The organism is Rhizobium rosettiformans W3, assembly GCF_004912135.1.
Taxonomy (GTDB): domain Bacteria; phylum Pseudomonadota; class Alphaproteobacteria; order Rhizobiales; family Rhizobiaceae; genus Allorhizobium; species Allorhizobium rosettiformans.
This window is the reverse complement of sequence record NZ_STGU01000010.1, coordinates 1-179,752: the sequence shown is the minus strand read 5'-3', so window position 1 is coordinate 179,752 and position 179,752 is coordinate 1. Positions and strand designations below refer to the sequence as shown.

Here is a 179,752-nt window from a genome sequence, read left to right as displayed (position 1 = left end):
TGTGGTCTGTAGGGTTGAAGGCTTTCGCCGGCGAGGCTGCGACGCAGGTTTTCGGCGAGCACGGGCCCCTGGCGCACGGCGAAGACGCCGGCCTTGGGGCGTGGATCCGAGAGCGAGGCGACGTCGCCGGCGGCGAAGATCTCAGGGTGTGACAGCGATCTCAGCGTCTCATCCACTCGGATGAAGCCGCTCTCGTCGAGAGAAAGGCCGGGTTCCCTGAGCCAGGCCGGGGCACCGCTCGACGTCGTCCATACCACCTCGTCCACCGTCAGCCGACGTCCGTCCCGGGCGACAAGGGCGCCATCTTCGTAAGCGACGACATCGAAAGCGGCATGGTGCGCCATTCCTGCCTTTCGCATTTCCCGTTCGATGAAATATCGAGTCCAGCGGCTGCGCTCGGGGACTACTCCGGCCGAGCGGCCAACAAGCGCGATGTCGATATTGCGTCCGGCGAAGCGTCGTCTCAGGGCGAAAGCCACCTCGACACCGGCGACGCCCTGCCCCACCACCGCGAGGCGGGACAGAGCGCCCTCGGCCGCCAGCGCATCAAGCCTTTCCAGACGGTCGGTGAAGCTTGAGATCGGCTTGACCGCAATTCCGGCCGCAATCCCTTCCGGCAGCGAGGGGGTAGAGCCGATATCGATCGACAGCAGATGATAGCCGAGATCTCGGCCGGTGAAGAGCGAGACCCGTCGGGCATCGGGATCGATGGACGTTGCGGATGTCTCGACAAAGGTGGCGCCGGAGCGGGCGCAGAGCGCCGCGAGATCAATGTGGAAGTCGTCAAACCCGTATTCGCCGGAAATGTGACCTGGCAGCATGCCGGAATAAGGCGCGTGGCGAGAAGGCGAGACCAGCGTGATCTGTGCGCCGAGACCCAGTTCTCCCAGTCGTCGGACCACTTCGACATGTGCGTGGCCCCCTCCCAGAAGGAGGATCGGTACCACGGCATCGCCCGTCTCATTCATGGGGCGCTCCCCTGGCGCCGAGACGATGGACGGGACCGCCTGCGGCCTCGGCATCAGCCTCGTCATGGGTGACGAGGATGACCGGGAGGCCGGCCGTTCTGGCGCGCTCGAAGACCAGCTGGCGCATCTGGGCGCGCAACTCCATGTCGAGCTTGGAGAAAGGCTCGTCGAGCAGCAGGAGGCGCGGTCGCGACACGAGAACGCGGGCAAGCGCCACCCGTGCCTTCTGCCCGCCGGACAGGGTCGCCGGATCGCGCTCGGCAAATCCGGCCAAATCCATTTCGGCCAGGATCTCCGCGGCCATCTGTCGACGCTGCCGGCGATCTACGACATCGGCCGGGATGGCAAAGGCGACATTGGCACCGACCGACATATGCGGGAAGAGCAGCGGATCCTGGAAGAGAATGCCGGCCCGTCTGGCCTCTGCCGGGAGCGACAGGAGATCGAGACCATCGACGGAGACAGCGCCTTGCGCGTCGAAATCCGGATCGAGAAAGCCGCCAATATAGGACAGCAAGGTGGATTTGCCCGAGCCGGACGGACCCATGACGGTCAGCACGGAACCGGGCGCCACATCGGCACTCAGATCGATCAGGGTCAAACCTCTCAAGCGGATCAGGACGCCAGAAAGCGAGAGGCCGGTCGAGCTTTGTCTTTGCAGCATCATCAGACCTTCATCTCGCGCCGGTTGCGGTGCAGCGCTGCGGGGATCAAGGCCGCGAGCGCGAAAGCGAGGCAAGGCAGGATGGTCTGCAGCAGGGCATAGACTCCGATGACACGGCGGTTGTTGCCGGAGGCGAGTGCGACCGCCTCCGTGGTGATGGTTGAAAGCCGCCCCTCGCCGATCAGGACCGTCGGAAGATATTGCCCGACCGAGACGGCGAAGCCAACCGCCATGGCCGTCAGGATCGGGCGGATCAACATGGGCAGGCGGATCGATAGGAGCACAGACAGTCGGGATCGGCCAAGAGCGGTGGCAATAATCTCATAACGACGGTCGAGCGAGCGCCACGGGTCGGCCAGCGAGAGGAACACGTAAGGCAGCACAAATACCAGATGAACGAGCACCAGCGCCGGCAGCCTGTGTTCGCTGCCGCTGCCGATGAAGAGCAGTTGCAGGCCGAAGACAAAGGTGATCTGCGGCACGATCAGCGGCAGATAGAGCATCAACAACGCCTTTTCGCCGACGCTGCGGCCCGTTTGAAGCTCTCGCTCCAGGCAACCGATCGTGAGCAGGATGGCGAGCAGCGTCGAAGCAAGGCCCGTCAGCAGCGTGGTGATGAGTGGATCGCCGACGCGCGGCCAGGCACTCATCCAGCTTCGCAAGGTGAAACTCTGCGGCAGGATGTCCGGAAACTGCCAGAGGCCGGCCAATGACCAGAAGGCGAGAATGGCAAGACCTGCGAAAACGATGGTGCCGATCAGGCCAACGAGGAGGATCGAGACGCGGCGGACAAGCCAGTCGGCCACCAACCGCCAGCCTTTGTCACGCGCAGCCTTAAGCGCACCGGACGCAAAATGCTCCAGGACGAACCAGGAAATCAGTGCCACAAGGGTAACGCCGAGCTGCAGCACGGCGCCGGCCGAAGCGAGAAAGCGGGCGGAGAGATCCGGATCGTTCATCCACTGGACTAGCCGTGTCGCCAGCGTACCGGGCAGATTGGGGCCGAGGATCAGGGCGACATCGACCACGGAAGACGAATAGGCGATCACGGCATAGACGGCAAAGCGGATCTGGCGGTAGAGCGCCGGCCAGAGCAGGTAGACGAAGCCCGCAATCCGGCCGTAGCCGAAAGAGGCCGAAAGTCTGCGGGCGGCGCCGAGATCCACCTGCGGCAAGGCGGCGAGTGTCACGAGAAAGAGAAAGGGCGTCTCCTTGATGACAAGCCCCGCGATCATCGCCAGCCCTATGGGATCATGGGGGATGAGAATATCCGGAGGCCGATCAATGCCGAAGACGGGAGCGACGAGGCGGATCAGAAAGCCGGACGGGGCGATCAGAAAGGCAAAGCCGAAGGCCGCGGCGGCATGGGGAACGGCAAGCAGCGGCGACAGCAGATGCTGCAGGCGAGAGAGCGTCGGGGTACCGGCATAACTTGCAACGAACACCAGCGTAATACCGACAGAGATGAGCGACGCGGCAAGACCCGTCGCTACGCTCAAGGCCGCGGCGGCAAGCAGCCCTGGTGTGGCGAAGAGATCCCGGAAGGGCGCGAAGCCCAACTCAACACCTCCAAGAGCTGGCAGATAGCCGAAGGCCGGAAGGAGCGTGCCGAGCAAGCCGAAGGTGATCGGCAGAAGCAGGAAACCGAGCGTGACGGCGACCGCATCCCTTGGGAGGACGGCGGTCAACCCGTTCCTGAACACGCGATCTGCCGCTTCAAATGCCACGGCTCAGTTGCCGCTGGCGTAGCGTCGGCGCCACTCGACTTCGATACGCTCCATCCAGCTCGCATGAGGTTCTGCAATGACCGGTCCGAGCTGATCGGGCGCAAGGGTTGCCACGCCAAGGTCGAGGGCGGCGAAGGCTGCCCGATCTTCCTCCGGCAGTTTTCCCATGGCGAGAACGGTTGGATCGCCCCAATAGGTCGGATCCTGCTTGCGCAGCTGTGCTTCGGGCGAAATCAGGAAGTTCGCCGTAAGCAGCGCCCCCTCCTTGGCATTGGCATTATAGGGAATGGCGACGAAATGCGTGTTGCCGAGGGTGCCGCCGGAGAAGGTGAAGGAGCGCACGGTCTCCGGCAGTTCGCCGGCCTTGATGCCGGCCGAGGCCTCTGCCGGGTTGAAGGCGAAAATGATGTCGAGTTCCCCATCCGCGAGCTTCTGCTTCATGTCCGGATAGTTCTGCGGGAAAGCCTTGCCCTGACGCCATGCGACCGGATGCAGCTCATCGAGATAGGCGAAGAGCGGTTCGACGTCCCGTTCGAAACTCTCTTCTTCGACAGGCTTTGCCAGCTTGGCCGGATCATCGATGACTTCGCTCAGCACCTGCTTCAAGAAGGACGAGCCGATGAAATCCGGAGGGGCGGGATAGGAGAAGCGACCCGGGTTCTTCTTGGCCCAGTCGAGCAGCTGCATGGCATCGTCCGGGAGTGCCGAGGCTTGCGTGCGGGCGCTATCGTAGAAGAAGACCATCTTGGCGCCGCCCCAAGGGCTTTCGAGCCCATCCGTCGGCTCGGTGAAATCCGTGAGGATGGTCGGCTGGTTCTCGACGTCGACATATTGCCAGTTGGGCAGCGCGGTCGCCCAGCCCGGCGTCAGAAGCAGATCCTGCTGCTTCATCGAGACGAAGTTCTCGCCATTGATCCAGATGAGATCGACCGAGCCACCCTCGTTCTTGCCGGCCGCCTTTTCGGCGATCACCTTGGCGACGGCGCTTGCGGTATCCTCGAGCTTTACCTGTACGACGGTGACGCCATAGCGCGACTGCATCTCGGCGCCCACCCATTCGAGATAGGCATTGATGTTTTCAGACCCGCCCCAGGCGTTGAAGTAGACCGTCTGCCCGGATGCGGCCTTTTCGATGGCGCTCCAGTCGGTGAGGTCCGGTCCGGCGGCCGCCGCCGGGAGGCTGCTTGAGGCAGCCAAAAGGCTGACCGCAAAAACTCCAGTCATCAAACGCATGGTTCTTCTTCTCCCTCTCGGTCAACCGCAGAATGCCAAGGCTTCGCGGATCCTTTTTCAACTACGCTCATGAGATCCGCCGGATCTCATCCTTTTGTTTTCAATTGCATCTGCCGCTGAGCCAGAGCGGCCTTTATCTCCTCGCCGGGCGGGATATCGTCGGCAGTGTCTGCCATTGCCGTCAGTTCGCGGGTGATGCGCATCTGCTCGATGAAGGCCCGGCAGCCCCGGCAGATGGCCAGATGGAGCCGGATGTTGAGCCGGGGCAGAAAGCCCAGCTCGCCGTCGATCAGCAGGCTGGCGCGCTCGGCGACTTCACTGCATCGATACATAGCTCAGCCCTCCTCCCGAATGATGTCTTGGCTTTTCATCCTGTATTTCCCCGCTTGCGGATCTGCTTGACGACGGTCGGGATCAGGGCGACGAAGGCCAGCGCGAAGAAGGCGAGCGTAATCTCCGGTGTCACGAGATCGGAGATCTGCGCTTCCCGGCCGCTCGCTTGCGCGGCGACGAGAACACTGTCGACACCCTGGCCGAGATAGGCATAGGCGAAGGTCCCGGGCAGGATCCCGAACAGCGTGGCGGTGAAGAACCGGCCAAGGCTGATGTCGAAGAGTGCCGCTGCAATATTGACGACGAAGAACGGAAAGACCGGCGCGAGACGGATCACGAAGAGATAGCCGAAGGCATTCTCCCGGAAGCCATCGGCCATCTTCTTGACGACACCATCGACCCGGTGGCGCAGGAAGCCTCCGAAGGCCGAGCGCGTGGCGAGGAACAGGATCGACGCGCCGATCGTCGCGCCAACGGCCACCAGCGCTCCCCCGATCAGCCAGCCGAAGAGGAAACCGCCGAAGATGGTCAGCACCGAGGCTGCGGGGAAGGAGAAGGCGACCGCCAGGATATAGACGGCGAGGAAGAGCAGCGCCGACCAGAGGAAATTCGCATCCACATAGGCGCGCAAGGCCTCCCGCTGCTCGGCCAGAAATGTCAGGCTCAGATAGTTCTGGAGACCGAGAGCATAGCCGAGCACAAGGCCTGCGATCACGAGAACAACTGGCGCATAGCGCCAGATGCTGTTTGCCCCGCCAGCAGGGTGCGGAGATCGTTGCTCATCCATGATGATCTCCCGGGCAAGCATGCGTGCGGTGTAAGATCGGGCCCTGCAAGGCGACTGATCCCCTATGGTCACTATGGCTTGATGGGGTCGAATGCGGCTGGACTTTGAAGTCGATTGTTTCGCTAATGGCCCGCGAGCTGAGGCAGGGGGCGGCGTGGCGGAGATTGAAAGTGATGACCGGGCTCTGGCGCTGCGGCTGCTTACCGGCGACGCGGAGGCTTTCGAGCTCGTCTATCGCCGGCACAACGCGGCGATGCTGCGCTTTTGCGCCGGGATCGTACGGTCGCGCGACCTTGCCGAAGAGGTGGTGCAGGATACCTGGGTCGCCGTTCTCGGTCGCATCGATCTCTTCGAGGGGCGCGGATCGCTTGCCGGCTGGATCTATACCATCCTGATCAACAAGGCGCGCAGCCGCGCGCGGCGCGAGGGCCGGACCGTCTCCTTTGACGATTTCGGCGATGGCGAGGGTCTCGCCGGAGCGTTCGACGGTCGCGGCCACTGGCGCAGCATGCCCGAGCTTTGGGAAGACCTGACACCGGAGCGGCACATCGAGGGACGCAGCGTCCTGCAGCATGTCGAGGCGGTCATCGAAACGCTGCCGCCCGCGCAACGCGCGGTGCTGATCCTGCGGGGTCAGCAGGAACTCGATGCCTCGGAGGTCTGTGCCCTGCTCGACATTTCCGAGGGCAATATGCGTGTCCTTCTCCATCGCGCGCGCCTGACGGTGCGCAACGCGCTCGACCAGCTGAACGCCGCCATTTGAGGAAAACCAGGTAGCATTCATCGGCCGTCACCCGAAAACGCGACCCAGCCCTGACGCCAGCGGATGACGGTGGTCAGCGCGCACAGGGCGGCGAAGCCATAGGCAATGACCGGAAAACTCGCCGGGAGGAGGCACATGGCAACGAAGACGGCGATCGTCTCGAAACCTTCGGCCAAACCGCCGGCGTAGTAGATGCCCTTCGTCGGAAACTCCGGCGCCTTGCGGCCGAGCTTGGCGGCAACCGCTGAAAAGGCGAGGAAGGAGGATCCCGTGCCGACGAAGGAGACGATGAGCACGGCGGCGGGAAGCGCATTCACGTCCGGGGCTGCGACGGCGAAACCGAGCGGGATCAAGGCGTAGAAGACCATGTCCAGCGCAATATCGAGATAGGCACCACGATCGGTCGGACCCTGGATGCGGGCAACGGCGCCATCCAGTCCATCGAGCACACGGTTGGCGAGGATCAGCAGCAGAGCTGCGAGCCACTGGCCGACGCAGAGCGCGATGAAGGCGCCGCCCCCTGCCAGGAAGCCGACGAGACTGATCTGATCGGCCTTCACACCGCGATGCGCCAGACGCGCGGCAACCGGCTGAAGGGCCGCTTTCTGCAGCGGCAATATCCTGGCGTCGATCATCCGCGCCTCCAGGTCTGGAAGCGCTGAAGCAGCGAGAGGAGGAAACTGTTGATGTGAGTGCGCCGCCACTGGCCGGCCACCATCTTGTTGGCTTCGGCGAGCGTCGGATAGATATGGATGGTGCCGAGGATCTTGCCGAGCCCATGGCCGTGTTTCATGGCGAAGACGAATTCGGCGAGCAGATCGCCGGCATGCTCACCGACGATCGTAGCCCCTAGGATCTTGTCCTTGCCCGGCACCGTCAGCACCTTGACGAAGCCGCGGGCCGATCCATCGGCGATGGCGCGATCAAGATCGTCGATGCCGAAGCGCGTGACCTCATAACGGATGTTCTTCTCTTTCGCCTCGGCCTCGGACAGGCCGACGCGTGCCACTTCAGGGTCGGTGAAGGTCGCCCAGGGAATGACGGAGTAATCGGCCTTGAAGCGCTTGAGATCGCCGAAGAGCGCATTGATGGCGGCAAACCAGGCCTGATGTCCAGCGACATGGGTGAACTGGTAGGGCCCAGCGACATCGCCCGCCGCCAGGATATGCGGGTGAAGTGTCTGCAGATATTCGTTCGTCTCGACGACCCGGTCGACCTTGATGCCGAGTTCCTCGAGCCCGAAGCCCTTCAGTCGCGGCGCGCGCCCGACGGCCACGATGATTTCGTCGAAGCCGATGCGGCGCTTGCTGCCGTCATGCTCGACTTCGATCCATTTTTCGCCCCCCTCGGTCCCGCAGGCGACCGCCTTGTGGCGGGTCAGGACATTCACCCCATCCTCTCGGATCGAGGCTTCGACGAACTGGGCCGCATCTTCGTCCTCCCGCATCATGAGGCGGGGCGCCATTTCGATCTGGGTCACCTCGGAGCCAAGCCGGGCGAAGCTCTGCGCCAGTTCGCAGCCGATCGGTCCGCCACCGAGAACGACCAGCCTCTGCGGCACCGCGGGGCGATCGCGCAGCCGCTCCCACATGTTGTCCGAGGTCAGGAAGCCGATCTCGGCCAGACCCGGAATGGGCGGAACGAAGGGTTGCGCGCCTGTCGCAATGATGATCGCGCGCGTCGTCAGGCGCTGCGTGCCGCCGTCGTTCAGCGCGATCTCCACGGTCCAGGGATCGATCAGCTTGGCATAGCCTTGCAGCACCTCAACGCCGAGCCCGGTATAACGCTCGACGCTGTCATGCGGCTCGATCTCGGCGATCACCTTATGGATCCGCTCCATCACGGCAGAAAAGGGTACCCTGGGTTCGACCGGCTCCAGGCCATAATGGTCCGCATGGCGCATCTGGTGTGCCACCTTGGCGCTCTTGATCAAGGCCTTCGACGGGACGCAGCCGAAGTTCAGGCAATCGCCACCCATCTTGTTGGCCTCGACCAGCGTCACCTTCGCCTTGGCGGCAGCGGCAATGTAGGCGGAGACGAGGCCCGCCGAGCCTGCGCCGATGACGATGAGGTTGCGATCGAAACGTTTCGGTCGTGTCCAGCCCGAGGCGGGTCTGTTCGATGTCGGCTCCGTGCGATCCATGCGTGCCTCTGCCCAAGATATTGGTGTCTGACCATACGACACATGACGCCAGCGTTTGTTACAGCGCTGTCGGTCTTTTTTCTCAGGGAGACCCGCGAGGTAGGCCGTCCGCAGGAGGCGGTCGCATTCGCGACTACCCCTTCAGCGCTGCGCCATGCGTCAAGCGCATATCTCTTCTAGAGTAGCGATTCGCCGCCCAAAAAATAGGCGCTTGCTAAAACCGAGGTATCAGATTCAGGTGAATCTTAAGAAAGAAGTGCTGAATTAGGGCATCAAGGGAGAGCCCATCATGCGCATCATCGTGTCCACCATTCTCTGTCTACTCATGGCCTGCATGTCAGGCACCGTTTCAGCGACGACCGAGACCTGGGTGGCAGCGAGAGCTACGTCTCAGGTCGCCTATACGACCGACAAGGAAACCTGGATTCCGCTGCGCAAGGGCATGGAAGTTCCGAACAAGGCCTGGATTTCGACGGGTCCCCGCGGCCGCCTGCAACTCGTGCGCGGCACGGAAAGCATTGCCTTCCAGCCGAACACGCTCGCGGCCGTTATCACACGGGGCAGCGACATCAATCGCAAGACGGAAGTGGTCCAGCAGGTCGGCGAGATCAGTCTCGAAATCGAGAAGCGCCAGCAGCCGCACACCACCGTGCAGACACCTTTCCTGGCTGCCGTCGTCAAAGGCACGAAATTTACCGTCGAAGTCACTGAGACGGATGCGGCCGTCGCCGTCGACCGCGGCCTCGTGGAGGTCACGAGCTTCGGCAGCGGCGAACGCAGCGATCTGGGCGCCGGCCAGGGTGCCCGTGTCGACACCTCCGGCATGACGGTCGCAGGCCTTTCCGGCAAGCCGGACGTCACGCGCGCTGCCCCGTCGAAGCCTGCCGTTCCGGCCCGCAGTGCCAAGGGGGATGCACCAAAGTCCGAGAAGGCAGGCAAGAAAGGCCCCGAGAAATCCATTGCGGAGAAATCCAAGGCCGACAAAGCCGGCGGAGCGCCGGACAAGGGCAAGAGCACCTCGAAGGGCGATGCCGGCGGCAAAGGCGAAGGAAAAGACAAGGGCAATTCCGGTGGGAAGGGGAACGGCCGCGGCAATGACAGTGACGGCGGCAAGGGCGGCGGTCACGGCAAGGGCGGCGGCAACGGCAAGGGTGGCGGCAAGGGTGGACGCGATGACTGATCGTCGGGTCGCACCACACCTCATGACAGTGGTCAGCGAATGACGGCTGGCCCCCGCAAATCGCGCGGCACGCTGTCTTCCCTGACATCGCTCAGGCTCGCCATGATCGCAATGATCATGGCGCTTCCCTTTTTGCTGCCCTCGCTTTCCGTCGTGCAGCATGTCGACAACGAGTTGACGGCTTTCCGGGCCGCCGGGGCGCCTCGGCCTGCCACTGGCGACTTCGTCTTCGTCGCCATCGACAAGAAGAGCCTGGCGAAGGTCGGGACCTGGCCCTGGCCACGCGATGTGCATGCCGAACTGATCGACAGGCTGGTCGCGGCGGGTGCGCGCGACATCTTCCTCGATATCGACTTCAGCACGCCCTCCCGTCCCGAGAGCGATGCGCGGCTCGCCCGCGCGCTCGAAGATGCCGGCGGTGGCGTGATCCTGCCGATGTTTCGCCAGCAGTTCGGCGCGCGGTCCAACGATCCGCTGACGTTGACGGCGCCGATCCCCCTCTTCGCGGACCATGCCTGGACGGCGCTGGTCGACGTTTCTCTCGACGAGGACGGGCTGATGCGGTCCTTCCCCGTCACCGACATGGTGGATGGTGTGCCGACCCAGTCGGCACCGGCCGTCCTTGCCGGCTACAGCGATGCCCGAACCCACAGGCTCGCCATCGACTTCTCCATCCGCCCGGAAACCGTGCCGACCTTTTCGGTGTCCGACATCCTGTCCGGCTCTCTGGCAGGGGACGCCTTGTCCGGCAAATCGGTGGTGGTGGGTGCCTATGCGACCGAGCTGAAGGATCTGTTCGCGGTGCCGGTCTACGGTATCCTGAGCGGGCCGATGCTGCATGTGCTGGCCACGGAAACGCTGGTCCAGGACCGGTTGCTGAAGCCGCTGCAGATCGAGCCGATCGTGCTTCTCCTTGCCGCGCTGATCATCACCTACATGCTGACCTTCAGTCGCGTCTCCTTCGGCGTTCCGCTTGCAGCCTCTGCGGCCATGGTGGCGATCGGCGAGGCCGCAGCCTTCCTCCTCTACAAGAACGAGGCGATCGTCTTTCACACGGCAACGCTCTGGGCCGTACTTGCCTTCGGCCTGCTAATGCTGATGGCGGAGAAGATCGGGATCAAGGGCTGGCTTGCAGAACTGGCCATCCGCGAAAACCGGGACATTCGCCGGGTGCTGAAACGGGTGATCAACGACAGCGTCGACCCGGTCATCGTGCTCGACCAGAGGTTCAACCTGCTCGATGCCAGCCACACGACCGCGGACTTGCTGGGACTTTACGAACCGGTTGCCCGCGGCACAAACCTTTCCGGCTTCGTGCCGGCGGTTTTGATGGAGGCCGTGCTTGCCCTTGAGGCCAAGCATGTTGCCGAGCCCGACAAGGCGCATAGCGAGCCTCTTTCCTTCAGTATGCCGGGGCGGAGCGGTCGCCGCCACCTCGAGGCGGTGATCACGATCTCGCCGTTCGAAAGCGGCGGCGGACAGGGCCTGTCTTCGGTCGGCACCTATGTCACCTGCATCAGCCTGCGGGATGTCACCGCGCGGCGGCTTTACGAGACCAAGCTCGAAGAAATGTCGCGCGTCGACGACCTCACCGGGCTTCTGACGCGGCGCGGGCTGGTGGATGCGATGGCCAAGGTCGGAACCGGTTTCTCGGTCTTCGTCATCGACCTGCACCGTTTCTCCCATCTCAACGAAACGCTCGGCCGCGAAAAGGGTGACGGCGTGCTGAAGGCGGTCGCGGCACGCCTGCGCAGGCATACGGGCATCGATGGTCTTTCCGCGCGGCTGGCTGGAGACACGCTCTGTCTTGCAACACCCGGCGTCGAGGATGAGGCCGGGCTTGCCGAAAGTGCCGAGCGCCTGCTTGCCCTCTTCGACACCTCCTTCGGAGTCGATGGTATCAAGATCGAGCTCAATGCGCGGGTCGGTGCCTGCAGCGGCAGCCTCGATCTCGGCGATCCGGGCCAATGGATCGAAGCGGCCGAACTGGCTCTGATCGAGGCCAAGCGGGTCGGCGGCAGCGGCTGGCGGGCCTATGATCCCTCCTCGGCCCTGCGCCGGGCACGCTCCCGCCTTCTGGAAGCCGAGATGCGCGGGGCGCTCGAGCAGGGACAATTTTTCCTGCTCTATCAGCCGCAGGTCGCGCTCAAGAGCGGGCGGCTGGTCGGGGCGGAAGCCCTGCTGCGCTGGCAGCACCCGACGCTCGGCATGATCTCGCCGGCGGAATTCATCGGCATTGCCGAGACCAATGGGTTTATCTGCGACCTTGGGCAGTTCATGTTCAAGGAAGCCTGCAAGGCAGCCACCAGCTGGCCGGCGCATGTCAGCGTCGCCGTCAATATTTCGCCGGTCCAGTTCCTGCGTGGCGATCTGCTCGCGGATCTTCGGGCGGCTCTGGCCGTCAGCGGGCTTGCGCCGCACCGGCTGCATGTCGAGATCACGGAGTCGATGTTCCTCGAAAAATCGGAGGAGCTCTTCGAGAAGCTGAACGCCTTGCGCGATCTCGGCGTCACGATCGCGCTCGACGATTTCGGCACCGGCTACTCGTCACTGAGCTATATTTCCAGCCTGCCGCTCGACAAGCTGAAGATCGACCAGTCCTTCATCCGCGACATGGTGAGTGACCCCGCCGCGCAGACCATCGTTCAATCCATCACGACGCTCGCCCACGGTCTCGGCCTCACGCTGGTTTGCGAGGGGGTGGAGAACGCCTTGCAATGCGAGATGCTGACGGCGCTCCGATGCGAAGAAGGACAGGGCTATTTCTTCGGGCGTCCGCAGCCGGCCCGTCAGATCCTGGCGCTATCGGCTGCCCATTCGCTGCTTTCCGGCGGCGAAGCGATCACTGCGGGCGGCCTGGCGCAGGCCGGGTGAGGATGAAGGCCGCGCAGGCGATCAGGATCAGTCCGATCACCAGCTTCAGCCAGAGCTGTGGTGGGCCGAAGAAGATGACGATCCCATAGCTCAGCGTCATCAGCGAGACGGAGGCGATCTTGGCCTTTTGCGAGATCGCCCCTTCCCTGCGCCAGTCGATGAGAGGCTGGCCGAAACGCGGGTGATCGAGAAGCCATTGTTCAAAGCGCGGGGAAGAGCGGGCAAAGAGGGCCGCGGCCAGGATCATGAAGGGGGTCGTCGGCAAGACGGGCAGGAAAATGCCGATGATGCCGATGCCGACCATCAACCAGGCAAAGCCAAGAATGAGCAGGCGCATTGCATTCCCTTTGCTGGCTGCCGTCGCATAGCCTGCAGATATCGCAGGAATCGGACTTGGCAAGGATTTTGAGGATTGCGGCAAATGCGGCGATTTTTCGTTTGCGCCGCAATAGACCGGAATGCATCCTTGCCCGGCAATCCCACCTTCAGGAATTCAACTGACATGTCCAAGGTTACCCTCGTGCTCGGCGCCGGCATTATCGGCGTTTCCACAGCCATCCATCTCGCGCGTCGCGGGCGTTCGGTGGTGCTGGTGGACCGCCGCGGCGCGGGCGAGGAAACCTCTTTCGGCAATGCGGGGCTCATCCAGCGCGAGGGCGTCGTGCCCTATGGCTTCCCGCAGGAGCTCGGGATGCTGATCCGCTACGGCTTCAACAATCGGATCGACGCGCATTACCATGCGAGCGCCATCCTGAAACTCGTACCCTTCCTGTCGCGCTACTGGTGGCATTCCAACAAGAGCCGGCATCAGGTGATCGCACGCGCCTATGCGCCCCTGATCGAAAACTCGGTCAGCGAGCATCAGGACCTGATCCAGGCGGCCCATGCCGATCATCTGATCCGCAAGGACGGCTGGATGGAGATCTTCCGCACGACCGGCAAGCGTGACACGGAGCTGGCCGAGGCAGAGCGGCTGGCGCGGGAATATGGCGTCAGCTACCGGGCACTCAACCGTGATGAGCTGGCCAAGGAAGAGCCGCATATCCGGGGCGATTTCGTCGGGGGCCTCAAGTGGAACGATCCCTGGTCGGTCACCGATCCGCATGGCCTCACCCAGGCCTATCTCACCTATTTCCAGTCGCTCGGCGGACGCTTCGTCAAGGGCGATGCCCTGTCGCTGGAGACGGGGGCTTCCGGCAAGGGCTGGCGGGTGAAGACCGATGACGGCATGGTCGAAGGCGACGATGTCGTGCTGGCACTTGGCCCCTGGTCGGAAGACGTGACGCGGAAGTTCGGCTATCGCTTCCTGCTCGGCGTCAAGCGCGGCTACCACATGCATTATGCGCCGGCCGGCAATGCCGTCCTCAACAACTGGACCATGGATGCCGAGCGTGGCTACTTCCTCGCGCCGATGGAAAAGGGCATTCGCCTGACGACGGGGGCGGAATTTGCCAATCGCGATGCGCCGAAATCGCCGGTGCAGCTGGCGCGCGCCGAGAAAGTCGCGCGCGAAATCTTCCCGCTCGCCGAGCGGCTGGACGCCGAGCCCTGGATGGGCGCCCGCCCCTGCACGCCGGACATGATGCCGGTCATCGGCAAGGCGCCGCGTCACGAGGGCATGTGGTTCGCCTTCGGCCATGCGCATCATGGCCTGACCCTTGGGCCCGTCACCGGCCGCCTGATCGCGGAAATGATGGATGGCGAGAAGACGTTCATCGACGCCAAGGCATGGAGCCCGGAGCGTTTCCGTCCGTAAAATCATCCAGCTTCTCTGGCCCCCGTCTCAGGGGGCTAGCCTTTTTGGCCCCGAGGTGGTACTCAGATCGAATAATTTGATCAAATTGTTTCCCGGTGGAAACAGGCCGGCAAGAAGAAGCGTCGCAAGAACGCCGGCGGCCAGGGGGATCAGGAAGAGACGGACAGTGGCATGCGCCGGTGTTTGATCCATAACGCGAAAAGCGTCTATCGTTAGCGGACCTGGCGTCCGCGCGCTTTCTGCCTGCACGTATCGAACCCGAATTCAATCAGCCACACGGTGATCCATGAACATGGCCGAAGAGGCACGCGAATTTTTCGCGGCCAATCCCGATATCGAAGTCCTTGAAGCATTCGTCATTGACGTCAACGGCGTGCCACGCGGCAAGTGGATCCCGCGTGAACGCGCCATCGACGTTTTGACCAAGGGCATGGCCATGCCGCGCTCGGTCTATGCGCTGGACGTCTGGGGCCGTGACGTCAATGCCGCTGGTCTTGCCGAGGGGACCGGCGACCCGGACGGCATCTGCTTTCCGGTTCCGGGCACGCTGTCACGCGTCACCTGGTTGTCGCGCCCGACGGCGCAGGTGCTCCTGCAGATGCACACCCAGGAAGGCGAGAGCTTCTATGCCGATCCGCGCCAGGTGCTGAGCCATGTGCTCGATCGTTTCAAGGCGGCCAAGCTGACGCCGGTCGTTGCCACCGAACTCGAATTCTACCTGATCGACCCGGTGCGTTCGGCACTCGACCCGGTCCGCCCGCCGAACACGCGCGACGGCCGCTGGCATACCGGCCAGACGCAGGTTCTTTCGATTTCCGAACTGCAGGACTTTGAAGAGGTCTTCCACGGCATTTCAACGGCGGCGCGCGCCCAGAACGTGCCGGCCGATACGACGCTGCGTGAAAACGGTCCTGGTCAGTACGAAATCAATCTCAACCATGTGCCGGATGCGCTGGCGGCCGCGGATTATGCCGTCCTCTTGAAGCGGATCGTCAAGGGCGTGGCCCGCGCCAGCGACCTCGACGCCACCTTCATGGCCAAGCCCTATGGCACGCAGGCCGGTAGCGGCATGCATGTGCATTTCTCCGTTCTCGACGAGAAGGGTGAGAATATCTATGTCGGCGCCGATGGCCCGTCGGAAGCCCTCTTCCACTCCGTTGGCGGGCTTCTGGAGAACATGGGCGAGAGCATGGCGATCTTTGCGCCGCACCAGAACTCTTATCGCCGCCTGCGCCCGTCCGAACATGCGCCGACCTATGCGTCCTGGGGTTTCGACAACCGCTCGGCTGCCGTGCGCGTCATCACGGCCTCGAAGCCCGCGACCCGCATCGAGCATCGCGTTGCCGGATCCGACACCAATCCCTATCTCGTTCTGGCCATGATCCTGTCGGCGGCACTGGCCGGCATGAAGGAGAAGCTTTCGCCCGGTGGCGCGATCTCCGGCGACGACCATGCCGTCAACCACGAGCCGCTGCCGACCAACTGGGACTACGCGCTGCAGCGCTTTGCCAAATCGAGCTTCGCCTATGCGGCGCTCGGGCCGAAATATCGAAGCCTTTATACCGCCTGCAAGCAGCAGGAGCTCTCGGAGTTCTCGCTGCGTGTGACCGACGTCGAATATGACGCCTATATCCGGACCGTGTGAGGTGAAGCCATGACCAAGTCGATCGGACCCAATCCCGGCCATGCGGCCACTTATTACGCAGCCTCTGCCCGTGACAAGCGCGTGCGCCCGAAGCTGGATGGCCAGCACACGGCCGATATCTGCATCATCGGCGCCGGCTTTACCGGCATTTCGGCAGCGCTCGAGCTCTCCGAAAAGGGCTATGCCGTCATCGTGCTCGAGGCCGACCGCATCGGCTTCGGCGCTTCAGGCCGCAATGGCGGCCAGATCGTCAACGGCTATAGCCGTGACCTCGAGACGATTGCCAAGCGTTACGGCCAGGACAAGGCAGACCGTCTCGGCGAGATGTCGCTGGAAGGTGGCCGGATCATCCGCGAGCGCGTGGCGAAATACGGGATCGAATGCGATCTCGTCGACGGCGGTTTCTTCGCGGCCTTCACCGACAAGCAGGTGAAGGAGATGGCAGACGTCCGGGCGCACTGGATGAAGCACGGCCATGACGGGCTGGAAATGGTCTCCAAGTCCGAAGTCGCGAAATATGCCAAGACCGATCGTTATGTCGGTGGCATGATCGATCGCCATGGTGGCCATATTCATCCGCTCGATCTGGTGCTCGGCGAAGCGGCAGCGGCCGAAAGCCTCGGCGCCAAGATTTTTGAGAATTCCAAGGTCGTGCATCTCGACACCGGCCCGCAGCCTTTCGTCTGCACCGAAGGCGGGATCGTCAGGGCCAAGCACATCCTCGTCTGCGGCAATGCCTATATGGCCGGCATCGCGCCGAAGGTGACCGAGAAGATGATGCCGGTTTCCAGCCAGGTCATGGCGACCGAGGTGCTGGATCCCAAGCTGATCGAGGAGCTGCTGCCGGCCAACTACTGCGTCGAGGACGCCAATTACGTTCTCGACTACTACCGCCGCACGGCCGACAACCGTCTGCTCTATGGTGGCGGCATCGGCTATGGCGGCCAGGATCCGAAGAACCTGACGGGCGTCATCCGGCCGAACATGCTCAAAACCTTCCCGCAGTTGAAGGACGTCAAGATCGACTATGCCTGGAGCGGCAATTTTGCACTGACGCTGACGCGCATCCCGCATATGGGCAAGCTGTCGGACACCGTCTACTTCTCGCATGGCGACAGCGGCCATGGCGTGACGACGACGCATCTGCTCGGCAAGATCCTGGGCGAAGCCGTGCACGGCCAAATGAGCCGCTTCGACGTCTGGTCGTCGCTGCAGGCCTACCCCTTCCCGGGTGGTCGCATGTTCCGCGTGCCGTTCACCGCACTCGGTGCCTGGTATTACGGCATGCGCGACCGGCTTGGCGTGTAAGGAGAGATCAGATGACCCGCACCGTCACCGTCGCCGCGACCCAAATGGCCTGCTCATGGGATCTGACCTCCAACATCGCCCGGGCGGAAAAGCTCGTGCGCGAGGCAGCATCCAAGGGCGCGCAGATCGTGCTGATCCAGGAACTGTTCGAGGCGCCATACTTCTGCCAGGACCAGATCGCGGAGTTCTTCGATCTCGCGAAACCTGCGCATGACAACCCGCTGATCGAGCACTTCTCGGCAGTGGCCGAAGAACTCAACGTCGTGATCCCCGTCAGCTTTTTCGAGAAGGCCGGGCAGACCTTCTTCAACAGCATCGCCATTGTCGATGCGACCGGCGACGTGCTCGGCATCTATCGCAAGAGCCATATCCCCGATGGGCCCGGCTATACCGAGAAGTTCTACTTCTCGCCCGGCGATACAGGTTTCGAGGTCTGGGAGACGCGGCACGCAACGATCGGCGTCGGCATCTGCTGGGACCAGTGGTTTCCGGAGGCGGCGCGTGCCATGGCGCTGCAGGGCGCCGAACTTCTGTTCTACCCGACCGCGATCGGTTCGGAACCGCAGGATGCGAGCCTCGACAGCTCCTGCCACTGGCAGCGGGTGATGCAGGGTCATGCCGCGGCCAATGTCATGCCGGTCATCGCGTCGAACCGCATCGGCAAGGAAGACGGGCGCAAGGGCACGTCGCTCACCTTCTATGGCTCGTCCTTCATCTGTGACCAGACGGGGGCGATGGTGGCGACCGCCGATCGGGAGACGGAAACTGTGCTGACCGCCACCTTCGACCTCGACGGCATTGCAAGACAGCGCGCCAGCTGGGGCCTGTTCCGCGATCGTCGCCCGGAGCTCTACGGCCCGCTGATGGGCTATGAAGGCTGAGGCTCAGGCCTCGGTCTTCAAGCCTGCAAGCGCGTCGGCGACGATGCCCTCGACCGGCTGATCGATGGAGACTGTGACGACGCCGGGCTCACCGGTCGGCACTTCCAGGGTGGCGAGCTGGCTGTCGAGGAGACCAAGCGGCATGAAATGGCCGGTGCGGGCGCCCATGCGGCGCCCCAACAAGTCCCGCGATCCTTCGAGATAAACGAAAGTGAGGCGATCGCCGGTCGCGGCGCGCAGGTGGTCGCGGTAGATCTTCTTCAGCGCAGAGCAGGACACGACGATCCCCTCGCCGCGCTCCAGAGCGTCGGCCATGCGCTCGCCGATCACGGTCAGCCAGGGCCAGCGATCCTCGTCCGTGAGTGGTGTTCCCGCGGCCATCTTCGCGACATTGGTTTCGGGATGCAGCACATCGCCTTCGATGAAGGGAAGTCTGAGACGATCTGCCAGGGCCGCGCCGACCGAAGACTTGCCACAGCCGCTGACGCCCATGACGATCACCGCCTGCGGGACGGTGGGCTTATTTTCGTGCGGCATGCTCTTCCTCTTCCTCAACCCTCGTTCAAGGGTCGCGACAATAGGAAGGTTCAGGCGAAATGCAATCCGCTCTTGCTGACCGCGTCTCTGGCGAGACCTCTTTCCCTTGATGGCTGCCGCTCAGCCCTTATCGAGGCCGCGATCTTCTCGGCCATCATGATGACGGGGGCGTTGGTGTTGCCGCCGATCAGGCGCGGCATGACGGAGGCATCGACGACGCGAAGGCCCTCCACGCCGTTGAGCCTGAGGCTGGGGTCAACAACCGCATCCGGATCCGAACCCATGCGGCAGGTGCCGACTGGGTGGTAGATTGTGTCTGCCCGGGCGCGGATGGCGGCGTCGAGTTCCGCGTCCGAAGGCCCCGCGGGATAGAGCTCGGCGCCGCGATACCTGTTGAGCGCGGGGGCTGCCATGATCTCGGCCATCATCCGGGCCCCCTTGCGCAGGGTCTCCAGGTCGCGCGCATCGGAGAGGAAGGCAGGATCGATCAGAGGGGCGGCCGAGGGGTCGGCGCTTGCAAGCCGCACGGTGCCCCGCGAATGGGGGCGCAGAACGCAGACATGGCAGGAATAGCCATGGCCCCAATGCATCTTGCGCACGTGGTCATCAACCATGGCGACGAGGAAGTGGAGCTGGATATCCGGGCGGTCGAGAGAGGGATCGGTCTTCAAGAAGGCGCCCGATTCCGCGCAGGTCGACCGTAGATGCCCCATGCGCTCCGTCCGCCACTCTTGCGCGGCGCGGAGAATATCGCGTGTCGCGGTGATGCCCATGCCGAAGAGATCGGTGTCGGGCGAGCGGAAGATCATGGTGTAATCGAGGTGGTCCTGCAGGTTATTGCCCACTTCGGCGCGGTCCAGAACCACGGGAATGCCGAGGGAGGTCAGATGGTCGGCAGGGCCGATGCCTGAGAGCATCAGGATCTGCGGTGACTGCAACGCGCCCGCCGAAAGCAGCACCTCGCGGCCGGCGCGGACGGTGCGCTCTTCCTTGCCGAAACGATAGGCGACGCCGACCGCCCTGCCCTGCTGGATGACGATGCGTGTGACATGCGCCTCGGTGATGACGGTCAGATTGCGCCGCGTCATTACATCGTGGAGATAGGCAGCAGCAGCCGAGCAGCGCTCACCTCGTTTCGGCCCATTCCAGAACTGGGTCGCCTGATAGACGCCGGCGCCTTCCTGCTGAGGGCCGTTGAAATCGTCGTTCTGGCGGTGGCCGCTCTGCTCGCAGGCCTTCAGGAAGGCCTGGTTGATCGGTCGCGTCCAGTTCTGGTCGCAGACCTGAAGCGGCCCGCCGCGGCCATGCAGATCATCTGCACCACGAATGTTGTCCTCTGCCTTCTTGAACCAGGGCAACACATCCGTCCAAGACCAGCCTGCACAGCCGAGAGAGGCCCATTCGTCGTAATCACCGGCGTGACCACGAACATAGAGCATGGCGTTGATCAGGCTCGACCCGCCAAGACCGCGCCCCCGGGGCTGATAGCCGCGACGTCCGTTGAGCCCGGCCTGCGGCACGGTGGAAAACCGCCAGTTGCCGCTTTTCACATGTCCTGGCACCACGGCTGCCGCTGCCATCGGCACGCGGGCAAAAACGCCATCGCCGCGTCCGCCGGCCTCCAGGAGGCACACGGTGACGGAGGGATCCTCGCTCAGGCGCGCCGCCAGAACCGAGCCTGCGGAACCGCCTCCGATGATCACATAGTCGTACATGCTCTCCCCCCAGAGACCTGTACCCGCCCAGCACTTCTGCAGCGACTACATTAAGCAGACTTAAATTGCCGTGAACGTAAGCGTAGCATAGCGGCGGAGGGACGCAAGCGGGGCGCCAAGCGGTTATTCGCCAACGAAAAACCCGCCTTGCGGCGGGTTCGTCAAGTCGTTCTGTCAGGTGCTGCTCAGGCAGCCGGTGCGGCTGCAACACGGCGCGGCTGCAGGTCGTCGATGCCGAGCAGGAAGTTGATCTGCGGGCGGGCCTTGACCAGATCGTCGATCGTGTATTCGGAGAGCACGTCGAAGAAGGCATTGAGCGCCTTGCGCAGCGCCGAATTCAGGCCGCAGCTGTCGATCAGCGGGCATTCGACGTCACCGTCGTCCTCGAAGCACTCCGCCATGGCGAAGCTGTCTTCCGTGACCTTCACCACATCGAACAGGGTGATCTTCTCGGCAGGACGGCCGAGGCGCACGCCACCATTGCGACCACGCACCGTCTCCACCAGACCGGCCTTGTTGAGCGGCTGCAGGATCTTGAACAGGAAGAGTTCGGAGACGCCGTAAGCCTTGGCGATCTCGGGGATCCGGCTCAACTGGTCATTGTTGGCTGCGCAATACATCAGCATGCGCACGGCGTAATTTGTCTGCTTTGTCAAACGCATGCACGATTCCTCTGTTTTGTTGAGGCTTATATAGCGCCTTTTGCAGTTTTGAACAATTCCAAAATACTCAAGTTCTGAACTCACGTGTCTGTGATTAAAGTCGACTCCAATTGACAGCTTATCCGGATTCATGAATATGCGCCTCAACAATCTGCAAGAGGGAGGCCTATCATGACATCCATTCGTAGCATCGCACTCGGCGCCGTATCCGTTTTGGCCCTGTCGGCCACATCGGCGCTCGCCGACGGCGAAGTGAACATCTATTCCTACCGCCAGCCGGAACTGATCCAGCCGCTGATGGACGCCTTTACGAAGGAAACCGGCATCAAGACGAACGTGCTTTTCCTCGACAAGGGTCTGGTCGAGCGCATCACGGCCGAAGGCGCAAACTCGCCGGCCGACGTCATCCTGACCGTCGACATCGCCCGTCTGACGGAAGCCAAGGATGGCGGCGTCACCCAGCCGCTCAACGATGAAGACATCAACAAGCAGATCCCGGCGCAGTATCGCGATACCGATGGCAACTGGTTCGGCCTGACGACCCGTGGCCGCGTGCTTTATGCCTCCAAGGATCGCGTCTCCGAAGATGCCATCACCTATGAAGAGCTTGCCGATCCGAAGTGGAAGGGCCGCATCTGCATGCGTGACGGCCAGCACTCCTACAATATCGGTCTCTTCGCCTCGATGGTCGCGCATCACGGTGCCGAATACACCGAGAAGTGGCTCGCCGGCCTGAAGCAGAACCTTGTCAAGAAGCCCGATGGTAACGACCGCGCCCAGGCCAAGGCGATCTATGCCGGCGAATGCGATCTCGGTCTGGCCAACACCTATTACCTCGGCCTGATGCAGACGAACGAGAAGGAGCCGGAAGAGAAGGAATGGGCCAAGTCGGTCAAGGTTCTCTTCCCGAACGCTGCCGACCGCGGCACGCATGTGAACATCTCCGGCATGGCGCTGGCCAAGAATTCCCCGAACAAGGACAACGCCGTCAAGCTGATGGAATTCCTGGCTTCGGATGAAGCCCAGACCATCTATGCCGAGCAGGTCTTCGAATATCCGGTCGGTCCGAATGCGAAGGCTTCCGAGATCGTTGCAGGCTTCGGCGCGATCAAGCCGGACACGCTGCCGCTCACCGACATCGCCGCCAACCGCAAGGTCGCGTCCGAACTGGTGGACAAGGTCGGCCTGAACGAAGGCCCGACGCAGTAAGTTGCGGCTGGTCTAAGCAGAATGCAGAAGGGGCGGTCCATGACCGCCCCTTCATTCGTTTGGGGTTGTCTTCGATTGTGCCGGGACGTTCAGGTCCCGCCGGCGCCGATTGCCCGGGCGTGATCGTCGATCGCCTTGCGACGCTCGGCCGTGCCGGGATGCGTGGAGAGGAAGGACGAATCGCCGCCGAGGCCGAGCTTTTCCTCCAGGCGCGCAAAGAAACGGCCGATCGCGCGCGGATCGCGCCCGGCCTTGGCCATCAGTTCGACCGATATACGATCTGCCTCGTTTTCCGCGTCGCGCGAATGCGAGAGCGACATGAGTGCTGCACCATTGGTCAGGATATCCTCGCCGGCGGCTCCGACATCGCCGGCGATCAACATGATCAGGCCCGCCATGCCGGCCGCGCGGTAAAGCTGGCGAAGCGAGTGCTCCTCCTCCACATGGCCGATCTCGTGGGCGAGAACGCCGGTGATCATATCCATGTCGCCGTCGGCCAGTTCAATCAGTTCGTCGGTGATGACGAGCGTGCCATCGGGCAGCGCAAAAGCATTGGGGCCGATCGCTCCGCCCTGCCGGAAATTGAGATTATAGCCGGCGACGCCCCGGGACGAGAGCGCCGCAATCTCGTTGAAGGCCTGACGGATCTCGGTCTGCCGTGCCTCCGGCAGGCGGGTCTCGCTGAAGATCGCCTGGTCCAGCGAGAGAAGCGTGCCGCTCGCCATCCACTGGGTGACAGCGGGTGGCGTCACCAGAACCGCGACTTCCACAAGCGCCGGCACCGCATAGCGATAGATCATGCCGGCCAGCAGAAAGACGGCGACCACGAAGGCCAGCAGCCGGGGGTGAAAGCGTTCGAGCTCGTGCACGAAGCCGGTTTTCCCATGTCTCTTCAGGAAGAGATCGATGGCGTCGTTGTCTTCGGTCTCGAACAGCGAGCCGTCGGCGAAACCGACCCGTCGCGGAATGCGGCCGACCCGGGCGGAGATCTCCGTCCGGGCCATGTCTCCGACAGAAACCGGATCGCCACCGGCGGCCAGCCGCACATAGAGCGTCTTGCCCTCGCTCAGGAGAAGGGCCGGCTCCGCCCGGCTGGAGCCGGGGGGATGCCAGCGACCGGCGGCGATGCGCTTGTCGTCAGAAGCCAAAGTCGAACCCTTCGAGATCGAGATATTCCGCCGTCACGGCAGAGCCGGAAGCCTGCATCGAGGATACCACATCATCGAGCTCACCATCGACCACGATGCCGGAATGCTCGATCACGTAGCGGTGCTCGCGAACCGCGGCCCAGGGGCGCATCAGGCTGAGGGTGAGCACGGTGACGACGAGGTTGGAGATGACGATCCAGAAATAGCGAAGCCGGCCAAGATCGGAGAAGAGGCTGTGACGGCGGTCGAAGCGCGCCGAATTCATCACCACGTTTCGCACACCGATACGATAGAAGATCGCGGCAACACTCCAGAGCACCAGGGCCGGGATCAGCGCTCCATAGATGCTCAGCACCAATTGCGCTTCCGGATCCATGCTGGTGTCAGCACCTTCAACTGCACCGTAATAGGCCGCCATGCCAAGGACCCCCGCCACGGCAGCGCCGACCAGCATCAGCAGAAAGGCAGGCAGCCAGACGCGGTAGAGTGCGCCGATCTTCGGATCCGTTTCGAATGCGCGGTCGCCATAGCGCAGGTTGTTGAAGATGTAGCGATAAAGCCAGCGGCTGGCGAAGGGGGCGAGAATGCCGAGCGAAAAGAAGGACACGAGACCGCCGACGATGATCGCGAAGAAGGCGCCACCGGTCTTGCCGACGAAATCGAAGCGGATGTTGCGGTAGCTCGTGACGCGCGCGTTGAAGCGCAGGCTGCGCATGACGATCCACGGCAGGAGGACCAGCATCAATAGCGCCAGGATACCGCCGATGATCGGGCTGAAGGTCAGAAGCAGGTTGTAGGCGACGATGTAGCCGAAGACGATGGCGCGGCCGATGAAGATCTGCAGACCGCGGGCGTGATAGTCGAAGGAATGCCCGTCAACGAAGGTGTTGCCGTAGAAATAGCGATTGCGGCGGACCTTGGCCCAAGCCGAGTAAATGCCGACCGTGATGATGGTCAGCAGGATGTTGACGATCCAGATGCCGAAATACTCGCCGGCGCTGCCGCGAAACTCGCCGCGCCGCAATGCATCCGCCCGGCCGAAAACTGCCTGTTGCATGAAATGTCCCTCATGAAATCAAATCGTTTGCGTCGCTATCCCCCGCGATGCGCCCGAACATTGATCATGAGACACCCTCACACTCAAGTGCGCTCCGACACTCCGGATGTCCGCTTTGGGTCTCAGATGTCGGGGATTTCGATGCACCACCATTTCGGCCGCCCACCCTTGTAGGAGTGATAGGCGGGCTTGAGATCGGCAGCGCTTGTGCGATCGAAGCTCCCCAGCAGGAGTGCGACCGTGGGATGGTCATCGATGGCGCCGAGCGAGGAGCCGCAAGTGCTGCAAAAGGCGCGCGACGAGATATCTGATGAGCGCCAGGTGGAAGGCTCGCCTGAAGGCCCGATCCAGCGGACGGCATCGCGCGGGAATTCGACCCAGCTGGCCGTCAGGCTGCCGGTGTGGCGCTGGCACATCTTGCAGGAACAGGTGTGTGGTTTGGCAGCCGGCGCATCGGCTTCGAAGCGGATCGCTCCGCAGAGGCAACCGCCTGTATGGATCTTCTTCTTCGGCATCCTCAGCCCTCCCGACAGCAAAGCTATCAAGTGGCAACAGGCTGACAAGAGAACGCCACCCCGTCTTACGACGGAGTGGCGCGAAAGTGATCGAACGGGTGGTACGCTTACTTCATCGTCGGCATGACGAATTCGGCACCGTCCTTGATACCCGACGGCCAACGGCTGGTGACCGTCTTGGTGCGGGTCCAGAACTTGATCGAGTCCGTGCCATGCTGGTTGAGGTCGCCGAAGGAGGAGGACTTCCAGCCACCGAAGGAGTGGTAGGCGAGCGGAACCGGGATCGGCACGTTGATGCCGACCATGCCGATGTTGATGCGGCTGGCGAAGTCACGGGCGGCATCGCCGTCGCGGGTATAGATCGCAACGCCATTGCCATACTCATGCTTCATCGGCAGGTCGAGGGCCTCCTCATAGGTCTTGGCGCGAACGACCGAGAGGACCGGACCGAAGATTTCGGTCTTGTAGATGTCCATGTCCGACGTGACATGGTCGAAGAGGCAACCGCCGACGAAGTAGCCGTTCTCATAGCCCTGCAGCTTGAAGTCGCGGCCGTCGACCACGAGCTTGGCGCCGGCTTCGACACCGCTGTCGATCAGCGACTTGATGCGGGCCTGGGCTTCCTTGGTGACGACGGGGCCCATGTCGGCCTTGTCATCGGTATACGGTCCGATGCGCAAGGATTCGACCATCGGGGTCAGCTTTTCGATCAGACGGTTGGCGGTTTCCTCGCCGACCGGAACGGCAACCGAGATCGCCATGCAGCGCTCGCCGGCAGAACCGTAACCGGCACCCATCAGCGCCTGGGCGGCCTGGTCGAGGTCGGCATCGGGCATGATGATCATGTGGTTCTTGGCGCCGCCGAAGCACTGGGCGCGCTTGCCGTTCATCGCAGCCGTTCCATAGACATAGCGGGCGATCGGGGTCGAGCCGACGAAGGAGACGGCGGAGATATCCGGATGGGTGAGGATGCCGTCGACGGCCGACTTGTCGCCATTGACGACGTTGAGGATACCGGCAGGCAGACCTGCCTCGATCATCAGTTCGGCAAGGCGGATCGGAACGGACGGGTCACGCTCCGAAGGCTTCAGGATGAAGGCGTTGCCGCAGGCAATCGCCGGCGCAAACATCCACATCGGGATCATGGCGGGGAAGTTGAACGGTGTGATGCCGGCGCCGATGCCGACAGCCTGGCGGATCGAATACATGTCGATGTTCGGGCCAGCCCCTTCGGTGAACTCGCTCTTCGACAGATGCGGGATGCCGATGACAAATTCGCAGACTTCGAGGCCGCGGACGATATCGCCCTTGGCGTCTTCGATCGTCTTGCCGTGTTCGCGCGACAGGGTCTCGGCGAGGCTGTCCATGTTGTCGTTCAGGAGCTGGACGAACTTCATGAAGACGCGGGCGCGGCGCTGCGGATTGGTGGCGGCCCACTTGGCCTGGGCCGACTTCGCGTTCTCGACGGCCGCGTTCAGTTCCTCGGCGCTTGCCAGCGAAACCTCGCCCTGCACTTCGCCGGTTGCCGGGTTGTAGATCGGCTGCTTGCGACCCGAGGTGCCGGCGACATGCTTGCCGCCGATGAAATGACCTACCTGATACATGGGTATCCTCCTAGATTGTTATGGAGGCAGTATGCGCTTTGATTTGCACAAATCAACGCGATGATTTACGCATCCGTTGTGCACATTTCGACACAAGGGCATCTATGAACTGGGATGACGTTCGCATATTCCTCGCCGTCGCGCGCACGGGCCAGATTCTGGCCGCCTCAAGACGTCTGGGCCTGAACCACGCCACGCTTTCGCGGCGGCTGACGGCGCTGGAAACGGCGCTGAAGACGCGGCTCTTCATCCGCCGCACGAATGGCTGCGAACTGACCGCCGAGGGCGAGGCCTTTCTCGCCTCGGCGGAGCGGATGGAAACCGAGATGCTGGAGGTGCAGGCGCGGCTCGGGCGGACGGACACGCAGGTTGCGGGCACCGTCCGGATCGGCGCGCCCGACGGGTTCGGCGTCTTCTTTCTCGCCTCGCGCTTGGGCGCGCTGATCGAGCGGCATCCGGAACTGAAGATCCAGCTCGTGCCGGTGCCGCGCTCCTTTTCCCTGTCGCAGCGCGAGGCGGATATCGCGGTGACGCTCGAGCGGCCGGATCAGGGACGGCTCGTGTCATCTAAGCTCGTGGACTATACGCTCGGCCTCTACGCCTCCAAGAGCTATGCCGAAGCCAGGGGACTGCCGACGACACCGGACGAGCTGAAGGGCCACCGCCGGATCGGCTATGTCGAAGACCTGATCTTCACGCCGTCGCTGAACTATACCGGCGAGGTGATGCGCGACTGGAATGCCGGCTTCGAGATCTCCTCGGCGATCGGCCAGACTGAGGCGGTGCTGGCCGGCGCCGGCATTGGGATCCTGCACAGCTATATTGCCCGGCAGCACGAAAGTCTGGTGCGTGTCCTGCCCGAGGTGACGATCCGGCGGGCCTATTGGACGACCTTTCATGAGAGCGCGCGCGAACTCGTGCGGGTGCGGGCGGTCGTGCAGTTTCTGCAGGATGCTGTCGAGCAGGATCGGGCGATCTTCGCCTGACACTTGGTCGTCTCACCGGCAAGTAAGACGCAGGATCTCCGGGATGACGAGACCGCCGAAATAGGCCTCGCTCGGTTCCGGGGCGACGGAGACCTCGCAGTCGCCGGGCGTGCCGGAGAGGACGGCGGGGCGTTCCGGGTCGAAGCGGAAGGCAATCGTGAAGTCGCGATCGCGCAGCATCAGCGAGAGCGACTGGCCATTCAGCGGTAGTGCAGTTGGCCAGCGATAGTCCGCCGCAATCGTAACCTGGCCGGTTGCGAGATCGACACGGACCGAGGCCGCAGGTGGCAGCTTCACGGCCTCGGGTCCGAGTCTTGCCTCCAGGAAAAAGTCCCGGGACGAGAGGCGGTCGCCCAGTTCGCGGGTGAGTGCCGCGCGCTCCGCATCAGAAAGGGTGCCGTCCTGGTCCTTGTCGAAGCGTGCGGTCAGCCGGCGGCTGGTGGCCTGATCGAAACCGAGGATCTGGGTGAGACCGGTCAGGCGGTTTCCGTCGAGCTGAAAGACAAGGCGCGCCGAGGCTGCAACATCCGGATGGGCCGCGGCCGGTGCGGCGAGCATCAAAAGAGCAAGCGGGAAAAAAAGGCAACTCGGCTTCACCGAACCAGCGCCTCCGACGCAAACGATGGAGGCAGGGGTGGAAAGTCTGGCGGTGCCAGCTGAGTCTCACGCCCGGCGAGGAAAGCTCCGCCGTAGAGGAGAGCAACGGCCAGCATCCAGCTTCCGCCGATCCGAGTGGCGATGGTGAAGCCGGTATTTTGGATCTGAGATGCCGGCCAGGCAATCGAGAGAATGGTCAGGGCCTGCAGGAGGGGTGCGCTCCACCGATAGTGCTCTGCGAAGAGCACGGGATCGCCAAGCCGCGTTGCGGTCGCAAGGGCTATGCCTGCGAGAGCAAAGACGGGAAGGCAGACGACAGGCCGGAACCTCGGTGAGAGGATGAGCGCGAACCCCACCAGCGCGCAGGCGATCGGGCCGGCGAGAAAGAGATGGGGTGCTGCACCGGGCACGGGCGCCATCCAGCCATAGACCGTTTCGCGATACCAGAAGCCTGCGAGGTTCCCGAGGACCATGCAGAGCATACTCGCCATGGCCCAACGTCCCGGTAGCTGCCCGAGCAACACGCCAAGCCCGACGAGCGGAAGCAGGACCTCGACGCTCGCGATGGCGGCATAGGCCGATGTGCCGTCCGACAATCCGGGCAACAGGAACAGAGCGCCGGCAACCGCGCCTGCCAGAAGTGGCAGCAGCGAAAGCAGGCGTATTGCAGATAGCGGCATCAGGCGACGAGGAAGTAGACGCCGCCGAGGCCGATCAATCCGCCGAGCGCTCTTGCCATCTGCCCGCCCTGGATGCGCTGGAAGCCAAGACCGACGGCAATGCCAGCGAGATGGATGAGGCCGGTTGCGACCACAAAGCCGAGCGCGTAGGAGGCGGGATCAGCCGCACCGGGCAGTTCCGCGCCATGGGCATAGCCATGGAAGATCGCGAAGACACCGATCACAGCCACGGCCAGCCATTCCGGCGGGCGCCAGAGGAAGGCGATTGCGGCTCCAAGGACGATGATCGAAAGGGCGATACCGCTTTCGACAGCCGGGAGAGGAACGCCTGCGATCCCCATCATTCCGCCGACGACCATGATCAGCGGAAAGGCGATCGGCAGGCTCCAGACCGAACGACCGCCCATTTGCGCGCCCCAGAGGCCGACGCAGAACATGGCCAGCATGTGGTCGAGCCCCGACAGCGGATGCTCGAAACCATGAAGAAAGCCACCTCCCTCACCCGCCACAACATGCGCTTCAGCTGCGGTGGGCAAGGCCATTGCCAGAACGGCAAGGCCGAGAAGAGGTGTCAGTCGGTTGAGCGACATGGGTTTCTCCGAAACGCGATGATGACCCGGCTTGGGTGCAAGAGGATCACGCCGTGCGTCATGCGACGCGGCTCGGCCTGACTATATCCGAATCGTGTGAGACTGTAGATGGGAAAGTGTTCGCGCGGAGGCCGCCCTGTCGTTGGTTCTTCGTGCCGAGGACCAATGCAGCTAGAGCCGGAGCAGCGAATATGGCGCGCCCTTCTCATTTCCCCTTTTTGCGCGCCCTGGCAAGCGGTGCCTCTCGTCTTTTCGCGGGCCTGTCCCTCGGCCTCCTTCTCCTGCCCTCGGCGGCCAATGCGCATGTCATGGATGGTCCGCTTGGCGGCTTCGGCTCGGGGTTCGGCCACCCGCTCGCCGGGCCTGACCATTTCCTTGCCATGCTCGCCGTCGGCCTCTGGGGTGCCCAGATCGGGGGCCGGACCGTCTGGACGCTGCCGGCAACCTTCCCGATGATCATGTGCGTCGGCGGCGTCCTGGGAATGCTCGGCATCCTGCCGACGGATATCGTTCAGGTCGGCATCGCGCTCTCCGTGCTGGCGCTCGGCGGCGTGATCGCGGCCAATTGGAAGGCGCCGGAATGGGTAGCGCTTCTGCTGATTTCGATCTTCGCCATCCTGCACGGCATTCCGCATGGCGTTCTCGCACCCCGCGCCACCGATCCCGCAGCCTTCACCGTGGGATTCGTGGTGTCGACAGGTGTTATCCATGTGGTCGGGATTGCGATCGGCGCGGCGCTGAAGCCGATCGCCGGCGGCAGACTGGTTCAGGGCCTCGGTGCGGCGATTGCGCTGGCAGGCCTCTGGTTTCTGTTGGCTCCAGCGGCGGCCTAAATGGGCTGACGCCCTGCGACACAAGCGTTTTGCTGCATCGCGATCGCATGGTTTCTGTTGACAAACCCTGAGCAAACCGCACAAACCACGGCACCGGCCGCGACCGCCTTCATCGGCGCGGCCCGCGCAACCGTGAACAGCTCAGGCACAGGCTCTCCATGACCACGAATACCGCACTCCTCGACTTCCAGATCGTTCCGAATGCCTCGCCCATGCCCGAAGCCGAGCGGCTGCAGGCCTTCGAAAACCTGGGCTTCGGAACGCTGTTCACCGACCACATGGCGGTGGTGCACTGGCATGTCGACAAGGGCTGGCACAGCCCGGAGGTTTCGGCCCGCAAGCCGTTCCAGGTCGATCCGGCCGCAAGCGTGCTGCACTATGCCCAGGAAATCTTCGAGGGCATGAAGGCCTATAAGGGCGCCGACGGTCGTATCACCCTCTTCCGACCGGAAGAAAATGCCCGCCGCTTCAACAAGTCGGCCGAGCGCATGGCGATGCCGGACGTGCCGGAAGAACTTTTCCTCAAGGCTGTCGAAGAGCTGGTGAAGATCGATGCCAAGTGGGTGCCGGAAGGCGAAGGCAGCCTCTATCTGCGCCCCTTCATGTTTGCCAGCGAAGCCTTTCTCGGCGTTCGCCCCTCGCGCGAATATGTCTTCTGCGTCATCGCCTCGCCTGTCGGGCCCTACTTCAAGGGCGGCAGCAAGCCGGTGACACTGTGGGTCAGCGAGCATTACACCCGCGCGGCACCGGGCGGCACGGGCGCTGCCAAGTGCGGCGGCAATTATGCGGCAAGCCTTCTCGCCCAGAAGGAAGCGGCGAGCCGCGGCTGCGACCAGGTCGTCTTCCTTGATGCAGCCGAGCACAAGTGGATCGAAGAGCTGGGCGGCATGAACGTCTTCTTCGTGATGGACGACAATACCGTCGTCACGCCGCCGCTTTCGGGCACAATCCTGCCGGGCATCACGCGCAACTCGATCATCCAGCTTGCGAATGAAAACGGCCTCAAGGTCATCGAGCGTCCCTACTCGTTCGATGAATGGATGGCGGATGCGCGCAGCGGCAAGCTGCGTGAGGCCTTCGCCTGCGGCACGGCTGCCGTCGTCGCTGCCATCGGGACCGTTCGCCATCCCGGCGGCGAGTTTGTCATCGGCAATGCCGGCACCGGCATCGAGACCGAAAAGCTGCGCAACCAGCTGACCGGCATCCAGCGCGGATATGTCGCTGATACCCATGGCTGGGTGAAGGAAGTAACCCGCGCCTGATGCGGCGGCTTTCGGAATGATCCTCAGGCCCCGTCATGGCAGCATGGCGGGGCTTTTTTCTGCCCCGCCATGATGTGTTCGGCTGCGTTTCCTGTGACGCGGAGGAGAAGCATGCGCTTTCTGCCGGCGCGCTCGCCGATCCGAGCTATTGTCCGCTCTGCAACCCGTGACCGGTGCGGCGGGCGCCTTCAGTAATTTGCGGACTGCGCAAGATAGGGACGTATGCGGCTGCTGACGGCAGCGGTTCTCCAGTTGTGGATACGCGCGCCGATTTCGACACCCCTTCGCCAGATGACCTCGGCATGAAGCACACCGAAGCGCTCGCAATGCAGGACGAAGGCTTCGCGGTCGGCGAGCATCAGGCTTTCTGTCAGTTCGAGCTTCAGTCCCTTGGGGCTCCAGTCCGAAATCAGGCCGCGAAAATGGCAGCCGAACATCAGCACCAGCGAGCTCAGCTCACAGGCCTGCCGGATTTCGTTTCGTCGCTCCATCAAGAACCTCCGTTCGGATGGCGCGACCAGATCAGCAAACGCGCGCGGACGAAAGGCGAGACTGTTGAAAGCCTTGCATTCGGGTAAACGGAATCGGTCGCATTTGATCTATCTGGACGGCACGATGACGCAGCCGGTGACCGTCACGAGGACATTCTTTGGGAGGGGGAAGAAATGGTACGGTTGAGTGGAGTTGAACCACTGACCTCAGGTGCCACAAACCTGCGCTCTAACCAACTGAGCTACAACCGCACATGACCGCGTCGCTGACGCCGTTGAGGGGTCACATACGAGCAGACGGATTTTTTTTCAAGCCCTTTCTGCGCATCCTGTGAAAAGGCCTGGTTCATAGAAAAGGCCGGGCTTGATGCCCGGCCCACTATCCTTGGGAGGATTTTTCGTATCGCGTCAGGCGATCAGGCGACCTTCAGCGAGGACATTGCCTTTTCGGCTGCTTCCTTGCCCGGCTTGGCAACGGTTTCGGCAACCTTCTTGGCCGTTTCCTGCATGGCCTTGGCCTGCTCGATGGTCACTTCCGCCTGCTTGCGGATGAAAGCGGTCTGCAGCTCGACGAGTTCGGCAACCGACTTCACGCCGAGGAGCGCTTCCATGTGGGACAGCGAAAGGTCGGCATTGGTGCGCATCGCGTCGATGGCCTTGAGACCGAGTTCAACCGTGCCGGCCTGAGCCGTCTGTACGGTCGATTCCATGGTCTTGGTGGCTTCTTCGGTCGCAGCCTTCATCTTGGCATAGGCTTCCTTGGACTGGGCGGCGCCCTTTTCGGCGAAGTCACGGAAGCTTTCCTGCATCTTGGACGGATCGAAGGTCGAGAAAGAGAACATATCCTTGGCATTCATGGTGCATTTCCTCTCGTTACGGGATCTGAACGACCCCTCGTGTTTCACTCATGAAGCTTATATAACACCGCCTATTGTGCATTGCAACATCATTGTGCGCCGCACAATTAGATTTTCCGCATGTTGATAAGCCGGCCGGATTAACCTTATCAATCGAAAGCCTCCCCACTTTCTGGACCCAAGGGCACTGCCTAGCTATTAAAAATCTGTTAATTTGCTTGCAGGCCATGAAACGACAGGTCCAGGAATGCCCGCTCAATATCCCTTCATCGACGTCGCCGTGCACGACCTCATCCGCCCGCGGCTGGCGCGTGGCGAGGCGCTCGTGCTGTTTGCGCCGGGACTGGAGCGGGTGCTTTGGTGCAATGGCGCGGGCGCGCGCTTCTTCGGCAGCGCCTCGCTCTACGACTTTCTCGAGGAAGGCCCCAATCGCAGCGACATCACCTTCCGCCAGATCGAGACGGTCGCCGGCCAGCTCTCTGCCGTCGGTGACAGCCGCAGCCTGATGCTGCGGATCAATTCCGGTTTCCAGAACGTGCCGGTCACGGCGACGGCGGACTGCATCGAGATCCGCAAGGGTGAGCCGGCGATCCTGCTCGCGGTGCCGCCCTTGAAACGCAACGACGGCAATCTGAGGCAGCTCGCCCAGGAGCTGATGAGCGGCTTCGACGACCCGGATACGCATATGGCCGTGCTTGATGGCGACGGCGGCCTGATCGCAAGCTCCGAGGGTTTTGCCGGTCTCGGGATCACGCCGCAGACAGCGCGGATGCTGGTGAACCTCGTCGAGGCCGATGCCGACCGGCTGGTCAAGCGTCCGATCCCGACGGGCCGTGGCTATCTGCCCGCTGCCATCGGAAAGATCGCCGACGAGCCCGGTCTGCATCTCCTCTTCACCGTCGAAACGATTCTCGGCCAGATGGATCCGAGCGGCGATTTCGCCGATGCGCCGGACGAGGATCTGCCGACGGCGATCGCCGAACCGGTGCGCGCCGACGACACGGTCGAAGACGATGTCGATCAGCAGACGGCTGAAACGCCTGAGCCGGAGACCGCGTTCGACGCGGAGGAGCTGCCCTCGGCTGCGGCTCCGTTCGAGAGCGTGATTGCCGCGCTCGGCGACATCGAGGAAATCGTGCCGGCGACGGACGAACTCGAAGAGCTGGACGATGCCGAGGAAGCGGCATCGGAGGATTACAGCGAGGGCGATGACCTGTCCGAGACCGTGGACGACGCAGCTGTAGAGGCGGCGGACGAACCGGCCACTGCCGTCGAGCCGGTCGCTGAGCCTGAGCCAGATCCGGTTCCCGCAGTCCACGCAGCCGAGACTGTCGCGCCGTCACGTCCTGCAGCACAGATCAAGCAGACGTCAGCCATCGCAGACACCGAGGCCTTCGTGTTCAGCCAGAACCGTCGTGCCACGCGCTTCGTCTGGAAGATCGATGCCGAGGGCCGCTTCAGCGAGGTGTCCTCAGAGTTCGCTCAGGCCGTCGGCCCGCGCGCAGCCGACATCAATGGCGTCGCCTTTTCCGATCTCGCGGCGCTCTTCAACCTCGACCCCGAGGGCAAGATCGGTGAATTGCTGAAGAAGCGCGATACGTGGTCCGGCAAGACGATCTACTGGCCCGTCGAAGGGACGCGGCTCGTTGTACCCGTCGATCTCGCGGCTCTGCCGACCTATACCCGCAACCGCGACTTCGATGGTTTCCGTGGCTTCGGCATCGTGCGTGTCGCTGATGCGATCGAGGATCCCGATGCGATCGGCATGACCTTCGTGCATCAGGCGGAAACCGTGGACGCGGTCTCCGATGTGCCGGTGCTGCGCGACAGCGATCGCGAAGAGGAGCTCGCGGAATTCCTGAGCGAACTCAGTGAAGGCGAAACACATCCGCCGGAGGATTTCGTCGAGGACCAGATCGCGGAAGAGGGTGAGCAGACGCTCGAGGCTTTGCTCGACGACGCGGATGACGCGCAGGATGCCGACGAGGCAGAGACCACGACGGCCGTCAATCCCGCGTCGGAAAGCCCCAGCGACAGCCCGGTCTCCCGGACGCCGGGCTTCGAGCCGCCGGTTCTTCGCGTGATGGAGCCGCGCAAGCCCAGCCTGCCGGACAAGGTCGTGCAACTGCAGGACCACCGCGCCCGTCAGCGCGACAGCCTGACGCCCGGCGAACAGGCGGCGTTCCAGGAAATCGCGCGCAAGCTCGATCCGCTTGGCCTCCGCGCCAAGGTCGAGCAATCGCTGACGCCTTCGGAGCCGCCGGCGCTGCGCAGCGAACCGGCGCCTCAGCCGCCGAAGGCACCCGAAGCGCCTCAACCGGCAGAACCGATCGCCGTCGTCCCCGCGGCGCCGTCCGAGCCCGCCCCTGTTACGGTCGAAGAGCCTGCTCTGCCGGCGATGGCACCGATTGCCGGGCATGAACGCGGCACGGGCAAGCGGGAACGCAGCCTGACGGCCGACATCGTCGATCTGATGCCGGTGGCGCTTCTCGTTCATGTCGGCGACCGTCTGATTCATGCCAATCCGGAATTCTTCAACCTCACCGGCTACAAGACATTGGTCGAGCTCGAAGAAGTCGGCGGTCTCGACACGCTGATCCAGCGCCGCGATCTCGAGACGCCCGGCGACGAGGCGGGTCAGGTCGTGGCTCTGTGCGCCGACGATCGCCTGCTGCCGGTGACGGCACGGTTGCAGTCGGTGCGTTTCGACGACACGAGCGCGCTGATGCTGGCGCTGATCGCGCAGCCGGAACTTGCCGCACAGCCGGAGACGCAGGCTGAGCCCATGGGCGAAATCGCTGCGGCACCAGCCGCGGCATCGGCATCGGCAGGCGAACTGGCACGGCTGAAGGTCGAAGTGGACGAGCTGCGCTCGATCCTGGAAACGGCGACCGATGGCGTTGTGATTCTGGATTCCGACGGCGATATCCGCTCGATGAACCGGGCGGCGAGCGCGCTGTTCAACTTCGACGACATGGAAACGCGCGGCAAGCCTTTCGTCATGCTGTTTGCCCATGAGAGCCAGAAGTCGATCCTCGACTATCTCAATGGCCTCTCGGGCCATGGCGTGGCGAGCGTTCTGAACGACGGCCGCGAAGTCATCGGCCGGGAAGCCTCCGGTGGCTTCCTGCCGCTCTTCATGACGATCGGGAAGCTCGCCTCGTCCAACGGCTATTGCGCCGTGATTCGCGACATCACCCAGTGGAAGCGCACGGAAGAAGAGCTGCGCAACGCCAAGCGTGCGGCCGAGACGGCCAATGCCCACAAGACCGATTTCCTTGCCCGCGTCAGCCACGAGATCCGCACGCCGCTCAACGCGATCATCGGCTTTGCCGACATGATGGCCAACGAGCATTTCGGTCCTGTCGGTCACCCGCGCTACGGCGAATATGCCCATGATATCGTGCGCTCGGGCCGCCATGTGCTCGACATCGTCAACGACCTCCTCGACATCTCCAAGATCGAGGCGGGCGAGATGGAGCTCGACTTCTCCTCGGTGGGCCTGAACGAGATGGTGCAGGCGGCTGTCGCGATCGTGCAGCCGCAGGCAAACAGCCAGCGCGTGATCATCCGCACCGCTTTGTCGCAGGCGGTTCCGAATGTCGTGGCCGACGGCCGCTCGATCAAGCAGATCGTGCTCAACATCCTCGCCAATGCGATCCGCTTCACGCCGTCCGGCGGGCAGATCATCGTATCGTCCGCGTATGAGCCGAACGGCAGCGTGGTGCTCCGGATCAGGGACACCGGCATCGGCATGTCGCGGAGCGAACTCGAACAGGCGATGAAGCCGTTCCGCCAGGTTTCGACCGGCACGCCGCGCAACCGTGGTGACGGCACGGGCCTCGGCCTGCCGCTCACCAAGGCCATGGTCGATGCGAACCGGGCGCAGTTTGCAATTTCGTCGACGCCGAACGAAGGCACCCTGGTCGAGGTAACCTTCCCCTCGCCGCGCGTGCTGGCCGATTGAGGTCAGGTGGGCGGCGCCTATCAGGCGTCGCGTGGCATCGTGATTTCGAAGGCGGCACCGGTTCGACTATCGCGGCAGCGTCTCTTATTGAAATGCTCTTTCTACGGTCTGCAGCATGCTTGCACGGCCAGTGTCTGCTCGATAGCCTGACAATCGGCGGGTTCAATCGGAGACGGTATCGGCATGGCGACCATCAGCATTCTACTGGCGATCATGATCGCGATCGGCATCGGCGCGATGAGCCCAGGGCCGAGCTTTGTGCTCGTCTCGCGGATCTCCGTGGCGAATAGCCGGCTGCATGGGCTTGCGGCGGCCGTCGGCATGGGAATTGGCGGAGCCTTTTTCGCGGTGCTGGCGCTGGCGGGTCTTGTCGCCCTTCTCGAAAGGGTCGAATGGCTCTATCTCGTTCTCAAATGTGCCGGTGGGCTTTACCTCGTCTATCTCGGCATCGCCATCTGGCGCGGCGCCCGCAAGCCCATGTCCGTCGGCCCATCAGACGGCCGGTTCGCACTCTCCGTTCTGCGGGCCTTCTTTCTCGGTGTTGTTACGCAGGTCAGCAATCCGAAGACGGCCGTGGTCTATGCCAGTATCTTCGCGGCTCTCATGCCGCAGGAGCCGCCGCTGGCGCTCATTCTTGCCCTGCCGCCCGTGATCTTCCTCATCGAAGCCGGATGGTATGCCGTGGTGGCGATCGCCTTTTCGGCACCGCGGTCGCAGCGGGCCTATCTCAGCGGGAAGCTCTGGGTCGACCGGTTGGCAGCCGCCGTGATCGGCGCGCTCGGTGTCAGGCTGATCGGTGAAAGCCTCGCGCTCCTGCGCCGGTAAGGCAGGTGTGACCCCAAGTGCAGGTTTTCATTGCCGGCGCTTTCGGCTAGAGGAGAGCCATTCCCGCTTTCGCAAGGGTTGATACCTTGTCCACACTGCCGCGCCCGGGCATAGCCCACCCTGCCATTTCCTCCGGCGCACTCGCCGGGAAGCGCTTCGGTTCCGCCACGATTGCAGCGCTTCTCGCGGCTGCGATCGTCTCGATGCCGATCATTGCGATCTTCGTCATCGGGTTCTCGGCGGATCCGGACAACTGGCAGCACATGATGACGAATGTCATCCCGCGGGCCGGGGTGCGGACCTTCTGGCTGCTCTTCTTCACGGGCCTGGTCACGGCGGTCGTCGGCATCGGTTGCGCCTGGCTGGTTGCGGCATGCGAGTTTCCGTTGCGGCGTTTTCTGTCACCGGCGCTGGTGCTTCCGCTGGCGATCCCTTCCTATCTGGCAGCCTATGCCTTCGGCGAGTTCCTCGATTTTACGGGCCCTCTGCAGACCGGATATCGAGCGCTGTTCGGCTACACCTCGTCCCGCGAGTACAGTTTCTTCGACGTGAAGTCGCTGACGGGTGCCGTGCTGGTTATGTCCGCGGTGCTTTACCCTTACGTCTATCTCGCCTGCCGCTCGATGTTCCTGATGCAGGGCCGCGCGGCAGCGGATGTGGCCCGCACGCTCGGGTCCAGTCCGTTGCGGGTTTTTGCCCGCATCCAGGTGCCGATGGCGCGGCCGGCCATCATGATCGGCCTGACGCTGGTGATGATGGAGACGTTGAACGATATCGGTGCGGTCGAATATCTCGGCGTGCAAACGCTGACCTTCTCGGTCTATGACACCTGGCTCAACCGCGGAAGTCTTGCGGGGGCCGCACAGATCGCCTGCGTGATGCTGGTGATCGTGGCGGGTCTCCTGATCATCGAACGCATGGCCCGGCGTCAGCAGCGGTTCACCAGCCACAAGACAACAGCGGTGGTGCCGGATGCGGTCAGGCTTCGCCTGTCCGGCATCAAGGCAGTGCTGGCGACCTTGTTCTGCTCGATCCCGATCCTGGTCGGCTTCTTCGTCCCCGTCTTCGTGCTTGGCGGCTTTGCCTGGCGGCGGCTTGAAGATTTCCTCGAACCGCGCCTGCTCGATGCGCTCTGGCATTCGACGCTGGTATCCTCATCGGCCGCGCTGATCACCGTCTTGCTCGCCTTTGTGCTCTCCTATGCCGCGCGCACGGATCGTTCGCGTCTCGCCAAGGGTGCCGGGCGGCTTGCGGCGCTCGGTTACGGCATTCCCGGTACGGTACTCGGCATCGGCGTGCTGATCCCGCTTGCGGCCTTCGACAACGCGCTCGATGGCTGGCTGCGGCAGAACCTAGGGCTGTCGACGGGGCTTCTGCTCTCCGGCACGGGCTTTGCCATCGTCTATGCCTATACGGTGCGCTTCCTGACCATGGCGGAAGGCACGATCGACGCCGGCTTCCAGAAACTCTCGCCGCATCTCGACATGGCCGCGCGAACGCTCGGTCGATCGGGGCTCCAGACGTTGCGACAGGTGCTCTTGCCCAATCTCAGGCCTGCCGTCCTCACCGCCGCCCTGCTGGTCTTCATCGAGACCCTGAAGGAGCTCTCGGCGACGATCCTGTTGCGCCCGTTCAACTTCAACACGCTGGCGACCCTCGTCTATGAAGATGCCTCGCGCGGCATGGCGCAGGATGCTTCCGTGGCTGCGATGATCATCATCGCGGCAGGGCTCATTCCGGTGATCCTGGTATCACGCTCCCTCGACGAAAAGCGCTGATCTCCAGCGCTCAGACAAAAAAAGGGCGGCCGGAGCCGCCCTCAGTCAATGCTGTCGAACCGGAGCAATAGAGCGATCGACATTTTGTCGGAGGCAGAGCCTCGCTGCGTTTGATCGCGCATCTCCAAGTTGGCGCCAGTCTTGCCGAATGCCAGTTAAGAGAACCTTACCGCCCGGCCTCCGCCGCTACCCCACATTTGAGGTATTGTCCTGAAATTGCAGCGTTTCGGGACAAAAAAGAAGTCAGGACCTGAGCTGTGGCAGGTCGGCGAACAGGGCCAGCGCCTCCGGATTGGCGAGCGCTTCCTTGTTCTTCACCGGGCGGCCATGGACGACCTCGCGGACCGCGAGTTCGACGATCTTGCCGGACTTGGTGCGGGGAATGTCTTCGACCTGAATGACCTTGGCGGGGACGTGGCGGGGCGAGGCGCCGGTGCGGATCCGGGTCTTGATCTTCTTGTCGAGCTCCTCGGTCAGGGTGATGCCGGGTGCAAGGCGAACGAAGAGGATCACCCGTACGTCGTCTTCCCAGTCCTGGCCGATGCAAAGCGCCTCGACCACCTCGTCGAGTTGCTCGACCTGGTTATAGATCTCCGCCGTGCCGATGCGCACGCCGCCCGGATTGAGCGTTGCATCCGAGCGCCCGTGGATGACTAGGCCGCCATGCTCTGTCCATTCGGCGAAGTCGCCATGGCACCAGGTGTTGTCGAAGCGATCGAAATAGGCCGAGCGATATTTCGCCCCATCCGGGTCGTTCCAGAACATCACGGGCATGGACGGGAAGGCCTTGGTGCAGACGAGCTCGCCCTTTTCGCCGCGCACGGGCTTGCCTTCGTCGTCCCAGACATCGACGGCAAGGCCGAGGCCCGGACCCTGGATCTCACCGCGCCAGACGGGCTTCAAGGGATTGCCGAGTACGAAGCATGAGACGATATCGGTGCCGCCCGAGATCGATGCGAGCTGGATATCGTCCTTGATGCCTTCATAGACGAAGGAGAAGCCTTCCGGCGACAGCGGCGAACCGGTCGACGTCATCAGTCTGAGGCTGGAAAGATCATGGGTGACCTTCGGCGTCAGGCCACCCTTGCGCACCGCGTCGATATATTTGGCGGATGTGCCGAAGATCGCGAACTTTTCCTCTGCGGCATAATCGAAGAGGACATTGCCGTCCGGGTAGAAGGGCGAGCCGTCATAGAGGCAGAGCGTTGCGCCACAGGCGAGACCGGATACCAGCCAGTTCCACATCATCCAGCCGCAGGTGGTGAAATAGAACAGCTTCTCACCCGCCTGGAGGCCACAATGGAAACGGTGCTCCTTGAGGTGCTGCAGAAGAGTGCCGCCAGCCGAATGCACGATGCATTTCGGCACGCCCGTCGTGCCCGACGAGAAGAGGATGTAGATCGGATGCGAGAAGGCAAGCCGCTTATATTCGATCTCCTTCACCGAGTAGTCGGCGATGAACTGATCGAAACTGCGGCCATCGGCGAGCTGTTCCAGCAGAGCCGGGGTGTCGCCGGCATAGGGGACGACGAGGACCGGTACGTTGAGCTTTAATGAGACTGCCACGACCTTGTCGGCGACATCCTGCCGCTTGCCGTTGTACCAGTAGCCGTCGCAGGCGATGAAGAGCTTGGGTTCGATCTGGCCGAAGCGGTCAAGCACACCCTGATCGCCGAAATCGGGCGAGCAGGAGGACCAGATGGCGCCTGTCGACGTGACCGCCAGCATCAGCGCGACCGTCTCGGGCATGTTCGGCATCATGGCGGCAACGCGATCGCCCTCGCCGATGCCCATGGTGGCCAGCGCCTGCTGAAGCCGGGAGACGGTTGCCGTCAGGCGGGTCCAGGACCAGCGGTCTGCAGCCTTGTTCTCTCCGTGGAAGATGAGGGCATCCCCCTCGCCCGCATGCGCCAGGAGATTTTCGGCGAAGTTCAAGCGGGCTTCGGGAAAGAAACGAGCCTTGAGCATGTCGTCGCCATCGGCGAGTGCTGTCTCTCCCTTGTCGCCGATAACGCCACAGTAATCCCAGACCTCCGACCAGAAGGACGCCCGGTCTTCGACGGACCAGCGATAGAAGTCGTCATAGTCGGTAAAGCTGCGACCGGTGCGTTCAGCACACCATGCCATGAACTGGCTGAGCGGCTGTGTCGCCTTGAAGGCTTCCGAGGGTGTCCAAAGGGCTTGCTGTCCGGTCATGCTGATCCTCCTCATCACAGAGGTCATCCTATAGCATGCCGCAATGCAATATACAGACGCGAAGACCTTGGAATATCGTCTGAGGTTTGCGCCGGTGGGCAAATTCCTATATCCGCCGGAGTGACTTGATGAAAACGCGGGATCCCTCACCGGCATGCGCAACACAGGGCGTCACGTTCAGCCTGAAGGAAGTTCTTCCAGACCGCCAGGCAGCCGTCGCCGAGGCGCGCTCAAGCTCGGGATTTTTCTTGCGCTCGCCTTCGTCCTGATTTCGGTCGCGCTGCGGCTGAGCGGACCCTATCTGGTTTCGAGCTCCGTCGTCCGATCCGCAATTGCCTCTTCGATTGCCGTCTGGACGGGGCATGACGTCTCCATCGATGACGTTTCGGATGTGCGCTTCTGGCCGACGCCGGAAGTTACCTTGAACGGCATCGTTTTCAGCCGCACGCGTGGCGGCGAGCGGGAGGTTCTGGGCGAGGTTCAGCGTTTATCCGCAGAGTTCGGATTGATCTCCGCCTTCATGGGGCGACCCGACTTCAAGACCTTCCGCCTCGAGCGGCCACGCATTCACGTCGTGCGCGGCGCGGACGGTGGTCTCGACTGGACCGAGGAAGGCCTGCTCAGCGAAGCGGTTCGGGCCGCACTCGATAGCAGCGCGGATGGCGCATCGGAAGGAAACTCCGACGACGTAGAAATCGGCAGCGTGGACATCGTCGACGGTGAGTTCACGCTCACCGATGCGGCAAGTGGGGCATCGCTGACCGCCCGCGCGGTGAACGCGACCATTGACTGGAGCGATCTCTCAGCGCCTTTGTCGGGACAGGCGTCCTTTCTTGTCGATGAAAGGCCGGTATCGGTGACCCTGGAGACGCCCACACCGCTCAGGCTGATCGGCGGCGCTTCGAGCCGGATCCGGACCTCGGTCACATTGCCGGGCATGCAGGCGCAGTTGCAAGGGCTGGTCGGCCTGCGCGATGCTCGCGTCGATACCCTTGATATCAATGTTCGCGTCGGAGACGTCGCGCAGGCGGCAGCGGCATTCGGCATTCGGCTCGCAGGCACCGAACGCTGGCGGACCGCTTCGCTGAATGCGCAGGTTTCGAACATGACCGACGAATGGCGCTTCGAAGGTCTGGAGTTTCAAATCAACGACAGCCGCGGCGACGGCATCCTGGCGCTCAGGCCACGCCCCGACGAAAGGCCTCTGCTGAGCGGGACGCTGGCGGTCGAGCATCTGGAGTTGGGAGACATGCTCCAAGCGCTCTCCATCCAGGTCGGCGATCGCGCCAATGTGCCTCTGCCGGCATTGACCCGCTGGATCGACGTCGACATCAGGCTCTCGGCCGACACCGCTAGCTATGAGACCTTTCCCCTTACCGATCTCGGCGCGAGCCTGATCGCCAAACGTGACAGCGTGAGACTGGTCATCGCAGACACCCGTTTCCTCGGCGGAACGATTTCGGCGCGCCTCACGGGCAGCGGGGAGGCATTCGATCAGGGCGCCGATCTGGCGATGAACATGGAAGGCATCAACCTCGGCAGCCTTACGTCAGGCCTCGCTCTTGGTGGCGGCCCGTCGCTGAAGGGAACTGGATCTGTCAGCCTCAATGCCAAATTGCTGGGGACCGGCTGGAAGAGCAATATCGAGAGCATGTCCGGCCGTCTCCAGATTTCCTCCGACAGCGGCGAGATCCTGAATTTCGATGCGGCAGGATTGCGCAGACTGGCAACGGACCGGGCCTATTTCCAGCTGAGCGCGGCCGGCGAAGGCAGCTTCGACTACGAGGCGCTCGACGTTGCCGTGCGTTTTTCGGAGGGCAGCGCAGAGGTCGAGCGGGCAAGGATTGCAGCAGAAGACGAGATCCTGGAGCTGTCGGGCATCGTTCCCTACAGTCGGCAGGCGCTCGCGCTGACCGGTGAACTCTCCGATATCGATGCGCAAACCGCTGATACACCTCTGCGCTTCTTCATCGGCGGCGCGTGGAACGACCCGGTCATTTCGCCGATCCCCAACTCCCCCACGCCGGGGCAATAAAGGTCGCGGTCCAACCCCTGCCGACTGTTCCAATCGGAAGACCTCCGTCTAGAATGCGACGAGTCGGAGTTTCGGGGGCGGGACGTGCAGTCAATGGTATCGGGTTTATTCAAGCTCGCGCTGGCATCCTTGCTGGCGGGGAGCCTGTTGTCCCTCTTCGGGATCACGCCGAGAGCCGTGCTCGACAGCATGGGCATGACTGCGGAAGACCTGCAAAACGGAATTGTCGCCGCCTTCGCCTGGGCAGCTCCGCGCATGCTGATGGGCGCAGTGGTCATCCTGCCGGTCTGGATGGTCGCCTATCTGCTGATGCCGCCCCGGGGATGACCGGGGCAGCCCTTGCCTGCATCACGCCATGGCACCGCGGGCCGCGACATGCTCGTCGCGCTGCCGCTGCAGTTCCCGCTGCTTGGTGCCGATCGAGGCGATGATCACGCCGATCGTGACGATCCCGATCAGGATGGTGCAGATGGCGTTGATTTCGGGCGTCACACCCAGACGAACCTGCGAGTAGATCTTGATCGGCAGGGTCGTTGCACCGGGGCCGGTGGTGAAGCTTGCGATGACCAGATCGTCGAGCGACAGCGTGAAGGCAAGCATCCAGCCGGAGATGACGGCCGGCAGGATCAGCGGCAGGGTGACCTTGAAGAAGGTCTTGACCGGCGGGCAGCCGAGATCCTGGGCTGCCTCTTCCAGGCTCATGTCGAAGGTCAAGAGGCGCGACTGTACGACGATCGCCACGTAGCACATGGTGAAGGTCGTATGGGCGATCACCACCGTCATCAGCCCGCGATCGACACCGATGGCGACGAAGAGCAGGAGCAGCGACAGGCCGGTGATGACCTCCGGCATGACGAGCGGCGCATAGACCATGCCGGAGAAGAGCAGCCGCCCGCGGAAGCGGGTGAAGCGGACCAGGGTGAGCGCGGCGAGCGTGCCGAGCACGGTGCCCAGCGTGGCACTCAAAAGCCCGACCTGCAGTGTGACCCAGGCGGCGCTCATCAGGCCGTCATTGCGCCACATCTCGCCATACCATTTCAGCGAAAAGCCGCCCCAGACCGTGACCAGCTTCGACTCGTTGAAGGAGTAGATCACCAGGATCAGGATCGGGATGTAGAGAAAGGCGAAACCGAGTGTCAGGATGGTGGCGTCGAATTTTCCAGGTTTCATCGGACCGCCCTCACGCTTTCTGCTGCTGGTTCTGGAAGATCGCGATGGGCACGACCAGAATGAGGAGCAGCAATACGGCCACGGCGGAGGCGAGCGGCCAGTCGCGGTTGCCGAAGAATTCGGTCCAGAGCGTCTTGCCGATCATCAGCGTATCGGCGCCGCCGAGCAGATCCGGAATGACGAATTCGCCGGTGATCGGGATGAAGCAGATCATCGAGCCGGCGATGACGCCCGGGATTGAGAGCGGGAAGGTGATCTTCCAGAAGGCTTTCCAGGGCGGGCAGCCGAGGTCGCTTGCAGCTTCGAGCAGCGTGCCGTCCATCTTCTCGAGCGCCGAATAAAGCGGCAGCACCATGAAGGGCAGATAGGAATACACAATGCCGATGAAGACTGCGATCTCGGTGCGGAAGATCTGAACCTGAGTGCTCTCATCCATCAGGCCGACGGACTGCAGCAGCACCGTCAGCAGCCCCTCCGGCTTCAGGATGCCGATCCAGGCGTAGACGCGGATCAGGAAGGAGGTCCAGAAGGGCAGGATCACCAACATGACCAGGGTCGGACGGATGGTGACCGAAGCGCGCGCCATGGCAAGCGCCATCGGATAGCCGATCAGCAAGAGCAGGAAGGTCGAGATCAATGCGATCCGCAATGAGGACAGGTAGGCGTTGACGTAGAGCGGGTCCTCGGTGAGGAAGACGTAGTTCTCGAAATCCAGCTGGCTGATGAAGTCGCCGATTGCCGAGAAGCCTTCCAGCACCGGCGTATAGGGCGGCATGGCAATCGCCGTGTCGGACAGCGAGATCTTCACGATGATCAGGAAGGGCGTCAGGAAGAAGAGCGCCATCCAGAGATAGGGGACGAGAACGACCAGCCAGCGGGCTGGATTTGACTTTGAGGGGGCGACGGTATCGGCCATTCTACCCTCCTCAGCGTGTCAGAACGAGGCCGGCATCCGCCGGCCAGGACAACCAGACCATGTCGCCGAAGGTGATGGGACGATCGACGAGGCGGGCGACATTGGCCTGGGCTGCGCGGAACATGCGGCCGTCGTCCAGACGCACGATGAAGACCGAGAAGTCGCCGAGATAGCCGATATCCCACACCTCGCCATGCAGCGCATTGGTGGCGACACCCTCCGGTTGAGAGGTCGAGATACGGACCTTTTCAGGCCGGATGGCGAAAGCGACATTGTCGCCCTTGGTGGCTTCGCAGGCTTGCTCCACGGCAATCTTGAGGCCGTCGCTGTCGATGCGGACAAGATCTTCGCTGCCGTTGCTTTCCTTGGATTCGACCTTGGCTTCGAGAATGTTGATGTCACCGATGAAGTCGGCAACGTAACGGGAATTCGGCGCCTCGTAGATCTCGGCCGGCGTCGCCACCTGCACGAGGATGCCCTTGTCCATGACGGCGATGCGGTCCGACACGGTCATCGCCTCTTCCTGGTCATGGGTGACGATCAGGAAGGTCAGGCCAAGCTTGGTCTGGATGTCCATGAGCTCGAACTGGGTCTCTTCGCGCAGCTTGCGGTCGAGTGCGCCGAGCGGCTCGTCGAGCAGCAGCACTTTGGGACGCTTGGCGAGCGGGCGGGCCAGTGCCACGCGCTGGCGCTGGCCGCCGGAGAGCTGGTTCGGCTTGCGCTTGGCGAACTGCTCGAGCTTGACGAGCTTCAGCATTTCCTGAACGCGCGCGTCGATCTCCGCCTTGGGCAGATTGTCCTGCTCGAGGCCGAAGGCGATGTTCTTTTCGACCGTCATATGCGGAAAGAGCGCATAGGACTGGAACATCATATTGGTCGGCCGCTTGTAGGGCGGCACGCCGGAGAGGTCCTGCCCCTGCAACAGGATGCGGCCCGAGGTCGGCTGTTCGAAGCCGGCCAGCATGCGCATCAAGGTGGTCTTGCCGCATCCGGAAGGACCGAGCAGCGAGAAGAATTCGCGCTCGTAGATGTCGAGGCTCAAATTGTCGACCGCGACGAAATCGCCGAAGCGCTTCGTGACGTTTTCGAAGCGGATGAATGGAACGGCATCCGGATCGGTCCAAGGAGAGAATTTACGCTTAACAGGCCCCAGTGTCTTCGCCATTACCAACCCAGCCGTTTTTATCGTTGCCCCTATCCATAAGAAATTCGCCGGGCGTTTATGGCGCCCGGCGAATGGTCGTTTTCATCAGCTACCGGTCTTGATCTGCGTCCAGACCCGGTTCAGCACGCGTTGTTCGCGTGGGCCGTAAGGCGAGATGGTAAAGAGCTTGGCCATGACGTCTTCCGGCGGGTAGACGGCCGGGTTGTCCTTGACCTCAGCGTCGAGCAGATCCTTCGAGGCCAGATTGCCGTTGGCGTACTGAACATAGTTCGATGCCTTGGCGATGACGTCGGGACGCATCAGGAAGTTGATGAATTCGTGGGCTTCCTCGACATTCTTGGCATCCGCCGGGATCGCCATGTTGTCGAACCACATGTAGGTGCCTTCCTTCGGGATCACGTAGTTGATCTCGACACCGTTGTTGGCTTCTTCGGCGCGCGCCTTGGCCTGGAGGATGTCGCCCGACCAGCCGATCGTCATGCAGATGTCGCCATTGGCGAGGTCATCGATATAGGCGGAGGAGTTGAAGGTGCGGACCGACGGACGGATCTTCATGTAGACATCGCCGCCGGCTTCGAGATCCGCGGTTTCCTTGCTGTCCGGATCCTTGCCGATGTAGTTCATCGCAATCGCGAAGGTCTCGTCGGAGGCGTCGAGGATGTTGATGCCGCAGGACTTCAGCTTTTCAGCGTTTTCCGGCTTGAAGATCGCATCCCAGCTGTCGACGGTGAAGTCTGCACCAAGCGCTTCCTTGACCTTGGCGACATTGTAACCGATGCCGGTGGTGCCCCACATGTAGTTGACGGCATATTCATTGCCGGGGTCGTATTTGGCGAGACGCTCCGAGACCATGGGCCAGAGGTTTGACAGGTTCGGAAGCTTGGACTTGTCCAGCTTCTGGAAGACGCCGGCCTGGATCTGGCGCGCCAGGAAGGGCGCGGTCGGGACCACGACGTCATAACCGGAGCCGCCGGCCAGCAGTTTGGTTTCGAGAAGCTCGTTTGAATCGAAGACGTCATAGACGACCTTGATGCCGGTTTCCTTGGTGAAGTCTTCGAGAACCGACTCGTCGATATAGTCCGACCAGTTGTAGACGTTGACGACGCGTTCCTGCGCCTGGACAGCCGATGCGATGAGGATCGTCGCCAGGGCCACTGACGCCGTACGAATGAAATGAGCCTTCATTTTTTCTCCTGTTCCAGCTTGAGGGAGCGATGAGCTCCCCGTGCCATTCCCGTTATTTTTTAAGAGACTAGAAAGGAATTGGACGGGCGACAAGCAAAAATCTTCGCAGTCGCGAATGCTTTATCAGGGGACGATCATACTCACTGGAAATCGAAGGCGGAGAGACCGGTGACCATTTCATCGAGGCCGAGCGGGCGCGTAAGCGGCGGCTCGGCCCGGGCAAGACATCCCGATCTCTCGCACAGGCGACAGGCCGGACCGATCGCGACCGCCGGCACGGACCGATCCGGCAGGGCTGCTGCATAGGCGACGTCGTCGCGGCTTGCGGCATCGCAGCCGACCAGCAGCGCGGTGCGGCGAATGCGCTCGCCGAAGCCGGCCTGCGGCCCCTCGAGCGTTCGCGACATCGTCAGGAAGGCGCTGCCATCCGGCATCTCGACCTGCTCGACTAGGACCTGCCCCGGTTGGGCGAAGGCGGCGTGGATATTAAGCTTGGGACAGCCGCCGCCGAATTTCGCCTGCGGGAAGCCCGTTGCACCGGCGCGGCGGAAGCGGTTCCCGGCATTGTCGATCTCCATCATGAAGAAGGGCACACCCACCGCGCCCGGCCGCTGCAGCATCGTCAGGCGGTTTGCCGCCTGCTCGTAGGAGACATTGAACCGAGCGCGCAGCACGTCGATGTCGTAGCGGGCACGGATGGCGGCCGAGAGGAAGGCGCCATAGGGCATCATCAGCGCATGCGCCGCATAGCGCGCCAGTTCAAAGCGGGCGATGCGGCGCGCCTCCCCGGAGGAAAGCTCCAGCGCCTCGAGTTCGGCCTGGACATGTTCGCCGAGTGCCAGCAACACGACTTCCATGGCCACTTCCCGCAGTTGGTCGAAAGGCGAGAGACGCTCGGAGAGAAAGAGACGCATGGAGTGGCGGTCGTAGCGTCGACGCAAGGACGGCATGGTCTGCACGGGCAAAGCACGCACGACGATACCGTGGGTGGACCGAAGCCAGGCTTTCAGCGCGACGGCGAGATCGTCCCCCGGCGAAAGGTTGAGTGTGGCGTGGAAGGCTTCGGCGGCCTCATCAAGCCTTGCGAAATAGTTGGGCCGGCGCTCGAAGACTTCGCGCACCTCATCGATGGGCAGCTTTGCCCCAGACAGAGATGTCTCATGGCCTTCCCGGGCGAGCAGATCGGCGAGATCCGACAGACGCGCCGCCTGCTCCTTGTAGGCGCGGTAGAGCTTGACGATGCCGCTTGCAGCATTGGGTGCAGCTTCCGCGACCTCGATCAACTCCTGGTCACCCGGCAATTCGCCCGACAGGAGAGGATCGGCAAAGACCTCGCGCAGCTGACTGGTCGAACCACCGGCCTCCCCCTGCAACTCGTCGAGGTCGACCTTGTAGACCGAGGCGAGCTTCAGCAGGAGCTGGACCGTCAGCGGCCGCTGGTTGCGTTCGATGAGGTTGAGATAGGACGGCGAAATCTCCAGAGCCTCCGCCATCGCCGTCTGCGTCAGCCCGAGCCCATTGCGGATGCGGCGGACACGGGGGCCCGCGAAAATCTTGCGCTCTGCCATTTTACAGCTCCTTTACAAGATCCTACAGCCGGATGACCGTGTCTAGATTTGACTATTTTTACAACTTTACATGTCCCTCTTGTCAAAGACAAGACAGCATAACCTCTTTCATCTCCTTGTTTTATAGAATTTTCTGGCCGTCTTTTGCGGTGCGGTGTAAATCTAGTCACATCAGAAGCGGTCAAGGCAACCGACTTGACCTGCGCCTAGCAGTGACAGGGAGACACATCATGACTGAATTTTACAATCTTGTTCCGAATGCCCCCAAGGGCCGCTATGACGGCATCGACCGCCCCTACACTGCCGCTGACGTCCAGCGCCTGCGCGGTTCGGTCGAGATCAAGTATACGCTTGCCGAAATGGGCGCCAACCGCCTGTGGAAACTGATCAATGAAGAGCCCTTCGTCAACGCGCTCGGCGCGCTCTCCGGCAACCAGGCCATGCAGATGGTTCGTGCTGGCCTAAAGGCCATCTACCTCTCCGGCTGGCAGGTTGCCGCCGACGCCAACACGGCTTCCGCCATGTATCCGGACCAATCGCTCTATCCGGCCAATGCCGCACCGGAGCTTGCCAAGCGCATCAACCGCACGCTGCAGCGCGCCGACCAGATCGAGACCCAGGAAGGCAAGGGCCTGTCCGTCGACACCTGGTTCGCACCGATCGTTGCCGACGCGGAAGCCGGCTTCGGCGGACCGCTGAACGCCTTCGAAATCATGAAGGCCTTCATCGAAGCCGGCGCTGCAGGCGTCCACTTCGAAGATCAGCTGGCCTCTGAAAAGAAGTGCGGCCATCTCGGCGGCAAGGTTCTGATCCCGACGGCAGCCCATATCCGCAACCTGACGGCTGCCCGTCTGGCTGCCGACATCATGGGCGTTCCGACGCTGATCGTTGCCCGCACCGATGCAGAAGCAGCGAAGCTTCTCACCTCCGACATCGACGAACGCGATCAGCCCTTCGTCGACTACGATGCAGGCCGCACGGCGGAAGGCTTCTATCAGGTGAAGAACGGCATCGAGCCCTGCATTGCCCGCGCCATCGCCTATGCGCCTTACTGCGACATGATCTGGATGGAGACCGGCAAGCCGGATCTTGAACAGGCCCGTAAGTTTGCCGAAGCCGTGCACAAGGTCCATCCGGGCAAGAAGCTCGCCTACAACTGCTCGCCGTCGTTCAACTGGAAGAAGAACCTGGACGATGCGACGATTGCCAAGTTCCAGAAAGAGCTCGGCGCGATGGGGTACAAGTTCCAGTTCATCACGCTTGCCGGTTTCCACCAGCTGAACTTCGGCATGTTCGAACTGGCCCGCGGCTACAAGGATCGTCAGATGGCGGCCTATTCGGAGCTGCAGGAGGCGGAATTCGCAGCCGAGGTCAACGGCTACACGGCGACCAAGCACCAGCGCGAAGTCGGCACCGGTTACTTCGACGCCGTTTCGCTTGCCATCACCGCCGGGCAGTCGTCGACGACCGCGATGAAGGAATCGACCGAAACCGAGCAGTTCAAGCCGGCGGCCGAGTGACCTGGGCGATAGCCCCTCACCCTACCCTCTCCCCGCAAGCGGGGAGAGGGAGCCCCGAGACGGACGCATCGTAGTGCGTCTTCTCCCCGCTTGCGGGGAGAAGGTGGCGGCAGCCGGATGAGGGGCCGAGCTTCACGAGATCAACAGTTCAAGAACCCCCAACACCAAGAGGAGAAATGCCATGACACCCCAGACCCGAGTCAAGGAACGTGCCGAAGAACAGTCGTCGGCCATGAGCACCGATCAGCAGGCGATGATCCGCATGCTGGCCAATGACCTGCACCGTCTCAACCATTCGATCATGAAGGCCGTCGATGCCGGCGTTTCTGTCGAACTCGTTCGCTCCGCCCGCCATCACGGTGGCGACGGCAACTGGGGTGATCTCCTGATCCCCGTCATCGTGACCCAGGGCAACCACCAGGCCGCCTGAGCCACAGACAATCCCCCGTCCGGCACCTGACCTCCGGATAGGTTCCCGCACGATGATCGCCTCCGGGGAGGAGTTTTGATCGTCGTGCGGGTTTTTCGTTTTGGTGCAGCCCACAGCAACACCGCGGGCGCAGTTTGGCTGGACGAGGTCTAGCCGCTGGTGCTCGGACGTTTGCCGGCGAGAATATCCCGGTGAGACTTCAGCAGCTTTGACAGCCGGTCGGCGACCGCCCGGATATCGCTGCGATGGCGGTCGTCATTGTTCATGACGATCCATTGGCGATGGCGCAATTCGGAGACTTCGTCGCCTACCCGTTCCAGCGTCGGGTCGAGATCGCCCACGAAACAGGGCAGCACTCCGACACCGGCGCCAGCTCTAATCAGATCTCTCAGCGAGCGCGGGCGATTGACCGTGACGGCAACGCGATCGGCAGCCTGCTGGCGTGGCCAGCGCAGATAGGCGGAGACGGCATTCTCATCATCGACGGCGACCCAGGGCTCGGGGCCCATCCATTCCCTGTTGCGTGCCTTGTAGGCTGCATAGGCCACCTCGCCTGCCGGCATGGCGGCAAGGTTCGGTTCTTCGGGCTCGAAGGCGCGGATGCCGATATCGGTCTCGCGATGGGAGAGGCGGGCGCGCTGTTCGGCAACATTGAGATCGATGCGGAATTCGTCGCGGGCTGTGCGGATCAAGGACATGTTCTGGCACAATAGCCAGGCGATCCAGGTTCCGAGGCTGATGCGCACCAGCGACTGGCCCACCGTGCCGCGTCGCCACTCTTCCACCCGCCGGCTTCCCGCTTCCAACTCCACGAGATGCTCCAGCAACTGGCTGCCGTCGCTGGTCAGGCGGTAGCCGGTCTGGCTGCGGAAGAAGAGTTCGCGCCCGAGCGCCTGCTCGAGTTCGACCATGCGCCGACCGAGTGTCGCCGCACTCAGACCCGTGGTTTCCGCAGCGGCGGTCAGGCCGCCCTGACGGGCGACTGCGAGAAAAAGCTGATAGGCATCCCAGGCTATGTCTTTCATGGGTGAAAGACATAGCACGATCTTGAGCGTTTTTACATCTAGAAACGATGAATAGAAGGAAGGACGGCATCGAATATAGGAGATCCGTCATGCATGAAGTATACGCAGCCATCGCGATCACGGCGCTCAAGCGAGAGATTGGCCAGAAGGAGCAGATGTCCGAGGACGCGTTTTACGCACAGTACAGCGAGGCCCCCTGGACCAAACTGCTCCGCCTCTCAGATCGCTTGAAACGCACAGTGCGGCGGAGACAAGAGGCACGCGATGTCGTTGAAGCCCCTCCCGGCCATGCCTGCCGGCTGGCCGACGCCTGAAACGACAAAGCCCGGCGCAGATGGCCGGGCTTTTTCGTAGTTTTCAGGCTCCGTCAGGCTGCGCGGCTGGCCGTATGCTGGCGATCGGCTTCGATGCGGAACTGCTGCAGGAGATCGCGCAGCGCATCCGTCTGGGCGGAGAGATCCTGGGTGGCGGCCGTGGCCTCTTCGACCATCGCGGCGTTCTGCTGGGTCATCTGGTCCATGCGTCCGACGGCACCGTTGACCTCATGCAGGGCTCCGGACTGTTCGCGGCTGGTCTCGGCGATCATCTCGATATGCTCGCTGATCGTGGCAATCTGGGTGCCGATGCGGGACAGGACGGTGCCTGTCTGCTGAACGTGGGTGGAGCCGCTGGCGACTTCTTCCGCCGACCGGTTGATGAGCGCCTTGATTTCCTTGGCGGCACCGGCCGAGCGTTGCGCAAGTTCGCGGACTTCCTGGGCGACCACGGCAAAGCCCTTGCCGGCCTCACCGGCACGAGCAGCCTCGACACCGGCATTGAGAGCCAGAAGGTTGGTCTGGAAGGCAATCTCGTCGATCACGCCGATGATGTTGGAGATCTGGGCCGAAGCCTCCTCGATGCGGCCCATGGCCGAGATGGCGCTGCCGACGACGACTGCGGATTCATCCGCATTCTTCTTGGCTTCCCGGACGACGCCGTTGACCATTTCCGCACGCTCGGAGGACGAGCGAACGGCTGCGGTGATCTCGTCAACGGCGGCGGCCGTCTCTTCCAGAGATGCGGCCTGCTGTTCGGTGCGGCGCGCGAGATCGAGCGCCGACTGCGCCATCTGGCGGCCGTTGTTCTGGATCTGGTCCACGTTGCCCGAGATCTGGTGCATCGTGTCGCGCAGGCGCGCTAGCGAGAGGTTGAAGTCGTTGCGGAGCTGTTCGAGACGGCCATGGAAGCGGCCCTCGATCTCGAACGAGATGTCGCCATTGGCGAGACGCTCCAGAGCCTGGGCCAGCTTGCCGACGGCATGTTCGATCTGCTGGTCGAGCGCCTGCTTTTCCTCATCGTTGCGGCGACGCTCGGCTTCGGCCTCCATCTGCTCGCGCTGACGCTCGGATTCGATCTCCAGCTTGGTGCGGGCATTGGTCTTGAAGACGGCGAGTGCCCGAGCCATGGCACCGATTTCGTCACCGCGCTTATCACCGGCGATACCGGCTTCGAGGTCGCCTTCGGCCAGCCGCTGCATGGTGGCCGTAATGCGTGCGATCGGACGCTGCAGCGTCATGACGAGCGCGATACCGCCGATGACAGCGAGCGCGACGCCTGCAATCATGGTGCCGATCGAGAGGCGGTTCGCCTCCTGGCGTTCGGTGCCCGCGACATCCTTCTGCAGATCTGCAAACGAGGTCAGCGAGGCCCAGATCGCATCCATCGTGCGGCTGGCTTCATCGAAGCTTGCGATGCGCTCGGCGCTCGTCTTCACGAGCGCTTCGGTGTCGGCCGTCAGGGATGCGAGAAGCGGGGTGATCGCGGCGGTCAGGCTGTCGTAGAAAGCCTTATCAGAGATGCTTCCGCCGAGAACGGCCAGATTATCGCCGATCAGCTTGATCTGGCGGAGGATCGGCTCGCGTGTGGTGTCGTCCTTCACGTTGAGGAAGGTCGCGGTCATGATGCGCAGATCATAAACGTCCGCGATGAGGGTGCGGCTTCCGACCAAGACGTCGGCTGCCTGGACGGCGCCGGTTTCGACGGCCGCGAATTTCTGCACCGACTCGGCATATTTCGTTGCGGCACTCTCCGTCAGGATGGCCTGGAAACCGCGGAACTGCGCGAGGATGCTTCCCATCGCGCGCCCTGCGTCCATGCTGGTATCACCAGCGGCAATGATCTTCTTGATATCGTTGATCGCGGCCTGCAGCTCCTTGCCCATGCCCTTGTGCTCAGCCGGAAGCGCGTTGGCGATCTTGCGCTGCGTCTTGACCAGCTCTGCCACCTGCGTCTGCAGATAGGGGAACTGAGCCTCCGGCAGGCCGGCGGAGAAATAACCCTTGCTGACCTCGGCCAGCTGACCGGCCGCTGCAGACAGGCGGTCCGCCTCCTTCAGCGCGCTCTTTGCATCGTTCTCACCGCCGAGCACGGCCCGCTGCAGCTTCTGCGCTTCGTCAGAAACGCGGATCTGCTGGGCCATCAGTCCCTTGAGATGGTCCTGGATCGCCGCGGCCAGCGCGACTTCGGATTCATGCAATTGCCAGAGGGTGTCGATCTTCTCGTTGACGGCGCCGGTTCCAGCGATCGCCTCGTCGAGGAAGTTGCGGCCCGTGCCGTCAGTGCCGATCTCGGCGATGTTCTGGTTGAGCGTCGCCTGCTGGGTCGAGAGTTCCGAGACCACGGCGGTGCGGGTTTCCTCAGAGGTCTGATCGAGGAAGCGGGTCATCGCGGCGTTCACGTTTCGGAAGCCGTTCAGGGAGCGCATCGTGCCGTTGGAGATTTCCATACGCTGCTGGAGGAGGCCCGATGCGTAAAGGCCCATCAGACCAACTGCGGTGATCGAAAGTACAAAGGGCAGCACGAAGGCCAGCACCTTGGTCGAAATCGAAAAGCGCGAGAGAATACGATCGATCAAATGACTTCCTCCAACAGAAGACGGCGCACGCTCGGTGTCTGCCGCCTCAAAATAACGACTGCGCCGAAGGTCATCGCCACAGTCTGCACTCCACTCCATCGGAGAGGGTTGCAGCAAAAGTCTCAAGGTTGCGTTAAAGGCGAGAGCGGGGTCTCAAAGCGGGACAATCTGTCGAAGACGTGCAACGTCTAATGCCGACTAGGTCGCGCGGCAGCGGCTCGACCACGCGTCACGAAGGTCGATCGGACGCGACCGCCGTCATCATCTAGATTGAGGGGATTGCTTCAGCCGAGCAGGCCGAGGGCGAGCGCGGCAAGCGCACTGGCAGCATAGAAGCAGACGATGCTCAGATGACGAAGACGCGTGCGTTCCTCGTCCCGCGCACGGGTGGCGGCAATGGCGATGGCACGGGGCTTGCGGGTCTCAGGGCTCATGGGCGCGGTCCTTGATGCGGCCAGGGAAGGTCATGCCCTTGCGGGCCTCAGCCGGCCAGACCTCATGTCGCGATATCAGCGATATCACACCGGCATTCGAGCAGGATGACCGACGCATGTTAACAAGCTCTGAATTACCCGCTTAAGCTTGTCCGGAGCGTGAGCTTTTGTTCAGAGGGCCTCGCCGGCCGCATGGCCTGAGGCCCAGGCCCACTGGAAGTTATAGCCGCCAAGCCAGCCCGTGACATCGACGCATTCGCCGATGAAATAGAGGCCGGGCACGGTCTTGGCCTGCATGGAGCGGCTGTCGAGGGCATTCGTATCCACCCCACCCAGCGTGACCTCAGCCGTGCGATAGCCTTCCGAGCCTGCCGGTTTGATCGGCCAGCGGCGGATGCGCTCGGTGAGTGCGGCTAGTGCCTTGTCGGGCAGATCGGCGAGCGGACGTTCGAGCTTCGCGGTCTCTGCCAGATACTGGGCCAGACGCTTCGGGAGATGCTGGGCGAGCACGGTCTGGACCTGCTGGCGGCCATTTTCACGCTTGGCCGTCTTCAGGTGGTCGAGAATGTCGATACCCGGCTCTAGCGAAAGCTGGATCTCGTCGCCCTCGCGCCAATAGCTCGATATCTGCAGAATGGAGGGACCGGACAGGCCGCGATGGGTGAAGAGAAGCGCTTCGTGAAAGCGGGTCTTGCCACAGGAGACATCGGCATCGACGGCAACGCCTGACAGTTCAGAGAGTTCGCCCAGCAGGTTGGGTTCGAGCGTCAGCGGCACAAGAGCCGGTCGTGTTTCCGTGACCGGCAGGCCGAACTGCTCGGCGATGCGATAGGCAAAGCCGGTCGCACCCATCTTCGGGATCGACTTGCCCCCGCAGGCCATCACCAGATTGTCTGCGAGGATCTGGCCTTCGCTGGTCGACAGGCGGAAGCCGTCGACACCCTTGGCGATGTCGGAGATCTCGCAGGACAGGCGCAGATCCACCTGCACCGCCCGCATCTCTTCCAGCAACATGCGGATAATGTCCTTGGCGCTATCGTCGCAGAAGAGCTGGCCGAGGGTCTTTTCATGCCAGGCGATCTTGTGGCGATCGACCATGGCGATGAAATCCGATGGCGTGTAGCGGGCGAGTGCCGACTTGGCGAAATGCGGGTTCTCGGAGATGTAGTTCTTCGGCCCGGCATGGATGTTGGTGAAGTTGCAGCGCCCCCCGCCGGAGATACGGATCTTTTCGCCCGGTGCCTTGGCGTGGTCGAGCACGATCACCGATTTTCCCCGCCGTCCGGCGGTGAAAGCCGCCATCATGCCGGCGGCACCGGCTCCGATGATCGCGACGTCAAACTTCTTCGCCATAGGCCATTGCTCCCGGGAATCCGCCGTCTGTCTCGACAAACTTATGATCAAAGTCAACGCGTCCCGCTGGCCAAAGGGCAAAGTCTGGCTATGATGGACCGCATCAACAACCAACCGGTGAGACATGCCCGCGAAGAAATCCATGCTGAGACCCCAGAGCGCGCCCTCCAAAAAGGCGGTTATTCCGCCGGACCCCGGATCGAAGCGCGGCGTCTCGAACTGGAAGGAAGCGGCGACGTGGCTGCGAGCCCGCGGCATCGAGGACATCGAATGCATCACGCCCGACCTTGCCGGCGTTCCCCGCGGCAAGATGATGCCGTCGTCGAAGTTCACGTCGAACACCTCGCTGGCGCTTCCCTCGGCGCTTTACCGCCATACGATCTCCGGCGAATATCCCGATGAGACCGAGAACTTCCGCTACGAGCCGCGCGACAGCGACCTGAAGCTGGTGCCCGATCTCTCGACCCTTTCGGTCGTGCCATGGGAAAGCGATCCGACGGCGCAGGTGATCTGCGACATCGTCAATGTTGACGGCCAGAATGTCTCGTACACACCACGCAACGTGTTGAAGAACGTGCTGCGGCTCTACGAGGAGAAGGGCTGGAAGCCGGTCGTAGCACCGGAAATCGAGTTCTACCTAGTCGCGATGAACGACGACCCGGACTATCCGCTGCACCCGCCGAAGGGCCGTTCCGGCCGATCGATCGTCGGTGGCCAGGGGTATTCGATCGCCGGGATCAACGAGTTCGACGAGTTGATCGACGATATCTACCACTTCTCGGAAAAGCAGGGTCTGGAGATCGACACGCTGATCCATGAGGAGGGTCCGGCCCAGCTCGAGATCAACCTGCGTCACGGCAATCCTATCGAGCTTGCCGACCAGGTCTTCATGTTCAAGCGCACGATCCGCGAGGCGGCGCTTAAGCACGGGATCTATGCGACCTTCATGGCGAAGCCCATGCAGGGCCAGCCGGGCTCGGCCATGCACATCCACCAGTCGGTCGTCGATATCAAGACGGGCAAGAACGTCTTTTCCAATCCCGACGGCTCGGCCTCGCCGGAGTTCTTCCACTTCATCGGCGGCATGCAGAAATATGTGCCGAGCTCGCTTGTGATGCTGGCGCCCTATGTGAACTCCTATCGCCGCCTGACGCCAGACATGGCGGCACCGGTCAACAATGCCTGGGGCTACGATAACCGCACGACAGCCTTCCGTGTGCCGGTTTCGGATGCGGCCGCGCGGCGCGTCGAGAACCGCCTGCCGAGTTCGGATGCCAATCCCTATCTCGCGCTCGCGGCGTCGCTTGCCTGCGGCTATCTCGGGATCGTCAAGGAAATCGAACCGACGGCTGCCGCCGAGGGGTCCGAAAACGAAGGCTCGGTCGACCTGCCGCGCGGCCTGCTGGAAGCGGTTGCCCTGCTGGAAAGCGAGCCCGACTTCAACGAAGTCTTCGGCTCCGAGTTCATCGGCATCTATGCCGGCGTCAAACGCGGGGAATTCGAGACCTTCATGCAGGTGATCAGTCCGTGGGAACGCGAATTCCTCCTGCTCAACGTGTGAGGGACGCGCGTTCATGACATGGCAAAGCCCGATCGCGCCGGGGATCTCCTGGTATCAGGACAGTGTCGGCGAGCGCCCGGAATATCCTGGTCTCGACGGTTCCGTCACCACTGACGTCGCCATCATCGGCGGCGGTTTCACCGGCCTGCAGGCCGCCTACAATCTCGCGCGTCTCGGGGTGTCCGTCGTTCTGATCGAGGGCAGCCGCTTCGGCGACGGCGCCTCCGGCCGCAATGGCGGACAGCTCGGCACCGGCCAGCGCGCCTGGCCGGGCGAGCTCGAGGCGGAGCTTGGCTTCGAGCGCTCCAAGGCGCTGTTCGACATGGCGGAAAACGCCAAGCGCTACCTCATCGACTTCGCCGAGCAGCATGGCATCGACATCGAATACATGCCCGGCCAGTTGAACGTTGCGCACAAGCGGGGCTGGGAATCGGACTATCGACACGACGCGGAGATCATGGCGGTGCGCTACGGCTATCCGCACATCTCCTTCATGGACCGCGAGGAGACCCATGAGCGGGTGGGATCCACGCGCTACCATTACGGCGTGCGTGATACCGGGACCGGGCATATCCATCCGCTGAAGCTGCTGGTCGGGCTTGCCCGCGTGGCGGCCGAAGCCGGCGCAAAGATCCACGAGATGACCCCGGCCAGCGCCATTCGCCAGGCGAGCGGCAAGACTTTCATCGACACGCCCAAGGGCACGATCACCGCGGACCGCGTGCTGATTGCGACAAACGCCTATATCGGCAATCTGGAGCCCGTGACGGCGTCGCATGTCATGCCGATCCGGTCGTTCATTGGCGCAACCGTGCCGCTGACCAAGTTTCCGCAGGTGCTGCGCGGTTCGGAAGCCGTTGCCGACAGCCGCTTCGTGGTGCGCTACTTCCGCAAGAGCCGCGACGGGCGGCTGCTGTTTGGCGGGCGGGAGGCTTACACGGCCGACAGTCCGCGGGATATCTCCAGCCACATCCGTCGGCAGATTGCCGAGATCTATCCGGATCTCAAGGATATCGAGATCACCCATGGCTGGGGCGGTTCGGTCGGGATCACGCTGCCACGCAAACCGTTTGCCCGGGATGTCATGCCCGGCGTCACGTCGCTTGCCGGCTATTCCGGTCATGGCGTCATGTTGTCGAACTATTCCGGCAAGATGTATGCCGACACGGTGGCGGGCAATGCGCGGGAACTCGACGTCCTCAAGGACCTGAAGATCCCGCCGTTCCCCGGCGGGGCCAGCCTTCGCAAGCCGCTGCTGTTTCTCGCGCTCACCTGGTACGCGCTGCGCGACCGATTCTGAGCCGAAAGTGTCACCCGCCGACCGCAGATCGCATACGATCCCGGCGGGTGTGTTGGATTGTCGCAGAACACGGTTTGTTCATCCTCTCTGCGACGTCCCACGACAAAAACCACCCTATCGGGGTGGCTTTTTTAAATCGATTAGATTAGAACCTGTCCAACGAATTTGCCGAACGAGAGATGCGCATGAGCAGCCAGATCATCCCCGTTGAACCCTTTGACTACGTCGTCTTCGGCGGCACCGGCGACTTGGCCGAGCGCAAGCTTCTGCCGGCGTTGTTTCACCGCCAGTTGGCCGGCCAGCTGACTGAGCCGACACGCATCATCGGTGCCTCACGCACGGCGATGACGCATGAGGAGTATCGCAAGTTCACGCTCGATGCGCTTCATGAGCATCTGAAGGCAGAGGAACTCGAAGAGGCGGAAGTTGCGAAGTTCCTCGCCCGCGTCTTCTACGTCTCCGTCGATGCGAAGTCCGACCAGGGTTGGGAAGATCTGAAGAAGCTGCTCGATCAGGGCAAGGACATCGTCCGGGCCTTCTATCTCGCCGTTTCGCCGTCGATCTTCGGCGACATCGCCGACAAGATCCGCGATCACAAGCTGATCACCAAGTCGACCCGCATCGTCGTTGAAAAGCCGATCGGCCGCGACCTTGCCTCGGCGCAGATCCTCAACGACACGATCGGCAAGGTGTTCAAGGAAGACCAGATCTTCCGTATCGACCACTATCTCGGCAAGGAGACGGTGCAGAACCTGATGGCGCTGCGCTTTGCCAATGCGCTCTACGAGCCGCTGTGGAACTCCGCACACATCGACCATGTGCAGATCACGGTCGCCGAATCCGTCGGTCTCGAAGGCCGTGTGACCTATTACGACAAGGCCGGCGCTCTGCGTGACATGGTGCAGAACCATATCCTGCAGCTGCTCTGCCTTGTGGCCATGGAAGCCCCCTCCTCGCTCGACGCCGAAGCCGTGCGTGACGAGAAGCTGAAAGTGCTGCGCTCGCTGAAGCCGATCACACCGGCCAATGTCGAGAAGCAGACGGTGCGCGGCCAGTACCGCGCCGGCGCTTCGGCCGGTGGTGCAGTCAACGGCTACCAGGAAGAACTGGGCGCCCTGTCCGACACGGAAACTTTCGTCGCGATCAAGGCAGAGATCAACAACTGGCGCTGGGCGGGCGTGCCCTTCTACCTGCGCACCGGCAAGCGGCTCGCCACCCGCATGTCGGAGATCGTCATCGCCTTCAAGCCGATCCCGCATTCGATCTTCGGCGAAAACGCCGGACGCATCGAGGCCAACAAGCTGGTCATCCGTCTGCAGCCGGACGAAGGCGTGAAGCAGTGGCTGATGATCAAGGATCCGGGCCCGGGCGGCATGCGCCTGCGCCACGTATCCCTCGACATGAGCTTCGCCCAGGCCTTCGACGTGCGCAATCCGGACGCCTATGAGCGCCTGCTGATGGACGTCATCCGCTCGAACCAGACGCTGTTCATGCGCCGCGACGAAGTCGAGGCAGCGTGGAACTGGTGCGATCCGATCCTGAAATCCTGGGAAGAGATTGGCCAGAAAGCGCAAGGCTATACCTCCGGCACATGGGGCCCCAGCCAGGCCATCGCGCTCATCGAGCGTGACGGCCGTACCTGGCACGAAAACGACTGAGGCCGGAAGCGATGGCGCATCACATGAAGACATTCGAGACAGGTGCAGCCCTCGCAAACGGGCTTGCAGACGCCGTGGCCACGGCCCTGTCTGCGGCGATCGCCAAGGCAGGCGAGGCGACGCTCGCCGTTTCCGGCGGCTCCACGCCCAAGGCATTTTTCGAGGCGCTGTCGACGCGGGCGCTGGATTGGGCCAAGGTGAAGGTGACGCTGGTCGATGAACGTTTCGTCCCGGAAGACAATCCGCGTTCGAACCATCTGCTGGTGAAGACGCACCTGCTGAAGAATGAAGCGGCCGCGGCGGAGTTCGTGCCGCTTTATCGGCCTGAGGCCACGATCGAGGAGGCTGCAAAGACGGCAACCGGGATCGTGCCCGGCATGTCCAAGGCCTTCGATGTCGTGATCCTCGGAATGGGTACGGACGGGCACACCGCCTCGTTCTTCCCCGGCGGAGACCATCTGGATGCGGCGCTTGATCTTTCGCAGCCGCGCCGCGTCATGACCATGGAAGCGCCGGGCGCAGGCGAAGCCCGGCTGACGCTTTCCTTCTCAGCGCTGCATGATGCCGGTCTTCTGGTCGTGCATATCGAGGGCGGCGAAAAGAAAGCCGTGCTGGACAAGGCACTGGCCGGCTCGGACGAGAAGGACATGCCGATCCGGGCCGTTCTTGAACGAGCCCAGACGACGCCCGACATCTATTGGGCGCCCTGAGGGAGAGCCCTCGCCCGCCGGCACATGCGGCGGGCTGATGCGCGAATGACGAGTTTCCCGGCCGAGGAGGCCTTTGCGCGATGTGCGCCTTCAAGCGCCCGCGCCAGACGAGGAGCCATATCCGATGAGTGCAGACAGCCGTATCGAAGCCATCACCAAGAGGATCGTCGAGCGATCCAAGCCGACCCGCGAAGCCTATCTCGACCGCACACGCCGTGCGATTTCCAAGGGCGTGCACCGCTCGACCCTGTCCTGCGGCAACCTTGCCCATGGCTTTGCCGTCTGTTCCCCCAGGGACAAAGAAGCGCTGGCCGGTGACGTGGTGCCGAACCTCGGCATCATCACCGCTTATAACGACATGCTCTCTGCGCACCAACCGTTCGAGACCTATCCGGCGCTGATCCGCCAGGCGGCTTCCGAAGCCGGCGGCGTGGCACAGGTTGCGGGCGGCGTCCCGGCCATGTGCGACGGCGTGACCCAGGGCCAGCCGGGGATGGAGCTCTCGCTCTTCTCGCGGGACGCCATCGCCATGGCAGCCGGCATCGGCCTCAGCCACAACATGTTTGATGCGGCCGTCTATCTCGGTGTCTGCGACAAGATCGTGCCGGGCCTGATGATCGCTGCCCTCACCTTCGGTCACCTGCCCTCGGTCTTCATCCCCGCAGGACCGATGACCTCGGGCCTGCCGAACGACGAGAAGTCACGCATCCGCCAGCTCTATGCCGAGGGCAAGGTCGGTCGCGCCGAACTGCTCGAAGCGGAATCCAAATCCTATCACGGCCCCGGCACCTGCACCTTCTACGGCACGGCCAATTCGAACCAGATGCTGATGGAGATCATGGGCTTCCACCTGCCGGGTGCCTCCTTCATCAATCCGGGCACGCCGCTGCGCGACGCCCTGACCAAGGAAGCGGCGAAGCGGGCACTCGCCATCACCGCACTCGGCAACGAGTTCACGCCGGCCGGCGAGATGATCGACGAGCGCTCGATCGTCAACGGCGTTGTCGGCCTGCATGCAACCGGCGGCTCGACCAACCACACGATCCACCTGATCGCCATGGCGCGTGCCGGCGGCATCCAGCTCACCTGGCAGGATATTTCGGAGCTCTCCGACATCGTGCCGCTGCTTGCCCGCGTCTATCCGAACGGGCTTGCGGACGTGAACCACTTCCACGCCGCCGGCGGCATGGGCTTCCTGATCAAGCAGCTCTTGAAGGCCGGCTATCTGCATGACGACGTGCGCACCGTCTATGGCCAGGGTCTCGCCGCCTACACGATCGATCCCAAGCTTGCCGATGACGGCACCGTGCATCGCGAGCCGGCCGCCGAGGTCAGCGCCGATCCGAAGGTTCTGACGACGATCGACAAGCCGTTCCAGGCGAATGGCGGCTTGAAGATGCTGACCGGCAATCTCGGCAAGGCGGTCATCAAGATCTCCGCCGTGAAGCCGGAGCGCCATGTCGTCGAGGCACCGGCCATCGTCTTCAACGACCAGCAGGAACTGCAGGACGCGTTCAAGGCCGGCAAGCTGGAAAAGGACTTCGTTGCCGTCGTCCGGTTCCAGGGTCCTAAGGCGAACGGCATGCCGGAACTGCACCGCCTGACCCCGCCGCTCGGCGTCCTTCAGGATCGTGGCTTCAAGGTGGCGCTCGTCACCGACGGACGCATGTCGGGCGCCTCCGGCAAGGTGCCGGCTGCGATCCATGTGACGCCCGAGGCCGTGGACGGCGGCGCGATCGCCAAGATCAAGGACGGCGACATCGTTCGTCTCGATGCCGTGGCCGGTACGTTGGAAGTGCTCGTCGATGCCGCAGAGTTCCATGCGCGGCCGCTGGCAACCACTGATCTCGATGGCAACGAATTCGGCATGGGACGCGAGCTATTCGCAAGCTTCCGGCGAATTGCCGGACCGGCCGACCAGGGCGCCAGCGTCTTGTTCTGATACGCATTCCTGAACTGAAGGGTCTGAGGCCGCGAGCGATCGCGGCCTTTTTGTCATCCTTGATTTACAAGACTTTTGTCTACGGCATGCGTCGTTTGCTCGCATATTAACACATTCGACACTTCTAATTTTGTATATCTTGATCCAGAAAAACGTTCGGAATCAACAAGATATACACAAAGAACAAAATCGGTCTTGTGGTCCGCTGTTTGTCTACCTTCGACTGTCCTGCAGCCGGGGTTCGTCATCAAAGCTTGGCCAAAGGACCAAAACTATGTTCGGAATGCCCTCCAACACCCGTGCGCAGCTCGAGTCACTGGAAGTAATCACCGCCAACATCATGATCGCGGATGAAAAGCTCAATATCCGCTATATGAACTCCGCCGTGAAGAACCTTCTCAGGGAAGCAGAAAGCGACCTGAAGAAGGAATTGCCGCGCTTCGATTTTGCAAAGCTCATCGGCAGCAATATCGACATCTTCCACAAGAACCCGGGCCACCAGCGCAACATGCTGGCGAGCCTGCAGAACCAGCACAAGGCGACCATCTGGGTCGGCCAACGGGCCTTCGATCTGATCGTGACGCCATTGAAGAGCGGCTCCAAGACCACGGGCTTCGTCGTGGAATGGGCAAACGCCAAAGAGCGGCTGCAGAATCTCGACTTCCAGAACCAGATGGAGGCCATCAGCCGCGTGCAGGCCATCATCGAGTTCACGCCAGAGGGCGAGGTGGTCTCGGCAAACCAGAATTTCCTCGATGCGCTCGGCTACCGGATGGACGAAATCAAGGGCAAACATCACAGCCTCTTCATCGATCCCGACTACGCCAGGACCTCCGACTATCAGGACTTCTGGACGGCGTTGAGAGCCGGCAAGTTTCAGGCGGCCGAATTCACGCGCTACGGTAAAGGCGGCAAGAAGGTCGTCATCAACGCCTCCTACAATCCGATCCTCGATGACCGCGGTCGCGTGACCAAGGTGGTCAAGTTCGCAACCGATGTGACGGAGCGTGTGACGGCCGTGGACACCATCGGCGACGCGCTTGGACGTCTTGCCAAGGGCGATGTCAGCTTCAACATAGATCAGGCCTTCGCTCCGGATTTCGAATCGCTGCGGACCAATCTGAACGAAGCAGTGAGCCAGCTTGCGACGACACTCGGCGCGGTCGCCCAGTCGACGGATCTGATCGACAGCGGCAGCCGTGAGATCAGTTCAAGCGCCGAGGATCTGTCGAAGCGCACCGAACAGCAGGCGGCTTCGCTCGAGGAGACGGCGGCGGCGCTCGACGAAATCACCGTCAACGTCAACAATGCTTCCAAGCGCGCGGAGGAAGCCCGTCATGCGACCCAGGCCGCCGATACGAGCGCCACGCGCTCCGGCCAGATCGTTGCCGAGGCCGTCGGGGCCATGGCGCGCATCGAGCAGTCATCGAACCAGATTTCGAACATCATTGGCGTGATCGACGAGATCGCCTTCCAGACCAACCTTTTGGCGCTGAACGCTGGCGTCGAAGCCGCCCGTGCGGGTGAGGCGGGCAAGGGCTTTGCGGTTGTCGCCCAGGAAGTGCGCGAGCTCGCCCAGCGCTCGGCGCAGGCGGCCAAGGAGATCAAGGAACTGATCCGCAATTCGTCGGAAGAGGTGAAGAACGGTGTGAAGCTGGTCAGTGAGACCGGCGAGGCGCTGAAGACGATCCAGGACAATATTGTGGCGGTCAACGACCACATGCAGGCGATTGCGAGCTCGGCCCGCGAACAGGCGACCGGCCTTTCGGAGGTCAACTCGGCCGTCAACCAGATGGACCAGGTGACCCAGCAGAACGCGGCGATGGTGGAGGAATCCAATGCGGCAAGTGCGACGCTTGCCACGGAAACCCAGCGCCTGCGCCAGTTCATCTCGCGCTTCACGCTCGGCCTGCACTATGCCGGCAAGCAGAGCGCTGCGCCGACAAGCCACGCAGCCCCACGAGTCGCAGCACCCGCAACGCCGACCAGCGCCCCGCGAAAAGCACCGTCCCGCCCTGCCCCAGTGCATGGCAATGCGGCTCTGAAGCAGGACGAGTGGCAGGAATTCTGAAGCCAGACGGTCGCGCCCATTCCGGTGGGCGCGACAGATCTTCAGGGCCTCGGCATCTTGGCAAAGCCCTTGCCCAGGATCGGCCCCGTCGGTTTGCCGGTCGGTGAACCGCCGAGGGGCTCGACGGTAATCTCGTAGAGCTGCTCCTCCATCGGGCCCGGAAGGTCAGGACCTTCGACGGTTGCCGTGCGCCAGCCGTCGAGGACACCGAGAGATACCGGGCCGGTATCCTGAGACGGCAGGGTCCAGAGCTGCAGCGACCGATCAGCGTCGACGGACACATCGGTGAGCGGGATGACCTTGGCGGTGTCGTTGCCGAAGTCCTCGATCATGACCACAGGCTCGCCTTCGGCATTCATCAGCACGGCAATGACCTGCGGTTCCGCACGCCCTAAGACAGTATAGGTCAGAGCAGCAAGCAGCAGCACGGAGGCTGCGGCAGCGGACATGCCGACGCCACGCCACCAGGCAAGGCGATTGTCGTTGACGGCGGCGCGCGGCGCTGGCCGCACGGCTGAAGCTTGCTGTGGCCCAAGCTTCTCCTCGATCCGCGACCAGAGATCGGCGGAGACAGTTGCCGCTGGCCCTGCGAGATCCAGTTCCAGAAAGCGGTCGCGCGCCTCGCCGACCAAGCGAGCCAGCTCGCCGTTCGCTTCCATCTCCGTTTCGACTGCACGGCGCTCGTCCTCGTCCATCAGACCAAGAACATAGGCATCGGCGCGTTCTGCTTCGGTTTGCCAGGTGCTCATGCCATGCACTCCCTCAGGGCTACCAGGGAGCGGCGGATCCAGGCCTTCGCCGTGCCGAGCGGCAGCTTCAGGCGACCGGCGATTTCGCCATGACTGTAGCCGGAGACATAGGCCATCATCACCGTCCTGCGGCGCAGGCCATCGAGCCGCCCAAGGCAGGCACGCAACCGGCTTGCGGTGTCCAGCTGGTCGAAGAGATCGTGATAGAGCGCATCCGCGCCTTCATCCTGCAGACGGTCGAGACTGTCGGTCTCGGTCAGATCCTCCCGACCACCGTCGCGCAGCGCGTTGAGCGAGCGAGAACGGACTATGGCGTAGATCCATCCGCGTGCGGAGCCACGGCTCGGATCGTATTGCCAGGCCTTGTTCCAGATCTGCAGGAAGGCGTCCTGGACGATCTCCTCTGCCAGATCATGACGCCGAAGGATGCGTTGAGCGACCGTCACCATGCGGGCGGCCTCGCTTTCGTAGATCACGGCCAGGCCCTTGCGATCGCCTGCGGCACAGGCTTTCAGTGCCGCACCGAGCTTGTCTTGCTCATTCCCCATCCAGCTTCCTTCCAAGAACCTGGGCGGAAAGTAGCTCACTCGCCTGATTTGGCAACCGCCGCCGGAAGCGCTCGTCGAAGAACCGCCGCTCGTCATCGTCACGTCCATCACTTTCTCCTTCATTTCGGAGACACGCGGGGACCGTTTCCGGATGCAGACGAGAAAAATTTTGGGCGGCTGCATCCAAACGCCTAAGCCCATGTGTCGTGAGATCAGGAGGCACCAGACCGGTGTCGCCACCATTCAAACGGGAGAGTTCTCATGACCAGCATCCGTATCCTCAGCCTTGCAGCAGCCACCGCCCTTACGGCCTTCGGAGCGCAGGCCGCCCAGGTCGTCGGTCTCGCAGGCGACAAGACGCTCGTAATGTTCGACACTGAAAAGCCTGAAGTCTCGAAGTCGATGGATGTGACCGGCGTCGATCGCCTCGTCGGCATTGATTACCGTCCGGCCAACCAGACCATTGTCGGCGTGACTGCTGACAACGTCATCGTCACCATCGATCCGGAAACGGGCGCGCCCACAGAGCTTGCCAAGATGGACAAGCCGCTGACGATCGGCGATGCGCCTGTGGTCGTGAACTTCAACCCGGCCGCCGACCGTCTGCGCTATATGACCGGCACCACCAACCACCGCGTTCATCCCGACACGGGCGCCGTGACCGTCGACGGCAGCCTCGTCTTCGAGGACGGCGACATGCACAAGGGCGAAACGCCGAACACCGTTGCAGCCGCTTACACGAATTCGATGGGCAAGCCGGAAAAGACCGCGATGTACAACATCGACGCGACGATCGGCGCGCTGATCCAGCAGACCAAGCCGAACGACGGCACGCTGAAGGCGATCGGCAAGCTCGGCATCGAAGGCAACCCGCAGTCCTATGCCTTCGACATCGAAGCCGGCGCTGACGGCAAGAACACCGCATGGCTCGTCGCCGACAGCACGCTCTACACGGTCAACCTGGAAACCGGTGCGGCAACCAAGGCCGGCGACATCACCGGCGCACCCGCCACGATCAAGTCGATCACCGTGATCCCGGCGATGTAAGCCAAATTGCCCTCTCCCTCCTATCGGGGGAGAGGGCAGTGCGCCCCGTCAGGCGCGGATGAAGGCGAGGACGTCAGCGTTGAACTTGTCCGCTTCGGTTTGTGCCAGACCATGCGATCCGCCGGCATAAACCTTCAGGACTGATCCCTTCACCAAACGGGCCGCCTTTTCCGCCGTGGCCGCGATCGGGACGATCTGGTCGTCATCGCCATGGATGATCAGTGTTGGCTTGTCGATCGCCTCCAGGTCCGCGGTGTAGTCGACTTCCGAGAATTCCCGGATGCAATCAAACTGACCCTTGATGCCACCAGCGAGCCCCTGAAGGCGGAAGCTCTCGCGAAAGCCCGGGTTCTCGGGAATGCCGTCGCGATTGAAGCCATAGAAGGGGATGGTCAGGTCATAGAAGAATTGGGACCGATTTCCGGCCGTACCAGCACGTATGTCATCGAAAACGGACATTGGGACGCCCTCCGGGTTGGCCGGTGTCTGGAGCATCAAGGGCGGAACGGCGCCGACAAGCACGACCTTGGCGACCCGGGCAGTGCCGTGGCGGCCGATGTAGTGGGCAACTTCCCCACCGCCCGTGGAATGGCCGATCATGATCAGGTTCTTAAGATCGAGATGCTCGATCAGCTCTGACAGGTCATCAGCATAGCGATCCATGTTGTTTCCGTCCCATGGCTGGTCGGAGCGACCATGGCCGCGGCGATCATGGGCGATGACGCGGAAGCACTGCTGACCGAAATATAGCATCTGGGCATCCCAGGCGTCGGAGGACAAAGGCCAACCGTGGGAGAAGAGGATCGGCTGCCCTTCGGCATTTCCCCAATCCTTGTAGAAAAGCGCAGTACCGTCTGTCGTCTTGAAGATGCTCATGATCGTCTCTCCATCTGCCGCATGCGTGGGTGCCGCGGCCGCTATCCGGTGAATTATAGATTGCGCACAATTAAATTGCGCACAATCTTTATTGCCGGATCCTCAGCTGAAATCAATTGCGCACAATCTATTTTCGCATCACGTTTCCGTGAGTGTTGGAATCCTGATAAAAAAACCCCCGCATCGCGCGGGGGTTTAATCCAGGAGAGTCCGTGGGTGCCTCAGAGCATCGCCATGTATTTGGGCAGATCCCGCATGCTGGGCACGACGATGAGCGTGTGCACATGTCCGCGTTTGTAGGCGTTGAGGAACTTGTTGTAGTCCTCGAACACCACACAGCCCGAGCTGTCGCCGCGGCGGCGGAGCAGATAGGTGTGGGTCAGGAAGCCATCACGGTTGTACATCTTGGCATCGCCGACCGGGTTCATGCGGATGGCTTCAACGCCGTGGAAACGGGCTTCACGCATGCGCAGCTTGTAGACGTTGGGCGGCGTCGGCCCCTTGTTCTTCACATGGACGAATTTCGGATCGTCACGCATATGGCCACGGCCGGAATGCGCGCGCAGCTTCTCGCCGTTCGGCATGTGCACGACCGCATCCTCGATGACATAGACCGCGATCCGGCTACCGGGACCCGGCAACGCGTTCTTGCGGTTGAAGATGCCGCCTGCCCCGTCATCCGTGGTGATCGGATTGTCCGGCTTGGCATAGGCCAGCATGTTGAACAGCGTCTTCTTCTTCGGCTGTTCCGGCTTCGCCGCAACAGCGGGTGTCTCGGGCGCCGGCACGCGCTCGACGCGCGGCTTGGCCTGAGGCTTCGCGCCCGGCACCGGACCATCCTCCGGCAGCGCACCGTGATCTTCGGCCTCCGGCTCGGAAAGCAGTTCCTGGAACGGCTCTTCCCGTGGGTCAGCCAGTGCCATTGTCTCGGATGCCGAGGGTGTCGAGGCATAGCCCAGGGCAACGGTTTCGGCAGCAGATGCGTCACGTGCGATCGAAGCTGTCACCACCGGATCGACATCGTTGATCCCGCTGCGGCGCTCATGGGCGGCTGTCGCAAGGGCTGCCTGCTGGCGCCCCGCTTCCGCCTGGGCGAGCGCTTCGCGCAAGACGGCGATGTCCTGTGCGCCGATGACGCTTTCCACACGGGCAAGCAGCAGGCGGTCGGACTTGTCGACCTCGGCAAGCTGCATGGCGGCCGGAAGCATCAGAAGGCCGAGATGATCCGTCGCCACGATGGCTTCGGCGAAGCGATTGCGCATTTCATGCAGGGCGGCGAAATCGGCCGAGGGCTCCTGCGCAGCACGCGGGGCAATCGGTTTCGCCAGGGCAAGATCCGGCTTCGGCAGGCTGTGGCCAGCGATCGCCGGGGCTTCAATCGTCGAGGAGGACAGGCCCTTGAAGACCGCGAGGCTTGCAGTGCCCCAGAAGAGGCAGGCCAGCCCGATGCCCAGAACGGTCGGAAGGCTGGAGCCGCGCTTCTTTGCACGCGACTTCATCGTTTGAACGGCGACGCCATTGCCGCCGGTGACCTTTCGGGTCGAGGACGCCATGTTACTGAACTCGCTTACCAAGAACTCTGGGAGCCGGCCGCCTAGCAGCAGAAGCCGGCTTTACTAGGACAGGGTTGTGGCAATGCCGTCCTGTCGACTGCCCTAAAGAATGAAGAAGTTTGGTAACCAAGAAGTTTACGCCCGGCGATTTATGTCACATTCCGGGCGTGGAGCGCTAAATAGTTTCAGACGTGACGGGTTAATCCGCCATCGACCTTCAGGTTCTGGCCGGTGATATAGGCCGCGCCATCCGATGCGAGGAAGGCGATGGTCGCTGCGATTTCGTCACTCGTTCCGTAGCGCTGCATCGGCACCATCTCACGCCGCTCCTCGGTCGCCGGCAGGCTGTCGATCCAGCCGGGCAGGACATTGTTCATCCGGATATTGTGGCTCGCATAGGTGTCGGCGAAGATCTTGGTGAAGGACGCAAGACCGGCGCGGAAGACGGCCGATGTCGGAAACATGGAGGATGGCTCGAAGGCCCAGGCGGTCGAGATATTGATGATGGCGCCAGATTTCTGCTTCTCCATGATCGGCGTGACGAGGCGGGTCGGGCGGATGACATTGAGCAAGTAGACATCCAGGCCCTTTGCCCACTGCTCGTCGGTGATCTCCAGGATCGGTGCGCGCGGCCCGTGGCCTGCACTGTTGACCAGCACGTCGATGCGACCGTAACGCTCCATGGTGCCGTCAACGAGGCGAGCCAGATCATCGGTTGACTGGTTGGAGCCGGTGATGCCGAAACCGCCGAGCTCGGCTGCCAGGGCTTCGCCCTTTCCGGACGACGACAAGATGGCGACCTTGAAACCGTCGGCGGCAAGACGGCGCCCTGCAGCGGCTCCCATGCCACTTCCCCCTGCCGTGATGATGGCAACCTTTTCACCGGACATCGATGCTCTCCCTTTTTCAGTTGCACGGAAGATCAAAGGTCCGGCCGGCGATGTCCAGTCAGAAAAGCTGAAAGCCGGTGCAACGTGTGCTGCACCGGCTTTCGTGAAGGGGACGGATCGTCCGGCTTACCAGCTGCGGACGTCGAGCACGCGGTCCTTGTGCGCCGGATGGGTCGAGAAGACGAAGATGCGGTCGAGCTCCTTCTGCGTCAGCAGACGGAGGAAGCGGATCTCGGCGGTGTTGTTGGCAAAGGTCTTCATCAGAACCGCGCCGACCTTGTTGATCCGGGCATCCGGGATGTCGAGATAGAACTGCTTCGGAAGGTTGACCTGGGTGATCAGGCCGATCACCGCGCCGCTCAGCGAGATGCGCAAGACGTCGCAACGGCGAGCCGCCATGTGCGTCATGCCGTTTTCCGTATATTCGAGGCGCCCGGCATTCATGGTATCCTCCATGCGGTACCGGTTCTCCCGGTCGTACATGAAGGATTCCTCCTTCTTAAGGAAATGAGATCCGCCACTTGCCGTTCTCATCGTTTCTGCCCTCGTCTTTTGTCTGTTGTTATGGACAAAAGGCTAGCAGTGACAGCTTAACAGTCGGTGTTGGCGAAAAGGCCATTCCTCGCTACGAAAAAGCCCCGTTATCGGTAAGGATAACAGGGCCTTAAACGCATCGATCAAGTCGGCTTCAGCGGCGGTAGGTCTGGCCTGCGGCATCAAAGAGATGCAGCTTGGTCTTGTCTGCGGAGAAACGCAGGGTCTGGCCTTTCTTCACGTCCACGATGCCCGGCAGCTTGACGACGACAGGTTCGTCCTCGACGGGTCCGTTGACGTAAAGCAGCGTGACTTCGCCGAGTGCCTCGACGATTTCAACGTTGCCCTCGAAGAGGAAATCCTCGCCCGTGGCGATCGCGAGATCCTCCGGCCGGACACCGAAGCTCGCCGACTTGCCCTGCTCCGAGGCTTCGGTCGTCACATCGATCGTGACTTCAGAGCCGTCCTTCAGCTTGATCCGGGTTTCCTGGTCTGTGCCGATAACCGAGACCGGCATGATGTTCATGGCCGGAGAGCCGATGAAGCGTGCGACGAAGAGGTTGGCCGGGCGCTCGTAGAGTTCCAGCGGCGGGCCGACCTGTTCGATCTTGCCGGCCGAGAGAACCACGATGCGGTCGGCCAGGGTCATTGCCTCGACCTGGTCGTGCGTGACGTAGATCATCGTGGTGTCGGCCATCTGCTCGTTGAGCTTGGCGATCTCGATGCGGGTTGCGACGCGCAGCGCCGCGTCCAGGTTGGACAGCGGCTCGTCGAAGAGGAAGACCTTGGGATTGCGGCAGATGGCGCGGCCGATCGCGACACGCTGGCGCTGGCCACCCGACAGTGCCTTGGGCAGACGGTCGAGATAGGGACCGAGCTGCAGGATGTTCGCCGCAGAGCGGACGCGGCGGTCGATCTCTTCCTTGCTTTCGCCGGCAATGCGCATGCCGAAGGCCATGTTGTCGTAGACCGTCATATGCGGGTAGAGCGCGTAGGACTGGAAGACCATGGCGATGCCGCGCTTGGAGGGAGGCACGTCGTTGACGAGTTGACCGTCGATGTAGAGTTCGCCGCCGGTTATGTCCTCAAGGCCCGCGATCATGCGCAGCAACGTGGACTTGCCGCAGCCCGACGGGCCGACGAAGACCACGAACTCGCCTTCCTTGATCTCCAGATCGATACCGTGCAGGACCTTGACCTGCCCGTATGCCTTGCGGATGTCCTTGAGAACCAGACCCGTCATGCTATCCTCCCCTGTCAGGCGTGACGCGCGAAATAGGCGCCCCAAGCCGGCAATTCTACCTTGTTATCGTTGACGTTACTGACAAACCCATGGCCTTCCAGCTCGACCCAGTTGCCCGCCGGCATGGCGAGCGAGGCCTGATCCGCGCCCATATTGAAGATGCAGAGCAGCTTCTCGTTGCCAAACGCACGGGTATAGACCAGCTGATCTTCCCCTGCGTCGTGGAAGGTGATGTCCCCCTTGGCGAAGGCCGGATACTGGCGGCGGAAGGCAAGGAAGCGACGATAGTGCTCTAGCACCGATTCTGGCTTGCCCACCTGGGTGTTGACCGAGCGCAGCACATGTTCGACCGGGATCGGCAGCCAAGTCTTCTGGGCCGTCGAGAAGCCGGCCTGCATGGCATGATCATCCCAGACCATGGGCGTGCGGCAACCGTCGCGTCCCTTGAACTCCGGCCAGAACTGGATGCCATAGGGATCCTGCAGGTCTTCAAACGCAATGTCGGCTTCGGTCAGGCCGAGCTCTTCACCCTGATAGATGCAGACCGAGCCGCGCTGGGTCAGCAGCAGAGCCGAGAGCATCTTGGCATAGGCTTCGCGGTCGAGGACGTTGGCGCCCCAGCGGCTGACATGACGAACGACGTCGTGGTTGGAGAAGGCCCAGCAGGCCCAGCCCTCGGGGGCTGCTGCGGCGAAGGCGTTCTGCGTATTGCGCACGATTTCCGGCGTCAGGGGCTCCGGCGCCAGGAATTCGAAGGCGTAGCACATCTGCATCTTGTCGTTGCCGGAGGTGTATTCGCCGACGATCTCGAGGCCGCGCTGGCTGTCGCCGACTTCGCCGACGGCGGCGATTGCCGGATACTCATCCAGCAGCGCGCGGAAGCGCTTGAGGAAGGCGATGTTTTCCGGGCGGTTCTTGTCGTAGATGTGTTCCTGGAAATTGTAGGGGTTCACGGCCGGTGCCGTGGAAGCGTTGCGGCGCTCCGGGGCAAGAGCCGGGTTGTCCCTCAGTTCCTTGTCGTGGAAATAGAAGTTGATCGTGTCGAGACGGAAGCCGTCGACACCGCGATCCAGCCAGAAGCGGGTGGCTGCGAGCAGCGCATCCTGCACTTCCGGATTGTGCAGGTTCATATCCGGCTGCGAGGTCAGGAAGTTGTGCAGGTAATACTGCATGCGGGTCGGATCCCACTGCCAAGCCGAGCCGCCGAAGATCGACAGCCAGTTGTTCGGCGGCGAGCCATCGGGCTTCGGATCGGACCAGACATACCAGTCGGCCTTCGGGTTGACGCGGCTCGACCGGCTCTCGACAAACCAGGGATGCTGGTCGGACGAGTGGGACATCACGAGGTCAATCATCACGCGGATGCCCAGACGATGGGCTTCCGCGATCAGGCCGTCGAAATCGGTGAGCGAACCGAACATCGGGTCGACGTCGACATAGTTCGACACATCATAGCCGAAGTCCTTCATCGGCGAGGTGAAGAAGGGCGAGATCCAGATCGCGTCTGCGCCAAGATCGGCGATGTGCGACAGACGGGCGGTGATGCCCTTCAGGTCGCCGATGCCGTCGCCGTTCGAGTCCTGATAGGAGCGCGGGTAGATCTGATAGATCACCGCGCCACGCCACCAGTCCTTGTCGGGCGTCATGACGGGATTTGCATCTGCACTCATTTACATATTCCTGTTGGCTTGGTCTTTAAGATCTCGCGTCAGCCACCCTTGACCGAACCGGCAAGGAGGCCACGCACGAGATAACGTTGCATGAAGAAGAAGACGAGAAGCGGGACCGCGATCGAGACGAAGGCGGCCGTTGCGAGGATTTCCCAGTTGCCGCCGCGCGTGCCGAGCAGTTCCACGATCTGGTTGGTCATGACCGTCGTGTCCCCCGTGGCGTCGATCAGGAAGACCTTGGCGACGAGCAGGTCGTTCCAGGTCCAGAGGAACTGGAAGATGGCGAAGGATGCCAGCGCCGGGAAGGACAGCGGCAGGATGATGCGCGTGAAGATCTGGAAGTCCGTTGCACCGTCCACCTTGGCGCATTCGATGATGTCGCGCGGAAGCCCGACCATGTAATTGCGCAAGAGGTAGATCGCGAGCGGCAGGCCGAAGCCCGTATGGGCAAGCCAGACACCGAGGTAACCCTTGCCGATGCCGATCGACAGATGCAGGCGCAGAAGCGGGATCAGCGCGAGCTGCAGCGGCACGACCAGAAGCGCAACCACCGCGGCGATCAGCAGGGCACGCCCGGGGAACTCCATCCAGGCCAACGCATAAGCCGCAAAGGCTGCAATGACGATCGGGATGACAGTCGCCGGAATGGTAACGGTCAGGGTGTTGAAGAAGGCCTTGGCCATCGAATCCGTGGTCGAAGATGAGAAGAGCACGGTCTCGTAGTTGTCGAGCGTGAACTCGGGCGGCAGTTCGGCCGTGACGAAGATGCGCTCGCCACGGCTCCCGGTCATTTCGGTGTCGCTTTCGAGGCGATAATCGCCATTTGCCTGCAGCGTCACACGCCCGTCGTCGCCCATGTCGGCGGTCGCGCCGGGTTCGTATTCACTGATGGCACGGGAGGACGTGCCCCAGGCGGAAATTTCCGCATCGGCGGAGGCGCCGCCTTCGGCCAGCACATTGCCTTCGATGACCCAGAGATTGCCTTCCTGGCGCTGCGTCGACGGATCCGCCGTGCGCAGCACGAGGTTCTGCTCCTGCGCAAAGAGCGAGCTCCACCAGCCGCTGGTCGCGATCTGGTCCGCGGTGCGGAAGGAGGAGATGAAGAGGCCGGTCGTCGGCAGCAGCCACAGGACGACCAGTGCGGCTACCGAAAGATGGACTGCCCAGACGAGGCCGGATTTCTTGCCTGCGATTTTTGCCATGGTCCCGCCTCCCCTCAGCGCATTTCTTTACGAGCGTTGTAGACGTTCCAGACCAGGATCGGCAGAACGAGCAGCATGATGACCATGGCGCTTGCAGAGCCGACACCCCAGTCATTGGCGCGGAACAGCTTGTCGAACATGTAGTTGGCGAGAACCTGGGTTTCCCACTGGCCATTCGTCATCGCAAAGACGATGTCGAAGACCTTGAGCACGACGAGGGTGATCGTGGTCCAGACCACGACGACAGTGCCCATAATCTGCGGGATCTTGATCTTGAAGAAGATCTCGAAATCGTTGGCGCCGTCGATGACGGCAGCCTCGATCGTTTCTTCCGGAATACCGCGAATGGCGGCCGACAGGATGACCATGGCAAAGCCGGTCTGGATCCAGATCAACACGACCATCAGGAAGAAGTTGTTCCAGAAGGGGATGGTCAGCCAGGTCTGCGGCTCGCCATAGGGATAGGCGAAGGTCATGACGGTGTAGATCGAGACCAGCGCGCGGAAGCACAGCCAGGCGCCGGCGAGCGTGAGGACGACGCGCACGACCACGCCGAGCTTCGAGCTGCCGCCGTGATAGCCGATGCCGCCGGCAAGCGGGCGCAGCAGCTGGTAGATGCCATAGGCAACGAAGGCAATGAAGGCGAGAAGCAAGAGTGCCGGCAGGATGCGCAGCACCAGTACCGTTCCCGCGCCGCCATCGAAGGACAGCCAGATCGCGTTCAAGATACCGATCTGCTCTTCACCGGCCGGTCGGGTGTCATAAACGAGCTTGAAGATGACCGAGGCGCCGACGAAGGAGATCGCCATGGGCATGAAGATCAGCGATTTCGCGATGCTACCCCAGGAGATGCGGTCGGTGAGCTGCGCGGCGAGAAGACCGAAGGCGGTCGAAACCGCAGGGACCACGATCAGCCAAAGCAGGTTGTTGCGGATCGCTTCCCAGAATTTCGATTCACCGGCCATGCGCTGGTAATTCGAGAGACCGACGAAAGCGCCACCGGCGCTCCGATCGGTGACCGAGAGCCAGAGCGTGGCGATGACGGGATAGACCAGATAGAGGCCAAGGGCCACGATCGCAGGAAACAGGAAGAGCCACGGACGGACCATGTTGGCGCGATTGATGTTGCGCCCGGCATGTTCCCCTTTGGCAGGAAACAGCACCCTGTCGATGAACATGTTCGACAGATAAAAATACCCGACGCATCCACCGACACCGATGATGATCGTGATCAGAGCCTGCAACGCTGGATTCATGATGGTCTCCCCCTCCGCATGCCTTCTGATTTTTTTGTGCGAACGCCCGGACCATCAGGCCCGGACGTTCGTGAGGCAGCTCTGCTCTATGGCAGCTTACTTGATGCCGTCCCAGGACGCCTGGATCGACTTTGCAACATCTTCAGCCGACTTGCCACCGACAAAGTCAACCATGCCGGTCCAGAAGCTGCCAGCGCCGACAGCGCCCGGCATGAGGTCGGAACCGTCAAAGCGGAAGGTGGTGGCCTGCAGCAGGATGTCGTTCATCTTGCGAACCGTCGGGTCCGTGAAGACTTCCGGGTTCACGCCCTTGTGCGGGGTGAGGAAGCCCTTCTGGGCCATCCAGACTTCGTGAGCGATCGGCGACTTCAGGAACTCGATGAAGGCGCGAGCGGCCTTGCTGTCCTTGGTGATGGTGAAGGTCGTGCCAGCGCCGAGGACCGGGCTGCCGAGATTCTTCTCCGCATAGGCCGGGAAGTAGAAGAAGTCTGCGTCTTCACCGACGACCGTGCCTTCGGGGAAGAAGGACGGGATGAAGGATGCCTGGCGGTGCAGGTAGCACTGCGGCGGCGACGCGAAGAGGCCCTTCGGGCTGTCGCGGAAGTCGGTCGAGGCAACGGCACCGGCGCCGCCGACGACGAACTTGTCGTTCTTGGCGAACCAGCCGAACTCGTTGATGGCGTTGACGACAACCGGATCGTCGAACTTCATCTCGTTGGAAACCCACTTGTCGTAGTCTTCCGGCGATGCCGTGCGCAGCATCATGTCTTCAACCCAGTCGGTGGCCGGCCAGCCGGTGGCAGCACCCGAACCGAGACCGATGCACCACGGCGTACCGCCGTCAGCTACGATCTTCTCGGTCAGAGCCTTGAGCTCTTCCATGGTCTGCGGCACTTCGTAACCGGCATCCTCGAAGTTCTCCGGCGAGTACCAGACGAGCGACTTCAGGTCGGTCTTGAAGGGGAAGCCGTAGAAGGCCTTGTTGCCGTCCTTGCCGGCATAGGTGCCGAGATCGACCCAGGACTGGCCAGCAGCGTAGTTGTCCTTCAGCCAGCTTGCGTTTTCAGCACCGAGATCGGTGAGGAAGCCGCGCTTTGCCATGTCGGATGCGAGACCCGGCTGCGGGAAGATCGAAATATTCGGGGCAGAGCCGGCTTCGAGGTCGACAACGACCTGCTGTTCGAAGCTGTCGGAACCGGTGTAGCGAACGTCAGCGCCGGTAGCGGCTGCGAAGTAAGCCAGAACGCTTTCGACAAGCACCTGGTCCGGGCCGAGCCAGGGGCCGAAAATGGTGAGCTGCTCGCCATTGAGCTGGGTCTTCTTCAGCTCTTCGTAGCTTGCCCAGTTGAACTTGCTGTCTTCACCCGGAGCGAACTTCAATTCCTGTGCGGTGACCGAGCCAGCCACGAGCGCGGCTGCCGCCACGGTCATCAAAAACATCTTCTTCATGTGATTTACCTCCCATCACATCGGACGGCCAATCGTCCTTGTTCAGCGCATAATCCTCAAAGCGCTTTGGCCCCTATTTCATCCCATTGGGTTCCATCGCGAGTCAAGCGCTTTTCTGGTTCCGCCACATTTAGGCGCAATCTCCTGCCCGCCCAGCAGCAGGTGCATTGATTTTTGGCATTTTTCTCTTGTGGCTGCCCGGGCGTCTGCGCCATAGTCGAAGCGCTTTGACCGCCTTTGGAGGGAATGCGCGGTCAGGCAAGGGAGAGGAATGCCTGCAGTGAATCTCAAAGAACTATCGCAGATGCTCGGCCTGTCGCAGACGACGATCAGCCGGGCGCTCAACGGCTATCCGGAGGTCAACAAGGAGACACGGGAACGCGTGCTCCAGGCCGCGAGGGAAACCGGCTACCGGCCGAACCGCGCGGCCCAGAGGCTCGCGACCGGAAAGGCCGGCTCCATCGGGTTGATCATGCCGATCTCTCCCGATCACAGCTCGGACATGCATTTTGCCGAATTCCAAAGCGGGTTGGCGGAGGCATCGATCGTTCACGACTTCCATTTCGTCATCATGCCCTCCCGTGCCGAGGACGAGGAACAGGCGATCCGCTGGCTGGTCGCGAGCGGCAGTGTCGACGGCTATTATCTTGCCTATGTACGCGACCGGGATCCGCGGATCACGATGGCGAAGTCCCTGTCCCTGCCCTTCATCGTTCACGGCCGGTCCTTCGGACTGGAGCTGGATTATCCCTTCCTCGACGTGGACAATGAAGGCGCCTTCTACGATGCGACGCGCTTTCTTCTGCAGCTCGGGCATCAGCGATTTGCGTTGCTGAACGGCCCATCGGATCTCGACTTTGCCCACCGCCGCAGGCTCGGGACCGAGAAAGCCTTAGCGGAAAAGGGATTGCTGCTCGATCCCCGCCACACCCGGCACAGCTTCATGGGCGACGAACAGGGCTATCGCGGCATGAAGGAGATCCTGGCCTCGGCCGATCGCCCGACCGCCGTTCTTTGCGCCAGTACCGTTCTCGCGCTGGGCGCCGTCAGGGCGATGAACGAAGTCGGGTTGAAGCTCGGAACGGACATCTCGCTGATTGCCCATGACGACGAGTTGCCGCTGTTGAAGCCGGAGAATTTCTCCATCCCGCTGACGACCACACGTTCGTCACTGCGCGCTGCGGGAAAACGCATCGGCGAACGGTTGATCGCGATGATCAACCAGAGCGAACCGGCAGCCCCGGAGCAGGAATTGTGGAAGGTGGAACTGGTTGTCCGGGCCTCGACGGGCCCGGCACCAACCTAAATCAGTCTCACGACCGGCCTCGCTTAAAAGCTCGGTGCTGCAACACCCGCGCGGCGATGGGCAGCGATCACGGTGTTGGCCATCAGCATGGCGATCGTCATCGGTCCCACACCGCCGGGAACCGGAGAGATGGCCTTGGCGATCGGCTTGCACTCGGCAAAGGCAACATCGCCCACCAGCTTGAACTTCCCCTCACCCTTTTCCGGAGCCGCGACGCGGTTGATGCCGACATCAATGACGGTCGCGCCCGGCTTCAGCCAGTCGGCCTTGACCATTTCGGCTCGACCGACGGCAGCCACCAGAATGTCGGCCTGACGGGCAAGTTCCGGCAAGTCACGGCTGCGCGAATGGCCGATGGTGACGGTGGCGTTGGCATTCAGCAGAAGCTGCGCCATCGGCTTGCCGAAAAGGTTCGAGCGGCCGATAACGAGGGCGTTGAGGCCCGAGAGATCCTTGCCGTGGATCTGGCGGACCAAGATCATGGCGCCGGCGGGCGTGCAGGAGATGAGCCCGGTCTTCAGGTCACCGGTCGCCAGCTTGCCGGCATTGAGGATGTGCAGTCCGTCGACGTCCTTTTCCGGCAGGATCGACTGGATGACCGGCTCGCTGTCGAGATGTTTCGGAAGAGGGAGCTGGACAAGGATCCCGTCGATATCGGGATCGGCGTTCAACGCGGCGACCAGCGCCATCAGGTCTTCCTGCGAGGTCTCTTCCGGCAGCGTATGCTGGATGGAGTTGAAGCCGCACTGCTTGGCCATGCGGCTTTTCGCGCCGACATAGGCATGGCTTGCCGGGTCGTCACCGACGATGACGACGGCAAGGCCGGGTTTGCGATGGCCGGAACTTTCGAGCGTCGTTGCCGCTGAGGTTACCGCTTCGATGACCGAAGCGGCGGCTGCCTTTCCGTCGATTACCGTTGTCACTGTGCTCAATCCCCATCTTCCACTGGCGGCAAGCTAGCGCCAACGGAAGGGCACCATTTGCCTGTCACCGTCCTATGCTGTCAAATTGCGGCATATTGCAAGGCAGGATTGGAGCTCGATCTCACGCCGGCTTCGGGTCGGGCTGGCGCAGCCGGTGGCGGATCACATGGCCGAGAAAGACGGGAATGCCGAGGACATAACGCCGCCAGAGGCGAGAGGGCTCGAGCCAAAGGCGAAACAGCCATTCGGATCGCAGCTGTCGGATCCAGCCCGGCGCACGCGCCACACGCCCCGAGACGAAGTCGAGAAGCGCACCGACGCTGATCACAACGCGGGCATGCTCTGCCGTCAGGTGGCGATCGACCCATTTTTCCTGCAGGGGCGTGCCCATGGCAACCAACAGCAAATCGATGCGGGCGTCCTCGATGCGGTTCAGGATCACCTGCGGATCGGCGCGATCGAAATAGCCGTCGGAAATCTCGATGAAGTCGTGCCACGGAGTGCGCTTGCGGAAGTTTCTGGCGGCCGCCTGAAGAACCTCCGAGGTCGCACCGAGAAGCCCGACGCGCAGGGGCTTGGAGATGAAGGTCAGCGCGGCTGGTACGAAGTCGGTGCCGTTCAGATTGGCCGTGAAGCGACCGCCGTGCAGGAATTGCGCGGCGACATCGACACCGATCCCATCGGGGAGCACCAGGCAGCGGCTGAGCACGTCGCGATATTCGGGATCGCGCACCATGACATTGGCATTGTTGGCGTTCAGAAAGGCAATGTGAGTGAAGCCGTCGCGTAAGACCAGCTTGCGCTCCAGAAGCGCCAGCGCCTGATTCCAGCCGAGGTCATGGACGGGCATGCCGAGGATCGGCAGCACGGGAACCGGATGTTCAGGGACGAGCTGCGGAGCGCCGTCGACCGGTTGTTTTAAAGCAGTAGACGAGGAAGCTGGCATGAGAGGTCCCGAAGATCTAGGCTTCGGACCGTATCAGCGACAGCTGAAATTCAAGTGAAAACCGGCAGTCGAAGTTTCACGTCTGGCGAAAGACTTCGTTTACCCTGCCGCGGCGGGATAACCCCCGCTGCGCGATCAATGGCCTGAGGATGCCGGCTGTTCCTCGACCTTTTCGCCTTCGACGACGGTCGTCATCTCCATCGGCTTGGATCCGCCGTCGGCGGCCTTGCGGGCTGCGTCCTTGGAAACATAGTCGAGCTGCTCGATCAGCACCTGATCGACCATGCCCTCGCCCAGCCTTGCATTCATCTCGGTCTTGATCTTCTCGCGGAAGTCGTTGACGTCGAAGGCGGAGACATTGCCGATATCGACCATCTTGTTGCCCACCAGCAGCGTGAAGAGCTGGTCGGTCATCAACTCGGTCGTGGGCAGCGTCTGTCCCTTGACCTTTTCCTTGTCCATCATGAAGGAGATGCGGGTGAGGAAGTAGCCGGTGACATCACCATTGCCGATGACGGGAATGGTGATCGGCTCGCCCCGGATCAGCTCCAGGGCGGCCTTCTTCGTCTCTTCCTCGCTCGGGCCGGCAGGGGCTGTCGCCAGGTAGATCGAGCCATAGACGGCCCCCAGCGTGACAATGCAGACCCAAAGGCCGATTCCGAGTATCTTGCCCATCAGAACTCGCTGAACTGGAACTGTTCCTGAGAATAGGTGCCGTCACCATCGGCGTCGCGCACGGCGTTCTTCAGGAGATCGGCGACGGCGCGGACTGCGGCCAGGTGGGCCTCGACGCGACGCGCGTTGATGGCGAGCTTTTCCTTCAGGACATGCAGCTGCTCGACGTAGTTCACGGCGAATTCGCGCGGATCGGTGTCACGGAACAGCATGGTCAGCTCGTAGAGGCAACGGCTCTTATGCGCGTTCGATACCTTGAAGTCGAACTCCGGATCCTTGCCGATGCGTTCGTTTTCATTGTCGATGATGCGCTCCAGGCGGCTCAAGACCGTCTTCACACGATATTCGCTCGAAACAACTTCCATGAAATTCTGCCCTGTCTTTCGAAATTCGATCAGTTTTTGGTGTCAGTGTCTGCGGCAGCGCCGAGGGTGCGGCGTTCGAGATCCGTCACCCAGCTCATGGCGAGGCCGCGATCCGTCTCGTCAGTGGCGGCATTGACGCTCTCTTCGCCGCGAACGCGCTGCAGAGCCTCTTCATACATCTGCTTGGCAATGCCCACGCCGCCCGATTCGGCGAGCGTCGAGCCGAGCTGCTCTGCCATCATGCTCTTCCACATTTCGCCGGCATTGCCCTTGCCGTAGACTTCCTCGCTCTCGTCCGGAAGCATGCTCTGGACGAAGTTCGTCAGGTAGACGGCTTCGAAATCGCGATAGATCTTCGGCGGTTTGCCGACTTCCTCGGTCTTTTCGGCCGTGGCTTCGATCCGCGCGGCATTGGTGGTCCGGTTGAGAATGTCGACGGTCGCGCTGAAGCCTGCGCCCTTCTCGGCGAGACTGTTCGCCATGAAGTTAGCGCGGTTGGTCTTCAGCTGTTCCTGGGCGGCAGCGACTTGCGCCGGATCGGCGGCGCGGATCACGTCCAGCACCAGATCGCTCGGAGGAGAAATGGCCACGGTGACATCCTCGATTTTCGTTCGAGGCGACTATCACTCGTGAAGCTTGTCGGAGGCTGGTGTGGCGAACTTGATGTCGATCAGGTCGTAGATGGCATCATCGTCGCGCTCGCGTTCTTCGTGATCGCGCGCTTCCTTCATGTTCTCCTCCAGGCGATCGCCTTTGGCGCGCTCGCGCATCAGCTTCATTTCCTGGACCTGCTGGAGACCATGCAGCTGCTTGTCCGTGTTCGACAGGCGGTCGAAGCGATCGGCATAATTCTGCGCGAACAGCCGGTGCAGCGGTTCGAGCGAGCCGATCGCTTCCATGACGGTTTCCATTGAGCGCGCGTTTTCTTCGATGCGCTGCGCGGTGATGCCGAGATCGCTCTCGGCCATGCGTTCCATGTGACGCTGCACGGCGACGAGACGCTTCAGCTTGTCGGATTTTTTCTGCGGCCCCACGGCTTCCTCGTCAGAAGTTGAAGATCATCGGGAAATACTGCGCGAACTGCATTACCATGGCACCAATGGTGAAATAGACCAGCAACAGGCCACCCATCAGCAGATAAGGCGTGGAGATGTAGAAGACGGGCACCTGGGGGGCGAGCTTGTTCACGAGGCCGACGGCGAAGTTGAACATCAGGCCGAAGATCAGAAACGGGCTCGCCAAGCGCAACATGAGCATGAAGGTCTGCGACAAGGTATCGGTGAGCGTGATCAGCATCTTCTGGCTGTCCGGCATGCCGCCGAGCGGCATCACGGCGTAGCTGTCGACCAAAGCCCGAAAGACCACATGGTGGAAATCCAGCATGAAGAGCACGAGCAATCCACCGAAGGAGATGAGGTTGGTCATCTGGTTTTCGGAGCTGTCTTCAAGCACGTCCATGGCACCGGGGGTGTTGAGGCCGATGGCCATGGAAACCGCCGAGCCGGCAAACTGCAGGCCCAAAACATAGAGACGCGGAACCAGACCGTACATCAGCCCTATCAGCAGTTCCGAGACGATCACGCCGACCAATGACGCCGCCGTTCCGCTCACGCGGGGATAGATCGTGTCGAAGAGAAGCGGCGTCATGGCCAGCGAGACCGCAAAAGCCAAAAAGAAGCGGATCGTGGTCGAGATGCGGGCCGATGAAAAACCAGGCAGGGTCATGATGCAGGCACCGATGCGACAGAAGATCGCAAAGAGTACCAGCACAGTCCCCTGCGGGTCAGCAATCATGAAATGGAGCCCAAAATCTTGATCTCGATGCCCTTGGCCAGTTCCACATGCGAGAGAACCGGCAAGGTGGCAAAGAGTCGTTCGATGATCATGCGCACATAGGACCGTGTTTCGGGCGATGTGACAAGAACGAAGGGCAGTCCTCGGTCCATGAATTCACGGATAACCTGGCTGGCCTGCTCCGAGAACTCTTCCAGGCTGCGCGGATCGATGTCGAACTCCACGATTTCGCCCTTGGCATCGCGCTTCAGTGCCTGGTGGAAGACGAGGTCCCACTTGGAGCCGAGGCGCAGGACACGCAGCACGCCGTTGTCGGTCAGGTCGCCGCAGAGCTGCTGGGCCATGCGAACGCGGACATGCTCGACGATCTGCTCGGTCTTGCGAACATGCGGCGCGAGTTCGGCAACCGCTTCGAGGATGAGATGCAGGTTGCGGATCGAAACGCGTTCGGCCAGCAGCAGCTTCAGCACCGCCTGCAGACCGGAATAGGACATGTGCGACGAGCAGATCTCGTCGGCCAGCTTCTTGTATTCGGGATCCAGACGATCGATCAGGACCTTCACATCCTTGTAGGACAGGAGCTGCGGCAGGTTGTTGCGGATGACTTCCGAGACGTGGGTGAGAACCACCGACACGTTGTCGATCGGGTGGAAGCCTTCACGCTTCAGTTCCTCGGTGAAGGTTTCCAGAACCGAGACGGCCGGCATGCCGAAGGCAGGTTCGCGGATCTCGTCGCCGGGCACATTCGGCTTGCGACCGGAACCGGTGACAACGAGGACTTCGCCGACGCGCAGATTGTTCGACGCGACCGTCGTGCCATGGATGCGGATCTGGTAGGCCTTTTCCGGGATCGCGATATCGTCGGTGACCTTGATTTCGGGCACCACGAAACCGTACTGGCTCGCGAATTTCTTGCGCATCTTGCCGACGCGGAAGGCGAGTTCCTGGTGGGCGCCAAGCAGGCGGGTCGAGACGAGCTTACCGAGCGCCAATTCGATTTCGGAGGTCTTGAGGACCGACTTGACCGAATCCTTCTCGGCTTCCTTGTTCTGGATGACCTTCTTTTCTTCCTGTTCGCGCTTCAGCTTGTTTTCAGCTTCCAACTGGCGCGGGATGAACCAGGCGCCAAACGCCATCAGGCCGCCAAGAGCAGTGAAGGGGATGAGCGGCAGACCCGGCACCAGCGCGAGCGCGCCCATGAGGGCTGCGGCGACCGAAAGCGCGCGCGGGTAACCGCTCAGCTGATTGACGACGGCCTGGTCAGTCGAACCGGGCGTGCCGCCGCGCGAGACCAGAAGGCCGGCGGCGAGCGAGACGATCAGCGCCGGAACCTGGGAAACGATACCGTCACCGACGGAGAGCTTGACGAAAACGTCGGCCGCCTCGCCGAGCTCCATGCCGTGGCGGAAGTAGCCGATAACGATACCACCGACGACGTTGATCGCCGTGATGATGAGGCCTGCGATCGCGTCGCCGCGGACGAACTTGGACGCACCGTCCATGGCACCGAAGAAGGAGCTTTCCTGCTCCAGTTCGCGGCGTCTGTGCTGGGCTTCCTTCTCGTCGATGATGCCTGCCGACAGGTCGGCATCGATCGACATCTGCTTGCCGGGGATGGCATCGAGGGTGAAGCGGGCGCCGACTTCCGCGATACGGGTCGCACCCTTGGTGATGACTATGAAGTTCACCGTGATCAGGATCAGGAAGACGATGAGACCGATGACGAAGTCGCCGCCCATCACGAGGTTCGAGAAGCCCGCGATGACGCCGCCGGCGGCACCATGGCCCTCGTGGCCGTGGGTCAGGATCACGCGTGTCGTCGCGATGTTGAGCGACAGGCGGATCATGGTGGCGATCAGCAGGATCGTCGGGAAGGACGAGAAATCAAGCGGACGCTGGATCCAGAGGGCAACCATCAGGATCAGCACCGAGAGCGCGATCGAGAAGGCCAGGCCGACGTCAATGAGGAAGGGCGGGATCGGCAGAAACAGAATGCACAGGATCATTACGATCCCGAACGCGAAGCCGATGTCACGCCCGCTCGGGCTTGCCTTCGGGATTACGAGTGCAGGTGGTTGCGCCATGTCCGTTCCATCTCTTCATGAGAAGTCATCCGGAAGACCATGCTTCCGGCAGTCTGCCCGAGAGAGATAGAAGGTGAAGCTTGCGCGAGGGTGTCAGAGCCCGGCTAAAAGCCGGATTGTATTCGCGAGAAGACGAGGTTCGTGAACAGATTGATCTGCGCGCCGACGAAGGGGGCCGAAATGCCGATGGTGATCATGATCGCCAGGATCTTCGGAACGAAGGTCAGGGTCATTTCCTGAACCTGGGTCAGTGCCTGGATCAGGGCAATGACGACGCCGACGATCATGCCGGCAGCAACGGCCGGACCCGAGGCGATGATGATCGTCCAGATCGCGGCCTGCAAGATATCGAGAGCATCAGCCTCATTCATGAGACGGGTATCCTTTCGGAGCGGCGAATCATGCCATCCACTCCGAAAGGACTAGCACGTTAGGAGTCGGTCGTCTCGGTTGCGGGCGCGGTGCCAACACGAACGCCGACAACGATCGGGATTTCCTTGCCTTCGGTCGTAGTGGCCACCATCGTGTCGCTATAGACGCGAACCGAGGCCACGACGCCGCTGGTCTTTTCATCGGCGCTGGTGATGGTCTTGCCGATGTAGGACGAGGCGTTTGTCAGGGCATTGCCCGTGATCAGCGTCTCGAGGTTGGAGTTCATCTGGATCGACTGTTCGACCTGCGAGAACGTCGCCAGCTGCGCAATCTGTTCGCTGGCGTCCATCGGATCGGTCGGATCCTGGTTCTTCATCTGGGCGATGAGCAGCTGGAGAAAGCTGTCATAATCCAGAGAAGCCTTGGCAGATGCCTGGCTTGCCGCACTGTTCGACGTCGACTGCGTTGTGGTCGTCGTCGTGGTGCCGGTGACTGCGTCTACCGCCATGGCGCAATTTCCTTGCGGATCTGTTCGATCGTTGCCGGCGCCATTTCCTGATTGTTCAGGATGCGATCTTCGATCGGATAAAGCTGGCGGATGGCTTTCAGGGCATCAAAGGCGCGGCCGGAGGACACCATTCCGTCGATACGCTTCAGTTCGGCGAGAATCTCTTCGTTCTCGAAGCACGACAGCAGCATGATGACCGACTTGCGGAACATGGCCAGCGACTGATCCTTGCCTTCGGGATTGATCAGCATCATCTGGGCGATGAAATACAGCTGGCGCAGCGGCGTCGTTGCCTGCTCCGGCTGGAGAACGTGGTTCTCGAGCAGGAAGGTGACATCGTTCAGGAACTCGAGGGCAACCTTGCGGTCGACGCGCAGAACCGCTCCATTGATGAAAATACGTTCGCCCGACTTGAGCGAGATGCGCAAAGTGCTCTTCATTTAAGTCCATCCCTGATGATGGTTGTCACGTCGATAATGCCCTGGAAGTTTTCCGACTCGCGTTTGCGGATTCGGTCACACTCTTTCAAAATCCAGATGGCGATGGAAATCAGGTTGGCGCGGACTTCCTCGCCCAACTGGTTTTCGGGGTTTTGCAGATCTTCAATCAGCCGGACCCAGACCCGGCGGGTATAGAACAATGCCTCAATCGCCTCGCGGGAATACCCCTTCTTGTCCCGCGCGGCGCTCAGGAGCTGGATGCAACGGTCAAGGGCCTGCCGTTCGCGCTCCTTGGCGTCAGCGACGCCATCCTCCATGATTTCGGCATATGAGAACTGGTACATTCAGTTGCCCTTCACAGTTTCATTTCACCCTTTGCTCATCAAAGGTAGTTGACAAGACTCAACGCCTGGATCTTCGAGGTCAGCGTGTAAGATGCTTCCACCATGGAAAGCAGAGAGTTAACGCGAGTCGACGCTTCGTACGCATCTACTTCAATCTTGCTAGACAGGCTGGTCTCGATAATATCCACCTGAACCTTGAGCGAGGCATCCGCCTTCTCAATTCGGTTCTGCGAAAGACCAAGTTCCGAGCGCGTCGAGTTGATCCCGGTGATGGCTCGACCGGTGTAATCGATCGCCTTGTTGATCGCCGTCGTCACCGCATTGGCCGGAGCACCAATCGTCATCAGCTCCTTGGTGACGATGGCGGCCAGCGCAAAGTAACGGAAGCCGTTCTCATTGGCGGACGCGGAGGTCTGCACCGTCTCCGACTGCGTGATGCGGCTCGTCATGGCCTGATCGGTGGCGCTCGACCAATTGGTGGTCCAGTCCGCACCTGTGAACATCGGCTCCAGCACCGTGGTGATGAAGTCTTCCATGCTCGGCGTGCCGGTCGCCGCGATGGTCGCGGTGCCTGCCGTGTCGGTGGGCGGGAAGCCGAAGTAGGTCGTGAACGCCGCATCGAAGGCCGTCTTGGCCGCCGAAGTGTCGGTGTATTCGGCAATCGGCTGAACATCGGTGTTGATGCCGGCAAACAGGAATTCGCCATTGGCCGACTGGTTGGCCATGCTGGTCATGGTCGACAGCGAATTGCTGACCGTCATGATCGTGGTGTTGATCGTGTCACTGTTCGACGAACCGGAGATGGTGATCAGCGCGTTGTTCATCTCTTCCGCGGCGGTCGCGATCTGCTTCAAGGCTTCCTGAGAGGCCGAGAGACGCTGGGTGGCGATCGAGTTGTTGCTGATCATCGAGTTCAGCCGCAGGCTTTCCCGATTGAGGTCCACCACAGTCGAGGTCTTGCTGCCGAGCTCGGCGCCGATATCCGCATAAAACCCGGTGCTGACCTCCTGCTGCGACTTGAGCAGCTCGTTCTGCGCCTGACGGATCGTCAGCCGCATCGAGGTCTGGGTCGAAAGATTAGAAACGCTGGCTGTCGACATCAGGGATTACCCCGCCATTTCGAGAACGGCCCTCAGCATCTCGTCAACGGTGGAGACGAGCTTTGCCGCGGCCTTGTAGGACTGCTCTACATCGAGCAGCAGCGAGAGTTCTTCATCGAGGCTGACGGCCGTCTTGGAAGAATAGGTCTGGAAGGTCCGCTCGTAGAGCGCCTGCTTGTTTTCGTTTGCCGTCGTCGCGTTCGAGCGCAGCTCTTCGAGCCAGCCGATCGAGTTGCTGGCGAAGGACAGGACGCTCGCATCGGTCTTGAGATCGGCATCCGCGGAGAAGCTGCGGTTGGCTGCAAGCTCATCGACGTAGGAATTGATCAGATCCGTGTAGCCGGAGGAGCCATCGACGTTCTGGACATAGGCCGCACCGTTGATGCCACCGTCACGGATCAGCATCGGGTCGCCTCCGGCATCTGAGCGGACAGCCGGATTGACTTGAATAAGGGCAGCCAGTCCAGGTTCGACAGTGCCTGTTGCCGGAACAGTGCCGGTCGGCCAGGTGAAGAGACCGGGCAGTTCGCCACCGCCGAGGGTGTCGACTTCCTGGAAGGCCTCGATGAGGCCGCGGGCGATTTCGTCGAGCTGCGTCTGGAAGGTCGGCGCGATGACGTCGCGGATCTGCACCAGCGAGGCAAGCGAACCCTGGCCATCGGTGTTGCCGCCGACGCCAGCACGGACCGGCGTACCATCGATGTAGATCGCATTTCCGGTTACGGTCGAGTCGTACGTGTAAGTACGCACGAAGCTGACTTCGCGAGGATCGGTCTCGAACAGCGTCGTGCCGTCATAGGTGTAGAGCACCATGTCGCTGTTGTCGCGCATGTTCACGGAAACGCCGACGATCGCGGAGATCTCCTTGAGCAGCGTATCGCGCCGGTCGAGATAATCGTCCGCGTTTCCGCCGGTTGCCGTCTGGCGCACGACCGTATCGTTGACGATCTTGAACTCGGCGAGAAGCTTATTCAGCGTCTCGACCTGCTCGAACATCTGGGCGTCGGTGTCTTCGCGCAGTTCCTGCGTCGTCGCGGTCGCATTGTTCAGCGAGTTCACGACGTCGATGGCGTCCGTCACCACCGTGGAGGCGAGTGCATACTCACCGGGCGAGGCGGCAAAAGACTGAAGGCTGCTCTGCAGATTGGCAAGGTAGGCGGACGGCGACAGCTCGTAATCATTGCCGCCGAGCGCATCGGAGAGGGTGGTCAGTCCGTCGAGCAGCGTCGACTGCGCACTTTGCTGCCCAGTCGAGGATGCCATCTGCCGAAGCAGCGCCATCTGCTGCGACCGCTCGTTCTGCACCGACGAGAAACCGTATACGGTCTGCGTGACCACCGCATCCCGGCGAACGTAGTTCTCGTTGCCGGTGTTGGCGATGTTCGTCGAGATCACGGACGTCTGCTGCGACGTGTTCCGGAAAATCGAGTTTGCCGTATTGAGTGACGATGCAAGCGACATAGGACTAACCTACTCTTTCGATTATCTCTTCAGGTTGACCAGGACTTCCATCAACTCGGAGCCCGTCTGGAAAACCTTGGAGTTTGCGGTGTAATTCCGCTGGGACTCGATCATGGCCGTGAGCTCTTCGGCGACATCCACGTTGGAGTCTTCGAGAGCGCCGGACAGGATCGTACCGAAGCCGCTGGAGCCGGCGTAGCCGAGGATGACGACGCCTGAATCGTTGGACTGGGTGTACATGTTGCCAGCCACTGGATTGAGGTTGTCGGGGCTCTGGACGCTGGCAAGCGCGACGCGGAACTTCGGCACCAGGTCGCCATTTTCATAGGCGATCGAGACAATGCCCTTGTCGTCGATTTCGTAGCCCTTGACCTTCGACGCGGCGTTACCGTCGACTTCACCTTCTTCGACAGAGAAGTCGGAGGCGAGCTGCGTGGTGTTGCCGATATCAAGCGCGATGTTTTCGACCGTCGCACCGGCGATGTTGTAGGTCAGGATATCTAGCTGGGCCGGAACCGGGCTCACGAGATTTCCATCGGTGTCGAACTGAAGCAGGGTCGGGGTGACGACCGTGGTGCCGCCGTCGGCTTCCACCGCCGAGACTTCCCACTCGTTGTCCGCCGTCTTCTCGTAAGTGAAGGTGATCAGGCGGCTCGTTCCCTGGCTGTCATAGACCTTCAAGGACGTGGTCTTCTGCTCGCCAACAGCCAGCGAGTTCGGCAGGTTGACGTTCAACGCACCAGATGTCGATGCGACGGCCGAGATCCCGGAACCGGAAAGGTCAACCGGCTCGAGACCGTCGAAACCGTTGACGACGATCGTCGGATCGACATTCGAATCGTATTCGTAGCCCTGCAGGGTGTAGCCTGCGGTGTTCTTGAGCGTGCCGTCGTCCTGCAGGACGAAGGAGCCAGCGCGGGTCATGTAAGGGGTGCCATCGTCACCCTTGACGATGAAGAAGCCGTCGCCGTTGATGGCGAGGTCGGTCGTCGAGGTGGTGTAACTGAAAGTGCCCTGGCTCGAAATCGAGTAGCGGACATCCGTTTCGACGCCACCGGAATTGTAGGCGCCGTTCGTGGCCGGCAAAATCATGGATGAAAACTGCACCGAGGCCTTCTTGTAGCCAACGGTGCTGGAATTGGCGATGTTGTCAGCGACAGTGCTCAGCCGGTTCGACTGGGCGTTCATGCCGGAGACACCCGTTCGCATGGTTCCGTAAAGGCTCATGTCAAAATCCTCGTTTTGTAGTCAATGGGGAGAGTATGAGGTGGGCCTTGCGTGAAGCTGTCTGGCTCGAGGGCCCTTCAAGTTTTCACCTCGCGGCGAGGAAAAAACTGCGGCCGCTCAAGGGCGGCCGCGGCATGCAATGATCAGCTCCAGTCGATGCAGTAACCGAGGAAGCGTTTGGAATCGACGGGGTCGAAACCGAGCTTCTTGCGCAGCTTCTTGCGCAGCTTGGAGATGTGGCTCTCGACGACGTTCTCTTCGACTTCCTCGTCGAAGATGCCGTAGATCGCATTGAAGATCTGGGTCTTCGAGACGCGACGACCGCGGTTGGAGACCAAATATTCGAGGATGCGGCGCTCGCGGCGCGGCAGGGGGAAGACGTCGCCGGCGATCTCGGGATCGCGGCCGTCAGAGAAAACCTTGATCGGACCGATCTCGGTGAAGTTGGTGATTGCCCGCAGACGCCGGCGGATTGCCGCAGCGCGTGCCAGGATTTCACGAGGATGAACCGGCTTGCGAACCACGTCATCGACGCCGCAGTCGAAGAGTGCCAGTGTCGCCTCCAGGGATGGCTGATCGCTGACTGCGATCACCGGCGCCTGGGTCCGATCGCGAATTGCCCGCGGCAATTCGAGTGTCGCCTCGCCCTGTCCGAGCAGGAAGGCTTCGACCGCCGCGATGTCGGAATCAGCGGCCGTATTGACCCATTCCCCGAACTCGCGTGGGTCGAAACCCGTCGAGGGAATGCCCTCGCGCCCAAATAGTGATGTGTATCCGTCCTTAACGAGCTCGCGCTCATCAACCACTACGATCATTCGTCCGCCTCCGAATCAGTGTGGTGTTTCGATGCACAATGCGTACGAATCGGAGGATTCACGAACAACTAGGAAAACTTAACCATAGTAATTAACGATTGATTAACCATTGGGTGCCGATTTGAACTAGATATAGTAGATGCAGCGCACTGTCGGCACTATTTTTCGGTGGAAAAGTTAACGCAAGTTTCGCACAAGGTCTTGCCCTGCACCCCTGCATCGCAGTCTCGCCACATTTGGCAAATCGGCACAATCATAGCTGTCAAACAACCACTGGCTGTTATTCACCGCAAAATTGTCGCGCATTGGGCGTCCAGTTTCCATAGCCCGTTGCCACAAGATTGGCGATGACCCGACACACATAGCGCTTCTGCGCGGGGTCATTGTTCGGTCCTGCGTGGTATCTGGCGACCGCCATCGTCCAGGTCTCGTGACGGCTGTGCAGATTGCTGAGGAAGCGCGCGGCGTATTCCACGTTGCGCCTCGGGTCGAACATGGCTTCGACGGAGGTGAAATGCTCCCCATGGAAGTGCTGGTTGATCTGCATGCAGCCGACGTCGATGAGAACGGCGCCGCTCTCCCTGGCGCGCTGAAAGCCTTCGAGCGCCTCCTCGAGCCCGTCGAAGTAATAGGCCTTGCCTTCGACATTCATGGCGTAGGGTTGAAGGCTACCCTTGCGCCCCGTCTCCGTCAGACCAACCGAATAGAGTATGCCTTCAGGGATGCCGTATTTGGCCGCGGCGGCGCTGATTGCGCCCTCGCAGTCACGCAGGCTGGCGTCGGCGTCAGATGTAAAGCTGACCAGGGCGAGTGCTGCGAGCGTCGGAAGCTGGAGTATCCGCTGCTTGGACCAAACGCTCATCTGCCACCCTCGCTCCACCGCCTGCCATTTCACCCTGGCTCTGTCGTTCGCCGCCACCCTGACTGCCTGCCTGGAAGGACTGCTGCTGGCCAGGCTGCTGGCCCTGTGGTCCGTTCTGGCTCGTGTCGGCACTGCGGTCGACTGTTGCGACCTGCATGTTCACCTGAACCTGATCGACAACCAGACCCTGGGCGCGCAGCGCCTTCAGGATATCACTCTGATCGTTCTGCAACTGACGCAGGGCCGCGGGGTTGTCGACCGTCAGCTGGACGCTGAGTTCCTCACCCGACAGCCGCAGTGTGGCCGTCACGCTGCCCAGCTCGATCGGCGTCATCTGGATCTTCAAAGTGTGTACGACCTTGCCCTGGCTCGACAGGGTTGCGGCATTGGCAAGCTCAGAGCCGGGAGACATGGCACCGACCCACTCGCTGTCGCCCAGCATGGCAGCCGAAATGGACGCCGCGTTGGTAGTCGACACCGGCGCGATGTAACGGCGGCTGTCGACCACGGTGACCGTCTCGACCGCCTTTGCCTCGGACTGTTCAGAACCCGCTGCGCCTTCGCTCCGCAGGAAGAGAGACTGCCCCTTGCCGTCCGCCCTCACGAAACGGAAATCCCGGTCACCATCAGCGTCCCCGCCATCGGCAGTGGATGCGTCTGCCTGTTCTTCACTGGCGATCGCAGTCATTAGACCGTTCGCCGCCTTATTCTCGTCCTTGGCGTTCTTGTCGCCCTTGCCGATTTCCTCGCCTTTCTCCGTCAGCTTCGTCTCTCCACCGACCAGAAGCTGGAGAATATCTGCAAGGTCGGAAGCCTTCGCGTCTGAACCTGCACCATCAGTCGTCGACAGATCGGCGCTGGTCTCGTCGCCAGCCTCTGCCCCCTGGCGGTCGCGAACGGCGGCCATGGCCTTGGCAAGCTGGGCTTTCAGTGCCGGATCGAGCCCCTCGATCTCGACCTGCGGTTCATCGCCCAGCTTTGCGTCACCCTTGCCCTTGGCCTGCCCCTTGGCATTGGCGAGAAGCCGAACAAGATCGCCCATGGAGACGTCGTCGGGCAGAGCTTCGAGTTCTGCCAGCAGCGCATCGTCGATGGTGAGCATCTGGGCGTCTGCACTGCGCGTGGTGCCCTTGGTCTGTGGGCGATCGGCCTCGGTCTCAACACTTGCCGTGTCGTCTTCCGCCTTACGCTCCTTCGATGCGCCGCGCTCCTGCTCGCCCGAACTCGACAGCACCTTCGAGAAGCTGCCACCGTCTTCGGACTTGTCCGCTCGGCCGGCGGCCGATGGCGACGCTGCGCCATCCGAAACGGGCATTCTGGGAGCTGAAAGTGCGTCCATCATGGTCAGGGGCCTTCTTTCTGGAGAAGATCATCAATGGCATCGAGTTTGGACCGGCCCGTCTCGACGAAAGTGCGCAGTTCCGGATCAATCTCGGCCTGCTCGGCAGGCGGCGTTTCCGGCGCTGCGGCTGCAGGCTGAACCTCCGCTTCGGGCAAAGCGCTTTCGGTCTGTTGCGGTTGGGCGAAGGGATCCTGAAGATCCTGATCGGCCGCTGCGGCTTCGAGGGCTGCGCTTTCGGCGGAGACCTCAGCCGGCGGCAATTGCGGCTTTTGCGCAGGCTCCGGCTTGCGCAGAACCTCCTTGGCAACCGTCTCGGCGGCCTGCCTCAGAGCGCGGTCCCGAGGCGAAAGCGCCTCTTCCGGGATGGTCATCAGCACAGCCATGGCGTCATCGACGTTTTCCGTCGGCACGCCGACGAGGCTGCCATAGAGCCTGGCGAGAGCGTCTGCACCTTCCTCGCTGCCCGAGAGCAGTTTTGCCTGTTCGGCAGCCATTGTCGCCAGTTCCTTGCGGCCGGCGATTGCGGCCTCACGGGCAACGCGGAGATAGACTTCCCGGCGCCGGTCGACATCCATGTAGCCGAGCGTCGCATCGATATCTTCGGGCTTCAAGACCTCGTAATGCTCGACCACGAAGCGCACGAAGAGATCGGCGAACTGGCTGGCATAGGGAGAATAGAGGAAGCGGCGGGCGTAGCCATTGGCGTAGAGGGACGCCTTGTCGACGATCTTGGCATCGACTGCGACGGCGAGCGAACGGCGCAGGGCAGCCTCCTCAACGATCGTGCCGGGTGCGGTCAGACGGGCCCAGTCGTAGAACTTCAAGGCCGCCGCAGGATCCTTGGTCAAGGTGACATTGCCGGCGACCAGGGCGAGATAGGGGCCGATCTTGGCGTTCTTGTATTCAACGGCCATATCGCCGAGCGTCTTCGCAATCAGTGTACCCTTGCCGCTCAGATACTTACGCAAGGCGTCGCTGACGCGGTTGTCGAAGTTACCGTCGATGTCGCGCGCAACGAGATATTCGAGCGTCGCGGGGTTGCCCCCGCTCATGGCATAGATGAGCGCCGCATCGACATTGCGGGGATCCTGGAAGGTCTTCGGGTCCGCCGTGCGCAGCCGCTCGTCGATCGTGCCCAGCATAAAGCGCTGCATGTCCGCAGCGGAATGGTCGCCCCGGACGACGGTGTCCTGCACGAATTGCAGGGAGCGGAGCATGCGGTACGGCTCGAGCGTCTCGTCCACCTGCTGCGCATGGCCGAACGATCCGGCCGCAAGCACGGCCAGACCAGACAGCACAGAGCAAAGGAGGGACAGTCGCCGAATGGCCATGCTCACCCCTCATCCGCTTCGATGAGGATTTCGATACGGCGGTTGGCGTCAGCCAGCGGATCATCCGGAATCTGCAGACGTCGATCGGCAAAGCCCGAGACCTGCTCGACACGGTTCTCGCTCAAGCCGCCGCGGACCAACATGTAATAGGCGCTGTGTGCGCGGGCCATGGAAAGCCGCCAGTTGTCGTTTTCCGTACCCTTGAACTGGCGTCCGTCCGTATGTCCGCGAATGACGATCCGGCCCGGCTTTTCCTGAAGGAGCTTGCCCAGCCGCTCCATGGCGAGCACCAGTTCGCGGCGGGGCACGGCCGATCCGACGTTGAACATGGCAGCGTCGCTCTGATCGCTGATCGTGACGAGGAGACCGCCTTCTGCGGGCGTGACGATCAGGCCTTCGGCAAGCTTGCCAGCGGCACCGCCGATCGATTGCTCGATTTCGGCCTTCAGTTGATCGGCGGCAGCGAGCTGCGCTTCGAACTGCGCCTCGGCATTGGCGGTTTCCGGCTTGTCCTCAGTCTGTGTCTCGGGCTTGTCCGTCTCGCCGACTTCGCTTTTCGGCATATCCGGCTCGGCCGGTTTGCCCTCGTTCATTGCTTCGGCAGGCGTGGCCGGATCGACCGGCCTCTGCCCGGGAACAACCAGGGCGATCTGCTGCGCGGGCTCAGTCGAGGGATCCGCAGGTTCTGTCTGAAGTTGCGGCGCGGTCTCAGCCTGTTCGGCCGGTGTCTGTGCATCGGTCGGCTCGCCGGGCGGGCCGTTTGCCGTCTGCACCTGCTGGGTCCAGAAATCAGGATCGAAGGGATCGCGATAGGCTTCGCCGCCCTGAGCGCCGGTCGAGGGACCGGAATCGGCGGCACCGCCCTCCCCCTTGGCGCTAACATTGGCCTGCTGGCCCACTTCCTGAGCGATTTCTGCGAGAACGGAATAGGGGTTTTCGAAGAAATCGGCTTCGGAGTAGTTCGCCTCATCGCCCGAGGACGCAGTCTGGTCCTCGCCCGTGGCTGCGGCCGAGCCAACCTTGTCCTGATCTTCGTCGACCTGGGAGCGCTCCTTCTTCTCCTCGCCCTCGCTGGTTTCGACGGGCTTTTCCAACCCCTTCTCCGTCGGCTTCTCGTCGGAGAGCTTGATCGGATTGAAGTAGCTGGCGACGGATGCCTTGGTTTCTTCGTTGGCGGCGTTGACGAGCCACATCACGAGGAAGAAGGCCATCATGGCGGTCATGAAGTCGGCATAGGCGATCTTCCAGGCACCACCATGCGCACCGTCATGGTCACCCTTGTGACGCTTGACGATGATGATCTCGTTCTTGCCGTGGTGATGGTTTTCGTCACTCATGCCAGGACTTTCTTCAGGCTCGCCGTGAAGGCGGAAATACGGGTGACGAGTGCCGCGTCACCGAACTCGGCAGTCAGATCCAGGTCCGGATCTTCGACATGGCGCAAGAATTCAGTATGGTCCGGCATTTCCGACTGGAGCTTCTGGAACAGCGCGCGCGGACCTTTGACTTCGATCGTTCCCGCCTCGCCCGCAGCTATTGCTGTTTGAAGGAGGGCTGCAAGATCCTGTACCGCCTTGTCGGCCAATGCTTCGCCGATAACCGGCGCCAGTGCTAGCGCCGCCTGTTCGCTGACGGCCAGGGAAAGTTTCTGGATCACTTCGGGCAGCTTGGTCGCCAGCAGTTCCGCAAACTCGTCGCGCAGCCTCTGGTCACGTTCGGCCAGTGCCTGGGCATGGGCGATTTCCATAGCCTGACGCTCGACTTCCAGGCGCTCGGTCGCTTCCTTTTCACCCGCTTCGTGGCCTTCTGCGAAGGCTTCCCGCCTGACAGCCTCGATATCCACGGGCTCCGGTTCGGGCAGCGCCGGGAAATCCATATCGAAATCGTCAACGGTCGGCAGATCGAAGCTCGGCGCAGGTGGCGCCGGTGGCGCAGCCGTCGTCGAGAAATCCTTGAGATAGCGGGCAAGCGGCATGCTCATCGGCAATCGCCTCCATCGGCGACGTTGGTAGACCAGCATGGCAGGCCTTCCATTTGAAGAAGATCAGACTTCAGCATATCCGTTACGCGTTCTCTCATCTTCCGACACAGTTTGAAGCTCATTCGACACGCAGGGCGCATTGCTGCCACGTGCTCTTCCTGACGTTATGGGTTCAAACTTGCGCGAAGATGAATGACGTTTCCGGCCCCCTGCCCCAGAACGGCACGCGAGCGCCGGACGCCTTCGCATCCGGCGCTTCAACCATCAGCGCTGGAAGAGCGTCAGGAGCTTCTCGGCGCTGGTATTGGCGATCGAGAGAGCCTGAATGCCGAGCTGCTGCTGGGTCTGCAGGGCCTTCAGGCGGGTCGATTCCTCGTTCATGTCGGCGTCGACCAGACGGCCGATACCCTTGTCGATCACGTCCATGAGGTTGGAGACGAAGTTGTCCTGCATCTCGATACGGCTGGTGATCGCGCCGAGGGTCGCCGCGGCGTCGGTCAACTGCTGGATGACATCGTCGACGACAGCGATCATGTCGTCGAGTGTATCCTTGTCTGTGGTCGTGTCGATGGCAATCTCGGTGCCGCCGGGAGGTGCGCCCATGTCGAGCAGGTAGTAATCACGTGCGCCTGTGCCCGTGTTGCGCAGGGCATCGGCGTCGATCGCCTTGGTGAGGAAGCCCTGGGACGCGTCCTGGATATCGATCAGGACGGATTCCGCCGTATCGAAATCGAGGGTCGTGACCTGTACGCTGCCATCGGCGCCGCGGACGAAGGAGGAAACCACCTGCTTGGTGCCAAGGGGCGCGGCATTGGTGTTGTAGAGCCAGTTTTCGCCGGAGAACGACGCCGACTGCGCCGCCGAGATCAGCTGGTTCTTCAGCTGCGTCATTTCCTCGTTGATCTTGTTCTTGTCGACGCCAGGTTCGCTGGCTGCAACGAGCTTCGCCTTGATCGAGGACATGACGTCGACGACGTTGTCGAGCGCCGTGTAAGCGGTATCAACGGTCGCCGCGCCAAGGCCGAGCGCGTCGGATACAGTCGACAGCGCCGCATTGTCGGAGCGCATCGTGGTGGCAATGGACCAGTAGCCGGCATTGTCGGCTGCTGTTTCAACCCGGTAACCCGAGGAAACGCGCCGCTGGGTCGTCTCGAGATTGTTGTCGATCGAACGAAGCGTCTGCAGCGCCGCCATGGCGGCCGCGTTGGTCATAATACTGGTCATGCTTGGTGCCCCTAAGCGTGTAGGACTGCGCATCCGGCGGCTCGCCGGGAAGACGGGAGGGCATCATGCAGAACGCGCACACGCGCGGTCCCCGTCACCGTTAACAAATCGTTAACAGTGGCAGTTAACAAACAGAGCGCGGGCATGGCAAGGTATCGACTTGCCTTTTGTAGTTGAAACGAAAATGCCAAAAGTTTCGCGCAAGGCTCAAACGAAAATCCGCGCCTCTTGCGAGGCGCGGATTCACACCGAGAACATCCGACACCGTCAGGGCGGGACGAAGTCGCCCCTAGCCAAGGCGCCGCTTACTGACGGAAGAGTGTCAGGATGCTTTCGGAAGAGGTGTTGGCGATCGAGAGCGACTGGATGGCGAGCTGCTGCTGGGTCTGCAGAGCCTTCAGGCGGGTCGATTCTTCGTTCATGTCCGCATCGACGAGGCGACCGACACCGCTATCGATCGAGTCTGTGAGAGCGGCAACGAAGTCTTCCTGCATGCCGATGCGCATCGAGATGGAGCCGAGAGCAGCTGCGGCGCTGGTCATCTGCTGCAGACCGTATTCAACGAGTGCGAGTGCTTCCTGCATACCGGCCGTCGTCAGGCCGGTGATGTCGAGCTGGTCGATCGAGACACCGGCGATTTCCGCCGCACCCGCGCCCACTGCTCCGTCATTGTCCCAGTCGACGAAGGCGTCGAAGGTATCGGAGATGCTGCCGATGATACCGGAGTTGTAATCGATCAGGCCGTTCGCATCGCCTCCGAACAGAACGGTCATGCCGTCGGGTGTCGTTGCGTCGAGAGAATAGAGGGTGGTCGAGACCGAAACATTGCCGCTCGAGTCGCGGATGAAGCCGGATACGACGGTCACGTCGGCAGGAGCGGTCACCGTATCGGTGCCGGTAGCGACCCAGTTCTGGCCACTGAAGCTTGCCGATTCCGAGATCGAACGAAGCTGTTCCTGCAGCTGGTCAATTTCTTCCTGGATCTTGTTCTTGTCGACGCCTTCTTCGGTGGCGGCAACGACCTTCGCCTTGATTTCCTTCATGACTTCGATGGAGCTTTCCATCGCGGCATAAGCGGTGTCGATCTTGGCAGCGCCGAGACCGAGGGCGTCCTGAACGGCCGAGAGAGCCATGTTGTCGGAGCGCATGGTGGTCGCGATCGACCAGTAAGCGGCGTTATCGGAAGCTCCGCCGACCCGCAGGCCGGAGGATACGCGCGCCTGGGTATCCTGCATGCTGGAGTCGAGCGCCCGAAGAGTCTGGAGTGCAGCCATCGCTGCGTTGTTCGTCAAAATGCTGGTCACGGTCGTGTCCCTTAAATGGCTAGTTTTGGGGACATCCCGGTCTTACCGGGAACGATGAAGCGGCCTAATGCCCTTAACCAGTTCTTCGTCTTGGTTAACTCATCGTTACATGGCTTCATGTAACGGGCTTATGGTTAACGCATGGTTAAAGAGATCTGATAAAATCGTTAAAACGAAAAAAGCCGCCCCGGAGGGCGGCTTCGATGCTGGATCTCTTCAGTCTTAACGGAAGAGTGAGAGAATGACTTCCGAAGAAGAGTTGGCGATCGAGAGCGACTGGACAGCCAGCTGCTGCTGGGTCTGCAGTGCCTTGAGGCGGGTCGATTCTTCGTTCATGTCGGCGTCAACGAGGCGGCCAACACCGGAGTCGAGCGAGTCAGACAGCTTGTTGACGAAGTCTTCCTGCAGTTCGATACGCATGGAGATCGAGCCGAGGTCGGCTGCTGCGCTGGTCATGAATGCCAGGGCAGCGTCGACGAGCGTGAGGGCTTCAGCCATAGCTGCGCCATCGAAGCCGTTGATATCCAGCGTGTAGACGGAGAAGCCGGCGACTGCGGTCGCGGCACCATCGGTACCGGCGACAGTTGCGTCGAAGTCGGTCGTCGTAAAGTCTGCGGCGGTCAGGCCGAGAATACCGGAAGCCGTGTCGATTGCGCCATCGGCGTCGCCACCGAACAGAAGGGTCATGCTGCCCGCAGTCGTGGCGTCCAGCGTGTAGGTCGTCGTCTTGACCGAAACGTTGTTGTTGGCGTCGCGAACAAAACCGGACACGACAGTAACGTCTTCCGTGGTGCCTGCGGTCATCGTGTCGGTGCCACCAGCGATCCAGTTTTCACCGCTGAAGGAAGCCGATTCTGCGATGGACAGAAGCTGCTGCTGGAGCTGCGTGATTTCTTCCTGAACCTTGGCCTTGTCGACGCCCTCTTCGGTGGCGGTAACCAGCTTGGCCTTGATTTCCTTGACCACGTCGATGGCGGATTCCATACCGGCATAGGCGGTATCGATCTTGGAGGCGCCGAGGCCAAGAGCGTCAGACACGGCAGACAGTGCCATGTTGTCGGACTTCATGGTCGTAGCGATCGACCAATAGGCAGCGTTGTCGGATGCTTCGCCGACGCGCTGACCGGAAGATACGCGTGCCTGGGTGTCTTCCATGCTGCTGCCGATCGAGCGCAGCGTCTGAAGTGCCGACATGGCGGCGATATTGGTAAGAATGCTCGTCATGGTAGTGTTGCCCCTTGAATGGCTGACTAAGAAGGGACATTCCGGTCTCACCGGTAACGGCGCACAGCATCATGCCTGCTAACTGGCTGAATTTAATGGTTAGCTCGCCGCTTCGATAGGCTTAGATAAAACCATCAAGGTTAATGAAGACCTAAGCGGAAGGGGAGCGACGGAACTTTTCTGGAAAAAAATGCAACCTTCGCGCGTGCGCGCGCGTATCATGCCATGATTAATAAAACGCAAAGGCCGCATTCGTTTCCGAACGCGGCCTTCGTGTAGCTTCCGTTCCGGTTCAGCCTCCGGAGGGTCAAGCCTTCCCTTCGCGCGCCTCTGGTCAGCCACCAAGGCATATTGGCGTCGGGAGTATCTAGCCGGCCCAGAAGGGCCGGCCTGTCATTGCGATTAACGGAAGAGCGACAGGATGTTCTGCGAGTCGCTGTTGGCGATCGAGAGCGCCTGGATTGCCAGCTGCTGCTGGGTCTGCAGGGCCTTGAGGCGGGTCGACTCTTCGTTCATGTCGGCATCCACGAGACGGCCAACGCCCTTTTCGATGGCGTCAGACAGCTTCTCGGAGAAGTCGGTCTGAAGCTCGATACGCGAAGAGATCGAGCCCAGCTTAGCTGCAGCGCTGGTCATCGACGTCAGCGCGGTTTCAACGTCAGTCAGCAGATTGCCAAGAGCAGTTGCATCGGTGTCGTTGTCGATCGTGAACGCGTAGACGCTCTGAGTGCTTGCGGTACCTGCTGTGCCAAGGATGCCGGTGGTGGTGGTGATGGCACCAGTCGTGGCATCCGCCTGGAACAGCATGTTCGTGTCGTCAAGCGTCACCGTGGTGGACTTGACCGAAACAGTGTTGTCGGAAGCGCGTACGAAGCCGGTGATGACGCTCACTTCGGCGCCATCTTCATTGGCGAGCCAGTTCTGACCATTGAAGGCCGCGGACTCGGCCACCGAGAGAAGCTGTTCCTGAAGCTGAGTAATCTCTTCCTGGATCTTTTCCTTGTCGACGCCCTGCTCCTGGGCAGCTACCAACTTGGCCTTGATCTCCTTCACTACGTCGATAGCGGATTCCATCCCGGCATACGCGGTGTCAACCTTGGCAGCGCCAACGCCGAGAGCATCCGTCACAGCGCTCAACGCCATGTTGTCCGACTTCATGGTGGTGGAGATCGACCAGTAGGCAGCGTTGTCAGAGGCCTTGGAGACCTTCATGCCGGTCGAGATGGCGTTCTGCGTCGATTCCATGCTGGAGGCGATCGAGCGCAGGGTGGAGAGCGCGGACATCGCGCTGGAGTTGGTCAGAATGCTGGCCATGTCAATTTGTCCCTTAAACGAGATACAAGAGGGGACATACCGGACTTACAAAACTTACCGGTCACGGACGTTCGGCATCATGCCTTTTGGTATTTTTCGTTGCTACCAGACCCGTCGTGCGAGGTCCAAACTCGCAGCCAATCCTTGCCAACTTCTTTACAATTGAAGGCAGCTCAGAGGGCGCTGATGACGTGGTGAATCCCCCGTAAGGGAGCGTGGTGAATCAACCCTCAACCGTCATGGTTAACTCAGGCAAACGATCGGACGAGGCTTCCGACGAGCAGGTTCCAGCCGTCGATCAGGACGAAGAACAGGATCTTGAACGGCAATGAGATGGAGGTGGGCGGCAACATCATCATACCCATTGCCATGGTGATGGTCGCGACCACCATGTCGATGACCAGGAAGGGGAGGATGATCAGGAAGCCGATCTCGAAGCCGCGGCGAATTTCCGACAACATGAAGGCGGGGATCAGCACACGGTAGTCGACCCGGCCGTCCACGATGGTGGCCTGGCCGCGCTCGTTGGCAATGTCGACGAAGAGGGCGAGATCCTTGTCACGCGTGTTCGCCGTCATGAAGGTGCGGAAGGGCTCGGCAATCAGGGCGACGGCTTCGGCTTCGGTGATCTGATTGTTGATCAGCGGCTGCACGCCCTCGCGCCAGGACCGGTCCATGGTCGGCGCCATGACATAGAAGGTCATGAAGAGCGCCATGCTGGTCAGGATCATGTTGGAGGGGGTTGTCGCAAGACCCATGCCGGAGCGCAGGATCGAAAAGGCGATCAGGAAACGCGGGAAGCTCGTCACCATGATCAGAATGCCCGGCGCAATTGAAAGCACCGTGAGCAAACCGAAGGTACGAATGATCCACGCCGCCACCGATCCATCGATCGGGGTGTTGAAGATATCCGTCGGCAACTGCTGTGCTACAGCCAGTTGCGGCGCCATCATCATGACGGCGACGAGGAGTAGAAACCGAATCATTCGATCACGAGCGTTCTGAACATCACCTTGGATACGCGGCCTTCCGAGCGCAGGTCAACTCGCTCCTGAAGGTCATCCTTGAGATATTGAAAGCCGCGCGGGCCCTCGACCTGTTGCAGTGATACAGTGCGCAGATAGGCCATGATGTCCTGGTGTACCGCCTCGGCAATCTGGACGTCCGGCGGGCCGTTGAACATTAGGGCCACTTCCAGACGGATCCAGTTTTCCGAGGGGTAAGCAAGGTTCGTGGTGATCGGCTCGAGCGCCACCACGCCATTGGCCTCGGTCGAGATCGGGGGGAGCCCCTCCTCGTCCTTTTTCGCCTCGCCACCATGCTCGCCGGCAGCCGCGGCTTCGGCTGCCTTCGCAGCGTCTTCGGCCTGTTTGACCTGGGGGGCGAGCATGTTGCCGATCACCCAGCCGCCACCACCACCGACGGCGGTCAGCACGACCAGGGGGATGACCAGTGCCATCAATCCCGACTTCTTCTTGCCTTCGCCTTCCTGAGGTTCTTCCATGTCCTGAGTCCCCGGGTCGCGTCAGAAGGGCGAGTAAATGTCGACGACCTGCTGGCCGATCGGCGGCTGCTGCACCTCGGTCAGACGGCCACGGCCGCCATAGGAGATGCGAGCTTCGGCGATCCGGTCGTAGGAGATCTCGTTCTCGGCATCGACATCCTGAGGCCGCACGATACCGGCGACGTTCAAGATCCGGAGCTCGTGGTTGACGCGCACTTCCTGCGAACCGCTGATAAGGAGGTTGCCGTTTTCGAGCACACCGGTAACGACGGCTGCGACGAGCAGGTTGAGCTTTTCAGAGCGCTCGGTCTTGCCCGAGCCCTTCGAGCTCGTATTGGAATCGGTCGACAGATCGCCGGAGGTTCCCGTATCCGTCGAGAAGCCAAGGAAGTTCGAGACCTCCGCGCCCCATGACAGGCCCGTGCCGTTCGTGCGGCTACGATCGGTCTTATTATCGAACGACGCGCGGTCGTTGATCTCGATGTTGACCGTCAGGATGTCGCCGACATTCAGCGCGCGCGCGTCCTTGAACAGCGCCGACTGGCTGTCGCTCCACAGCGAATAACCGCTCGCCGTCTGGATCGGCTGCTTCGGATACATGGCCATCTGCGGGGTCTGGCTGTAGCGCAGACCAGACCCGATCGGGCTCATGGATGGCGCGTTGCCGATTTCCTTGATGGTCTGGCTCTGGCAGCCGGCCAGGAGGAGTACGGCCAGCAGTGCCGGAAAACGCTTCATCATGATGGGTCCTTCGATGTGGTGGGGTCGCCGGCGCTCGACATGATCGAGGCGACCTGTGCCGCCTTGTCCGCGCTCATCTCCGTGAGGATCAGGCTCGACTGGCGGGGTGGCAACTTCATGATGATGGCTGCAGCGAGGATGACGTTCGTCTGCTCGAGCTGCGGGGCCGCCGCATCCGGCGCCATCTTCTTGTAGATTTCGACGAGCTGGCCTTCGGCCTGCTTCATGAATTCATTCCGGCGACCGAGCCAGTCCTCGTATTCCGCGCGACGCTCTTCGAGGATCGCAATACGGCTGTCGACATCAGCCTGGAGTTTCTCCAGTTCCTGCTTCTGGAGCAGGTAGCGCTGGTCGCGGGCCGCATCGGCAATGCCGGTGCAGAACTGGCGGATCTCGGCTTCCGTCGGACTTTCGGCGGTCTGCTGCTGGCCGACGGCGTTTTGCGCGAAGGCCGGGAGCGTTGCGATCGCGAGAACGACAGCAGCATTGCGCAGCGCGATGCGGGAGAAACGAGAATGGTTTGTCTTGATCATTGCAGGACGAGCTCCGCTTGCAGGGCGCCGGCCGACTTGATCCCCTGAAGGATCGCGATCACGCCGTCCGGCTTCACGCCGATGCTGTTCAGTCCGCTGACGAGAGTTCTGAGATCAGGGCCGTCGACGATGGCGATCTGGTCGCCTTCCTGGCGGATGGAGATATCGGTCTGCGGCTGGACGGCCGTCTCGCCGCGAGAGAAGGGCTCCGGCTGGATGATCTGCGGTGTTTCCTGCACCTGGACGGTCAGGGTGCCGTAGCTGACAGCCACGCGCGACACGCGGACATCGGCGCCGATGACAATGGTACCGGTGCGCTCGTTGATCACGACGCGGGCGGGAGAGTCCGTTGCGACGACGAGGTTCTCAACGTCAGCCATCAGCCGGGCGAGATCTGCCGTGCGCGGCTTCTGGACGACGATCTCCAGGCTGTCACGTGCTTCAGCGATCGGTGCTCCATAATTGGCAGCCGCATAGGCGTTGATCGTGTCGGCGACCCTGAGCGCCGTCGTAAAGTCGGGATTGCGCAGCTGCAGGACGAGATTGAGGCTGTCCTTGAACTTGGACGGCAGCTCGCGCTCGATGATCGCCCCGGTCGGGACCCGGCCCGAGGTGGTGATGCCCTGCTGGACGGCTGCGGCATCGCCCTGGGCATTGACGCCGGAGACGACAACAGAGCCTTGCGCGACGGCGTAGATCTGGCCATCGGCGCCGGTGAGTGAGGTCATGACCAGCGTTCCGCCGCGCAGTGAGGTCGAGTCGCCGAGCGAGCTCACCGTCACATCGATGCGGCTGCCGGGGCTGGCGAAGGGCGGGAGATTGGCGGTGACCATGACGGCGGCCACGTTCTTGGCGTTCGACTGTCCGCCCTGGGTGGAGATCCCGAGGTTCTGCAGCATGGCGCGCATGGACTGGTCGGTGAAGGGCGAGGAGCGCAGGCTGTCGCCCGTTCCCTGCAAGCCGACGACGAGGCCATAGCCGATGAGCTGGTTGTCACGGCCGGACTGCAGCGAGGCGATGTCCTTGATGCGCGAATTGGCGCTCACGGCCGGCTCAAGCGGAGCCAGGACCAGCGCCAGGGCACAGATTGCGATCCGCAGGGGTGCAGTCAGTCTCATTTTGCCATCACCTGTACGGTACCATCGGCCATGACCGTGCCTGAGACGATCGAGCCGGAATCGATGTTGCGGACCTTCACGACGTCGCCGACGGAGGCATCGGTCAAAGGGGTGCCGCTCGCGCTGATCAGCATGTTGCCGATCGCGAAGGTCAGGCGGACGCTGGTGCCGCGCTTGACGGCAAAGGCTTCACGCAGGCCGTGGACCGGGATGGTCCGACCGGGCAAGAGCGTGCGCTTCGCCACCATGCCGACGACTTCCTCGCGGGTGCGGGCATAGCCGCCCGCGAGGTTGGGGTTCGTCACGGCAACCACGTCGAGTTGTTCGGAGGAAATGGTTTCGCCCGGATAGATGATCTGCTTGGGGATCACGGCCGTGTTCTGCGCCAGCGCCGTGCCGGCGGCGAAGCCAAACGCTGCGGCGGCGATTGGCGCCGCCCGCAGGGCATGTCCGATTTTCCGGCGAAACCTCATGTTTGCCTCCAGTTGTCTTACTTGAGGTTCTTGCTGACGATCTGAGCCATCTCGTCGGCAGTGGTGATGACCTTGGAATTCATCTCGTAAGCACGCTGGGCCGAGATCATGTCGGTGATCTCCTTGACCGAGTCGACGTTCGAGGCTTCCAGGTAGGACTGCTTGATGTAGCCGAAGCCCGGATCTTCCGGCGCGCCGACAATTGCGGCACCCGAGGCGGCCGTTTCGGCAAACAGGTTGTCGCCGAGCGGCTTCAAGCCGGCTTCGTTGACGAAGTTGGCGATCGTCAGCTGGCCGAGATCGGTGTAATCGGCGTCGTTGCCGATACGGGCCTGTACCTGACCGGTGCGGCTGATCACGACTTCGCTCGCATCCTGCGGAATGGTGATCTGCGGCGTGACGAGATAACCGTCGATGGTGACGAGCTGACCCTCGGCATTCATGTTGAACGCGCCGGAGCGGCTATAGAGGGTCGCACCATCGGGGCTTTCGATTTGGAACCAGCCACGGCCGATCAGGGCGAGATCCAGTTCGTTGCCGGTCTGGGTGAGCTGGCCCTGGGTGTGAATGTTGCGGACGGCAGCCGTCTGGACACCGAGACCGATATTGGCACCTTCCGGCACGATGGCCTGGTTGGCACGGTTCGGCACGCCCTGGGCGCGCTCCGTCTGGTAGAGAAGGTCGGAAAACTCCGCACGCGCCCGCTTGAAGCCGGTCGTGTTGATGTTGGCGATGTTGTTCGCGATGACCTCAAGATTGGTCTGCTGGGCATCCATACCCGTGGCTGCGATGGCGAGCGCTCTCATAATTCGGTACCCCTGTCAGATCTGCATCTTGGTGATTTCGAGATAGGCGTTGACGATCTTGTCGCGGAACGCGATCGCCGTCTGGAGCGACTGCTCGGCCTGCATGACGGCATCGACCACCTCGCGTGTGTTCGCCTTGCCCATCAGGCCGTCGAAGGAAGCCTGCTCGGCCTGCTTCAGATTGTCGGATGCCTGGATCGCCATGCTGTTGAGCGCCGACAGGAAGGTTTCACCGGTCATGGTGCCCGGGGTCGTGCCTTCCGTGGTGAGGCCCTTCGTGGAGAAGGAGCTCGACAGGGAGTCGAGGCCGTTGATGCCCGACAGGGCGCTCGTCTTGGTTACGGATTCAATCATTGTGAGGCCTTCAGCAACGCTATGGTCTGAGAGATCATGTCTCGGGTCTGCTTGATGGTCTGCAGGTTGGCTTCGTAGGTGCGGTTGGATTCCCGCATGTCAGCCATTTCGACGAGGATGTTGACGTTCGGCATCTTGACGATGCCGCGCTCGTCGGCAGCCGGGTTGCCAGGATCGTATTCCTCGATGAAATCGGCGAAATCGACGCCAAGCTTCTTGACCTCGACCGTCTCAGCACCGCTGACGCGATCAAGCTCGGCGCCGAAGGTCACCGTCTTGCGCCGGTAGGGGTCGGCACCGGGAGTGTCGCCGGTCGTGCGCGCGTTCGCGATGTTTTCGGAGACGATCCGAAGGCGGGTCGACTGGGCTTCAAGCCCGCTTCCGGCAACCTTCAGTGTGGCAAGCAGTGGATCGGACATCAGCGTTTCACCGTCATTAGCATCATGCGATGGAAGGAGGACATCAGCGAGGTGTTAAGCTCGTGATTGCGCTTGATCTCGCCGGTCTTGCGGAGTTCGTCCGACAGGGCGACCGTATTGCCAGACTCCTGGATGCCGATCTCGTTGTTGAGATCTTCTTCCTCGATGGCGATGTTGCGATCGCTGAAGTCGGCCGACGCCATGTGACCCGGCTGGGTGACGGCCATGCCCTGCACCATGCCGGTCTTGTCCAGAACCGCGCTGAAGGGCGTGATGTCCTTGGCCACGAACTTGGGCGTGTTGGCATTGGCGATATTGGTCGCCACCACCTGCTGGCGCACCGAAAGCCATTCCGCCTGTCTTGAGGCAAGCTCGAACAACTGGATGGGATTCATGGGCGTTACTCCGTCTTTTACTGATCGGAGCCTAGGCCAGTAATCTTGCGTGGGACTTGCCCGCCCCACGCTTCCTCAATTGTTTTGAACAACCTCGCCCGCCGACGTCACGATGACCCATTTGCCGTCGCGCTGTTCGAGCGTCGCCACCCGGCTGTTGTCCGGCAGGATCGAGCCGACGCGGACAAGATACATGCCAGCCTTGTCCTCGATCAGCGCACGGCCATTGGCCACATGCAACAGCCGGAAACCGGATCGTCCCGGGAAAGGCTGGCTGGGTTGGGTCTCAAGACCATCGGGCTGCTCACGTCCCAGGGTCGGGACAGTCGCGGTGACGATCTGGTCGACCTGAGCTTCGGCATCGCCCTCACCGCCCTCGTCGTCACGATCGACGAGGGCAAGGGGCGAAACGCTGAAGACATCACGGCCCGGGCCTTCCGGCAGATCGCGCGTGCGTTCCCAGTCGGCGACACGAACTCCGAACTTCTCCTCGTTGAAGAAGACATACCAGGGGAAGAAGGCTGCGCCGCATGCGAGCGCTATGCCGGTAAAGGCCAGAACACGGTCAATGGTCGGAATACGGCGTTTCGCCAGGACCGGTCGCAGCGGAGCCACGGGCTCGTCAGCATCGAAATCGGTCATGGTCAGCCCCTTTGTCGCATGCCCTGCCCGCCGGCCGCCGCCTTCAGGGCGTTGGCCAGATCGGCGTAGGCGTCGAGCGCCGGCTTTTCGCCCGGCGTCTGTTTCAGAATGTCGTAGATGACCGGCACCTGCTTGATCGCCATGTCGAGATCAGGATCGGAACCGTTTCGATAACCACCAATCAGGCGCAGGTCGCGCGTTTCCTCGAACCGGTGAATCAGCGCCTTTAGACGCGAGACCAGCTTTTCCTGCTCCGCCGTCCAGGCTTTGCGTGCCAAACGGGAAATCGAGGTCAGAGGGTTGATCGGCGGGTAGCGCCCTTCATCGGCCAAGGCACGATCAAGGACGATGTGGCCGTCGAGAATACCGCGCGTCGAGTCCGCGATCGGATCGTTGTGGTTGTCGCCATCGACCAGAATCGAGATGATCGCGGTGATGGTGCCCGCGCCTTCGGCGCCGGGACCGGCGCGCTCCAGGAGACGGGGAAGCTCGGTGAAGACCGACGCCGGATAGCCGCGCGCGATCGGCGGCTCGCCGGCCGCGGTTGCCACTTCGCGGATCGCATGGGCAAAACGGGTGACGCTATCGACGATGAAGAGGACGTTCTGGCCCTTGTCGCGGAAATGCTCTGCGATCGTGATCGCCGTCAGCGGCGCCATCTTGCGCAGCATCGGGCTCTCGTCGCTGGTGGCGACCACGGCAATCGACTTGGCCATGTTGTCGCCGAGCGTGTCCTCGATGAATTCGCGCACTTCACGGCCACGTTCGCCGACAAGCGCAATCACCACCTTGTCGAAGGCGTCTGCCCGCGCGAGCATGGAAAGAAGTGTGGACTTGCCGACGCCGGAACCGGCGAAAATGCCGAGACGCTGGCCAAGGCAGAGCGGCGAGAAGATATCGATGGCGCGCACACCCGTCTTGAAGCCGGTTTCGACGCGGCGGCGGGTCATGGACGGCGGCGCGGTGGTCGAGATCGGCCGGCGCTCCGGGCCGGGCGCAAGTGCCGGTCCATTGTCGATGGGATCTCCGAGCGCGTTGATCGTGCGCCCACACCAGCTGTCATCGGGGGCGACGCGGAAGGCGCCCTTGCGGATGACCACATCATGGATGCCGATCGGCTCGCCTGGCTCGATCGGGCAGACATAGCAAACATCAGGCTCGACGCGAACGACTTCGCCCAGATGAACACCGGTGGCCGAGCGATGGGCGACGAATTCGCCGAGACGCACATGCCGCGACAGACCCGTCACGGTGTAGTGGCCGGCTGCGATCGTGCGGACATGGCCGCCCTGGGTGACTGAATGGCTGGGGTTGGAATAGCGCTGCGCCAGAGCCGCCAACTGTCCGAGCTTCGGGGAGAGCGGGAGTTCTTCGGGGTTTGGCGCAGTCATGGCTTTCCGATCTCAGGCTTAGTTGCCGCCGCCGAGGACCTTGATCGCCTCGCTCATGGTGTTTTCGCTCGAGCTGATCAGCGAGCTGATCGCCTCGAACGCACGGTTGACCTGGATGAGCTGCGTCATCTCGCCGATACCATTGACGTTGGAGTTCTCGACATAACCCTGCAGCACCGAGATTTCCGGGTTGTCGACGACCGGCTGCGGATTGTCGACCGTGGTCACGCCGCTGTTTTCAAAGCGGAGGAAGCCGTTGCGGACATCGGCCGTGAAGACGCCGAGCGTGGCGACGACACGTCCGTCCTGCATGATCTGACCGCTCGCGCCAACTTCCGGCGGACCACCGGCCCGGTTGAGCTGGATCGGTGCGCCACCTGCATCGAGGACCGGATAACCGCGCGTGGAAACGAGTGCGCCGGTGTCGGTCATGGTGAAGCGGCCGTCGCGCGTCAGGACCTGGCCCACTGGCGTGTCGATGGAGAACCAGGCGTCACCCTTGATGGCGAAGTCGAGCACGTTGCCGGTCTCGATGAGTTCGCCACTCTTGGTGGAAAGATAGTCGTTGCCCTGGCTGACGAAGGCGACCTTCGCGTTGAGATCATTGCCGGTGCGGCTCAGCATTTCGTCGAACTTCACGTCCGTCGAGCGGAAACCAACCGTGTTCACATTGGCCATGTTGTCAGCAATCGTGGTGAGACGGCGCTCGAGGGCCATCTGCGACGACAGGGACACGTAAATACCGGATTGCACCGTTTTTCCTCCGCAGGTGAAGAATATCAGTAAATCATTATTTAACGCAGGATAGCCTACGCTCTACTCGCTCTTCTTGCGGCAAAAGGCTTGCGCGAAACTGTTGACCGGAGCCCTTTTGTCCGGGGATCAAGCGTGGCCCAAAATTGGCTCCGTCATTCAGCCTCACGCAAGGCAGGAGCTCTATCGCTTACGGTGAATAGTAACGTTCGGGTGCGGGCAAAATGAACATTATCGTCGGTTTCATCATCACACTGGGCTGCGTACTCGGCGGCTTCATGGCCATGGGTGGCCACCTGGATGTTCTCGTCCAGCCGTTCGAGCTCGTCATCATCGGCGGCGCTGGCGTGGGTGGCTTCATCATGGCCAACCCGATGAAGGTCATCAAAGACACCGGCAAGGCGATGGGCGAGGCCTTCAAGCAGAAGGTGCCGAAGGAGCGCGATTATCTCGACGTTCTCGGCGTTCTCTACTCTCTGATGCGCGACCTCCGCACCAAGTCGCGCAACGAGATTGAAGCCCATATCGACAACCCGGAAGAATCCTCGATCTTCACCGCGGCTCCGAACCTCCTGAAGAACAAGGAACTGACCGCGTTCATCTGTGACTATGTTCGCCTGATCATCATCGGCAACGCGCGCAGCCACGAGATCGAAGCGCTGATGGACGAGGAAATCGAGACCATCCACTACGACAAGATGAAGCCGTACCACGCCATGACCGCCATGGGCGACAGCTTCCCGGCAATCGGTATCGTCGCGGCCGTTCTCGGGGTTATCAAGGCCATGAGCAAGATCAACGAGTCGCCCGAAGTTCTGGGTGGCCTGATCGGCGCCGCACTTGTCGGCACGATGCTCGGCATCTTCCTCTCCTACTGCCTCTGCAACCCGATCATCGCCCAGATCAAGATGGTCCGCACGAAGCAGCATCGTCTCTACATCATCGTGAAGCAGACGCTGCTCGCCTACATGAACGGCTCCGTCCCGCAGGTGGCACTCGAATACGGCCGCAAGACCATCTCCTCCTACGAGCGTCCGTCGATCGACGCCGTAGAGCAGGAAATGATGAACCCGGGCGGCGGCGGTGAAAGCAAGGCGGCCTGATCATGACGGAAGCTCAAACTGATACTGCACCACGCATGGACCGCGCCCTTCTGGCCAAGCTGACCGGCGGGCTCGGAGATTCCAAGACGCTGCAGCGCCTCTGTGCGGACTTCGGCCAGCTCTATGTGGAATTCCTGCCGGACGTCTTCCACAGCGAGACCGGTCTCCACATGCAGGTCCATTACAACGGCCACGAAAGCGGGCTGATGACGGATCTGATCGCCGATCTCGGCGACAATGTTTCGCTGGCCGACGGGCAGCTGCGCAACTGGTCGCCGAATTTCGTGCTGGCCTGCGGCAACAGCTTCGTTATCACCTTGATGGAGAACCTGCTCGGCGCCTTGCCGGAGACGATCCAGGAGCCGATCGAGCGCCCCCTCTCCCAGATCGAACTCGACCTGGCGGTGATGGTCTATGACAAGATCGCCAATGTGTTGCGCTCGGGCGTCAACGCGGCCGGCGGCTTCGAGCCGCTCCTAGAGAAGGCTCACAATGCGGAAGACCGGCCAAAACCGGAAGAAGATCATGTCGACGAATATGCCGTGACCGTGAAGCTCGGCATCACGCTCGGCACGGTCACCTCGGAATTCTACCTGGTCATCCCGCAGAAGGCCCTGCTCAAGACCGTTGTCACCATGCCGAAGTCCAAGGGCCAAGGCGGCAAGTCGAAGAAGGAATGGCAGGAGCAGATCGCCGAACAGGTGCGCCGTTCCCAGGTGACGCTTGAGGCCCGCATCCGGCTCGACAGCCTGACCCTGTCGACGGTTTCGCGGCTGGTTGCCGGCGACGTCATTCCCTTCCGCGACAAGGGTGACGTGATGGTCGACGTCAGCGCAAACGGCAAGAACCTCTATGTCTGCGAGTTCGGCCGTGCGGGCGAGAATTACACGGTCCGGGTGAAGGACAATGTGAGCAGCGAAGATGAGATCTTAAAGCATTTGATGAGCTAGGCATTTGCCGGGGCTTGACCCACGGCAGCTTGAGGCAAGTTTCAAGAGGAATAATCAATCCATGGCAACGAAGAAGACACCACCGAAGGATGACGACGCTCTGGCGATGCCAGGTGCGAGCGACACCGATTTCGACCAGGCGGTCGACGACCTTCGCGGCGTCCTGAAGGCAGATGCCGAAGGCGGACTGGGCGATTTCGGTTCCGACCTCGGTCTCAAGGACGACCCGCTTGCGGCGTTCGAATCGGATTTTGGCGGCGGCGCTGCAGCGACCCCGAGCGACGACTTCGGCCTCGGCGATTTCGGCGGGTCCAGTGATCTTGGCGGCGGCAGCGATTTTGGTGGGGCCAGCGACTTCGGCGGTTCCAGCGATTTCGGCGGCGGCGACTTCGGTGGCTCGACCGGAACCCAGCAGGAACCGGGCAGCGGCCTCAGCGCCAATCTCGACCTGATCATGGACATCCCGATCGAGGTCCAGATCGTGCTCGGCTCCAGCCGCATGCAGGTGTCCGGGCTTATGAACCTCGAGGAAGGCGCCATCATCGCGCTGGACAAGAAGATCGGCGAGCCTGTCGAGATCATGGTGAATGGCCGGCGCATCGCGCGCGGCGAGATCACCGTTCTCGAGAACGACGATACACGATTTGGTGTCAAACTGATTGAAGTGATGGCGACCAAGACATCCTGACCCATGACGGGCCAGAGAGGACAAGACCATGATGGACTTTGACGATTTTGGCGGCCCCTTAACCGGAAAACCCCTCTCCCAAGCCGATAAGGCAGCTGCCGTGCTGCTGGCCATGGGAAAGGGTGTCGCCGGAAAGCTGCTCAAATACTTCACGCAGGCCGAGCTGCAGACGATCATCGCGTCTGCACAGACCCTTCGCACCATTCCGCCGGATGAGCTGACCGAACTGGTCAACGAGTTCGAGGACCTCTTCACCGAGGGCGCCGGCCTGATGGACAATGCGAAGGCCATCGAGAGCATTCTCGAGGAAGGCCTGACGCCGGAAGAAGTCGATGGTCTCCTGGGGCGTCGCACCGCCTTCCAGGCCTATGAAGCCTCCATCTGGGACCGCCTGCAGGATGCAGATCCTGACTTCATCGCACGCTTCCTGATGCGCGAGCATCCGCAGACGGTTGCCTATATCCTCTCCATGCTGCCCTCGTCCTTCGGTGCCAAGGTTCTCCTGAAGCTGCCGGAAAGCCGTCGCGCCGACATCATGAACCGTACGGTCAACCTGAAGAATGTCAGCCCGAAGGCTGCGCAGATCATCGAGAACCGGGTGCATGATCTGATCGCCGAAATCGATGCCGAGAAGAATTCGACGGGTTCGGCCAAGGTTGCGGAACTGATGAATGAACTCGAGAAGCCGGAAGTCGACACCCTGCTCCAGTCGCTCGAATCGATCAGCAAGGAATCGGTCAACAAGGTTCGTCCGAAGATCTTCCTCTTCGAGGATCTCCTGGCCATGCCGCAGCGCAGCCGCGTGCTGCTGCTCAACGACATCTCCGGCGAAATCCTCACCATGGCGCTGCGTGGCGCCAGTGCGGAGATCAAGGAATGCGTGCTGGCCTCGATCAGCCCGCGCTCCCGCCGCATGATCGAATCGGACCTGCAGGCCGGCACCGCCGGCATCAATCCGCGCGAGATCGCGATCGCCCGTCGCGCGGTCGCGCAGGAAGCTATCCGCCTGGCCAATGCCGGTCAGATCCAGCTGAAGGATACCGAAGGCGAAACTCAGGCGGCCTGACGGTCACCTCTGTTGAAAACCGGCAGCTTTTCATCACCCGCCGATTGATGCGCAATCGGCGGGTGTTTACGTTCATCCAACCGGGAATGACCCGGCAAGCCGTCGGCATGCGGTGTCGGCGCCTGGATCAGGCAGGGGTTCGCTCCACCTGATGCACGCCTTCCGGAAGGGCAGCGGTCATGGCCGAAGATGACGACGAAGACAGTAAGACAGAAGACCCGACCGAGAAAAAGCTTCGGGACGCTCTGGAGAAGGGCAATGTGCCGACCTCGCGCGAGGCGCCGCTGTTCGCGACGGCTCTCGGTTTCTATCTTTATGCCGTCTTTTTCCTGCCGAATGCCATCGCCCGTCTCGGCCAGTCGCTGAAGGACATCTTCGAGCGCCCCGACCAATGGTATCTCGGGACGGCCGTCGACGTGGTCTCACTCTTCACGCATCTCGCCTGGGAGATCGGCGCCTTTCTCGCGCCCATGCTGATCATGCTGATCATGCTCGGCGTGGCAGCCAATGTCGCGCAGCACATGCCCTATTTCGTTCTGGAGCGAATCAGGCCGCAGCTCAATCGCATCTCGCTGTTCAAGGGCTGGAAGCGGATCTTCAGTAGCCAGGGCATGGTGGAGTTCGCCAAGTCGATCTTCAAGATCGTGGTGCTCTCCGTCATCATGGTCTTCGCCCTGAAGAGCGATTATTTCGGCATCATCGACACGATGTTCTCCGACCCGCAGGTCATCTTCGTCAAGTTCTCCCAGATCCTGAACAAGATGATGATCATCGTGGTGATGGCGACCGCGTTGCTGGCCGCCGTGGACGTCTTCTGGACGCGCTACCACTGGTATGAACAGCTGCGCATGACCAAGCAGGAGGTCAAGGAAGAATACAAGCAGGCGCAGGGTGACCCGATCGTCAAGGCTCGCCAGAGATCGATTGCCCGCGACCGCGCGCGCAAGCGCATGATTGCCAGCGTTCCGCGCGCCACTCTCGTCATCACCAATCCGACCCACTATGCGGTGGCCCTGCGTTACGTGCGCGAGGAAAACGAGGCGCCGGTGGTGGTTGCGAAGGGGCAGGACCTCGTGGCGCTCAAGATCCGCGAGATCGCCCGGGAAAACGATATCCCCATTTTTGAGGATCCGCCGCTCGCCCGCTCCATGTTTGCGCAAGTCTCGGTGGATAGCGTCATTCCGTCAGTATTTTACAAGGCAGTCGCAGAGCTCGTGCACCGGGTCTATGCGTCCAAGGCCCCCAAGAGACGGATACGCTAGGCCCGATGAAGAAGTGCTCCTATACCAACCAGCGTGAACGCATCGTGGCAGAGGCTATCAGCCCCGTCGCGAGCGAATTGCGCCTTCTCGACGCTGCCGACCTCATTTCACTTCTGCGTTTTGAACTTTACGGAAATCTCTCGGACCTCGTTTCGTCCGCAGCCGAACTCTATTTCCACCCTGGCACGGTCGTCTTCGGTGCCGGTGGTGACTACCGCCTCGAATGGGGCGGTCCGCCGGAGATCGTTCTCGATCTCGAAATCAAGCCGCGGGGCATCACCATCTACTCGCAGCTGACGCTGACCAGCGAGCACGCCGGGCTCGACATCAAGCACATTGCGTTCCACGATTCCTCGGGCGACCCGGACACCAACACCCGGATGCTCGGAGAGCGCCTGCAGGAGGCGCGCTTCGTCAAGGGACAGGCGTCCCCGCTTTACGGCTGAAGAGGCGTCAGGTGATGTAGCCGAGGCGGATCGCCTTGGCGATCGCCTGGATGCGGTTCACCGAATCGAGCTTGATCGTAGCCGAGCCGAGATAGGCATTGACGGTGTGAACCGACAGGCCCAGGCGCTCGGCGATTTCTTCACTGATCCGGCCGTCTCCCGCAAGCTGCAGACAGGCTATCTCGCGTTCGCTCAGCGTCTCGGACGGAGCCGCCTTTCGCTCGTCGAGCGACAGGATATCCGTCATGACCTTGTAGCAGCGGCTGTGCACCGCGAGGATCAGTTCGCCCGGGAGATCGGCGCCGCCAAGGGTTGGGAAGACGACATAGCCATTGCCGACGGCACCCAGCCGAACCGGAAATGCGATCCCTGAATAGGGCAGCAACCGCTCTTCGAGCTGCAGCGCGAAGGGCGTGAAGTCGGAGGCGTCGAGGAAGCTCGTCTTTTCCTCCGCGCTCCAGAGGATCGGCAGCGTCGAGGTTTCGATATGCGACAGCAGCACATCGCCATAGGCGGCGACGAAGGCATCCCGTCCGCTGCTGAGGCCGCTGCTCCAGTTCTCGAATTCCGGGTCCAGGCGCCGCTTGTGCGGCAGGCTCGCGCCGCCGACGCGGAATGCAGCGAAGCCGCGGGCATTCAGCGACCGCTGCAGCGACATCAGCTTCGGGAAGACGTCCGAGCGGGATGTAACGGGGCGCTGGCCGGACCAAGCCGCATCTTCGAGGATGGCTCCGCCTGGTCTCGTATTTGTGGCCATTCCTGCTCCCTCAGACCAGATTGTTACGGACCGCGTAAGCGATCGCTTCCGAGCGGGTCTTCGTCGCCGTCTTGCGCATGACGCTCGTGATGTAGTTGTTGATGGTGTTGCGCGAGATGCCAAGGATCGTCGCGATTTCGTCGCTCGTCTTGCCTTCGGCAATCCAGAACAGGCATTCGAGCTCGCGATCGGTCAGATCGAAATCCCGATCGCTCTTGTGTGCCTTGCTCGTCGACAGGCTTAACGCATAACCCGCAAGCAGACCGACCTCACGAAGCCGCTCCGGCGACAGCACGTAGTCCTGCGGAAACAGCAGCATCAGGGCAAGGCGTGTGCGCCCGACATTGAGGGTGACGGTGCAATACTGGCGGCTGATGCCCAGAGGAACATGCGCATCATCCGGCAGGATCGCATATTTCGGCTGCAGGACCGAAAGGCATTTCTCAAGCTCGGTCGATTGGGAATAGCTGGTGGCAAGCTCACTCTCGAGCCGGCGGACGAGATCGAAGGGCCAGTCGGCGGCGACCACGAAGTCGAGACCTTCTTCCTGCACGAGGTCATAGCGCGCCAGAAGGTGATGAGATGCACCGACATAGTCACAGAGAACCCGCAGGCATTGCCCCATGTCGCCCGAAAGCCCTGGCGTTGCCAGCTTACGGATCAGTGCGTCTTTCGACGGAGAGCCTTTCTGCAGAGGTTCCGCGGGAACAGCCCCGCGGGCCCGCCCCTCCTGGCCCTCTGTTGTCAGCTCGGCATCCATTCAACGTGCCCCTTTGAAGTGACAGCCTTGCATTCTCGCGGCCTTCGCTACGAGAGATCACGGCCGACTCACGCAGGCTTCGCAATCTCAAGGTACCGAATCATGTTCACTGTAAAATATAAAGTGGCAAAGGTCACAGGCGTTTGCGGTATTCTTGGCCAGCGATAAGCATGCGCGCCTCAAGGCGATGTTGCAATCCCGCATGACAAAGGGATTACAATGCAAAACCGCGCCCAGGGGGCGCGGTTGGTGCTGGTTTCTTCTTGCTGATCAGGCGGCGTTGTCCACAGCCCATTTGCGAAGGATCTTGGCGGCACGCTCTTCGGAGATTTCCACCATGCGCGAGAGACGCCGTTCCGGTCCTTCCTTGACCCGGCGGTTGAAGCCGCCGTTCGGGTCGTCGTCCATGGTGAGGAGGTCGTCGGTCGAGTCGAAGCCGAAGTCCGAGCCGAAACCTTCCATGAGGCCGCCGCCCGCACCACCACCGAGGGCCGGCGAAAAATCGGGCAGTTCGAGACCGGCTGCCTGCTCCCCGATGCCGCCGGCGAGAGCCGTATCTGCCGCGCCGCCACCTGCGGTGCGGATCATCGGACGGATACCCATCCAGACGATCAGGAAGGCAACGGCAACGAAGGCCAGCGAGTTGATGATGCCGCCGATGTTGCGGCTCAGGATCTCCATGAAGCCCGGGCCGGTCGCGGATTGTTCGAGCAGCTGGTTCTCGAGGAAGTCCATGGCCGTGAGGGTGACCACGTCGCCGCGGTCTGCGTCGAGGCCGGCAGCCGAGCTGACGATCTTCTGCATCTCGGCGAGATAGGCATCGATCTTGGCCTCGTCGACGGGCTCGCCGACCATCTTGGCGATGCGGCCACGGTTGACAACGACAGCGACGGACAGTTTCTCGACGGTGAAGCTGTTCTTGACCGTGGCAACCGTCTTGCTGTTGATCTCGTAGTTGGTCTGCTCTTCCTTCTTGTCCTGCTCGTCGGAGGACTCAGGACCAGCGCCGCCGGACTCCGGAGCCGCCTGAGGGATGTTCTGCTCGACGGTGGCTGCCGTATCGGACTGGCGCTGCAGCGACTTCTGCTGCTCCTTGGTCACCCGGACCGAACGCTCGACGCGCGATTCCGGATCGTAGATGGTTTCCTGGATCTGCTGGCTGTCGGTGTTGATCTGGGCGGTGACGCTGGAGCGGAAGTTGTCCATTCCGAGGAATGGGGCGAGTGCCTTGTCGATATTGGTTTCGATCTCGCGCTGGACCGACTGGACGACGCCGAGCGAACGGGTGGCTTCGCCGCCCGATTCATCGCCGGCCGCCAGCAGCTGTCCGGTGGAATCGAGAATCGTCACGTCCTCGACGTCCAGACCCGGGACGGAGGATGCGACCAACTGCCGAATGGATGCGGCGGCCTTGCGGCCGGCATCCGAGGAAGCGCGGATCATGACGGAGGCTGTCGGCTTTTGCTCCCCTCGGCGGAAATTGCCGATGTCGGGCATGACGATGTGAACGCGTGCAGCCGCGATGCCGGAGATCTGCTGGATGGTGCGTGCGACTTCACCTTCCAGAGCTCGGACGCGGGTGACTTCCTGCATGAACGAGGTCAGACCCAGAGACCCCACATTGTCGAAAAGTTCGTAGCCGGCATTGGCGCTGTTGGGCAGGCCGCGCTCGGCGAGCAGAAGGCGCGCCTTGCCGGTCATGCCGGCGCGCACACTGATGCTCTGACCATCGGCACCGGTTTCGAAATCGATGCCAGATTCGGCCAGCGCGATGCTGATCTGGTTCAGATCAACGGGTTCCAGGCCGACATAAAGGGTCTCGTAGGAGGGTTTGTTGACGTAGAGGGCGCCGGCAATGATGATTGCAAAGGAGACAACGGCCACGCCGGCCATGGCAAAAAGCTTCGCCTGACCCATCGCCGCCAAATTTTTTGGTATCTGAAGTAATTGATTTAACAGATTCATTCTGTCTCGCACCATCTACAAGAAGGGTCTGGGCGTTTTTGCCCTTGGCGCGACAATAGAAATCGAAACTTGTGCGAACGTTTCGCGAGGCGGGAAAGCCGAATTCATTTCGGCTCATCGCAAAATGGAAGACTTGCGGCCCTACCGTCCTTGAGGGACGGTCAGAAGAAATCGAAGTCGCCAGCCGCCTTTACAAGCGGTTGGGAATGGCCATGACGAAGACCTGCCCCCAGGGCCTTCTGCATGTCCGCAAGCTTGACGAGGCTCAGCGCCGTCGTCATGTCGATCATCCAGTCCGGCGGGATGGTCGCCGTGATGGTGTCGACAAACTCGGCCAGTCCACGGGCCTTCTGTACGGCAAGGTCGATGCCCTGCAACACCTTGAGACTGTCCGGATGCTCCAGGACCTTCGGGCCGCCAAGCTCGAGCAGGTGCGGTTCCACGCGCTCGATCAGGTAAGCCACGTCGTGAAGCTCGCTGACGATGCGCATGAGGATTTCCGGAAGCTCTTCCAGAGTGTCCTGATTTGCCGCCAAGTTTTCGTTTTGCATCCGATGTCCAGTACTAGAAGAACTCGATTGAGGTTTCCACCGGCTTTGCCACAGGGACCGGACGCTGCTCCAGCGCGACCGTCTTCTGTGTTTCTGCGCCCGTGAGCGGATACTGTCTTGCCCGACCGCTGACCGGCCAGAATTCCAGCTTGCGACCGTGTTCTCCGCCCGTAGAGGACCCGACCACCTTGATGCCTTCGTCACGCAGGAACTGCTGAGCGAAGGCGGCATTCTGCTCTCCGACATTGGAGAATGTCGCGATTGTCTTGGCGCCGCCGAAGATCTTGGCTTCCAGACGATCCCTGCGAGCGCCCTGCTTCAGAAGACCGTTGATCAGGAGCTCCATGAGGTGGACGCCGTAGCGGGTGGCGTCGCCGCCGCCGGCTCCCGGTACCGCCGATCCCGGCAGGAGGAAGTGGTTCATGCCACCCACTCCTGCAATCGGATCCCGAATACAGGCGGCAACACACGAACCGAGGATGGTAGACAGAACCACGTTCGGGTCCTTGCTGACCTTCCACTCCCCTTGAATGATGTGGACGCGCTTCGCCGCACTGTCGTCTGTCATTTTAGTGCTCCGAATACGGCCTCGATGGCCGCCTTCATCTTCTCGATCGTGAACGGCTTCGCCAGAACGTTGTTGGCGCCCAGCTGTGCAGCCTTCTGAACGAGCGCGCGGTCACCCTGCGCCGTCAGAATGATGAAGGCCGCCTTCTTGGTGTTCGGGTTGGTGCGCACGGCCTGCAGAAGACCCAGACCATCCATCTTCGGCATGTTGAAGTCCGAGATGACCAGGTGGTGGGGCTGCTGCTCCATGATCTTCATGCCCTGCTCGCCATCACCGGCGGCAGTGATCTGCTTGAAGCCGAGCTGGGTCAGCGCGTCGCTGAGCAGCAGGCGACTTGTGACCTGATCGTCGACGATCAGAACTTTGATTTTTTCAGCTAGGGACATTATTCGATACCTTCTTTTCGGGCAGCAGTGAGTTTCAGGATTTCCTCGCCAATGGAGGTGAGAGGCAGTTGATGCTCGACAGCGCCCAGCTCATAGGCGACTCGTGGCATCCCATAGACCACACAGGTCTTTTCGTTCTGACCGATGGTGCGAGCACCGGCATGACGCATCTTCAGCAAACCGGACGCGCCATCGCGTCCCATGCCCGTCAGGATGACCCCGACGGCATTCCGGCCGGCCAGTTCGGCCACCGAGTCGAACAGGACGTCCACCGAGGGGCGGTGTCCATTGACCGGTGCGCGCTCGACGAGACGGCAGCAGGGCGCCGAAGCATTGGCTACCTGCAGATGCCGCTCACCACCCGGCGCAAGATAGATCTTGCCGATCTCGAGCCTTGCACCATCCGTGGCCTCCTCCACCACAGGGGCGCAGAGACGGTTGAGACGTTCGGCAAAGCTCTTGGTGAAGGTCGGCGGCATGTGCTGCGTAATCACCGTCGGGGGGCAATTGCGCGGGAACTTCTGCAACACGGCGATCAGGGCTTCCACCCCGCCGGTCGACGAACCGATGGCAACGATCTTGCGTCCGACGCGGAAGTCTGCGGCCGGCGCCGTGGCCAGAGGCTGGACCTGCGGTGCAGACTGGTGCCGGTGCTGTGACCGCGCCGCCGCCTTGACCTTTTCGGCCAGTTCGCCGAACGGGCGGGGCTCGCCGGGCTGGGGCTTGGCAACACAGTCGAAGGCGCCGATTTCGAGCGCGGCAAGCGTTGCTTCGGCTCCACGGTGTGTCATGGTCGACACCATGATCACCGGCATGGGCCGGAGCTTCATAATCTTTTCCAGGAATTCCAGGCCATTCATGTTCGGCATCTCGATGTCCAGCGTCACGACATCGGGATTGAGCTGCTTGATCGCCGCGCGAGCCTCCATGGCGTCTCCGGCCTGGCCGATGACGCTGACATCAGGATCCTGGCTGAGCACGGCCGTGATCAGGCCACGCATGGTCGGGCTGTCGTCGACGACGAGAACGCGTGCAGGTGCTGCCATTATTTGCGCCCTCCGTTCTTGCCGAGGTAGCGATAGGTGGTGATGCCGATGTTGTCGAAATCGTTCTTGGAGTCGCCCGATACGCGCTCCGAGTGACCGATGTAGAGGTGGCCACCGACGGGAAGCAGGTCTGCGAAACGGGTCCAGATGCGCATCTGGGTCGGCTCGTCGAAATAGATCACGACGTTGCGGCAGAAGATGACGTCGAACTTGCCCTTGAACGGCCACTGAGCCATCAGGTTCAGTTCGTTGTAGGTGATCAGGCGCTTCAGGCGGTCATCGACCTGGAACTTGCGGCGGCCGTTGATCTCGACTTCCTTGAACCACTGCTTGCGGATCGCGGGCGATACCGTTTCGAGCGCCTGTTCGTCATAGGCACCCTGACGGGCAATCGCGAGGATCTTCGGATCGATGTCGGTTGCCAGAATCTTGAAGTCGTAGTCGAGGACGTTCGGGAAGGCCTGGAAGACCGTCAAGGCGATCGAATAAGGCTCCTGGCCGTCCGAGCTTGCCGCCGACCAGATACGCACGCGGCCGCCAGACTTGGCGCGCTGGACCAGACCCGGCAGAACCTCATCGCGCAGATGCTCGAAGTGATGGTTCTCACGGAAGAAACGCGTGAAGTTGGTGGTCAGGTGCGAGAGCATTTCGCGGCGCTCGGCAGCACCTTCCGGCGAGGCGACGAGCTGGCAGTAGGCGCGGAAGCCAGAGAGGCCGAGATTGCGGATGTGCTTGGACAGACGCGAATAGACGAGCGAGGCCTTGCTGTCGTTCAGCGCGATGCCCGCATCCGAATAGATCATGGCAGCAATCTCGTTCAGATCCCGTCGGGTCAGCGGATATTCGCCGCTGGCCAGAACCTCATCGTCGGATTGACGGGATGTACTCATTGCAAAGGTCATGCAGCCTCGCTTTCCGCGGCTTCGTTGAATAGTGCACCAAGCTCGATCAAGCAGATCATCCGCTTGTCGATCGCAAGGATGCCACGGGCGTATTGTCGCTCCAGATCGGAGGAGACTTCCGGTGTCGGCTGTATGTTTTCGTCGGTCACGGTCAGGATGTCGGAAACGGCCTCGACCAGGAGCCCTACGACCCTCGACTTGACCTGCGCCACGATGATGACGTGGCGGGCGGTCGGGTCGGCGGGCTTCATGCCCAGGCGCAGGGAAAGGTCGATGATCGGCAGGACGGCACCACGCAGGTTGATGACGCCCAAGACATAGTGCGGGGCATGCGGCAGCGGGGTCGCAGGGCTCCAGCCCCGGATTTCCCGCACCGACATGATGTTTACGCAGAACTCCTGATCACCAATACGGAAGGCGATCAGCTCCCTGCTGCCCTGGACCAAGTTTTTGACCGCATACGACATACTATTACCCTGCGACGGCTAACGACATTTCCTGTTTGAGGGACTGACCACGCGAGGCGGCGACGACGGCATCCACGTCGAGGATGAGCGCCACGCGACCGTCACCGAGGATGGTTGCGGCGGCGATGCCCGGGACATGGGTGTAGTTGGCTTCCAGCGACTTGATGACGACCTGACGCTGACCCTGGATCGCATCGACCATGAGAGCGCGCTGGCCACCGCCTTCGGATTCCACGAGAAGGGCAACGCCTTCCATCGGGTTTGCCTGGCTGCCGCGGAAGTTCAGGATCCGGCCTACGTCCACCAGCGGGCAGAAGGAGTTGCGGATCGAGATCAGGCGCTGATTGGCACCGAAGGAATGGATGTTCTGCGCTTCCGGCTGCAGCGTTTCGACGATCGCGGTGAGCGGAACGACGAGTGTCTGGCCGGCGACCGTGACCACCATGCCGTCGAGAACGGCCAGCGTCAGCGGAAGGCTCATGGTGAAGGTCGAGCCCTGTCCGGGACGCGAGGTGATCGAGATACGACCGCCGAGTGCCTGGATGGAGCGCTTGACGACGTCCATGCCGACGCCGCGGCCGGAGATGTCGGAGATCTTGTCGGCCGTGGAGAAGCCCGGCATGAAGATCAGGTTATCGATTTCCTCGTCCGTCAGGTTGGCATCGGCCGCGATCAGATCGTTGTCGATGGCCTTCTGGCGCACGCGCTCGCGGTTGATGCCGGCACCGTCGTCGACCAGTTCGATGACGATACGACCAGAGCGATGCTTTGCTGTCAGCTTGACGGTGCCTTCCGGGTTCTTGCCGGCGGCAGCGCGCTTTTCCGGGCTTTCGATGCCGTGGTCGACGGCATTTCGGATCATGTGGGTCAGCGGCTCTGCGAGCTTGTCGATGACCGTCTTGTCGACTTCGGTGTTTTCACCTTCGGTGACCAGGCGGATCGACTTGCCGACCATGTCGGCGACTTCGCGAACGATACGCGACATGCGCTGGAAGACCGGCTTCACGGGCTGCGCGCGGATGGCCATGACCGAGTCCTGGATCTCGCGGGTGAGCTGCTGCAGCTCTTCGAGGCCCATGTTGACGGCGGAGGTTCCGTTGTTGTCGTTCTCGATGACGCTTTGCGAGAGCATCGCCTGGTTGATGACAAGCTCACCCACCAGGTTGATCAGGCGGTCGACGCGGTCGAGATCGACGCGGATGGTCTGACCTGCCGCGTTGTTGGCCTGGGCCTGAGCTGCGGCTGCAGCAGCTGCGGCGGCAGCGGCCGGCGATTCCTTCTTCTCAGGCTTTGCAGCGCTGGCTGCCATCTTCATGACGCCAGAGGCCGTGCCTGCTGCTTCCACGGCGGCAGCGACGGTTTCCTCGGCGGATTCCTGCTGCGGCTCCGGACCATCGTCGAGCGCCGAGAGGTCGAACGGCACCGGGATCATCGGCAGTTCTTCGCCGGGCGCTGCGGCTTCCGCCTCGCGCACCTTGATCTCGAGATCACAATCCCATTCGGCGAATTCGAAGACCTGACGGATGGCTTCTTCGCCCTTCTCCGCCGTGATCTGGATCGACCAATGGAAATAGGCTGCTTCCGGATCCATGCTGTCCAGCGGCGGCAGGTCATCCATGTTGCAGTTGATGCTCATCTCGCCGAGACGAGACAGGTCACGCAGCAGGAGGGCTGCTTCGTTGCCCTTGGAGTAGAGCTCGCGACGCGGCTTGAAGGTCACGTCGAAGGTCGAGGGGACGATCGTCTCTTCCTCTTCGCCGCCGAAGCCATCGAAGGTGAAGGGGATCGGCTGGAAACCGCTGTCATCGGTCGGTGCTGCCGCGACGGGTGCAGGAGCCGGTGCTGCCGGCTTGGCCGCGGGAACCGGGGCTGCCGACGGCGCGGGAACTTCGCCGTTGGCCAGAGCTTCCAGTTCCTTGACCAGACCGCTGGAGCGGCTTTCGTCCACGCTGCCGCCGTCACGAGAGGCCGTGACGAGGTCAGCCAGAACGTCTGCCGACTTCAGCATTACCTTCATGACTTCGGGGCCAGGTTCCAGCTTGTTGGAACGAACGCAATCAAGAGTCGTCTCGAAGACGTGTGCGAAGGCGACCAGATCGTCGAGACCGAAGGCACCGGCACCGCCCTTGATGGAGTGGACCGCGCGGAACACGGCGTTCACCGTTTCCGGATCCCGATCTCCATCATTCATTTTCAGAAGACCGGATTCCAGTTCCGCGAGCTGCTCCTCGCATTCCTGGAAAAAGATCTCTTTGATTTCGTTCATATCCATAGGAGAAATTCCCGACTTAGGCGGTTACACGCTCAATGGCATCGATCAGCTTGGTCGGATCGAACGGCTTGACGATCCAGCCCGTCGCGCCAGCCTGGCGGGCGCGGTTCTTCTTTTCCGCGTCGCTTTCCGTGGTCAGAACCAGGATCGGGACCGCACGATACTTCTCGTTCTTGCGAACGCCTTCGATGAAGCCGAAACCGTCGAGACGCGGCATGTTGATGTCGGTCACGATGACGTCGGGATTGCAGTCTTCGAGAACTTCCAGGCCCTCGACGCCGTCTTCGGCCTGGATGGTCTCAAAGCCAGCATTGTTGAGGGTGACCAGAAGCATGTTACGAATGGTTCTGGAGTCATCCACGGTGAGCACTTTTTTCTTCATTGCCGGATCTCCTTAGCGAGCAGATGATCGATGTTCACGCCAATCAGTTGAAGGGTTTTAAGGAAGGCCTCGGAGGCCTTTCCATAAGAGAAGGGATGCTTGTCGGCTTCCCAGGCCTTGGCAGCTGCCATGAGGACCTGCACACACTGGGCGCCGACACGCTCGACGCCAGAAGCATCGATCGTCAGCGGAGCACCACGCATCGAGAGAATATTGGCCTTGAGGTTGGAAGCCTCGTTCAGGTCCAACACCGCGGCCAGCTTCAGGGCCTTCTGTTCGCCTTTCTTACTTGCCATCATTTCTTTCCTTGTGTCCCGAGGCTGCGGCAAAGAGGCCCGAATGTGGGTTCCAGGAGAACCATTCCCCCGGACAGATTGCCGAAATTCCCGCCCTTAACTTCCTTGTGTAGCGCATGGTGGTAAACAATCCCCTCACCCTCCGAGCCCGGCGATATGAACCGGGAAGCCAAAGTCTGAAGATTCGTCGTCAGCCATGTCCGGCGCCGAAAATGCCGGGTTGACGGGGGCTGCAGCACCCTGCTCCCGCTGGTTCGACAGCTGGATGCGACCTGCACTTGCCTTCGGCGCGCGGGTCTGGCGCTCGATGTGGAATTCGCGGATCGTCGCCCCGAGTTCGAGAATGACCTTGTGGAGATCGTCAGTGCCTTCGCTCGACTGGCGCGCCAGGGCGGCATTGCTGCCGATGTCAGCGCCCAGTCCAGCGACTGTTCCGGCGATGTTTGCCAGCTCGCTGGCCTGACGGTCGGTGCGGGCTGCGATGTCGGAAACCGTGCCACTGATATCGCCGACCTGCAGAACGATGTCTGCGATGGCACCTTCGGTCTTGGCGACCATATCGACGCCGGCTTCGACCTGGTTCTTGGTCGTTGCCACCAGCGTCTTGATCTCGCGCGCGGCGTCAGCCGAACGCTGGGCGAGCGCCCGCACTTCCTGAGCGACCACCGCAAAGCCGCGACCGCTGTCGCCGGCGCGGGCGGCTTCAATGCCTGCATTCAGCGCCAGAAGATTGGTCTGGAAGGCAATTTCGTCGATCGCGCCGATGATGTGACCGATCTGCTCGGCGGAGGCCTCGATATCCGCCATGGCAGAGATCGCCTGGCCGACCACTTCGCCGCTTGCTTCGACCGAGCTGCGGGTGGCGGCAACGGTCGCTTCCGCGCGCTTGGTCTGGCTGGCGCTTTCGCGCACACTGGTCGTCAGATCTTGCAGTGCGTGACTTGTCTCGGCCATGGCGCCGGACTGGTTTTCCGCGCGTTCGGCATAAGAGCGGGCACTTTCGGCCATGCGCCCGGTTGTTTCGCGGACATGGTTCAGCCGTTGCTCGGACGAGAGGAACGCGGTCTGGAGCTGTTCCAGTGCCTCGTTCATGCGCCCTGCGAGATCGCCATAGGCTTCCGGCACATCCGCGGGCGCGCGAACGGTCAGATCACCGGCTGCGAGGCTCTCGACGATCGGGCGGAAGACGCCTTCGAACTCGGCGCGGTCCTGTTCGCGCTGAGCGGCGAGATCGCGATGGTGCTTGAGACGCAATTCATTGAAGCGCAACGACACGGCAATCTCGACATCGACCATCACCAGCCGGACAAGGGCTGCCACGAGGTCGGAGACCTCACGCTGGCGACGGCGGCTGGAAGGAAGCAGGCCGGCACCGGCGCTTTCGCCGATCGCCGTCGTCAGCAGATGTTCGAGGACCACAGCGTGGCCGGCGACGTGCCAGCGCGGATCGAGCCCCATGCGGCTTTCGCTGTCCGACAGAACCTTCACGCGCTCGGCATAAAGACCATCGAAGCGGGCATCGGTCAGGACATCCCAGTGGGAGGAGAGAAGATCATGGAGCCGATCATACTGGCGCTCGCTGGAGAATACGCGGGCCGCATCGGGGGATGTCTGCAGGCGCTGGAAGAGATCTCGCAAGGCGGTCTTCAGGGGCTGCGACAGCAGGTGGCGGTTCTGACGAAGCAGCTCGCACTGTGCTTCGTCGAGACCGGCAAAGCGCAGCCGGTCGCGCAGGCTGCCCGCCTGTGATCCCGTCGCCCGCTCCGTGGACATCCCCTGACCTGTCATTCGTCCCGACTGTGCCGCCCGAAGGGGCCTTCCATCCGTCCGACGATCTTGCAGTCACGCATGCGGAAAAGCTGGTGTTCGGGATCCGGTCCCTACGCCGTCCGCATCATGGTCTGCCGGTTCATCGAACTGCTTCCATGTGAAATACAGACCGGACCAGAACCGGTACGACGGGATGGCGTCATGCCCGAAGGAAACTCTTGAGCGAGTCCCACTCCGACGTGTCCCCCAATCTTTATGGTTAATTCCTTGCTTGAAGGTTAATGGAATCTCCACCTGCACCCGCAATCCCTAATATGAGAAGATAATGTTTTATTTTGCTGCGCCTGGCTGATCGCGCTGGCGGAACAAAGGCCCGACCCGGTCGTTGCGCCGAAAAGCGACAGGAGTTCAGCGTGAGCGCGAGGGCAATCTGGAAAGGGCATCTTTCGATCGGCGATCTCGGGTGCGCGGTGGCGCTCTATTCCGCCGTCAACGGTGCCGAGCGCACGGCCTTTCACATCATCAATCGCGACACCGGGCACCGGGTGCGTCGCGAATACGTGGATGAGGACAGCGGACGCCCCGTTGGCAAGGACGATCTCGTCAAGGGCTATGACACGCCCGAAGGGCAGACTGTCATCCTGGAGCCGGACGAAATTCGCGACGCTGTTCCCGAAAGCGACAAGCGGCTCGAGCTTTCTGCGTTCTTAAGCTGCGATCAGATCGACACCCTCTATCTCGAACGCCCCTATTTCCTTGCCCCGGCCGACCGGCGCTCGGTGGAAGCCTATGAGCTGATCCGCGCGACCATGGAGGCTGAAGGTGTGGCGGCGATTGCCCGCACCGTGCTATTTCGCCGGGTCCGCAGCGTTCTCGTCCGGCCGCACGGCAAGGGCCTGATCGCCACGACACTGAACTACGATTACGAAGTCCGAAACGCGGCCGAGAGTTTCGAGGACATCTCCAAGGTAAAGATCGAGAAGGAGATGCTGGATCTGGCGCGCCACATCATCGGCACGAAGATGGGCGAATTCGATCCGAGCCAGTATGAGGACCGATACGAGGCTGCACTGACCGAACTGGTCAAAGCGAAGATCGCCGGACGCAAGCCCAAGAAGCTGCCGAAGCGCAAGCCGGAGAACGTTACCAGCCTCCTCGATGCTTTGCGGAAGAGTGCGGGCGCGACCGAGACGGTGTCTTCGCCCAAACGCAAGGCGAGCACTGGCTCTGCGGCGAAGCAGAAGAAGGCAAGCTGACGATGTCGCTCTCCGAGTATCGCCGCAAGCGTGACTTCAAGTCGACACCCGAGCCGAAGGCCCAGAAGACGAAGACGTCGGGCAATAGCTTCGTCGTCCAGAAACATGCGGCGCGGCGTCTGCACTATGATTTTCGCCTGGAGATGGACGGCGTTCTGAAAAGCTGGGCCGTGACGCGCGGCCCGAGCCTCGTTCCCGGGGACAGGCGGCTCGCGGTGCATGTGGAAGATCACCCCCTGGCCTATGGCGACTTCGAAGGCGTGATACCGCCCGGCCAATACGGATCGGGTGAGGTGATCGTCTGGGATCGCGGCACATGGGAGCCGATCCATGACGCCAAGAAGGGTTACAAGAAGGGGCATCTCGAATTCACGCTGAAAGGCGAGAAGCTTGGCGGCCACTGGCACCTCGTGCGGATGGCCGGGAAAGAAGGGGAGACGCGCGAGAACTGGCTCCTGATCAAGGGAGAGGACGAGGCCGCTCGCCGCGAGGGAGATCCCGATATTGTGGAAGAGTTGCCGCTCTCCGTCAAAAGCGGTCGTCCCATCGAGAGCCTGAAGGGGGACGGCAAGGCCGCAGTCTGGAACTCGCGCCAGACCTCGAAGGCGAAGAAGCCGGCGGCTGCCAAAACCGCCACCGCTAAAGCGGACGCCAAGATCAAGGGCGCGAAGCCGGGGAGCCTACCTGACTTCCTGACACCGGCGCTCGCGACGTTGGTCAAATCCGTGCCCAAGGGTGACCGCTGGCTGCACGAAATCAAGCTTGACGGCTACCGGATCGAGGCCCGGATCGATCACGGCAAAGTCCAGTTGCTGACGCGGTCCGGCCTCGACTGGACGGACCGGTTCGGCAAAGGCATGGTCTCGGCCCTCAAGGCCCTGCCGGTCCAGTCTGCCCTGATCGATGGCGAGATCGTCGTCGAAAGCGGCAATGGCAGCAGCGATTTCTCTCTTCTGCAGCAGGATCTGAGCGAAGGCCGCGACGATCGCTTCACCTACTATGTCTTCGACCTGATGCATCTCGATGGCCAGGATTTGACCGGAGCTGCGCTCACAGACCGCAAGGCCCTGCTGGAGCCGCTGATCACCGAGGTGGGGGCACCGCTGAAGTATTCGAGCCATTTCGACGAAGGCGGAGATCTGGTTCTCAAGCATGCCTGCCGGCTCAGCCTTGAAGGCATCATTTCGAAAGTGGCCGATGCGCCCTACCGGCCGGGCCGCGGGCGTGACTGGGTCAAGTCGAAATGCACGGCGCGACAGGAGCTCGTCGTCGCAGGCTATGTGCCCTCCTCCGTTTCAGACAAGGCGATCGGCTCGCTGATCATGGGGGTGAACGAGGAAGACGGTTTGCGGCATGTCGGACGGGTCGGCACCGGCTATACGCAAAAGCTCGCCCGCCAGCTGTTCACGCGGCTCGAGCCACTGAAACGGGAGAAGAGCCCGTTCAAGGACAAGCTGACGAGCCTCGAACGCAAGGACGCCGTCTTCGTCGAGCCGGAGGTGGTGGCGGAGATCGAGTTTCGCGGCTGGACAGGCGACGCCCATCTGCGTCACGCGTCTTTCCGCGGGCTGAGGGAAGACAAGGCCGCCCGCGACGTCATCATTGAGACGCCCAAGACGAATACGCCAGCCAAGCAGGCAGGTGGTGGTCGTGGGTCTGCCAAGGACGCAAAGCAACAGGCAGCCAGCTTGGCCGCGCGCCGGCGTATCAACCTCACCCATCCCGATCGGCTCTACTGGCCTGAGGCTGGCGTGACGAAAGAAGGCCTGGCCGATTACTACGCGCTTGTCTGGCCGCGGATCGCGCCCTTCATCGTGGATCGACCGCTGGCGCTCCTGAGATGCCCGGAGGGGCACGAAAAGACCTGTTTCTTCCAGAAGCATGGCTGGAGGGGCATGCGCAAGGAGATCATCACGATCCGCGATCCGAAGGACGACGAGGCGCTGGTCGCCATCCACGATCTGGACGGCCTCCTGTCGCTTGTTCAGGGGGCGGCACTCGAGATCCATCCATGGGGCTCCCGTGGGGGAGATCTGGAGCGGCCGGATATGGTCAATATCGACCTCGATCCGGGGCCGGATGTCGAGTGGGAACGGGTGATCGCGGCAGCCTTCGAGGTGCGTCAACGGTTTGAAGACATGGGGCTGACGGGTTTCGTCAAGACATCCGGCGGCAAGGGCCTGCATGTCGTTGCGCCGCTCAAACCAAAGGCGCAATGGCCGGAAGTGAAGGCGGCGATGAAAGCGCTGGCCGACTGGATGAGCGCTGACAGTCCGGACGATTACGTGTCGACGATCAGCAAGGCGAAACGCAAGGGCAAGATCCTGATCGATTATCTGCGCAATGGACGCGGGGCGACCGCCGTTGCTCCCTACTCCACTCGCGCGAGGGCCGGCGCACCGGTCTCCATGCCGCTTTCCTTCGATGAGCTGAGCCCGGAGATCCTGCCGAACCACTTCACCGTCGAGAATGTGCCAGCGCGGCTGGCCGGAACCGACGCAGATCCCTGGGAAGATTTTCGCAAGGCTGAAGCGGTGCTGCAAACGAAAGCGAAATCCCGACCTAAGAAGGGGCGGTAGACGGCGATACCTGCGATCCGATAGCAGGCCCTGGCTTCGCTACTTACGAGAGGACGTCTTCTTTTCCGATGCGAGGCTTCGGCGCAGGGCCTCCATGATGTCAATGACGTTGTCCTTGCGCTCCGGTTCTGCTGCCTTCTTCGGCTTGGTGCGCTTGGATTTCTTCGTTCGGTTTTCGATGATCTCGTGCAGACGCTCCTCGACGGGATCGCGCACCATTTTCGGGTCCCAGTCGCGCATCCGCGCCTCGATGAGCTTCTTCATCATGGTCTTGGCGCTGCTGGCTGGGGCTTCATCGGCAGACTGTTTGAAGAAGGGATCGGGATCGCGGACTTCATCGCCATAACGCAGGGTCCAGACCACCATGCCTTCGTCCCGCGGAACGAGCAGAACGGCGTGCTCTCGGCGATAGAGCACCAAACGAGCGATGCCGCCTGTCTTCGTCTTGCGCATGGCCTCACGGATGACGGCGAAGGCCTCCTCGCTCACCTTGTCGGCGGGCGCGAGGTAATGCGGGCTGTCGTACCACATCCAGCCAATCGAATCCTGCGGGACGAAACTCTCGATGTCGATGGTGCGCGTGCTTTCGAGCGCTACGTCGTCCAGTTCGTCGTCTTCGAACAGGACGTAATCATCCTCGCCGCGTTCGTAACCTTTGACCTGGTCCTCATCATCGACGGGTTTGCCGGTTTCGGAATCGACATAGCGGCTGACGACCCTGTTGCCCGTTTCGCGGTTGATGTTGTGAAAACGAAGCTTGGCGCTTTCGGTGACGGCCGGTGTCATGGCAACGCGGCACGTGACCAGAGAGAGCTTCAGATAGCCTTTCCAGAACGCCCGCTGCGCCATGCGTCTTTCTCCTCCCGGGCCTCGTCTGTCCTCGGCACTGCCCCGGAGAACGCCAGGGTCAGGGAACAGTTCCAAACATTGTTCAAATCGCCGGTTGCAGCGGGAACTGTTTGCCCTTGGTGGCGTTCATCTCATGCCTGTTCCTCTTCAGTGATGAGCCGGAGGATTTGAAGTCGATATGGGGGTATCGCCGACAGATCCAGCCGGGGAGCCGGCGGGTGCGACGAGACCGCGCTCGGCCGATCATAACTGCGTGGGGAAGAGCAAGCGGCGACGACGGAGAATTGCCATGCCTGAACGAGACTACGACTGGATTGCTAGACGAGCCTATTCGCTCTGGGAGGAAGAGGGGCGCCCTGACGGCCGCGACGAGGCCCATTGGCAGACTGCCCTCAACGACTGGGAAACCCTGCACGCATCCGCGTCCGAAACAACGGCAAAAGCCGGCCGACGCATTGCCGATGCGCAGGCATCTGTCCAGGAAGAAGGTCTTGTTATCACGGAAGAGCCGGTGCGCCCGGTTCGCAAGGCGGCAAGGAGCCGGAAAGGGTGACCAAGGTGGCAGGAGTTGATCTTTCTCTGGCGCTGAGCCGTGCACAGTTCATCCAGCGGGTGCGGGAAGCCTATTACCGGGACGAGGAAGAGCTTCGTCCCCGTCGCCATTATCCCACGCGCGTGCCGCTGCACGTGCTTGCCGTCACCTCCGAAATTTATCCGCTGATTAAGACCGGCGGCCTCGCCGATGTGACCGGTGCCCTTCCCAAGGCCTTGTCCACCTACGGCATCGAAACCCATACGCTCGTTCCCGGATACCCGTCCATCCTCGCCTTGGCGCGCCTTCATCCGCCGCTGATGGAGTTCGACGATCTCCTGGGAGAAAAGGCGACGCTGCGTCATCTCGAAATCGATGGCCTCAGCCTCTTCGTCCTCGACGCGCCGGCACTCTACGAGCGCCCGGGCGGCCCTTATGTCGATGAGCATGGCGTGGATCATCCCGATAACTGGAAGCGCTTTGCCGTGCTGTCGCTCGCGGGTGCCGAGATCGCCGCCGGGGCCCTGCCCGGCTGGAAACCCGATCTCGTCCATACGCATGACTGGCAGTCGGCGCTGACCTCCGTTTATCTGCGCCAGATGGGTTCGGCAGTTCCCGTGGTCCTGACCATTCATAACCTTGCCTTCCAGGGGCAGTATTCGGCTTCGCTACTGCCGCAGATTGGTCTGCCGCCGGAGGTCTATTCCATCGACCAGATGGAGTATTTCGGTGACATCAGCTACCTGAAGGGTGGCCTCGTCACGGCAGACCACATCACCGTCGTCAGCCCGACCTATGCCCGCGAGATCCTGTCTCCCACCTTCGGCATGGGTCTGGACGGTGTCTTGAACGCGCGGATGGATCGTCTCCAGGGCATCGTCAACGGGATCGACAAGGAGATCTGGAACCCGGCGACCGATCCCTATCTGCCCTTCCGCTACGACATGAAGACACTTCGCACCAAGAAGAACAACAAGGCTCTGCTGCTCGAGCGTTTCAACCTCGAAGCCGGCGATGGCCCGCTCTTCTCGGCGGTCACCCGCATCACCTGGCAGAAGGGCATGGACATGCTGGCCGAGGTTGCGGATGAGATCTTCCACTGGGGTGGACGCCTGATCGTTCACGGTCAGGGCGATCATGACATCGAGGATGCGCTCAAGGCCACGGCCGCGCGTTTCCCGGGCAAGATGGCGGTGTCCATCGGTTATAGCGAGCCGACGGCCCATCTCATCCACGGCGGCTCCGACGGGATCATCCAGCCGTCGCGCTTCGAGCCCTGCGGGCTGACTCAGCTCTACGCCTTGCGGTACGGCTGCGTTCCCGTGGTCTCGCGGACGGGTGGTCTCTCGGAAACGATCATCGATGCCAATGATGCTGCGATTTCGGCACGGGCTGCCACGGGCTTCCAGTTCCATCCCGTGCGCCCGGAGGGCCTGCGTCATGCGCTGCGCCGCGCGGCCGAGGCCTATGGCGACAAGCGCAAATGGGCGCGACTGCAATTGCAGGCCATGCGCGCTGACTATTCGTGGGATCGCAGTGCGGAGAGCTATGCAGAGGTCTATGGCCGCCTGACGGAAGCAAACATCCAGCTGCGCCATTAAGGCGATGAGGATTGCATGAAGAAGGGCCCGGATCAGATCCGGGCCCTTTACCTTTGTAGCATTGTTAAGGGGTCGTCTGCCCGCTCGGGCGGCTTTGGCCTGCCCCGCCCGTACCGGTCTGTGGGGTCGGGTCACTGTCGGTTTCCATGGCGGGCAGAGTGCCGGTTGTGGTCCGCTCCTCGCTCGTCGTGCCGCTCCTATTGTTGCTCGAGTCGCCACAGGCGGCGAGCAAACCCACCGTGGCAAACACGGCGGCGATCTTGATCAGTTTCATCTCCAGTCCTCTCTGTGCTGGTCGGCTTCCGCGTGGAAGCGCTCGCGGACGGCGATCGTCCGTTCCAGGGCTGCAATATCCTCACTGGTGGCGGGCACAGGATCATCGGCGATCGCCTCCAGGACCGCGGGATCGATCGTACCGGAGCGGATCGCCATCCGAAGGGTCTCGCGGGTCTGCCTTTCCGCCTCCAGCTGGGCGAAGAGCGCGATGATCAGGCGATCACGCGGATCGGGAAAACGACGCCAGCGCGGCGGACGTACCTCGGACATAATCCACTCCCTTTGACAGAAGAAATTGCTCTCAGAGGAAACATTTGGAGCCGCGCAATGTTCCTCTCCCATAGGGTTTGTCCGCAGAGGAGAGGGTTCAATGGACGGCGATTTGAAGACACTTGAGGCACGGCTGAATGCCCATCGGGAGATCCTGATCTCAATCCTGACGGAGATCCTCACTTCGCCCAATCAAGCCCCTGAACTGCTGCGCAACCTCGAGCAGGAAGTGCTGCTTCGGGACGGGTCGGAAGATCCGGGTGCTGAGCCTTCGGCCGGTGTGGGACGCGGTCACGAAAAGGGTGAAGCCATCCGCGAAATTCTGGAGACGGCGAAAGCCCGTGCGTCTGCCCTTCAACGCTCTTCGACCGACCTCGGCGAACCCAATGGTTTCACGCAAGCGACGAACGAGAGGAGATAATCATGCTCAGGAAGATGCTTTCTCAATTCTTCAACAGGATCCGGCGACGTCGGGCGCCAAGTACGGGCCTGCCGGAAAATCCGCAGGTTGCCTTGCCGCTGCGAGCAGACCTGCCGCTCCGTGAGCGGTCGCGGTCCCCGGTCGCTGTTCCCGCACAGATCAACGGAGCACGGATGGGGTCAGGGAAGTTCTGACCCTCCCGCTTATTGGTCGGAGGATTGGTCGCGAATATCGAAATTGGAGTCCCAGTCCTTCGGCGGATCCTTCTTGCCGGGCGGCCACTTGTTGACGGTGGCATCCTCCGAGCCGGTCACAACGGTCGGCTTGGCACTGGCGACACCGTCGCTGTCACCGCCCGCCTGCGTTCCTGCGAACTGACCCTGGGCGTCCTTGTGAACGCGTTTGACGTCTTTATCCTGATGATCGGACGACATGTTCTTTTCTCCGGTTTCCGGAGGATCAACCCTAGACCACCGTCAAAGGTTCCGAGCCCTATTCATCCGTGCCGGCAACGAAAGCTGACAGCGGAGCATTGAGCGTCCAGCGAAGGCCCGCTTCTTCGAAATCGACAGAAACCTTGCCCACGAATGCGCTCGCGGCATGTCGCTCGATGACCGTGGAGCCGAAGCCGCGGCGGGTCGGTGGCGTCACCGGCGGACCGTGCTCTTCGATCCATCTCAGCCGCAGCTGGCGATCCTCGTCTTCTTCGGAAGGCTCGAGGATTTCCCATTCGATGCGAAGGCGCCCTTCGAGCACGGACAAGGCACCGTATTTGACCGAATTGGTGGCAAGCTCGTGGAAGACGAGCCCGAGATTCTGGACCGCATTGGCGTTGACCAGCAGTTCCGGCCCCTGCCGTGTGACACGATCGATCGAACCGACCACCGTCGTCAGCTGGAGGTCCACAAGTGACGCCAGGGGAATGCCGCCCCATTGCTGCTTGGCGAGTGCCTCAATCGACTGCGCCAGACCCGCCAGACGCCCGCTCACTGCGCGCTGGAATTCTTCGACGTCATCGGTTCCGCGCGCCAGCTGCCGCATCATTGCCTGCACGAGGGAGAGGATGTTCTTCGTTCGATGGACGAGTTCCTGGAGAATGAAATGGATGCGCTCCTCGGCTTCCGCACGATCGAAGGAGGCATTGGATAGCGCGATGGCGACCTGATTTGCCTCGACGATCTTGGTCCGCTCTGGCGAGACGATTTCACCACGGCCGATGCGTTCGGCCATGTTGGCGATTTTCCGGATGGCGGACCGCAATTGATGGGCCGCAATGGAAGCCAGGCCGAGGACGATCGTCAGGAAGATCAGGCTGCCGATCAACAGGCTCTTCCACAGCGTGACGAAGGAGTTGTTGAGATTGTCGGCCGGTCCCCAGACGATGGCGCGCCAGGGCCAGTCAGCCACCTTGGCATATCCCAGAAGGTGTTGCCGGCCATCCCGATAGAAGACGGCGCTGCCGTTCATCCCGAACATGAGTTCCGGCCAGTTTGCCTCCACCTGCGTTCCGGGCGGCCTGACGTCTGCACCATTGGAAACGACGATGCTGCCTTCCCCATCGACGAGGGCAGCCGTCCAGCCGAGCGGGAGCGTATCGCGGAAGGTGAGATTGCGAAGGCTTTCCGCGTCCTGCGTTAGCACCACGGCCTCGGTGCCGGCTGGCCCGGGCTCTTTGAGTGGCATCGTCAGATTGACGACCCAACGCTGGCTGGTTGCGCCCAGGAAAACGCCTGAGAGTTCTACCTTACCCGATTCCAAGGCCGAGGAGACGGATTGGGGATTGGCCATGGGCCGGAGAGGCGCCCCCCATGGCATACGGGTGTTCAAAATCTGGATGCCATCGCCGCGCGCCAAGAGGACATAGAGTGAACTGTCCTTCAGGCTTTCGCCGACCCGGGTATGAAAGGCCTGCAGATCGCCTTGCTGCAGCTCAACGGAATTGGCGACGAGGGCCAGCGTTGTTTCCAGGTCGGAGAGCTTGCGCTCGACCGCGCGGCTGATGGCCTGCGCATTTTGGGCCACATCGGTGCGCAGGGTCTGGAACTGCGACCTCTCGAGTTCCAGGAGGAGGAAAGCGACGAAGGCAAGCAATGGCAGCGTGGCAAGCGCTGCCATCGTGACCAGATAAGATCCGATTGTCGCCGTCGGGAAGAACCCCAGAAGTGTTTTCGAGATCCGGCTCAAGGAGCAGCCCTCCCCGGGGATACCCCGGATCTCCCGCGTGTCTTGGCGAACCAATTTCTATCAAGCGCGTTAGGAAGATGAGACCGAAGAAGGAGAGTGCGATGATCTTCAAGCCGCAACTGTTCCACGGCGAGGCGCCGACCGTCGCCGAAGAGAACCCGACAGAGGCAACGCTCGAGCAGCGTGTGGCCGACGCCTTGGCTTCGACGCAGGGCACGGGCGCCGAAGGCTTGCGGGTGGTGGCGAGCGGGGGTGAGATCTTCCTCTTCGGCACAGTGAGCACGCGCGATGAGATGGACCGTGCTGTGGAAGCCGCGTTGACGGTGGCCGGTGTCGAGAAAGTTACGGTGCGCATGGAAACCGACGAAGCGCCGTGAGCGAGACAGTCCGCCATACACGCTTCGCTTGACGCGCGGCATGGCGCGATCGGAGACCACACGTCTCCGCCTCACGCCGCTGCAGCCCGCCTCACCCCTGATTGCCTTCACCGAAGTTCCGATGCCACTTGCAAAGCGGCGTGCTCACGCACGACCGCTCATTCCCGTCATGCCGTCCGATCCCCAGGACTGATTGATGCCGCCGATTTCAAGCATGCGACCTTTCAGATCCTGCTGACGCAGAACGGTCGTCTTGCGCTTGGCGGCCTGGCTTTCCGAATAGCCGCGTGCGGCTTCGACCGCGAGCCTGTAGCTCGGGTAAACCGGCGACTGGCCTTCTTCGGACAGAAAGCACCAACCGCTCGCCTGAGGGATGATGTCACAATAAACTTGAGTCATGCCGCACTCCTCCTGATTGCCGACAAACGAACAAGATGATGAAGGGTTCCGCGACCTCTGACGTTTTTTTACCAAGTTTGCGAAATCAACCGCAGGCGATGATCAGCGAGCGCGGAGCAAAGCGTGAGAGATCCCGGATATCGGCCTCTGCCTCACCGGGCATGACATGAATGGTTTGCCCGTGGACCGGCGGCAAAGTGGCTTCGTCATCGCTGAAATTGCACCGCAATTGCCAGCGGCGCTCTCCCAGCTGCCAGTCGATCGCGAGCAACCCTTCCTCCGCAGTCAGGACATGCCCCACGCCGCCTCCGATATCGCGCAGCAGAGGCATGAGATGCTCGTGGCGCTTTCGCAGGAGATCGCGGAACTCGGCTTTCACCTTCGAGCCCTCCTCCGTTTCCGCCTCCTGCCAATCGAGTTTGGAAACTGAGAAGGTTGCGACATCGGTCGGATCCCGGATCTCGTCCAGCATCAGATCCGCCGAGCCGAAAGCTTCGCCCTGACGCAACCGGTCTTCGGGTGTGTTCTGATCAAAATCTGCGGGATAATCTGCGAAGAAGAAGAAGCGTCCCTTCGACTGGAACTCGTCTCCCATGAAGACCATCGGAATCTGTGGCGACAACAGCAGCATGCCCATCAGCCGTGCAGCAAGATCAGGCTCAATGTTGCTCCAGAGGCGGTCGCCGCGTCCTCGATTGCCAATCTGATCGTGGTTCTGCAGGAAGTTTATGAAGGTGACCGGTGGCAGATGACCGCTTGGTTCACCCACCAGCTCCTCCCCCTTTTCCGCGATCTTTTCCCCTTGGAGAGCAAAACCGGTGGCGAGTGTCTTGCCTATTCTCGGCCAAAAGTCCTTGGCGAAGACCTTGAAATGGCCGCCGTGCTCACCCGTTGCCCAGGCATGGATCAGGTGGTGGTAGCCGTCGTTCCAGACTGCGTCATAGAGCCGAACCGAATTGTCTTCGGCGCGCTCATGAAGTGCGGTAATGCAGCGGCCATCCTCGACCACGAGGTGCACATGTCGCCCGGGCAGCGCGTCGCGGATGCGCAGCGCCATTTCTTCCATGATGTGAACATCGCTGGTCTGATCTTCGATCCGATCGACCGCATCGAAACGCAGGCCGTCCAGGGCGAATTCCTCCAGCCAGTAAAGAGCGTTTTCGATGACGAAATCCCGCATGGGTTTGCGGGTCACGTCGGGCCGCGGCCCCCAGGGCGTGCCTTCGTCCATGAAGAGATCAGGCGCGTAGGCCTCAAGGTAGTTTCCGTCGAGGCCGAGGTGATTGTAGACCACATCGAGCATGACCATCAGGCCAAGGCCATGGGCCGTGTCGATGAAGGCCTTCATATCGGCGGGCTCGCCATAGGCCGGATGCGGCGTGTAGAGCAGCACGCCATCATAACCCCAACCGCGACGGCCACCAAAAGCCGCAACGGGCATCAGCTGGATCGTCGTGATCCCCAAGTCTTTCAGGCCAGAAAGCCTTTCGGCCGCGGCGGCGAACGTGCCTTCCTCCGTGAAGGTGCCGACATGGATCTCGTAGATTACGGCTTCCGACCAGGGACGACCTTTCCAGCCGCTGGCCTTCCAGGAATATGCCGTGGGATCAACCACAAGGGACGCGCCATGGACATCGCTTTCCAGCGCACGGCCTGCCGGATCCGGGATCTGTCGGCCGTCCGGCAGCACGAAGCGGTAGGGCGTGCCGGGAGGGACATTGGTGGCCAGCAGCTCGAACCAGCCGTCCCCGGTTGTCGACATGGGAACCTGTTCGTCGGCAAGACGAAGGCTTAGAGCTTCGACACCCGATACGTAGATGCGGAAGCGGACCTCGCCGGCGGCGGTGTATTCCGCACCCCAGCTTTTCGGGAATACGCGGTATTCCGGCGCAGCGTCCAAGTTCTCAGCATCAAGCCCTGCAATCCGCTCGTCCATCTGTTCGCCTTCTCGCTTGAAACTCCGAAGCGAACGAACCCTGAGGCGTGCCGAAAGTTCCGCGCTGGCAAGGCATGATGATTGAGCGAGCGGATACTCTTGTTTTCAGGAACAAAGCCGGTCCGGGCGAATTGCTCTTGCATATGCCGACCTCGACCGCATTTTGCGGCAGGCGGCCAAGAGGGAGATGATCATGCCCATCAACAATCCATCATCGCCATATGAAGATCAGCCGCCGATGCCGGCCCCAACCTGGGTTCCGGACGTTCCTGTCGAAGAGCCGGAACCGGATGTGCTGCCGGACGAGTTGCCGAACCCCAATCCGGACGAGACCCGCGATCCGCCGGTCGTGGAGCCCGGCGCACCGATGTAAGCCGAACCGGGTCGCCTGCTTCAGCGAAGGCCGGCGACCCTTTCCCAGCCCTTCTTGCCTGCGACCCAGTTCTGCCAATCGGAGATCGAACCGTAAAAGACGTTGAGGTCGATCTTGCCATTCACGCCCTGAGACAGGCCGGATCCGGAATACTGCCAGAAGACCCATTTGCGATCCGGATAGATCTTGGACGGATGCGCCGCAACGGAACGCAGCCAGAAGGGATAATCCCGGAAGTGGCCGCGCAGGTTGTCCTTGTAGAAGTCGGGCGCCGTGTAGATGACCGGGCGCTTGCCGTAGTGTTGCTCGAGCCGGTCCATGAAGACCTGCATCTTTTCGCGCGCCTTTTCCGGAGACAGCTTGAAGCGGCAGCTGGACTCACCGTTGTATTCGACATCGATCACCGGCGGCAGGGCGTCGGGATCACGCGGCACGTTCCGGATGAACCAATCTGCCTGCTGCGAGGCAACGCGGCACCAGTAGAAGAAATGATAGGCGCCGCGCTTCACGCCGGCTTCCTTGGCCCGTTTCCAATTGGTGTGGAACATGGGATCCAGGTGATCGCCGCCATCGGTCGCCTTGATATAGGCGAAGTTGGCACCCTGCTTGCGCAGTGTCGTCCAGTCGATGTCGCCCTGCCAGCGCGAGACGTCGACGCCGTGAACGGCATGATGCTTCGGCTTCACCTTGCCGAAGTTGATCGGCTTGGCATCCCGGAAGCGCTGATCATAAACCCGGTGACGACCAGTCGAGCGCCCTGCAGGTTGTTCCGGAGCCGCAAGCGGAGAGGTCGGCGGGACAAGCATGGCGACCGGTCGCTGGTCCGGTACCGGCATTCCGGCCGTCATCGTTGCGGACTCGAAATGTGACTGGCTCGGCGTATCTCCCGCCCATGCCAGGGGCTCCGGAGCCCCGCCCCCGCTCAATGGTGCCGCGGCGATCGAGCCTGTCTGTTCATCGACCGCGACAGCCGGTGTCGGGGCTGCTGCCGTCTCGGTCGGCTGTGGCTTTGGCGCGGAGGAGGAGGAGAGCCTGAGGGCTTCAATAGGGTTTGTGCGCGCACTGCAGCCGGTGATTACAAGGCAGCCGACGAGGAGCGAGGAGAGGACCTGGGAACGCATGGCACACGGACTCGAACTGTAAGCCGGGCGCAAACGAAGGCGGACGCCCGGAGCTTCTGGGAATTGCTAACAAAGCTTTACCGGGAAAAGGTGAATCCAATCTTTACGGGATGCGACTGCAGCGCGGCTTGTGAAACCGTTCACGCATATGTGCGCCGGCGCCAGAAGTCCCGGGCGCGAAGCAGGACGTATCTATTCATAAGCAATCGCCGGAGAGACTTCAGGGAGGCAAACATGCTGCCGAGACGATCCTTTCTTCTCACATCCCTCTTTGCCATGTCAGGTGGAATGCCCCTGATGGCGGACGAGGACCCGTGGGCGGCTCTGCGGTCCGGCCAGGCCTTTGTGCTGCTTCGCCACGCCATTGCCCCGGGGACGGGTGACCCACCGGGGATGCGGATCGGTGACTGCAGCACACAACGAAACCTGTCGGAGGAAGGGCGAGCGCAGGCGTCACGGATCGGCGCTCTCTTCCGCGACAATGGGATCCGGGCGGCATCGGTGCATTCTAGCCGATTGTGCCGCTGCCTCGACACCGCCGGGCTGCTGGAGCTCGGGCCGGTGACGGAGCAACCACTGCTCAATTCCTTCTTCGGGAAGCCGGAAGACGGACGCGGCCAGACCGAGGCCCTACGGCAATGGCTCAGCACCCGCGGATCAGGATTGCCGCTCGTGCTCGTGACGCATCAGGTCAACGTGACCGGGCTTACGTCCATTGTCCCGCGTAGCGGGGAACTGGTCTTTGCCAAACTGGATGAGGCCGGTGCGGTCGCCGTGATCGGCCGGCAGTCCGCCGAGGCATGACGGGGAAAAGGGTGCGGCGAGAAAGAGATCGCCCGTGATGAAAGGCTTTGAACAAGCTTAGGTGCGGCGGCAATCCTGACATGCCTCGGCGGACGCGCCGGCAGGGTCCGGCTGGCCCATAATTCTTCAGAAAAATCAGATCTTGGAGTCTAAAATCTGCATTGATCGCAGATGATCTCGTTCTCTTGCTTCTCCGCTCTGCCGCGAGCGGTCGAAGCTCTGTGGTCACATCCGCTTCCCGTCCGACACTTGCGCCTGACGCGCCGCACAATAGGATGGGGAACAGTTTTAAGCGCAGAGGGCATTTGATGGACGAACCGCACGACACCAGCCAGCTTGAAATGGTGGTGCTGATGACACCCGACATGGCCAACTTCTCCGGCAAGGTGCACGGTGGCGCGCTGCTCAATCTGCTCGATCGCGTGGCCTATTCCTGTGCGTCGCGCTATTCGCAGCAATATGCGGTGACCCTTTCGGTCGATCAGGTGGTGTTTCGCCAGCCGATCCATGTCGGGGAACTCGTCACCTTCCGCGCCTCGATCAACCATGCAGGCCGGACCTCGATGGAGGTCGGCATCCGGGTCGAGGCGGAGACCATCCGCACGGGCGAGCGCCGGCATACCAATTCCTGCTACTTCACCATGGTCGCCGTGGATGCCGAGGGGAGACCGACAGCCGTCCCTCCCTATGTGCCGCAGAACGAGATCCGCAAGCGCCGCCAACGCGCGGCCGAAACCCGGCGGGCGCTGCGTCTGGAATTCGAGGCCCGCTTCAAGGAGGCGAGCCAGACTGCCGAGGAAGCGCTCGCCGGGACCTGAGTCTCCACCCACCTGCCTTGACTTTGATCGAGCCTTGGCCAAGTCCGGGGTCACGATCATTTTCAGTGGAGGCGGATACCATGAACAAGCTCTTCGATCTGACAGGGCGCCGGGCGCTGATAACGGGTTCCTCGCAGGGCATCGGGCTTGCACTCGCCGCCGGCCTGCAGCAGGCGGGTGCCGAGGTCGTGCTCAACGGGCGCAGTGTCGAGAAGCTTGAAAGCGCGGCCCGCTCACTGGGAGCCGGCGCGCGCATGCTTGCCTTCGATGTAACGGATCATGCGGCGGTTAAGGAGGCGGTCAACCGGTTCGAGGGCGAGATCGGGCCGATCGATATCCTCATCAACAATGCCGGCATGCAGCATCGCGCACCGCTTGAGGACTTTCCGGCGGAGGCCTTCGAGCGGCTGATGGCGGCCAATGTGTCCAGTGTCTTCAATGTGGGTCAGGCCGTTGCCCGACACATGATCGGCCGTGGACGCGGCAAGATCATCAACATCGCGAGCGTGCAGACAGCACTCGCCCGACCCACGATTGCGCCCTACACGGCGACCAAGGGGGCTGTCGGGAACCTGACCAAGGGCATGGCGACGGACTGGGCGCGGCACGGGCTTCAATGCAACGCAATCGCGCCAGGCTATTTTGAAACGCCCCTCAACGCCGCTCTCGTCGCCGATCCGGAGTTTACCGCCTGGCTCTCCAAACGGACACCGGCCGGACGCTGGGGCAAAGTCGAGGAACTGGTCGGCGCCTCGATCTTCCTCGCCTCCGACGCCTCATCTTTCGTCAACGGGCATATCCTCTATGTCGACGGTGGGATTACCGCATCGCTTTAGCGGTCAGGCGCTGACAGCTTGATAGGCCCGGCGAAAATAAACGAGCGCTTCCTCCCGATCACCGGCGAGAACATCAACGACCCGGCACATCAGGATAAAATGCGTGCCCACCTCGACCGTTTCGATGATCTGGCAATCGAAGGATACGAGCGCATCTTCCAAGAGCGGCGCGCCGGTCTGGCCGCGGATCCAGCGCGCAGCGGCAAAGCGGTCTTCCATCGGCGTCTTCCCGCCGAAGAGCGAGGATACGGCCTCATGGCCCGGGGCCAGCGCGTTCACCGAGACGACCTTGTTTTCCATGACCGCAGGGGCGGCTGAACTGGTTCTGTTGAGGCAGACCAACAGTGTCGGCGGGTCATCGGTGACGCTGGTGACGGCGGTGGCTGTGAAACCCGATCTGCCACCGGGACCATCGGTTGCAATCAGGTTCACGGCGGCTGCAAGCGAGGCCATCCCATTGCGGAAGATGTCGCGCGTGACCGGTGGCAGCGGCATCTTGGAACTGGACTGGGCGAGATGAAGCTGTGTCATGACGGTTCCTTCTCGTTGTTTCGGCTCAAGAGTGCTGCCAACGCAGCGCTCGCTTCAGAATTCACGCAAGTTGTCTCGGAGGAGTTCATGAGAATAGGCGGTCCGTGCCAGCCCGCGCTTTTGCAGCGCCGGTACCAGTCCGTCGGCAACTTCTGTCAGGTAGCGGCGAGACACGCGCAGGACCGGCGTGGTGACCAGGAAGCCGTCACCGCCGACCTCCTCCATTACCTCCCCCATGCGCTCGGCGACCTGATCCGGTGTGCCGATCAGTTCTACCGATGAGACGAGGCCGCCACCGCCGGAAACGACCAGTTCGCGCAGCGTCTTCCCGCTTCCCCACTGCTGGAACTTGTCGAGCGAACCGGACTCCCCGTTGGTTACCAGCTTTTCCGGCAGCGGCTTGTCGAGATCGAACTTCGAGAAATCGATCTCGGTGATCGCAGAGATCGACGCGAGCGTATCGGTGATGAAATAATCCGAGGAGACGAGGCGCTTGTATTTCTCCTGTGCCTCGAATTCGGTTTCGCCGAGTGTCGGCGTGATGCAAAAAAGAACCTTAATCTCGTCGGGATCTCGGCCGGCCTTGTCTGCCCGGGCGCGGATATCATCTCGAAACGCCTTCATCTCGGCGACACCGGAAGCGACAGAAATGATGGAGTCGGCAAAGCGGGCGGCAAAGTCGCGGCCGCGCGGCGAAGCGCCTGCCTGGACGTAGATGGGTCGGTGCTGCGGCGACGGCACCGTGTTGAGCGGTCCCCGCACCTGGTAATGCTTGCCCACGTGATCGATGGTGCGCACCTTGGTGGGGTCCACATAGATCCCCTTCTCGCGGTCAAGGACCACGGCATCCTTGTCCCAGCTGTCGAAGAGCTTGTTGACGACCTCCATATACTCTTCCGCCATCTCGTAGCGCGTTTCGCGCAATGGCAGCTTCTCCATGTTGAAGTTCTTGGCTGCCAGGTCTTCGGCACTGGTAACGATGTTCCAACCGAACCGGCCCCGGGTCAGGCTGTCGATGGTCGAGCAGAGGCGGGCAAGTAGGAAGGGCGGGTAGGCCATCGTCGACATGGTGGCGACGACACCGAGCCTGGAAGTCGCCATCCCCATGGCCGTGGCGAGCGGCGCCGGATCGTGCTTGGGCACCATCATCGCGTTCTTCAGCGCGAAATCGCGCGAGCCGCCATAGGTCTGCGGCACCATCAGCTTGTCCTCGATCATGATGTAATCGAAGCAGGCGCGTTCAAGGGTTTGGGCCATCTCGATGTAGAAGCGCCCGTCCCAGGGATAACCACCCTGGCCGAAGGGTGCGCGCCACTCATCAGGCGTGAAATTCATGAACCAGGCGAGGTGCATTTTTTTGGCCATGGGGCTCTCCTTATCTATCGGGCAGTCTGCAGTGGGATGACCTTGGAACGACCGAGTTCGAAACGGGCGGACTCACGCACGATCCGCGGCTTTGCCTCGAAGTCCGATATGATGCCGGCGCCATATCGTTGCGGTGCCTGGGGATCGCGCCGCAGCTTGTCGATGGCAATGACACGGGTCCCGAGTTCGAAAGCTTCGCCCATGTCGTGCGTGACCATGACGATCGTCATCTGTCGCTCGGACCAGAGCTCACGGATCAGGACATGCATGCTCTTTCGGGTCACGGGATCGAGAGCGCCGAAGGGTTCATCCAGCAGCAGCACCTTGGGCTGCATGATCAGCGCCTGCGCAATCGCCAATCGCTGCTGCATGCCGCCGGAGAGTTGCTGGGGGTATTTGTCGACCGCATCTTTCAGGCCGACACGCTCAAGCAGCGCATGGGTCCGGTCGATCAACGCCTTGCGGCGCGAGCCGTAGAGTTTTCCCAAGAATGCGGAGCCGCGCCATTCGGGGCCCATCATGACATTGCCGAGGACCGTCTTATGCGGGAAGACCGAGTAGCGCTGGAAGACAACTCCGCGGTCATCGGTCGGCTCGCCGGCAATCGGTTGGCCATCGAGAAGGATCTGGCCCCGTGTCGGCACTTCCTGGCTCAGAAGCAGACGAAGAAGCGTGGTCTTTCCCACACCGCTCGGTCCGACGATGGAGAGAAACTCGTGGTCTTTCAGCGTCAAGCTGACATTTTCGAGGATGATGGCGTCGCCATATTCCTTCCAGACCTTGTCGAAGACAATCTCGACCATCTCACGCTTCCTTCAGCACGGACCAGGGGTAAAGCCTGGCGGACAGCCAGCGGAGCAGCAGGTCGATGACGAAGGCAAGCAAAGTGATCCAGATGACGTAGGGCAGGATGATGTCCATCGCGAGGTAGCGACGGACGAGGAAGATGCGGTAGCCGAGGCCGCCTTCGGCGGTGATCGCCTCGGCGGCAATCACGAAGAGCCAAGTGGCCCCGAGCGACAGGCGCACCGCATTGATCAAGCCGGGCATGACCTGTGGCAGGACGACATGGATCAGCATGTGCCAGGTCGAGCCGCCAAGCGTTTGCGCCTTGATGATCTGCTCACGCGGGATTGCATCTACCCGCAGCACAACATCGCGCATCAAGAAGGGGGCAACGCCGAAGACGATCAGCACGATCTTCGAGACTTCACCGAGCCCGAAGAGGATGAAGAGGATCGGGAGCACGGCGAGCGGAGGCACGAGCGAGATTGCTGCAAGCACCGGATCGAAGGCCGCGCGAAGCTGCGGGATGAAGCCAATCGGGGTTCCCAGCACCAAGCCCATGAGCGCCGACAGCCCGAGTCCAACGAAGAGACGCCAGAGGCTGAGATAGGTATCCCACCAGAAGAGCAGCGCGCCACTCGCACGATCCTGCTCGAACATCATGCGCTGCATCGCCGCGACGAAGGAGGCGACACCCGGCATCAGCTTGTCGGTGGGATTGACCGAGAGGCGTGCCTCTGATGCCACGAGATATGCGACCGCGATCAAAATGAAGGGCAGGATGCCGAGGAAAAGGCGCTGGCCTCTGGACGGGGGGTAGTTGATGATCCGTTTCATTGGCTGCCCCCTTCCGCTTCGACCTCGTCTTAGAGCCCGCCGTCTGCGGCGAGCTTGGCGTAGGACGCGTCGACCCTGAGCTTGATATTGGCGGGGTCTCCCAAGACCGTTCCGTCAGCGAGTTCGATGCCAATGGCGTCTACGGAGGTTGCGCCTTGACCGAAGAGACCGCGATCGAAGGAGAACTTGCGGATGTCATCCATGATCGTGCCGGTCTTGGCATCGGTGAGGAAGACGTTGGCTTCCGCCGGCGTATAGAAGAAGAAGGTCGTGTCGATCTGGGTCTTGAGACCGGCTTCATCGGTGCCGAGTGCGGAAGCCATGTAGTCGTTGACCGGCTTGGCCTCGTCTCCTCCGGCTTTCAGGGCGGCTAGGGTTTCGTACCAGGCGCCCGTCAGTGCCTTGCCGAATGCAGGATTGTCTTTCAGCACCTGGGTATTGCCGATGAAGACGTCCATGATCTCGCCGGGGATCTGGGCGCTGTCGAACAGTACCTTGCTCTCGCTCGCTCCGGCCAGCATGTCCGCCGACATCGGCTTCCAGGCGGCAGCATTCTGGATGTCGGGATTGGCCAGATAGGCGGCCGCGATATCGGCATCGGAGATGTTGACCGTCTTCACTTCACCCACGCCGCTCATCCCGTTCAAGACGAGCGCTCGATTGAGCAGATAGTGGGAGACGCTGTATTCGACGAGATAGACCTCCTTGTCCTTGAGGTCCGCAACCGATGTGGCAGACTTGGACATCAGCACGTCATTGCCGTTCGAGTAGTCGGTGATCAAAAAGATCGAAGTATCGACACCTCCGGCCGCGGGCATGGTGAGCGCATCCATTCCCGCCACTCCGACCGCGTCGAGTTCGCCGGCGATGAACTGATTGATAGACCCGACATAATCGTTGACAGGCATCACTTCGATTTCGATGCCGTATTTGTCCGCCCACTTCTTCAGGATCCCGCTCTCCTTCATGTAGCCCATGGGCATAAAGCCGACATAGATCGTGTAGCCGACCTTGAAGCTGGTTTTGGCTTCGGCGGCCGCCGAGGTCACCGATGCCGCAAGCACAGCAGTTGAGAAAAGGATGAACTGGGCAATCGCACGAAATGAGCACTTCATCGGTTTGTCTCCGGGTCGGGTCACAGGGCGTCTTGCAGCTAACTAAGCAAGCGTTTAATAGCTTCGCAAGCGCAAAAATGACGAAGATCAATTTTTAGGCAAAGGAAAACAAGCATTTAGCGGGAAATCTGTTTTTTAATCACCGCGAAACGCTGCGCTGCACAATTGCTAGTCAGGAATTCCCGCTGGCAAAGGGCGACGAGTGGCGCTATCGGCAAATGACGATTGGAGAGCTTTGACACCTTGGCCAAGGCGGTGCGACAGAGACTTGAGCCGGAACAGCGCATGGAGTTGATACTCGATGCCACGCTGGGGCTCGTGGGCACGTCGCATTTCAGCATTGTCACCATGCGCGATATCGCTCTGGCCTGCGACGTGAACGTCGCGCTGCTCTATCACTACTTCACCAGCAAGGATCAACTGATCCGCGCGGTCTTGGCCCGGGCGCTCAATCAGATCACCGAGGATTATGAAAGCCGGCGCAATCGGCATCTGGACGATTTCCTCGGGGATATCGGCGCCTGGTTTGCCACGCACCAGACGATGGCGCCAACGATGATGTCGAGGATGGTGAAGCTGATGTCGGATCAGGCCGCTCAACCCGTGAAGGATCCGGAGTTGGACAACCTCGTGCAGGGATTTTATCGTTTCGAACGCGACCTTATCGTTTCGACGCTGGACGCCGGAATGGCGTCAGGCCGCTTCCGACCCGTCGAGACCGCCAGAGTGGCACGCTTTGTCGGCCTTCACCTGGACGGAATATTCCATGCCGCCGAAAGCCGTGGCGAGCTGCGGATATCGGAGGACATCGAAGAGCTTCGCGTGCTTCTCACGCGCCAGCTTGATCCGCAGGCTGCGTGAGACACGGTCAGATCCGCGAAAAAGCCGCTAACACCGTGCGCTCGGACTGCAGGAGATAGGCTTCGAGTGCGGCGGCGGCGGCTTTTGGTTCGCCGGCTTCGAGCTTGTCCAGGATCGCCGCATTCATTTCGACATAGGGAGCGTGGAGGAGCTCGGGTTCCTTGAGGAGGCCGAAGCTCAGGCGCAGTTCGGCGGCGATCTGGGCGTAGAAGCCGTTCAGCCGCTGACTGTCGGCGAGATCGACGATTGCCGCATGAAACTTCATGTTTTCGCTGCCAACGGCCGTCCAGTCGTTTCGGTCGCGGGCGGCTCGGGCCGCGTCGACTGCCGATCGCATGCGCTCGACCGCCGGATGCTTGGGATAGGCATTGGCCAGTGCCTGACCTTCAACGACGCGGCGGACACGGTAGATATCGATGATCGAGGCCATGCTGGGGGTGGCGACGAAGACGCCGCGGTTCGGCTCGTGCTGCAGCAATCCTTCCTTGGTCAGCAGCCTGAAGGCCTCCCGCAGAGAGTTGCGCGAGACTTCGAAATCGGCGCTCAGCGCTGCTTCCGACAGCCTCTGGCCCGGGCTCAACTCGCCACTGATCAGTCTGTCGCGAATGGCCTCCGCCAGGCGTGGCGCCAGGGCTGTCGTCGTTTCTGTCTCTGCCATCAACTTCCCCAAGCGACCAGTTCGTCCTGTCGCGTCGTCTAGCCCGAAGATCGTCCGCAAATCATGCGAAAGGTCTCTGCTGCCTTATGGTCCACTTCAGAAATCGCAGCAAGGCGCGCGCCATTGGTGGCCAAAAATTGTTCCTGCAGATGTCGACACTGCTTATCCGAGCATCAATTCGCTCAACATTGCGGCACCCAAGTAGAACGATCAAATAAAATCGTTGAACAATGTTGACAGAATTGTGAAACCGGGAGAGGCTGGCCCTGCAGGTGAACAACAAGCCCCGCGCAAAGCCGGGGATCGGTCAACCGAGAGGGAAACATGGAACAGACATCGACAACGGCCCCAGCGGCCGCATCCGGCGGCATGTCCGCCAAGACGCGCCGCGGCGCATTGCTTGCCGCAATCTTCCTCATGGCGACATCCGCCATCGGCCCCGGTTTCATTACCCAGACGGCCACCTTCACCACGAAGCTTGGCTCGGCCTTCGCCTTCGCCATTCTCGCGTCGATCCTGATCGACTTCGTGGTTCAGCTGAACATCTGGCGGATCGTGACACTGACCAAGATGCGCGCGTCCGACATCGCAAACGCTGCCATCCCCGGCACCGGATATGTGCTGGCGATCCTGGTGATCGTCGGCGGCCTGTTCTTCAATATCGGCAATATCGGCGGTGCAGGTCTCGGTCTCAACGCGCTCCTCGGCCTCGATCCCAAGCTCGGCGGCTCGATCAGCGCGCTGATTGCAATCGGCATTTTCCTGTCGCATCGCGCCGGCGTCGCCATCGACCGGCTGATCATCGTCGCCGGTCTCGCGATGATCGTCTTGACGGTCTATGTGGCCCTCGTCTCGCAGCCGCCCGTGGGTGATGCGCTCTACCAGACCTTCCTGCCTTCCACGATCGACTTTGCCACGATCACCACGATCGTCGGCGGCACGGTCGGAGGTTACATCACCTATTCCGGCGCACACCGCCTGCTCGACAAGGGCACGGTCGGCATCGAAAACCTCGGCGCCGTCAACCGCGCGGCCCTGTCCGGCATCGCCGTCACCGGCGTCATGCGCTACGTGCTCTTCCTCGCGATCCTCGGCGTTGTCGCAAGCGGCGTGGTCATCGATGTCTCGGGTAAGGGTGCCAATCCGGCTGCACAGGCCTTCCAGGCTGCTGCCGGTGATGTCGGCCTGCGCATCTTCGGTGCGGTGCTGTTCTTCGCCGCGATTACCTCGGTCATCGGTGCGGCCTACACCTCGGTTTCGTTCATCACCGTCTTCAAGAAAGACATCAGTGAGCGCGCCCGCAACATCGCGACCGTCATCTTCATCGCGGTCTCGCTGTTCTTCTACGTGATCATCACGACACCGCCGGCGCAGATGCTGGTCTTTGTCGGCGGTCTGAACGGTCTCATCCTGCCGATCGGTCTGACGATCTTCATCTATGCCGCCTGGGCGCGCTCGGACCTGATGGGTGGCTATCGCTATCCGCGCTGGCTGCTGATCCTCGGGGCGCTCACTTGCGCGCTCACCTGGTACATGGGCTACAAATCGATCGGGCCGATCTTCGCACTGCTGACCGCTGCCTAACAATCGATACAGGGAGGAAAACATGACAGCCATCGATCTCAACAGCGATCTCGGCGAAAGCTATGGCGCCTGGGCCATGGGCGACGACGAGGCGATGCTTTCCATCGTCTCCAGCGCCAATGTCGCCTGCGGTTTCCATGCCGGCGATCCGGTCGGCATCCTGAAGACGGTGAAGGCCGCCGCAGAGCGCGGTGTTTCGATCGGGGCGCATGTCTCTTACCCGGATCGCGTCGGCTTCGGCCGGCGCGACATGGATGTCACCTCGGCCGAACTGACGGCCGATGTCATCTACCAGATCGGTGCCCTGAAGGGCGTTGCCACCGCCGCGGGCGTCACCGTCGGCTATGTGAAGCCGCATGGCGCGCTCTACAACCGCATCGCCCATGATCCCAAACAGGGCCAGGCCGTGATCGACGGGATCAAGGCGATCGATCCCGATCTGGTCATGATGGGCCTTGCGGGTTCTCCGATCCTCGATCTCGCCCGTGCCTCGGGATTGAAGGTGGTGGCTGAAGCTTTTGCCGATCGCGCCTACACGCCCTCCGGCGCGCTCGTGTCCCGCCGCGAGGCGGGTGCCGTGCTGCATGACACGGCGCTGATTGCCCGGCGTATGCTGCAGCTGGCCCATGAGGGCACGATCGAGGCGATCGATGGGTCGACCATCAAGATAGAGGCGCACTCCATCTGCGTGCATGGCGACAGCCCCGGAGCAGTCGCGATTGCACGCGAGATCAGACAGGCATTCGAGAAGGATGGCATTACGGTGCAATCCTTCCTCAATCGCTGAGACCGCGGGAGGAGAAACGCCGATGATCGATCCGGACACATTGCGGCATGTCGACACGTCTGCCGCGCAGGCGGCGCGCCAACGCTACCGCCAAGGGGCAGTCGAACCGACCTCGGGTGTCGCCCCCGGCTTTACCCAGGCGAACATGATCGTCCTACCGCGCGATTGGGCTTTCGACTTCCTGCTCTATGCGCAGCGCAATCCAAAGGCCTGTCCCGTGCTGGACGTATCGGATCCGGGCTCGCATGCGACCGTGCTGGCCAAGGGGGCCGATCTGCGCCGCGATGTTCCGCTCTACCGTATCTGGCGCGATGGAGAGCTTACCGAAGAGGTAACAGACGCAAGTGCCGCCTGGGCGGAGCATCCCGACCTCGTCAGCTTCCTGATCGGCTGCAGCTTTACCTTCGAAACGCCGATGATGGAGGCGGGCATCGATATCCGGCACATCACGGACAAGTCGAATGTGCCGATGTATCTGACCAACCGCGCCTGCCGTCCGGCTGGCCGGCTGCATGGCAATCTCGTTATCTCGATGCGACCGATTGCGGCCTCCCGGGTCGCGGATGCAGCGATGATCTCAGGCCGGTTTCCGGCCGTGCACGGGGCTCCCGTTCATGTGGGCGCACCCGAAGAACTCGGGATCGCCGATCTGGGCAAGCCGGAATTCGGCGATGCGGTCAGGATCGAGCCCGGCGAAGTGCCGGTGTTCTGGGCTTGCGGTGTGACGCCCCAGGCGGCCGTGATGGCGTCTAAAGTCCCATTTGCCATCACCCATGCGCCCGGGCACATGTTCATCACCGACATCCCCGATTCCGCCTACCACGCCTGAGGCCATAATGCGTTTTCTCCCCGTCAGCCTGACTGTCCTGATTGTCGAACTGCAGGATCTCGACGAGACACTCGCGCTCTTTGCTTCGCTGGAGGCCGATCCCGTCGACGGGATCGTCGATATCGTTCCGGCGGCACGAACGCTGATGATCCGGTTCAAGCCGGAGGTGCTGACAGCGGAGGCGATAGCGGCCGAAATCCAAAAGCGTGACCTGACGGCGAAGATCCCGCCGTCAGACATGCTGGTCGAAATCCCCGTGACCTATGACGGCGAAGATCTGCAGGATGTGGCCGAACTGACGGGGCTTTCCGTTGCAGAGGTCATCGAGCGGCACACGGCGAGCGAATTCACGGTTGCCTTTTGCGGTTTCGCACCCGGCTTCGGCTATCTCGTCGGCGGCGATCCGGCGCTGCAGGTGCCAAGGCGGCAGAGCCCGCGCACGAAGATCCCGGCTGGCTCCGTGGCACTGGCGGGCGCTTTCTCCGGCGTTTATCCGCAGGCAAGCCCGGGTGGCTGGCAGATCATCGGCACCACGCCGCTGAAGATGTGGGATCTGACACGACAGCCGCCTGCCCTTTTTCAGCCTGGTTACCGAGTTCGCTTTTTCGATCTGGCCAAGCGTCCGCAGGGCACGCCGGTCGTTGCGAATACGCTCAATCGGCGTGACGACGATATCGTGGAGCCGACATCGGCGACGACGATCACGGTGACCGCAGCCCCCATGCCGGCTCTGGTGCAAGACCTTGGCCGCTTCGGCCAGGCCGGCCAGGGTGTTTCGTCCTCGGGAGCGCTCGATCAGGGTGCATTCCGCGCTGCCAACCGGGTGGTCGGCAATCCGGTCGAGGCAGCCTGTCTCGAGATTACGCTGGGCGGCTTTTCGTTCACCGTCTCCGGCCCGGCCGTCATGGCGTTGACCGGGGCTCCCTGCCCGATCTCTGTTCGGGACGGTTCTGGCCGGGTGATGACGGCAGAGAGATACCAGCCGATCTCGCTGGAAGCGGGAGACACCGTAACGCTCGGCTTTGCGGCGCGCGGCGCGCGCAGCTACCTCGCCTTTCGTGGCGGCCTCGATGTTGCCCCGGTGTTGGGCAGCGCCTCGACGGATACGCTGGCGATCGTAGGCCCGGAGCCCGTTGGCGCGGGCGCAATGCTTGCGATCAAGACCGGGGGTCGTGAATTGTCGCCGGTATCCCTCACCGAGACGCCAGCCTTTGCGTGCCCGGCAGCGGGCGAGATCGTCACGCTCGACGTCGTGATGGGTCCGCGCAGCGACTGGTTCACGACATCAGGTCTCGAGACACTGGCGACCCAGGTGTTTGACGTGACGCCGCAGTCGAACCGCGTCGGCATCCGTCTCTCAGGAGCTTTACCCCTCGAGCGCAAGGACAAGGCCGAGCTTCCGAGCGAAGGCACGGCGACCGGGGCGATCCAGGTGCCGCATAGTGGCCAGCCCGTGCTCTTCCTGGCCGATCACCCGCTGACTGGCGGTTATCCCGTCATCGGCACGGTCGCCGACTATCATCTCGATCTCGCCGGGCAGATCCCGGTGAATGCCAAAATCCGCTTCCGGCCCATCACGCAGTTCGCCGAGATCGTGCCCGGCAAGGCATGACCAGCGACACCGCTTATGGCTGCCGACAGAGTCAGTGAGGAGACCCCGATGAAGAAAGTGCTGATCGCCAATCGCGGCGAGATCGCCGTGCGTATCATTCGCGCCTGCCGTGATTACGGGCTCCAGTCCGTCGCCGTCTATGCCGATCCGGATATGGGTGCGCTGTTCGTCAGCCTGGCTGACGAGGCATATGGGCTCGGCGGCAGCCGCCCGGCGGAGACCTATCTCGATATCGAGAAACTGATCGACATTGCCCGGCGCTCCGGTGCGGATGCAGTCCATCCCGGTTATGGCTTCCTCTCCGAGCGGGCGGAGTTTGCGCGTGCTGTGCAACAGGCGGGTTTGACCTGGATCGGTCCGGATCCGCATGTCATCGAAGCCTTGGGCGACAAGGTCGAAGCGCGGCGGATCGCGCTCTCCGTTGGCGCGCCCCTCGTGGCGGGCAGCGATGGCCCGGTCGAGACGGCCGAAGAGGTCATCGCCTTTGCCAAGACACACGGACTGCCCGTTGCGATCAAGGCCGCCCATGGCGGCGGCGGACGCGGACTGAAGGTCGCCTGGAAGATGGAGGAGGTTGCCGAACTCTATCATTCCGCCGTGCGTGAAGCCGAGGCCGCCTTCGGGCGCGGCGAATGCTTCCTCGAGCGCTTCCTCGATCGTCCGCGCCACATCGAGGCGCAGGTTCTCGCCGACAAACACGGCAATGTGCTGGTGCTCGGCACGCGCGATTGTTCGTTGCAGCGGCGCAATCAGAAGCTCGTCGAAGAAGCGCCTGCGCCGTTCCTGAGCGATAAGCAGCGTGAGGAGATTCACGAGGCTGCGCGCAAGATCTGCGCGGCAGCCGGTTATTCCGGGGCCGGCACGGTGGAATTCCTGCTCGGCGTGGATGGCACGATCTCGTTCCTGGAAGTGAATACACGCCTGCAGGTCGAGCATCCCGTGACCGAGGAAACGACCGGGATCGATCTCGTGGTTGAACAGTTCCGGATTGCCGAAGGCAAGGCGCTTGAGGTGCTGGAGACCCCTGCCCCGCGCGGTCACTCGATCGAATTCCGCATCAATGCCGAAGATCCCGGACGCGGCTTCCTGCCGACGCCTGGATCCATCACGCGGTTCGATCCGCCGTCGGGTCCGGGTGTGCGGCTCGACACCGGTGTGGTGAGTGGCTCGACGGTACCCGGCACCTTCGATTCCCTCATGGCAAAACTGATCGTGACGGGCGGAACGCGCGAACAGGCGCTGGCCCGCGCACAGCGCGCCCTGGCGGAATTCAAGATCGAGGGTGTCGCGACCGTTCTTCCCTTCCATCGCGCGGCCATGGAGAGCCCTGACTTTATCGGCAAAGACGGTTTCCGTGTTCACACGCGGTGGATCGAGACGGACTTTGCGGAGCCGCTCGCCAGCGCCAGCCGACCGGAGCCGCTGGCAGATGCATCCGTGATCCGCACCCATGTGGAGATCGACGGCAAGCGTCATGCGCTGGCCATCCCGGCCATGCTGCTCGCTGGTTTCGGGACCGGAGCGGCCTCTGCCGGTGTCATCCAGGAGACGTCCAAGTCGGCACAGGATTCGTCCAGCGTCCCCGCTCCAATCGCTGGCACGCTGCAGGCTTTCAAAATCGAGGATGGGGCCGAGGTTCAGGCCGGCGACCTGATCGCCGTCATGGAAGCCATGAAGATGGAAACGCAGGTGGTGGCCGCTCGGGCGGGCCGTGTCCGGCTCAAGGCCGAGGCCGGTGCCTATCTGCAGGCGGGAGAAGAACTCGCACGTTTCGAGACCTAAAAGCAGGGATTGCCGCCGCTAGCGTCATCTCAACGCAATGACAAAAAAATGGTCCGCCGAAGCGGACCATCCATTGAGAATCGGAAGGGGGTCAGGCCTTGTCGACGACCTTCTTCACGCCTTCCTTGGCCTCGCCCTTGGCCTGCTGGCCATGGCCCTTGGCTTCCTGAGCGGCGCCCTTGGCTTCCATGCTGTGGTTGTCGGTGGCGTCGCCGACGGCCTGCTTTGCCTTGCCGGCCAGTTCGTTCGCCTTGCCGGAAATCTTGTCCGATGTGGAACCCATGATCGTTCTCCTTGTTGGCGGTAACGCACAGCCTTCCATTCGCTATCCGGTCAGACGCCGGGGAAGTCCGTTTCGGGCTGCTTCACGATCCGCTTGTCTCAACAATGCTTTAGAAGGGAAAACGTTCCGGTAGATCCAGCTTGCACCGCCCGATATGGCGGCGCAATTGCACCTGTGCGCGGATTGTCTCCGACGATGGCCGGGCGATCAAAACACAAAAAACCGGTGACGCATTTCAGCGCCACCGGCTGGTCAATCTGTTGGCAAGACAGAGGGCTCAGCGCTTGTAAGCGCCGAGACCGGGGCGGTAGGTCTTGTCGTCGAGGAACTGTTTCAGCCCCTCCGCGCGCCCGTTGCTCTTGTCCAGGAACAGCATCTGCTCAAGCTTGGCGTAGATGTAGTCGTCGGCCTGCTCCCAGGGCATGTTGCGGACACGCTTGAATGTGTCCTTTGCCGCCTTCAGCACGACCGGGTTCTTTTCCAGCAGCGTGGCACAGAGCGCGCGGACGCGGGTATCGAGATCGGCCAGGGGTACGGATTCGTTGACGAGGCCCATTTCGCGGGCCTTCTGGCCGCCGAAGGTCTCGCCCGTCATGATGTAGTAGAGCGAATCCCGGTGGTTCATCACCTCAGCCACGGCGCGGGTGACATTGCCGCCGGGCAGGATGCCCCAGTTGATCTCAGAAAGACCGAAGGTTGCCTCGTCGGCAGCGATGGCGAGGTCGCAGGACACGAGCGGCGTGAAGGCGCCGCCGAAGCACCAGCCGTTGACCATGGCGATGGTGGGCTTTTCGAAATACATCAGGCGGTTCCACCACCCACCGGACTGGCGGCGGCTCTTCAGAACCGCAGCCCGGCCCTTGCCGTCGTTTTCGCGGAAATACTCCTTGAGGTCCATGCCGGCCGACCAGGACTGGCCAGCGCCGCGCAGCACCAGCACGCCACAGCGATCGTCGGCCTCCAGCTCGTCCAGCACTTCCAGCATCCGGATGTTCAGCTTCGGGTTCATCGCATTGCGCTTTTCCGGACGGTTCAGCGTCACGAAGGCGATGCCGTTGTCGAATTCGACCAGAACCGGATCTTGCGTGGTGTTCGTTTCAGTCATGCTTGGCTCCTTGAGGCAATGGTTTGGGCATCGCTGCCGGCATTATTGGTTTCACAGCTCGGCGTGGGTCTGGCGCAGAATATGTTTCTGAGCCTTTCCGGATGCCGTGCGGGGGATCTGTTCGAGAAAGACGATACGGGTCGGCCGCTTGTATGAGGCGAGCCGTTCGGCACAATGGGCGAGGATTTCGTCCGCCGAGGGCGCTTCGACATGGGCCACAATGAAGGCCACGCCGCATTCGCCCCATTTGGGATCAGGCAGACCGAGCACCGCCACGTCTCTCACCTTCGGATGCGCTCCGATGACCGCCTCGATCTCGGCGGGGAACACGTTCTCGCCGCCGGTGATGTACATATCCTTCAGCCGGTCCGGCACGTGGATCACACCGCCTTCCGCGCGGCGCCCGAGATCACCGGTCCGATACCAGTCACCGACGAAGGCGCGGGCTGTTTCGCCCGGCTTGTTCCAGTAACCGGGGGTGACCGATGGACCCTTGAGCCAGATCTCGCCGACCTCGCCATCCGCTACATCCTGGCCATCCTCTCCGACAAGGCGGACCGCGAGGAGCGGCGCAGGGAAGCCGACACTGCCCGGGTGGCGGGCGACTGCATCACGGTCCAGTGGCATATGGATCGCCGTTCCCGCCTCGCTCATTCCGTAGCCGTTGACGAGCGGAATGCCATCTTCGAGGAAAGCTTCGATCAGCGCCGGGGAAAGCGGGGCGCCACCGATGAAGATCGCCTGAAGCGCCTTGAGTGCGGACGGATCCCAGGCCGGCGCATTGCGCAGGGCAGAGGCCATCTGAGGCACTGCGAAATAGTGTGTGACGCCGAGTTCGGGATCGCCAAGGGTCGCAAGCGTCCGGTCGGGCAGGAACCTGTCCGAGATCACCAGCCTGCCGCCCATGGTGAGCGTCGTCCGGCCGATCGCGACCAGTCCGATGGTGTGGAAGAAAGGGAGATCACACAGCGTGACGGAGCGGCTCGTCACTTCGCCGACGAGAGCAAAGTTCACGGCCGAGGCGAAGGCGTTGCGGCGGGTGATGATGACGCCCTTGGGGCTGCCGGTGGTCCCCGAAGTGTAGAGCATGATGCAGGCTGCATCTGCTTCGGTCGGCATGGGCTCGGCGCGCTTTGCACTCCTCAGCATGTCGTCCCATCCGCCATCTCCCTCGACACTTACAGTGCGCGGCAGCGGCTGATGGATGTCGCCGAGCACGGGCGCGAATTCGGCATCATGCAACAGCACAGCCGGCTCGCAATCCGCAACGATCTGGCCAAGTTCTGACGCACCGAGGCGCCAGTTCAGCGGAACGAACACGTGGCCGGCCCGCTGGCAGGCGAGACAGACGACGATCTGGTCTATCGAGTTGCGCCCCAGGTAGGCGATGCGTTGCGATGGCGCTGCGTGTCCGACAAGCTCCGCAATGAGGGCAGCCCCGCGACCGACGGCATCATCAAGCGATGCGTAGGTCTCGCTGCGTCCAGTTGTCACTTCGAAGGCGGCCTGGCGCTCAGGGCTGACCGTGGCGCGATAGATCAACGGGTCGTCCGTCTCCAATCCGACGGCTCGCATTTCCGTTGCTGCCGCTAGAAATTCAGGCTGCATGTTCATCCTCCCATCGCCACCCAGAAGGGCCTCCTCGGCGAATTGTATGTTGTGCATACTATTTTGCAGCTTCGGGTTTGACAAGCGCGAATTTGACTGTTGCAGTCGAAAGTGATCATGAATGATTTGCAAGTTCGATGCCGCATGATTGGAAGAGGAGCCATGACTCGACATAATGACCTGAAGCCGGCCAATGATGATGACGTCTTCGAAGTCGGCGCTCCCCTGCGCACCGGCCGTCTCGACGAGATCCTCGGCTTCCATCTGCGCATGGCCAATGTCGCCATCTATCAGGACTATACCGCTGCCATGGGAGACATCGGCCTCACCCAGAAGCAGTTTGCCGTTCTCGAGCTCATCGCCGCCAATCCGAAGGTGAGCCAGATCGACATCGCCAACCAGCTCAGCATGGATCGCGCCACGATGATGGCGCTGGTCAATCGCCTGGAGGGCCGCAATCTTCTCGAGCGCCAGCCTTCGCCTGTGGATCGCCGCCGGCAGGAATTGCTGCTGACGGGAGATGGCATCGAGATCCTGAAACAGGCCCGCCATATCCAGGAGCAGCACGAGCTTCGCTTCACCTCCCGCTTCTCGGCGGAAGAGCTCGAAGAGTTCATCAACGGTCTGAAGCGCATCTATGCGGACATTACGCCGCGCACGCAGCAGACCGATTGATTTTCAATCAGCGCCACCAAAACAAAACGGCCGCCCTTTCGAGCGGCCGTTTCTGTATCTGCGATCAGAAGGGGTAATGCTGGTTCGGATCCTCGATGGTGATCCAGCGCAGCTCGGTGAACTCGGCGATTGCCGCCTTGCCACCGAAGCGGCCATAGCCGCTGCCCTTGACGCCGCCGAACGGCATCTGCGGCTCGTCGAACACCGTCGGACCGTTGATGTGGCAGATGCCCGACTCGATGCGAGCCGCCACCGCCATGGCGCGACGGATATCGCGGCTGAAGACGGCACCGGAAAGACCGTATTCGGTGTCGTTGGCGACGCGGATCGCTTCTTCCTCATCCTTCACGCGGATGATCGGCTTGACCGGGCCGAAGCTCTCTTCCGAATACATGCGCATATCCGGCGTGACCTGATCGAGCAGGGTTGCTTCCACAACACTGCCTTCACGCTTGCCGCCGGCCACGAGCTTGGCACCCTTGGAGACGGCATCCGCAATGAGGTCGTCCATCTTCTTTGCGGATTCCAGGCTGATCAGCGAGCCGAGGACGACATGGCCCTTCGGATCACCTGCCGGAAGCTTGGAGGCCTTTGCAGCAAGCTTGGAGACGAACTCATCGGCGATCTTCTCGTCAACGATGATGCGCTCGGTCGACATGCAGATCTGGCCCATGTTGGCAAACGCGCCGAAAGCGGCTGCGTTTACCGCAGCATCGATGTCGGCGTCGTCCAGGATGACGAGCGGCGCCTTGCCGCCGAGTTCCAGCAGGGCCGGCTTCAGATTGCGTCCGCAGAGCTCACCGATGATCTTGCCGACCTTGGTGGAACCGGTGAAGTTCACGCGCTTGACGGCCGGATTGGTGATCAGCGCTTCGACGATCTTGGCTGCATCTTCGGGCGCGTTGGTGATGACGCTGATGGCACCTGTCGGAAGGCCGGCCTCCACGAGGCACTGAGCAATCAGGCGGTGGGTGCCCGGGCACTGTTCGGATGCCTTGAGAATGACGGTGTTGCCGCAAGCAAGCGGCATGGCGACAGCGCGCGTGCCGAGGATGATCGGGGCATTCCACGGCGCAATGCCGAGGCAGACACCGACGGCCTGGCGCATGCCCATCGACAGCGAGCCGGGCTTGTTGGACGGAATGACTTCGCCCGAGATCTGCGTCGTCATCGAAGCGGCTTCGCGCAGCATGCTGGCGGCAACCATGACGTTGAAAGCGCCCCAATGGCCAGTCGCGCCGGTTTCGGCAACAACGAGATCGGAGAACTCGGCGGTCTTCGATTCCATGATGTCGGCGGCCTTGAGCAGGATCTTGCGACGCTCGCCAGGGCCTGTCTTGGACCATGCGGGGAAAGCGGCAGCGGCCGCGTCGACGGCAGCGGCCGCATCTTCGAGGCTCGCGGCCGATGCCGTCGTGGCCACTTCCTGGGTAAAGGGATTGATGCGGGTAAAGGTCTTGCCGCCTGCGGCCTGCTTTTCAGCGCCGTTGATGAGCAGCGATATATGCATATTCATGGGTATACCTCCTCCGTTGTTGTTCCGTAAAATGCCGTCACGATCGGTGACGCTGGCGGCCGCCACTCCCGATCAGATGTCGAGCCTCCAGGCGAGCCGCGATTTCGATATCGGGAGCCTCCGCGACCCGATCCTTTTGTAAGTCTAGCAAACAATTGAGCTTTGACAAGTAGTCCGCGAGCCGCCGTCAGTAGGGAAGGCCGACGTAGTTCTCTGCCATGGCCGTGGACGCCGCTCTCGAGTGCATGAGGTAGTCGAGTTCCGCCTCCTGGATTTTTTGGCCGAAGTCACCGGTATCGGGGAAACGGTGCAGCAATGTGGTCATCGACCACGAGAAGCGTACCGCTTTCCACACACGTTTCAGTGCACGCTCGGAATAGCTGTCGAGGCCCGCGTCGGATTTCTCCTGATAATGTCCGAGAAGAGCGCCGATCAGGTAATGGACGTCGGATGCTGCGAGATTGAGACCCTTGGCACCCGTCGGCGGCACGATGTGGGCAGCATCTCCGACGAGGAATAGACGGCCGAACCGCATGGGCTCGGCGACGAAAGACCGCAATGGGGCAATCGACTTCTCGAAGCTCGGTCCCGTCACCATGGCCTCGGCGTGGTGTGCGGGCAGACGGCGGCGGATCTCATCCCAGAAACGCTCGTCCGACCACATGTCGACCGTGTCCTCGAGCGAACACTGGACATAATAGCGGCTGCGGGTCTCCGAGCGCATCGAGCAGAGGGCAAAGCCGCGCGGATGGTTGGCGTAGATCAGTTCATGACTGACCGGCGGCACATCGGCCAAGATGCCGAGCCAGCCGAAGGGATAGATCTTCTCGAAGGTCTTGATTGCCCCCTCCGGCACCGCCTTGCGGCTGGCACCGTGGAAGCCGTCGCATCCGGCAATGAAGTCGCAGTCGATCCGCTGGCTCACGCCATCCTTCTCGAAGGTGACATAAGGGCGGTCACCGTCGAAACCGGCGGGCTCGACATTCACGGCATCGTAGATCGTTACCCCGCCATCGCGCTCGCGACGCTCGATGAGGTCGCGGGTCAACTCGGTCTGGCCGTAGACCATGACCCGCTTGCCGCCTGTGAGATCGAAAAGATCGATGCGGTGATCCCGCCCGTCGAAAGCAAGCGAGAAGCCGTCATGCGGCAACCCTTCACGGTGAAGGCGCTCGCCGACGCCCGCCCGATCGACGAGGCCGACCGTTCCCTCTTCAAGCACGCCTGCGCGGACGCGCGCGAGGATATGATCCTTTCCGACGCGATCGATGATCACGTTGTCGATGCCGGCATTGGTCAGGAGTTGGCCGAGCAGAAGACCTGAGGGGCCCGACCCGATGATGGCGACTTTGGTCCGCATGACTTTCCTCCCATGGCACGCTCGACTTGTCTTTCGGCAAGTTTTGAGCGGAATGAGGTGCGCCAACAATGGACGCATCGGGCGTTTTGTTGCACAAATCGAACATGACGAAACGCAAAGTCCTTTTGGCAGATCCGATTCCGACCTATGAGCTCTATGGCGAGGACGACCCGTCCGGCTCGCGCTTTTGGGTGCACTGCGAAACGATTCCTGCGCGCAGCGCGCTGCATCACTGGGAAATCGGCCTTCACAGACACGAGCGGTATTTCCAGATCCTTCTCGTGACGGGTGGATCCGGCGATGCCGTTTTCGAGGGAGAGGTTGTCCGTTTCGAACCTCTTTCAGTCGTCACCGTGCCGCCAGCCGTGGGTCACGGGTTTCGCTTCTCGCCCGATATCGACGGTTATGTCTTCACTTTCCTCTCCAGCCGATTGCCGGTTCGTCCGGGTGAGCCGAATGCCATGGGCCGCTTTCTGGCGGAGCCGCGGATTACACGTCTGATGCCTCAGGAGCCCGATGGCGATCTTGTGGTCGCCCATCTTCTGAGGGTGGCAGCCGAATGGCAGGGACGCCTGACAGGGCGCACCGTCCTGATGGAGACAGGGCTAGCCGCAGCGCTTGCCCTGACGGCGCGTCTCGCCGCGCAGGACCGGATGGAACTCGAGGGCGTTGACGACAATGACCGGCGGCTCGAGACCTTCTCCTCGCTCCTGCAGCGCGAGGTGCGCAATCATCGCCCCGCATCGTTTTACGCTGACGCTCTCGGCATCACGTCCACCCATCTCAATCGTGTCCTGAAGGCGAAAACCGGCCTGGGAACGCAGGAGCTCATTGCGCGGCGCCTGATCGAGGAGACGCAGCGGGAGCTTCTCTTCACGCCGGGGAGCATCAAGGAGGTGGCATTTCGGCTCGGTTTCTCGGACCCGGCCTATTTCTCGCGTTTCTTTACGCGTCAGACCGGCATGACACCGGCCGCATGGCGTGCGCAGGAGCAGACGCGGCTGGGTTCCCGGGAAGAGAGCCTCTGAAAGATCAGTCTGCGCTGAAGAGGTCGATCAGCACCTGGCGCATGGCGTTCATCGGCCATTCGCGCGTCTGCTCCATGGGGAGCATTCCCGAAGTGAAACCTTCGCGCTCGAACCGGGCAATCAGCTCCCGATCGGAGGAGACGACGTGGATCGGCACCGCGCGCGATGCGTCGGGGCCCGTGATGATGGCAGCCGGCTGATGGTCGCCAAGGATGACGAACACGGTCTCCTCACCGAAGCGGGCCATGTAACTGCCGAGTGTCTCCAGCGAGTAGTCGATCGTCTGGATATACTGGCGCCGTACACGCTCCGGATCGGACCAGACGACCGAGGGCGGATCACCGCTTTCTGCCTGGGTGTTGAAGATCGTGCCATTCCCGACGTCATCCCAGTCGACAAGAGTGGCAACCGGTGTCCAGGGGGCGTGGCTGGAGATGAGCGCAATTTCCGCCATGACCTTTTCTCCGGCTGCGCGGGCAGGCGCGCGACCCAGCCGTTCGAAAGCGGACAGCGTGTATTGATCCGGCATCGTCACCCAGTTGAAGGGCTTGCCTTTGTATTCCAGATCGGCGGCCGCCAGGACCTGGCGATAGCCGTAATAGGCCGCCTCCGGCCAGGCCATGGTGATGGCAGGCATCGCGGCGATCGGCTTCCAGCCGGCGTCACTGAAGAGCCTGTTGAGGCTTGGCTGACGGCTGATCATCAGGCGGTCATAACGCGCCTGGCTGTCGGTCCATAGACCGGATAAAAGCGTGCCATGCGCCAGCCAGCTCAGGCCGCCGACCGTTGGAGACGTCGCCCAGGCGCTGGCAGAGGCAAGGCCGGCCGCTCTGATCTCAGCCTCCACCTTCTCAAGGCGGGGCCTTGTGATGTCCGCATAGCGGGGGTCTTCGATCGCAGAGCGGCCGTAGGACTCGACGAAGATCAGGATGAAGTCCTTATCCTCGAGAGCGGTGAAGAGCCCCGCACCCGTCCTTGGTCCCTCCCCGGCAGCCAGTGCCGTTTCGAAAACATGCATGTCCTGAACGGATCGCACGACCAGGGCCAGTCGATTGCTGAGGTAGGATGGCAGCCGCGCCTCGACACGCGGCACGCCGAGATAGGCGGCAGTCCCGCCGGCAAGCGTGATGCCAACAAGGGTCAAGACAAGCCAGGATCGGCCCGGGCGCGGGATGTTCGACAACCATCGGGCGGCCATGAGAAACAGCGCGAGCAGAAGACCAAGGCTGAGAATTCCTGCAGCGATCGCGGCAAAAGCAGCCAGTGGCCCGACCGTGCCCGACATGAGGTTCCAGCCGTCCACCAGCATCTTGATGTCGAGATATGGATTGAAGGGACGCTGAAAGGCAGCCTGGGTGCCGATATCGGCAAACTTCAGAAAGAGGATGATGAGGAGCAGCAGGCCGCAAGTCAGTGCTGTTATCTTCCGCCAGATGGAGGGGACCACTAGCAAGAGAAGCATCAGAAGCGGCAGTTCGAGCGGCAGCCGCGCGAAGGCATCGAGACCGATCGCATCGGGATGGCCGGGAAGCGTGAAGGCGAGCCATGCGATGGCCGCGACCAGAAGGATGCCTGCCAGGGGACGGATGATTATGCCAAGCCGCATCATACAGCTGCTCCCGACCGCCGAACTTCATATGCGTTGCATGCGACGAATTTTGCCTCCATGAAGGTCTTCTGCCTCGGTTCTTGCGTATTACTCCCCGACAGATCTCTCACGACAGACGGAATCCTCACAGCTTGTCCTTTCTGCGTCTCCTCGCTCCACTTGCCCTCATCGCTGTTCTCGCATTCCTGCTGTCGCGGATCGACCTCGAGACGCTGCAATCGGCTTTCTCGGAGATTTCCCTTGCGCACGTAGCGGCCGGGCTCGCCCTTGTGCAACTTCAGATCGTCGTTTCGGCTCTCCGCTGGCGCTTCACGGCTGCGCGCCTCAGCGAGGGCATGCCGGTATCGCTGGCGATCCGAGAGTATTATGTTGCGAGCTTTCTGAACCAGAGCTTGCCCGGCGGCATGGCGGGAGATGCCGTTCGCGCGGTGCGCATGCGCAATGCCGGCCCGGGCGGATGGAAGGCGCCGGCAAAGGCTGTGGTTTTCGAGCGCCTGTCGGGACAGCTGGCCTTCTTCCTTCTCGCGATCATCGGGCTTTTCGTCTGGCCACGTTTGATCGGCGGAGAGCAGGAAGGGCGCCAGGCCTTCCGTCTGGTGCTCGGCTTCTTTGCCGTTGCCGCCGTCGCCATCGCAGCGATCATCGCGGCGGGCGGGCGTCTGGCGTGGATCCGCAAGTTTCAGGCTGACATCACGGAGGTCTTCATCCGTGGGCGGGCGCTCCCATTCCAGCTCGGCACCAGCCTTTTGATCGTCTCGACCTATGTTGCGACTTTCTTCATCGCCAGCGATGCGGTGGGCGCGCCGCTGCCCTGGGAGGCAACCCTGACGGTGGTTCCGCTCTGTCTGATCGCCATGCTGATCCCAGCGGGTTTCGGAGGCTGGGGAACGCGAGAGGCGGCGGCCATGGCGCTCTGGCCGATCATCGGTGCTTCTGCGGCCGAAGGACTGGCTGCCAGCATCATCTATGGCGGGCTTTCGCTGGCAGGCGCCCTGCCTGGGCTGGCCCTGCTTGCCATCGAAGCCATCCGTGGTAGGCCTCGCCGCGCCTGAGGCGCCCATTACCGGGCCTCGATCCGGGCATAGACATCGCCCGAAGATGCATCCGGAGACATCTGCGACAGTTCGACGAGAAGCTCGTCAGCGGTCTTCCAGCGATCCCACACGAAACGGTGCTGCTCGCCCACGACCCGGTTGAAGCGATAGCCGCCGAGGCCCATCAACCGGTCGATCGCATTGGACGCCACCGAGGGCATGGCGGGAATGTATTCGAAGGCGATGAGGGGGATCGGCTTGCTCAAGCCATGGAGGATTTCGGCCTCCGCGCCCTCGACATCGATCTTGCAGAAGGACGGCATGCCGTGTTTCGCGATCAGATGGTCAAGCGTCACCATGGGAACGGTGACCTTTTGGTCCCACACGACCTGCGAAAAGCCTTTGCTCTGCTTGACCGTCTCCACGAAGTTGCTGGAAATGCTGGTCACCGTCGGATGCAGGCTTGAGATCAGAAGATCGATTTCACCGGCCTTACGACCGACGGCGACACGCTCGAAACCGGTCAGCGCGCCTGAGAAACGGCTCTCGATGAAATCGGCGAATGCCGGCTGCGGTTCGACTGCGACCACGCGTGCGCCGAGATCGAGCAAGGTGCGACTGCGGCTGCCGACATGGGCGCCGATATCGAACACCAGTTCGCCAGGTTTGATGATCGAGCCGTAGAAGTTGCGCAACGCGCGGCGTCGCCATGGCTGACCGTAGTAAACGACCAGGGATCGGGCGAGACCGAAGGAGGTGGAAAGCCGATGGACACGGCCCGTCATGGCGTGCCCGGCTTTCGGAGAAGATAGATGATGTCCACTGTGAAGGAGTAGATCAAGGCCAGCAGCGCAACGACCGCAATAGCCGTCGAATAGGGTGTCTCGACGAAGGGTATGAGGATCAGGCACAGCGCCGAAATCTGGATCACGCAGACCAATTTGCGCCGGAAGGACGGGAAAAGCTCCCCTGTCAGCCTCGGGATCATCCAGCCGGCTGCCACGAAGGCGTAGCGCATCAAGCCTATCCAAATCACCCAGAGCCCCGCCTTTTCCAGCAAGGCCGCCGCTACCGAGAGCACGAGGATCAGAAGCGCATCGACCTCCATGTCGAAGCGCGCACCGAATGCGGATTCATGGCCGTAGACGCGGGCGAGATAGCCGTCGACCCCGTCGAGCGCGAGTGCGATCAACACCACGCCCACGAGCGTCCAAAGCGCAAGGTCGGTGGCGGCGAGGCTATCGAAACAGAGGACGGTCGCACCCGTCAGGCTGACAAGGCAGGCCCGGAAGGCGGTGACCAGGTTGGCCGGCCCGAACCGCCGATGCGGGTGGTCCGGAAGGGCATACAAGACCAGCGTGAACATCAGGACCAGTGAAAGGATCACCGAGGCTACGAAGTCCCAACCGAGCGGAAGCCGGAAGGAGACCAGCAGTGCGACGATCGACGTGCCCAAGAGCAACCCCGACAGGCCCGCGATCGTGTCCGACAGCAGCGCCGGCCGCGCGCGCAACTGTGTGATCCAGCCAGCCTGGGCGAGACCCCAAGACCGACCGAAACGATCGCCGCCAAGCCGTTCCGGCTCGCTTGCCATAGTCAAATCCTCCCTGCCCGCTTGGAGCTTACTCTGCGGCGACCAGCGTTTCCAGATCCAGCATGTGGCCGGCACGCAGTGTCTTCGTGCGCAGGTAGTTCTGGTTTTCCGCGGTCACGCGACCGGTGACCGGCGAACGCGCCTCGACCTCGATACCGCCCAGTTCCAGGCCGGCAATCTTGGTCGGATTGTTGGTGTAGACCGCGACCTTCGAGATCCCGAGCTGACGCAGCATGGCGACCGCGGCTTCATAGCGCCGATGTTCCTCGGCAAGGCCAAGTTCCGCATCGGCATCGATCGTGTCCAGCCCGAGGTGCTGATAGCCATAGGCGCGCATTTTTGCGCCGATCCCGGTGCCGCGTCCTTCCTGATCGAGATAGAGCAGAACGCCGCCGCCTGCCTGCTTGAGCAGAGCAAGACCGTTGCGCAACTGGTCGCCGCAGTCGCATTTCAGCGAGCCGCAGAGGTCACCGGTGATGCAGGACGAATGGATACGGATCGGGACGGTCTTCGACATGTCAGGCTTGCCGACCACGATCGCGACCTGATCCTTCTGGGCGAGGCCGCCCCGGAAGACCACGAAGTCGGCATCGCCGAGATCCTTGAGCGGCACGCGGGTGCGCACCACCTTCTCAAACCGCTGGCGGGCGACATCGGCGCCCTTCAGGCGGCTTGCGGCGATCTCGCAGCAGCCGGCGAAGCGGTCAGCGATCTCTGTCACATCAGCAAGCACCATGGCGGGGAGCAGCAGCGCAAGACGTGCCAGCTCCGTCGACTGGATGGCGAGGTCATCAGCGGGCTGCCAGATGGCCGGCTTCTCTGCGCCGAGAGCGTAAGCCAGACGTGACGCATCATCGAAGGCCAGCCCGGCGAGCGGTGTGATGACATCGCTATCTGCGGCGATGCCGAGACGAGCGGCGCGCGGTGCGGTCAGGAGCAGGCTGTGGCGATCTTCGGTAACAGCGGCGAATTGATCGTAAAGAGAGGGCGCCACGCAATCGAGCGCCACGACCGCGAGCTTTCGTGATCCCTCCGCAAGCAGGACGGGTCGGCCGTAGCGCAGTTCTGCGACGGCGCGTTCAACTTCGATTGCGGCGGTGGGGAACTGGAAAGTGGGCTGGCTGGAATTCGACATGAGGCATACTCTCCCTATCAGTGGCATCCATTACGCCCAACTTCCGGCGACGGATTGCGCGGCCGCCATAAATTTATTTTGATGGCGTGCTTGGAACAAAATGCCTGCTAAAGCCATACGTTCCATTCGGACATGTATTTAGGGCGCGGGGAATTCAGTTTGAAGCTCGACCAAGACGAACAGACCGTTTCCGGCGGCGCGCACGCCCTTGCGCTGTGGTTCGAGGCCAAAGAAACCTGCGGCCTGCGCGAAGAAGGCCTTCCTGCCCCATCGAATGACGAGGTCCTCGTCCGCACGCTTTTCAGCGGCATCAGCCGTGGAACCGAGTCCCTCATCTTCCGCGGCGCTGTGCCCGAGAGCGAGTTCGACCGCATGCGCGGGCCGCATATGCAGGGCGCTTTCCCCTTTCCGGTGAAATACGGATATGCTGCCGTCGGACATGTGGAGGCGGGTCCTCACCATCTCCTGGGCAAGAGCGTATTTGCTCTTCATCCGCATCAGGACCGGTTCGTCCTTCCGGTTGATCAGGTCACCGTCCTGCCGGAAACGCTGCCACCACAACGCGCGGTGCTTACGGCTAACATGGAAACCGCGCTTAACATCGTTTGGGACGCAGCCATTCAGCCGGGTGACCGGGTTGCCGTCTTCGGCGCCGGCGTCGTCGGATCACTGGTCGCCTATCTTTCCTCACGCATCGTGGGCACGGAGACCGTGCTCGTCGATCTCGATCCGGAACGGCAGGGCCTCGCCACGGATCTCGGCCTGAGTTTCTCTGCGGCCGACCGGCTCGACGGCGAATTCGACGTTCTCATCAATGCGACGGCATCGGCTGCGGCCCTAGAGAATGCCATTGCCCATGCCGGCGTGGAGGCAAAGATTGTCGAGGCCAGTTGGTATGGCGATCGGCCTGTCACCATCCCGCTGGGCGGCGCATTCCATTCTCGCCGGCTTTCATTGGTCAGTTCGCAAGTCGGCGCAGTCCCCGCCTCGCGCAGGGCACGCTGGAGCTATGCGCGCCGCCTCGCCAAGGCCCTCGACCTGTTGCTCGACGACAGGCTCGACTGCCTGATTTCCGGGGAGACACGTTTTTCTGAACTGCCCGCCGCTTACGGACGTATCCTGTCCACGCAAGACACTTTGTGCCACCGCATCCGCTACTGACGAAAGAGAGCTCATGTTCGCTGTTGAAGTTCGAGACCACATCATGATCGCCCACAGCCTGCCGCGTCCGGTCTTCGGGCCTGCCCAGGGCATGCACGGAGCGACCTTCGTCGTGGATGCGGCATTCTTCACCAAGGATGTGGACGAAGATGGGCTGGCCGTCGATATCGGTGCAGCCACCACGGTTCTCGCCGAGGTGCTGAAGCCCCTCAACTACCAGAATCTCGACGAAGTCGAGGCCTTCAAGGGTAAGGTCAGCACAACGGAAGTGATCGCCAAGCACATCTTCGACCAGTTGGCGAAAGCCGTAAGCGACAAGCGTCTGGGCGCCGGGAGCCACCGCATCTGCCGGCTGAAGGTGACCCTGCATGAGTCCCATGCCGCCCGCGGCTGGTATGAGGCCGATCTTTGAGCCGTTCTCTCGTCTTCGCCTATCCCGGCGATCTCTCGCTGAAAACCGGCGGCTATGGCTATGACCGCAAGGTCATCGAGGGGCTGAAGCAGATCGGGTGGGAGGTCGAGTTGCTCGGGCTCGGTGACGGTTTTCCCGCGCCTTCTGACACCACCCTTGACCGTGCGGGCGAGTCTCTTTCGGCCTTGCCGGAGGGCTCGCTCGTCGTCATGGACGGGCTGGCTTTCGGCGTGCTTGAGGGCTTTGCGCTGAAGGAGGCCGAGAGGCTGCGGATGGTCGCCCTCGTCCACCATCCGCTTGCGCTCGAAACGGGACTGACCGAGGAGGAGCAGCGCCGGTTCCGCGAAAGCGAGCGCAAGGCGCTCTCTGCCGCACGGCATGTGATCGTGACGTCTCCCATGACGGCGCGGGAGCTCGTCGCCAATTACGACGTCGGTGCCTCCCACATCACGGTGGCGCTGCCGGGCACGGAGAAAGCGTCCACCGTCCCCCCTCAGAATTCTGTGCCCAACATCCTGTCCGTCGGAACGCTGTCGCGACGCAAGGGACACGATGTGCTGCTTTCCGCGCTCAAACAGGTGGAGGATCTGCACTGGAAGGCGACCATTGTCGGCAGCAAGACACTTGATCCGGCCACGAGCAATGCGCTTGCGGATCAGGTTGACAGGCTCGAACTCGGACAACGGGTCGAGCTTGCGGGTGAAGTCGAGGAGCCGCGCACCTATTTTGCCAAGGCCGACATTTTCGCTCTGGCCAGCCGTTACGAAGGCTACGGCATGGTCTTTGCCGAGGCGCTTTCCCATGGGTTGCCGATCGTTGCCTGTCATGCCGGAGCCGTGCCGGAAGTGGTGCCGGAGGAGGCGGGCTTCCTCGTGCCTGTCGATGATGTCGACGCTTTCAGCGCGGCCCTGCGCCGCCTGCTGAGCGATCCGGAAGAGCGGTCCGCAAAGGCTGAGGGTGCGCGCCGAGCGGGTGCGATCCTGCCCGACTGGGCCGAGACGGCTAAGATCATCTCCAACGCATTGGACAAGATATCATGAGCGGCTTTGACAAGGACTGGCTGGCACTGCGCGAACCGGTCGACAGGAGAGCGCGCGCAGACGCCTTGGTGGAGCGGCTATCGCGGCACCTCGACGAGGCCGAAGCGCCCGCGATCATCGACATCGGCTGCGGCACAGGCTCGACATGGCGGAGCCTTTCGGGTCGCGTTCCCCGCTCTGCGACCTGGCAGTTGCTCGATTACGATCCGGTGCTTCTCGCGGAGGCCGAACGGCGTATCGGCGGAGCCAGCGACGTGACGTTTCGCCAGTTCGACCTCAACCAGTTCGAGGACCTGCCGCTCGGGCAGGTCACGGTCGTGACGGCCTCGGCGCTGTTCGATCTGTGCTCGGCGGACTTCTGCAATCGTTTCGCGGAGGCGCTGGTCCGAAGCAAAACGGGGCTCTACGCAGCTCTCAATTATGATGGTGTGATCGAGTGGTCGGTGCGACATCCGCTGGACGGGCAGGTGGTGATCGATTTCAACCAGCACCAGCGTTCAGACAAGGGGTTTGGTCCGGCACTTGGGCCCGACGCCACGGATCACTTACGGCTCGCATTCGAGAACCTGCGCTATCGCGTTTCGGTCGCGACCAGCCCATGGGTCATGGGACCGGAGGAGGCAGATCTTCAGATCGCTTTCCTGAAGGGTTTGGAGCAGCCGCTGGTCGAGATCGGAAGCCTGACCGCACCAGAGATCAGGTCCTGGATGGACTTCAGGCTGGAAGCAGTCGGCCAGACCGGCAGCTCATGCGTGGTCGGCCACACGGATATCCTCGCCCTGCCCCGCCGCTGAACCGGCGGCGCTGCTGAGGTCACAGTCGAAGAGCACGTCGCTACCCAGCGTGTAAACCTTGGCCGCCGGGCGATGGGCGCTCGAGAGTTTTTCGATGGGCGGCAACGCGATGCCGGCCGGGCCGGAGCCGATGATCAGCGGTGCGATGGCCACATGCAGCCGATCGACCAGACCTGCCTCGATAAACCGGGCAATCGTCCGGGCACCGCCTTCAACAAGGATCCGCCGCAACCCACGCGCGGCAAGCGCGTCGAGGATTTCCTGCGGGTCCAGACCACCCTCGCCTTTCCGGACGCGGATGACATCGGCGCCGTGGGATTTGACAGGAGCGTCATCGGCCTGGATCAGGATCACGGGCGCGCCGCCATCGCGGAAGAGACGCTCGTCACCCGTCAGTTCCGCGCCGCAATCGATGACGACGCGGACGGGGTTCGGGCCTTTGACGGCCCGCACGGACAGCCGGGGGTCGTCGCATTTGACTGTGCCGACACCGACAATCACGGCCTCGACAAGCGCACGACAGCGATGAAGGTGGGCGATCCCTTCGGGTCCGGAGATGTCCCGCGCATCGCCGGAGGGGGTGGCGACGCGTCCGTCGAGCGACTGGCCGACCTGCGCCAGGACGAAACCATCCTTCGCGGCGGCGATCGGGGCGTAAAGAGCCATGACGGGGTCTGTTTCGTCTGAAACGCCTGAACCAGCACCCCGCATAGCGAGAAGGCGTGCCCAGAGCTGATCCGTCATGTCGATCTTACGCATCGGGTCTCCGTCCTGAATTTTACAAAATGCGGTAAAGGGTCCGGTCGCGGCGGATTACGTGGTGAAAAATCACCGCCGCAAAATGCAACGCGAAAAGTGCCAAAAGGATCCATGCGCTCCATTCATGGATGGCCGACAGGGTGAAGGCGATATCCGGCGACTTGCCGATCGGGCTCCAGACGGTGAACAGACCGAACCAGTTCAGCGGAAAACCATGGGCGTTCGTCGCGAGAAAACCCGATACGGGCATGATGATGAGGAAGACATAGAGGAGACCATGGACGGTATGGGCTGCCGCCTTTTCGAGAGCGGGAGCTTCGACCAGGGGAGCGCTGCTCGTCAGCCGCGCGCCGATGCGCAGCAGCATGAGCCAGAGAACAAGGAAGCCGAGGCTCTCATGCACCAGGTAGAAATCCAGTTTAACGTCTTCCTTGACGAAACCGATCATCAAGCCGAGGGGCCAGGTAGCCATAACGAGGCCGGCGATCAGCCAATGGAGTATGCGCAAAGGAGCCGCATAGCGGCCAGCTTCTCCTGCCATCTCCACATTGCTCACGCTCATCTGCCCACTCCCATCTCGTCCCCGTGACCGGGCCAGCGCCCGGCCTCCCCGCCGGGTTGGTCGCTGAAGACGGCCCAGCATGGTTCCGTTTGACGAAAATGTAAACGAAAGATGACGGTCAGCAGATCAGGTCACACTGTGGTGATCACAGCGTGGGTGGGGCCTTCTGGAAGAAAACGTAGGACCCTTTGGCAACCTTGAAGATATCGCAGTTGCGCCGAACCTTGCGTTCACCTTCCAGGCGGAAGACGCCGAGCGAGCCGGAGAAACCATCCGGCGACATGATGCGCTCCGGCGCGAAAGCCACTTCGCCGAAACGGCCGGCCAAACCGATTGCCATGGCCATAGCGTCAAAGCCGTATCCGGCCTGAGCCGATGCCGGCATGCCGTAGCTTGCCATGTAGCGGCTACCGATCCGGCTCTGGACGTTCTGGTCGTAGCGGCAGACGATGCTGCCGGTGAGCTTCGGATCGTTGAGATCCTGGGCCGTCAGCACCGTGCTGGCGACAACGCGACGTCCCGGACGCGGCGGCTTGGCGGCATCGGCTTTTTTCAGCACGTCAGCGGGCGATTTGACGCCTGGCATCAGGACGACCATGTCGGCCTTGCTCCAGGAGGCCAGCGCCTTGGACGGCACCGTGCCGCCGGCGAGCTCGACAATCGGCTCCACCTTGCCACCGAAAGCCTTGACCTGGCGGGCGATGCGATCGGCCTCCAGCTTTTCGGCCGGCGAGGACGCGAGGATCACGGCGTGGCTTGCGCCTTCGGCCATGGCGAAGGAGGCGCTTTCAATGAGGCTGTCGGTCGGGCTCGACACGAAAGCGTATACATCCGGGGGCAGCGCAACGTCGTTCGTCTGGAAGGCGATCATCGGCACCTGAAGACCACCGAGACCTCGCTGAATGACTTCGAATTCGGCGCCACGGGCTGTGGTGATGATCAGGGAGACCTGCTGGCGCGCCAAGGTCTTGGCAGCGGCCTCGATTGCCTCGGGCTTCTCCAATGTCTCCAGCATGGTCAGCGTCACGACGTCGGAGCCCAGCGTGTTGACGGCCAGGGCCGCCCCGTCACGATACTCGCTGTCGGCCTGACGGCTTTGCTGATCGGCTCGGCGCACGCCGAGATAGGCAACCTTCACAGGACCGGAGCCCAGGGTCTGATTGTACAAGCCTGTCTGACTGCCGGCTGCCGTCGCCGCGCTTCCAGCACCCTCGCTCCCAGCGGGCTTGAAGTCGTCTGTCTGACAGGAGGCCAGGGTGAAGAGAC

The 179,752-nt window shown here is 61.9% G+C and carries 175 protein-coding genes and 1 tRNA gene; 56 read left to right on the top strand and 120 right to left on the bottom strand.

Annotated features, from left to right (window positions below; translation table 11 throughout):
• The 6 genes from FAA86_RS17810 to FAA86_RS17785 all read right to left on the bottom strand — a co-directional run.
• A partial coding sequence (locus tag FAA86_RS17810; protein WP_136542482.1) for an FAD-dependent oxidoreductase occupies positions 1-968 on the bottom strand: 968 nt, incomplete at its 3' end.
• Complete coding sequence (locus FAA86_RS17805) at positions 961-1,632, bottom strand: ATP-binding cassette domain-containing protein (RefSeq protein WP_167495027.1); 672 nt, start codon at positions 1,630-1,632, stop codon at positions 961-963. The genes FAA86_RS17810 and FAA86_RS17805, both read right to left, overlap by 8 nt.
• Before the next feature lie 2 nt (positions 1,633-1,634).
• Positions 1,635-3,320, bottom strand: coding sequence for an ABC transporter permease (locus FAA86_RS17800; RefSeq protein WP_136542480.1), 1,686 nt, complete (start codon positions 3,318-3,320; stop codon positions 1,635-1,637).
• A gap of 42 nt (positions 3,321-3,362) precedes the next feature.
• On the bottom strand, positions 3,363-4,583 hold the full coding sequence (locus tag FAA86_RS17795; protein ID WP_167495026.1) for an ABC transporter substrate-binding protein: 1,221 nt from the start codon (positions 4,581-4,583) through the stop codon (positions 3,363-3,365).
• 95 nt (positions 4,584-4,678) lie between these two features.
• Complete coding sequence (locus FAA86_RS17790) at positions 4,679-4,924, bottom strand: zf-HC2 domain-containing protein (protein WP_136542478.1); 246 nt, start codon at positions 4,922-4,924, stop codon at positions 4,679-4,681.
• Between the two features lie 35 nt (positions 4,925-4,959).
• Positions 4,960-5,712 carry a TVP38/TMEM64 family protein gene (locus FAA86_RS17785; protein WP_136542477.1) on the bottom strand — a complete coding sequence of 251 codons (753 nt, stop codon included), beginning with the start codon at positions 5,710-5,712 and terminating at the stop codon, positions 4,960-4,962.
• A 154-nt stretch (positions 5,713-5,866) separates the two neighbouring features.
• Between FAA86_RS17785 and FAA86_RS17780 the strand changes: the two genes are divergently transcribed.
• A complete protein-coding gene (locus tag FAA86_RS17780) occupies positions 5,867-6,475 on the top strand; it encodes an RNA polymerase sigma factor (protein WP_167495024.1) in 609 nt (202 codons plus the stop codon).
• 17 nt (positions 6,476-6,492) lie between these two features.
• On the opposite strand, the gene FAA86_RS17775 is transcribed toward FAA86_RS17780, so the two are convergent.
• Complete coding sequence (locus tag FAA86_RS17775; protein WP_136542475.1) at positions 6,493-7,110, bottom strand: CDP-alcohol phosphatidyltransferase family protein; 618 nt, start codon at positions 7,108-7,110, stop codon at positions 6,493-6,495.
• A complete protein-coding gene (locus FAA86_RS17770; protein WP_136542474.1) occupies positions 7,107-8,618 on the bottom strand; it encodes a dihydrolipoyl dehydrogenase family protein in 1,512 nt (503 codons plus the stop codon). Before FAA86_RS17770 ends, FAA86_RS17775 begins: the two co-directional genes overlap by 4 nt.
• Positions 8,619-8,907: 289 nt before the next feature.
• On the opposite strand from FAA86_RS17770, the gene FAA86_RS17765 reads away from it, so the two are divergent.
• Both FAA86_RS17765 and FAA86_RS17760 read left to right on the top strand, forming a co-directional pair.
• Complete coding sequence (locus FAA86_RS17765; protein WP_136542473.1) at positions 8,908-9,798, top strand: FecR domain-containing protein; 891 nt, start codon at positions 8,908-8,910, stop codon at positions 9,796-9,798.
• A gap of 39 nt (positions 9,799-9,837) precedes the next feature.
• A complete protein-coding gene (locus FAA86_RS17760) occupies positions 9,838-12,672 on the top strand; it encodes an EAL domain-containing protein (RefSeq protein WP_136542472.1) in 2,835 nt (944 codons plus the stop codon).
• Here FAA86_RS17760 and FAA86_RS17755 read toward each other — a convergent pair.
• Positions 12,641-13,009 (bottom strand): YbaN family protein, encoded by a 369-nt coding sequence (locus FAA86_RS17755; RefSeq protein WP_136542471.1) that lies wholly within the window; start codon positions 13,007-13,009, stop codon positions 12,641-12,643. The two genes, FAA86_RS17760 and FAA86_RS17755, sit on opposite strands and share 32 nt — an antisense overlap.
• 165 nt (positions 13,010-13,174) lie before the next feature.
• On the opposite strand from FAA86_RS17755, the gene FAA86_RS17750 reads away from it, so the two are divergent.
• The 4 genes from FAA86_RS17750 (at position 13,175) to aguB (ending at position 18,262) form a co-directional block, all read left to right on the top strand.
• Positions 13,175-14,428 (top strand): NAD(P)/FAD-dependent oxidoreductase, encoded by a 1,254-nt coding sequence (locus FAA86_RS17750; RefSeq protein WP_136542470.1) that lies wholly within the window; start codon positions 13,175-13,177, stop codon positions 14,426-14,428.
• Between the two features lie 286 nt (positions 14,429-14,714).
• On the top strand, positions 14,715-16,073 hold the full coding sequence (locus FAA86_RS17745; RefSeq protein ID WP_113459812.1) for a glutamine synthetase family protein: 1,359 nt from the start codon (positions 14,715-14,717) through the stop codon (positions 16,071-16,073).
• A 9-nt stretch (positions 16,074-16,082) separates the two neighbouring features.
• Positions 16,083-17,381, top strand: a complete 1,299-nt coding sequence (locus FAA86_RS17740) for an NAD(P)/FAD-dependent oxidoreductase (protein ID WP_136542469.1) — start codon at positions 16,083-16,085, stop codon at positions 17,379-17,381.
• 11 nt (positions 17,382-17,392) lie between these two features.
• Entirely contained in the window at positions 17,393-18,262 is an 870-nt protein-coding gene (gene aguB / locus FAA86_RS17735; protein ID WP_136542468.1) for an N-carbamoylputrescine amidase, read from the top strand.
• Positions 18,263-18,265: 3 nt separating this feature from the next.
• Here the strand turns inward: aguB and FAA86_RS17730 are convergent, their stop codons facing one another.
• The 3 genes from FAA86_RS17730 to rirA all read right to left on the bottom strand — a co-directional run bounded on the left by FAA86_RS17730 (position 18,266) and on the right by rirA (position 21,176).
• The gene (locus tag FAA86_RS17730) at positions 18,266-18,799 is read right to left on the bottom strand and encodes a gluconokinase (RefSeq protein ID WP_136542467.1); all 534 of its coding nucleotides are present in this window, start codon (positions 18,797-18,799) and stop codon (positions 18,266-18,268) included.
• A gap of 50 nt (positions 18,800-18,849) precedes the next feature.
• Positions 18,850-20,514, bottom strand: a complete 1,665-nt coding sequence (locus tag FAA86_RS17725) for a GMC family oxidoreductase (RefSeq protein WP_136542466.1) — start codon at positions 20,512-20,514, stop codon at positions 18,850-18,852.
• Between the two features lie 185 nt (positions 20,515-20,699).
• The gene (gene rirA, locus FAA86_RS17720) at positions 20,700-21,176 is read right to left on the bottom strand and encodes an iron-responsive transcriptional regulator RirA (protein WP_113459817.1); all 477 of its coding nucleotides are present in this window, start codon (positions 21,174-21,176) and stop codon (positions 20,700-20,702) included.
• A 171-nt stretch (positions 21,177-21,347) separates the two neighbouring features.
• Here rirA and FAA86_RS17715 point away from each other — a divergent pair, with 171 nt between their 5' ends.
• Complete coding sequence (locus tag FAA86_RS17715) at positions 21,348-22,385, top strand: Fe(3+) ABC transporter substrate-binding protein (protein ID WP_136542465.1); 1,038 nt, start codon at positions 21,348-21,350, stop codon at positions 22,383-22,385.
• 89 nt (positions 22,386-22,474) lie between these two features.
• Here the strand turns inward: FAA86_RS17715 and FAA86_RS17710 are convergent, their stop codons facing one another.
• From FAA86_RS17710 to FAA86_RS17695, 4 genes are all read right to left on the bottom strand, one after another.
• Entirely contained in the window at positions 22,475-23,533 is a 1,059-nt protein-coding gene (locus FAA86_RS17710) for a M48 family metallopeptidase (protein ID WP_136542464.1), read from the bottom strand.
• Complete coding sequence (locus FAA86_RS17705) at positions 23,523-24,590, bottom strand: YjgN family protein (protein WP_136542463.1); 1,068 nt, start codon at positions 24,588-24,590, stop codon at positions 23,523-23,525. Before FAA86_RS17705 ends, FAA86_RS17710 begins: the two co-directional genes overlap by 11 nt.
• A gap of 122 nt (positions 24,591-24,712) precedes the next feature.
• On the bottom strand, positions 24,713-25,105 hold the full coding sequence (locus tag FAA86_RS17700; protein ID WP_136542462.1) for a GFA family protein: 393 nt from the start codon (positions 25,103-25,105) through the stop codon (positions 24,713-24,715).
• A 107-nt stretch (positions 25,106-25,212) separates the two neighbouring features.
• A complete protein-coding gene (locus FAA86_RS17695) occupies positions 25,213-26,709 on the bottom strand; it encodes a CoA-acylating methylmalonate-semialdehyde dehydrogenase (RefSeq protein WP_136542461.1) in 1,497 nt (498 codons plus the stop codon).
• Between the two features lie 104 nt (positions 26,710-26,813).
• Between FAA86_RS17695 and FAA86_RS17690 the strand changes: the two genes are divergently transcribed.
• On the top strand, positions 26,814-27,695 hold the full coding sequence (locus tag FAA86_RS17690) for a LysR family transcriptional regulator (RefSeq protein ID WP_136542460.1): 882 nt from the start codon (positions 26,814-26,816) through the stop codon (positions 27,693-27,695).
• A 12-nt stretch (positions 27,696-27,707) separates the two neighbouring features.
• On the opposite strand, the gene FAA86_RS17685 is transcribed toward FAA86_RS17690, so the two are convergent.
• From FAA86_RS17685 to FAA86_RS17675, 3 genes are read right to left on the bottom strand one after another with little or no spacing between them, the layout of a single operon-like run.
• Positions 27,708-28,292: a DUF1007 family protein gene (locus FAA86_RS17685; protein WP_136542459.1), complete on the bottom strand. Its 585-nt coding sequence runs from the start codon at positions 28,290-28,292 to the stop codon at positions 27,708-27,710.
• Positions 28,289-28,972: a hypothetical protein gene (locus FAA86_RS17680; RefSeq protein ID WP_136542458.1), complete on the bottom strand. Its 684-nt coding sequence runs from the start codon at positions 28,970-28,972 to the stop codon at positions 28,289-28,291. The genes FAA86_RS17685 and FAA86_RS17680 overlap by 4 nt, the downstream gene beginning before the upstream one ends.
• Positions 28,972-29,562: a HupE/UreJ family protein gene (locus FAA86_RS17675; protein WP_136542457.1), complete on the bottom strand. Its 591-nt coding sequence runs from the start codon at positions 29,560-29,562 to the stop codon at positions 28,972-28,974. Before FAA86_RS17675 ends, FAA86_RS17680 begins: the two co-directional genes overlap by 1 nt.
• 191 nt (positions 29,563-29,753) lie before the next feature.
• On the opposite strand from FAA86_RS17675, the gene FAA86_RS17670 reads away from it, so the two are divergent.
• Positions 29,754-30,395: a HupE/UreJ family protein gene (locus FAA86_RS17670; RefSeq protein ID WP_136542456.1), complete on the top strand. Its 642-nt coding sequence runs from the start codon at positions 29,754-29,756 to the stop codon at positions 30,393-30,395.
• A gap of 158 nt (positions 30,396-30,553) precedes the next feature.
• On the top strand, positions 30,554-31,657 hold the full coding sequence (locus FAA86_RS17665) for a branched-chain amino acid aminotransferase (RefSeq protein ID WP_136542455.1): 1,104 nt from the start codon (positions 30,554-30,556) through the stop codon (positions 31,655-31,657).
• Positions 31,658-31,845: 188 nt separating this feature from the next.
• Here the strand turns inward: FAA86_RS17665 and FAA86_RS17660 are convergent, their stop codons facing one another.
• From FAA86_RS17660 to FAA86_RS17650, 3 genes are all read right to left on the bottom strand, one after another.
• The gene (locus tag FAA86_RS17660) at positions 31,846-32,148 is read right to left on the bottom strand and encodes a PilZ domain-containing protein (RefSeq protein ID WP_136542454.1); all 303 of its coding nucleotides are present in this window, start codon (positions 32,146-32,148) and stop codon (positions 31,846-31,848) included.
• A gap of 175 nt (positions 32,149-32,323) precedes the next feature.
• Positions 32,324-32,400: transfer RNA gene (locus FAA86_RS17655), tRNA-His, on the bottom strand.
• 164 nt (positions 32,401-32,564) lie between these two features.
• Positions 32,565-33,005: a phasin gene (locus tag FAA86_RS17650; RefSeq protein ID WP_113459831.1), complete on the bottom strand. Its 441-nt coding sequence runs from the start codon at positions 33,003-33,005 to the stop codon at positions 32,565-32,567.
• Positions 33,006-33,252: 247 nt separating this feature from the next.
• Here FAA86_RS17650 and FAA86_RS17645 point away from each other — a divergent pair, with 247 nt between their 5' ends.
• The 3 genes from FAA86_RS17645 (at position 33,253) to FAA86_RS17635 (ending at position 39,575) form a co-directional block, all read left to right on the top strand.
• On the top strand, positions 33,253-36,972 hold the full coding sequence (locus tag FAA86_RS17645) for a sensor histidine kinase (RefSeq protein WP_136542453.1): 3,720 nt from the start codon (positions 33,253-33,255) through the stop codon (positions 36,970-36,972).
• Positions 36,973-37,155: 183 nt separating this feature from the next.
• The gene (locus FAA86_RS17640) at positions 37,156-37,797 is read left to right on the top strand and encodes a LysE family translocator (RefSeq protein ID WP_136542452.1); all 642 of its coding nucleotides are present in this window, start codon (positions 37,156-37,158) and stop codon (positions 37,795-37,797) included.
• Positions 37,798-38,000: 203 nt separating this feature from the next.
• Positions 38,001-39,575 carry an ABC transporter permease gene (locus tag FAA86_RS17635; protein ID WP_136542486.1) on the top strand — a complete coding sequence of 525 codons (1,575 nt, stop codon included), beginning with the start codon at positions 38,001-38,003 and terminating at the stop codon, positions 39,573-39,575.
• Positions 39,576-39,818: 243 nt separating this feature from the next.
• Here the strand turns inward: FAA86_RS17635 and FAA86_RS17630 are convergent, their stop codons facing one another.
• Complete coding sequence (locus FAA86_RS17630) at positions 39,819-41,702, bottom strand: acetoacetate--CoA ligase (protein ID WP_377344442.1); 1,884 nt, start codon at positions 41,700-41,702, stop codon at positions 39,819-39,821.
• 223 nt (positions 41,703-41,925) lie between these two features.
• Here FAA86_RS17630 and FAA86_RS17625 point away from each other — a divergent pair, with 223 nt between their 5' ends.
• Both FAA86_RS17625 and FAA86_RS17620 read left to right on the top strand, forming a co-directional pair.
• Positions 41,926-43,806 (top strand): AsmA family protein, encoded by a 1,881-nt coding sequence (locus tag FAA86_RS17625; protein ID WP_136542450.1) that lies wholly within the window; start codon positions 41,926-41,928, stop codon positions 43,804-43,806.
• 93 nt (positions 43,807-43,899) lie between these two features.
• Entirely contained in the window at positions 43,900-44,133 is a 234-nt protein-coding gene (locus FAA86_RS17620) for a DUF6460 domain-containing protein (RefSeq protein ID WP_136542449.1), read from the top strand.
• A gap of 21 nt (positions 44,134-44,154) precedes the next feature.
• Here FAA86_RS17620 and FAA86_RS17615 read toward each other — a convergent pair whose 3' ends face one another.
• The 5 genes from FAA86_RS17615 to FAA86_RS17595 all read right to left on the bottom strand — a co-directional run bounded on the left by FAA86_RS17615 (position 44,155) and on the right by FAA86_RS17595 (position 49,810).
• Positions 44,155-44,976: an ABC transporter permease gene (locus tag FAA86_RS17615; RefSeq protein WP_113459837.1), complete on the bottom strand. Its 822-nt coding sequence runs from the start codon at positions 44,974-44,976 to the stop codon at positions 44,155-44,157.
• A 10-nt stretch (positions 44,977-44,986) separates the two neighbouring features.
• Positions 44,987-45,892 (bottom strand): ABC transporter permease subunit, encoded by a 906-nt coding sequence (locus FAA86_RS17610; protein ID WP_113459838.1) that lies wholly within the window; start codon positions 45,890-45,892, stop codon positions 44,987-44,989.
• A 10-nt stretch (positions 45,893-45,902) separates the two neighbouring features.
• On the bottom strand, positions 45,903-47,057 hold the full coding sequence (locus tag FAA86_RS17605; protein ID WP_136542448.1) for an ABC transporter ATP-binding protein: 1,155 nt from the start codon (positions 47,055-47,057) through the stop codon (positions 45,903-45,905).
• Between the two features lie 84 nt (positions 47,058-47,141).
• Complete coding sequence (locus FAA86_RS17600) at positions 47,142-48,242, bottom strand: polyamine ABC transporter substrate-binding protein (RefSeq protein WP_136542447.1); 1,101 nt, start codon at positions 48,240-48,242, stop codon at positions 47,142-47,144.
• A 140-nt stretch (positions 48,243-48,382) separates the two neighbouring features.
• On the bottom strand, positions 48,383-49,810 hold the full coding sequence (locus tag FAA86_RS17595) for a helix-turn-helix domain-containing protein (protein WP_136542446.1): 1,428 nt from the start codon (positions 49,808-49,810) through the stop codon (positions 48,383-48,385).
• Between the two features lie 230 nt (positions 49,811-50,040).
• On the opposite strand from FAA86_RS17595, the gene aceA reads away from it, so the two are divergent.
• Positions 50,041-51,330 (top strand): isocitrate lyase, encoded by a 1,290-nt coding sequence (gene aceA, locus FAA86_RS17590; RefSeq protein ID WP_113459842.1) that lies wholly within the window; start codon positions 50,041-50,043, stop codon positions 51,328-51,330.
• A gap of 181 nt (positions 51,331-51,511) precedes the next feature.
• Positions 51,512-51,760, top strand: a complete 249-nt coding sequence (locus FAA86_RS17585) for an SMc00767 family acetate metabolism repressor (protein ID WP_054150807.1) — start codon at positions 51,512-51,514, stop codon at positions 51,758-51,760.
• 149 nt (positions 51,761-51,909) lie between these two features.
• Here FAA86_RS17585 and FAA86_RS17580 read toward each other — a convergent pair whose 3' ends face one another.
• The gene (locus FAA86_RS17580) at positions 51,910-52,785 is read right to left on the bottom strand and encodes a LysR family transcriptional regulator (RefSeq protein WP_136542445.1); all 876 of its coding nucleotides are present in this window, start codon (positions 52,783-52,785) and stop codon (positions 51,910-51,912) included.
• Positions 52,786-52,874: 89 nt separating this feature from the next.
• Here FAA86_RS17580 and FAA86_RS17575 point away from each other — a divergent pair, with 89 nt between their 5' ends.
• On the top strand, positions 52,875-53,099 hold the full coding sequence (locus FAA86_RS17575) for a hypothetical protein (protein ID WP_136542444.1): 225 nt from the start codon (positions 52,875-52,877) through the stop codon (positions 53,097-53,099).
• Positions 53,100-53,152: 53 nt separating this feature from the next.
• Here the strand turns inward: FAA86_RS17575 and FAA86_RS17570 are convergent, their stop codons facing one another.
• The 3 genes from FAA86_RS17570 to FAA86_RS17565 all read right to left on the bottom strand — a co-directional run bounded on the left by FAA86_RS17570 (position 53,153) and on the right by FAA86_RS17565 (position 57,465).
• On the bottom strand, positions 53,153-55,678 hold the full coding sequence (locus FAA86_RS17570) for a methyl-accepting chemotaxis protein (protein WP_246035122.1): 2,526 nt from the start codon (positions 55,676-55,678) through the stop codon (positions 53,153-53,155).
• A gap of 284 nt (positions 55,679-55,962) precedes the next feature.
• A complete protein-coding gene (locus FAA86_RS24645; RefSeq protein ID WP_167495023.1) occupies positions 55,963-56,112 on the bottom strand; it encodes a hypothetical protein in 150 nt (49 codons plus the stop codon).
• 171 nt (positions 56,113-56,283) lie between these two features.
• The gene (locus FAA86_RS17565; protein WP_136542442.1) at positions 56,284-57,465 is read right to left on the bottom strand and encodes a BaiN/RdsA family NAD(P)/FAD-dependent oxidoreductase; all 1,182 of its coding nucleotides are present in this window, start codon (positions 57,463-57,465) and stop codon (positions 56,284-56,286) included.
• A gap of 124 nt (positions 57,466-57,589) precedes the next feature.
• Here FAA86_RS17565 and FAA86_RS17560 point away from each other — a divergent pair, with 124 nt between their 5' ends.
• The 6 genes from FAA86_RS17560 (at position 57,590) to FAA86_RS17535 (ending at position 66,707) form a co-directional block, all read left to right on the top strand.
• The gene (locus FAA86_RS17560) at positions 57,590-59,026 is read left to right on the top strand and encodes a glutamine synthetase family protein (RefSeq protein ID WP_113459847.1); all 1,437 of its coding nucleotides are present in this window, start codon (positions 57,590-57,592) and stop codon (positions 59,024-59,026) included.
• Between the two features lie 13 nt (positions 59,027-59,039).
• Positions 59,040-60,326, top strand: a complete 1,287-nt coding sequence (locus FAA86_RS17555; protein ID WP_136542441.1) for an NAD(P)/FAD-dependent oxidoreductase — start codon at positions 59,040-59,042, stop codon at positions 60,324-60,326.
• A 185-nt stretch (positions 60,327-60,511) separates the two neighbouring features.
• Positions 60,512-61,984: a glucose-6-phosphate dehydrogenase gene (gene zwf / locus FAA86_RS17550; protein WP_136542440.1), complete on the top strand. Its 1,473-nt coding sequence runs from the start codon at positions 60,512-60,514 to the stop codon at positions 61,982-61,984.
• Between the two features lie 11 nt (positions 61,985-61,995).
• Positions 61,996-62,694, top strand: a complete 699-nt coding sequence (gene pgl / locus FAA86_RS17545; RefSeq protein ID WP_136542439.1) for a 6-phosphogluconolactonase — start codon at positions 61,996-61,998, stop codon at positions 62,692-62,694.
• Between the two features lie 124 nt (positions 62,695-62,818).
• Positions 62,819-64,636 carry a phosphogluconate dehydratase gene (gene edd / locus FAA86_RS17540; RefSeq protein ID WP_136542438.1) on the top strand — a complete coding sequence of 606 codons (1,818 nt, stop codon included), beginning with the start codon at positions 62,819-62,821 and terminating at the stop codon, positions 64,634-64,636.
• Positions 64,637-64,910: 274 nt separating this feature from the next.
• Positions 64,911-66,707 (top strand): methyl-accepting chemotaxis protein, encoded by a 1,797-nt coding sequence (locus FAA86_RS17535; protein WP_136542437.1) that lies wholly within the window; start codon positions 64,911-64,913, stop codon positions 66,705-66,707.
• A 41-nt stretch (positions 66,708-66,748) separates the two neighbouring features.
• Here FAA86_RS17535 and FAA86_RS17530 read toward each other — a convergent pair whose 3' ends face one another.
• Positions 66,749-67,456, bottom strand: a complete 708-nt coding sequence (locus FAA86_RS17530; RefSeq protein WP_136542436.1) for an anti-sigma factor — start codon at positions 67,454-67,456, stop codon at positions 66,749-66,751.
• Positions 67,453-68,004: a sigma-70 family RNA polymerase sigma factor gene (locus FAA86_RS17525; RefSeq protein ID WP_136542435.1), complete on the bottom strand. Its 552-nt coding sequence runs from the start codon at positions 68,002-68,004 to the stop codon at positions 67,453-67,455. The genes FAA86_RS17530 and FAA86_RS17525 overlap by 4 nt, the downstream gene beginning before the upstream one ends.
• A gap of 261 nt (positions 68,005-68,265) precedes the next feature.
• Between FAA86_RS17525 and FAA86_RS17520 the strand changes: the two genes are divergently transcribed.
• Positions 68,266-69,051: a DUF4394 domain-containing protein gene (locus FAA86_RS17520; RefSeq protein WP_136542434.1), complete on the top strand. Its 786-nt coding sequence runs from the start codon at positions 68,266-68,268 to the stop codon at positions 69,049-69,051.
• A 48-nt stretch (positions 69,052-69,099) separates the two neighbouring features.
• On the opposite strand, the gene FAA86_RS17515 is transcribed toward FAA86_RS17520, so the two are convergent.
• The 9 genes from FAA86_RS17515 to FAA86_RS17475 form a co-directional block, all read right to left on the bottom strand.
• Positions 69,100-69,927: an alpha/beta fold hydrolase gene (locus tag FAA86_RS17515; protein ID WP_136542433.1), complete on the bottom strand. Its 828-nt coding sequence runs from the start codon at positions 69,925-69,927 to the stop codon at positions 69,100-69,102.
• Positions 69,928-70,148: 221 nt separating this feature from the next.
• On the bottom strand, positions 70,149-71,480 hold the full coding sequence (locus FAA86_RS17510) for a DUF2778 domain-containing protein (protein WP_136542432.1): 1,332 nt from the start codon (positions 71,478-71,480) through the stop codon (positions 70,149-70,151).
• A gap of 185 nt (positions 71,481-71,665) precedes the next feature.
• Positions 71,666-72,370 (bottom strand): SDR family oxidoreductase, encoded by a 705-nt coding sequence (locus FAA86_RS17505; RefSeq protein WP_136542431.1) that lies wholly within the window; start codon positions 72,368-72,370, stop codon positions 71,666-71,668.
• A 126-nt stretch (positions 72,371-72,496) separates the two neighbouring features.
• Entirely contained in the window at positions 72,497-72,904 is a 408-nt protein-coding gene (locus FAA86_RS17500) for a hypothetical protein (protein ID WP_113459857.1), read from the bottom strand.
• Positions 72,905-73,058: 154 nt separating this feature from the next.
• On the bottom strand, positions 73,059-74,147 hold the full coding sequence (locus FAA86_RS17495) for an ABC transporter ATP-binding protein (protein WP_136542430.1): 1,089 nt from the start codon (positions 74,145-74,147) through the stop codon (positions 73,059-73,061).
• 14 nt (positions 74,148-74,161) lie between these two features.
• Positions 74,162-75,817, bottom strand: a complete 1,656-nt coding sequence (gene bglA / locus FAA86_RS17490) for a beta-galactosidase BglA (protein ID WP_136542429.1) — start codon at positions 75,815-75,817, stop codon at positions 74,162-74,164.
• A gap of 38 nt (positions 75,818-75,855) precedes the next feature.
• On the bottom strand, positions 75,856-77,019 hold the full coding sequence (locus tag FAA86_RS17485) for a carbohydrate ABC transporter permease (RefSeq protein ID WP_113459860.1): 1,164 nt from the start codon (positions 77,017-77,019) through the stop codon (positions 75,856-75,858).
• Positions 77,020-77,033: 14 nt separating this feature from the next.
• The gene (locus FAA86_RS17480) at positions 77,034-78,275 is read right to left on the bottom strand and encodes a carbohydrate ABC transporter permease (RefSeq protein ID WP_136542428.1); all 1,242 of its coding nucleotides are present in this window, start codon (positions 78,273-78,275) and stop codon (positions 77,034-77,036) included.
• A 96-nt stretch (positions 78,276-78,371) separates the two neighbouring features.
• Complete coding sequence (locus FAA86_RS17475; protein ID WP_113459862.1) at positions 78,372-79,724, bottom strand: ABC transporter substrate-binding protein; 1,353 nt, start codon at positions 79,722-79,724, stop codon at positions 78,372-78,374.
• Between the two features lie 280 nt (positions 79,725-80,004).
• Here FAA86_RS17475 and FAA86_RS17470 point away from each other — a divergent pair, with 280 nt between their 5' ends.
• On the top strand, positions 80,005-81,030 hold the full coding sequence (locus FAA86_RS17470; protein ID WP_113460286.1) for a LacI family DNA-binding transcriptional regulator: 1,026 nt from the start codon (positions 80,005-80,007) through the stop codon (positions 81,028-81,030).
• A gap of 23 nt (positions 81,031-81,053) precedes the next feature.
• Here the strand turns inward: FAA86_RS17470 and folD are convergent, their stop codons facing one another.
• The 38 genes from folD to flgF form a co-directional block, all read right to left on the bottom strand.
• The gene (folD, locus tag FAA86_RS17465; RefSeq protein ID WP_136542485.1) at positions 81,054-81,953 is read right to left on the bottom strand and encodes a bifunctional methylenetetrahydrofolate dehydrogenase/methenyltetrahydrofolate cyclohydrolase FolD; all 900 of its coding nucleotides are present in this window, start codon (positions 81,951-81,953) and stop codon (positions 81,054-81,056) included.
• Between the two features lie 121 nt (positions 81,954-82,074).
• Complete coding sequence (locus tag FAA86_RS17460; RefSeq protein ID WP_136542427.1) at positions 82,075-82,899, bottom strand: WecB/TagA/CpsF family glycosyltransferase; 825 nt, start codon at positions 82,897-82,899, stop codon at positions 82,075-82,077.
• Positions 82,900-83,034: 135 nt separating this feature from the next.
• On the bottom strand, positions 83,035-83,574 hold the full coding sequence (locus tag FAA86_RS17455) for a flagellar basal body-associated FliL family protein (RefSeq protein WP_113459864.1): 540 nt from the start codon (positions 83,572-83,574) through the stop codon (positions 83,035-83,037).
• Positions 83,574-83,939, bottom strand: a complete 366-nt coding sequence (locus FAA86_RS17450; RefSeq protein WP_113459865.1) for a hypothetical protein — start codon at positions 83,937-83,939, stop codon at positions 83,574-83,576. Before FAA86_RS17450 ends, FAA86_RS17455 begins: the two co-directional genes overlap by 1 nt.
• A gap of 29 nt (positions 83,940-83,968) precedes the next feature.
• Positions 83,969-84,529 (bottom strand): rod-binding protein, encoded by a 561-nt coding sequence (locus tag FAA86_RS17445; RefSeq protein ID WP_113459866.1) that lies wholly within the window; start codon positions 84,527-84,529, stop codon positions 83,969-83,971.
• 33 nt (positions 84,530-84,562) lie between these two features.
• Entirely contained in the window at positions 84,563-84,916 is a 354-nt protein-coding gene (locus FAA86_RS17440; protein WP_210309974.1) for a hypothetical protein, read from the bottom strand.
• A 67-nt stretch (positions 84,917-84,983) separates the two neighbouring features.
• Positions 84,984-85,733, bottom strand: coding sequence for a flagellar biosynthetic protein FliR (fliR, locus tag FAA86_RS17435; RefSeq protein WP_136542426.1), 750 nt, complete (start codon positions 85,731-85,733; stop codon positions 84,984-84,986).
• Positions 85,730-87,817 (bottom strand): flagellar biosynthesis protein FlhA, encoded by a 2,088-nt coding sequence (flhA, locus tag FAA86_RS17430; RefSeq protein WP_113459869.1) that lies wholly within the window; start codon positions 87,815-87,817, stop codon positions 85,730-85,732. The genes fliR and flhA overlap by 4 nt, the downstream gene beginning before the upstream one ends.
• A gap of 104 nt (positions 87,818-87,921) precedes the next feature.
• Positions 87,922-88,188, bottom strand: a complete 267-nt coding sequence (gene fliQ, locus FAA86_RS17425) for a flagellar biosynthesis protein FliQ (protein WP_113459870.1) — start codon at positions 88,186-88,188, stop codon at positions 87,922-87,924.
• Between the two features lie 59 nt (positions 88,189-88,247).
• Positions 88,248-88,697: a flagellar hook assembly protein FlgD gene (flgD, locus tag FAA86_RS17420; protein WP_136542425.1), complete on the bottom strand. Its 450-nt coding sequence runs from the start codon at positions 88,695-88,697 to the stop codon at positions 88,248-88,250.
• Complete coding sequence (gene flbT / locus FAA86_RS17415; protein ID WP_006726382.1) at positions 88,688-89,137, bottom strand: flagellar biosynthesis repressor FlbT; 450 nt, start codon at positions 89,135-89,137, stop codon at positions 88,688-88,690. Before flbT ends, flgD begins: the two co-directional genes overlap by 10 nt.
• A complete protein-coding gene (gene flaF, locus FAA86_RS17410; RefSeq protein ID WP_113459873.1) occupies positions 89,134-89,481 on the bottom strand; it encodes a flagellar biosynthesis regulator FlaF in 348 nt (115 codons plus the stop codon). The genes flbT and flaF overlap by 4 nt, the downstream gene beginning before the upstream one ends.
• A 38-nt stretch (positions 89,482-89,519) precedes the next feature.
• On the bottom strand, positions 89,520-90,581 hold the full coding sequence (locus FAA86_RS17405; RefSeq protein WP_113459874.1) for a flagellar hook-associated family protein: 1,062 nt from the start codon (positions 90,579-90,581) through the stop codon (positions 89,520-89,522).
• A 6-nt stretch (positions 90,582-90,587) separates the two neighbouring features.
• Positions 90,588-92,042 carry a flagellar hook-associated protein FlgK gene (gene flgK / locus FAA86_RS17400; protein WP_136542424.1) on the bottom strand — a complete coding sequence of 485 codons (1,455 nt, stop codon included), beginning with the start codon at positions 92,040-92,042 and terminating at the stop codon, positions 90,588-90,590.
• 21 nt (positions 92,043-92,063) lie between these two features.
• Complete coding sequence (locus FAA86_RS17395) at positions 92,064-93,269, bottom strand: flagellar hook protein FlgE (RefSeq protein WP_136542423.1); 1,206 nt, start codon at positions 93,267-93,269, stop codon at positions 92,064-92,066.
• Positions 93,270-93,412: 143 nt separating this feature from the next.
• Complete coding sequence (gene rem, locus FAA86_RS17390; RefSeq protein ID WP_102019162.1) at positions 93,413-94,084, bottom strand: transcriptional activator Rem; 672 nt, start codon at positions 94,082-94,084, stop codon at positions 93,413-93,415.
• Positions 94,085-94,364: 280 nt separating this feature from the next.
• Positions 94,365-94,946: a transglycosylase SLT domain-containing protein gene (locus FAA86_RS17385; RefSeq protein WP_136542422.1), complete on the bottom strand. Its 582-nt coding sequence runs from the start codon at positions 94,944-94,946 to the stop codon at positions 94,365-94,367.
• Entirely contained in the window at positions 94,870-96,288 is a 1,419-nt protein-coding gene (locus FAA86_RS17380) for a flagellar hook-length control protein FliK (protein ID WP_136542421.1), read from the bottom strand. Before FAA86_RS17380 ends, FAA86_RS17385 begins: the two co-directional genes overlap by 77 nt.
• A 2-nt stretch (positions 96,289-96,290) precedes the next feature.
• Positions 96,291-97,619, bottom strand: a complete 1,329-nt coding sequence (motC, locus tag FAA86_RS17375; protein ID WP_136542420.1) for a chemotaxis protein MotC — start codon at positions 97,617-97,619, stop codon at positions 96,291-96,293.
• 2 nt (positions 97,620-97,621) lie between these two features.
• Positions 97,622-98,956, bottom strand: coding sequence for a MotB family protein (locus FAA86_RS17370; RefSeq protein ID WP_136542419.1), 1,335 nt, complete (start codon positions 98,954-98,956; stop codon positions 97,622-97,624).
• The gene (locus FAA86_RS17365) at positions 98,953-99,600 is read right to left on the bottom strand and encodes a FliH/SctL family protein (protein ID WP_136542418.1); all 648 of its coding nucleotides are present in this window, start codon (positions 99,598-99,600) and stop codon (positions 98,953-98,955) included. The genes FAA86_RS17370 and FAA86_RS17365 overlap by 4 nt, the downstream gene beginning before the upstream one ends.
• 264 nt (positions 99,601-99,864) lie before the next feature.
• Positions 99,865-100,824 (bottom strand): flagellin N-terminal helical domain-containing protein, encoded by a 960-nt coding sequence (locus tag FAA86_RS17360; protein ID WP_136542417.1) that lies wholly within the window; start codon positions 100,822-100,824, stop codon positions 99,865-99,867.
• A 305-nt stretch (positions 100,825-101,129) separates the two neighbouring features.
• Entirely contained in the window at positions 101,130-102,128 is a 999-nt protein-coding gene (locus FAA86_RS17355; RefSeq protein WP_136542416.1) for a flagellin N-terminal helical domain-containing protein, read from the bottom strand.
• Between the two features lie 222 nt (positions 102,129-102,350).
• Positions 102,351-103,352 carry a flagellin N-terminal helical domain-containing protein gene (locus FAA86_RS17350; protein WP_136542415.1) on the bottom strand — a complete coding sequence of 334 codons (1,002 nt, stop codon included), beginning with the start codon at positions 103,350-103,352 and terminating at the stop codon, positions 102,351-102,353.
• 402 nt (positions 103,353-103,754) lie between these two features.
• Positions 103,755-104,666, bottom strand: a complete 912-nt coding sequence (locus FAA86_RS17340; protein ID WP_136542414.1) for a flagellin N-terminal helical domain-containing protein — start codon at positions 104,664-104,666, stop codon at positions 103,755-103,757.
• 248 nt (positions 104,667-104,914) lie between these two features.
• Positions 104,915-105,652, bottom strand: coding sequence for a flagellar type III secretion system pore protein FliP (gene fliP / locus FAA86_RS17335; protein WP_113459886.1), 738 nt, complete (start codon positions 105,650-105,652; stop codon positions 104,915-104,917).
• Positions 105,649-106,170 (bottom strand): flagellar basal body-associated FliL family protein, encoded by a 522-nt coding sequence (locus FAA86_RS17330; RefSeq protein ID WP_136542413.1) that lies wholly within the window; start codon positions 106,168-106,170, stop codon positions 105,649-105,651. Before FAA86_RS17330 ends, fliP begins: the two co-directional genes overlap by 4 nt.
• 21 nt (positions 106,171-106,191) lie before the next feature.
• On the bottom strand, positions 106,192-106,911 hold the full coding sequence (gene flgH, locus FAA86_RS17325) for a flagellar basal body L-ring protein FlgH (RefSeq protein WP_136542412.1): 720 nt from the start codon (positions 106,909-106,911) through the stop codon (positions 106,192-106,194).
• On the bottom strand, positions 106,908-107,444 hold the full coding sequence (locus FAA86_RS17320; protein WP_136542411.1) for a MotE family protein: 537 nt from the start codon (positions 107,442-107,444) through the stop codon (positions 106,908-106,910). Before FAA86_RS17320 ends, flgH begins: the two co-directional genes overlap by 4 nt.
• Entirely contained in the window at positions 107,441-108,562 is a 1,122-nt protein-coding gene (locus FAA86_RS17315) for a flagellar basal body P-ring protein FlgI (protein ID WP_113459890.1), read from the bottom strand. Before FAA86_RS17315 ends, FAA86_RS17320 begins: the two co-directional genes overlap by 4 nt.
• A complete protein-coding gene (flgA, locus tag FAA86_RS17310; protein WP_136542410.1) occupies positions 108,559-109,035 on the bottom strand; it encodes a flagellar basal body P-ring formation chaperone FlgA in 477 nt (158 codons plus the stop codon). The genes FAA86_RS17315 and flgA overlap by 4 nt, the downstream gene beginning before the upstream one ends.
• A 17-nt stretch (positions 109,036-109,052) precedes the next feature.
• Positions 109,053-109,841, bottom strand: coding sequence for a flagellar basal-body rod protein FlgG (gene flgG / locus FAA86_RS17305; RefSeq protein ID WP_006726361.1), 789 nt, complete (start codon positions 109,839-109,841; stop codon positions 109,053-109,055).
• A gap of 15 nt (positions 109,842-109,856) precedes the next feature.
• Positions 109,857-110,195: a flagellar hook-basal body complex protein FliE gene (gene fliE, locus FAA86_RS17300; protein ID WP_136542409.1), complete on the bottom strand. Its 339-nt coding sequence runs from the start codon at positions 110,193-110,195 to the stop codon at positions 109,857-109,859.
• Entirely contained in the window at positions 110,192-110,614 is a 423-nt protein-coding gene (flgC, locus tag FAA86_RS17295) for a flagellar basal body rod protein FlgC (RefSeq protein ID WP_113459893.1), read from the bottom strand. The genes fliE and flgC overlap by 4 nt, the downstream gene beginning before the upstream one ends.
• Positions 110,614-111,009, bottom strand: coding sequence for a flagellar basal body rod protein FlgB (flgB, locus tag FAA86_RS17290; protein ID WP_113459894.1), 396 nt, complete (start codon positions 111,007-111,009; stop codon positions 110,614-110,616). The genes flgC and flgB overlap by 1 nt, the downstream gene beginning before the upstream one ends.
• A 75-nt stretch (positions 111,010-111,084) precedes the next feature.
• Positions 111,085-111,651, bottom strand: coding sequence for a flagellar protein (locus FAA86_RS17285; protein WP_136542408.1), 567 nt, complete (start codon positions 111,649-111,651; stop codon positions 111,085-111,087).
• A 2-nt stretch (positions 111,652-111,653) separates the two neighbouring features.
• A complete protein-coding gene (gene fliI, locus FAA86_RS17280) occupies positions 111,654-113,042 on the bottom strand; it encodes a flagellar protein export ATPase FliI (RefSeq protein ID WP_113459896.1) in 1,389 nt (462 codons plus the stop codon).
• Between the two features lie 18 nt (positions 113,043-113,060).
• Entirely contained in the window at positions 113,061-113,795 is a 735-nt protein-coding gene (flgF, locus tag FAA86_RS17275) for a flagellar basal-body rod protein FlgF (protein WP_113459897.1), read from the bottom strand.
• A gap of 224 nt (positions 113,796-114,019) precedes the next feature.
• Between flgF and motA the strand changes: the two genes are divergently transcribed.
• The 6 genes from motA to FAA86_RS17245 all read left to right on the top strand — a co-directional run bounded on the left by motA (position 114,020) and on the right by FAA86_RS17245 (position 119,310).
• The gene (gene motA / locus FAA86_RS17270) at positions 114,020-114,898 is read left to right on the top strand and encodes a flagellar motor stator protein MotA (RefSeq protein WP_136542407.1); all 879 of its coding nucleotides are present in this window, start codon (positions 114,020-114,022) and stop codon (positions 114,896-114,898) included.
• The gene (locus FAA86_RS17265) at positions 114,895-115,848 is read left to right on the top strand and encodes a FliM/FliN family flagellar motor switch protein (protein WP_136542406.1); all 954 of its coding nucleotides are present in this window, start codon (positions 114,895-114,897) and stop codon (positions 115,846-115,848) included. Before motA ends, FAA86_RS17265 begins: the two co-directional genes overlap by 4 nt.
• 61 nt (positions 115,849-115,909) lie before the next feature.
• Positions 115,910-116,536 carry a flagellar motor switch protein FliN gene (gene fliN, locus FAA86_RS17260; RefSeq protein ID WP_136542405.1) on the top strand — a complete coding sequence of 209 codons (627 nt, stop codon included), beginning with the start codon at positions 115,910-115,912 and terminating at the stop codon, positions 116,534-116,536.
• 28 nt (positions 116,537-116,564) lie between these two features.
• A complete protein-coding gene (gene fliG / locus FAA86_RS17255; RefSeq protein WP_113459901.1) occupies positions 116,565-117,602 on the top strand; it encodes a flagellar motor switch protein FliG in 1,038 nt (345 codons plus the stop codon).
• 179 nt (positions 117,603-117,781) lie between these two features.
• Complete coding sequence (gene flhB, locus FAA86_RS17250) at positions 117,782-118,864, top strand: flagellar biosynthesis protein FlhB (RefSeq protein ID WP_136542404.1); 1,083 nt, start codon at positions 117,782-117,784, stop codon at positions 118,862-118,864.
• A gap of 5 nt (positions 118,865-118,869) precedes the next feature.
• Positions 118,870-119,310, top strand: a complete 441-nt coding sequence (locus FAA86_RS17245) for a hypothetical protein (RefSeq protein WP_136542403.1) — start codon at positions 118,870-118,872, stop codon at positions 119,308-119,310.
• A 7-nt stretch (positions 119,311-119,317) separates the two neighbouring features.
• Here the strand turns inward: FAA86_RS17245 and visR are convergent, their stop codons facing one another.
• The 13 genes from visR to FAA86_RS17180 all read right to left on the bottom strand — a co-directional run bounded on the left by visR (position 119,318) and on the right by FAA86_RS17180 (position 131,435).
• Positions 119,318-120,067, bottom strand: coding sequence for a transcriptional regulator VisR (gene visR / locus FAA86_RS17240; RefSeq protein WP_113459904.1), 750 nt, complete (start codon positions 120,065-120,067; stop codon positions 119,318-119,320).
• Positions 120,068-120,077: 10 nt separating this feature from the next.
• Positions 120,078-120,827: a transcriptional regulator VisN gene (visN, locus tag FAA86_RS17235; protein ID WP_136542402.1), complete on the bottom strand. Its 750-nt coding sequence runs from the start codon at positions 120,825-120,827 to the stop codon at positions 120,078-120,080.
• A gap of 270 nt (positions 120,828-121,097) precedes the next feature.
• Positions 121,098-122,792, bottom strand: a complete 1,695-nt coding sequence (fliF, locus tag FAA86_RS17230; protein WP_136542401.1) for a flagellar basal-body MS-ring/collar protein FliF — start codon at positions 122,790-122,792, stop codon at positions 121,098-121,100.
• A gap of 161 nt (positions 122,793-122,953) precedes the next feature.
• Positions 122,954-123,343, bottom strand: a complete 390-nt coding sequence (gene cheT / locus FAA86_RS17225) for a chemotaxis protein CheT (RefSeq protein ID WP_113459907.1) — start codon at positions 123,341-123,343, stop codon at positions 122,954-122,956.
• Between the two features lie 13 nt (positions 123,344-123,356).
• A complete protein-coding gene (cheD, locus tag FAA86_RS17220; RefSeq protein WP_113459908.1) occupies positions 123,357-123,911 on the bottom strand; it encodes a chemoreceptor glutamine deamidase CheD in 555 nt (184 codons plus the stop codon).
• The gene (locus FAA86_RS17215) at positions 123,908-124,297 is read right to left on the bottom strand and encodes a response regulator (protein ID WP_006726293.1); all 390 of its coding nucleotides are present in this window, start codon (positions 124,295-124,297) and stop codon (positions 123,908-123,910) included. The genes cheD and FAA86_RS17215 overlap by 4 nt, the downstream gene beginning before the upstream one ends.
• Entirely contained in the window at positions 124,297-125,343 is a 1,047-nt protein-coding gene (gene cheB, locus FAA86_RS17210; RefSeq protein ID WP_113459909.1) for a protein-glutamate O-methylesterase CheB, read from the bottom strand. Before cheB ends, FAA86_RS17215 begins: the two co-directional genes overlap by 1 nt.
• Positions 125,343-126,245, bottom strand: a complete 903-nt coding sequence (gene cheR / locus FAA86_RS17205; RefSeq protein ID WP_136542400.1) for a protein-glutamate O-methyltransferase CheR — start codon at positions 126,243-126,245, stop codon at positions 125,343-125,345. Before cheR ends, cheB begins: the two co-directional genes overlap by 1 nt.
• On the bottom strand, positions 126,242-126,712 hold the full coding sequence (locus FAA86_RS17200) for a chemotaxis protein CheW (RefSeq protein ID WP_113459911.1): 471 nt from the start codon (positions 126,710-126,712) through the stop codon (positions 126,242-126,244). The genes cheR and FAA86_RS17200 overlap by 4 nt, the downstream gene beginning before the upstream one ends.
• Before the next feature lie 4 nt (positions 126,713-126,716).
• Positions 126,717-128,984 carry a chemotaxis protein CheA gene (locus FAA86_RS17195; protein WP_113459912.1) on the bottom strand — a complete coding sequence of 756 codons (2,268 nt, stop codon included), beginning with the start codon at positions 128,982-128,984 and terminating at the stop codon, positions 126,717-126,719.
• A gap of 16 nt (positions 128,985-129,000) precedes the next feature.
• Positions 129,001-129,366 carry a chemotaxis response regulator CheY1 gene (cheY1, locus tag FAA86_RS17190; RefSeq protein ID WP_113459913.1) on the bottom strand — a complete coding sequence of 122 codons (366 nt, stop codon included), beginning with the start codon at positions 129,364-129,366 and terminating at the stop codon, positions 129,001-129,003.
• Positions 129,363-129,662, bottom strand: a complete 300-nt coding sequence (locus FAA86_RS17185) for an STAS domain-containing protein (protein WP_113459914.1) — start codon at positions 129,660-129,662, stop codon at positions 129,363-129,365. Before FAA86_RS17185 ends, cheY1 begins: the two co-directional genes overlap by 4 nt.
• 135 nt (positions 129,663-129,797) lie before the next feature.
• On the bottom strand, positions 129,798-131,435 hold the full coding sequence (locus FAA86_RS17180; protein WP_136542399.1) for a globin-coupled sensor protein: 1,638 nt from the start codon (positions 131,433-131,435) through the stop codon (positions 129,798-129,800).
• Positions 131,436-131,845: 410 nt separating this feature from the next.
• On the opposite strand from FAA86_RS17180, the gene ku (FAA86_RS17175) reads away from it, so the two are divergent.
• Both ku (FAA86_RS17175) and ligD read left to right on the top strand, forming a co-directional pair.
• Complete coding sequence (ku, locus tag FAA86_RS17175) at positions 131,846-132,688, top strand: non-homologous end joining protein Ku (RefSeq protein ID WP_136542398.1); 843 nt, start codon at positions 131,846-131,848, stop codon at positions 132,686-132,688.
• Between the two features lie 2 nt (positions 132,689-132,690).
• Positions 132,691-135,267 (top strand): DNA ligase D, encoded by a 2,577-nt coding sequence (gene ligD, locus FAA86_RS17170; protein ID WP_136542397.1) that lies wholly within the window; start codon positions 132,691-132,693, stop codon positions 135,265-135,267.
• Between the two features lie 39 nt (positions 135,268-135,306).
• Here ligD and ku (FAA86_RS17165) read toward each other — a convergent pair whose 3' ends face one another.
• Positions 135,307-136,116 (bottom strand): non-homologous end joining protein Ku, encoded by an 810-nt coding sequence (ku, locus tag FAA86_RS17165; protein WP_136542396.1) that lies wholly within the window; start codon positions 136,114-136,116, stop codon positions 135,307-135,309.
• Between the two features lie 289 nt (positions 136,117-136,405).
• Here ku (FAA86_RS17165) and FAA86_RS17160 point away from each other — a divergent pair, with 289 nt between their 5' ends.
• Together FAA86_RS17160 and glgA are read left to right on the top strand one after the other, a co-directional pair.
• The gene (locus FAA86_RS17160) at positions 136,406-136,669 is read left to right on the top strand and encodes a DUF2934 domain-containing protein (protein WP_136542395.1); all 264 of its coding nucleotides are present in this window, start codon (positions 136,406-136,408) and stop codon (positions 136,667-136,669) included.
• Between the two features lie 128 nt (positions 136,670-136,797).
• Positions 136,798-138,249, top strand: coding sequence for a glycogen synthase GlgA (gene glgA, locus FAA86_RS17155; RefSeq protein ID WP_167495025.1), 1,452 nt, complete (start codon positions 136,798-136,800; stop codon positions 138,247-138,249).
• Positions 138,250-138,313: 64 nt separating this feature from the next.
• Here the strand turns inward: glgA and FAA86_RS17150 are convergent, their stop codons facing one another.
• Complete coding sequence (locus FAA86_RS17150; protein ID WP_136542393.1) at positions 138,314-138,523, bottom strand: hypothetical protein; 210 nt, start codon at positions 138,521-138,523, stop codon at positions 138,314-138,316.
• A complete protein-coding gene (locus FAA86_RS17145; RefSeq protein ID WP_113459922.1) occupies positions 138,520-138,795 on the bottom strand; it encodes a hypothetical protein in 276 nt (91 codons plus the stop codon). The genes FAA86_RS17150 and FAA86_RS17145 overlap by 4 nt, the downstream gene beginning before the upstream one ends.
• Before the next feature lie 100 nt (positions 138,796-138,895).
• Between FAA86_RS17145 and FAA86_RS17140 the strand changes: the two genes are divergently transcribed.
• Complete coding sequence (locus FAA86_RS17140) at positions 138,896-139,216, top strand: hypothetical protein (protein WP_136542392.1); 321 nt, start codon at positions 138,896-138,898, stop codon at positions 139,214-139,216.
• Between the two features lie 203 nt (positions 139,217-139,419).
• Here the strand turns inward: FAA86_RS17140 and FAA86_RS17135 are convergent, their stop codons facing one another.
• Complete coding sequence (locus tag FAA86_RS17135) at positions 139,420-139,650, bottom strand: hypothetical protein (protein WP_136542391.1); 231 nt, start codon at positions 139,648-139,650, stop codon at positions 139,420-139,422.
• Between the two features lie 58 nt (positions 139,651-139,708).
• Positions 139,709-141,400 (bottom strand): sensor histidine kinase, encoded by a 1,692-nt coding sequence (locus FAA86_RS17130; RefSeq protein ID WP_136542390.1) that lies wholly within the window; start codon positions 141,398-141,400, stop codon positions 139,709-139,711.
• Between the two features lie 101 nt (positions 141,401-141,501).
• Between FAA86_RS17130 and FAA86_RS17125 the strand changes: the two genes are divergently transcribed.
• A complete protein-coding gene (locus tag FAA86_RS17125; RefSeq protein WP_246035121.1) occupies positions 141,502-141,777 on the top strand; it encodes a BON domain-containing protein in 276 nt (91 codons plus the stop codon).
• Positions 141,778-141,921: 144 nt separating this feature from the next.
• Here FAA86_RS17125 and FAA86_RS17120 read toward each other — a convergent pair whose 3' ends face one another.
• Positions 141,922-142,176, bottom strand: coding sequence for a hypothetical protein (locus tag FAA86_RS17120; protein WP_113459927.1), 255 nt, complete (start codon positions 142,174-142,176; stop codon positions 141,922-141,924).
• An 85-nt stretch (positions 142,177-142,261) separates the two neighbouring features.
• Positions 142,262-144,112 (bottom strand): malto-oligosyltrehalose trehalohydrolase, encoded by a 1,851-nt coding sequence (gene treZ, locus FAA86_RS17115; RefSeq protein WP_136542388.1) that lies wholly within the window; start codon positions 144,110-144,112, stop codon positions 142,262-142,264.
• Positions 144,113-144,305: 193 nt separating this feature from the next.
• Between treZ and FAA86_RS17110 the strand changes: the two genes are divergently transcribed.
• The gene (locus tag FAA86_RS17110; RefSeq protein ID WP_136542387.1) at positions 144,306-144,485 is read left to right on the top strand and encodes a hypothetical protein; all 180 of its coding nucleotides are present in this window, start codon (positions 144,306-144,308) and stop codon (positions 144,483-144,485) included.
• Between the two features lie 20 nt (positions 144,486-144,505).
• On the opposite strand, the gene FAA86_RS17105 is transcribed toward FAA86_RS17110, so the two are convergent.
• Complete coding sequence (locus FAA86_RS17105; RefSeq protein ID WP_136542386.1) at positions 144,506-145,606, bottom strand: glycoside hydrolase family 25 protein; 1,101 nt, start codon at positions 145,604-145,606, stop codon at positions 144,506-144,508.
• Positions 145,607-145,840: 234 nt separating this feature from the next.
• Here FAA86_RS17105 and FAA86_RS17100 point away from each other — a divergent pair, with 234 nt between their 5' ends.
• The 3 genes from FAA86_RS17100 (at position 145,841) to FAA86_RS17090 (ending at position 148,064) form a co-directional block, all read left to right on the top strand.
• The gene (locus FAA86_RS17100; RefSeq protein ID WP_136542385.1) at positions 145,841-146,410 is read left to right on the top strand and encodes a histidine phosphatase family protein; all 570 of its coding nucleotides are present in this window, start codon (positions 145,841-145,843) and stop codon (positions 146,408-146,410) included.
• 308 nt (positions 146,411-146,718) lie between these two features.
• On the top strand, positions 146,719-147,228 hold the full coding sequence (locus tag FAA86_RS17095) for an acyl-CoA thioesterase (protein ID WP_136542384.1): 510 nt from the start codon (positions 146,719-146,721) through the stop codon (positions 147,226-147,228).
• 80 nt (positions 147,229-147,308) lie between these two features.
• Positions 147,309-148,064, top strand: coding sequence for an SDR family oxidoreductase (locus tag FAA86_RS17090; protein ID WP_136542383.1), 756 nt, complete (start codon positions 147,309-147,311; stop codon positions 148,062-148,064).
• A gap of 3 nt (positions 148,065-148,067) precedes the next feature.
• On the opposite strand, the gene FAA86_RS17085 is transcribed toward FAA86_RS17090, so the two are convergent.
• The 5 genes from FAA86_RS17085 to FAA86_RS17065 form a co-directional block, all read right to left on the bottom strand.
• On the bottom strand, positions 148,068-148,559 hold the full coding sequence (locus FAA86_RS17085; RefSeq protein WP_374725504.1) for a flavin reductase: 492 nt from the start codon (positions 148,557-148,559) through the stop codon (positions 148,068-148,070).
• Positions 148,560-148,649: 90 nt separating this feature from the next.
• Positions 148,650-149,960, bottom strand: coding sequence for an NtaA/DmoA family FMN-dependent monooxygenase (locus FAA86_RS17080; RefSeq protein ID WP_136542382.1), 1,311 nt, complete (start codon positions 149,958-149,960; stop codon positions 148,650-148,652).
• Positions 149,961-149,974: 14 nt separating this feature from the next.
• A complete protein-coding gene (locus tag FAA86_RS17075; RefSeq protein ID WP_136542381.1) occupies positions 149,975-150,763 on the bottom strand; it encodes an ABC transporter ATP-binding protein in 789 nt (262 codons plus the stop codon).
• Between the two features lies 1 nt (position 150,764).
• A complete protein-coding gene (locus tag FAA86_RS17070) occupies positions 150,765-151,583 on the bottom strand; it encodes an ABC transporter permease (RefSeq protein ID WP_136542380.1) in 819 nt (272 codons plus the stop codon).
• Between the two features lie 29 nt (positions 151,584-151,612).
• On the bottom strand, positions 151,613-152,698 hold the full coding sequence (locus FAA86_RS17065) for a putative urea ABC transporter substrate-binding protein (protein ID WP_136542379.1): 1,086 nt from the start codon (positions 152,696-152,698) through the stop codon (positions 151,613-151,615).
• 285 nt (positions 152,699-152,983) lie between these two features.
• On the opposite strand from FAA86_RS17065, the gene FAA86_RS17060 reads away from it, so the two are divergent.
• Positions 152,984-153,559 (top strand): TetR/AcrR family transcriptional regulator, encoded by a 576-nt coding sequence (locus FAA86_RS17060; RefSeq protein ID WP_136542378.1) that lies wholly within the window; start codon positions 152,984-152,986, stop codon positions 153,557-153,559.
• A gap of 7 nt (positions 153,560-153,566) precedes the next feature.
• On the opposite strand, the gene FAA86_RS17055 is transcribed toward FAA86_RS17060, so the two are convergent.
• On the bottom strand, positions 153,567-154,217 hold the full coding sequence (locus FAA86_RS17055) for a GntR family transcriptional regulator (RefSeq protein ID WP_136542377.1): 651 nt from the start codon (positions 154,215-154,217) through the stop codon (positions 153,567-153,569).
• A 324-nt stretch (positions 154,218-154,541) separates the two neighbouring features.
• Between FAA86_RS17055 and FAA86_RS17050 the strand changes: the two genes are divergently transcribed.
• From FAA86_RS17050 to FAA86_RS17030, 5 genes are read left to right on the top strand one after another with little or no spacing between them, the layout of a single operon-like run.
• A complete protein-coding gene (locus FAA86_RS17050; RefSeq protein WP_136542376.1) occupies positions 154,542-155,801 on the top strand; it encodes an NRAMP family divalent metal transporter in 1,260 nt (419 codons plus the stop codon).
• Between the two features lie 22 nt (positions 155,802-155,823).
• Complete coding sequence (locus FAA86_RS17045; RefSeq protein ID WP_136542375.1) at positions 155,824-156,588, top strand: LamB/YcsF family protein; 765 nt, start codon at positions 155,824-155,826, stop codon at positions 156,586-156,588.
• A 22-nt stretch (positions 156,589-156,610) separates the two neighbouring features.
• Positions 156,611-157,417: a putative hydro-lyase gene (locus FAA86_RS17040; protein WP_136542374.1), complete on the top strand. Its 807-nt coding sequence runs from the start codon at positions 156,611-156,613 to the stop codon at positions 157,415-157,417.
• Positions 157,418-157,424: 7 nt separating this feature from the next.
• Positions 157,425-159,029, top strand: a complete 1,605-nt coding sequence (locus tag FAA86_RS17035) for a 5-oxoprolinase subunit B/C family protein (protein ID WP_136542373.1) — start codon at positions 157,425-157,427, stop codon at positions 159,027-159,029.
• Between the two features lie 48 nt (positions 159,030-159,077).
• Positions 159,078-160,811: an acetyl/propionyl/methylcrotonyl-CoA carboxylase subunit alpha gene (locus FAA86_RS17030; RefSeq protein WP_136542372.1), complete on the top strand. Its 1,734-nt coding sequence runs from the start codon at positions 159,078-159,080 to the stop codon at positions 160,809-160,811.
• 91 nt (positions 160,812-160,902) lie between these two features.
• Here the strand turns inward: FAA86_RS17030 and FAA86_RS17025 are convergent, their stop codons facing one another.
• The 3 genes from FAA86_RS17025 to FAA86_RS17015 all read right to left on the bottom strand — a co-directional run bounded on the left by FAA86_RS17025 (position 160,903) and on the right by FAA86_RS17015 (position 163,807).
• Positions 160,903-161,094 carry a CsbD family protein gene (locus FAA86_RS17025; protein WP_136542371.1) on the bottom strand — a complete coding sequence of 64 codons (192 nt, stop codon included), beginning with the start codon at positions 161,092-161,094 and terminating at the stop codon, positions 160,903-160,905.
• A gap of 277 nt (positions 161,095-161,371) precedes the next feature.
• Positions 161,372-162,199 carry a p-hydroxycinnamoyl CoA hydratase/lyase gene (locus tag FAA86_RS17020; RefSeq protein WP_136542370.1) on the bottom strand — a complete coding sequence of 276 codons (828 nt, stop codon included), beginning with the start codon at positions 162,197-162,199 and terminating at the stop codon, positions 161,372-161,374.
• 51 nt (positions 162,200-162,250) lie between these two features.
• Entirely contained in the window at positions 162,251-163,807 is a 1,557-nt protein-coding gene (locus tag FAA86_RS17015; protein WP_136542369.1) for an AMP-binding protein, read from the bottom strand.
• 162 nt (positions 163,808-163,969) lie between these two features.
• Here FAA86_RS17015 and FAA86_RS17010 point away from each other — a divergent pair, with 162 nt between their 5' ends.
• Positions 163,970-164,482, top strand: a complete 513-nt coding sequence (locus FAA86_RS17010) for a MarR family winged helix-turn-helix transcriptional regulator (RefSeq protein ID WP_113459946.1) — start codon at positions 163,970-163,972, stop codon at positions 164,480-164,482.
• A gap of 64 nt (positions 164,483-164,546) precedes the next feature.
• Here FAA86_RS17010 and FAA86_RS17005 read toward each other — a convergent pair whose 3' ends face one another.
• Together FAA86_RS17005 and pobA are read right to left on the bottom strand one after the other, a co-directional pair.
• Positions 164,547-165,992 carry an aldehyde dehydrogenase gene (locus FAA86_RS17005; protein WP_136542484.1) on the bottom strand — a complete coding sequence of 482 codons (1,446 nt, stop codon included), beginning with the start codon at positions 165,990-165,992 and terminating at the stop codon, positions 164,547-164,549.
• A 193-nt stretch (positions 165,993-166,185) separates the two neighbouring features.
• A complete protein-coding gene (gene pobA / locus FAA86_RS17000) occupies positions 166,186-167,358 on the bottom strand; it encodes a 4-hydroxybenzoate 3-monooxygenase (protein ID WP_136542368.1) in 1,173 nt (390 codons plus the stop codon).
• A 104-nt stretch (positions 167,359-167,462) separates the two neighbouring features.
• Between pobA and FAA86_RS16995 the strand changes: the two genes are divergently transcribed.
• The gene (locus tag FAA86_RS16995; protein WP_377344311.1) at positions 167,463-168,386 is read left to right on the top strand and encodes a helix-turn-helix domain-containing protein; all 924 of its coding nucleotides are present in this window, start codon (positions 167,463-167,465) and stop codon (positions 168,384-168,386) included.
• Between the two features lie 4 nt (positions 168,387-168,390).
• Here FAA86_RS16995 and FAA86_RS16990 read toward each other — a convergent pair whose 3' ends face one another.
• Positions 168,391-169,992 (bottom strand): alkaline phosphatase family protein, encoded by a 1,602-nt coding sequence (locus FAA86_RS16990; protein WP_136542367.1) that lies wholly within the window; start codon positions 169,990-169,992, stop codon positions 168,391-168,393.
• A 134-nt stretch (positions 169,993-170,126) separates the two neighbouring features.
• Between FAA86_RS16990 and FAA86_RS16985 the strand changes: the two genes are divergently transcribed.
• Complete coding sequence (locus FAA86_RS16985) at positions 170,127-171,047, top strand: lysylphosphatidylglycerol synthase transmembrane domain-containing protein (protein WP_136542366.1); 921 nt, start codon at positions 170,127-170,129, stop codon at positions 171,045-171,047.
• Between the two features lie 8 nt (positions 171,048-171,055).
• On the opposite strand, the gene FAA86_RS16980 is transcribed toward FAA86_RS16985, so the two are convergent.
• Genes FAA86_RS16980 through ribA form a run of 3 tightly spaced genes read right to left on the bottom strand, consistent with a single transcriptional unit; the run spans position 171,056 to position 173,758 of the window.
• A complete protein-coding gene (locus FAA86_RS16980) occupies positions 171,056-171,814 on the bottom strand; it encodes an FkbM family methyltransferase (protein WP_136542365.1) in 759 nt (252 codons plus the stop codon).
• Positions 171,811-172,623 carry a CDP-alcohol phosphatidyltransferase family protein gene (locus FAA86_RS16975; protein ID WP_136542364.1) on the bottom strand — a complete coding sequence of 271 codons (813 nt, stop codon included), beginning with the start codon at positions 172,621-172,623 and terminating at the stop codon, positions 171,811-171,813. The genes FAA86_RS16980 and FAA86_RS16975 overlap by 4 nt, the downstream gene beginning before the upstream one ends.
• Before the next feature lie 28 nt (positions 172,624-172,651).
• Entirely contained in the window at positions 172,652-173,758 is a 1,107-nt protein-coding gene (ribA, locus tag FAA86_RS16970; RefSeq protein WP_136542363.1) for a GTP cyclohydrolase II RibA, read from the bottom strand.
• A gap of 159 nt (positions 173,759-173,917) precedes the next feature.
• On the opposite strand from ribA, the gene FAA86_RS16965 reads away from it, so the two are divergent.
• From FAA86_RS16965 to FAA86_RS16950, 4 genes are read left to right on the top strand one after another with little or no spacing between them, the layout of a single operon-like run.
• A complete protein-coding gene (locus FAA86_RS16965) occupies positions 173,918-174,919 on the top strand; it encodes a zinc-dependent alcohol dehydrogenase (RefSeq protein ID WP_136542362.1) in 1,002 nt (333 codons plus the stop codon).
• Between the two features lie 13 nt (positions 174,920-174,932).
• Complete coding sequence (locus FAA86_RS16960) at positions 174,933-175,331, top strand: 6-pyruvoyl trahydropterin synthase family protein (RefSeq protein ID WP_136542361.1); 399 nt, start codon at positions 174,933-174,935, stop codon at positions 175,329-175,331.
• A complete protein-coding gene (locus FAA86_RS16955; protein WP_136542360.1) occupies positions 175,328-176,371 on the top strand; it encodes a glycosyltransferase family 4 protein in 1,044 nt (347 codons plus the stop codon). The genes FAA86_RS16960 and FAA86_RS16955 overlap by 4 nt, the downstream gene beginning before the upstream one ends.
• Positions 176,368-177,165: a class I SAM-dependent methyltransferase gene (locus FAA86_RS16950; RefSeq protein WP_136542359.1), complete on the top strand. Its 798-nt coding sequence runs from the start codon at positions 176,368-176,370 to the stop codon at positions 177,163-177,165. Before FAA86_RS16955 ends, FAA86_RS16950 begins: the two co-directional genes overlap by 4 nt.
• Here the strand turns inward: FAA86_RS16950 and FAA86_RS16945 are convergent.
• The 3 genes from FAA86_RS16945 to FAA86_RS16935 all read right to left on the bottom strand — a co-directional run.
• Entirely contained in the window at positions 177,118-177,924 is an 807-nt protein-coding gene (locus FAA86_RS16945) for a RibD family protein (RefSeq protein ID WP_136542358.1), read from the bottom strand. The genes FAA86_RS16950 and FAA86_RS16945 overlap by 48 nt on opposite strands.
• A 19-nt stretch (positions 177,925-177,943) precedes the next feature.
• A complete protein-coding gene (locus tag FAA86_RS16940) occupies positions 177,944-178,486 on the bottom strand; it encodes a cytochrome b (RefSeq protein ID WP_136542357.1) in 543 nt (180 codons plus the stop codon).
• Between the two features lie 145 nt (positions 178,487-178,631).
• On the bottom strand, positions 178,632-179,752 hold a 1,121-nt coding region (locus FAA86_RS16935; protein ID WP_136542356.1), incomplete at its 5' end, for a type 1 periplasmic-binding domain-containing protein.

Bases quoted from the DNA above. Each gene is read 5' to 3' on its own strand.
- FAA86_RS17805 (WP_167495027.1), bottom strand. From the start codon at position 1,632: ATGCTGCAAAGACAAAGCTCGACCGGCCTCTCGCTTTCTGGCGTCCTG.
- FAA86_RS17795 (WP_167495026.1), bottom strand. From the start codon at position 4,583: ATGACTGGAGTTTTTGCGGTCAGCCTTTTGGCTGCCTCAAGCAGCCTC.
- FAA86_RS17790 (WP_136542478.1), bottom strand. From the start codon at position 4,924: ATGTATCGATGCAGTGAAGTCGCCGAGCGCGCCAGCCTGCTGATCGAC.
- FAA86_RS17785 (WP_136542477.1), bottom strand. From the start codon at position 5,712: ATGGATGAGCAACGATCTCCGCACCCTGCTGGCGGGGCAAACAGCATC.
- FAA86_RS17775 (WP_136542475.1), bottom strand. From the start codon at position 7,110: ATGATCGACGCCAGGATATTGCCGCTGCAGAAAGCGGCCCTTCAGCCG.
- FAA86_RS17770 (WP_136542474.1), bottom strand. From the start codon at position 8,618: ATGGATCGCACGGAGCCGACATCGAACAGACCCGCCTCGGGCTGGACA.
- FAA86_RS17765 (WP_136542473.1), top strand. From the start codon at position 8,908: ATGCGCATCATCGTGTCCACCATTCTCTGTCTACTCATGGCCTGCATG.
- FAA86_RS17760 (WP_136542472.1), top strand. From the start codon at position 9,838: ATGACGGCTGGCCCCCGCAAATCGCGCGGCACGCTGTCTTCCCTGACA.
- FAA86_RS17755 (WP_136542471.1), bottom strand. From the start codon at position 13,009: ATGCGCCTGCTCATTCTTGGCTTTGCCTGGTTGATGGTCGGCATCGGC.
- FAA86_RS17750 (WP_136542470.1), top strand. From the start codon at position 13,175: ATGTCCAAGGTTACCCTCGTGCTCGGCGCCGGCATTATCGGCGTTTCC.
- FAA86_RS17745 (WP_113459812.1), top strand. From the start codon at position 14,715: ATGAACATGGCCGAAGAGGCACGCGAATTTTTCGCGGCCAATCCCGAT.
- FAA86_RS17740 (WP_136542469.1), top strand. From the start codon at position 16,083: ATGACCAAGTCGATCGGACCCAATCCCGGCCATGCGGCCACTTATTAC.
- aguB (WP_136542468.1), top strand. From the start codon at position 17,393: ATGACCCGCACCGTCACCGTCGCCGCGACCCAAATGGCCTGCTCATGG.
- FAA86_RS17730 (WP_136542467.1), bottom strand. From the start codon at position 18,799: ATGCCGCACGAAAATAAGCCCACCGTCCCGCAGGCGGTGATCGTCATG.
- FAA86_RS17725 (WP_136542466.1), bottom strand. From the start codon at position 20,514: ATGTACGACTATGTGATCATCGGAGGCGGTTCCGCAGGCTCGGTTCTG.
- rirA (WP_113459817.1), bottom strand. From the start codon at position 21,176: ATGCGTTTGACAAAGCAGACAAATTACGCCGTGCGCATGCTGATGTAT.
- FAA86_RS17715 (WP_136542465.1), top strand. From the start codon at position 21,348: ATGACATCCATTCGTAGCATCGCACTCGGCGCCGTATCCGTTTTGGCC.
- FAA86_RS17705 (WP_136542463.1), bottom strand. From the start codon at position 24,590: ATGCAACAGGCAGTTTTCGGCCGGGCGGATGCATTGCGGCGCGGCGAG.
- FAA86_RS17700 (WP_136542462.1), bottom strand. From the start codon at position 25,105: ATGCCGAAGAAGAAGATCCATACAGGCGGTTGCCTCTGCGGAGCGATC.
- FAA86_RS17695 (WP_136542461.1), bottom strand. From the start codon at position 26,709: ATGTATCAGGTAGGTCATTTCATCGGCGGCAAGCATGTCGCCGGCACC.
- FAA86_RS17690 (WP_136542460.1), top strand. From the start codon at position 26,814: ATGAACTGGGATGACGTTCGCATATTCCTCGCCGTCGCGCGCACGGGC.
- FAA86_RS17680 (WP_136542458.1), bottom strand. From the start codon at position 28,972: ATGCCGCTATCTGCAATACGCCTGCTTTCGCTGCTGCCACTTCTGGCA.
- FAA86_RS17675 (WP_136542457.1), bottom strand. From the start codon at position 29,562: ATGTCGCTCAACCGACTGACACCTCTTCTCGGCCTTGCCGTTCTGGCA.
- FAA86_RS17670 (WP_136542456.1), top strand. From the start codon at position 29,754: ATGGCGCGCCCTTCTCATTTCCCCTTTTTGCGCGCCCTGGCAAGCGGT.
- FAA86_RS17665 (WP_136542455.1), top strand. From the start codon at position 30,554: ATGACCACGAATACCGCACTCCTCGACTTCCAGATCGTTCCGAATGCC.
- FAA86_RS17660 (WP_136542454.1), bottom strand. From the start codon at position 32,148: ATGGAGCGACGAAACGAAATCCGGCAGGCCTGTGAGCTGAGCTCGCTG.
- FAA86_RS17650 (WP_113459831.1), bottom strand. From the start codon at position 33,005: ATGAATGCCAAGGATATGTTCTCTTTCTCGACCTTCGATCCGTCCAAG.
- FAA86_RS17645 (WP_136542453.1), top strand. From the start codon at position 33,253: ATGCCCGCTCAATATCCCTTCATCGACGTCGCCGTGCACGACCTCATC.
- FAA86_RS17640 (WP_136542452.1), top strand. From the start codon at position 37,156: ATGGCGACCATCAGCATTCTACTGGCGATCATGATCGCGATCGGCATC.
- FAA86_RS17635 (WP_136542486.1), top strand. From the start codon at position 38,001: ATGCCGATCATTGCGATCTTCGTCATCGGGTTCTCGGCGGATCCGGAC.
- FAA86_RS17630 (WP_377344442.1), bottom strand. From the start codon at position 41,702: ATGGCATGGTGTGCTGAACGCACCGGTCGCAGCTTTACCGACTATGAC.
- FAA86_RS17625 (WP_136542450.1), top strand. From the start codon at position 41,926: ATGCGCAACACAGGGCGTCACGTTCAGCCTGAAGGAAGTTCTTCCAGA.
- FAA86_RS17620 (WP_136542449.1), top strand. From the start codon at position 43,900: ATGGTATCGGGTTTATTCAAGCTCGCGCTGGCATCCTTGCTGGCGGGG.
- FAA86_RS17615 (WP_113459837.1), bottom strand. From the start codon at position 44,976: ATGAAACCTGGAAAATTCGACGCCACCATCCTGACACTCGGTTTCGCC.
- FAA86_RS17610 (WP_113459838.1), bottom strand. From the start codon at position 45,892: ATGGCCGATACCGTCGCCCCCTCAAAGTCAAATCCAGCCCGCTGGCTG.
- FAA86_RS17605 (WP_136542448.1), bottom strand. From the start codon at position 47,057: ATGGCGAAGACACTGGGGCCTGTTAAGCGTAAATTCTCTCCTTGGACC.
- FAA86_RS17600 (WP_136542447.1), bottom strand. From the start codon at position 48,242: ATGAAGGCTCATTTCATTCGTACGGCGTCAGTGGCCCTGGCGACGATC.
- FAA86_RS17595 (WP_136542446.1), bottom strand. From the start codon at position 49,810: ATGGCAGAGCGCAAGATTTTCGCGGGCCCCCGTGTCCGCCGCATCCGC.
- aceA (WP_113459842.1), top strand. From the start codon at position 50,041: ATGACTGAATTTTACAATCTTGTTCCGAATGCCCCCAAGGGCCGCTAT.
- FAA86_RS17585 (WP_054150807.1), top strand. From the start codon at position 51,512: ATGACACCCCAGACCCGAGTCAAGGAACGTGCCGAAGAACAGTCGTCG.
- FAA86_RS17580 (WP_136542445.1), bottom strand. From the start codon at position 52,785: ATGAAAGACATAGCCTGGGATGCCTATCAGCTTTTTCTCGCAGTCGCC.
- FAA86_RS17575 (WP_136542444.1), top strand. From the start codon at position 52,875: ATGCATGAAGTATACGCAGCCATCGCGATCACGGCGCTCAAGCGAGAG.
- FAA86_RS24645 (WP_167495023.1), bottom strand. From the start codon at position 56,112: ATGAGCCCTGAGACCCGCAAGCCCCGTGCCATCGCCATTGCCGCCACC.
- FAA86_RS17565 (WP_136542442.1), bottom strand. From the start codon at position 57,465: ATGGCGAAGAAGTTTGACGTCGCGATCATCGGAGCCGGTGCCGCCGGC.
- FAA86_RS17560 (WP_113459847.1), top strand. From the start codon at position 57,590: ATGCCCGCGAAGAAATCCATGCTGAGACCCCAGAGCGCGCCCTCCAAA.
- FAA86_RS17555 (WP_136542441.1), top strand. From the start codon at position 59,040: ATGACATGGCAAAGCCCGATCGCGCCGGGGATCTCCTGGTATCAGGAC.
- zwf (WP_136542440.1), top strand. From the start codon at position 60,512: ATGAGCAGCCAGATCATCCCCGTTGAACCCTTTGACTACGTCGTCTTC.
- pgl (WP_136542439.1), top strand. From the start codon at position 61,996: ATGGCGCATCACATGAAGACATTCGAGACAGGTGCAGCCCTCGCAAAC.
- edd (WP_136542438.1), top strand. From the start codon at position 62,819: ATGAGTGCAGACAGCCGTATCGAAGCCATCACCAAGAGGATCGTCGAG.
- FAA86_RS17535 (WP_136542437.1), top strand. From the start codon at position 64,911: ATGTTCGGAATGCCCTCCAACACCCGTGCGCAGCTCGAGTCACTGGAA.
- FAA86_RS17530 (WP_136542436.1), bottom strand. From the start codon at position 67,456: ATGAGCACCTGGCAAACCGAAGCAGAACGCGCCGATGCCTATGTTCTT.
- FAA86_RS17525 (WP_136542435.1), bottom strand. From the start codon at position 68,004: ATGGGGAATGAGCAAGACAAGCTCGGTGCGGCACTGAAAGCCTGTGCC.
- FAA86_RS17520 (WP_136542434.1), top strand. From the start codon at position 68,266: ATGACCAGCATCCGTATCCTCAGCCTTGCAGCAGCCACCGCCCTTACG.
- FAA86_RS17515 (WP_136542433.1), bottom strand. From the start codon at position 69,927: ATGAGCATCTTCAAGACGACAGACGGTACTGCGCTTTTCTACAAGGAT.
- FAA86_RS17510 (WP_136542432.1), bottom strand. From the start codon at position 71,480: ATGGCGTCCTCGACCCGAAAGGTCACCGGCGGCAATGGCGTCGCCGTT.
- FAA86_RS17505 (WP_136542431.1), bottom strand. From the start codon at position 72,370: ATGTCCGGTGAAAAGGTTGCCATCATCACGGCAGGGGGAAGTGGCATG.
- FAA86_RS17500 (WP_113459857.1), bottom strand. From the start codon at position 72,904: ATGAGAACGGCAAGTGGCGGATCTCATTTCCTTAAGAAGGAGGAATCC.
- FAA86_RS17495 (WP_136542430.1), bottom strand. From the start codon at position 74,147: ATGACGGGTCTGGTTCTCAAGGACATCCGCAAGGCATACGGGCAGGTC.
- bglA (WP_136542429.1), bottom strand. From the start codon at position 75,817: ATGAGTGCAGATGCAAATCCCGTCATGACGCCCGACAAGGACTGGTGG.
- FAA86_RS17485 (WP_113459860.1), bottom strand. From the start codon at position 77,019: ATGGCAAAAATCGCAGGCAAGAAATCCGGCCTCGTCTGGGCAGTCCAT.
- FAA86_RS17480 (WP_136542428.1), bottom strand. From the start codon at position 78,275: ATGAATCCAGCGTTGCAGGCTCTGATCACGATCATCATCGGTGTCGGT.
- FAA86_RS17475 (WP_113459862.1), bottom strand. From the start codon at position 79,724: ATGAAGAAGATGTTTTTGATGACCGTGGCGGCAGCCGCGCTCGTGGCT.
- FAA86_RS17460 (WP_136542427.1), bottom strand. From the start codon at position 82,899: ATGCCAGCTTCCTCGTCTACTGCTTTAAAACAACCGGTCGACGGCGCT.
- FAA86_RS17455 (WP_113459864.1), bottom strand. From the start codon at position 83,574: ATGGGCAAGATACTCGGAATCGGCCTTTGGGTCTGCATTGTCACGCTG.
- FAA86_RS17450 (WP_113459865.1), bottom strand. From the start codon at position 83,939: ATGGAAGTTGTTTCGAGCGAATATCGTGTGAAGACGGTCTTGAGCCGC.
- FAA86_RS17440 (WP_210309974.1), bottom strand. From the start codon at position 84,916: ATGGAACGCATGGCCGAGAGCGATCTCGGCATCACCGCGCAGCGCATC.
- fliR (WP_136542426.1), bottom strand. From the start codon at position 85,733: ATGATTGCTGACCCGCAGGGGACTGTGCTGGTACTCTTTGCGATCTTC.
- flhA (WP_113459869.1), bottom strand. From the start codon at position 87,817: ATGGCGCAACCACCTGCACTCGTAATCCCGAAGGCAAGCCCGAGCGGG.
- fliQ (WP_113459870.1), bottom strand. From the start codon at position 88,188: ATGAATGAGGCTGATGCTCTCGATATCTTGCAGGCCGCGATCTGGACG.
- flgD (WP_136542425.1), bottom strand. From the start codon at position 88,697: ATGGCGGTAGACGCAGTCACCGGCACCACGACGACGACCACAACGCAG.
- flbT (WP_006726382.1), bottom strand. From the start codon at position 89,137: ATGAAGAGCACTTTGCGCATCTCGCTCAAGTCGGGCGAACGTATTTTC.
- flaF (WP_113459873.1), bottom strand. From the start codon at position 89,481: ATGTACCAGTTCTCATATGCCGAAATCATGGAGGATGGCGTCGCTGAC.
- FAA86_RS17405 (WP_113459874.1), bottom strand. From the start codon at position 90,581: ATGTCGACAGCCAGCGTTTCTAATCTTTCGACCCAGACCTCGATGCGG.
- flgK (WP_136542424.1), bottom strand. From the start codon at position 92,042: ATGTCGCTTGCATCGTCACTCAATACGGCAAACTCGATTTTCCGGAAC.
- FAA86_RS17395 (WP_136542423.1), bottom strand. From the start codon at position 93,269: ATGAGCCTTTACGGAACCATGCGAACGGGTGTCTCCGGCATGAACGCC.
- rem (WP_102019162.1), bottom strand. From the start codon at position 94,084: ATGATCGTAGTGGTTGATGAGCGCGAGCTCGTTAAGGACGGATACACA.
- FAA86_RS17385 (WP_136542422.1), bottom strand. From the start codon at position 94,946: ATGAGCGTTTGGTCCAAGCAGCGGATACTCCAGCTTCCGACGCTCGCA.
- FAA86_RS17380 (WP_136542421.1), bottom strand. From the start codon at position 96,288: ATGATGGACGCACTTTCAGCTCCCAGAATGCCCGTTTCGGATGGCGCA.
- motC (WP_136542420.1), bottom strand. From the start codon at position 97,619: ATGGCCATTCGGCGACTGTCCCTCCTTTGCTCTGTGCTGTCTGGTCTG.
- FAA86_RS17370 (WP_136542419.1), bottom strand. From the start codon at position 98,956: ATGAGTGACGAAAACCATCACCACGGCAAGAACGAGATCATCATCGTC.
- FAA86_RS17365 (WP_136542418.1), bottom strand. From the start codon at position 99,600: ATGAGCATGCCGCTTGCCCGCTATCTCAAGGATTTCTCGACGACGGCT.
- FAA86_RS17360 (WP_136542417.1), bottom strand. From the start codon at position 100,824: ATGACCAGTATTATGACCAACGCGGCCGCCATGGCGGCGCTGCAGACG.
- FAA86_RS17350 (WP_136542415.1), bottom strand. From the start codon at position 103,352: ATGACGAGCATTCTTACCAATATCGCCGCCATGTCGGCACTTCAGACG.
- FAA86_RS17340 (WP_136542414.1), bottom strand. From the start codon at position 104,666: ATGGCCAGCATTCTGACCAACTCCAGCGCGATGTCCGCGCTCTCCACC.
- fliP (WP_113459886.1), bottom strand. From the start codon at position 105,652: ATGATTCGGTTTCTACTCCTCGTCGCCGTCATGATGATGGCGCCGCAA.
- FAA86_RS17330 (WP_136542413.1), bottom strand. From the start codon at position 106,170: ATGGAAGAACCTCAGGAAGGCGAAGGCAAGAAGAAGTCGGGATTGATG.
- flgH (WP_136542412.1), bottom strand. From the start codon at position 106,911: ATGATGAAGCGTTTTCCGGCACTGCTGGCCGTACTCCTCCTGGCCGGC.
- FAA86_RS17320 (WP_136542411.1), bottom strand. From the start codon at position 107,444: ATGATCAAGACAAACCATTCTCGTTTCTCCCGCATCGCGCTGCGCAAT.
- FAA86_RS17315 (WP_113459890.1), bottom strand. From the start codon at position 108,562: ATGAGACTGACTGCACCCCTGCGGATCGCAATCTGTGCCCTGGCGCTG.
- flgA (WP_136542410.1), bottom strand. From the start codon at position 109,035: ATGAGGTTTCGCCGGAAAATCGGACATGCCCTGCGGGCGGCGCCAATC.
- flgG (WP_006726361.1), bottom strand. From the start codon at position 109,841: ATGAGAGCGCTCGCCATCGCAGCCACGGGTATGGATGCCCAGCAGACC.
- fliE (WP_136542409.1), bottom strand. From the start codon at position 110,195: ATGATTGAATCCGTAACCAAGACGAGCGCCCTGTCGGGCATCAACGGC.
- flgC (WP_113459893.1), bottom strand. From the start codon at position 110,614: ATGTCCGATCCACTGCTTGCCACACTGAAGGTTGCCGGAAGCGGGCTT.
- flgB (WP_113459894.1), bottom strand. From the start codon at position 111,009: ATGAATCCCATCCAGTTGTTCGAGCTTGCCTCAAGACAGGCGGAATGG.
- FAA86_RS17285 (WP_136542408.1), bottom strand. From the start codon at position 111,651: ATGACCGATTTCGATGCTGACGAGCCCGTGGCTCCGCTGCGACCGGTC.
- fliI (WP_113459896.1), bottom strand. From the start codon at position 113,042: ATGACTGCGCCAAACCCCGAAGAACTCCCGCTCTCCCCGAAGCTCGGA.
- motA (WP_136542407.1), top strand. From the start codon at position 114,020: ATGAACATTATCGTCGGTTTCATCATCACACTGGGCTGCGTACTCGGC.
- fliN (WP_136542405.1), top strand. From the start codon at position 115,910: ATGGCAACGAAGAAGACACCACCGAAGGATGACGACGCTCTGGCGATG.
- fliG (WP_113459901.1), top strand. From the start codon at position 116,565: ATGATGGACTTTGACGATTTTGGCGGCCCCTTAACCGGAAAACCCCTC.
- flhB (WP_136542404.1), top strand. From the start codon at position 117,782: ATGGCCGAAGATGACGACGAAGACAGTAAGACAGAAGACCCGACCGAG.
- FAA86_RS17245 (WP_136542403.1), top strand. From the start codon at position 118,870: ATGAAGAAGTGCTCCTATACCAACCAGCGTGAACGCATCGTGGCAGAG.
- visR (WP_113459904.1), bottom strand. From the start codon at position 120,067: ATGGCCACAAATACGAGACCAGGCGGAGCCATCCTCGAAGATGCGGCT.
- visN (WP_136542402.1), bottom strand. From the start codon at position 120,827: ATGGATGCCGAGCTGACAACAGAGGGCCAGGAGGGGCGGGCCCGCGGG.
- fliF (WP_136542401.1), bottom strand. From the start codon at position 122,792: ATGAATCTGTTAAATCAATTACTTCAGATACCAAAAAATTTGGCGGCG.
- cheT (WP_113459907.1), bottom strand. From the start codon at position 123,343: ATGCAAAACGAAAACTTGGCGGCAAATCAGGACACTCTGGAAGAGCTT.
- cheD (WP_113459908.1), bottom strand. From the start codon at position 123,911: ATGACAGACGACAGTGCGGCGAAGCGCGTCCACATCATTCAAGGGGAG.
- FAA86_RS17215 (WP_006726293.1), bottom strand. From the start codon at position 124,297: ATGTCCCTAGCTGAAAAAATCAAAGTTCTGATCGTCGACGATCAGGTC.
- cheB (WP_113459909.1), bottom strand. From the start codon at position 125,343: ATGGCAGCACCTGCACGCGTTCTCGTCGTCGACGACAGCCCGACCATG.
- cheR (WP_136542400.1), bottom strand. From the start codon at position 126,245: ATGACCTTTGCAATGAGTACATCCCGTCAATCCGACGATGAGGTTCTG.
- FAA86_RS17200 (WP_113459911.1), bottom strand. From the start codon at position 126,712: ATGTCGTATGCGGTCAAAAACTTGGTCCAGGGCAGCAGGGAGCTGATC.
- FAA86_RS17195 (WP_113459912.1), bottom strand. From the start codon at position 128,984: ATGGATATGAACGAAATCAAAGAGATCTTTTTCCAGGAATGCGAGGAG.
- cheY1 (WP_113459913.1), bottom strand. From the start codon at position 129,366: ATGAAGAAAAAAGTGCTCACCGTGGATGACTCCAGAACCATTCGTAAC.
- FAA86_RS17185 (WP_113459914.1), bottom strand. From the start codon at position 129,662: ATGGCAAGTAAGAAAGGCGAACAGAAGGCCCTGAAGCTGGCCGCGGTG.
- FAA86_RS17180 (WP_136542399.1), bottom strand. From the start codon at position 131,435: ATGTCCACGGAGCGGGCGACGGGATCACAGGCGGGCAGCCTGCGCGAC.
- ligD (WP_136542397.1), top strand. From the start codon at position 132,691: ATGTCGCTCTCCGAGTATCGCCGCAAGCGTGACTTCAAGTCGACACCC.
- ku (WP_136542396.1), bottom strand. From the start codon at position 136,116: ATGGCGCAGCGGGCGTTCTGGAAAGGCTATCTGAAGCTCTCTCTGGTC.
- FAA86_RS17160 (WP_136542395.1), top strand. From the start codon at position 136,406: ATGCCTGAACGAGACTACGACTGGATTGCTAGACGAGCCTATTCGCTC.
- FAA86_RS17150 (WP_136542393.1), bottom strand. From the start codon at position 138,523: ATGAAACTGATCAAGATCGCCGCCGTGTTTGCCACGGTGGGTTTGCTC.
- FAA86_RS17145 (WP_113459922.1), bottom strand. From the start codon at position 138,795: ATGTCCGAGGTACGTCCGCCGCGCTGGCGTCGTTTTCCCGATCCGCGT.
- FAA86_RS17140 (WP_136542392.1), top strand. From the start codon at position 138,896: ATGGACGGCGATTTGAAGACACTTGAGGCACGGCTGAATGCCCATCGG.
- FAA86_RS17135 (WP_136542391.1), bottom strand. From the start codon at position 139,650: ATGTCGTCCGATCATCAGGATAAAGACGTCAAACGCGTTCACAAGGAC.
- FAA86_RS17125 (WP_246035121.1), top strand. From the start codon at position 141,502: ATGATCTTCAAGCCGCAACTGTTCCACGGCGAGGCGCCGACCGTCGCC.
- FAA86_RS17120 (WP_113459927.1), bottom strand. From the start codon at position 142,176: ATGACTCAAGTTTATTGTGACATCATCCCTCAGGCGAGCGGTTGGTGC.
- treZ (WP_136542388.1), bottom strand. From the start codon at position 144,112: ATGGACGAGCGGATTGCAGGGCTTGATGCTGAGAACTTGGACGCTGCG.
- FAA86_RS17110 (WP_136542387.1), top strand. From the start codon at position 144,306: ATGCCCATCAACAATCCATCATCGCCATATGAAGATCAGCCGCCGATG.
- FAA86_RS17105 (WP_136542386.1), bottom strand. From the start codon at position 145,606: ATGCGTTCCCAGGTCCTCTCCTCGCTCCTCGTCGGCTGCCTTGTAATC.
- FAA86_RS17100 (WP_136542385.1), top strand. From the start codon at position 145,841: ATGCTGCCGAGACGATCCTTTCTTCTCACATCCCTCTTTGCCATGTCA.
- FAA86_RS17095 (WP_136542384.1), top strand. From the start codon at position 146,719: ATGGACGAACCGCACGACACCAGCCAGCTTGAAATGGTGGTGCTGATG.
- FAA86_RS17090 (WP_136542383.1), top strand. From the start codon at position 147,309: ATGAACAAGCTCTTCGATCTGACAGGGCGCCGGGCGCTGATAACGGGT.
- FAA86_RS17085 (WP_374725504.1), bottom strand. From the start codon at position 148,559: ATGCCGCTGCCACCGGTCACGCGCGACATCTTCCGCAATGGGATGGCC.
- FAA86_RS17080 (WP_136542382.1), bottom strand. From the start codon at position 149,960: ATGGCCAAAAAAATGCACCTCGCCTGGTTCATGAATTTCACGCCTGAT.
- FAA86_RS17075 (WP_136542381.1), bottom strand. From the start codon at position 150,763: ATGGTCGAGATTGTCTTCGACAAGGTCTGGAAGGAATATGGCGACGCC.
- FAA86_RS17070 (WP_136542380.1), bottom strand. From the start codon at position 151,583: ATGAAACGGATCATCAACTACCCCCCGTCCAGAGGCCAGCGCCTTTTC.
- FAA86_RS17065 (WP_136542379.1), bottom strand. From the start codon at position 152,698: ATGAAGTGCTCATTTCGTGCGATTGCCCAGTTCATCCTTTTCTCAACT.
- FAA86_RS17060 (WP_136542378.1), top strand. From the start codon at position 152,984: ATGGAGTTGATACTCGATGCCACGCTGGGGCTCGTGGGCACGTCGCAT.
- FAA86_RS17055 (WP_136542377.1), bottom strand. From the start codon at position 154,217: ATGGCAGAGACAGAAACGACGACAGCCCTGGCGCCACGCCTGGCGGAG.
- FAA86_RS17050 (WP_136542376.1), top strand. From the start codon at position 154,542: ATGGAACAGACATCGACAACGGCCCCAGCGGCCGCATCCGGCGGCATG.
- FAA86_RS17045 (WP_136542375.1), top strand. From the start codon at position 155,824: ATGACAGCCATCGATCTCAACAGCGATCTCGGCGAAAGCTATGGCGCC.
- FAA86_RS17040 (WP_136542374.1), top strand. From the start codon at position 156,611: ATGATCGATCCGGACACATTGCGGCATGTCGACACGTCTGCCGCGCAG.
- FAA86_RS17035 (WP_136542373.1), top strand. From the start codon at position 157,425: ATGCGTTTTCTCCCCGTCAGCCTGACTGTCCTGATTGTCGAACTGCAG.
- FAA86_RS17030 (WP_136542372.1), top strand. From the start codon at position 159,078: ATGAAGAAAGTGCTGATCGCCAATCGCGGCGAGATCGCCGTGCGTATC.
- FAA86_RS17025 (WP_136542371.1), bottom strand. From the start codon at position 161,094: ATGGGTTCCACATCGGACAAGATTTCCGGCAAGGCGAACGAACTGGCC.
- FAA86_RS17020 (WP_136542370.1), bottom strand. From the start codon at position 162,199: ATGACTGAAACGAACACCACGCAAGATCCGGTTCTGGTCGAATTCGAC.
- FAA86_RS17015 (WP_136542369.1), bottom strand. From the start codon at position 163,807: ATGCAGCCTGAATTTCTAGCGGCAGCAACGGAAATGCGAGCCGTCGGA.
- FAA86_RS17010 (WP_113459946.1), top strand. From the start codon at position 163,970: ATGACTCGACATAATGACCTGAAGCCGGCCAATGATGATGACGTCTTC.
- FAA86_RS17005 (WP_136542484.1), bottom strand. From the start codon at position 165,992: ATGCATATATCGCTGCTCATCAACGGCGCTGAAAAGCAGGCCGCAGGC.
- pobA (WP_136542368.1), bottom strand. From the start codon at position 167,358: ATGCGGACCAAAGTCGCCATCATCGGGTCGGGCCCCTCAGGTCTTCTG.
- FAA86_RS16995 (WP_377344311.1), top strand. From the start codon at position 167,463: ATGACGAAACGCAAAGTCCTTTTGGCAGATCCGATTCCGACCTATGAG.
- FAA86_RS16990 (WP_136542367.1), bottom strand. From the start codon at position 169,992: ATGCGGCTTGGCATAATCATCCGTCCCCTGGCAGGCATCCTTCTGGTC.
- FAA86_RS16980 (WP_136542365.1), bottom strand. From the start codon at position 171,814: ATGACGGGCCGTGTCCATCGGCTTTCCACCTCCTTCGGTCTCGCCCGA.
- FAA86_RS16975 (WP_136542364.1), bottom strand. From the start codon at position 172,623: ATGGCAAGCGAGCCGGAACGGCTTGGCGGCGATCGTTTCGGTCGGTCT.
- ribA (WP_136542363.1), bottom strand. From the start codon at position 173,758: ATGTCGAATTCCAGCCAGCCCACTTTCCAGTTCCCCACCGCCGCAATC.
- FAA86_RS16960 (WP_136542361.1), top strand. From the start codon at position 174,933: ATGTTCGCTGTTGAAGTTCGAGACCACATCATGATCGCCCACAGCCTG.
- FAA86_RS16950 (WP_136542359.1), top strand. From the start codon at position 176,368: ATGAGCGGCTTTGACAAGGACTGGCTGGCACTGCGCGAACCGGTCGAC.
- FAA86_RS16945 (WP_136542358.1), bottom strand. From the start codon at position 177,924: ATGCGTAAGATCGACATGACGGATCAGCTCTGGGCACGCCTTCTCGCT.
- FAA86_RS16940 (WP_136542357.1), bottom strand. From the start codon at position 178,486: ATGAGCGTGAGCAATGTGGAGATGGCAGGAGAAGCTGGCCGCTATGCG.